A 226,568-nucleotide genomic window follows, 5' to 3' on the forward strand; every position below is an offset into this window, starting at 1 on the left:
GAAGCTAAGCCTCCCAGCGCCGATGGTACTGCAGGGGAGACCCTGTGGGAGAGTAGGACACCGCCGGACACCCATTACCGAAATGGCCACCCAACGCAGGGTGGCCATTTCGCGTTAACACACCGATTGCCCGTGACGGCGCCATCGGAGAGGATCGAGGAATGTCAGAGCAGGAGCCGCGAGACGGCGCAGCAGAGCGTGCCCCGCGCGAGCGTGGGCGCGACGCGACGCCGAATCGCGGAAGCCGTTCTTCCTCGGGCAGCGCCGGCGATCGCCGGCCGTACGCGAAACGTGACGACGGGAAGAAGCCGTACGTCAAGCGCGATGGCGACAAGCCGTATGCGAAGCGCGATGGCGAGAAGCGCCCGTACGTGAAGCGTGATGGTGACAAGCCGTACGTGAAGCGCGACGGTGACCGTAAGCCTTACGTCAAGCGTGACGGTGACAAGCCGTATGCGAAGCGGGATGGCGAGAAGCGCCCGTACGTGAAGCGTGATGGTGACAAGCCGTACGTGAAGCGCGACGGTGACCGCAAGCCGTACGCGAAGCGCGACGGCGACAAGCCTTACGGTTCCCGTCCGACCCGGGGTGGCGCAGATCGCCCGGACCGGGCGGTGCGCGACGGCGAGATCCGTTCCGTGCGCCCGCGCCACGACGACCCGATCATCCCCGACGAAGTGACCGCGAAGGACCTGCATCCGAGCGCGCGCAACGAGTTGAAGACGCTGAGCAAGGAGAACGCCGACCAAGTCGCCCGCCACCTCGCGATGGCAGCGCAGCTCATCGACGAGGACCCCGAGCTCGCCCACCAGCATGCGCTGTCGGCGTCCCGTCGTGCCGGGCGCATCGCCGTGGTGCGAGAGACCCTCGCGATCACGGCGTACGCGACCGGCGACTACGGTCTGGCGCTGCGCGAGCTGCGCACGTACCGCCGCATCTCTGGAAAGGACGACCAGATCGCGCTTCTCGTGGACAGCGAGCGCGGTGTCGGCCGCCCTGACCGCGCGCTCGAGACGGGCCGAGCCGTCGATCGCGCGTCTCTGCCGACCCCTGTGCGGGTCGAGCTCGCCATCGCGATGTCGGGCGCCCGCCTCGATCTCGGCGAGCCCGACCGCGCATTGCGCGAACTGGACATCCCCGAGCTCGACCCCGACCGTGCCTTCGAGTGGAGTCCCGCGCTGTTCTCGGCGCGTGCCGCGGTGCTCGAGGAGCTCGGCCGGGCCGAGGAGGCAGAGCGGTGGCGCAGTCGCGCTCTCGTCGCCGCCGAAGCGCTCGACGCGGCGTCGGGCGCGGACGACCTCGAGACGATCTTCGTCGAGGAGGTCGAGGAGGTCGAGGAGGAATCCGACGACGAGTTCGAGGCCGAGGCATCCGACGAGGCTGCCGATGTCTCCGCCGAAGCTGCTGTGGACGACGTGTCACCCGAGGAGCACGACGCCTCGCCCGACGAGCGCGGGGAGTCGCCGGACGAGGCACGGCCCTGATGCCGCTGTTCGGGCGGCGTCCCGCGACGGCCGCACCGCTGGAGGGTGTCGACGTGGTCCTGGCGGATCTGGACGGGGTCGTCTACGCCGGAGCGGGAGCATTGCCGCACGCGGTCGAGAGCCTGAACCGGGCTCGCGACGGCCGAGTGCTCGCCTACATCACGAACAACGCCTCGCGCACCGACGCGTCCGTCGCCGCACACCTGTCGGAACTCGGGTTGCGCACGGATGCCCGGGACGTCGTGACGAGTCCGCAGGCGGCGATGCGGCTCCTGTCCACACGGATCCCCGCCGGCTCGACGGTGCTCGTCGTCGGGGGCGACGGCCTCGTCGTCGAGGTGGAGAAGGCCGGCTTCGCCGTGACCCGCAGCGCCGACGACGCGCCCGCCGCGGTCGTCCAGGGCTTCGCGCCTGAGGTGGGCTGGACGCAACTGGCAGAGGCCGCGTTCGCCCTCAAGGTTCCCGAGGAGGACGGCGGCATCCCCTGGATCGCGACCAACACGGACTGGACCATCCCTCAGTCCCGCGGGATCGCACCGGGCAACGGCACCCTCGTCTCGGCGGTGCACACGGCGGTGGGGCGCCTTGCGACCGTCGCGGGCAAGCCCGAGGTGCCGATCTTCGAAGAGGCCGTCTCGCGGTTCGACGCCCGGCATCCGCTCTTCCTCGGTGATCGGCTCGACACCGACATCCTCGGCGCGAACCGCGCCGGCATCCCGTCCGCCCTCGTCCTGACGGGGATCGACAGGCCCAAGCACGTGCTCGCCGCACCCGAGGGCTCGCGACCGACGTACATCCTCGGCGACCTGCGTGAGCTGCACGAGCCCTACCCGCAGGTGCGCGTCACCGACGGTGCCGCCACCGTTCGCGGCGCGACCGTCGCGATCGACGGTCCCGATGTGCGGATCGTCAGCGAGGGAGATCGGCCGATCGATCTGGTCCGCGCCGGCGCCGCCGCCATCTGGTCGACGGGGCGCGCCATCTTCGGCTTCCGGGTTCCCGAAAGGCTCTACGCGGATCCGTTCCACCGGCCCTGATCGCACCGGTCCCGGCGTGACTCGCCCGTATCCTTGGGGCATGGATGCGACGCGAGACGCTGACGACGACACCGGGGACCTGCTCTCGACCCTCGAGGTGATCGAGGCTCAGCCGCTCGCGACGCGTGCGGAAGCGTACGAGAGCCTCCACGACACCCTCGCCCGCCGCTTGGAGTCGAACCCCGGCTCCCCGTCATGACCCAGCGTCTCGATGCGGCCCTGGCCGGTCGGGGACTCGCTCGATCTCGCACGCACGCGGCCACCCTCATCTCGGAGGGGCGTGTGAGCGTGGATGGCAGGCCCGTCGTGAAGGCATCCGCTCCCGTCTCCGACGACAGCGCGATCGAGGTGAGCGGTACCGACCATTACGTGAGCAGAGCCGCGCACAAGCTCATTGCCGGTCTGGACGCCTTCGGCATCGACGTGGGCGGCCGTGTCGCGCTCGACATGGGCGCCTCCACCGGCGGCTTCACCCAGGTGCTGCGGGAGCGCGGCGCCGAGCCCGTGATCGCGGTCGACGTCGGGCACGGCCAGCTCGCAGCATCCGTCGCCGCCGATCCGGGCGTCGTGTCGATCGAAGGGTTCAACGTCCGCTACATGACGCCGGCATCGCTCTCCGAGGCGAGTCATGTCGATGCCGCGCCGTCGCTCATCACCGGGGATCTGTCGTTCATCTCGCTCGCGCACGTGCTGCCGGCCGCGCGCACGGTCGCGGCGCCGGATGCCGACCTGGTGCTCTTGATCAAGCCTCAGTTCGAGGTCGGACGCACCGCGGTCAAGGGCGGTCTCGTGACCAATCCGACCCTGCGGGCGGATGCTGTCTCGACGGTGCTCTGGACGGCGTGGGATCACGGCCTGGGCACGTGCGGACTGATCGCCTCGCCGCTGGCGGGCACGCACGGCAACCGCGAATACGTGGCCCATCTCGCGGTCGGACGTGGAAGCATTCCCGAGCAGTGGCGCGACGAGGTCGACCGCCTCACCGACTGATCCAGTGTCGGACTCCCCGCCCGTCGGAGCGATCGGACAGAATGGGGAGGACCGTGAACCGACTGGCGGGGAGCCGATGAACAACGCCGACGACGAGCGCAGCATCCTGGTGGTCGCGCATGCGCACCGAGACGACACGGTCATCGCCGCGGAGCGCGTGGTCTCGGCTCTGCGGTCGTCCGGCGCGCGCCCTGTGATCGCCCCCGACGACCGCGACGAGCTCGTGGCGGTGCGCCCGTCGTTCGCCGATGTCGCGGTCCTCGGCCGCGACATCGCGGTGACCGAGATCGAGCTGGCGATCGTGCTCGGCGGCGACGGCACGATCCTGCGCGCCGCCGAGCTCGTGCGCGACGGCACGGCTCCGGTCCTGGGGATCAACATGGGGCACGTCGGCTTCCTCGCCGAGATCGAGCGCGACGACATGGACGCCGCCGTCCGTCGTGTCATCGAGCGCGACTACGACGTCGAGGAGCGGCTCGCGCTGCAGGTGCGCGTGAAGGACACCGTCGACTCGGTCATCTACGAGACGTGGGCGCTGAACGAGGCGACCGTCGAGAAGGCCAGCCGGGAGCGCATGCTCGAGGTCGTGATCGAGGTCGACGGACGCCCGCTCTCCACCTTCGGCTGCGACGGGGTGGTCATCTCGACCCCGACCGGGTCGACCGCCTACAACTTCTCGGCCGGCGGCCCCGTCATCTGGCCGACCGTGCAGGCGATCTCGGTGGTGCCGCTGTCGGCGCACGCGCTGTTCGCCAAGCCGCTCGTGGTCGGCCCCGAGCACGCGGTCGCGATCGAGGTCCTCGAGCACACCAACGGCACCGGTATCCTGTGGTGCGACGGCCGCCGCTCGCACGACCTGCCGCCCGGCGCGCGCGTGGTGGTGCGCCGCTCCGACCGCCCGGTGCGACTGGCGCGACTGCATCCCGCGCAGTTCACGGACCGGCTCGTGCGAAAGTTCCGTCTTCCCGTCGAGGGCTGGCGCGGCCCCGCGGCGATCACCGGCACCTTGCCCACCCAGGCGAGCGCGGAGCTCCCCCTGTGATCGAAGAGATGCGCCTGCGGGATCTGGGTGTGATCGCTGAGGCGACGCTGCCGATCGGCGCCGGCTTCACCGCCATCACGGGCGAGACGGGCGCGGGAAAGACCATGGTCGTGACCGGGCTTGGGCTGCTGCTCGGCCAGCGCGCGGACTCCGGCGCGGTGCGCGCCGGCGCGGCGCAGGCGACCGTCGACGGGGTGTGGATCGTGCCCGAGGACGGCGCGGTGGCCGAGCGGGTGCGTGAGGCCGGCGGCGATGTCGAGCCTCTCGGCGACGGGCGCGCCGAGCTGTTCGTCGGGCGTTCGATCTCGAGCGAGGGGCGGGGACGCGCTTCGGTGGGCGGCCGTGCCGCGCCGGCCGGCGTGCTCGCCGACCTCGCCGACGAGCTCGTGGTGGTCCACGGGCAGTCCGATCAGCTGCGCCTGCGCTCCGCCGCCGCCCAGCGCGACGCTCTGGACCGGTTCGGCGGTGAGGCGGTCCGCACCGCCCGCGACGAGTACCGGCGGGCGTACGAGCGGTGGCGCGCCCTCGATCGCGAGCTCTCGCAGCTGACGACCGACCGTGACTCCCGCGCGGCCGAGGCAGACGAACTTCGTGCCCAGCTCGCCGAGATCGAGCAGGCGGCGCCCCAGCCGGGCGAAGACGCCGAGCTCACCACGCGCGCCGAGCGGCTCGCGAACGCCGAAGAGCTGCGCATCGCCGCAGCCTCGGCGCACGAGGCGCTGTCGGGGGAGGGAGACGGCCCGGATGCCGCATCCCTGCTCGCTGAGGCGCGCCGAGCGCTGGAGCGCGTGCACGATCCCGTCCTCGAGGAGCTCTCGGAGCAGGTCGCCGACCTCGGCTATCGCACCGCCGATGTCGCGGCCGCGCTCGCGGGGTACCTCGCGGACCTCGACGAGTCCGGACCGCACGAACTGGCCGCGGTCGAGGAGCGCCGGGCGGTGCTCGCCGGCCTGGTGCGCACGCACGGCACTCTCGAAGCCGCGATCGCGCTGCTCGACGTCGGCTCCTCGCGTCTGGCCGAGCTCGACGACGACTCGGGGCGGATCGAGCGTCTCACCGAGGAGCGGGATGCCGCGGCATCCGCTCTCGACGATGTTGCTGCGGTGCTGACCGCGGCCCGCACCGATGCGGCCGGGCGGCTGGGCGCCGCCGTCACCAACGAGCTGCGTGCCCTGGCGATGCCGGATGCCCGACTCGAGGTGTCGGTCGCGCCCGGTGCGGAGACGGCGAACGGACGGGACGACGTCGCGATCCTGCTGGCGCCGCACCCGGGGGCCGAGCCCCGCGCCGTCTCGAAGGGCGCGAGCGGCGGCGAGCTCAGTCGCGTGATGCTGGCGATCGAGGTCGTGATCGCTGCCGTCGATCCTGTCCCGACCTTCGTCTTCGACGAGGTCGACGCCGGCATCGGCGGGGCCGCGGCGATCGAAGTGGGGCGCCGCCTGGCGCGATTGGCGCAGTCGTCACAGGTGATCGCCGTGACCCATCTGGCCCAGGTGGCCGCGTTCGCGACCAACCACCTCAGTGTCGTGAAGGCGAACGACGGCTCGGTGACGGCATCCGACGTGCGCCGGCTCGAGGGCGCGCAGCGCGAGGCCGAGATGGCCCGCCTGCTCTCAGGCATGCCCGATTCCGACGCAGCGCTGACTCACGCACGTGAGTTGCTCAGCCTTCGGACCGAAGTCGACTGATAGGATAAAAGCCCGTGATGCAGACTTCTGGTTCTTCCCGCGGTGACACTTCGAACGACACCACCAAACACATCTTCGTGACCGGTGGTGTCGTTTCCTCTTTGGGCAAGGGCCTGACCGCCGCCAGCCTGGGCAATCTTCTGACGGCCCGCGGCCTGCACGTCGTGATGCAGAAGCTCGACCCGTATCTCAACGTCGATCCGGGCACCATGAACCCGTTCCAGCACGGTGAGGTCTTCGTCACCGACGACGGCGCCGAGACCGACCTCGACATCGGGCACTACGAGCGCTTCCTCGACATCGAGCTGAACCAGGCGGCCAACGTCACCACGGGCCAGATCTACTCGCAGGTGATCGCCAGGGAGCGCCGCGGTGAGTACCTCGGCGACACCGTGCAGGTGATCCCGCACATCACCGACGAGATCAAGCGCCGCATGCGCCTGCAGGCCACCGAGGACCCGCGGCCCGACGTGATCATCACCGAGATCGGCGGAACCGTCGGCGACATCGAGTCGCAGCCGTTCATCGAGTCCGCGCGGCAGATCCGCCACGAACTCGGCCGGCAGAACGTGTTCTTCGTCCACGTCTCGCTCGTGCCGTTCATGGGCGCCTCGGGCGAGCAGAAGACCAAGCCGACGCAGCACTCCGTCGCGACGCTGCGTTCCATCGGCATCCAGCCCGATGCGCTGGTGCTGCGCAGCGACCGCCCCGTCACCGAGTCGAACAAGCGCAAGATCGCGCTCATGTGCGACGTCGACGAGGGCGCCGTGGTCAACGCCGTCGACGTTCCGAGCATCTACGACATCCCCTCGATGCTCAACGAGCAGGGGCTCGACGAGTACATCGTCCGCGCCCTCGGCCTGGCCAACGCCGCCGACGTCGACTGGTCGCGGTGGGAGCGCGTCCTGCAGGCCGTGCACAACCCGAAGCACGAGGTCACGATCGGCCTCGTCGGCAAGTACATCGATCTTCCCGACGCCTACCTCTCGGTCACCGAGGCGCTGAAAGCCGGTGGGTTCGCGCAGGAGACCCACGTCAACATCCGCTGGATCCCGTCCGACGAGTGCGAGACGCCTGAAGGTGCCGAACGAGCGCTCGCACCGCTCGACGGCATCGTCATCCCGGGCGGCTTCGGCATCCGCGGGATCGAGGGCAAGATCGGCGCGCTGAAGTTCGCTCGCGAGCAGGGCATCCCCACGCTCGGCATCTGCCTGGGCCTGCAGTGCATCGTCATCGAGTACGCCCGTCACGTCGCCGGCATCGAGGACGCCTCATCGAGCGAGTTCGACCCCGACACCGAGCACCCCGTGATCGCCACGATGGAGGAGCAGGTCGACATCCTCGATCACGGCGACCTCGGCGGCACCATGCGGCTGGGGCTGTACCCCGCCGACCTCGCCGAAGGGTCGATCGCCGCGGAGGTATACGGTTCGACCACGGCGTCCGAGCGTCACCGGCACCGGTACGAGGTGAACAACCGCTACCGCGACCAGATCGCCGCCGCCGGGCTGGTGTTCTCGGGTGTGAACCCTGATCTCAATCTCGTCGAGTACGTCGAGCTGCCGCGAGACGTGCACCCGTACTACATCGCCACCCAGGCCCACCCCGAGCTGCGGTCGCGTCCGACCGACGCCAACCCGCTGTTCCGCGGGCTTGTGGGAGCCGCGCTCGAACGGCACCGGGCCAGCGAGCTGTTCGACGACGAGCCGTTCGAGGCTGCCCGGGAGCCCGTCGCGTGACGACGCCCGGGGCGCGGGTCGGCGCAGAGCCGGCAGACGAGCCGCTCGAGGCGACGGTGATCTCGAGCGATCTCGTCTACGAGGGACGGGTGTGGGACGTCCGCAGCGACACCGTCGCGTACCGCGACGGCACGATCGTCCGCCAGTACGTCGAGCACCCGGGTGCGGCCGCGGTCGTGGCGCTCGATGAGGACGACCGGATGCTGCTGATCCAGCAGTACCGGCATCCGATCCGTCACCGCGATTGGGAGATCCCCGCGGGCCTGCTGGACGTCGACGGCGAATCGCCGCTCGAGACCGCCAGGCGTGAGCTTGCGGAGGAAGTGGACCTGCAGGCGGCCGACTGGGAGCCGCTCGTGAGCATCTTCACGACGCCCGGTGGCAACGACGAGATCGTGCACCTGTTCCTCGCTCGAGGGCTCTCGCCGGCCGGTGCCGTGCATGCACGCGAGGACGAGGAGGCCGACATCGTCCTGGAGTGGGTCGCGCTGGACGAGGTGATCGCGGGGATCCTCGCCGGCAGGCTGCGCAACGGGATCATGACGATCGGGGCGCTCGCCGCCGCGGAACGGCTTCGCGTCGCGCGAGCGGAGACCGCGGGCCGCTGACATGGGTCGCGCGGGGGAGTCCGGCCATGCGGCTTGAGCGTGCGGTCGACTCGTACCTGCGGCACATCACGATCGAGCGCGGGCTGTCCGACAACACGGTCGCCGCGTACCGTCGCGATCTCTCGGGGTACCTGACATGGCTCGGCGAACAGGGCGTGGCCGACACCTCCGAGGTGACGCCCACGCTCGTCGGCAGCTTCATCGCGGATCGGGCCGCGGCGCAGCCCCCGATGGCGTCCTCGTCCCTCGCGCGGCTGCAGTCCTCGGTGCGGGGTCTGCACCGCTTCCTCGCGCGTGAGGGGGTCGAGAACACCGACCCGTCGACGAAGCTGCGGCCCCCGAAGCAGCCGCGCCGGCTGCCGAAGGCGCTCACGATCGATCAGGTCGAGAAGCTGCTCGACGCCTCGGGTCCGCTCCCGCAGGATGCCGCACCAGGGGAGCTCACGGGCTTGCGCGATCGTGCACTGCTCGAGCTGCTCTACGCCACCGGTGCCCGCGTGTCGGAGATCGTGCAGCTCGACGTCGACGATGTCGCTCACGGCGATGTGCTCCGGGTGCGGGGCAAAGGGGACAAGGAGCGGATCGTGCCCGTCGGTTCGTACGCACGGGCGGCCCTGGACGCGTACCTCACGCGGGCGCGACCCGAGCTGTCGCGACGCGGACGTGCGACGCCCAAGCTGTTCCTCGGTGCGCGCGGTGCGCCGCTGTCGCGGCAGAGCGCATGGCTCGTCATCCACTCCGCTGCGGAGCGCGCGCACCTCAGCGCGCACGTCTCGCCGCACACTCTGCGGCACTCGTTCGCGACCCACCTGCTGCAGGGCGGCGCCGATGTGCGGGTCGTGCAGGAGCTGCTCGGCCACGCCTCGGTCGCCACCACGCAGATCTACACCTACGTCTCGGTGGACGCGCTGCGCGACGTCTACGCCACGTCGCATCCGCGAGCCCGCTGAGCGGGCCGGCGAAGGCGAGTTGGCACGCCGACCGGATCTCCGCCAGACTTGGCCGCTGGAGCCCGCCGTGGGGGTGGGACATCGACAGATCCGGGGGGATCGATTCCCATGACACACAACCGCGCGCGTCTGGCCCTGGCAGGCCTCGTTCTCGCGACCGCGGCCGCCCTGAGCGGCTGCTCCCTCGTCGACCAGCTCGTCCCGGCCTCGGAGCCGGTCCGCGACGCCCAGACCGACGAAGTGACCGAGGCCAACGACAACGCCGACGTCTTCGCGATCCAGGTCGGCGACTGCCTCGCCACGGCCGACATGGGATCGGTCGACGAGGTGACCAGCATCCCGGTCGTCCCGTGTGCCGATCCGCACGACGACGAGGTGTACTACGCGTACAACATGGCCGAGGGTGAATACCCCGGCGAGGACGCCGTGAAGGCCGACGCCGACGCCACCTGCATCCCCGAGTTCGCGAACTTCATCGGACTGGCGTACGAGGAGTCGGTGCTCGACTACTGGCCGCTGTACCCCACCGAGGGATCGTGGGCCAGCGGCGACCGCGAGGTGCTGTGCATCGCGTGGGACCCCTCCGGGGCCAAGCTCACGGGCACGCTCGCCGGCGCCGCCCGCTGATTCCCGGCGTCGGGGGGGGGGGGCGGGGGGGGCGGGGCGGCCCCGGGGGGCAGGGGGGCGGGCCCGCGGGGGCCGCGGCGTTGTGCCGGGGTGGGGGGGGCCCCGGGGGTGGGCCCCGCGACGCCGTTTCTACCGGTGCGAAGCCTCGTGGCCGACTAATATCGAGCGAGCACGAGGAAGCGGGAGCACGGTGGCTGACAGAAGGACGAAGACCAGGTCGGGGAAGACCTCGGAGTCGGAGGTCCCCATGGGGCCGACGGGGCGTCCGTATCACGGCTTTCCCACGCCGCCCAAGCTCGACGGCCATGGCCCCGCCCGGATCATCTCGCTGTGCAACCAGAAGGGCGGGGTCGGCAAGACGACCACCACCATCAACCTGGCCGCCGCCCTGGCCGGCTACGGCCGCAAGGTGCTGGCGGTCGACTTCGATCCTCAGGGTGCGCTGTCAGCGGGACTCGGCATCCAGACGCACGAGATCCCGACCATCTACGACCTGCTGCTCGACAGCAAGAGCGACCCGAACCGCGTCATCGTGAACTCGGGCGTCGAGAACCTCGACGTGATCCCCGCCAACATCGATCTGTCGGCCGCTGAAGTCCACCTGGTCAACGAGGTCGCGCGTGAGCAGACGCTGGCACGCGCGCTGCGCAAGGTGGCCAACGACTACGACGTCGTGCTCATCGACTGCCAGCCGTCGCTCGGCCTGCTCACCGTCAACGCGCTCACGGCCAGTCACGGCGTGATCATCCCGCTGGAGTGCGAGTTCTTCGCACTGCGCGGGGTCGCCCTGCTCGTCGAGACCATCGACAAGGTGCGCGACCGGCTCAACCCGACGATCACCCTCGACGGCGTCCTGGCGACGATGTACGACCCGCGTACGCTCCACTCGCGCGAGGTCCTCGAGCGGGTCGTCGACGCGTTCGGCGACGATGTGCTCGAGACGGTGATCGGCCGCACGGTCAAGTTCCCCGACGCGTCGGTCTCCGGCATGCCCATCACCGAGTTCGCGCCCGAGCACGCTGCCGCGCAGGCCTATCTGCGACTGGCGCGAGAGCTGGTCGCCCGTGGCGCCGTCGCCTGAAGAATGGCCTGACGGGCACGCGCCGTCGCCTGAAGAGGCGCGCGACGGGCATGCGCCGTCGCCTGGCACCGAGCCCGACGGTGCGGAGTCGGATGCAGCTGCCACAGCGGCCGCCGCTGCGGAGCCGGGCTTCCGGGTCTCGCTGGGCAACTTCGACGGCCCCTTCGACCTCCTGCTGAGTCTCATCTCGCAGCATGAGCTCGACATCACCGAGGTGTCGCTGTCGCTCGTGACGATGGAGTTCATCTCGTACCTGCGCGAGCTGGGTCCCGACGAAGAGCTGGATGAGGCATCCGAGTTCCTCGTCGTCGCCGCGACGCTGCTGGACATGAAGGTCGCGGGTCTGCTTCCGCAGGGCGAGCTCGTCGACGCCGAGTCCGTGGCGCTGCTGGAGGCGCGCGACCTGCTGTTCGCCCGCCTGCTGCAGTATCGCGCGTTCAAAGAGGTGTCGGTGTGGTTCGAGCGCTGTCTGCAGCGCGAGAGCCGCCGCCACACCCGTTCGGTGCGCCTGGATGAGAAGTACCGCACCGCTGTGCCCGAGCTCGCCTGGAGCCTCAGCGTCGACGACTTCGCGGCACTCGCGCTGCTGGCCATGACGCCGAAGGAGATCCCGCGTGTCGGCCTGGACCACCTGCACGCACCGCTCGTGAGCATCCGCGAGCAGGCGGCGATCGTGGTGACGCTGCTGCGGGATGCCGGGGCGCTGACGTTCCGGGAGCTCATCGCGGGCGTGGATCAATCCGGAGTCGTCGTCGCCCGATTCCTGTCGGTGCTCGAGCTCTACCGGCACGCCGCCCTGTCGTTCGAGCAGCTGGAGCCGTTGGGCGAGCTGACGCTGCGCTGGAGTGCGCAGCGCTGGTCGGACGAGAACCTCGCCACCTTGGGAGCAGACTATGACCGATGACGTGAGAGCCAGGCTCGAGGCGATCCTGCTGATCGTCGAGGAGCCGCAGAGCCTCGTGAGCCTGGCCGCCGCGGTCGGCTCGCCGGTGCCCGCCGTACGACAGGCGATCGAGGCGCTGGTGGACGATTACGACGGCAAGAGCGGCGGACCCGTCCGCGGCTTCGAGCTGCGCGAGGTCGGCGGCGGCTGGCGGCTGTACGTGCGTGAGGAGCACGACGACCTCGTCAGCGAGTTCGTCGGTGGCCAGGCGCCGTCGCGGCTGTCACAGGCGGCGCTCGAGACGCTCGCGGTGATCGCGTACAAGCAGCCGGTGACCCGCAGCCAGGTCGCGTCCATCCGCGCGGTCAACGTGGACTCGGTGGTTCGGACGCTGCTCGCGCGCGGCCTCATCACGGAGTTGTTCACGGATGCCGAGACCGGCGCCATCAACTACGGCACCACGGATGCGCTCCTGGAGCACCTGGGCATCAACTCGCTCGATGAACTGCCGCACATCTCGCCGCTGCTCGACGGCGCGGAAGACGTGGGAAGCGTCGACGGATTCGACGAGAGGACCAGGCGATGAGCGCCGAAAGCACCGAGGGCGTGCGGCTGCAGAAGGTGCTCGCCAACGCCGGCGTGGCCTCGCGTCGTGTGGCCGAGCAGCTGATCGTCGAAGGGCGCGTGCGGGTCAACGGCGAGGTGGTCACCGAGCTCGGCAGCCGCATCGACCCCGACAGCGACCTCGTCGATGTGGACGGCACCGCCGTGCAGCTGGATGCGTCCAAGCGCTACGTCATGCTCAACAAGCCGACGGGCGTGGTGAGCTCGATGAAGGACGATCGTGGCCGGCCCGACCTCCGGCGTTTCACGAAGGACTGGCCCGAGCGGCTGTACAACGTCGGCCGGCTGGATGCCGAGACGAGCGGCCTCCTCGTGCTCACCAATGACGGCGAGCTCGCGCACGTGCTGGCGCACCCGTCGTTCGGAGTCACGAAGGTCTACATCGCCAAGGTCGAGGGCCGCGTCACGCCACAGACGGTGCAGAAGCTGACCCGCGGCATCGACCTGGACGACGGTCCCATCGCGGCGGACAAGGCCAGGCTGCTGTCGGCGTCCGCCGAAGGCGGCGGGTCGCTCGTCGAACTGACGCTGCACTCGGGCCGCAATCGCATCGTGCGTCGGATGATGGCCGCAGTGGGGCATCCTGTCGTCGAACTGGTGCGCCGCCAGTTCGGCCCGCTCCACCTGGGAACCCTGCCAGCGGGGGCGGCACGTGAGTTGACTAAAGTGGAGCGCGGCGCTCTGCTGACTCTCGCGCGCCGTGAAACCTCTTCGCCGCAGGCGGAAGAGGGCGAACAGGAGAAGTAAGTGACCGAGACGAGGCCGACCTCCGAGCGCGCGCGCCGGGCCGAGGCATCGCTCGCTCCCCGGGTGCACGGCACCGTCCGCATCGTGGGCGCGGGCCTCCTCGGGGCGAGCATCGGGCACGCGCTCACCGCGCGTGGCGTCGATGTCGTCCTCGACGACACCTCGCCGTCACAGCTGCGGCTCGCGGTGGACTACGGCGCCGGCCGCCAGGCGCGCGACGGCGACGAGCCGTCGCTCGTCGTCGTGGCCGTCCCGCCCGATGTCACGGCCGACGTGATCGAGCGTGAGCTGACACGTCACCCCGACGCCGTCGTCACCGACGTGGCGAGCGTCAAGCTCGAGCCGCTGCGCGCGCTGCGCGAACGAGGCGTCGACCTCACGCACTACATCGGCTCCCACCCGCTCGCCGGACGCGAGCGCGGCGGAGCGATCTCTGCGCGTGCCGACATCTTCGTGGGGAGACCGTGGGTCGTCTGTCGCGACGAGGCCACGTCGGCCGCGGATCTCGCTGTCGTCGAAGGGCTCGCGCTCGAGCTGGGCGCGACGCCGATCGAGATGTCGCCAGAAGACCACGACCGGGCCGTCGCCCTCGTCTCGCATGTGCCGCAGCTGGTGGCGAGCCTGCTCGCCGGCCGCTTCGTCGACGCGCGCGACGACTCGCTGCGGCTGGCCGGACAGGGCGTGCGCGACACCACGCGCATCGCGGCGTCCGCGCCGGAGCTGTGGGTGCAGATCCTCGGCGCCAACGCCGAGCCCGTGGTCGACGTGCTCGATCGGCTCGCCGCCGATCTGACGGCTGTCGCGACCGCTCTGCGGGCACCCGACGCGCCGGGTGCGCGTCGTGCCATCGCAGACACGATCCGGCGCGGCAATGACGGCGTCGAACGACTGCCCGGCAAGCACGGGCAGAACCGGCGATTCGAGCAGCTCGTCGTGATGGTGGACGACACTCCAGGACAACTCGGGCGTCTGTTCGGCGAACTCGGCGAACTCGACGTGAACGTGGAAGACATGCGCCTGGAGCATTCTCCGGGCGCGCAGTTCGGCCTCGCCGAGATCAGTGTCGACCCTGCCGCCGTCCGGCGTGCGGTGGACGGCCTCGAGTCCCGCGGCTGGAAGATTGCGAGCACCACCAATGACTGACCCCTCGACCTCTGGGCAGCCCACCGGCGCCGGCACGGTCGTCGTGGCCCTCGACGGTCCCGCCGGCAGCGGCAAGTCCAGCGTCTCCAAGCAGGTCGCACGGCGACTGGGCTACGGCTACCTCGACACCGGCGCGGCGTACCGGGCACTGGCATGGCACGCCCTCGAGCGCGGAATCGACACGTCCGACGCGGCATCCGTTCTCGATGTCTCGGGCGACTTCGATTACGCCATCTCTCTCGACCCCGACTCGTACTGGGTCCGGGTCGGCGGGGTCGACGTGACCGACGCGATCCGTGAGCCCAGGGTGAGCGACGCGGTGAGCGGTGTAGCGAGGGTTCCGGCCGTCCGCCAGTCCGTGAACGCCCTCTTCCGCGCCCTCGTCGCGCACTCCGGCCGCCCCGGCGTCGTGGTCGAGGGCCGCGACATCACCACCGTGGTGGCTCCCGATGCGCCCGTGCGCATCCTGCTCACCGCCGCCCCCGAGGTGCGGGCGGCGCGGCGCAGCGCGGAACTGACGACGCAGGATGCCGCGGCCGTCGCCGCGGCGCTGCACCGGCGCGACGCCTCAGACTCGTCCGTCGTCGACTTCCTCACCGCCGCCCCCGGCGTCGAGGTCGTCGACTCGACCGACCTTGATTTCGATCAGACCGTGGACGCCGTGCTCGGCGTGATCCGCAGCGCGCTGTCCGCGTCTGATCCCCTGCAGACAGGAGCCCCCGATGGCCGCTGACGACCGCGCCCCCGACACCGACGACACATACGAGGGCGGTGAAGACCACCTCGCCGAGAACCTCGCCGCCATCGACGACGAGCTCGCCGACCAGCGCGCCGCCGCGCTGCGCGTGGGACTTGAGGACTACGATCTCGACGAGGACGATGCGGAACTGCTCGAGGGGCTGGTCCGCGGCGAGGACGGCATCGAGTACATGCCGGCACTGCCGGTCGTGGCGATCGTGGGTCGTCCGAACGTCGGCAAGTCCGCACTCGTGAATCGCATCCTCGGTCGCCGCGAGGCCGTCGTCGAAGACACCCCCGGCGTCACGCGCGACCGCGTGACGTACAAGGCCGAGTGGATGGATCGCCGCTTCACGCTGGTCGACACCGGCGGGTGGGAGCCGGATGCCCGCGGCATCGACCGCTCGGTCGCCGCCCAGGCAGAGGTGGCCATCGATCTGTCGGACGTGGTGCTGTTCGTCGTCGATGCGATGGTCGGTGCCACCTCCACCGACGAGCACGTCGTCCGGCTGTTGCGCAAGAGCGGCAAGCCGGTCTTCCTCGTCGCCAACAAGATCGACGACCCCCGCCAGGAGCCCGAGGCCGCGGCGCTGTGGAACCTCGGCCTCGGCGAGCCGCACCCGGTGTCGGCGATCCACGGCCGCGGCGTCGCTGATCTGCTCGACGAACTCATGAAGGTTCTTCCCGACATCTCGGCGGTCGCCAAGCAGGAGATCGGCGGACCGCGCCGGGTCGCGATCCTGGGGCGACCGAACGTCGGCAAGTCGTCGCTGCTCAACAAGGCGGCGGGCGAAGAGCGCGTGGTCGTGAACGAGCTCGCCGGAACCACGCGCGACCCCGTCGACGAGATCGTCGAGATCGGCGGCAAGATGTGGCGATTCGTCGACACGGCCGGCATCCGGCGTCGCGTGCACCTGCAGCAGGGTGCCGACTTCTACGCCTCGCTGCGCACATCGACGGCCCTCGAGAAGGCCGAAGTGGCCGTTGTCGTCCTGGACGTCACGCAGCCCCTCAGCGAGCAGGACGTGCGCATCATCGACCTCGTGCTCGAGTCCGGGCGCGCGCTCGTCCTGGCGTTCAACAAGTGGGACCGCCTCAACGACGACGACATGGACGGTCAGGACCGTCGCCGCTACCTCGAACGCGAGATCGAGCAGGACCTCGCGCACGTCGCATGGGCCCCGCGCGTCAACATCTCCGCCCGCACCGGGCGTCACCTCGAGAAGCTCGTGCCGGCGCTCGAGACGGCACTCGAGTCGTGGGATCAGCGCATCCCGACCGGCAAGTTCAACGCCTTCCTGTCGGAACTGATCGCCGAGCACCCGCACCCGCTGCGCGGCGGCAAGCAGCCCCGCATCCTGTTCGGCACCCAGGCATCCACGCGTCCGCCGACATTCGTGCTGTTCACGACGGGCTTCCTCGACCCCGGCTACCGGCGGTTCATCCAGCGCCGCTTGCGAGAGCTGTGGGGCTTCGAGGGCACACCGATCGTGATCAACATGCGTGTCCGCGAGCGTCGCCAGCGCTGAACCGCACCCGGGCGGGTGTGACAGGCTGGCTGTGACCGAGCCGGCACCGTGACGAAAGGGGCGCCGTGACCATCGAGCCTCCCGCACCCGGGGAGCCGCGGCGCCCGCTGGGGCCGCGCGATCCCGGTGACGCCTGGGTGGTCGCGCCGACGGGGGAGCGGTACTGGGGGCGCTTCGGCGCCGCCGGTCTGCTGGCCGTGGACCCTGATCGCGGTGTCCTGTTGCAGCATCGCGTGTCGTGGAGCCATTTCGGCGACACGTGGGCGCTGCCCGGGGGCGCTCGCCACGAAGAGGAGTCGGCGTGGGACGCCGCACTGCGGGAGGCTGCGGAAGAGGCCGGGGTCCCGGCATCCGCGATTCGTCCGCGTGTGCTGAGCGTGCTCGACCTCGGGTACTGGAGCTACACGACCGTCATCGGTGACGTGGTCGAGCCGTTCGAACCGGTGATCAGCGACCCCGAGAGTCGCGAGCTCGCGTGGGTGCCCACGGACGCCGTCACGCGGCATCCGCTTCATCCCGGTTTCGCGGGTTCGTGGGAGCGACTGAAGGCCCTGCTCCCGGTTCGCCCCGCCGTGGTCGTCGACGCCGCGAACGTCATGGGCTCGGTTCCCGACGGCTGGTGGCGTGACCGCGAGGGTGCGGCCGAACGCCTGCTGGCGCGCCTCGGCTCGCTCGCACGGCAGGGGATCCCGGCTGCCGCTCTCGAGCTGCCCGAGCACACGTGGTATCCGCACTGGACCGCCGTCGTCGAGGGTCAGGCGCGTGGGGCGGAGGCGACGGACGGCATCGACGTGGTGCGAGCCGAGGCATCCGGAGACGACGCCCTCGTCGCCGCGGCCGAACGCCTCGTCGACGCGGGGAACCGCGTGACGGTGGTCACCAGTGATCGGGGCCTCGCGCAGCGGGTTCAGGATGCCGGAGCCGCCGTCCGCGGAGCGCGCTGGCTGCTCGACCTGCTGGACTGAGTGCGCTCAGCCCTCCCGGCCGCGGAGGCGGTCGATGTCGCGGCGCTCCCGCTTGGTGGGACGCCCGGCGCCGCGGTCGCGCACGGGGACGAAAGCCGCCAGCTCGCGCGGCGGCGGGGGAGGCGTCTGGTCGTCGACGGCCTCGGCAGCGACCGCGGCGCCGACCCGCTTCGCGATGGGTTGCTTGACGACGAGGATCCGGTCGAAGCCGTTGATACGCACCCTGAGTTCGTCGCCCGGACGCACCGGCTGCGCGGCCTTCACCCTGTCGCCGTTGACCCGCACATGCCCGGCGCGGCATGCCGTGGTCGCCGCCGACCGAGTCTTGTACACGCGGATCGCCCAGAGCCACGCGTCGACGCGAACCGAAGCACCTCCCGTGGTCACGCCGTCACCTCCGCCGGACGCCGCACGCGTGTGGTGACCAGCACACCCGCCGCGATGAGGCCTTGCCCGAGGCAGTAGGTGAACATCACCGCCGGACTGGTCCATTCCGGCATCGCTTCGGGCAGGAAGAGCCGGAACGCCAGGATCGAGTCCGAGGCGAGGAAGAAGGCACCGCCCCACGCGATGAGCGGATGGCAGCGGGATGCCGCGACCGCCGTGCCGCCGAGCACGAGGCCGTACGCCGCGACGGCGATCACGAGGCCACCGAGGTGGGGCCAGAGCACCGCGAGCAGCACGCCCCACCATGCCGCGTACACGACGGCCCACGGCGGGACTCGTCGCACCGCGAGGCGGCGCCAGAACAAGGTGATGTAGAACAGGTGCGCGAGTCCGAAGAAGAGCAGCATCATCGGAACGGTCGGAAGCCAAGGGAGGAAGACGGCGGCGCCGTCGCCGATCCACGAGAGCCCGATGGCGGCGACGACGAGCGTGTGTGCTGTGGTCCACGTGGTGCCGCGAGCGCCCCACACGACAGCGAGGACGAGCAGCGGCATGAGCGCGAGCTTGGTCGAACCCGCGAGCTCGTCCGTCCCCACGGCGAGAGCGCCGACGTGCACGACCGACATCACGATGTACGGTGCGAACGCGATCCAGAGCCGTCGCATGATCCTCCTCGATTCCTGCCCTGACATCGTCGCACGCGCGCGCCGGGCCGAGAGCCGGCCGGGACCGGATGCCGCGATCGGGTTCAGCGCGACACGTCGAGCGAGACGATCGCGAGGTCGGGACGCGGACGCGCCACCTCGCGGAATCCCGCCTCTTCGAAGGTCGATATCACGCCGTGGTAGAGATCGTTCGACGCCTTCTTGCGGCCTGAACCGGGATCGACGGGGTACGCCTCGATCACGCGAGCGCCGCGCGATCGCGCGTAGTCGACGGCTGCGGCGAGCAGCTGAGCGTTCAGTCCCTGCTGCCGGTGCTCTCGGCGCACGACGAAGCAGCTGACCGCCCACACGTTTTCGTCGTCCCAGGTCTCCTCGGAGTGGGCCGCGAAGTTGCGGGTGCGAGCGAGGCGCACCTGCCGTGTGCGGGGACCGACGCGCACCCACCCGGCGGGCTCATCGTCGACGTACGCGATGAGGGCCGGCGGGGGACCGGTCTCGATCTCGCCGCGGAGCAGCTCCCTCCGCTGCTCGAGGGTCGTCTTTTCGAACTCGACGTTCGGCATCATCCACCATTGGCACTGGCAGCCACGGCCGTCGCCGCCTCCACTCAGCGTGTGCTGAGCATCGTCGAAGCGGTCGGCGGTGACGGGTTCGATCCTGACGTGTGCCATTCACGCGACGCTAGCCGTGGCTGCCGACACCGACAAGAGGCGGATGCCGCAGCCCGCGTGTGTTCGCGTGGCTCTCACGGACCGGGTAGGATAGTCGAGTTGCCCGCGCGCAAGCGGGGGCATCGGGATGTGGCGCAGCTTGGTAGCGCACTTGACTGGGGGTCAAGGGGTCGCAGGTTCAAATCCTGTCATCCCGACCACATCGGCCCGGAACCTCTCACGAGGTTCCGGGCCTTTTTCTCGCGTGCGGGTCGGGTGCCATGCGAAGAACGCGCGCCGGTTCCGGAGGCGGTCAACGGTTGCTGAAAGCGTCGGATCCGAAACGCTCGAACCATGCAGTTCGCCGAAGTGCTGCCAGAGGACGCCCCCGACCCTCGTCTGGAATCCGGGCGGCGTCTGCTCGGCCTTCGATTCCCGCTCATGGGTCTGGTCCCGCAACCGGCGATCGAGGACGTGGACCGTCCCGGAATCATGGAGTCGACGGGCAGCGCGGGGCGATCGCAACTCGCGGTGAGCTTCTCGTACACGTTCTGGAGGAATCCCGACGATCGTGCCGACCCCGTGAATCTGAAGGACCTCGAACCGGAGGAGCAAGCGTCGATCGAGACGGTTCCGCCGTGGCCTCGCCCTGCCTGGCTGATCGAGGCGGTGGAAATGATGCGTTATCCCCGACTCTGGGAAGCCGTTCGCACGTGCTGGTCCAGGGACGTTTCCGAATACACCACCCTGCAGCGCCAGCTCGTCGACCACACGAATCACATCCTCACGAACCAGTTCCGAGAGGAGTTGGGGCTCGCGCCCGGCCCGACCGAGGACGGCGCATGGATGGTCCGTCTGTCGTCGGTCAACACAGCCGCCCGACTCGAGATCGACGGCGTGGACGTACCGGCTGTCGAGATCGACACCGACCCCTTCGTGTACGCCGTCGGCGCCCAGCTCCGTCCCGACGTCGTCACGACCGTCGTCATCGCACGGGATCACCTTCCCTACGTACGCCTAGCGCTACACACTCGGACTCCCGCAGCTCGCTGACGTAGGGGAAGGGGACGGCGCACGGGATGCGACGGACCGCCCCCCGCCTGCCGGGTCCGTAGCACGGACGATCGCACCTGGACGGAGCCTGCAAAGCCGTGAGCGTGAGATCGATGTGTCGGCACCGCTTGGGTGTCGGTAGTGTCGGGCCGTGGCGATCTGGGAAGCGGGAGAAGGAATCGTTGAGTTCCCTGACGGTCGCCGATTTCGAGGGAGGGGACTTCACCGTCCGCTCGGTGCGGGAATCCGTCCGGAGTTCGGGGTATACCTGGTCGGTCGGGATCCCGGGGTCCTGGACTGGCCGAGCCACTGGCTGAAGTGGCGAGACTTCGGTCTTCCGCAATCGACTGACGACGCACTGATCGTTCTCCGGGAAGCCCACGCCCGGGCAGAGTCAGAACGCGTCGAGATCGCCTGCGACGGCGGCAACGGCCGCACGGGAACGGCGCTGTCGGTGCTTGCAATGATGAGCGGCATCGATCCGGAGAATGCCGTCAACTGGGTGCGCGCGCACTATCGGGCCACTGCGGTGGAGACACCTAGACAGCGCAGGTGGGTCAGTGAGGTCTCGGCGCGGCTCCGTGTCGAAGGAGAGCGTCCTGACGCGTAGCGGTCCGCGAGCGTAGTCGCGGCACCATCGCGTTCACCCGTAAGCCGAATTCCATCGACTTCGGCCGTGCCACGTCCTCCGCGTCCACATGCGGTCCTCGTGCGCGTCAACGGAGATGTTCTGCTGCATAACCGGGTGGCTGAACCCCTCGGGATCAACGGTGAACTCTCCTTCAGCGTGCCAACACCGAACTGGCACGATGCGTTGTCTCAGCAAGGTGAGTATGAACGCCACAGAACACGAGACCGATGCCGCGCGTAGCATCGGCCGGACCATGGCCCGCTTGCGCAGTGCGGGCATGAGCTCACTCCTTCGGCCGCAGCGGCCTTGCGCAGGGGAACCGGGCCGCCACAGGACGTTTTCAGTCGCGAACGTCCTGTGGAGGCGTGTTTCTCCTGTGGAGGAGTGCCGGAACGGATGCCGCAGCCCGACCTCTCACCCGTGCAGGGTCGGGTGGTAGGTGAGCTCGAGGGTGCGGCCGTCGAGCTGCACGGTGTCGATCAGCTCGAGGTCGAAGTCCTCGGCGCCCTCGAAGATGCGGTCCATGCCGGTGCGCCCGGTGATCACCGGGAACAACGTCACCTGCACGACGTCGACTAGGCCCGCCGCCATCAGCGCCCGGTTGAGCGACAGGCTTCCGTGGGAGCGCAGCGGCACGTCGGACTCCTCTTTCAAGCGGCGCACGACATCGACCCCGCCACCGCGCGCGACGGTGGCATCGTGCCAGTCGAGCGGCTCTTCGAGCGTGTCGGAGACGACGATCGTGGGCAGCGTGATCATGCGGGTCACCCACGGGTCGCGGACGTCGGACTCCTCCGTGCTCTCGGCCAGCATGCGGGCGAAGTCCTGATAGGTGTGCGCCCCCAGAACCAGCCGCTGGTCTTCGCCGTACAGGGCGAGACGGTGTGCGAGCAGCTCCGGGCCCTGCTTGCCCCAGTAGCCGGTCCAGTCGCCGCCGGCGGCGCCGAAGCCGTCGAGGCTGGAGAAGACGTCGAAGGTGTACGTCGCGGTCATGATGGACTCCTTGTGTCGGTTCGGTACGGCGGCCGCCGGTCGGTGCCGCCTCTCACCACTGCTACGAACGTCCCACCCCCGATCCGACACCTTCGCGGCGGATTTCTCCATCCATCCGGGCGAACCTCTGGCATACTCACGCGTGGTGATGCGATGACGGCGAATCTGGACACGCGCGCGGGCCGGCCGTGGATCTTCCGACGGTGGCCGGCGATCGCTGCGGTCCTCTTCGCGGCTGCGCTGTCGGTGGCGCTGTGGGTGGGCTTCAGCGATACGGCGCAGGCCTCGCAGGTGCTGACGGCTGCCGGATTCGTTTACCTGGGTTCCGCGGCGCTCGGCTCCCGGCGTGCGGCGTGGCCCCTGTTCGGGCTCACGTTCGTGGTCATCGGGATCGGCTATGCCGTGCCCGGCTTCGACCCGACGTGGGTGCTGCTCGGCGGAGGTGCGGTGCTGGCGGTCCTCGGGTTCGTGCGCGGTGCGATCCGGCCCGGGTGGGGTCTGCCACTGCAGCTGCTCGCGATGGCGGTGATCGCGGCGGTGGCCGTCGCCGTCATGTTCATCGGCCAGCCGGCCGCCGGTCTGCTCGTCGGGGTCGGCCTCCTCGCTCACGCGTCGTGGGATGTCGTGCACTTCCGCGCCCGGCGCGTCGTCATGCCGTCGATGGCGGAGTTCTGCGCCGTGCTCGACACGCTCCTCGGTCTCGTCGTGATCGCGGCGGCGTTTCTGCGCTGATCGCGTCCCCGCGTAGCGCGCGCCACGTGCTTGGGCAAGCCCCTGGAAGCTGGCCGCGAACGGTCGGAGGGTGGTGCCGAGAGGAGGGCGACCATGCATGAGCACAACGAACAGGCCGAGAGCCACGTCACGACCGACCACGACGAGATCCGGCGATGGGCGGATGACCGGCACGCGAACCCCGCGACGGTCGACGACCCGCAGAATCCCGGCGGGATCGGTGCGCTGCGGTTCGACTTCGACTTCGGGTTCGACACCGAGACCAGCGACCTGCGCCAGATCAGCTGGGACGAATGGCTCGCCGCGTTCGATGAGCGCGGACTGAGCTTCTCGTACCAGGACACGCGGGCCGACGGGTCACCGTCGAACTACTTCACGCTGGAGGAGCACCGCACCGGCACCACCTGAGCACGGCCACGGTCCATTTCGCACGCCCTCGTGCGAGACACTGGGGCGATGGGTTTCACGCGCGCAGAGCTCGAGTCGCACCGCGGCCGAAGCGTGCCCGATCTCATGCCGAGCCATCCCGCCCTGGTCTTCGTGGGCATCAACCCGGGGCTGTGGACGGCGGCGACCGGTGTTCACTTCGCCCACCCCGGGAACCGCTTCTACCCGGCCCTTGTGGCGGCCGGAATCATCCCGCGGCTGCCTCGCATAGATGACGAAGGCCTGCCCGAGGCCGACCGGCGGATGTTCCTCGACGCCGGCATCGGCATCTCCAACGTGGTGCATCGCGCGACCGCCCGCGCCGACGAGCTCGCTCGGACGGAGCTGCGGGAAGGGGCGGACCGATTGGCTCAGGATGCCGCCCGCTGGCGTGCTCGCGTGGTCGCGGTCGTCGGGCTCACGGCCTACCGTCAGGGGTTCGGGCGCCCGCGTGCCACGGGCGGTCGTCAGCCCGAGACGCTGGCGGGTTCCGAGCTCTGGGTGGTGCCCAACCCCAGCGGGCTGAACGCGCATGACACCGTCGCGACCCTCGCAACGGCGTACGCCGCACCCGCGCGGGCGGCCGGGGTCATCGCATGAACGATGCCGTGAAGCCCGGTGCGGACACGGCGGTCTCAGGGCGGCCCCGCCGGACGGTTCGCACGCGTCGGATCGCGGCCATCATCCTCCTCGCCGGCGTGGTCGTCACGGGGCTCGCGGTGCATGGCCTGCTCCCCGATACTGCGGCGACCGATATCGCCGGTGACGCGCTCTACGCGGCGGCCGCGTACCTCGCTCTGGTCGTAATCGCGGCACGCCTTCCCGTCCTCGCGACCGGTGGCATCGCCGCGGCGTGGTGCGTGGGTGTCGAGTTGTTCCAGCTCACGGGGCTGCCGTCGGTGTGGGGCGCGAGCTTCGCACCGGCGACCCTGGTGTTCGGCACGGTGTTCGACGGTCGCGATCTCGTCGTCTATGTCGTCACGATCGCGACACTGACCGCGCTCGACTGGGCACTGGGCTTCGTCAACCCGGCGCGTCGGGCCTGATCCCGCGAGCACGCGCGACCATGCGCCCGCGCTGCGATGCCGGGAACCGGTCGAGCATCGCGCGAAGCTCGACCGCGTCGACGTCGGCGCCGAAGGCCTCTGCGCCGGGCTCGAGCTTGATGCCCTCGGCGAGCGGACCCGCGACCACCGGGTCGAAGCCGAAGGCGTCGACGAGACGTGCGACGATCGCGAGGTCGCCCGCGTCGTCACCGGCGATCGCGATGGCCTTGCGCCCGGAGGCGCCGGCCGGCCGCGCCTCGTCGTCCAGATCCCGATAGCCCATGTGGTTGAACGCCTTCACGACCCGCGAGCCGGCGAGGAAGCCCTGCACGATCTCGCTCGTCGAGGTGCGCAGGTCGGCGAAGTCGTCCCGGAGCCCGTCGACCTCCCACCAGTAGTTCATCGCGTCGATCACGAGCATGCCCCGGAGCGCCTCGACGGGGAGGTCGCGGTAGCGGGGGAGCGGGAGCGCAAGAACGACGGCATCCGACTCACGGACGACGACGGATGCCTCGGCCGCGGTCGCCGCCGGACCCAGCGCCGCGACCTGCGAGGCGATGCGTCCCGGGCTGCCGGAGCCGGCGACGAGGACGTGATACCCGGCATTCACGGCAAGACGCGCGAGCACGAGCCCTACCCTGCCGGCGCCGAGGATCCCGACGACGCGGATGCTCTCGTCGCCTGCGCCCACAGCGCCAGCGTAGCCCGACGAGCGGGCGTCACTGGAGCCGGCCAGCAGCCACACACCTCGGCCGCGAGGCCTGCGCGGTTGCGGCATCTGTCATCGCGACCGACCATGGACTCATGGGGGATGAATCGACAGCGAACGGCGCCCCCGCGACGGGGGATGCGGGCGGCGGCCGGCGGCGGGCCGTCTGGTGGGCGCTGGCCGGCGCAGCGGTCTTCCTGATCGCTGCCATCGTCGTGGGTGTGCTGCGCGGCGTTCCGGCGGACGAGGGCGCTGCGGCGACCCCATCACCGAGCGCGACAGCCACCACGACACCCACCCCCGCTCCGACGGCCTCGCCGACTCCGACCGTCGCAGGCTTCCCGCAGAACGCGAACCCGTACGATGTGTCGACGCTCCCGCAGGTGAACGTGTTCGCCGTGATCCCGTCGCTACCAGTCGATGACTCGCCCTTCGGTCCCACCACCGCGGAGCGCGCGGTCCCGCTCGGGGTCGGTGCGCCGGTCTGGGCCGATCCTCGCGGCGAGCCGGTGGCCTACCTGCCGCGCGAATACGCCTACGACGGCACGACGGTGCCGGTCATCGAGCGGCAGGAGCACTGGATCAAGGTGCTGCTGACGGGACGGCAGGCCATGCCGTCGCAGGGCAACCCGGCGCAGGTGGCGGGATGGCTGCGCGTCTCGGACGTCGAGGTCGCGCCGTCCACAGAGACCGTCGTGGTCAGCATCTCGGCCCGCACGATCGACATCGTCCGCAACGGCGTGGCCGAGCGGATCGCCGGAGACTTCGCGTGGGGCACCGACGCCACACCCACCCCCGTGGGTCGTGCGTTCATCATGACCACCCGCGTCGTGCCCGAGTACGGCTACACGCGCGGCCATCCGATCGTGTATCTGTCGGTGCAGTCGCCGACGCTGGACGGCTTCGGGGGAGCGGATGCCGCGGTCACCGCCTTCCACTATCACGACGATCGCTCGGGACCGATCTCGAACGGATGCCTCCGCGTCGACCCCGAGGCGATCACCAAGCTGTCGGCTCTCCCGCTCGGAACGCCGGTGATCGTGAACCCGTGAACCGGGCCCGTGGGCGCGGGTCACACGAACGGGCGCGAGGCATCGATGATCCGGCGTAGGCACACCAGCGCCGCCAGTTCGTCGGCGCTCTCCGACGCTGACGCCGGCAGGCGTTCGTCGATCGTCCGCTGGAACCCGTCGACGGCCGCCGTCGCGGCGTCCAGCCGGTCGGAGGCCTCGTCCGCGCCCAGCGGGGTTCCGACGATGTCGGCCACGCGGTGGATCGCGGCGGCCAGCGTTTCACGCTGAGCAGGCCCGAGGCTCGGACTGCGGCTCTCCTGCATCCTCAGCAGCAGATCGACGAGGTCACGCGTCAGGAACGACGTGCGTTCGAGCGCCGACATCCGCTGAGCGTTCTCCTGTTGCACCTCGCCGCGGACGCGACGGCCACGGGGGTTGCCGCGACTGCTCTCCTCGGCTTCGCGCACTTCGTCGCCGACGGCAGCGATGGTGTCTCCCAGTTCACCCAGGGCCGCTCCGAGCCGGTTCGCGTCCAGACCGCCGGCCGCGACCGCCTCGGCGAGCTCTTCGAGTCGTTCGGTGACGACGCTCCGCAGGGCCGACAGGCGCCCGCTCGCGCGCCTCAGGTACAGCGGTGGGAACACCAGCAGGTTGACCGCCAGCCCGACCACCACTCCGAAGGCCATCGTCACCAGGTACGAGATCGAGAATTCGTCTGCGTCGCTGCCGCCGAGGAGCAGCACGAAGAGCGCGGCGAGCGCGACCCAGTCGCCCCCCGCGCCCAGGCGCCGTATCCCGCCTGCCAGCACTCCGGCCGCGATCACGATGGCAAGTCCCACGCCGCCGGGGGCGCCTGCTCGGACGAGCAGCAGGCCGGCCAGTCCCAGTGCGATCCCCAGCCCGAGGCCCACAAGTGCCTCGAGACCCACGCGGGCCGACCGCGCCAGGGTCGGGTACATCGTGACCAGGGCGCCGAGCGGTGCGTAATACGAGTACTGGTCCTCCGCGAACGGGATGAACGGCGCGAGGTACCACGCGAGCACCGCGGCCAGAGCGGTCTTGCCTGCCAGCAGCAGCCGCGGCTGGTTCGCCACCTCCGACGTCCACTCGGCGACCCGCCGGCGGACGACGTGTGTGCGCTTCTCTGTCACGCTGCTCCTCTCGTCACAGGGGCCTTCGACGGCACAGATGGCGGGGCTCTCCCGCTACGGTAGGCGGTGCACCTGAGCGAACAGTCATCACCAGCCACGGTCACACGCGTGGCGACACCGGGCGGTTCTTCTCGGCCGCCGACGAAAGGAACATTTGATGCAGCAGCGCTCCCTCGGACGCACCGGTCGATCGGTCTCGGCGGTCGGGCTCGGAACGTGGCAGCTCGGAGCCGACTGGGGTGCGGTCAGCGAAGAGGACGCGACCGCGGTGCTCGCGGCATCCGTCGATCGCGGCGTGTCCCTCTTCGACACCGCCGACGTCTACGGCGACGGACGCAGCGAGACGATCATCGGCCGGTTCCTCGCGGAGCGGCCCGGTCATGGCATCTCGGTGGCCACCAAGATGGGCCGGCGGCTCGCGCAGGAGCCTGAGAATTACTCGCCCGACAACTTCCGGCAGTGGACCGATCGCTCGCGTCGCAACCTCGGTGTCGACACGCTCGACCTGGTGCAGCTGCACTGCCCGCCCACCGCGGTGATCGAGGATGCCGCCACCTATGACGCGCTCGACGCGCTCGTCGCCGACGGCGCCATCGCCGCCTACGGGGTGTCGGTCGAGACGTGTGCCCAGGCGCTCGCGGCGATCGCCCGCCCGAATGTCACGAACGTGCAGATCATCTTCAACCCGTTCCGGCTGAAGCCCCTCGACGAGGTGCTGCCGGCCGCCGCATCCGCCGGAGTGGCGATCTTCGCACGCGTGCCGCTCGCGTCGGGCCTTCTCTCTGGCCGCTACACATCGTCGACCACCTTCGCCGAGAACGACCACCGCACCTACAACCGCCACGGCGAGGCATTCGACCGCGGCGAGACGTTCTCGGGTGTCGACTACGAGACGGGACTGGATGCCGCGGCCGAGCTCGCCGCAGCGCTCCCGGCGGGAATCACCCTGCCCGCGGCCACGCTGGCGTGGATCGCGGCGCAGCCGGGCGTCACCAGCGTGATCCCCGGTGCGCGCAACGTGCGACAGGCGCAGTCCAACGCGGACGCCGCAGCCCTGCTCGAGGGCGGCTTCGACATCGGCGCGTTCGACGCCGTCGTGCGCGACGTGTACGACCGTCGCCTGCGCGAGGCGATCCACCCCCAGTGGTGAGCGCCGCCGGGGCGTCCGGCGCGTTTCGTCTCGCTCCGCTCGCTCAACGACCGAACCCTGCCGGTCGTTGAGCGAGCGAGGTACGAGCGAGACGAAACGCGTCCAGGGCGGCTACGGGGCGGGGTAGTCCACGACGTACTGCGGCGCGCCGGTGTTGGTGTTGTCGGCCTGGCCGCCGATGCCGTTCACGACGTGCTCGATGGTGCCGGCGCTCAGGTTCACCGTCACGATGTGGTGGAGCTGCACGCCGGGCGTCTGGGGCACCGAGAACCCGTTGGCCGTGACGATCGCCGGGTTGTTCTGGTTGAAGACGTACACGCCGGCGCCGTCGAGGCGGTGGGTCGTGACGTCGCCGGCGACCACGTAACCGGGGTATCCGAGCGTCCCGTCGGGCTGCGTCCAGTCCGCCTGCGTCGGCGGGTCGTACGGCAGCTCGTTCTGATAGAGCACCACGCGGCCGTTCTCGCCCTTCCACAGCGTGTTGTGCTGCTGGAAGTGCTCGACGAACAGGCCCGTCGCCGTGACGTCGTCGCCGGTGACGATGACGCCGTTCGTGCCGGTGTTGGTGTGCCATCGGTCGGTGTCGCCGTTGACGCCCTCGGTGAAGCCCTCGACGCCATGATCGCCGCGCCATACCCAGGTGTGGTCGATCAGCACGTTGTCGGCGTTGACCTCGAGCGCCGTCGTGGTCTTGCCGATGTGGGGCCCGCCGACGCGGAAGTACACGTCGCTGAGCGTGATCGGATTCTCGGCATCGAGCGGTTTGCCGCCGTCGGCCTTGCCGACGCGCACCAGCACGGGCGAGAGCTCGGCGCCGGCGTCGATCGTGACTCCGGCGACCACGATGCCCTCGGCATCCTTCACCTCCAGCGGAGTCGCACCGCCGACAGCCGTCAGCGTCGCGTGCCCGAGTCCGAGCACGACGGTGTCGGCGCGCTTGACCTCGATCGTGCGATCCACGTCGTAGACGCCGGGCGTGAGGATCAGGTGCTGACCTCGGGCCAGGGCGTTGTTGATGTCCTTCACCGAGTCGTCGGGCGTCGCGATGAAGAAGTCCGTGATCGGGATGCTGCGCCCGGCGGTCTCACCGTCGGCCCAGCTGATGCCGCGTGACTCGTGCTGCACGGCCGGCACGCGCACCTGGTAGCGACCGTCGTCGTCGACGTAGAGGTACGGCTTCTCGCGGCTGACGGGTGTCGAGTCGAGCGTCGTGTAAGGCGGGTTGGGGAAGGCGGCGTCATCGGGAGCGCCGACCACGCCCGAGAACACCTGGTTCCACACCGCGTTGGACCACCCGGCGACCTCGCTGTTGCGGATGAGCCACTGCTGCTGCGACCCGTTCGTCACCGAGGGCAGGCGCGAGTCGGCGATGAACCCGCCGCTCGCGTACTGCGGGCCCGCCGTGCAGTAGTCCATGAGCGACAGGTTGCCGCCTGACACGTCGAGCCGGCGCATCGAGACCGCCTGCGACACCGCCCAGAACTCGGCGCTGGCGCGGCAGCCGTCCTGGCCGGACTTGTCGATGTCGATCGAGAGGTTCGAGATCGTGCGCCAGAAGTTCACCAGCGCGAGGCAGTTCGCCGTGCCGCCGCCCTCGAGGCAGCGGTTGTACACCTCGACGGCGCCGTGGATCGTGACGTCCTCGGGTGAGGCGCCCAGGCCCGAGATCTCGGTGTAGTAGCCGACCTTGGCCTGGAGCGGCTGCTCGACGGAGCCGTACTGTCCGGGAAGGAAGTACACCGCCTGCCGGGCGGTGCTCATCTCAGCGTCGACCTGTTGCGCGTGCAGCGCATCGAGGTCGGCCTGAATCTGCGCCACGGGGGTGTCGGGACCGTAGATCGTGACGTTCGGCCCGAGATCCGGAGCGAACGGATCGACGGCTCGCGGTGGGGCGGCCATCGCGGGGGCAGCCAGCAGGGTGCCGGCGACGAGCGCGACGGCGCCGGCCACCGCGCCGAGACGCACGACGCGGCGGGCAGGGGGAGCGTGCATGGACGAGTCCTCTCCATCGAGGTGGTGACGCGGCGGATGCAGCGTTACTTACTGGACTGTAACCATTCGTGGGAGCGGTCTCAAGATCCAGTTCTCGTCCGTTCGAGGCGCTTCTCGCGTTCCTTCTGCTTGGCCTCCAGCGCGACCTGCTCGCCCTTCAGCGTCGACGCCGCGATCTGATCGAGCAGTCCCGAGCCCTTGTCGCGGAAGATCCGCCCGTACCGGATGCGGCTGAACACGTCGACCATGCGGGTCGAGAGGTAGCCGATCGCGATGCGGCCGAGCAGCCACGCGGCGGCGAAGCCGTTGGCCACACCGACGACCGCGGTCGCGATCATCACCGCCGTCGATCCGCTTGTCGCGGACCACACGATCATGGCCACGGTCGGAGCGACGCCGATCGAGGTCGCTATCAGCGCGATCCACACGTGCAACGCGATGTTGCCGTTGGCGTCGTTCGGTCCGACCCGGCGTCGCGGATCGACTCCCGGTGAGACGCCGACGGCCGAGGTCAGGATCGCGGCTCCGGCCGCGGCGCCCACCGTCGCCGGCAGCGCCGCGACGACGAAGGGGATGGCCCACCACGCCTGGGCGAGCAGGATGAACACGACCGAGACGAGGAGCGCACGCGGCAGGAAGACGAGAGCCATCGCCCACTGACGGCCGCGCACGTCGGCGCGGACCGACGACGCGCTCTCGCCCACGATGTTCTGCCACACCGCCGAACCGTCCTGGCCGTACAGGTTGCAGCCCGCCAGTGCGACCATGATGGCGACGATCACGCCCGCGAACGCGCCGGCGGGCGCGGTGTAGCCGCCGAGGAGCGCGAACACGCCGATGACGGCTCCCGTCCAGACCGCGGTGCTCGCCTCGAGTGCGCGCCACGGGTCCCGCCGCCACTGCCGCAGCTCCTTCATGACGACGGCGCCAGTGGGCGTGGCGGGAAGGATGCCGCCGCCGGCGACCAGCGACGTCGAGCGTGGTCGCCCCCGCCGGGCGGTGACTCGCTGCGAGCGCGGCACGAGCAGCGCGACCGTGCCGATGACGCACGCGACATCGAGCACCAGCAGTGCCGCGAGCAACGCGGCGGCCATGCCCCAGTCGCCCACCGCGGCGGACTCGACCGCGAGCACCGTCCACGAGGTCGGCAGCGCATCGAGCACGGCGGTGATCGGACCGGCCGGAAGACCGGTCTGCAGCAGCTGCGGGATCGACTGGAAGGCGACCGAGACGATCATCCAGCCCGCGAACATCGCGGCGAGGATGATGCCCCACTGCACCCCCGCGATCTCGATGCCCAGCCGCGTGCGCATCGCCGCACCCAGCGCGCCGTAGACCAGCCGCGAGAGCGCGATGACGAGGACCCACGTGAGAACTGCTCCGACCACGGCCACGATGATCGTCGCCGGGTCGAGGACCGCGGCGTGCCAGCTCACCGCCAGGAACGCCAGCAGCACGTAGGTCGCCGCCACACCCACGTACACCGTGGCCAGCAGCCCCCGCCCGAGCTGACTGCGCGACAGCGGGAGCAGCGAGAAGTAGTCGGCGCGGAGCACCCCGGCACCGCTCATCAGCACCGGCCCGAACATGCCGCCGACGAGCCACGTCGCGAAGACCAGCGTGAGGACGTCGTGACGGATGGCCGTGTCTGCGGCGAGGGCGGCCCCTGCCCACGTCGCCGCGACGAGAAGCGCGCCGATCACCCAGCCGGCGCGGCGCAGCCCCGCCGAGGAGTTGCGCAGCATCGCGAACTTGAGCGAGATCAGCCACCGATCCACGACAGCTCCTCCTCATCGAACTCGGGAGCGCCGACGAGCTCGACGAACCGGTCCTCGAGACTGGACCCTGCCCGCACCTCGTCGAGCGTGCCCTGCGCCAGCACTCGGCCGTGGGCGACGATCGCGACCCGGTCGCACAGCTGCTCGACCAAGGCCATGACGTGGCTCGAGATGATGACCGAGCCACCCGTCTCGGTGAATCGCCGCAGGATCCGGGTGAGCACGCGCGCACTCACCGGGTCGACCGCCTCGTACGGCTCGTCGAGCACCAGCACGCGCGGCGTGTGCAGCAAGGCGGTCGCCAGGCCGATCTTCTTGCGCATGCCGGTGGAGTACTCGCCGACCAGCGTGCCCAGGCGCTCGGCCTCGTCCAGCTCGAGGATGCGCAGCAGCTCTGCGGTGCGGGCCGCAACGGTCTCGGCCGGCATGCCACGGAAGCGTCCCCAGTAGGTGAGCAGCTCGCCGCCCGTCAGCCGCTCGGGAAGCGCAAGCCCGTCCGGAAGGACGCCCAGGCGCCGCTTGGATTCGACCGGATCGGACCACACGTCCAATCCCTGCACGAACGCCTTGCCGGACGAGGGCCGCAGCAGGCCGACGGCCATCGAGAGCGCCGTCGTCTTGCCGGCGCCGTTGGGCCCGACCACGCCGAAGAACGAGCCGACGGGAACGGTGAGGTCGATGTCGTCGACGGCGACCTTGTCGCCGAACTCTCGGCGCAGGGCGCGCATCTCCAGGGCCGGTGTGTCGTCGCGAGGTGCTGTCATGACTCCATTCCACGCCGGCAGAGCGTCGCGCGCGCCGGTCGATCGGCCAGACTCCGCGCCGATCGGCCAGGACAATACGGTCGAGCGGATGCCGCGGCATCCGTCGTCCGTATCATCGAGGCATGGCGACCTCTGCGACGTGGCGGCGGGTGGCCGAACGCTTGTCGCCCGCGGCGGGACGCACGCGCGGGGAATGGGTGACCGATTGCCTGCTGTTCGCGCTCGCTCTCCTTGTCGGCTGGGTGACGGCGAGCCCGAGCGCCTACCCGGAGGTCGGTGGATGGTGGTGGCCGTGGGACATCGCCCTGGGGGTCCTCTCGTCGGCCGCGATCTGGTGGACGCGGCGCTATCCCGTCGCGGTCGGCGTCCTGCTGATCGTGCCCGGCGCCGTGTCGATCACCGCGATGGTCGGCGCGCTGGTCGCGGTCTACCGGATGGGGCTGCTGGCGCCGATCCGCTGGGCGCTGCTGCTGACGACGCTGCACGTCCTCGCTGCTCTGCCGTACCACGCGGTCGCTCCGGTGCCGGGCATGACGTGGCTCGTGTGGCTCATCGTCGTGCCGCTCATGTACGCGCTCTCGCTGTGCATCGGCCTTCTCGGGCGGGCGCGGCGGCAGCTGATCGTCGGGCTGCGGGAGGAGGCGGCGCGCGACCGCGAGCGCTACGAGGAGCGTCTCGCGACGACGCAGCGCGACGAACGGGAGCGCATCGCACGAGAGATGCACGACGTGCTCGCGCATCGCATCTCGCTGCTGTCGATGCACGCAGGTGCATTGGAGTACCGCGCGCGCTCCCCGCATCCGCCCGATCCGATCGAGCTGCAGGAGTCGGCAGGCGTGATCCGTCAGAACGCCCAGGGAGCCGTCGAGGACCTGCGCGAGCTTCTCGGCTTGCTGCGCAGCGACGGCGAACTGGGCGCTGCGGCGCCGCAACCGCGCCTGACCGACCTGGACAGGCTGCTGGACGACGCCGCGGCTGCGGGGCAGCACGTCGATTTCGACAGCGACGCGCGGCCCGAGCGGCTGCGCGAGACCACGCAGCGCGCGGCGTACCGCGTGGTGCAGGAAGCGCTCACCAACGCCCGCAAGCACGCGCCGGCCGCGCCCGTCACGGTGCGGCTGCACCAGGACCGCGCGCAGTTGACCGTCACGACCTCCAACCCCGTCCCGCCGGGCATCACGCGCGGGGACGTGCCCGCCCAGGGCAACGGGTTGATCGGACTCGAGGAGCGGGTGCGGATCGAGGGCGGGTCGTTCCGCGCCGGAGTCGAGGACGGCGAGTTCCGTCTCGTCGCCGAGCTTCCGGCGGGCACGCGATGAGCGTGCGGGTGCTGCTCGTCGACGACGATCCGCTCGTGATCGCGGGCCTGCGGATGCTTCTCGCCGGCGACCCGCGGATCGACGTGGTCGGCGAGGCCGGCGACGGGCGTGAGCTGACCCCGTCGGTCGTCCGGGAGCGGCCCGATGTGGTCCTGCTCGACGTTCGCATGCCAGGGATGGACGGCGTAACGGCATTGCGCGAGCTGCGCGCGGCGGTCCGTGAGCAGCCCGCGGTCGTGATGCTCACGACCTTCGGTGCGGAGCCGATCGTGCTCGATGCACTGCGGGCCGGGGCATCCGGATTCCTTCTCAAGCACACGCCGCCCGACCAGATCATCGCCGCGATTCACGCGGCCGCCGCGGGCGAGTCGAGCGTGTCGCCGGTCGTGCTGCGCCAGCTGATCGATCACGTCGCCACAGAGGGTAGACCGGCCGCGGAGGATCCGCTCGAGGGACTGAGCGACCGCGAGCGCGAGGTCGCCCTGGCTGTCGCCGACGGGCTGGGCAACGCCGAGATCAGCGAGCGCCTCTACCTCTCGGTCGGCAGCGTCAAGGCTCACATCTCGTCGTCCCTGAGCAAGCTCGGCCTCGACAACCGCGTGCAGCTGGCCGTCGCCGCGCACGAGTCCCGCCGGCGCAGCGGACGGTGAGCGAACCCGAGACGACTCGAAATCGCGAGTCGGCAGGGCGCGCCGCCCACGTCGCAAGGCGGGAGTATCGTGTGGCTGTGCCCCTCGTCCCGCGCATCGTCGTCGTCATTCCGTGCCGCGACGACGCGGACTTCCTCGAGGAGTGCCTCGCCGCGCTCGATGCGCAGACGCACGCCGCAGATCAGGTGATCGTGGTCGACAACGGCAGCGCGGATGCCTCGGCCGACGTCGCGCGCCGCCACGGCGCGGTCGTGGTCACCGAGCCCGTGATCGGCATCTGGCCGGCTGCCGCGCGTGGCTATGACGAGGCGATGGGTGAGGCCGACATCATCGCCCGGCTCGACGCGGACTCGCGCCCGCACCCCGACTGGATCGCACGGCTGGTGCGCGCGTTCGTCGCGGACCCTTCGCTCGGCGTGCTGACCGGCAGTGCGGAGTTCTACGGCGGCTCTCCGCTCCAGAACTACCTGGGCGAGCGCTGGTACATCGGCGGCGGGCACTACTGGATCAAGAAATGGCTCGGCATCCCGCTCGTCTTCGGCTCGAACTTCGCGATGCGGACGGGCGTCTGGGAGCGGGTTCGGGAGCAGGTGGACCGCGGCAACGACCGAATCCACGACGATCTGGACCTCACGATCCGCCTTCGCGCCTCGGATGGCGTGCGTTACGACCCCCAGTTGAGGATGCCTGTCTCAGCACGGCCGGTGCAGACGTTGTCCGGTTTGTCGCGGCGCATCGCGAAGGTGGCGACGACGTTCGCGGTGAGCTGGCCAGAGGGCGCCGCGTGGCGTCGTCGCGAGGCGCCGGCCGAGGCCGATGCGGTCCCGAACTGGGAACCCGAGAGCGACGAATGGGCACCCCGCTACGGCGGCTGAACCGAGGGAGCGCGACATGCTGGAACTCACCGAAGAGGCGCTGGTTGCGGCATCCGTCGATACCGTGTGGGCGGACTTCACCGAGTCTCACCGGCTCGCCGAATGGATCTGGCCGCCGCGGTTCGAGACGACCGCTCTGGTCGAGCAGCGAGAGCTCGGGAGGTGGCACATCCGCTCGGATGTGGCCGAGCTCGCGGTGGAGGCCACCGTGCTGACGGTCGATCGGCCGAAGTCGCTGCGGCTCGCGTGGAAGTGGGCAGGTGAGGAGCACGCGACGGACGTCGAGATCACGCTCGCGGCCGCGGCAGACGGCGCCACGCGCGTGATCGTGCGGCACACGGGCTTCGTCTCGGCCGACGAGCGGGCGAGCCACATCGAGGGCTGGTCGAACTGCCTGCAGCGCTTGATCGACCGGTACGGCGGCACGCCCGGCGAGCATCTCTGACGCGCGAGTCGGACGTCTTGACTAGCCTCGCAGTGTGATCATCGAGTTCGAGTCCGACGTGTTCCGGTGGAGCGCGCGCGACGACATGGCCATGTACCTGACGGCGGTGCCGCCCGAGCTCGGCGAAGACATCCGCGAGATCCCTCGCCCCTACCGAGGGTTCGGAGCGGTCCGCGTGCGCGCACGCATCGGCAGGTCGGAATGGACGACCTCGATCTTCCCCGATTCGAAGAGCGGCTCGTACGTGCTTCCGCTCAAGAAATCGGTGCGGGATGCCGAGGGCATCGTCGAGGGTGGACCGGTGGTTGTCCGGATCGAAGTGCTCGACGCCTGAGGCGTTCCTCAGCAGTTTGCTCAACGTCCTGAGGAATCATTGATCGCATCTTGAGCGAGCTGGCTTGACTCGAGATGAGAGTTCTCTCATGATTGTCCGCGGGGGTTGGGAACATGCACTCGCATGGTTTCGATCGCCAGCCTGAACTGACTGGGCGACTGGGCGAAAACGCGGTCTGATCAGGGATGTCTTCTGTCATCCTTAGAGAAAGAGAACCGCAATGCGTTCCTTCGTGCGTAATTACATCCAGGCCGAGAAGGCCCGCCGTGAGGAGTCCGGTGAGGCCGGCTTCTCGCTCATCGAGCTCATCGTCGTCGTCGTGATCCTCGGCGTTCTCGCTGCCGTGGCGATCCCGATCTTCATGAGCCTTCAGGCAGACGCCGAGCGCAACGCTCTCGAGACCACCGCCGCGAACGGGGCGAGCCAGGCTGCCTCGGCGATCGCTCAAGACGGGCTGACAGGGTTCGACTTCGCGAACTTGAACAGCGACGACGTAACCGTTAACTGGGTTGGCACTGATCGGTCACTGGATGGGTTCTGCGTCTCGGCCGCGCGCGGAACTGCAACCTCGGGTGTCGACTTCGCCACCTCTGGCCCCGGCTGCCCGCCAGCGACTACCACTCCCTGATACCCGTTCCAGCGAACGATCGGCCAGGTCCGGGCCCGGGGGGCACCGGACCTGGCCGAACCATGATCGGCCGGGAGGTGATCACCGTGGCGCGCGACGATCAGGGCTTCAGCCTCGTCGAGGTCATCATCGCGATGTTCCTGCTCGCGGTCGTCGCTCTCGCCATCCTGCCGGCGCTGGTGCAGGGCGTACGACTCTCGTCCGAGCAGTCCGCGACGGCGACGGCGACGAGGGCATTGAACGCCCTGGTCGAGCGGGCCCGCGACAACCCGACGTGCGCGAACGTGGAAGCCGTCGCCGACCCACAGACCGTCGTCGACGGAGCCAGACGCGACATCCGCACCTCCGGCACCGTCGAAGGCTGTCCCGCGCGAGGGACGACGGTCACCCTGGAGCTCACCGCCGTCAGCCTGTCGGGAGACACCCTCAGCAAGGTGTCCGGGATCGTGTTCATCCCATGACCGACCGTTCAGCCACCGAGTCCGATGCCGGCATCACGCTGGTCGAGCTCATCATCTATGTGCTGGTCTCCAGCACCCTTCTTCTTGCGACGGCCATGATCCTCATCAACTCCGTGAACGCGCAGCGCGACGTGCTGAGCATGAGCGAGGCGACTGCGCGCGGCCAGGCGATGGGCGCTACGATCGAGCGCGCGCTGCGCAACGCGGTCGCGGTCGATGTGGCGACGGACCCAACAGGCGCCACGCTGCGCGTGCACACATCCCTCGCCGGCGCCCTGGAGTGTCAGGGATTCGTGTTCTCGGGCGGAGACGCACGCACGGCGTTGTCCGACTCCGCTCTCTCGGCGCCGTCGGGCTGGACGGTGTGGGAGAGCGGAATCCTGCCGAGCGGTGCTGAGGCATTCTTCACGCCTGACGACGCGGGCGTCGCCTACGCTTTCGAGATCGCGACGGATGCCGCGCCCGTTCGCATTGCCGGCGAGACTGCAACGCGCATCAACGTGTCGGCGGGGGTGACGGCGCCATGCTGGTGAGCCGCATCTGGCGTCGCGCCCGCACGACGGTCGACGACGACCGAGGGGCCATGCTCGTCACGATCATCGTGGTGATGCTCGTCGGCGTCATCGTGGCGAGCGCGGTCGCGGCATCCGTCGTCTTCACGATCCGGACGAACGTCGCGAACCAAGGCGACACGCAGGCCTTTGTCGCCGCCGAGTCCGGACGCGACGTGGCGGTCGGTCACCTCGCCGCGGCCATCGGCGACGACGGCTTGGACTGCACCCGCGTTCTCGCCACCGGCGCCAGCGTGACGGGGACGACTCCGCGGTACGAGTACGAGATCCGCAGCTCGATCAACGCTGATCGTCCGGCGTCGTGGGAGGAATTCACGCTCGACTGTCCTACGGAGTTCACCAGGTGGGTCGCCATCCGATCGACGGGCTGGGGTCTGCAGGGCTCGGACGCGACGGTCGACGCCGTCTACCCGTGGTATCACGGGCCGGCGACGCAGCCCGCGGGCACGCTCGCGTTCTTCGAGGGGGAGTTCAAGGCGACGAAGTCCACCTATCAGGGCGACCTGGTGATCCGCGACGTCGGGAACTACGCGTGTAACAACGGTTCGGGGATCGCGGTCGACGGCGACCTGTGGGTGCTCAACGGGGGACTGGAGCTGACCGGCGACTGCGTCGTGTCGGGGAGCGTCTACGTGCGGGGGCTCATCGACGTGAAAAACCACGGATTCCGCGTCGGAGGTGACGTCATCTCTGTGGACGGATCGATCCTGCTGACTGCGAACAGCGTCGAGATCGGCGGCGATATCCGTGCCGCCGGAGACATCGATACGAAGAACGGCTCGGGCATCGTGCACGGCACCTTCGCGACGTCCGGCGTCATGAAGAACCACAGCGCGACGCGGTGGAAGGACGAGGCGGGAGCGGGCGTTCCTGTTCTGCAGGGTCAGCCGCGGCCGGTGATCTCGCCGACTCTCGACCAGGTGTTCGACGCGACCCAGTGGATCGAGCTCACGAGCACGACGCCCTGGGCGACGGGCACCGATGTGGTGTACACGGGGGTCTGCTCTCGTGCTGCGCTCGAGGCGGTCCTGTCATCGACGGAGTCCTCGCGGGCGATCGTCGACATGTCGGCGTGCGCGGCCAGCGTCAGCGGGAAGAGCACGATCACGGTCGATCCCGGAAGCCCCCAGATGACCCGCGACGCGGTCATCGTGGTGCCGTCGACGTCGAACATGGACCTGAAGCTCGGCGGTCACCTGCGCAAGGCGGCCGGGGCCGGCAACCCCCAGTTGCTGATCGTGCACCTCGACGCCGACGGCACCGACATCAAGCCCACGTGCACCACCGGACCCGACAAGCTGGCCGTCGGTACGTCCATCAACCTGCGCGCCCTCATCTACAGCTCCTGCGGGATCAGCAACACGATCGCGCTCACGATGACGGGCCAGATCTACATGGGGAATGAGGGACTGCACCTGAACGCCGGCACCTTCACCTGCACCCCGATGAGCTGGGAGCCGGTCGTCGGCAACCTCGCCTGCGGAGTCAAGGGCGCCGGGGGCATCTTCGATCCGTCCGACACCGTGACGCGCCTCGAGCATCTCGCGTACCAGACGGAGCGCTGACCCATGACAGGACTCGGCACCCTCCTTCTCCTTGTGCTGGCGGGGGTCTTCGGGCTCGTCATCGGGTCGTTCCTCAACGTGGTCGTGTACCGCGTGCCGGCCGGCATCCCGCTGACGCGTGAGAGCCGCTGCCCGCAGTGCGATGCGCCGGTCAGGCCGTGGCAGAACGTCCCGGTCGTGTCGTGGCTGGCGCTGCGTGGCCGGTGTAGGAACTGCAAGACGCCGATCTCGGCCCGCTATCCGCTCGTCGAACTCGCGACGGGGATCGCCTTCGTCGGAGTCGTGTGGATGTTCCTCGACGCGTTCGGGCTCGCTCCGGCTGCTCAACGACCGGAGGCCGGCTGGGGCGCGCTCGCTGTGGTCATCGTCGCGTATCTGTACTTCGCCGCGATCAGCATCGCGCTGACGCTCATCGACCTCGACACGCATCGGCTGCCCAACGCCATCGTGCTGCCGAGCTATCTCGTCGCGGGCGTCCTGTTCGCGCTCGCGTGCGTGCTCGGGGCCGACTGGTGGGCGTTGGTGAGGGCGGCGATCGGCGGCGGCGGCCTGTACGCCTTCTACTTCATCCTGCGCCTCATCCGCCCCGGCGGCATGGGCGGCGGCGACGTCAAGCTCGCCGGCGTCGTCGGCATCTACCTCGCCTGGCTGGGCTGGGGGCCGCTCGTCGTCGGGGCGTTCGCAGCCTTCCTCCTCGGCGGCGTGTTCGGCCTCGCACTGCTGCTCGCGCGGCGCGCCGGGCGGCGATCGGCGATCCCGTTCGGGCCGTGGATGCTGGCCGGCGCGTGGGTGGGAATCGTCGCGGGCGACACGATCGCCCGCTGGTACATCGGATTCTTCGTCGCGTGATCCGCGGCGACATCATCGGAAAGGAATGGCCATGGCGCACACGATCGTCGGGCTCGAGATCACCGAAGAGGGCGTGAGAGCGGCCGAGGTGAGCACCGGACGCACTCCCGCGCTGATCGCGAGCGGCTCGGTTCCCCTTCCGCCGGGGGCTGCGAAGGACTCCGAGATCTTCGACGCGGATGCCGTGGCTCTTGCTCTGCGCCAGCTCTGGAGCCGCGCGGGCATCCGCGGGCGCCGCGTCGTGCTGGGTCTGGGCAGCCGCCGCATCCTGGTGCGCGAGCACACCGCGCCGGCTATGCGTCCCGACCTGCTGCGGCAGGCGCTGCCGTACCAGGTGCAGGATCTGCTGCCCGTGCCGCTGGAGCAGGCCGTGCTCGACTTCTACCCGGCATCGCAAGAGGGCGATCAGGTCAGCGGATTGCTGGTCGCCGCGGTCGCCGAGACTGTCGAGCAACTCATCGCGGCGGTGTCGAAGGCCAAGCTCACCGTCGACGTCGTCGACCTCGCGCCTTTCGGCCTCGCCCGGGCGGTCGCCCGCGTGTGCCCGCCGCACGAGGCGGTCGCCGCCTTCCATCTCGGTGACCACACCAGCTATGTGGTCGTCGTCGAGGCCGGCATCCCGCGCTTCGTCCGGATCATCCCGGTCGACATCGTCACCGGCGCCGTGCGGGCGCGCGAGCTCGCCGCGTTCGCCGAGCTCGCCGACGAGGCTCCCGTCGCGGTCGAAGAGGTGCTCGAGACGGTGCCGCCGTCCGATGCGCCGCCGGCTCGCCGCCTCCGCTCGGCCGCGCGCGTCGCGCGGCCCGTCGGAATGACGGAGTCCGCGGTCGTCGATCTGGCCGGGCGGCTGCGCAGCACCCTCGCCTTCTACGCCGACCGCTCGGGCGGCCAGCCCATCCGCCGTGTGCTCATCAGCGGCGCCGGCGCCGCAGCGCCCGGTGTCGCGCAGGCGCTCGCCGAGAGCCTTCCGGTGCCGGTCGATCACCTCGACGTCACTGCGCTCGTGACCGGCAAGAAGCTGCCGGCCGGCGAAGACGCGCTCAACCTCGTGGCGACAGTGGGTCTGGCGATGGGGGAGGCTCGCTGATGGCGACCGCGAACCCGGCAGTCCACGCGTGGGGCGGTGCACCGCGCGTCAACCTCATGCCGCGCGCCGAGACGGAACGCCGCCAGCGAGCGGGCCTCGCACGGCGCTGGATCGGGGCACTCGTGGCGGCGCTGCTGCTCGTGGCGACGGCATCCGGTCTCGCCTTCGCTCTGCAGATCTTCGCGGCGCAGCGCCTCGTGACCGAGCAGGCGCGCACCTCCTCGCTGCTCGGCCAGCTCGCCGAACTCGGCGATGTGCGGCAGGCGCTGGATCTCGAAGCCGATCTGCAGACGTTCCGTGCGGACGCAATGGCCACCGACCTGCGGTGGAGCCCGCTCATCGCGACCGTTCAGCAGCAGCTGCCCGTCGGTGTGTCCATCACCGGGTTCAGCCTGGCTCCCGGACCGGCCCCGCAGGGCGACGACCCGACCGCCGAAGAAGGTGTCTCGGGCACGCTCACGCTCAGCAGCGCGACGCCGACCGAGATCGTGCCGATCGTGCGGGCGCTGCGGCCGCTGCCGGGCGTCCTCGAGGCAGACGGTTGGCAGAGCACGGCCGAGCAGGACGCCTATTCGTACGAGATCCGCATCGCGCTCGACCAGTCGGTCTACACCGGCGCCTACGCGAAGGAGGAGAGCGAGTGAACATCCCGAAGCAGCTCATCAACCTCCTCGGTGCCGTGGTCGTCATCGGTGTCGTCGTCGCCGGGATCGCGCTGATCGCGCTGCCGATGTACGGATCGTCGCAGACGACGGATGCCTCCGCCCGTACGGTCGCGCAGACGAACGACGTCTACGACGTCCAGGTGCAGACGCTCGCCGCCGAGCGCGAGCGCATGGACGAGATCACCGCCGACCTCACAAGCCTGCGCCGCCAGATCGCTGCGATCCCGCAGCTCGACGACGTGTTCGAGATCGTGATCGCGTCGGCCGCCGACACCGGGGCGACCATCACGAGCGTGACGGCGAGCGATCCCGAGCCCTGGGCGCCCCGCGGTGGTGCCACAGACGACCCGACGGCGACGGCGCCGGCCGGCGTCGCCGACGAATCCGCGGCTGATGCGACCGTGCCGGCCGAGCTGGAGCCGACCGCGTCGGAAACGAATGCTCCCGACCCGGCTGCGACGGCGCCCACCGACGGCGCCACCGCCCCCTCGCCGACGCAGCAGGTACCCCTCACGATCGTCGTCGAACTTGCCGACGCCTCGCAGGCTGCCGCGTTCATCGACGCGCTCGGTCGCGGTCCGCGCCTGCTCGCGCCGATCGACGGCACACTCGCCGACGGCACTCTGACCGTGACCGCACTCGCCTTCATCCGCACCGAGGACTGACATGACCTACGACTCGAACGCCCTGCCCTCGATGCTCGCGACCGCCGGAACCGCGGGAGCATCCGACGTGCATCTGACTGCCAACCACCCGCCGCTCATGCGCGTGAAGGGCGACCTCGCAGCCATCCCCGGATTCGCCGAGCCGACCGGGACCAACTGGCTCGAAGGAGCGGTCGGCGGACTCATGACCAACGAGCAGATCGTGGAGTTCCGCGAGAGCGGCGAGGTCGACCTCTCGTACACGGTGCCCGGCGTCGCCCGCTTCCGTGTGAACGTCTTCCGCCAGCTCGGCGACGTCGCGGTCGCGCTGCGATTCATTCCCGACAAGGCGTTCTCGCTCGAGAAGCTGGGTGTGCCTGCGGTCGCGCGTGACCTCGTGCTCAAGCCGCGTGGACTCGTCCTCGTCACCGGTCCCACCGGCTCGGGCAAGTCGACCACGCTGACGGCGATGCTCGACATCGTCAACCGCACGCTGCCGGCGCACATCGTGACCGTCGAGGACCCGGTGGAATTCCAGCACACCAGCCGCACGTCGCTGATCCACCAGCGCGAGATCGGCAGCGACACGAAGTCCTTCGCCGAAGCGCTGCGCCGCGTGCTGCGCCAGGACCCTGACGTCATCCTGATCGGCGAGCTGCGTGATCCCGAGTCCATCTCCACCGCCCTGTCGGCGGCCGAGACCGGTCACCTCGTGCTGTCGACGCTGCACACGCAGAGCGCCGCCAAGTCGATCAACCGCATCGTGGATGCCTTCCCGCCCGACCAGCAGACGCAGGTGCGCACGCAGCTCGGCGACACGCTGCAGGGCATCATCAGCCAGACGCTCCTGCCGATGGCGCACAGCGACGGGCGCGTGATCGCCACCGAGGTGCTGATCAACACCCCCGCGATCGCGAACCTGATCCGCGAGGGCCAGGTGAGCCAGATCTACTCGATGCTGCAGGCCGGCGGCAGCCTGGGCATGCACACGCTCGACCAGGACCTGCGGCGGCTGGTCGAGGACGGCAGCCTCTCGATGGCACTCGCGAAGTCGTATGCCGCAGATCCGAAGTCCCTCGATGAGGCGCGGGTGCGGCCGAGAGAGCTGGACGCAGACGCCTGGTCGGTACACACGCCCGAGCCTGCGGCGTCGGGGTGGGGTCACTGATGGCTCTCGTCCAGGAGTACACCTATCGGGCCGTCGACGGCACCGGGGGAGCGATCGTCAAGGGCACGATCGAGGCTCCGAGCGAGGGCGCGGTCACGGCCAAGCTGCGGGCGCAGGGCATGACGCCCCTGCAGGTGGCGCCGGCATCCAAGACGGGCCTCAACCAGGAGATCTCGATCCCCGGCTTCGAGAAGCGCGTCAAGGTCGGCACGCTCGCCGTGTTCTCGAAGCAGATGGCAGGCCTCATCAATGCGGGTCTGCCGCTCATGCGAACCCTCAGCATCCTCATCGAGCAGGCGGAAGACAAGAAGCTGCAGCGCGCGCTCATCGGTGTGCACGCCGGTGTGGAGTCGGGCTCGTCGTTCTCAGCCGCACTCGCGGCCTACCCCGAGGTCTTCCCGCCGCTCATGATCAGCATGGTGCGGGTCGGCGAGATGGGCGGCTTCCTCGGGCAGTCGCTCGCCACCGTCGCCGAGACGTACCAGGGCGAATCCGAACTGCAGGGCAAGATCAAATCGGCGACGACCTACCCGATCATCGTGTTCGTCATCGCGATCCTCGGCGTCATCGCGATGGTCACGTTCGTCGTACCCATCTTCGAAGGCATGTTCACCAATCTCGGGTCCGAGCTGCCTGTGCCGACGCAGATCCTCGTCACACTTTCGAACAACATGATCTGGCTGCTCCCGGTGCTGATCATCGCCGGAATGGCGGGGTGGCTGTGGTGGGTGCGGAACCGTCGGTCGGACAAGGTGCGTCGCATCGTCGACCCGTGGAAGCTGAAGCTGCCGGTGATGGGACCTCTCGCGACGAAGATCGCCGTGGCGCGATTCACGCGGAGTCTGTCGATGATGCTCAACGCCGGCGTGCCGCTCGTGCAGGCGCTGTCGATCGTCGGCTCCGCCTCGAACAACTGGAAGATCGAGCAGGCGGTCCGCGAGATCCAGGAGTCGGTCAAGCAGGGGCGCTCGTTCTCGACGCCGCTGGCGAAAGCGGCCGTCTTCCCGCCGATGGTGGCACAGATGACCGCGGTGGGCGAGGAGTCCGGAACACTCGCCGACATGCTGGCGAGCATCGCAGATTTCTACGAGAACGAGGTCGAGACGGCGACGTCGCAGCTCACCGCCTCGATCGAGCCGATCCTCATCGTGGGCATCGGCATCATCATCGGCGGCATGGTCATCTCGCTCTATATGCCGATCTTCTCGATCTACGGCGAGCTGGGGCAGTCCGGGCAGTGAGTGAGGGCGTCAGACGGCGACGCGCATGATCTCGTCGACCGTCGTGACGCCCTGCGCCACCTTGCTGAAGCCGTCGTCCCGGAGGGGCACCATGCCTTCGGCCACGGCGAGCTGACGCATCTCGGTGCCGGTGGCGCCGGCCACGACGAGCTGCTCGAGACCCTCGCTCAGCGTCATGACCTCGTGGAGAGCGACGCGGCCCCGGTAACCAGTGCCCGAGCAGGCCGAGCAGCCCACTGCCCGGTACAGCTGGGGCAGGTCGCCCGGATCGTGCGGGAACCCGACCGACCGCAGCGCTTCGGCGCCCTCGACGTAGGGGGCGCGGCACTTCATGCACAGCCGCCGGGCGAGACGCTGCGCGACCACCGCCGACAGGGCGGTGCCGACGAGGAACGGCTCGCAGCCGATCTCGACCAAACGCGTCAGGGCGCTCGGCGCATCGTTGGTGTGCAGCGTCGAGAGCACGAGGTGACCGGTCAGAGCGGCCTCGATCGAGATGCGCGCTGTCTCGGAATCGCGGATCTCGCCGACGAGCACGACATCGGGGTCGGACCGGAGGATCGAGCGGAGTGCCGCCTGGAAGGTGAGTCCCGCGCGCTGGTTGACCTGCACCTGGCTGATGCCCTCGATGCGGTACTCGACGGGGTCCTCGACGGTGATGACGTTGATCTGCGGGCTGGCCACCGTGTTCACCGCGGTGTACAGGGTCGTGGACTTGCCCGACCCGGTCGGTCCGGTGACCAGGACCATTCCGTGCGGGCGCGTGATGGCGGTGCGGAACCGCTTCTCGTTGATCGTCGAGAACCGCAGCTGCGACATCTCCAGCGCACTGCTGGAGTTGTCGAGGATTCGCATGACGATCTTCTCGCCCCACACCGTCGGCAGCGTCGCGACGCGAAGATCGACCTGGCGGTCTTCGTGTCTGACCGAGAGCCGGCCGTCCTGCGGTCGCCGGCGCTCGGCGATGTCGACGTTGGCCATGATCTTGAGCCGCGAGATGACGCCGTCCTGGATCGCGCGGTCGGCGCGCTGCATCTCGTGGAGGACTCCGTCGATGCGGTACCGCACGATCAGCTGGCGCTCGCCCGGCTCGATGTGGATGTCGCTCGCACGGTCGCTGATCGCCTGCGTGATGAGCAGGTTCACGAAACGGACGATCGGCGCGTCGCCGGACTGATCCTCGAGCGATTCGGTACCCGCCGGTCCGGAGTCATCGGCAGCGCTCTCGCCGATCTGCTCCGACAGGTCGCTCAGCTCCTCGTCCGAGCGGAGGAATCGCCCGAACGCCGCGGCGAGCGCATCGGCGGCGACCACGACCGGAACGACGTTGAGGTCGGTCGCGGTCGCAAGGTCGTCGAGGGCGATGAGATCGCTCGGATCGAGCATGCCGATGGTGAGCTGGCGTCGACCCCGCGTGATGGGAATGACCTGGTACCGCCGGCAGAGCGCGGCGGGCACGAGCGCGATGATGTCGGCGTCGAGCGCGGTCGCGCCCAGGTCGACGAACGGGCGCCCCGTCTGCTCGGCGATCGCCTGCGCGATCTGAGTCTCGGTGGCCAGCCGTGCAGTGACGATCTCGTGCCGCAGTTCCGCGCCGTCGCCGGCGCGAGCGACGAGATCCGACATCTCGTCGGCGTCGACGACGCCGGTCTGCACCAGCGTCTGCGCGAGTCCTCTCACCGGCCCACCCTTCCACGCTCATCCTAGGTTCTGAGCGCATCCGGGGTCCTGGGAAAGCGGTCTGATCAGGCGTGACCCGGCCCCGATCTTGAGCCTTTCCTTGGGAAACGCCGTCGCGAGGCGCATTGACATTCGCTCGTCGGGGGGTCCATGCTCAGCAGCGGGAGGGGATTCACGCAATGCGCGTGTGTCTCAAACCCAGCTCTGACCGAGTTGGGATATTGAAACTGGGGTATGTCGAGTGCCGGCGCTTGGGGGCGCCGGTCGGTCTGAGCTGACCATGCAACTCACACACTGGGGAGACAGCGCATCATGCGTGCATTCATCAAGAATTACATCGCGTCCGAAAAAGCTCGGCGCGAAGAAGAGGGCGAGAAGGGTTTCTCGCTCATCGAGCTCATCATCGTCGTCGTGATCCTGGGGGTTCTCGTCGCGATCGCGATCCCCGTCTTTGGGAGCATCCAGGCTACGGCTGAGGAAAACGCGACCAAGGCTGTCGCGGCCTCGGCAGCGACGCAGTGGACTGCTCAACTCGCGAACAACGAGCCGGTGACGGCATACAAGTCCGGCGATGCCAAGATTTCGCTGACCGGCCAACCCGCAGCAGGGGCGGCGATCGAGACGGTGTGCGCCACAGCGACGTACGACCGTGCAGTGGACTACGTAGCGAAGTCTGGCCCCGGCTGCTAGCTCGTGCAGATTGGCTGGGGCCAAGGACTCGAACTGCGGCCCCAGCCGATCCCCGCCATCCCTCGTGTAATTGGGAGACCGCGCAATGCGAAGTGTTCTCAGGGGGAGCGAAGGCTTCGGCATGGTCGAGGTCATCGTCTCCATGCTCCTGCTCGGCGTGATCGCGATCGCGATCCTGCCGGCGCTGTGGCAGGGCGTCGTGCTCTCGTCGCAGCAGTCGTCGACGGCGACGGCGACGCGTCACCTCAACTCGCTCGTCGAGGAGGTGCGCGAGACGCCGGACTGTGCGTCCATCGCAGCCGCGATCGCCACGCGAACCGTCACCGACGGCAAGGGCGAGACGCTCACCAGCACCGGCACACAGACCACGTGTGCCGCCAAGACCACCGTGACCGTCCAGCTTCAGGTCCAGGACGCGAGCACCGACGTCCTCGCCTCGACGACAGCGATCGTGTACATCCCATGACTCACCCGCGCCACATCCGCGACGACGACACCGGGCTCAGCCTGATCGAGCTCATCGTCGCACTCGTGGTGGGCGGCATCGTGATCGGCGCGATGGCGACGATCTTCATCAACACGTGGAAGACCCAGGAGGAGGTGACCACGGTGAGCCAGGCGACCAGCCGCGGACAGCTCGTCGGATCGACGATCGAGCGGGCACTGCGCAACGCGACTGAGTACCAGGTCACCGCGGATGGCACCGAACTGCGCGTCTACACGACACTCGGCGGCTCGTTGGAATGCCAGGGATTCCGCCTGACCGCCGGGTCTCTCCGCATGAGCAGCACGAGCATCGCCTCCGGCGGCCTCGCCGCCGATGCCACGACCTGGCCGGAATGGCAGACGGGCATCGCCGCGCGCGGGACGACGCCGTTCTTGGAGCCTGTCGGCTCGGCGGTCACCTACACGTTCGACGTCACCACTGAGTCCGCATCAGTCCGGTTTGCGGGCGAGGCGTCGGCCCGCACGCCGCTGAAGGGAGATGACGGAGGATGCTGGTGATCGAGAGGATCCGCACACGCACGCGTGAGAGCGGCTCAGACGACCGCGGCGCCGTGCTGGTCACGGTCGTCATCGTGATGATCGTCGGGTTCATCGCCGCGAGCGTGATCGCAGCATCCGTTCTCTTCGTCATCCGCTCGAACGACGACAACCGCGACAATCTCGACGCTTTCGTGGCTGCCGAATCCGGACGTGACGTCGCGGTGAGCGAAGTTGTCAACAGCTGCAGCATCTCGGCGCCGCTCACCGGAACCGCTCCGACCTACACTGCGACGGTGTACACGACCGAGGGCTCGCAGCCGACTGACCATACCGGCCTGACGCCGAGCGCTTGCCCCACCGACTTGACCACTTTCGTCGTCATTCACTCGATCGGCACAGGTCCCGATGGGTCGACGGCTGAGATCGACTCGGTCTATCGATGGCTCGAGCCCATCCCCGAGCAGCCGGGCGGCACGCTCGCATACTTCCACGGCTCGGTCGGAGGGCAGAAGTCGATCTACAAAGGCGACCTCGTCGTCCGAAAGGGCTCATACACCTGCCCGCTGGGCGCGACCATCACGGGTGATCTGTACGTGACGAACGGAACAGTGTCGCTGAGTCAGGACTGTCACATTCAGGGATCGATCTACTCCTATGGAGAGGTATCGACGACTTCGCAGGGTCTCAAGGTCGACGGCGACATCCTGTCCGAGGTCGGCGACATCAAACTCGCCAACAACGGTGCCGTCGTCGGCGGCAAGATTCACGCCGGGGGGAACGTTCACCTGTCGGGCAATGGCGGAACGAAGGGCACGGTCGCCGGCACGGTCAAGGCCAAAGGCACCGTGACCGTCGATGCCGGATGGACGGTCCCGACGACGCAGCAGTTCCCCTCCGCGGGTGACCCGGTGTTCTCTCCGGAACTTGACGATGTGTTCGACATCACCGCGTGGGTGGACCTCGGCAAGGACAGCTGGGGGACGACCCAAGAGATCCGGTCCGGATGCTTGGAGAACCCGACGAGCAGCCTGCCTGGAGCAGGGCGGTTGATCATCGACTACACGCAGTGCACCGGTGAAGCAGTCACGATCACGATCGGGGACGTCAGTCTCGACCGCGACGTGGTCTTTGTGGTTCCTGCGAACAAGACGATGAAGATCAAGTTCGACGGGAGCGTGTCCAGCGCCGGTCCGATCGAATCCGCACCGCAGCTCGTCTTCATTCATGAGGACCGTGATGCAACGCAGATCGACAACGAGCCGGCCCCGACGTGCGAGAGCAACGGACCTGACGACATCACGACGACGAACCAAGTGGCGGGGATTCATGCCCGCATCATGGTGTACTCACCGTGCACCATCGGTGGCTCGGTACGGGTGAACTACTCCGGGCAGTTCTACACGGCGGGCAACACGATCAACTTCAACAACGGCGCCGTCATCGATTGCCAGAAGATGTCATGGACGCCGGTGTTCGAAGAGATCAGCTGCTTCATCGAAGAAGGTCAGACCGGTGGCGGCGGTGGGGCGCCCGCCACACTCGGCGATCTGCTCTACCAGTCGGAGAAGTAGCCGTGCCGTCGCTCACTCCTCTGATCATCGTCCTCGCCGGGGTCCTCGGACTCCTCATCGGGTCGTTCCTCAACGTCGTCGCGTATCGCGTGCCGGCCGGCATCTCGCTGCTGCGTGAGAGCCGCTGCCCGCACTGCGGCGCAGAGGTCAAGCCGTGGCAGAACGTGCCGGTGCTGTCGTGGATGGCGTTGCGCGGCCGGTGCGCGAACTGCGACGCCGGCATCGCGGCGCGCTACCCGGTGGTCGAGGCGGCGACCGCGGTCGCGTTCGCGATCGTGGCGTGGTGGGCGCTCACGGTCGGGTTCGATGGTGTTTCGTCGTCCTTCGCTCGCTCAGCGACCGCGAGCACCGCAGAAGCATGGAGCCTCGGCATCCTGACGGTCGCGTTCCTCTACTTCGCGGCGATCAGCATCGTGCTGACGCTCATCGATCTCGACACGCACCGGCTGCCGAACGCGATCGTGCTCCCGAGCTACCTCGTCGGCGGCATCCTGCTCTCCACAGCGTCGTGGCTGAGTGGCGATGCCGCCGCGCTGCTGCGCGGGGCCATCGGCATGGTCGCGCTCTACGTGTTCTACTTCGTCCTCCGTCTGGTGCGCCCGGGCGGCATGGGGGGCGGTGACGTGAAGCTCGCTGGGGTTATCGGGCTTCACCTGGGCTACGTCGGCTGGGGCGCGCTGGTGGTGGGAGCGTTTGGGGCGTTCCTGCTCGGCGGCGTGTTCGGCGTAGCCCTGATTCTTCTGAGGCGGGCGGGACGCAAGACCGCGATCCCGTTCGGCCCATGGATGCTGGCGGGCGCGTGGATGGGGATCTTCGCGGGCGAGGCGATCGCACGGGGGTATTTGGGACTTTTCGCGCCGGTGTGATGGGAGCGGCGTGAGCCGCGCATCGGGGCGAGTACTGGGGAAGGGGAAAGCCATGGCCAAGTCGACCGTGGGAGTCGAGATCACAGAGGAGAGTGTGCGAGCCGTCGAACTGACGACGGGCCGCTCGCCCTCGGTGGTCACGGCGGGAGAGGTGCCGTTGCCGCGTGACGCGGCGAAGGATTCGGAAGTACTGGATCCGGATGCCGTGGCTGTCGCGCTGCGGCAACTCTGGAGCGGCGCGGGCATCAGGAACCGCAAGGTCACGCTCGGCGTCGGCAGCCGGCGCATCCTGGTGCGTGAATACACGACGCAGGCGATGCGGCCCGATCTACTGCGGGAGGCACTCCCGTTCCAGGTGCAGGACCTGCTGCCCGTGCCGGTGTCGCAGGCGGTGCTCGACTTCTACCCGTTCGCCCAGCAGGGCGATCAGGTCACCGGCCTGCTCGTGGCCGCGGTGTCGGAGAGCATCGAACAGCTGATCGCGACGCTCGCCAAGGCCAAGCTCGAGGTCGACAACGTCGACCTCGTGCCGTTCGGCCTCGCGCGGGTCGCCAAGCGCGTCGCGAAGCCGGGCGAGACGGTGGCGATGATCCACATCGGCGACCACACGTCGCACGTCGTCGCTGTGACCGACGGCATCCCGCATTTCGTCCGGATCATCCCGGTCGACGTCGCCACGACAGCGGCCCGGCGCGAGGAACTCGCGTTCGCCGCACCCGAGTTCGAGCTGGACGCCCTGCTCGAGACCGTGCCGCCGCAGCCGTTCAGCACCCGCGCCTCGATGCGGACGACCGCCGCCGCCTCGGCACCCGCGGCCGGTGACCTCGTCGCGCGCCTGCGCAGCACGATCGCGTTCTTCGGCTCGCGGCCAGGAGCACCGGCCATCTCGACGGCGTGGGTGAGCGGCGCGGGCTACGCCGCGCCGGGCGTCGCCGACACGCTCTCGCGATCGTTCGACGTCCCGGTCCTCCCGGTGCGGCTGGACCAGTTCGCCGACACGGGCAAGCACGGTCTGCCCGAAGAGCTCTCGCTCAACGCCGTCGCGACAGCAGGCATCCTCCTCGGGGAGGTCTCGCGATGAGCGCGTCCGTCGCCGTCCTGACGCGTCCGGGGATTCCGCGCGTCAACCTGCTGCCGCGCATCGAGATCGACCGGCGCGAGCGGTCCTCGCTCACGCGGCGCTGGCTGTGGGGAGTGCTGGGCGCCCTCCTGGTCGCGCTCCTCGTGGTCGCCGGCGTCTTCCTCGTGAAGTGGGCCGCCGATCAGCGGCTGGCCGCCGAGCAGGCCCGCACGGATGCGCTGCTGCTCGAACTCGCCTCCCTTTCAGAGGTGAGCGCGGCACTCGGCACCGAGGGCGAGCTGGTCGACTTCCGGGCGCAGTCGATGGGCTCGGACTTCGCATGGGCGCCGATCGTGGCCACCCTGCAGGCGTCGCTTCCGGCGGGCGTCTCGCTGACGGGCTTCGATGTCATCACCGGGGGAGTCCCGCAGGGCGACGATCCCGCGCTCGAGGTAGGCCTCACCGGGAAGGCCACCCTCTCGAGTCCCAACGCGATCGACATCGCGCAGACCGTGCGCGCCCTTCGTGCCGCACCGGGCATCGCCGATGCCGATGGGCAGCTCGTCTCGACGAGCCAGCAGACGGTCGGCGTCTACACCTACGAGGTGGGCGTGGCCTTCGACCAGACGATCTACTCGGACGATTTCACGGCGGGGGGCCAGTGATGCCCAAGCAGCTCATCAACGTGATCGGCATCGTGGTCTGCCTGGGTGTGGTCATCCTCGCCGTGGTGCTCGTCGCGATGCCCATGTTCTTCCAATCGCTCACGACCGCGGGCGAGTCGGTGCAGGTGGAGCGGACGAACGATCTCTATCAGGCACAGGTCGACACGCTCGACGCCGAGTCCGAGCGGATGGACGAGATCGCAGCATCCGTCGACGCCCTTCGCGCCGAGATCCCCGCGGCCAACCGTCTGGACGACGTGTTCGAGCTCGTCGCCGCTTCGGCAGCCCGCTCGGACGTCTCGGTGCAGACCATCACCGCGGGGGAGGACGCCGGCTTCACCGTGCGCACCGAACCGCTCGCGCTCGCCGACGCCGCGGCGGAACAGCCCGCGGCCGAGCAGCCTGACGCGTCCGAGACGACGGCGGATGCTGCCGCCACCGACGGCTCGGCAACGCCGACACCTGCGCCCGCGGCCGGGGAGGGTGCGGTACCCGCGCCCCCGCGGCAGGACACCGGTCGCCGTCAGGTCGACTTCACGCTGGATCTGGTCGCGACCGACCTGAACAACGTGGTGCGGTTCCTGGATGCGCTCCGCGAAGGGCCGCGCCTGCTCAGCCCCATCGAGACGACCGTGACACCGACGGGCACCGGGTACGACGTGTCGATCACCGCCCTGACATTCGTCCTTCCGGAGGGCTGAGACGTGATCGCGCACACGCTCGAATCGATGCTGACCACGGCGTCGCGGCACCTCGCGTCCGACGTGCACCTCACCGGCGACGCCCCGCCCCTCATGCGGGTCGACGGCGACCTCATGCCGATCCCGGACCACACCGTCGCCACGCCGGCGCAGTGGGTCGAGTCCGCCGCGCTCGGGCTGATGTCGCCGGGGCAGCGCCGCGAGTTCGAAGAGCACCAGGAGGTCGACCTCGCGCTCGCCTCGGACCGTCTCGGCCGCTTCCGCGTGAACGTGTTCCGCCAGCTCGGCTCGATCGCCGTGGCGATGCGCTTCATCCCCGATCGCGTGTACACGCTGGCCGAGCTCGGCGCACCGGCGATCGCTCGCTCACTCGCGCTGAAGCCCCGCGGGCTCGTGCTGCTGACCGGACCGACCGGCTCGGGCAAGTCGACGACGCTGACCGCGATGGTCGACATCATCAACAACGAGGTGCCGGCGCACGTCATCACCATCGAGGATCCGATCGAGTTCCGGCACGAATCGCAGCGCGCGCTCATCCACCAGCGCGAGGTCGGCACCGACACCAGCTCGTTCGCCGAGGCGCTCCGGCGCGTGGTGCGCCAGGACCCCGACGTGATCCTGATCGGCGAGCTGCGAGACCCGGAGTCCATTCAGACCGCCCTGTCGGCGGCCGAGACCGGGCACCTCGTGCTGTCGACCCTGCACACGCAAGGGGCGGCGAAGAGCATCAACCGCATCGTCGACGTCTTCCCGTCGCATCAGCAGCAGCAGATCCGCACGCAGCTGGGCGACACGCTTCAGGGCATCATCAGCCAGACCCTGATGCCGCTCGCTCAGACCGCGGGCCGCACGATCGCCACCGAGGTGCTCATCAACACTCCGGCGGTGGCGAACCTCATCCGCGAGGGACAGGTCGCGCAGCTCTACTCGGCGATGCAGGCAGGTGCCGGCGTCGGCATGCACACGCTCGACCAGGACCTCAAGCGCCTCGTCGCCGAAGGGTCGATCGCCCTCTCGGTCGCGAAAGCCTACGCCGCAGACCCCGAGACGCTGGACGACGTCTTCGTGCGGCCCCGGGATCTCGACGCCGACGCCTGGGCGCAGCACGCCCGGGACTGGCATCACCAGAACGTGGAGGTGTGACATGCCCGTCATCCAGGAGTACTCCTATCGCGCGGTGGATCCGCGCGGCGGGTCGATCGTCAAGGGAACGATCGAAGCAGCCAGCGAAGCGGCCGCGGCCGGAAAGCTGCGAGTCCAGGGGCTCACCCCGGTCTCGGTCGCCGCGCTGTCGAAATCGGGCATGCACCGCGAGATCAAGATCCCCGGGCTCACACGGCACGTGTCCGCGAAGAACCTGGCGATCTTCGCGAAGCAGATGGCCGGGCTCATCAACGCGGGCCTGCCGCTCATGCGCACCCTGTCGATCCTGATCGAGCAGACCGACGACAAGAAGCTGCAGCCCGCCCTGGTCGCGGTCCAGGCGGAGGTGGAGGCGGGGTCCTCGTTCTCGGCGGCGCTGGCCCGGCATCCGGATATCTTCCCCCCGCTGATGCTCTCGATCGTGCGCGTCGGCGAGACCGGCGGCTTCCTCGGCGCCGCACTCGGGTCCATCGCCGAGAACTACCGCAAAGAGGCCGAGCTGCAGAACAAGATCCGGGCGGCGACCACGTATCCGACGATCGTGCTCATCGTCGCGATCCTCGGCGTCCTGGCGATGGTGACCTTCATCGTGCCGATCTTCGAGAACATGTTCGCCGGGCTCGGCTCGCAGCTGCCCCTGCCGACGCAGATCCTCGTCGCGATCTCGGGGAACATGTGGTGGATCCTGCCGCTGCTGGTGCTCTCGATCGCGATCGCGTGGATCTGGTGGATGCGCAACCGGCACACCGAGCGGGTGCGGAAGGTCGTCGACCCGATCAAGCTCAAGATGCCGGTGTTCGGCAAGCTCAACACCAAGATGGCCGTCGCGCGGTTCAGCCGGAACCTGTCCATGATGCTCGACGCGGGCGTGCCGATCATCCAAGCACTGGGAATCGTCGGCCAGGCGTCGAACAACTACAAGATCGAGCAGGCGGTCACGGCTGTGCAGGATTCCATCCGCCAGGGCAAGTCGTTCGCCGCGCCGCTGGCCCGAGCCGACGTGTTCCCGCCGATGGTCTCGCAGATGGTGTCTGTGGGCGAGGAGTCGGGCACGCTCGTCGACATGCTGGCGAGCATCGCGGACTTCTACGAGGACGAGGTCGAGACGGCCACGTCGCAGCTGTCGGCGACCATCGAGCCCGTGCTGATCGTCGGACTCGGCGTGCTCATCGGCGCCATGGTCATCTCGCTGTACCTGCCGATCTTCACGCTGTACGGAGAACTCGGTCAGCAGTAGCGACCTTCAGGCTCGGCATCCGGATCCCCTCCCATCGGGCGAGGGATGCCGAAACCCGCTGCCCCCGGGTGAGGCTGAGGCCCCCGGGGGTGGCGCGGGAAGACGTCACAACGAGACGCGCAGAACCTCTTCGATCGTCGTGAGACCTTGGGCGACCTTGCTCCAGCCGTCCTCACGGAGGGTCGTCATGCCCTGCTCAAGTGCGACCTGGCGCATCTCGGTGCCGGTCGCGCGCGTGACGACGAGCTGCTCGAGCTCGTCGGTCATCGTCATGACCTCGTGCAGCCCGATGCGGCCGCGATACCCCGTGCCCGAGCACGCCGTGCAGCCGACCGGACGGTACAGCTCCGGCAGGTCGTCGGGGTCGTGCGGGAAGCCGAGCGCCTGCAGCACGTCGCTCGGCTCGGTGTACGCGGCGCGACAGCGCAGGCACAGGCGTCGGGCGAGTCGCTGCGCGACCACGGCCGACAGCGCGGTCGCCACGAGGAACGGCTCGGTGCCGATCTCGGTCAGTCGCGTGAGCGCCGAGGGCGCGTCGTTGGTGTGGAGCGTCGAGAGGACGAGGTGACCCGTGAGGGCGGCCTCGATCGAGATGACCGCCGTCTCCTGGTCGCGGATCTCGCCGACCAGCACCACGTCGGGGTCGCTGCGCAGGATCGACCGGAGGGCCGCGGCGAACGTCAGCCCCGCACGGTTGTTCACCTGCACCTGGTTGATGCCCGGGATGCGGTACTCCACCGGATCCTCGACGGTGATGACGTTGATGCGGCGGTTCGCGACGGTGCGCAGCGCCGTGTACAGCGTCGTCGACTTGCCCGATCCGGTGGGGCCCGTCGCGAGAACCATGCCGTGAGGTCGCGAGATCGCCGCGCGGAAGCGCTCTTCGTTCGAGGCCGAGAAGCGCAGATCACTCATCGCCATCGACTGGCCGGAGTTGTCGAGGATGCGCATGACGATCTTCTCGCCCCACACCGTCGGCAGCGTCGCGACGCGGAGGTCGATCTGGCGACCCTCGTGCAGCACCGAGAGCCGGCCATCCTGCGGCTTGCGCCGTTCGGCGATGTCGATCGACGACATGATCTTCAGGCGCGAGATGACGCCGTCCTGGATGTTCCTGTCGGCGCGCTGCATGTCGTGCAGCACGCCGTCGATGCGGAACCTCACGGCGAGTTCGTACTCGCCGGGCTCGATGTGGATGTCGCTCGCGCGGTCGTTGATCGCCTGGGTGATCAGGAGATTGACGAAGCGCACGACGGGGGCATCGGCATCCTGCTCCTCGAGCACCTCGGTGAAGGTGATCCCGGGAGTGGAGTCGGCTGACTCGCCGATCTGCTCGGACAGGTCGCTGAGCTCTTCGTCCGAGCGCAGATAGCGCTCGAACGTCTGGCGCAGCGCGTCGCCCGCGACCACCACGGCCTCGACCTGCAGGTCGGTGATGCTGGTGATGTCGTCGATCGCGATGATGTCGGTGGGGTCGAGCATGCCGACGATGACCGTGTCGCGCACACGGCCGAGCGGGATGAGCTGGTAGCGGCGGCACAGCGTGCCCGGCACCAGCGCGAGCACCTCGGGCTCGATGTCGGTGCCGGTCATGTCGTAGTAGCGGTGGCCGGTCTGCAGCGCGACGGCCTCGGCGATCTGGGCTTCGGTCGCCATGTTCGAACTGACCAGCAGCTGCTGCAGCTCGGGCCCGTCGCCCACCTGCGCGATCGCCGCCGACATGTCGGCTGCCCGTACCGCCCCGGTGAGCACCAGCGTCTGCGCGAGTCCTCTCACGGCGCCCCCAATCCCCACGGACATACTACGGCGCGCGCGTCAAGCGGGGACCGCGGATTTTCGCGGCTCGGTATGGTGACGCGCATGGGTGACCTGATCAAGCGGATGACGGCCTGGGCGTTGTCGCTCAAGCTGGTGCGGGTGTGGCTTCACTACTCCGAGCGGCGCGGGCCGATGCTGTCGGACAGCGTCACCTACCGCACGCTGTTCTCCGTCTTCGCGGGGGTGCTGCTCGGCTTCTCGTTCGCGGCGCTGTGGCTGAGCGGCAACCGTGCTGCGTGGGATTCCCTGGTGGAAGCGGTGGATGCCGCCATCCCTGGTCTCGTCGGACCGGGCGGCGTCGTCGACGTCAGCGAGATCGATGCTCCCGCCGGCCTCACGGTGGCAGGGATCATCGCCCTCGTCGCCCTGATCGGTGCGGCGATCGGCGCCATCGGCTCACTGCGGAGTGCGCTGCGCACGCTCGCCGACAAGGTCCACGACGATGTGATGTTCGTGTGGGTGCTGCTGCGCAATCTGCTGCTCGCGCTCGCGATCGGCGGCGGGTTCATCCTCTCTGCCGGCGCCACCTTCGCCGGCACGTCGTTCGTCGGAGCGGTGCTGGACTGGCTGGGCGTCACCCGCGGGCCGGTCGCCGACCTGGCGACGCGCGGTGTGTCCATCGTGGTCGTGTTCGCACTCGATATGGCACTCGTCGCGCTCGCGTTCGTCACGCTCAGCGGCGTCCGCGCGCACCCGCGGTCGCTGTGGTCGGGCGCCTTCGTCGGCGCGGTCGGGCTGATCGTGCTGCAGCAACTGTCGGGCCTGTTCGTCGCCGGCGCGGACTCCAACCCGCTGCTCGCGTCGTTCGCGTCGCTGATCGCCCTGCTGATCTGGCTGAATCTCTCGGCTCAGGTGATCCTGCTCGCCGGTACCTGGGTGATCGTCGGCGAGCGCGAGCGTGCCGACCGGATACGCGAGCGCCACGGGTCGCCCACCTTCGCTCTCCGCAGGGTTCGCCAGGCAGAGGATGCTGCGGCGGTCGCGGCCGAAGAGCTGCGGCTCGCGCGCAAGGCCGCCGACGCCGAGCGCGCGTCCGCCCACGGCGCGAACGACTCGACGGGGGACGCGGGGGCCCGGGAACGTGTGGAGGCACGCTCATGACCCAGGTGCCGGTGTTCACCGCCGAGCAGGTGCGGATAGCGGAGGCTCCGCTGCTCGCCGCGGAGCAGCCGCTCATGGCGCGCGCCGCCGCCGCGCTCGCAGACGTCGTGCGGCGGATGTTCCAGGACGGGCAGGGCGACAGCGATGCGCCGGCCGGGGCGCCGCAGCCGATCGCGACGGCCCACGCCCGGCACCTGCTGGTACTCGCCGGCAGCGGGAACAACGGCGGAGATGCGCTCTACGCGGCCGCCCACCTCGCCGAAGAGGTCGATGTCGACGTTCTGACAGTCGGGGTGCGCGTCCACGAGGCGGGGCTCGCGTCGGCGCTCGGCGCGGGCGCTCGTCGCGTCGAGATCCCGGCTGTGCGAGAGGCGGCCGGGGACTACGACCTCATCCTCGACGGGATCCTCGGCATCGGCGCGACCGACCTCGACCTGCGTGGGAGCGCCCGCGAGGCGGTCGAGGCGCTGCTTCCGGCCGTTCGCGCGGGCCGTTCGCGTGTCATTGCCGTCGACCTGCCCAGTGGCCTGCACCCCGACACCGGCGACAGCGGCTCACATGTGCTGCCGGCATCCGTCACCGTCACGTTTGGCGCAGTCAAGGCGGGCCTCGTCACCGGCCGGGGACCCGAGCTCGCCGGAGAGCTCGTGCTCGCCGACATCGGCCTCGGGCCCGAGCTCGACGGCTTCGTGCCGGTGGGGGAGGCATCCGTCTCGCGCGTCGTGACCGGATGACGAGCAGCGCGCCGCCTACCGTGCGTAGCGCTCGACGAACGTGCGCAGCATGCGGCTCGGGTGCGAGACGGCGGCACGGCGCACCGCCGCGAGGGTGAGCTCGAGCTCGTCCGCGCCGAAGTAGCCGTGCCCCGCATACGCGTGGATGCGCGTGGTGATGCCCTCGACATCGAGCTCGGGGTGGAACTGCGTGGCATAGACGTTGGCGCCCACGCGGAACATCTGCACCGGGCACGCGGGCGACGAGGCCAGCAGCGTCGCCGAGCCCGGCAGTTGCGAGATCGCCTCCTTGTGTCCGACGAACGCGTCGAACGTCGTCGGCATGCCGTCGAGGAGGGGATCGGATGCCCCGGCCCGCGTCTTCGTGACCGGCACGACGCTGATCGGCTCGCCGTGGCGACGATCGATCACGGCGCCCTGGTGTGCACCGAGCGTGCCGACGCCGTAGCAGGCGCCGAGGAACGGGAAGTCCCGCGCGACGACCTCATCCAGGAGCGCGTCGAACTCCTGCTCGACCCGCCGCTGCACGGGGGACTTCGTCTCGGCGGGGTCTGAGGCGTTGAACGGCCCGCCGCCGACGAAGATCCCCGACAGGCCGTCGAGATCGAGGTGCGGCATGGGGCCCGCCTCGAGTCGCACGCGGACGAGATCGCGCTCGTCGAGCCCGGTGTAGCGGAGGAAGAGTGCGTACTCCTCGTCGGCGGGGACGTCCTCTGCGCGCGTGGCGAGCAGGACGAACGGCTTCACGGTCGCCTCGCGACCGGGCTCACGACGCACTCACGATGCGTAGGTCACGAGGCCGAGCTCGACCGGCGAGACCAGCTGCTCGTGCCGCGGCACGACGCGGACGGCGTAGCCGAACGTGCCGGTGACGCTGAGCGGCAGGGCGCCGGTGAACGTCACGATGCCGTCGTGGGCGGGTCCGGCAGGGGCGAGACGGTGCACGGAGTGGTCGGCGTCCAGCGCGTCGTCCTCGTCGGTGCGGCCGTACACCAGCTCGACCGCGACGTCCTCCGGCGAGAGCCCGTCCAGCCGTACGTCGGCGCGCACCTCGAGGGTGTCGCCGGCCTGCGCCTGCTGCGGGATGCCGGAACTGTCGACGCTCGCGATCGAGATGCGCCCCCAGGCATCCTTCACCCTCCCGATGAACGCGGCGAGCGCCTTGGCCTCGGCGAAGCCGTCCGCGCGCAGCGCCGCGTCGTGCGCGGCGGCAGGAACGTACAGGCGCTGGACGTAGTCCCGCACCATCCGGTCGCTCGTAGCCTTCGTGCCCAGGTCGGTCATGGTGTGGCGCACCATACCGAGCCACGCCAGCGGGATGCCGCCCTCGCGGTCGTAGAACTTGGGCACCAGTTGGTGCTCGATGAGGTCGTAGAGGGCGGCGGCTTCGACGTCGTCGCGCTCCTCGTCGTTCGCCGCGGTGTCGGCGGTCGGGATCGCCCAGCCGTTCTCGCCGTCGAACCACTCGTCCCACCAGCCGTCGAGGATCGACAGGTTCAGCGCGCCGTTGAGCGCGGCCTTCATGCCGCTCGTGCCGCAGGCCTCGAGCGGACGCAGCGGGTTGTTCAGCCAGACGTCGCACCCCGGGTAGAGGTCCTTCGCGAGCGTGATGTCGTAGTCGGGCAGGAAGACGATGCGCCCGCGCACCTTCGGGTCGCGGCTGAAGCGCACCAGCTGCTGGATCAGGATCTTGCCCGAGTCGTCGGCAGGATGCGACTTGCCGCCGATCACGATCTGCACCGGCCGCTCGGGGTCGGTCAGCAGCCGGGTGAGGCGCTCGGGATCGCGCAGCATGAGCGTGAGGCGCTTGTAGGTCGGGACGCGGCGGGCGAACCCGATCGTGAGCACGTCGGGGCTGAGCAGATCGCCGACCCAGGACGGCGTCACACCGCTGCCGTTCGAAACCGAAGCGGCGACACGGCGCCGCGCCTCGGCGACGAGCTCGCCCTTCATCTGCTGGCGGACGCCCCACAGCTCCGCGTCGGTCACGGCCTCGCGGTCGGTCCAGTCATGGGTGTCGGTGTGCGCGTCGCCCCACACCCGCTCGCTCAGCGCCTTCAGGGCCGGGTGCACCCAGGTCGGCGCGTGCACGCCGTTGGTGATCGATGTGATCGGCACCTCGTCGGTGTCGACGCCCGGCCACAGGTGCCCGAACATGCCCCGGCTCACCTCGCCGTGCAGGACCGACACGCCGTTCGCGTGCTGCCCCAGGTGCAGCCCGAGCACTGCCATGTTGAAGACGCCCTGGTCGCCGCCGTCCCACGTCTCGAGACCCAGCGCGATCGCGCGCCCGGCGTCGAGCCCCTGGAACAGGCCACCCGCGAGCACGTCGGCGATGAGGTCGCGCGAGAACCGGTCGATCCCGGCGGGTACGGGCGTATGCGTCGTGAACACCGTCGATGCGCGCACCTGGGCCAGGGCCTCGTCGAAGGTCAGCCCATCGTGCGTGATGAGCTCCGACATCCGCTCCAGACCCTGGAATCCGGCGTGGCCCTCGTTGGTGTGGTAGACGTCGGGAGCCGGTCGCCTGGTGATCTCGGACCACGCGCGGACTGCGCGGACTCCGCCGACGCCGAGCAGCAGCTCCTGCAGCAGACGGTGCTCGCCGCCGCCCCCGTAGAGGCGGTCGGTGACCTTGCGCATGTCGTCGGAGTTCGACGGAGTCTCCGAGTCGAGCAGCAGCAGCGGCACGCGCCCGATGTCCGCGACCCAGATCCTGGCGTGCAGGGTCCGGTCGCCGGGCAGCGCAAGCGCGATCTCGACGGGGGAGCCGTCGCGGTCCCGCAGCAGTGTCAGCCCGAGCCCGTACGGGTCGAGGAGCGGATAGCTCTCGCGCTGCCAGCCGTCGTCGCCGATCGACTGACGGAAGTAGCCTGCGCGGTAGAACAGGCCGACACCGGTGAGCGGGACCCCCAGGTCGGACGCGCTCTTGAGGTGGTCGCCGGCGAGGATGCCGAGGCCGCCGGAGTACTGCGGCAGCGAGCCGTCCACGCCGAACTCGGGGGAGAAGTAGGCGATGTGAGCGGGCTTGGGGCCCCGCAGGCCCTGATACCAGCGTTCGCCGGTGAGGTACGCCGAGAGTCGGTCGTCCTCCTCGCGGACGCGTGCCACGAAGGCCTCGTCGCGGGCCAGCTCGTCCAGGCGCGGTTGCCCCACCGCCCCCAGCATGCGTGCGGGGTTCGCGCCGATCTCGTCCCACAGCGCGGGATCCATCGACGCGAACAACGCGTGGGTGGACCGGCTCCACGACCAGCGCCAGTTCGAGGCGAGGCGGTCCAGGGGTGTGAGGGATTCGGCGAGGACGGGACGGACGGTGAACGTTCGGATGGCCTTCACGCGTGCATTCTAGGGGCCCAAGCTGGAAGCGCTTGCACGACCCCTCCTCGCTTTCGAATCGCGCACTTTGCAGAGTCGGCCGGCCCGAAACTGCAAAGTGCGCGATTCGAAGGTGGAGGGGGCGGCCGGGTCTAGGCTCGGCTCATGGCTATCGCACGACTTCACGGCGGACCGCTCGACGGGCAAGTCCTGCCCCTCGAAGACCCGCAGCTGGACCGCATGATCGTTCCCTACAGCGAGACGCAGGTCGTCTACGAGCGAAAGGGCTCTCCGGAGAACACCGGAGACGGCGACGGCCCGACCGAGGCGGAGTTCTGGTTCGTCGAGTCCGAGGACGACATCGATCCCTACAGCGACACCGCGCGTGACCGACGGTGACGCAGCTCCGACGACCTCAGGCGGCACCAGCTCCGTAGAGATCGAGCTCAAGTTCGACGTCGACGACGCGACGCCGCTGCCGGACTGGTCCGGGCTGCCGGGTGTCGCGTCCGTCGGCGAAGCCGAAGGCCGTGAGCTCGACGCCGTCTACTTCGACACCGACGACCTCTCCCTGGCGCACGCGGGATATGCGGTCCGTCGCCGCACCGGCGGGCCGGACGAGGGCTGGCACATCAAGGGGCCGCGGGGCCCCGAAGGCGGCCGCGTCGAGCAGCAGTGGCCGCTCGGCGAACACGCCGACCTTCCCGAGCAGGTGCGCGCCGCGATCGCGGCGGTGACGGTCCCCACGCCCTCTCCCGGCGCTGCTGGAGCGTCGCCGGGAGCCCCGGGGCGCGTGGGCCCAGCCACGGCCCTCGCCGCGATCGCCCGCATTCGCAACACCCGCACCGCATACGCGCTCCTGGACGCTGCCGGTCGCCTCGTCGCCGAGTTCGTCGACGACCGGGTCAGGGCCCTCGACGAACGCGACGGCGTGGAGCGGACGTGGCGGGAGTGGGAGTTCGAGCTCGGACCTGCCGCCCCCACGTCACCGGCCTCGCGCGCGGTGCTGCTGGCCGCCGCCGAGGCCGCTGTGCATGCCGTGGGCGGCCGTGCCGCGGCATCCGCCTCGAAACTCGCTCGCGCCCTCGGTCGCTGAACACGAGAAGGCCCGGAACCGCGAACGGTTCCGGGCCTTCGTCGATGCGAGTCAGAGGTTGATCATGTGACCCGCGAGGCCGTGGAAGGCCTCCTGCACGGCCTCCGACAGCGTGGGGTGGGTGTGCACGTTGCGTGCCGCCTCGAGTGCGGTCAGGTCCCACTTCTGCGCGAGGGTGAGCTCGGGCAGAAGCTCCGACACGTCCGGTCCGATCATGTGGCCGCCGAGCAGCTCGAGGTGCTCACCGTCCGCGATGAGCTTGACGAAGCCGATCGCCTCGCCGAGACCGTTCGCCTTGCCGTTGGCTGAGAACGGGAACTTCGCGACCTTGACGTCGTAGCCGGCATCGCGCGCCTGCTGCTCCGTCAGACCGAACGACGCCACCTGCGGCGAGCAGAACGTCGCACGGGGCATCATGCGGTAGTCGCCGAGCGTCATGGTCTCGGCCTTCGCGATCGTCTCGGCTGCGACCACACCCTGAGCCTCGGCCACGTGCGCGAGCTGCAGCTTGGCGGTCACGTCGCCGATCGCGTAGATGTGCGGCACGTTGGTGCGCATGTAGTCGTCGATGTCGATCGCGCCCCGGTCGGTGAGCTTGACGCCGGTGTTCTCGAGCCCGAAGCCCTCGACGTTGGCGGCGAAGCCGATCGACATGAGCACCTTGTCGGCCTCGATCGAGCCCGCGCTGCCGTCCTTGGCGGTGTAGGCGACGGTGACCTTGTCGCCCTGGTCGGTGACGGTCTCGACCTTTGTGGAGGTCAGGATGTCGACGCCGTAGCCCTTGTACTGCTTGGTGATCTCCTTCGACACGTCGGCGTCCTCGTTGGGGAGCGCGCGGTCGAGGAACTCGATGATCGTGACCTTGACGCCGTAGTTGGCGAGGATGAAGCCGAACTCCATGCCGATCGCGCCGGCGCCCACGATCACGATGGAGGAGGGCAGGTCGCGCGAGAGGATCTGCTCCTCGTACGTCACGACGTTCTCGCTCAGCTGGACGCCCGGCAGCAGGCGCACGCGCGAGCCGGTGGCGATGATCGCGTTGTCGAAGGTGACGTCGTCGGTGGTGCCGTCGGTCTTGGTCACCCGGATCGCGTTGGGTCCCGTGAACGAACCGCGGCCCTCGTACTCGGTGACCTTGTTCTTCTTCATCAGGTAGTGGATGCCCTTGACGTGGGTGTCGGACACCTTGCGGCTGCGATCCCACGCGACGCCGAAGTCGAACGAGACGTCGCCCGAGATGCCGAACAGCTCCGCCTTGTGGTGGAACTGGTGCGCCAGGTCGGCGTTCTTGAGAAGCGCCTTGGAGGGGATGCAGCCGACGTTGAGGCACACACCGCCCCAGTACTTCTCTTCGATGATCGCGACCGAGAGGCCGAGCTGAGCGCTGCGGACGGCCGCGACGTACCCGCCGGGGCCTGCGCCGAGGATGACGACGTCGTAATGTGGCATGACTCCAAGCCTATCGGTCGGCAGGGGGCTCGGATCCGGGCTGAGCGCCGCCGCGGGCGCCCTCGGCGAGGGCCCGTTCGCGGCGCGAGCGCGACACCAGCAGGTACGTCACGCCGCCCACGACAGCCGCGGCGATGAGGCCCAGAATGATCCACGGGAGAGCGCTGGAGCCCTCGTCGGCAGCGGGTGCAGCGGAGGGGGTCGCCTGGGTCGTCGGGGACTCACTCGGCGCCGCCGATTCCGTCGGTGCGGGCGCCGGCTCGGTCGTCCCCGTGGGGGCGGGCGCGGGTGCGCCCGTCACGGTGAACGAGAACTCGCCCGAGATGGGATGCCCGTCGCTCGACACCACCTTCCACAGCACCGTGATGAGACCGGATGCCTCGCCCCCGAGCCCCTCGGCGGCGAGCGGCTGGGTGAGCACGTTGTCCTGAGCCGAGGGCGTCCCATCGGTGAGCGTCGTGCCCTCGGCATCCGTCACCTGCACCTCTGACGCTCCCTCGTCCGGAGCGATCACGCCGCTGAAGGTGAGGGTCAGCTCGGCAGGGAGGGCCTCGACGGTGCTGCCCGCCGCGGGGTCGCTGCCCAGCAGCTCGTCGTGAGCGGAGGCGGGGGATGCCGTCACCACCGCACCGGCGAGGGCCAGCAGCACCGCGGTGGCGAGCGCGGCTGCACGGGACGGGCGGGCTGTGTGAATTCCTTGTGACGTCACCCGATCGAGCCTAATCGGCCCTTCGATCCGGATCCTGCGAGGTCTAGCATGGCCGCAGGCGGGACGACCTGCCCGCCGACCCGACATCGGAAGAAGGTGGGCGATGGACAGCATGATGATGGGCGCCATGTCGAAGGACATGATGTCGATGCCCGGCATGCAGGAGATGGACATGGCGGTCCTGCAGGCCTGTATGGACGCCTGCTCGGCCTGCGAGCAGGCGTGCACGGTGTGCTCGACCCAGATGATGTCGTGCGCGCCGGCGTGTATGAACTGCGCCGACATGTGCAACACCATGATGCGTTCGATGATGCGCATGCAGGGGATGACGCCGGCCTCCATGATGGCGATGCTCGACGCGTGCATCGCCATGTGCCAGACCTGCATGGACGAGTGCATGGAGCACGCGGACCACAGCGAGGTCTGCAAGATGTGCGCTCAGGCGTGCAAGGCCTGCATGGACGCCTGCATGGCGGTCAAGGACAAGATGATGGCGATGAGCTGAGGCGGATCAGCCGCGCAGCACGTTGAAGCGCTCGCCGCCCACGGCGAGCACGTGATAGCGCTCGTGGAGCGCGACAGGTGTGCCGACCGCCAGGCGTGCCGCCGCGCCTGCGCCGTTCCACAGCGCGACCGCCGAGCCGTCGTCCAGCGTGCGGACGATGACGAAACCCGAACGCCCGTCGGCGGCCTCCACGATCGCGTCGGCCCAGTCCGACGGTGTCGCCGAGGCCAGGCGCGCCTGGATGAGGTGCAGCGCGTGGCCCGGCGCGTACGAGGTGCAGGCGTCTCCGTGGTCGCACATGCACGCCGCACGCTCACGCACCTCGAGGGGCGGGATGTGGCGGTGCGGGCTCGACACGGGGGACTCCCTGACTCGTCGGATTCGGACTCCGCCAGGCTAGGCGCGCTGCTTCCGCTGAGCACGCGCGTCGACACGAGACGAAACAATGGGATGCGGCCGGATCCTCGAAACCGGCACTTTCGCGGCACTCGCGATCGGATAGGCTGGGGCGTCGAAGGAGGACAACGTGGAGGACGACCGCCGACCCGACCAGGGCGACATTCGCCGGGCTGCCGGGGCCGACGCGCACGAGTCCGATCGCGCAGCCGACACGACGCAGACGTTCGGACACGACTCCGACCTGTCGTTCGTGCCCTTCGGCAGCGAGCTCGGTGAGGCCGAGCTCGACGCGATCGAAGCACTGCCGTCGGGCGCCGCACTGCTGCTCGTGCGTTCAGGACCCACCGCCGGAGCCCGCTACCTGCTCGACACCGACGTGACGACCGTCGGCCGGCATCCCGAGGCCGACATCTTCTTCGACGACGTGACCGTCTCGCGCCGCCATGCCGAGATCACCCGCACGGGCACGACCTTCGAGCTCGTGGACCAGCGTTCGCTCAACGGCACGTACGTGAACGGCGAGCGCGTCGACCGCGCGGCGCTCACGAACGGCGCCGAGGTGCGTGTCGGCAAGTTCCGCCTCAACTTCTTCGTCTCACCGGCCGATCTGTCCCAGACCGCGGACGTCTGATGCCCGCTGCGTCCGCCCGCGAACGATCTTCGTCCGCGGGTCTTCTGAGCATCGGGCAGGTCCTCGCGCGGCTGTCGCCGGAGTTCCCGTCGCTCACCTCGAGCAAGCTGCGGTTCCTCGAGGTTCAGGGCATCGTCACCCCGCTGCGCACCGAGTCCGGGTACCGCAAGTTCTCTCAGGATGACCTCGAGCGACTGCGCCTCGCGCTCACGCTGCAGCGCGACCACTACCTTCCGCTGTCGGTGATCCGCGATTACCTCGAAGACGTCGACGCGGGTCGCGACCCCGCGACGCCGACCGCCGTGCCGCCGCCGTCGATCCTGCCGGCGCCGCGCCGTTACCGCCGCGACGAGCTGCTCGCGGCATCCGGTGCCGCGCCGCAGCTGCTCAACGACGCCATCAGCACCGGCGTGCTCGTGGCCGGCGAGAGCTACACCGAGCAGTCCGTCGCGCTGCTGCGCGCGCTCGTCGCGCTCGACCGGCACGGTATCGAGCCCCGGCACGTGCGGGCACTGCGGCAGAACGCCGAGCGCGATGTCGCCCTCGTCGAGTCCGCCCTCGCCCCGTTGCTGCGCAGGACGGATGCCTCGTCCCGTGGTCGCGCTGGCGAGCTGGCGCCCGAATTGGCCAAACGCCTCGACGAAGTCCGCTCGATCTTCGTGCGGTCCGCATTGGATCGTCTGCTGTCCTGACGCGGCTCAGCGGCAAGTTGCGGGGCAGAAGGGCGCGACACGCCGGACCGCCAACAGCGGATGTCATTGCCGCAAGGGTGAGGCTCATCTAGCGTGGAGATATCCGATTCCGGAGGGGGGATAGGCATGACACGAGACGCGTCAGACAATGAGCCGTTCGTCGCCGAACTCCTCTTCACCGACGGGCTGCCGGCCATGGACGACGAAGTGGGCTATCGCGGAGCCGTCGCGGCACGCGCCGCCGGCATCACCTACCGCCAGCTCGACTACTGGGCGCGCACCGAGCTCGTCGAGCCGACGGTTCGCGGCGCCAGCGGCTCCGGTTCGCAGCGGCTCTACGGGTTCCGCGACATCCTCGTGCTCAAGCTCGTCAAGCGCCTGCTCGACACCGGCATCTCGCTGCAGCAGATCCGCACGGCGGTCGACCAGCTCCGGGCCTCAGGCATCCGGGACCTCGCGGGCACCACACTCATGAGCGACGGCGCATCGGTGTACCTGTGCACCTCGAACGACGAGGTCATCGACCTCGTGAGCCGTGGTCAGGGCGTGTTCGGCATCGCCGTGGGCAAGGTGCTGCGCGAGGTCGAGTCCGAACTCGTCGAGTTCGAGGTCGAGAAGCCGGACGCGATGGACGAGCTCGCACTCCGCCGCGCCGCACGCACCGCCTGACGCGTCGGCACGGCGGTCGCGGTGCTCAGCTCATCGCCACGTCGGCGTGAGCGCGATCGACGGTGCGCTGTGACAAAGCCTGCTCGAGATCGGCGATGAGATCGGCAGGGTCCTCGAGTCCGATCGAGAGGCGCACGAGCGCGTCCGACGGCTTCGCGTCGGCCTGCACCGGGCGATGCGTGAGCGACGCGGGATGCTGGATGAGCGAGTCGACGCTCCCGAGCGAGACCGCGTGCGTGAACAGTCGCACCGACGAGGTGAGCGCGCGGGCGGCGTCGTAGCCCCCGGTCAGCTCGATCGCGATCATCGCGCCCGGGCCGGACTGCTGCGTGCCGATCAGCCCATGCGGGTCGCACTCGGGGAACTCCGGAAAGTGGACGCGGGCGATGTCATCGCGCGTGGCGAGCCATCGAGCCACGGCACGGGCGTTCTCCTGCTGCGCTCGCACGCGCACGGGCAGCGTCGCAAGCCCCCGGTGCAGCAGGTAGGCCGCCAGAGGGTGGAGGAGGGCGCCGGTGATCGCACGGGTGCGCCGCAGAGCCGCCGCCGTACGCGCGTCGCACGCGATGACGCCGCCGACGACGTCGCCGTGCCCGCCCAGGTACTTCGTCGCGCTGTGGAGCGAGAGCGAAGCGCCGAGATCGAGGGGCTGCTGCAGCACGGGGGTGGCGAACGTGTTGTCCACGAGCACAGGCACGTCGCCGGCCGCCGCGACGACGGCGCGGATGTCGATGAGCTCGAGGGACGGGTTGGCGGGCGACTCGACCACGACGAGCGCCGTGTCGTCGCGGATCGCTGTGGCGACGGCATCCGCCCCGCCGTTCTCGATGGTGCAGTACGTGGTCTCGACACTCAGCAATCCCGAGGCGAGAAGGTGATCGGTGCCGCCGTACAGCGGACGGACCGCGACGACGTGCCGGCGACCCTGCTCATGCGCGAGGGTCAGCAGGGCGGCGGTGACGGCCGCCATGCCGGACGAGAACGCCACGGCCTCTTCGGAATGCTCCAGGCGCGCCAGTGCCTCCTCGAATCGTGCGACGGTCGGGTTCCACAGTCGCGCGTAGACGTTCGAGCCGCCCTCGAACGGGTGCCCGCCGGTGGCGAGCACCTCGTACGACAGGCCGCCGAGGTCGACGTCGGGCAGAGCGTTCGCCGACGAGAGGTCGAGGGGGAGCGCGTGGACGCCGAGGGCCGCGAGGTCATCGCGCCCGGCGTGCACGGCAAGGCTGTCGGGGTGCAGCGTCATCGGTGCCATGGTCGATATGTTCAGCGACTTCGCCACGAAAGGCAAGTCCTGTGCACCCCGTCACGCACTAAGAGAGCAATCTGACCATCCCGCGAGCATTGTGCTGACCCGCCACCGCTCCGCCCGCTGCGTTCGATCGGACCCGGGTCGCGTCGCGCCGGGCTGGAAGGGAGGGTCAGGCGCGCGTGTCGTCGGGCACCGGGATGCGGCCGGTGCGCATCACTCGGTCCAGGAGCGAGTCGAAGTCGGCCGCGAGCTCTTGCGCGGAGTCGCCGGGCCAGATGTGCAGCGGCTTGGCGGCGCCCTGCGCCTGCTGCAGTGAGGTGCGCTCGGGCAGCTGCGGCGCGAGCACGAGCGGGCCGAACATGTCGCGCAGCTCTTTGATGCGGAACTGATGCTCGATCGACTGCGGGCGAACGCGGTTGACCACGATGCCGAGCGGCTGCAGGCGGGGGGAGAGACCGCGGCGGATCTCTTCGATGGCGCGCAAGGCGCGGTCGGCGGCGGCCACCGAGAACAGGCCGGGCTCGGTCACGACGATCACGCGGTCACTCGCGGCCCACGCCGTGCGGGTGAGTGCGTTGAGCGACGGTGCGCAGTCGATCAGCACGAGGTCGTAGTCGGCCTCGATCGTGGCCAGCGCCTCTTCCATCTTCCAGACGTCGCGCACGCTGGGGTGCGGTCCGTCGAAGTTGATCGCTGAGGGGCTGCCGATCATGACGTCGATGGTGCCGGGATGCACCTTCGCCCAGCCGCTGGAGGTGATGGCCTGGCGGACCGTCTTCTCCTTGGGATTGGCGAGGACATCGGCGACATTCAGTCGCCCGGCGACCTGAATATCCATGCCCGTCGACACGTCGGACTGCGGGTCGAGGTCGACGACGAGCGTGCGGACACCGCGGGCGAAGGCCGCCGACGCGAGTCCGAGAGTCACGGTCGTCTTGCCGACGCCTCCCTTGAGCGAGCTGACGGAAAGGACGTGCACAAGGCACCACGTTACCGTCCCCTAGGCTGAGAGCACACTCAGCCCGTTTCCAGGGGCCCGTCTGCACCGCCGCCCACGGAGGTCGAATGTTCCGCAAGATCCTGGTCGCGAACCGTGGTGAGATCGCCATCCGCGCTTTCCGAGCGGCCTACGAACTGGGGGCGCGCACCGTCGCGGTCTTCCCCTACGAGGACCGCAACTCGCTGCATCGGCTGAAGGCCGACGAGGCGTACCAGATCGGCGAGAAGGGGCATCCGGTCCGCGCGTACCTCGACGTGGACGAGATCGTCCGCGTCGCGAGAGAGGCGGGGGCCGACGCGATCTACCCCGGCTACGGCTTCCTGTCCGAGAACCCGGACCTGGCAGAGAAGGCCGCCGCGAACGGCATCGCATTCATCGGACCGCCCGCGAGCGTGCTCGAGATGGCCGGCAACAAGGTCACCGCGAAGCAGCACGCCGTCGCGGCGGGCGTGCCGGTGCTGCGGTCGACGGATGCCTCGGACGACGTCGATGCGCTCCTGGAGCAGGCCGACGACATCGGCTTCCCGATCTTCGTGAAGGCCGTCGCCGGTGGCGGCGGACGAGGGATGCGGCGCGTCGCGCAGCGTGAAGAGCTCGCACCCGCTCTCGCCGAGGCCATGCGTGAAGCGGGCAGCGCGTTCGGCGACGCCCGGGTGTTCCTCGAGCAGGCCGTCCAGCGCCCCCGGCACATCGAGGTGCAGATCCTCGCCGACAAGACGGGGGAGACGGTCCACCTGTTCGAGCGTGACTGCTCGCTGCAGCGTCGCCACCAGAAGGTGATCGAGATCGCGCCGGCCCCGAACCTCGATCCGACGGTCCGGGACGCGCTGCACGCGTACGCCGTCGCCTTCGCACGCTCGATCGGCTATGAGAACGCCGGCACCGTCGAGTTCCTCCTCGAGACCGCCGGCCCGCGCACCGGGGAGGTCGTCTTCATCGAGATGAACCCCCGGATCCAGGTCGAGCACACCGTGACCGAGGAGGTCACCGACGTCGACCTCGTGCAGTCGCAGATGCGCATCGCAGCGGGCCAGTCGCTCGACGAGCTCGGCCTCACCCAGGATCGGATCCGCCTCCGCGGAGCGGCGCTCCAATGCCGCATCACGACGGAGGACCCGACCCAGGGCTTCCGCCCCGACACCGGCAAGATCACCACGTACCGCTCACCCGGCGGCGCGGGCATCCGCCTGGACGGTGGCACGACGGCGGCGGGCTCGCAGATCAGTCCGCACTTCGACTCCATGCTGTCCAAGCTCACGTGCCGGGGCCGCGACTTCGGCGCCGCAGTGGTGCGTGCGCGTCGAGCTCTCGCCGAGTTCCGCATCCGAGGCGTCTCGACGAACATCCCGTTCCTGCAGGCGGTGCTCGACGACCCGTCGTTCGTCGCCGGCGATGTCTCGACGTCGTTCATCGACGAGCGGCCGGGACTGCTCAAGGGCCGCGAGTCCAAGGACCGCGGCACCAAGATCCTCAACTGGCTGACCGACACCACCGTGAACCGTCCGCACGGCGACAACCCGGTCACCGTCGACCCGCGCCTGAAGCTGCCGGCCGCCGATCTGACGGTCGAGCCGCCGGCCGGATCGCGCCAGCGCCTGCTCGAGCTCGGCCCGGCCGCGTTCGCGAAGGCGCTTCGTGAACAGAACGCCCTCGGTGTGACCGAGACGACCTTCCGCGACGCGCACCAGTCGCTGCTGGCCACCCGCGTCCGCACGAAGGACCTCGTGACGGTCGCCCCGTACGTCGCGCGCCTGACGCCGCAGCTGCTCTCGGTCGAGGCATGGGGCGGCGCGACGTACGACGTCGCCCTGCGGTTCCTCGGCGAGGACCCGTGGGAGCGTCTGGACCGGCTGCGCACGGCGCTGCCCAACGTCGCGATCCAGATGCTGCTGCGCGGCCGCAACACCGTGGGCTACACGCCCTACCCGACCGAGGTCACCGATGCGTTCGTGCGGGAGGCCGCCGCATCCGGGATCGACATCTTCCGCATCTTCGACGCCCTCAACGACGTGTCGCAGATGCGTCCGGCGATCGACGCCGTGCTGCAGACGGGCACGGCCGTCGCCGAGGTCGCCGTCTGCTACACCGGCGACCTCCTCAACCCCGCCGAGGACCAGTACACGCTGGACTACTACCTGCGGGTGGCCGAGCAGATCGCCGACGCGGGAGCCCACGTGCTCGCGATCAAAGACATGGCGGGGCTGCTGCGGCCGGCCGCGGCATCCCGTCTCGTCTCGGCCCTGCGCGAGAACTTCGACCTTCCGGTGCACGTGCACACGCACGACACCGCGGGCGGGCAGCTGGCGACATTGCTGGCCGCCAGCGCGGCGGGGGCGGATGCCGTCGACGCGGCCGCCGCCCCGATGTCGGGCACCACCAGCCAGCCGTCGCTGTCGGCGCTGGTCGCAGCGCTGTCGCACACTGAGCGCGACACCGGCATCGACCTGGATGCGGTGAGCGATCTGGAGCCGTACTGGGAGGCGGTGCGTCACCTGTACCGCCCGTTCGAGTCGGGTCTGCCCGGTCCCACGGGACGCGTCTACCATCACGAGATCCCCGGTGGCCAGCTGTCGAACCTGCGCCAGCAGGCGATCGCGCTGGGGCTCGCGGAGGACTTCGAGCTGATCGAGGACATGTACGCCGCCGCCAATGACATCCTCGGCCGTGTGCCGAAGGTCACGCCGTCCTCGAAGGTGGTCGGCGACCTGGCGCTGCACCTCGCGGCCGTCAAGGCTGACCCGAAGGACTTCGCCGAGAACCCGCAGAACTACGACATCCCGGACTCCGTCGTCGGTTTCATGGCCGGCGAGCTCGGAGAGCTGCCGTTCGGCTGGCCGGAGCCCTTCCGCACGAAGGTGCTGCAGGGCCGCACGGTGAACATCGAGGTGACGCCGCTCACGGGAGGCGAGTCGGCGGCATTGGAAGCGGATGCCGCGTCCCGCCGCGCGATGCTGAACAAGCTGCTGTTCCCCGGGCCGACCCGCGAGTACGAGCAGCGCCGCGAGGTCTTCGGCGACCTGAGCGTGCTCGACACCGCGGATTATCTGTACGGTCTCGCGCAGGGCACCGAGCACGTCGTCGAGATCGAGCGCGGCGTGCAGCTGTTCGTCGGGCTCGAAGCCATCGGCGAAGCCGATGACAAGGGCATGCGGACGGTCATGACGACCCTCAACGGCCAGCTGCGTCCGGTGTTCGTGAGGGATCGCAGCATCCAGGTCGAATCGCGTCAGGCCGAGAAGGCCGACACGTCGAAACCCGGTCAGGTGGCGGCTCCGTTCTCGGGCGTCGTGACGCTCAAGACCGTCGTCGGCGACGCGGTCGTCGCCGGCCAGCCGGTCGCCTCGATCGAGGCGATGAAGATGGAAGCGGCGATCACCGCGCCCGTCGACGGGGTCGTGGAGCGTCTCGCCATCGCGGAGACCGCTCAGGTCGACGCGGGGGACCTTTTGGTCGTGGTCCGTCCCGCCCAGTAGCCTGGAGGGCGGCATCCGCCCGAAACGCCCTTCTGCTCTGGAGATCTCCGCAGTGACGCCCGACCGACCCGACCATACGCCCGACGAAGCCGTGAACGGCGTGCTCTCCGACACGGGGAGCCTCGACACGACCGGACTCGGCATCCTGGGCGGTGCGACAGCACAGGTGAACGTCGAACTGCCGACCGAGTCGGAAGACGACCTCGCCGACGACGATGTCATCGACGACGAGGTGCCCTTCGTGGTCGAGATCCCCGCCGACGCCGAGCTGCCCGCCGCGGCCATGACCGTCCACGTGGATGAGCCCGCCGTCGAGACCGCTGAGGCCGAGATCATCGAGACCGAACCGGAACTCGAGGACTGGACGGTGGAGGCGGACGGTTTCGACCGTCCGCGGACGGACGAAGACATCGCCGACGCCGACGAGGTGTTCGAAGAGACCTCCGCGCTCGATGAGACGGTGGATGGCGGGGGCGAGGCAGCCGCAGCGTCCCCTCTCGCCGACAGCTCCGCGCCGGGCGACGATGGTGTGAACGACTCCGAGGTGAACGACGGCGACTTCAAGGGAGTCGCCGCGTACGCCACCGACGAGTACGATGCGGTGACATTCGAGGATGCCGAGTTCGAAGACGCCGAGTTCGCCGCCGGACTGGCGGACGCGGCCGCCGCGACTGCGGAGGAGCCCATGATCGCCGACACCCCGTCCGACGCGCCGGAGGAATCCGGGGCGCGCGCACCCCAGAGCGCGGCATCCGCTCCGCCGGCACCGCCCGCCACGCCGGCGGCCTCGACCGGACCGACGCCGGCCACGCGCCGCGAGGCGCACCACACCGGCGCGCTCCCCGTCGTCGAGCGGGCCGTCGAGCGATCGCAGCCGCATGCCGGCGTCGCACTGACGTCCAAGCGGCTCGGGGAGTTCGAACCCGACCGCGAGACCGCCGATCTTCTCACGGCCGACCGCCTGCTCGACCCGCACCAGGTGACCCGCTCCGAGCCGGAGGGGATGTGGCAGCACTTCGTGTACTCGATCTCGGGCCGGCGCATCAACCTGGGCGACAGCAAGCGCGCTCGCGCCCGCAAGGAACTCGACCGCCGCATCGCCGCGCCGCTCGCCGGCGGCGCGCGGTTCGTGCCGGTGCTGTCGCGCAAGGGCGGGGTGGGCAAGACCACGGTGACGACGCTGCTGGGCATGGCACTCGCCGATGCACGTGACGATCGCGTCATCGCCGTCGACGCCAATCCCGACCGCGGCACGCTGGCCGAGCGCATCTCACGCGAGAGCGGCAAGACCGTCCGCGACCTCGTGCGCGTGCGCGGCGACGTCGTGGGCTTCAACGACCTCTCGAACATCGTCGCCCGCGACGAGACGCGCCTGGACGTCGTCGCGTCCGACACCGACCCACGGGTCTCTGAGGCCTTCAACGACCAGGACTACCGGGATGTCGCGTCGCTCGCCGCGCACTACTACTCGGTCGTGCTCACCGACACCGGTACCGGCATCGTGCACTCCGTGATGGGGGCGACGCTGGACCTCGCCGATCAGATCGTGATCGTCGCGGGATTGAGCGTCGACGAGGCGCGCCTCGCGTCCGAGACGCTCACGTGGCTCGAGACGAACGGCTACTCCGACAAGGTGCGCGGCGCCGTGGTGGTGCTCAACAACGCACGCCCCGGCCAGCCGCTGGTGCAGCTGGACGAGCTGGAGTCGCACTTCCGCACGCGGGTGCGGTCGGTTGTCCGCATGCCGTACGACGCCCACATCGCGACCGGAAGCGCCATCGTGTTCCGCGACCTGCAGCCCGCGACCCGCCTTGCGGCGCGCGAGCTGGCGGCCGTGGTCATCGAGGGTCTGCGCTCGTACGCTTCGGCGGCCTGAGGCATCCCATGGCAGTTCGTCCCATTCGTGTCTTCGGCGACCCCGTCCTGAAGTCGGTCAGCGCTCCTATCCGTGAGATCGACGACGGCGTCCGTGCCCTCGTGAAGGACCTGATCGACACCGTCGAGCTCCCCGGACGCGCGGGGGTGGCCGCATGCCAGATCGGCGTCGGGCTGAGAGCGTTCAGCTACAACATCGACGGCGACATCGGCTACGTCCTCAACCCCGTGCTGGTCGAGACCTCCGGCGACCCGGAGCCGATCGGCGAGGGATGCCTCTCGGTGCCCGGACTCTGGCACGACGCCGTCCGCTTTCCGTACGCCAAGGTCGTCGGCATCGACCTCGACGGGAACGAGATCGTCGTCGAGGGTGAAGGGCTGCTCGCGCAGGCGCTGCAGCACGAGACCGATCACCTCGACGGGGTGCTGTACCTCGACCGGCTCACTCCCGAGGAGCGCCGCGTCGCGATGCGTGAGATCCGCGAGTCCGACTGGTTTTGACGCGCCTCGGATCAATGCGAGCGCCAGCGAGCGTTGATGGGTGCCGGGTCGTGGTTGAGCGAGCGAAGCGAGTCGGAACCTCGCTCGACTGACGCGAGAATGCCGCAGCCCGGGCCGTTCGAAGGGCCCGGGCTGCGGCATCCGTCGTCTCCTACGACAGCGAGACGTTCGTGGTGTTGACCGGTACGGCGTAGATCTCGTCGACCTCGCCGGCGAAGTCGTCGAGGATCACATTGCGCTTGATGCTCATCTTCGGCGTGAGGTGGCCGCTGGCCTCGGTCCACTCGGTCGACAGGATCGTGAACTTGCGGATCGACTCGGCGCGGGACACGTGCGTGTTCGCCTCGTCGATGGCGCGCTGCACCTCGGCGTGCACGGCGGGGTGCTTGGCCGCCTCTTCGAGCGACATGTCGCGCGAGAGGTTGTTGTTCGCCAGCCACGTCGGCAGCATCTCGGGGTCGAGGGTGATCAGCGCCGAGATGAACGGCTTCTGGTCGCCGACGACCACGATCTGCCCGACGATCGGGTTGGCGCGGATCGGGTCTTCGAGCACGGCCGGGGCGACGTTCTTGCCGCCCGCGGTCACGATGATCTCCTTCTTGCGACCGGTGATCGTGAGGAATCCCTCCTCGTCGAAGGCTCCGATGTCGCCGGTCTTGAACCAGTCGCCGTCGAACGCCGCGGCCGTCGCCTCGGGATTGCGCCAGTACTCCTTGAAGACGTCGATCCCTCGCACCTGGATCTCGCCGTCCTCGGCGAGACGGATGCCGACGCCCGGCAGCACCGGACCGACCGTGCCGATCTTCGACTTGGTCGCCAGGTTCACCGTCGCCGGCGCAGTGGTCTCGGTGAGGCCGTAGCCCTCGAGGATCGTCACGCCGAGGCTGTGGAAGAAGTGCCCGAGCCGCGGACCGAGCGGTGCCGAGCCCGACACGGCGTAGGTCACGCGGCCGCCCATCGCCGTGCGCAGCTTGGAGTAGACGAGCTTGTCGAAGAGCGCGAACTTGATCTTCATCATGAGCGGGATCTTCTTGCCGTCCTGCAAGAGGGCGGAGTGCTCGACGGCGGTGTGCGCCGCGGCGCGGAAGATCTTGCCCTTGCCGCCGGCCTCGGCCTTCTGCTCGGCCGAGTTGTACACCTTCTCGAACACGCGCGGCACTGCGAGCAGGAACGTCGGCTGGAACGAGCCGAGGGCCGGCAGCAGCTGCTTGGTGTCGGGCTGGTGGCCCGTCTTGACACCCGCGTGGATGTTGAGGATCGAGATGAACCGCGCGAACACGTGAGCGGTCGTGATGAACAGCAGCGTGGAGGCGCCGGGTGTCTCGACGACCTCGTGCAGCGCCTTGGCGGAGTTGCGCGTGAGCTCGACGAAGTTGCTGTGCGTGAGGACGCAGCCCTTCGGGCGGCCGGTGGACCCTGACGTGTAGATGAGGGTCGCGATGTCGGCGCCGTTGGCGAGGTTGCGGCGGCGCTCGATCTCTTCATCGGTGACGGATGCGCCCTCGCCGACCAGCGTGTCGAGATCGCCGCGGGCCATCTCCCACACCGCGCGGATCAGCGGCAGGTCGCCCCGCACTTCTTCCACCCGCGCCGTGTGGTCGGCGGACTCGGTGACCACTGCGATCGCGCCGGAATCGGTGAGGTTCCACGCGATCTGCGCGGCCGAGCTCGTCTCGTAGATCGGGACCATGACGGCCCCGGCGTAGAAGAGCGCGAAATCGACGAGCGTCCAGTCGTACGTGGTGCGCGCGATGAAGCCGACCTTGTCACCGGGTTCGATGCCGGCCGCCGCGAACCCCTTCGCGAGCGCGACGACCTGCCGCTGGAAGTCGGCTGCCGTGATGTCGCGCCAGCCACCGCCGTCCGGCACGGCGAACAACGCGCGGTCAGGCGTCTGCTTGACGCGTTCGACCAGAAGGTCGGTGATGTTTGCCTGCGGGTCGGCGGGGACGATCGCAGGGACTTCGAACTGAACCACGGCAGCTCCTTCGGTACCGGATGGATGAATCTCGGGTGGATCTGGCTCTGAGTCTAATCCGCCGTCACGCCGCGACCAGCGTGGGTGTGGATGGCCGGTCGCTCGCTAGACTTCAAGGCGCTGTCGCGCGCGCGGTGGCCGGAGAGGGAGTGCAGTGCTCAAGGTCGGGATCGACATCGGCGGAACGAAGATCGCGGGAGGTATCGTCGACAGCGAGGGCCGCATCGTCGAGAGGCTCCGCGTGGACACGCCGATCGACACCGCAGCTCTCGCCGACGCCGTGATCGACATGGCGCACCACTTCGGCGCCCACCATGATGTCGCCGCCGTCGGGGTCGCCGCCGCAGGATTCATCGACCGCGACCGGGCCACGGTCATCCACGCTCCGAACATCGCGTGGCGCAACGAGCCGCTGAAGGCCGTGCTCGAGGCGCGCATCGACGTGCCCGTCACGATCGAGAACGACGCGAACGCGGCCGGATGGGCGGAGTTCCGCTTCGGCGCCGGTCGCGAGGTCGAGCACATGGTGATGCTGACGATGGGCACCGGCGTCGGCGGGGCGGTCGTGATCGACGGCGAGCTCTTCCGCGGCGGCCACGGCATCGGCGCCGAGCTCGGCCACATGCGCTTCATGCGCGACGGTCTTCCGTGCGGGTGCGGACAGAACGGATGCCTCGAGCAGTACGCGTCGGGACGCGCCCTGCAGCGCGAGGCCAACGCCATCGCAGACGGCGGGGGCATCGGCGCCGCTCTCGCGGCCGTGCGAGCCGAGAAGGGGACGATCACGGGACCGGCGGTGTCGCGCCTCGTGCTCGCCGGCGACGAGGGCGCGGTCGAGGCGCTGCGTCGCGTGGCGACGGCCCTCGGCGAGGCGTGCGGCGGGTTCCAGGCGGTGCTGGACCCCGAGCTGTTCGTGATCGGCGGGGGAGTCGCCCAGCTCGGCGACGAGCTGCTCGAGCCGGTGCGCATCGCCTACGAGACGTCCCTCCCGGGCTACGGCGACCGGCCGATCGCCGGGTTCGCCATCGCCGAGCTCGGCAACGATGCGGGCCTCATCGGCGCCGCCGACCTCGCGTCCGCGGAGGAGTAGGCGATGTTCTACTGGCTGATGAAGTACGTGGTGATCGGGCCGATCGTCAAGGCGATCTGGCGCCCGTGGATCATCGGCCGTCGCAACGTCCCCTCGGAGGGAGCCGCGATCCTCGCGAGCAACCATCTCTCGTTCGTGGACTCGGTGTTCCTGCCGCTCATGATCGACCGCCCGGTCGCGTTCCTCGCCAAGAGCGACTACTTCACGGGCAGGGGCCTCAAGGGCTGGTCGACCCGCATGTTCTTCAAGGCGACGGGCATGATCCCGATCGACCGCTCCGGTGGCAAGGCATCCGAGGCATCCCTCAACACGGGACTGCAGGTGCTGGGACGAGGCGACCTGCTCGGAATCTATCCCGAAGGAACCCGCAGTCCCGACGGCAAGCTGTACCGCGGCCGCACGGGCATCGCGCGCATGGCGCTCGAAGCGCACGTGCCGGTCGTCCCGGTGGTCATGGTCGACACCGACACGATGATGCCGATCGGCACCCGCATGCCGCGCATCGTGCGGGTCGGCATCGTGATCGGCGAGCCCATCGACTTCTCGCGCTTCGAGGGCATGGAGGGTGACCGGTACATCCTCCGCTCGATCACCGACGAGATCATGGTCGCGCTGCAGCGCCTCGGCGAGCAGGAATACGAAGACGTGTACGCATCCACCGTCAAGGACAGGCTCAAGACCCCTGCGCGGTGACCCCCGGGTGAACGCTCGTCATGCGGCGCCGGGGTGCGCGATCCCGCCGATAGACTCGAGGGATGCTTCAGCAGCTCGACGCGCTCGACCACTGGCGGACCCTGCCCATCAAGCAGCAGCCCGCGTGGCCCGACGCCGACGCGGTGGCCGCCGTCTCCGCCGAACTCGCCACCCTTCCCCCGCTGGTGTTCGCCGGCGAGGTCGACAACCTTCGTGACCGGCTGGCGCGCGCAGCATCTGGCCGCGCCTTCCTCCTGCAGGGCGGTGACTGCGCCGAGACCTTCGCGGGTGCCACCGCCGAGCAGATCCGCAACCGCATCAAGACGGTGCTGCAGATGGCGGTGGTGCTGACATACGGCGCCTCTATGCCCGTCGTGAAGATGGGCCGCATGGCGGGTCAGTTCGCCAAGCCCCGTTCGAGCGACACCGAGACGCGCGGCGAGGTCACCCTGCCGGCGTACCGCGGCGACATCGTCAACGGCTACGACTTCACCGAAGGCTCGCGACAGGCCGACCCGCAGCGGCTGCTGAAGGGGTACCACACCGCCGCGTCGACCATCAATCTGATCCGGGCGTTCACGCAGGGCGGCTTCGCCGACCTGCGCGAGGTGCATTCGTGGAACCAGGGCTTCGCGAAGAACCCCGCCAACGCCCGCTACGAGCGCATGGCGAGCGAGATCGACCGTGCGATCCGCTTCATGGAGGCTGCCGGCGCCGACTTCGACGAGCTCAAGCGCGTCGAGTTCTACACCGGCCACGAGGGCCTGCTCATGGACTACGAGCGTCCGATGACGCGCATCGACTCGCGCACCGGCACGCCGTACAACACGTCGGCGCACTTCCTGTGGATCGGCGAGCGCACGCGCGAGCTGGACGGCGCGCACGTCGACTACTTCTCGAAGATCCGCAATCCCATCGGGGTGAAGCTCGGTCCTTCGACCACGCCCGAGACGGCTCTCGCCCTGATCGACAAGCTCGACCCCGAGCGCGAGCCGGGACGCCTCACCTTCATCACGAGGATGGGCGCGGGCAAGATCCGCGACGCGCTGCCGCCGCTGCTCGAAGCCGTGCGCGACTCGGGCGCGATGCCGCTGTGGGTCACCGACCCCATGCACGGCAACGGCATCACGACGCCGACCGGCTACAAGACGCGTCGCTTCGACGACGTGGTCGACGAGGTGAGCGGCTTCTTCGAGGCTCACCGCGCGGTCGGCACGTTCCCCGGCGGCATCCATGTCGAGCTCACCGGCGACGACGTCACCGAGTGCCTGGGCGGCTCCGAAGAGATCGACGAGGCCGCCCTCGCGACGCGCTACGAGTCGCTGTGCGACCCGCGCCTGAACCACATGCAGAGCCTCGAGCTGGCCTTCCTCGTCGCCGAGGAGCTCGAGAAGCGCTGACCGGCCCTGCGCGCCACGACGCAGAGAATCCCGGATGCCTCGCCCGAGGCATCCGGGATTCTCTTTCTCGTCGCCGTCTTGCGAGACTTCGCGCGTCGGACCGGTGGTCGTCGGGGGTGGACCGGACCCGCCGGGAGTCAGCCGGTGACGGTCAGCTGGATGTAGACGCGGGTCCCGCGCACCCGCAGCTCGCCGGCCGCGGGATCGGATGCCGTCACCTCGGTGATGTCGTTGGGGACGACGCCGAAGAACGGTGCGAAATCGACCTGGAAGCCGGCATCCTCGAGCTTCTGGATCGCCACGTCTCTGGTGTCTCCGACGACTTCGGGAACCTCGAACAGAGGCGGGCCGGTCGAGACGACGAGTGTGACCGCATCGCCCGGCTGCCACCATCGATCGGGGCCTACGACCCGGATGACGCGACCCTCTTCGATAGTCTCGCTGGTCTCTGTCTCGGTCTCCTCGGTGACGACCAGGTTCACGCCCTCGAGCGTGCTGCGGGCGGCACCTTCGCTGTCGCCGACGACATCCGGCACGGGGCCGAGCGACACCCACAGCTGAGCGGCGTCGCCCTGGTGCGCGGCGCATCCCTCGCCGCACGCGAAGGGCTCGGCGCCGTCGGCGGGGGTCACCATGACGCCGACGACCGTACCGGAGGGGGCGTCGGTGAAGAATGTGGCGTTCTCGGCGTCGACTCGGATCTCGAGGCTGTCCAGGCCGGTGCGCGCATCAGTCTCGGTGCTGTCGATGAATCGCGGGATCTGCACTTCGGCGGGGCCGAGCGAGACGATGACCAGTACTTCGGCGTCGCGATCGACCCGTGTGCCGCTCGGAGGATCGGTGCGGATCACCGTGCCCGCGGCCACATCGAGGCTGTTCTCCTCGCGCTGCACCGCGACGAGGGAGTCCTGTGCGAGTCGTTCCTGCGCGGCCGCGAAGGTGCCACCCGAGACATCGGGCACGGCGACGAGCGACCCCGGACCCGAGCCGAACCACCAGCCGGTGCCGGCCGCGAGGGCGGCGAGCAGCACGACGACCGTCACCAGCCACGCGCCCTTCGTGCGCCGGCGTTTGGTGGCGCGGCGCAGCCGGCCCGCGTTGTCGGCCTCTTCCATCGTGGCGGTCGGGGCCGTCGTCGAGGTGGCAGGAAGCACCGCGGTGAGCTCTCCGGTCGGAGAGACCTCGTCGCGCGGCGCGCCCATCGGCGTCGTCCGCGTGACCGCAGGCGTGATGCCCAGCTCGCGCTCGATCTCGCGCAGCCGGTCGAGCATCTCGCGGGCGTCGACGGGGCGGTCGTCGGGGGAGCGCTCGGTCGCCCACAGCACGAGCTCATCGAGCGGTTCGGGAACACCGGGGTTCTTCACGCTCGGCCGCGGCACCGAGTCGGTGGCGTGCTGGAACGCGATCTGCATCGGCTGCTCGCCCTTGTAGGGCTGCTCGCCGGTGAGCATCTCGTAGAGCATGATGCCGAGCGCGTAGATGTCGCTGCGGGCATCGGCCGTCCCGCGCGTGACCAGCTCGGGGGCGAGATAGGCGATGGTGCCGAGCAGCTGGGCCCCGGATGCCGTGTTCGCCGTCGTGGCGCGCGCCAGGCCGAAGTCGCCGATCTTGATGCGGCCGTCCTCGGCGAGCAGCACGTTCTCGGGCTTGACGTCGCGGTGGACGATCCCCGCCTTGTGTGCGGCGGCGAGTCCCGAGAGCACGGCGTCGAGGATGCTGACCGCCTGCGGCACCGTGAGGCGCCGCTGCTCGCGCAGAAGCTCGCGCAGGGTGATGCCGGGCAGGTACTCCATGACGAGGTACGCCATGTCGCCGTCCTGGCCCTGATCGAAGACGTTGACCACGTGCGGGTCGGCCAGGCGGGCGGCGGCGCGGGCCTCCTGGATGAACCGGCTCTGGAAGACGGTGTCGTCGCTGAGGTGACCGTGCATCACCTTCAGGGCGATGCGCCGCTCGAGGCGCAGATCGGTCGCCACGTACACGGTGGCCATGCCTCCGCGGGCGATGCGAGCACGCACGCGGTATCGACCGTCGACGAGACGGCCGATCAGCGGGTCCGTCTGCTGACTCGTGCTCACGCTGAGAGTCTACGGACGCGCACCTGCGAGCCCGCGGAGCGGCGCACCCTGCGACCGTACCGTTACGTGCGGCCGGGCCGGCGGGAACTACCCCAGCGCGGCGAGCCAGGCGTGCGCGGGCGCCTCCCACTGCGCGTAGCGCTCGGGGTACGCCGAGATCTGCACCGCCTGTGCGGCGTCCGCGAACGACATCGACTGCCAGCCGGCGATGTCCAGGAGGCCGCGGGTGCGGGAGCCGTTGGGATCCGATGCTCCGCCGTAGAACGCCTTGATCGCGCGCACCGGATCGCGCACCTCGGCCTCGGTGCCCCAGCCGGTGCTCGGACGCTGCTGGAACAGGCCCAGCGAGTCGCGGTCGCCCCAATCGAGGTTGCGGATCCAGGACTCCTGCATCGCAGTGCCCAGTGCGATGGCGATGCCGCGATCGGGCACCCCCAGTTCACGACCGACCCGGACGATCAGCTGCGCGTTGGCGACTTGTTCCGCATCCAGGCCGGGGATGGCAGGTGTGGCGGGCGCTGCGGCGGCCACGGCCGCGATCGGGATAGCGATGGTCTGACCCGGGTAGATGATCGAAGAGCGGTCCAGGCCGTTGGCACCGAGCACCGCATCCGTGGAGACGCCGTGCCGTTTCGCGATGGCGCTGATGGTGTCGCCCGCGATGATCGTGTACGACCCTCCGACCGCGGGTGCCGGAGCCGTTACCGGTGCGGGGGCCGGCGTGGGGGCAGCGGCCGGTGCCGCGGAGCCGGGGATGGCGAGCGTCTGCCCGGGGTAGATGATCGACGACCAGCCCAGGCCGTTGGCGGCCAGCATGGCCTGCGTGCTCACGCCGTGGCGCTTGGCGATCGCGCTCACCGTGTCGCCGTGCTGGATCGTGTAGCTGGCGGCGGGAGCCGGCGCCGCGGCGGGAGCCGCAGGGGCTGCCGCCGCGCCGCCCACGAGGGTCAGGACCTGCCCGGGGTAGATGATCGACTTCCAGCCGAGGTTGTTCAGAGCGAGCAGATCGGCGGTGCGCACGCCGAAGCGCGAGGCGATCGCGCTCACCGTGTCGCCGGCCTGCACCGTATAGGTGTTCTGATCTGCGGCAGCCACGACGGCGGCACCCGCGACGGCGGACTTCATGGCGTGCGGGCGGATGCCGGACACAGCGCGATCGGGTGTCGTCCGAGGCTCGGCGGAGCCGGGTGCGGCATGGGCCGGCGCTGTCGTCAACGACAGCGCGATGGAGCCTACGACGGCCATGGGAACGCCGGTCAGCAGCGAACGCGGAACACCCTGGCGATGGGTGCGGCTGATCTGTCGCACGAGATTTCCCCCCTCAGTCGACTCCGAAAACCGTGTCACGGATGTCAATTACTGTCAACGGGTGTTATAGGTGTGGCCTTTGGGGTAGATGGGGCCGACGGGACTCCGTTCGGCCGCGACTTCGCGTGGCTGCCCCATGTGCGATCTGAGATAGTTGCTGTGTGACCGCTGACGACTCTGCCCGTATCGAGACCGACTGGCTCACCCTCCCTGAACTCGTGGAGGCGCTCGGTGAACCGCTGGGTCGCGTCCGGCGTCTGCTCGACGAGTTCCACCTGGTGGGGTCCCGTCGCGACGGCGCGCTCAAAGTCCCGTCCGTGTTCATCCGGGACGGTCACCCGATCGCCTCCCTGCGCGGGACGGTCATCGTGCTGCATGACGCCGGGTTCTCCGACGATGAAGCGATCGACTGGCTGCTGACCCCGGAGGACTCCATCGGCCTCGCGCCGATCGAGGCGCTTCGTGCCGGTCGCAAGAGCGAGGTGCGTCGCGTCGCGCAGACGCTCGCCTGAGCGTCAGGCCACGCGGACCGTGGCCGCGCGGGCAAGATCCCGCAGCTCGCCGACGGCGGCATTGCCGAGGTGAGCGCCCGAGAGCGCCCGATCGGCCTCATGCGCGTAGCGTGCGATGAGCTGCTCGACCCGCTCGAGTGCACCGCTGTCGGCGATCGTGCGCTGCAGCGACGCGATCTGGTCGGCATCGAGGCCGGGATCGCCGACGAGTTCGTCGATGAGCCGTCGTGACGTCGCCGGAAGCGCCTCGCGGGTGTAGGCGATCAGCACGGTGCGCTTGCCCTCACGCAGGTCGTCTCCCGACGGCTTGCCGGTCTCGCGCTCGTCTCCGAACACGCCCAGGACGTCGTCGCGAAGCTGGAAGGCCATGCCGAGCGGGTGGCCGAACGCGGCCAGCGCCGCCGTCTGCGCGGCATCGGCGCCGGCCAGCGCGGCACCGACGGCGAGAGGCTGCTGCACGCTGTAGCGGGCGGACTTGAGGGATGCCACCCTCAGCGCCCTCTCGGCGTGACGCTCGTCGGGCTCGGACAGGAACGCAGATTCCTCTGCGACGTCGAGGAACTGCCCGAGCGTCACCTCGCGCCTCATCGTCGCGTACTCGGAGCGGGCTGCGACCGCGCGTTCGACGGGAATCCCGGCGAGACCCTCTTCGAAGAGATCGTCGCTCCACGCCACCAGCAGGTCGCCGAGCAGGATGGCCGCCGACCTGCCGAACGCGGCGGCGTCGCCGGTCCAGCCGGCAGCGCGGTGCGCGGTCTCGAGGGCACGATGCGTCGAGGGGCGGCCACGCCGCGTGTCGGAGTTGTCGATGAGGTCGTCGTGGACGAGCGCGGCCGCGTGGAAGACCTCCAGAGCAGCCGACGCGGCCACGACCGCGGCCGGCAGATCGCCTGCGCGACCCGAGTATTCCTCCACTGCGCTCCACCCCGCGACGCAGAAGCGCCCGCGCAGCCGCTTTCCGCCCGACGTGGCGCCAGCGGCAGCGTCGATGAAGAGCGCTGCTTCGGCTCCGGCATCGGCGATATCGGACCGCTGGGCCGAGACGAAGGTGTCGAGTCGCTGGGAAATGGCTTCGATCGTCTCTGCGGGGCCTGACACGGGCCTAGCCTAGTGATCTACGGCACGCGTAGAATCGAGCCAACGGAAGTACAGAGGGGGATGCATGCCACTCTCCGAACAGGAGCAGCGCCTGCTCGACGAGATGGAACGCCATCTCATGCGCAACGACGCAGACGTCGTCAGCGCGCCCCGCGACGGACGCAGCCTGAGCTATCGCAACATCGTCTACGGCACGATCCTCGTGCTGCTGGGCCTCGGCGGTCTGATCGTCGGGGTATCGGTTCCGCTCATCGTCGTCGGCGTGATCGGTTTCGTGATCATGCTCGGCGGTGTGGTCCTCGCGGTCACCCCCGGGCGCGGCCCCGGCAAGATCCGGGTCGAGCCCGAACAGGCCGCGAGATCGCCGCAGAAGAGTTCCTCCTTCATGGATCGCATGAACGACCGCTGGGACAGGAGGCAGGGAGAGCGCTGAGCCTCCCCGCCGACTGACACCGGCACAACAAGCACCGACCTTCGGGTCGGTGCTTTTTTTGTTGCCCTGGCGCGACCGTGAACGGCCGCGGCGACGGTCCAGGGGAGCGTTCCAACGGTCCAATGGTGGCGAAGTGGAGGAGAGTGGAGTAAAGTGGTGGACATCCCGGGGGGGGCCGGACGAAGGGGGTGTGATGTACCGATGCTTTTGGGCACCCACACACCCAAGCTCGACGACAAAGGTCGCGTCATCCTCCCGGCGAAATTCCGCGATGACCTGGGCGCCGGTGTCGTGGTGACGCGCGGTCAGGATCGCTGCCTCTACGTGTTCAGCACGCAGGAGTTCGAGCGCGTGCACGAGCGCATCCGCGAAGCGCCGCTGGCCAACAAGCAGGCCCGAGACTTCCTGCGCATGTTCCTGTCCGGCGCAAGTGCCGAGAAGCCCGACAGCCAGAACCGCATCACCCTCCCTCAGCCGCTGCGCGCCTACGCGGGTCTGGAACGCGACCTCGTCGTCACCGGCGTCGGAGCACATGCCGAGATCTGGGATGCCGCCGCGTGGAACGCCTACGCCGAAGCCAACGAAGAGACCTACGCCGAACTGGAGCAGGAGGTGATTCCGGGCCTGTTCTGACGCCCCCGATCCCGACTCCCAGCCGCTCACGCCCTGACGCACTTCCCCGGCGCCAGGTCAGAGAGCGGATGGGGATCAGGGTCTGGGGAAGACGCACGGCAGAGGCCCCGACATCATGAACCTCCGCGACATCCACACTCCGGTCCTCCTCGAGCGCTGCATCGAGCTGCTCGCACCCGCACTCGAACGCGACGGTGCGGTGATCGTCGACGCGACGCTCGGCATGGGCGGCCACTCCGAGGCGTTCCTGGAACGGTTTCCGGGGCTGCGGCTGGTCGGACTCGACCGCGACACCGATGCGCTGCGCATCGCCGGCGAGCGCCTCGCACGGTTCGGTGAGCGAGTGACGCTGGTCCACACCGTGTACGACGGGATCGCGGATGCCGTCATCTCGGCCGGCTTCGCGAAGGCCGACGGCATCCTGTTCGATCTCGGTGTCTCGTCGCTGCAGCTCGACGTCGCCGATCGCGGGTTCGCGTATTCGAAGGACGCGCCGCTCGACATGCGCATGGACCAGTCCGCGGGCGTGACCGCCGCCGACGTCCTGGCGACGTACGGCGAGGGCGATCTGCGCCGCATCTTCGAGCGCTACGGCGAGGAGAAGCTCGCCGGCCGCTATGCGCGCGCCATCATCGCGGCGCGCGCCGAGGCTCCCATCGAGCGCTCGGGCCGCCTCGTCGAGATCCTGGTGGCCGCGACGCCGTATGCGGCGCAGCGGACGGGGCACCCCGCCAAGCGGGTGTTCCAGGCCTTGCGCATCGAAGTCAACCGCGAGCTGTCGGTGCTCGAGCGGGCGGTCCCGTCCGCCCTCGGCATCCTGCCCGTCGGCGGGCGCATCGTCGTGCTCGCCTACCAGTCGCTCGAAGACCGCCTGGTCAAGCGGGCGCTGGCCGAGGCGACCGCCTCGACAGCGCCCGCCGGCCTGCCGGTGGAGCTGCCGGAGCACGCTCCGAGATTCCGGCTGCTCGTCAAGGGGGCAGAGCTCGCCTCCGACGAGGAGCGTGCCACGAACCCGCGGGCCACACCGGTGCGCCTGCGGGCTGCAGAGCGCGTGAGGGAGGACGCATGAGCATCAACTCGCACGCACTCGCGACCGCTCCGGTGCCCTCACGCGGCAGCGTCGCGCCCGATCGTTCGCAGTCGCCCGACCGGCGCCTTCGGGTCGTCGAGGCTCCGGCGCGCCGTCGTCGGCCGAAGCTGCTGTACGGCGTGGTCGCGGTGCTCGGCGCGTTCGTCATCGCCGGCGCGCAGATGGTGCTGTCGATCATGACGACGCAGGGCTCGTACGAGCTGTCGGCGCTCGCGCAGCAGCAGCGCGACCTCACGTACGAGAAGCAGATCCTCTACGACGATGTGGCCGGGCTGAGCTCGCCGCAGTACCTCGCCGCCAATGCGGCCGCTCTCGGCATGGTGATCGACGAATCGCCGTCGTACCTGCGTCTGAGCGACGGTGCCATCCTCGGCGTGTCCGAGGTCGCGATGGGATCTTCGTCGATCGACGCGATCGGGCGCGGAGCGGTGCCCAACGCCCTCCTCACCGATACGCCGCTGGTCACCGTTCCCGACGCCACGATCGATGGTGTGCCGGTGGAGGTCGCGGAGACGTCGACCGACGGCGGAGTCTCGAACACTCCGCCGCCGATCACCGACGGACTGCCCACCCCGAGCACACACTGAGTTCATGACGACCCGAAGCACGAGAAGCCCGCGCCGCCGCACGGTGGTGGCCCTCGCCGTCGTGCTCGCCGTCCTCGCCGGTTTCATCGTGCGACTCGTCGACATCCAGGTCGTCAACGCGGGCGAGCACATCGGCGACTCGATGGACCGTGCGTTCGCCGGCGAGCAGGTGCTCCACGGCACCCGCGGTGAGATCGTCGACCAGAACGGCCAGACTCTGGCGGGCAGCATCCTGCGTTATGACTGTCAATTGGATCCTCTCCTGATCCGGCAGATCGACACGGAGGTGCTCGAGGGGAAGTCCGACAAGCCACTGTGGGAAGAGGTCTCGGTCGACGTCGCGGCGATCACCGGGCAGACCCCCGAAGAAGTGCGTGCGATCGTCGAAACCGAGCTCGCGGAGCGTCCCGAATCGCAGTTCGTCTACCTGAAGAAGGGCGTGTCGACGGAGCAGTACCGCGCAATAGCCGATCTCGGCATGCCCTACATCGGCTGCCTGCAGCATCCGGCGCGCACGTACCCCGACGGTGCCGTCGCCGGGAACCTCGTGGGCTTCGTCGGTGCCGACGGCCCGCTCGAGAGCCTCGAGAAGTCGCAGAACGACTGTCTTGCGGCAACCGACGGGCAGCGGGTGTATCAGCGGGGCAAGGACGGCGTCGTGATTCCCGGTACCGAGCGCGAGACGCCTGCGACCGACGGCGGCACCCTGCAGCTGACGATCAACCGCGACCTGCAGTGGTACCTGCAGCAGCTCATCGCCGAGCAGACGCAGAACATGGGCGCGCAGCAGGGCGCGATCCTCGTGTACGAGGTGAAGACGGGCAAGGTCCGCGCCGCCGCCGAATACCCGACCGTCGATCCGAACGCGTTCGAGGCGACGCCGGCGGACTTCCGGACGAGCAGCATCTTCCTCGAGTGGTTCGAGCCCGGCTCGACCTTCAAGGCCCTCACGGCGGCGACCGTGATCGACGCCGGCGGTCAGAATCCCGGCTCCACCGTCGTCGCGTCGGGCAGGGAGTCCTTCCCCAACGGCGCCACCGTCGTGGACTCGTTCCAGCACCCTTCGTACGAGTACACGCTGGCGGGCACGCTCATCGACTCGTCGAACGTGGGCATCTCGAAGTTCAGCGAATCCGTGAGCCCGCAGACGCGTTACGACTACTTTCAGCGCTTCGGCATCGGGCAGGGGACCGGCTCCGGCTATCCGGCGGAGCAGACCGGTCTGCTGAACCCGGTCGAGCAGTGGGGTCCGCAGGGCACGTACAACACCTCCTTCGGCCAGGCGGTCACGACAACGATGCCCGAGCTCGCCCGCGCGTACGGGGCGATCGTCAACGGAGGCGTCAAGATGCCGCTGTCGATCATCGAGTCGTGCACCCTGCCGGACGGCACGGTCGTCGAACCGGAGCTCGGCGACCCGGAGCAGGTGATCAGCGAGGGCACGTCGGCGCAGATGCGCGCCATGCTCGAGAACGTCTTCCTGCAGGCGCCGTACGCCCAGTCGGTCCAGATCCCCGGCTACCGGGTGGGAGGCAAGACGGGTACCGGTGAGAAGGCGGACCTCGTCAACGGCGGCTACAAGCAGGGCGTCTACTACACGACCATGGTGGGCTTCGCGCCCGCCGACGACCCTGAGTACGTCGTCGTCGTGACGCTCGACGAGCCGACGAAGGTAACATCGTCTGCGGCCAACGCGACCGCGTTCCAGAAGGCCATGACCCAGGTGCTCAAGACCTACCGTGTCATGCCCTCGACGACGGCGCCGGAGCTGCTGCCCAAGTTCGGGTAGCCTCCTCACCGGCCGGAGACCCATGATCGCGCTCACCATCGCCCAACTCGCCCACGCCATCGCCGGCGAGACCCGCCTGACCGCGGGCGACACTCCCGAGACCGTCGTCTCGGGCCTCGTCGACACCGACTCGCGTCACATCGGCCCCGGCGACGTCTTCGTCGCCAAGCCTGGTGACGTCACGGACGGTCACCTGTTCGTCGAGGCCGCCGCCTCGGCCGGCGCCGCTCTGGCGATCGTCGAACGGCCTGTCGAGGCGGACGTCACCCAGATCGTCGTGCCGGACGCGGTCGCCGCACTCGCGGATCTCGCGCGCGAGGTCGTGAAGCGGGCGAGGGATGCTGCGGCCCAGCGCGGCGACACCCTCGAGGTCGTCGGCATCACCGGCTCCAACGGCAAGACCACCACCAAGAACCTGCTCGCGCGCATCCTCGAGGGCGAGGGCGAGACGATCGCCCCGAAGGCGTCGTTCAACAACGAGGTGGGCGCGCCGCTCACGATGCTGCGCGTCACCGAACGCACCCGGTTCCTGGTGAGCGAGTTCGGAGCCAGCGCGCCTGGCGAGATCGCCCGGCTCGCGGGACTCGTCGAGCCCGATGTCGGCGTCGTGCTGATGGTGGGGATGGCGCACGCGGGGGGATTCGGCGGCATCGAGGCGACCTTCCACGCCAAGTCGGAGCTCGTGCGCGCGATCCGCTCCGGCGGTCTGGCCATCCTCAACGCCGACGACGCCCGCGTGGCCGCGATGGCGCCGATCGCCGCAGAGCAGAGCGCCGGAGTGCGCTGGTTCGGGCGCGGACCGGCGGCGACCGACGTGCGAGCCGACGACGTCGTGGTGACGGCATCCGGAACGTCGTTCGTCGTCACCGCCGACGGCGAGTCGCTCCCGGTGCGCCTGCGTGTGCTCGGCGAGCACCATGTCATGAACGCCCTGGCCGCGATCGCCTCGGCGACCGCGCTCGGCGTGAGTCCCGCCGATGCCGTCGCGCGCCTGGAGACCGTCGAGATCGCCGAACGCTGGCGCATGCAGCCGCTCGGCTCGGACCGCGTGCGGATCATCAACGACGCCTACAACGCCAGCCCCGATTCCATGTCGGCGGCGCTTCGCACACTCGCGCAGATCACGGGCCCCGGCGAGCGAACCGTCGCGGTGCTCGGCGCCATGAGCGAGCTGGGGGAGTACGCGGAGGAGGAGCACGACCGCGTGGGCCTGCTGGCCGTGCGCCTCGGCATCCAGCGCATCGTCGTGATCGGCTCGGACGCCCGCCGCATGTACCTCGAGGCGGTGGCTCAGGGTTCGTGGGACAACGAGGCGGTGTTCTTCGAGACGGCCGACGAGGCGTTCCACTACCTGCGCGGCGAACTGCGCGACGGCGACCGCGTGCTGGTCAAATCATCCAACTCCGCGGGGCTGCGGTTCCTCGGCGATCGTCTGGGAGAATCGTTCTCGTGAGATCACTCCTGACTGCGGCGGCGATCTCGCTGGCCTTCACGCTCTTCCTCACTCCGGTGTTCCTGCGGCTGTTCCGCAAGTGGGGTTGGGGCCAGGTCATCCGCACCCCCGAGAACGTCCACAACCCCAGCCACCAGGCCAAGCGGGGCACCCCCACGATGGGCGGGACGATCTTCATTGCCGGCACGATCGTCGGGTATCTCGTCGGGGCGTACACCGGCAACAACCCGCCCACCATCTCGGGCTGGCTGGTGCTGTGGATGATGGTGGGACTCGGCGCGGTCGGCTTCATCGACGACTACATGAAGGTGCGCAGTCAGCGCAGCCTGGGCCTCAGCGGCTGGCGCAAGATCGTCGGGCAGATCCTCGTGCTGGTGCCGTTCGGCGTCGTCTCGCTCAACTTCCCGAACCAGTGGGGGCAGACGCCGGCGTCTCCCTTCATCTCGGTGTTCCGCGACGTGCCGGCGCTGTCGTTCATGGCGCTCGGGCTGATCGCCGGCTGGATCCTCTACCTGATCTGGGTCTCGATCATCGGCGTCGCCACGTCGAACTCGGTCAACCTGGGCGACGGGCTCGACGGACTCGCCGCGGGCTCGGGGATCTTCGTCACCGGCGCGTACAGCCTCATCGCGTTCTGGCAGTTCAACCAGGCCTGCTGGGGTGGTGAGGCGCTGTCGGCCGCCGCCCAGGCCGCCTGCTATCCCACACGCGACCCGTTCGACCTGGCGATCGTCTCGGCGTCGTTCGTGGGCGCGCTCATCGGGTTCCTGTGGTGGAACGCGCCCAAGGCCAAGGTATTCATGGGTGATGTCGGCTCGATGGCGATCGGCGGCGTGATCGCCGCGATGGCGATCCTGACGCGCACCGAGCTGCTGCTGATCCTCGTGGCGGGCGTCTACGTCATCGCGTCGGGGTCGGTGATCCTGCAGCGGCTGTACTTCAAGATCACGCGCGGCAAGCGGCTGTTCCTCATGAGCCCGCTCCACCATCACCTCGAGATGCGCGGCTGGTCCGAGATCACCATCGTCGTGCGCATGTGGATCATCGCGGGCCTGCTCGCCGTGTCGGGCATCGGATTCTTCTACGTCGAATGGCTTTCGCAGACATGACCTCAGACCGACTCGCCGGGCTCACGAGCTGGAACGCCGACTGGAAGGGCCTGCGCGTCGCGGTGCTGGGGCTGTCGGTCACCGGGTTCTCGGTCGCAGACACGCTCGCCGAACTCGGCGCGGATGTCTTCGTCTTCACCGAGCAGGCCGACGAGGAGTATGCGCGGCTGCTTCCCGTCATCGGCGCCAAGCTGTGGACCGGCCCTCTCGACGCGGTTCCTGCGGAACTCGCCGAGTTCGCCCCCGAGGTCGTCGTGGCCTCGCCCGGGTTCGCGCCGCGGCATCCCGTCGTCGCGTGGGCCCGTGAGTCGGCCATCGCGCTGTGGGGAGACATCGAGCTGGCATGGCGCGTCCGCGACAAAGTGCTGCGCGCCGACGGGACCCCCGCCGACTGGATCCTGATCACCGGGACCAACGGCAAGACCACGACCACGCGGCTGACCGCGACGATGCTCGTCGCGGGCGGTCTGCGTGCCGCGCCGGTCGGCAACATCGGAACACCGGTGCTCGACGCCGTGCGGGATCCCGCGGGCTTCGACGCCCTCGTGGTCGAGCTGTCGAGCCACCAGCTGTGGTACCTGGGGCTGCAGGACACCCCCGATCCGGTCTCGCCGCACGCCGCCGTCTGCCTGAACCTCGCCGATGACCACCTCGAGTGGCACGGCTCGTTCGAGGACTATCGCGACGCCAAGGCGCACGTGTACGACAACACGCGTGTGGCGTGCGTCTACAACAAAGCGGATGCCGCCACCCGGCGCATGGTCGAAGACGCCGACGTCGTTGAGGGCGCACGCGCGATCGGCTTCGACCGCGGCGTGCCCGGTCCGAGCGATCTCGGCGTGGTCGACGGCATCCTCGTGGACCGCGCGTTCCTCGAGGACCGCCGCACGAGCGCTCTCGAGCTGACGACGGTCGCCGATCTGGCCGAGCGGGGGCTGGGCGCGCCGCATATCGCCGCCAACATCCTCGCCGCCGCCGCTCTTGCGCGGTCGCTCGACGTCGCGCCGTCAGCCATCCGCGAGGCGCTGCGCGGCTTCCGTCTCGACCCGCATCGCATCGAGGTCATCGCACGGCATGCGGGCATCACGTGGGTGGACGACTCGAAGGCGACCAACCCGCACGCCGCGGCGTCGTCGCTCGCCGCCTACCCCGGCGCCGTGTGGGTCGTCGGCGGACTCCTCAAGGGCGTCGACATCTCGGGCCTCGTCGCCGAACGCGGATCGTCGGTGAAGGCCGCGGTCGTCATCGGCGCGGAGCGCGGCGCGGTGCTGGCCGCGTTCTCACGACACGCGCCCGCGGTGCCGGTGTTCGAGGTCGAGGCCGATGAGACTGAAGGGGTCATGACGCGGGTCGTCGAACTGGCGGCGGGGGTGGCGCGTGACGGGGACGTGGTTCTGCTCGCTCCCGCCGCGGCATCCTTCGATCAGTTCACGTCGTACGCGGACCGCGGCACGAAGTTCGCGGAAGCGGTGAGGGATCGGATCGGGACGGGGGCTGAGGATGACCACGACGCAGACCCGACCGGCCCCGGCGACCGCGGCTGAGCCGTCCGCCAAGCGGGGCCTCGCGGCCCGCGTCTCGCTGGGGCGGGTCTTCGCCCCAGTGCCCAGCGAGTTCCTGCTGATCGCATCGACCACCCTGCTGCTGACGGTCTTCGGGCTCGTCATGGTGCTGTCGGCGACATCCGCGACGGCCACCGCCCGCGGCGAGGCGCCGTGGGAGATCGTGCTCAAGCAAGGCCTCTTCGCGATCATCGGCATTCCGCTCATGCTGATCGCCAGCCGCTTTCCGCTGTCGTTCTGGAAGAAGATGGCGTGGCCGGCGCTCATCGGCGCGGTGGCGTTCCAGATGCTCGTGTTCACCCCGCTCGGCCACTCGAACGACGGAAACCGCAACTGGATCACGATTGCAGGCTTTCAAGCCCAGCCCTCGGAGTTCCTGAAGATCGCGCTCGCCCTGTGGGTGGCGTACGTGCTGTTCCGCAAGCAGACGCTGCTGCGCAAATGGCAGCACGTGTTCATTCCCCTCGTGCCCGTCTCGATCCTCGCGATCGCAACGGTCCTCGCCGGTGATGACCTGGGCACGGCCATGATCCTCGCGCTGATCGTGCTCGGTGCCCTGTTCTTCTCGGGCGTGCGACTGCGGATCTTCATCCTCCCGGCGCTCGCTGCCGCCGCCGCCGTGGCATACCTGGCGGTCGCGAGCCCCGACCGCATGCGCCGGTTCATGAGCTTCCTGAACCCCAATTGCCTCGACGATTACTTCAACGACTGCTACCAGCCGCTGCACGGCATCTGGGGGCTCGCGAGCGGCGGCATCTTCGGCCTGGGCCTGGGCAACTCGCGCGAGAAGTACGACTGGCTCCCCGCCGCCGCGAACGACTACATCTTCGCGATCGTGGGCGAGGAGCTCGGACTGATCGGCTGTGCCGTGGTGCTCGCCCTGTTCGCGCTGTTCGCCGTCGGAGCGTTCCACGTGATCCGCAAGACCGACGACCCGTTCGTGCGCATCGCGGCCGGCGGCATCACGGTGTGGATCGTGGGCCAGGCCCTGATCAACATCGGCGTCGTGCTGCGCGTCTTCCCGGTGCTCGGTGTACCTCTGCCGTTCATGTCGCAGGGCGGCACGTCGCTGCTGTCGGTCCTGCTCGCGTGCGGTGTGCTGCTCTCGTTCGCTCGCACACTTCCCGCGTCGGTCGCGCGGCGCGACGCCGCGATCGCGCAGGCGCGCGCACGCCGCACCCGCTCGGCCGGCACCCGCGGCTGAGTCCCGGGCGCGGCCGGGCGCGGCCGGGCGCGGCATCCGTCCCCTCCGGCACGGTGCGGAGACGTGCCCGTGGGAGAATCGTCCGGATGACGACCTACCTTCTGGCCGGCGGCGGCACCGCCGGGCACGTCAACCCGCTTCTGGCCGTCGCCGACGCACTGCGTGCGCGGGAACCCGATGCCGACGTGCTGGTGCTCGGCACCCGGGAAGGACTCGAGTCGCGACTGGTACCCGAACGGGGCTATGAACTGCTCTTCGTCGACAAGCTGCCGTTCCCGCGACGACCGAATCGCGCGGCCGTGGCGTTCCCGAACCGGTTCCGGCGCGCGATCGCGCAGGTGCGCGAGCACATCACGTCGCGTCATGTCGATGTCGTCGTCGGCTTCGGCGGCTATGCCTCCGCCCCCGCGTACGTCGCGGCTCGCCGGGCCCGCGTGCCGTTCGTCGTCCACGAGGCGAACGCGCGTCCGGGACTTGCGAACGTGCTCGGTGCGCGCTGGGCGACCGGCTCCGGGGTCGCCTTCGAGGGAACGCCGCTCAAGGGGTCGCGGGTGGTGGGCATGCCGCTGCGGCGTGAGATCGTCGACCTCGACCGCGGCGCCCTGCGCGGCGAGGCGGCCGCCTACTTCGGCCTCGACGCCTCGCGACCCGTGCTGCTGGTCTTCGGTGGATCGCTGGGCGCCCAGCGGCTGAACGAGGCCTTCGGCGAGGGACACGGCGGCGCGTGGCGCGATGTGCTGGATGCCGGCTGGCAGGTGCTCCACGCCACCGGGGAGCGATCCGATCTCGCCGATCCCGGCGTCGAGGGATACGCGGTGGTCCGGTACGTGGACCGGATGGACCTCGCATTCGCCCTCGCCGACTTCATCGTCTCGCGCGCGGGTTCGGCGACGGTCAGCGAGATCAGCGCCTTGGGGATCCCCGCGATCTACGTCCCGTACGCCGTCGGCAACGGCGAGCAGGCCCTCAACGCCGCGTCCGCCGTGCGTGCCGGTGCAGCGGTGCTGATTCCGGATGCCGAGTTCACAGGTGATCGCGTGCGGTCCGAGGTCGTGCCCCTGCTGGCCGACGAGGCCCGTCGTGCCGCGATGACGGCGGCGGCGGCATCCGTCGGCACCCGCAACGGCACCGAGAATGTCGTCGCGATGATCGACGAGGCGCTGGCCCCGTAGCGTCAGGCCGGCGCGGTGCCGCCGGCGCGCAGCGCTGCCGCCACGAGGGCGAGAGCCTCGTCGGCGTCGAGCCGCAGCGCGCGCACCTGCTCGGCGAACGCGGCCGCTGCGCGCTGAGCCTGCTGGTGGGCAGGATCGCCGTGGAACGACACGAACGTGCCGTTGCGTCCGCGGGTCTCGATGATGCCGGATGCCTCCAGCTCGCGGTAGGCGCGGGCGACCGTGCCCGGCGCGACGCCCAGGTCTTCGGCCAGCCGCCGCACCGTGGGCAGTCGCTCGCCCGCGGCCAGCGCGCCCGACGCGACCTCGTCCACCACCTGCGCCCGCAGCTGCTCGAACGGCGGAATGTGCGAGCCCGGGTCGATGACGATCACACCTCATCCTCTCGACGCGTCGTCAATGTGTCAACACAAAGCGCCCTCGCCACGAGGTTCGTTCGTCACCTATGTACGCGAATCGCGGGTTTCGGCGTACACAGGTGACGAACGAACCCGAGGGGTGGGGCGCGGGAGCGGGGGTGGCCAGCGCGCCGGGGCCGGGGCGGGGCGAGGCCAACTTAGGATTGGACGGTCATGATCAGACCCGACCTGAGTCTTCCCATCCCCGAGAACATCGAGGCCGCCCACTTCATCGGAATCGGCGGCTCCGGCATGTCCGGCCTGGCTCGCATGTTCCTCGAGCGCGGCATCCGCGTCTCTGGCTCCGACCGGGCCGACAGCCCCGGCCTCCGCGATCTCGAGGCGCTCGGCGCCACCGTGTACGTCGGTCACGACGCCGCGAATCTCGCCGACGACGTCGACACCGTGGTGCACACCGGCGCCATCTGGCCCGAGAATCCGGAGTTCCTGCTCGCGAAGGAGCGCGGGCTCCATGTCATCCACCGGTCGCAGGCGCTGTATTGGCTCATCGGCGGGCGGCGGCTCGTCTCGGTCGCCGGCGCGCACGGCAAGACCACGTCCACCGGCATGATCGTCACGGCGCTGAGGGACGTGGGCGTGAACCCGACCTTCGTCAACGGTGGTGTCATCTCGCAGCTCGGCGTCTCGAGCGCGAGCGGATCGGACGACCTGTTCGTCATCGAGGCCGACGAGTCCGACGGCACCTTTCTGCTCTATGACACGTCGATCGCTCTCGTCACGAACGTCGACCCCGACCATCTCGACCACTGGGGCTCCGCCGACGCCTTCTACGCGGCGTTCGCCCGGTTCGCGAATGAGGCGCGCGAGGCCGTGGTGATCTCGTCCGACGACCCGGGCGCGAAGATCGTCACCGCCCAGCTGACCCACCCCCGCGTCATCACCTTCGGCGAGTCGGACGACGCGACCGTGCGCGTGACCGACATCGTCACCGACGGTCCGGTCTCGTTCCGCCTCAGCTATGACGGCGCCACCGTCGAGGCTCGGCTTCCGGTTCCGGGGGCGCATAACGCGATCAACGCCGCCGGTGCCGTCGCCGTCCTCCTGACGCTCGGGCACGCGCTCGAACCTGCCGTGCGTGCCGTCGAGGGCTTCGCGGGCACGGTCCGCCGCTTCGAGCTGCACGGGGTCCAGCGCGGCGTCGCCGTCTACGACGACTACGCGCATCACCCCACCGAGGTGGCCGCTGCTCTGGTGGCGGCACGCACGGTGGTCGGCGACGGACGCATCATCGCCATCCAGCAGCCGCACACCTACTCGCGCACTCAGGAGATGTACCGCGAGTTCGCGCAGGTCCTGGAGCAGTATGCGGATCACACCGTCATGCTCGACGTGTACGGGGCGCGTGAGGATCCGGTGCCCGGAGTCACCGGCGAGCTCGTGAGCGGTGCCTTCGCGGATCCGTCGCACGTCCATTTCGTCCCGGACTGGCAGCAGGCCGCCGACTACACCGCTACCGTCGCCCGCGACGGGGACTACGTCATCACGCTCGGCTGCGGCAACGTCAACCTGATCATCCCGCAGGTACTGGAGGCCCTCGGCCGCACATCGCCGCCCACGCACCCGGGCACGGGGGAGTAGCGCCGCATGCGCCGTCCGTCACCGCTGCCGCAGCCGCCCGCGCGTGAGACGGAGCAGGCGGATGCCCCGACTCGCGGCCGTCGGGACGCCCGGGTTCCGCGCGACGAGACGATGACGGATGCTGCCGCGCCGACGTACGCCTCCGCCCCGGGCCCGGATTCCACGGGCCGCGCGGGCTCGGCTCCCTCCAGCGGCGCCGGCGCCGACGGCGAGGCGGCCGCGCCCGTCATCCCGCTCGGGGGCCCGGTGCCGCTGCCCGGCTCGGAGCCTGCGCCCCTGGACGGCACCGCCGACGCAGCGGGCGACGTCGGCTTCCGTGATGTGTGGCGGGCTTCGCGCGCACGACGGAAGGCGCTGCGCGCAGAGGTCCGCCGCTTCACGGTGCGCCAGCGTCGTCGCCGCGCGCTCTGGCTCGGCGCCGCGGCATCCGTCGTCATCCTCGCCCTGGCCACCATCGGCGCGGCCTACAGCCCGCTGTTCGCGGTCGAGCGCGTGGTCGTGGTCGGCGCGGAGCAGCTCGACGCCGCCGAGATCTCCGAAGCGCTCGCGGGTCAGGTCGGCACACCGCTGCCCCTCGTCGACGAGAGCGCCGTCAAGGCAGAGCTCGTCGCGTTCCCGCTCGTGGAGTCGTACACGCTCGAAGCCCGTCCTCCGCACGATCTCGTGGTGCGGATCGTCGAGCGCACGCCGATCGGGCTGATCGAGACGCGTGCCGGCTACACCCTCGTCGACGCGGCGGGTGTCGCGCTGTCGACGTCCGCCCAGCCGAGCCCGGGCACTCCGGTGCTCTCGATCACCGGCGGCGTGGACTCCGACGCGTTCGCGGCCGCGGGCCAGGTGATGAGGTCGCTGCCCGAGGAGCTGCGCGTGCAGGTGACCGCCGTATCGGCGACGACGCCCGACGATGTCACGCTCTCGCTCGGCGAGTCCAACGCACAGGTGGTGTGGGGGAGCGCTGAGGAATCGGCGAAGAAGGCACTCGTGCTGGCTCGGGCGATGATCTCGCACCCGCCGGCGGCGGTCATCAGCTACGACATCTCATCTCCTGACGCCATCGTCATCCGGTGACCTGGAGGCCCGGCGAGGCACTGTTGACGCCGGGTTGGCGCGACACGCCGTCCGGGTCCGGCCGCATGGGCGGCATCCGCTTACTTTCGTCACAACAGGAATTGCATACCGGGCAATTCTTTCTACCTCTACTAGAGGTTGAAGGTTAGACAGGTCCAGGGCTACGGAGGCCGGCATGAGCCAGAACCAGAACTACCTCGCCGTCATCAAGGTGGTCGGTGTCGGCGGGGGCGGCGTGAACGCCGTCAACCGCATGATCGAGCTCGGCCTGCGCGGTGTCGAGTTCATCGCGATCAACACCGACGCCCAGGCGCTGCTGATGAGCGACGCCGACGTCAAGCTCGACGTCGGCCGTGAGCTGACACGCGGACTCGGCGCAGGAGCCGATCCCGAAGTCGGCCGTCGCGCGGCCGAAGACCACGCGGAAGAGATCGAGGAGGCGCTGCGAGGCGCCGACATGGTCTTCGTCACCGCGGGCGAGGGCGGTGGAACCGGCACGGGCGGCGCGCCCGTCGTCGCGAAGATCGCGAAGTCGATCGGAGCACTCACGATCGGTGTCGTGACCAAGCCCTTCTCGTTCGAGGGCCGTCGCCGGCAGCAGCAGGCCGAGACCGGTGTGGGTCGGCTGAAGGAAGAAGTCGACACCCTCATCGTCGTCCCGAACGACCGCCTGCTCGAGATCAGCGACCGCGGCATCTCGATGATCGAGGCGTTCGCCACGGCCGACCAGGTGCTCCTCGCCGGTGTGCAGGGCATCACGGACCTCATCACGACGCCGGGTCTGATCAACCTCGACTTCGCCGACGTCAAATCGGTCATGCAGGGCGCGGGCTCCGCGCTCATGGGCATCGGATCCGCGCGCGGCGCGGATCGCGCGATCAAAGCCGCAGAGCTCGCGGTGGAATCGCCCCTGCTCGAGGCATCCATCGAGGGCGCGCACGGCGTGCTGCTGTCGATCCAGGGCGGGTCGAACCTCGGCATCTTCGAGATCAACGATGCCGCGCAGCTGGTCAAGGAAGCGGCGCACCCCGAGGCGAACATCATCTTCGGAACGGTCATCGACGACACCCTCGGCGACGAGGTGCGCGTGACGGTGATCGCGGCCGGCTTCGACGGCGGAGAGCCCCAGCAGCGCATCGAGCCGATCACGGCCTCGCGCGTGCAGACCGCGCCCGCGCTGCCGTCGACGACCGCCGACGACGCCGCGAAGGACCGCGAGGTCGAGCCGGTCGCTCCCGCCGTGCCGGTGTCGGTGGGTGCGATGTCCGAGACGTCCTACGACTCGGCGTTCGGTGACGACGACCTCGACATCCCCGACTTCCTGAAGTAAGCACGTCAGCCACATGGCCGATCTCGCCGCTCGCCTCGCCGAGGTCGACGAACGGATCGCGGATGCCGCACGCGCGGCGGGTCGCGATCCGTCCGAGCTGACGCGCATCGTGGTGACGAAGTTCCACCCCGTCGCGCTCGTCGAGCAGCTGTACCGGCTCGGCGTGCGCGATGTGGGGGAGAACCGCCAGCAGGAGTTCAGTCGCAAGGCGGCCGAGGCCGCTGCGCTGGACGGCCTGCGCTGGCACTTCATCGGGCAGGCGCAGACCAACAAGGCCCGTGCCATCCGTGCCGCAGCATCCGTCGTCCATTCCGTCGACCGGTCGCGCCTCGCCGACGCGCTGCACGCCGCCGCCGAGCCGGGCGAGCCGGTGCTGGATGTGCTGCTGCAGGTGAATCTCACCGAGGACGCGGGGCGGGGCGGCGTGGCGCCGGGTGACCTCGAGCCGCTCGCCGCGCACGTGGCCACGCTGCCGTCGTTGCGCGTGCGCGGAGTCATGGCGGTCGCGCCGCTGGACGAGCCGCCTGCACCGGCGTTCGAGCGGCTGCGGGACTGTGCCGAAACGGTGCGCCGGGTCGTTCCGGACGCCGGCTGGATCTCGGCGGGAATGACCGCCGACTTCGCCGAGGCGATCGCGGCAGGCGCGACACACCTGCGGATCGGGTCGGCAATCACGGGCCCGCGGCCGGATCGCGGTTAACCTCGGAACAGATGAGCACTACGGAGGATGCGATGTCGAACCCGCTCAAGAAGACCATGGTGTACCTGGGCCTCGCCGACGAGGAAGAGGTCTACGAGGAGCCGGCTCCGCAGCCGCGCGGCCGCAAGTCGGAGCAGGTCGTCGACAAGCCCGCCGCTCCCGTGACGCCCATCCACCGGCCCACCGTGGTGCGCCAGCCCGCACCCCAGGCGGTGAGCGAGATCCTCACGGTGCACCCGAAGCAGTATCGCGACGCGCAGGTGATCGCCGAGAACTTCCGCGAGGGCATCCCCGTCATCATCAACCTCTCGCAGATGAGCGACGCCGACGCGCGCCGACTGATCGACTTCGCGAGCGGGCTGTCGCTCGGGCTCTACGGCCGCATCGAGCGCGTGACCAGCAAGGTGTTCCTGCTCTCGCCCGAGAACGTCGCAGTCTCGGGTGACGGAGGCGTCGCGCACGCCGATCCGGAATCCGTGCCCTTCGCGCAGCCGTAACCTGGCTACGTGGCTGTCGTCCAACTCATCGCATCGATTCTCAACCTCGCGCTGCTCCTGTACGTCTTCGTACTGCTCGCGCGGCTGATCCTCGACTGGATCCCGTTCTTCAATCGCGAGTGGCGCCCCCGTGGCGCGGGCCTCGTCGCTGCCGAGATCATCTACACGCTCACCGACCCGCCGATCAAGCTCTTCCGGCGATTCATCCCGCCGCTGCGGGTCGGCGCCATCGCGATCGACTTCGGTTTCGCGCTGACGATGCTGCTGTGCTTCATCCTGCTCAGCGTCACGCGGGCCATCGCGGCCTGATCGGCCCGCCCTCGAGTCCCGGTCCTTCGACACTCTCCGAAGCCACGACTATGCTTGCCTGATACCGCCGGCCGCCAGCCGGCGGCCCCGACATCGGCCAGCGACCAGACGCTCGAAAGAGGAATCACCATGGCATTGACCCCCGATGACGTCGTCACCAAGCAGTTTCAGCACGTGCGCTTCAAGGAGGGTTTCGACCCGGACGAGGTCGACGACTTCCTCGACGAGATCGTCGTCGAGTGGCGCAAGACGATCGCCGAGAACGAGGAGCTGAAGGCGAAGCTGGCGGCGTACGAGTCGGGTGCGACTCCCGCGCGGGCCGCCGAGCCGGCTCCGGCTCCGGTCATCGCCGAGGCCCCGGCGCCGGCGCCGGCTGCCACGACCGGTGCCACCGCTCCCGCCGCGAGCGCGGGCATCATCGAGCTGGCGCAGCGCCTGCACGACGAGCACGTGGCCGAGGGCATCGCCCAGCGCGACCAGCTGATCGCCGATGCCAAGGCTCAGGCCGCCTCGATCGTGTCGGAGGCCGAGACCCGTGGCCGCGAGGAGCTTTCGAAGCTCGAGCGCGAGCGCACGTCGCTCGAGGGCCGCATCTCGGAGCTGCGCAACTTCGAGCGTGACTACCGCGCCCAGCTGCGCAGCTACATCGAGGGCAAGCTGCGCGACCTCGAGACGACCGCAACGACGTCCGGCCAGCAGCCGGTGTCGGCCATCGGCCTCTAGGCCTTGACAGGCCGACCTCCCCTTCGTCAGGCGGCGGCCGGCACCATCATCGCGATCCTCGCGGTGCTGGTGCTGGCCGCCGACCAGTTCGCGAAGCGCCTCGCGCTCGAGAACCTGCCCTATCAGGAACCGGTCCCGGTCCTGGGCGAGTTCTTGAGCTTCTACCTCACCCGCAATCCCGGCGCCGCCTTCTCGCTCGGCGAGGGTGTCACGTGGATCTTCACGATCGCGCTGGCCGTCGTCGCCGGGGTGATCGTGTGGCTCGCCGCCACCCGTGTGAAGTCCCGCCTCTGGGCCGTGGCGCTCGGCCTGCTGCTGGGCGGCGTGCTGGGCAATCTCACCGATCGCCTGCTGCGCGAGCCCGGCTTCGCCGTCGGCCATGTCATCGACTTCATCAACACGCCGTGGATGTGGTTCTTCCCGGGCATGTCGCCGGCGATCTACAACATCGCCGACATCTTCATCGTCTCCATGATGATCGGGGTGGCGCTCCTGGTGCTCGTCGGCCTCCACCTCGACGGCACGCGGGAACGCCGCACCGGCGAAGACGGCGGACCGACGGATGCCGCGGCCGATGTCGAGACCAGGGCGGAGGCATCCGGTCCCGTCGCCGCGGAGCCCGCCGCGCCGCCTTCGGATGCGGACGGCGGAACGACCGACGCACCGAAGGCCTGATATGGAGTCGCGCAGCCTGCCCGTCCCCGACGGCCTCGACGGCGCGCGGGTCGACGCCGCGCTGGCGAAGATGCTGGGGTTCTCACGCACCTTCGCGGCCGACGTCGCCGAGGCGGGCGGTGTCGTGATGGACGGGCGCACGCTGTCCAAGTCCGACAAGCTGCGCGGCGGCGCGTGGCTCGACGTCTCATGGGCACCCAAGGAGGAGCCGCGGGTCGTGCCGGTCGCGGTGCCGGATCTGGGCATCGTGTACGACGACGACGACATCGTCGTGGTCGACAAGCCCTCGGGGGTCGCGTCGCACCCGTCGCTCGGCTGGGAGGGCCCCACCGTGCTGGGAGCCCTCGCCGCCGGCGGATACCGCATCGCCACGACGGGCGCTGCCGAGCGACAGGGCGTGGTGCACCGCCTCGACGTCGGCACCAGCGGGCTCATGGTGGTCGCCAAGTCCGAGCGCGCGTACACCGCACTCAAGCGCGCCTTCAAGGAGCGCGAAGTCGACAAGGTCTACCACACGGTCGTGCAGGGGCATCCGGATCCGCTGGCCGGCACGATCGACGCCCCCATCGGACGCCATCCGAACCACTCATGGAAGTTCGCGGTCGTCCCCGACGGCAAGGACTCGATCACGCACTACGAGACGCTCGAGGCGTTTCCCGGGGCGTCGCTGCTCGAGATCCATCTGGAGACGGGCCGGACGCACCAGATCCGGGTGCATATGGCCGCGCACCGGCATCCGTGCGTCGGCGATCCGCTCTACGGGGCCGATCCGACCCTCTCGGCCAAGCTCGGGCTCACGCGTCAGTGGCTGCACGCGCACGAACTGTCGTTCTCGCACCCGGCGACCGGGGAGTGGGTGACGTTCGTCTCGCCGTACCCGGCCGACCTGGCGCACGCCCTCGAGGTGCTGCGAGGCGAGTGACCCGACCGCGGTCGTCGCCGTGCCCTCAGCGGCCGCCCTCGAACCGCGCGACTCCCTCCGGGGCGAGCGAGAACTCGATCCGGCGGCGCATGTCGGGCAGTTCGAGATGCGGCAGAGTGTCGACGTCGTACCACCCCACCTCGGTCATCTCACCGTCCGCGGGATGCGGCTCGCCCGACACCCATGCGCAGCGGAACACCAGGTCGAGGTAGTCGACCTGGTCGCCGTGCGGATAGACGACCCGTGGCAGCTGGTGCACCCATGCCAGACGCTCCACACGGCACACGATCCCGGCCTCTTCGAGCGTCTCGCGCGCCGCGGCGTCGGCCGGTTCCTCTCCCGGGTCGACGATGCCCGTGACGGGAGTGAGCGCGCCGTTGTCGCTGCGTCGCCCGAGGAGCACGCGATTCTCGCGCAAGACGATGGCCGTGACTCCGACCAGCGGGAGCGGCGCGGTGCCGATCTCTCGGCGAAGCTCGAGCACGAAATCCGGGGTCGGCATGCCCTCACCCTACGACGCTGGACGATGTCGGATGCCGCGGGCACACTGAGCGCATGGCGATCGAAATGAGGCCGGCGACCGTGTTCGACGATGTCGCCACCGTGATCGGCCCCAAGAATCCCGAGTCGAGCGTCTGCTTCTGCCTGAGCTATCGGATCCCGTCGAAAGAGGCGAATGCGCTGCGAGGGCCCGAGCGCGCCGAGCGGGTGCGCCGGCTCATGGCGGAGGAGGAGCACCCGATCGGCGTGCTCGCCTACGACGGTGACGACGTCGTCGGGTGGGCGGCCGTCGCGCCGCGCGCGCGAACGCACTTCGCGACGTTCCGCAAGATCCCACACATCGACGATGCCGACGTGTGGTCGCTGTGGTGCTTCCGGGTGCGGCCGGGACATCGCAAGAAGGGCGTCATGCACTCGCTCATCGACGGTGCGGTCGCGTTCGCGCGCGACAACGGCGCTCCCGCGATCGAGGGCTACCCGGTCGACAACGGCGATGCGAAGGTCGACCTCACCATGGCCTATGTCGGAACGCGCCGACTGTTCGAGAAGGCGGGTTTCGAGAAGGCCGCCGACACCACATCGGTGCTGTCGGGCTTCCCGCGCGTGCTCATGCGGCGCGAGCTGCGGTGAGCGCCCTACCCTGAGACCGTGAACCAGCTGCTGCGCCGCCGCCTCGAGCTCGCCAACACGCTCTACCTCGACCTCGTCGACACGGTGACGTCCGAGCACCTGGGGTCGCATCTCGCCGATCTGCCCTCCGACACCGTCGGGCACCAGCTGTGGTGCGTGCTGGGTGCACGCGAGAGCTTTCCCCGTGCCGCACGCGCCGGCGGCTGGCAGGGGTTCACGAGTCCGGTCACGAAGGAGCAGACGACGGATGCTGCAGCCCTGCGTGCCGCGCTCGTGCAGACCGCGGCCGATGTCGACGACTGGGTGGCCGGCGTCCCGGCGGATGACGAGGATTCCCTGCGGTACGTCATCGCGCTCCTCGAGCACGAGACGCAGCACCACGGCCAGCTCATCCGGTACCTGTACGGCCTCGGCATCGAGCGCCCGCAGTCGTGGCAGCGGCAGTATGCGCTCGACGAAGAATTCTGAATCCGCGTGAAGCGAGAGGACCGAACCCTCACCCTCGAGTCGAGGGTGAGGCGAGCTTCGCGGGCGGTCGGGGCGACACCCGCGCAGCCCGGCTGCGATGTCCCGGGGCTTACCTAGACTCGATCCGTGGCATCCGACTCCTTCGTTCACCTGCACGTGCACAGCGAGTACTCGATGCTCGACGGGGCAGCCCGCATCGGCCCGATGGTGCAAGAGGCGGTGCGTCTGGGCATGCCGGCGATCGCGGTCACCGACCACGGCAACACCTTCGCGGCCTACGAGTTCTACAGGACCGCGAAGGATGCCGGCATCAAGCCGATCATCGGCATCGAGGCCTACGTCACCCCGGGAACGCATCGTTCCGACAAGGCCCGCGTTCGCTGGGGCACCCCCGAGCAGTCCGACGACGACGTGTCGGGCTCGGGCGCGTACACCCACATGACGCTGCTGTCCGAGACGACGGAGGGCATGCACAACCTCTTCCGGCTGTCGTCGAAGGCGAGCATCGAGGGGTACTACTTCAAGCCGCGCATGGACCGCGAGCTGCTGCAGAAGTACAGCAGAGGTCTGATCGCGACGACCGGATGCCCCTCGGGCGAGGTGCAGACGCGACTGCGGCTCGGTCAGTACGATGCGGCGCGCGCGGCGGCGGCGGAGTTCCAGGACATCTTCGGCAAAGAGAGCTACTTCGCCGAGATCATGGACCACGGCCTCTCGATCGAGCGCCGGGTCATGAGCGACCTGCTGCGGATCGCGAAGGACCTCGACATCCCGCTGGTCGGCACGAACGACCTGCACTACACCCACCAGCACGACGCGAACAGCCATGCGGCGCTGCTCTGCGTGCAGTCGGGATCGACGCTGGATGATCCCAAGCGCTTCAAGTTCGACGGCGATGGGTACTACGTGAAGTCGCCCGCCGAGATGCGGCAGGTCTTCCGCGACCACCCCGAGGCGTGCGACAGCACTCTGCTGATCGCGGAGCGCTGCGAGGTCGAGTTCGACACGAGCGCCAACTACATGCCGCGCTTCCCGGTTCCCGAGGGCGAGACCGAGGAGTCCTGGTTCATCAAGGAGGTCGAGAACGGCCTCAACGAGCGCTACCCGAACGGCATCCCCGACGAGGTGCGCAAGCAGGCGGAGTACGAGACCGGCGTCATCACGCAGATGGGGTTCCCCGGATACTTCCTCGTGGTCGCCGACTTCATCAACTGGGCCAAGCGCAACGGCATCCGCGTCGGACCGGGCCGTGGCTCGGGCGCCGGCTCGATGGCGGCGTACGCGATGAAGATCACCGACCTCGATCCGCTGCAGCACGGTCTCATCTTCGAGCGATTCCTCAACCCCGACCGCGTCTCGATGCCCGACTTCGACGTCGACTTCGACGACCGCCGCCGTGGCGAGGTGATCCAATACGTCACCGAGAAGTACGGCGACGAGCGCGTCGCGCAGATCGTGACGTACGGCACGATCAAGGCCAAGCAGGCCCTCAAGGACGCCGGCCGCGTTCTCGGCTTCCCGTTCAGCATGGGGGAGCGGCTCACCAAGGCGATGCCGCCGGCCGTGATGGGAAAGGACATGCCGCTCGAGGGCATGTTCGACCCCCAGCATCCGCGATACAAAGAGGCATCCGAGTTCCGCACGCTGATCGAGACGGATGCCGAGGCCAAGACCGTCTTCGACACCGCGGTCGGCCTCGAGAACCTCAAGCGGCAGTGGGGCGTCCACGCCGCCGGCGTGATCATGTCCAGCGAACCGCTGATCGACATCATCCCGATCATGAAGCGCGAGCAGGACGGGCAGATCGTCACGCAGTTCGACTATCCGGCGTGCGAGTCCCTCGGCCTCATCAAGATGGACTTCCTGGGGCTTCGCAACCTCACGATCATCAACGACGCCCTCGACAACATCGAGGCCAACCGCGGACACCCGCTCGTGCTCGAGGACCTCGCCCTCGACGATCAGGCCTCGTACGACCTGCTGACGCGCGGCGACACGCTCGGCGTGTTCCAGCTCGACGGCGGGCCGATGCGCTCCCTGCTGCGCCTGATGAAGCCCGACAACTTCGAAGACATCTCGGCCGTCATCGCGCTGTATCGCCCCGGCCCGATGGGTGCGAACTCGCACATCAACTACGCGCTGCGCAAGAACGGCCAGCAGGAGATCACCCCCATCCACCCCGAGCTCGAGGAGCCGCTGAAGGACATCCTCGACACCAGCTACGGCCTGATCATCTATCAGGAGCAGGTCATGGCGATCGCGCAGCGAGTCGCCGGGTTCAGTCTCGGCCAAGCAGACATCCTCCGGCGCGCGATGGGCAAGAAGAAGAAGTCCGAGCTCGACAAGCAGTACGAGGGCTTCCACCAGGGGATGATCGACCGCGGCTTCGGCGAAGGTGCGATCACCGCGCTGTGGGACATCCTGCTGCCCTTCTCGGACTACGCCTTCAACAAGGCCCACTCGGCGGCGTACGGGCTCGTCTCCTACTGGACGGCCTACCTGAAGGCCCACTACCCGGCCGAGTACATGGCCGCGCTGCTCACGAGCGTGGGCGACTCCAAAGACAAGATGGCGGTCTACCTCAACGAGTGCCGCCGCATGGGCATCAAGGTGCTTCCGCCCGACGTGGGTCAGTCGATCCGCTACTTCGCCGCCGTCGGCGAAGACATCCGCTTCGGCCTGGGGGCGGTGCGCAACGTCGGCACGAACGTCGTCGAAGGGATCGTGGCCGCGCGCTCCGACGACGGGTTCACCAGCTTCCACGACTTCCTCGCGAAGGTGCCCGTCCACGTGGCCAACAAGCGCACCGTCGAGTCGCTGATCAAGGCCGGCGCCTTCGACTCACTCGGGTCGACACGGCGCGCGCTGATGGAGATCCACGAGGACGCCACCGAGGCGGCCGTCCTCGACAAGCGGCGCGAGGCCAACGGCGAGGTCGGCTTCGACTTCGATTCGCTGTGGGGCGACGACGAGCCGCAGCAGGCGGCCAAGGTCCCCGAGCGGCCCGAGTGGAACAAGAAGGACAAGCTCGCGTTCGAGCGCGAGATGCTGGGGCTGTACGTCTCGGACCACCCGCTCGCGGGACTCGAGATCCCGCTGGCCAAGCATGCCTCGACGAGCATCCATGATCTGCTCGCGTCGGACGACGTCGGCGACGGCGACCAGGTCACGATCGCAGGCCTCGTCACCAGCGTCCAGCATCGCGTCGCGAAGCAGAGCGGCAACCCCTACGGCATGATCACGGTCGAGGACTTCGACGGCGAGATCACGGTCATGTTCATGGGCAAGACCTACACCGAGTTCGCCCCCATGCTCGTCGCCGACTCGATCCTGGTGGTGCGGGGGCGCGTGTCGCGTCGCGACGACGGCATGAATCTCCACGCGCAGTCGGCCTTCAGCCCGGATCTCGGCACGATGGATGAGTCGGGCAGCCTGGTGCTCGTGATGCCGGAGCGTCGTGCCAACGAGGCCGTGATCGGCGAGTTGCTGCAGATGCTGGAGCGGCACAAGGGTCAGACCGAGGTGACGATGAAGCTCCACAGCGGGTCCGTCGCCAAGGTGTTCGAAGTGCCGCATCCCGTGCGCATCACGCCCGATCTGTACGGCGAGCTGAAAGGCCTGCTCGGGCCGCAGTGTCTCGGTTGAGTCGCGGGTTCGAGCTGAATCGGATGCGCCGGAACGCATGTGCCGTCTCATCGCCGTCTCATGCGGCGTGGGTAGGATCAGGACGACGCGGGCCTCGGAAGCCCGCCGGAAGGGACGATCGTGACTGAGGACCAGAGGGAACCGAACATCGAAACCGCGGATGCCGAGGAGGCGCCGCAGTACGGACTGGGACCGTTCTCGATCCGCGAGGTCGCCCTGATGGGCACGTGGCTCGTGGCCTTCGTCGTCTCGTTCTTCCCGATCTACGGCGAGATCGGCCGCGGCCCCTCGGTGTGGAGCAACGGGATCGACTGGGTGCTCACGATCGGCGTTCCGACCGCAGCCGTCTTCCTCATCGTGCTTCGGCGCCTCTCACCGCAGGGCATTCGGCGGGTGGGCTCGCTGGGCATCGACCAGTTCGCGTCCGTCGCCTTCTCGGTGTCGACAGTGCTGTGGCTCACGATGATCTGGAACTCGTTCATCACGCTCGCCAACCAGCGCTTCTTCGCCGCGACGTGGGTCGTGTGGGTGGAGTTCTTCCTCATGCTCGCCGGCGTGCTGCTGACCGTGTTCGCACCCTTCATCGCACCGTTCGCCCAGGACTTCAGCGGGCGTCCGGAGGTCGTCGCTCACCGCAGCGCGCGCCCCGTCCGCCCGGTGACGCCTCGCCCGGTCGCACAGCCCCGGGCGGAGGCCGCGTCCGAGGGTGCGGCATACGGCGCCTACCCCGACTACGCGCCCCCTGCGGCACCGGCCGCTCCGGCTCCGTACGAAGCCGCCGGTGACACCGGCGTGGCAGCTCCCGCGGCGAGCGAGCCGCTGCGCGAAGACCGCGGCGCCACCGAAGCGGCCTACACCGAGGCGACCCCGCTGACGCCCGAAGCCGAGACGCCGGCGACCGCCGAGACCACCGCCATCGAGACCGAGGCCTGGGAGTCGGCGCAGGCGCCGGCGTCGTCAGCGGCGGAGGACTCCGCGGCCCCGGCCGCGCAGCCGCGCCACCAGGCGTTCTGGGCGCTCGTTCCGGAGGAGCGCGACGTCGTCGACGAGATCGGCATCCCGGTGTTCCGTATCAGTCCGACCGCGTGGGCACTCGTCATCGAGGATCGCGGCGACGTCTTCGTCGTTCGTCACGAGGACGGCCGGATCGGCTATCTTCACGACGTCTCCGGGGTCACCCGCGGCTGAACGGCTGTCTTCCCGATCCGATGGCGTCGCCGGCCGCGATACCGTAGACGGATGCTCCGGACGATCGATCTGCGTGGGCGCGAGCTGACGCACGCCGAACTGCTCGCGACCGTGCCGCGCGCCACCGCCGCGCGCGAAGAGGCCCTCGCCACCGCGGCGCGCATCGTCGATGACGTCGCCGCACGCGGGTCCGAGGCGTTGCGCGAGCAGGCCGAGCGCTTCGACGGCGTCACGGGTCACGACATCCGTGTCCCCGCTGCCCACCTCGACGAGGCCCTCGATTCGCTGGATCCGGCCGTGAGGTCGGCGCTCGAACAGGCGATCGGGCGGGTGCGCGAGGCCTCCGCGGCGCAGGTGCCCGCTCCCGCCGTGACCGAGCTCGGCCCCGGTGCCCGCGTGGGCCAGCGTTGGCAGCCGGTGCGTCGTGTGGGGCTCTACGTGCCCGGCGGCAAAGCCGTCTACCCCTCGAGCGTCGTGATGAACGTGGTCCCCGCGCAGGTCGCGGGCGTCTCGGAGATCGCCCTCGCTTCACCGCCGCAGCGCGACTTCGGTGGACGCGTGCACCCGGTCATCCTCGGCGCCGCTCGCCTCCTCGGGGTCACTGAGGTGTATGCGATGGGCGGAGCGGGCGCCATCGGTGCCCTCGCCTACGGCGTCGCGGACCTCGACCTGGATCCCGTCGACGTCGTGACCGGTCCCGGCAACAACTTCGTCGCCGCCGCGAAGCGAGCGGTGGCCGGGCTGGTGGGGACGGATGCCGAAGCCGGCGCCACCGAGATCCTCATCGTCGCCGACGACAGTGCCGACGCCCGCCTCGTCGCCGCGGATCTGATCAGTCAGGCCGAGCACGACGAGCAGGCCTCTGCGGTGCTGGTCACCACGTCGGAGCGGCTCGCGTCGGACGTGCTCGCCGAGATCGCACCCCGGGCGGCCGCGACCCGTCATGCCGCGCGCGTGTCAGCGGCGCTCACGGGTCCGCAATCCGCGATCGTGCTCGTCGACGACGTCGCCGCGGCCACGGCCTTCAGCAACGCGTACGCTCCCGAGCACCTCGAGCTGCACCTCGATAACCCGCGCCCGGACGAGTTCGTGCACGCCGGTGCGGTCTTCGTGGGCGACGCGACGCCCGTGAGCCTCGGCGACTACCTCGCCGGCAGCAATCACGTCCTGCCCACCGGCGGCCAGGCGCGGTATTCGGCCGGGCTGTCGGCGGCGACGTTCCTGCGGCCGCAGCAGGTCATCGAGTACGACCGCGCCGCACTCGCCGTCGTGCGCGACGCGATCGTGACCCTCGCCGAAGCCGAGGCGCTGCCTGCTCACGGCGAGGCCATCACGGCGCGGTTCGATGCAGGTGGCACCGCCGCAGACCAGACCGGGAGCCAGGCCGGCGCCACGGCGTAGGCTGTCTCTGCCATGCACTGTCCGTTCTGCCGCCACGCCGATTCCCGCGTGATCGATTCCCGCACGAGTGACGACGGCCTCAGCATTCGTCGTCGAAGGCAGTGCCCGCAGTGCGGCGGTCGCTTCACGACGGTGGAGACGGCGAGCCTCAACGTCATCAAGCGCTCCGGTGTGATCGAGCCGTTCAGCCGCGAGAAGGTCATGTCGGGTGTGCGCAAGGCCTGTCAGGGCCGTCCGGTCACCGAGGCAGATCTCGCTGTGCTCGCGCAGACGGTCGAGGAGAGCATCCGGCAGACGGGAGCGTCCCAGCTGGACGCGAACGAGATCGGTCTGGCGATCCTGGGCCCGCTGCGCGACCTCGACGAGGTGGCGTACCTGCGGTTCGCCAGCGTCTACCAGGCGTTCGACTCTCTCGAAGACTTCGAGTCCGCGATCGAGCAGCTGCGTGTCGACCACGACCGGTCGCGACGCGGCGATACGGGAGACGACGCGGCGGCCGCGGGCTGACCGACACCCGCACACAACCGCAGCGCCTCTGACGGCGCAGCGCGACCGGATAGCCTGGACGGGATGTATCCGCTCCTCTTCCGCACTGTGCTCTCGCGCATGGATCCCGAGTCGGCTCACCACGCGGCGATGGCGGTGATCCGGATGCTGGGCGTCCCACCGTTCTCGTGGGCGGCACGCGCGCTCACCCGCCCGGCGCCCGAACTGGCGACGTCGGCGCTCGGGCTTCGCTTCGAATCGCCCTTCGGTGTGGCCGCCGGATTCGACAAGGACGTGAAGGGTGCGGCCGGTCTCTTCGCGCTCGGCTTCGGCCACGTCGAGGTGGGTACCCTCACGGCGATCCCGCAGCCGGGCAACCCGCGGCCTCGCCTCTTCCGGCTGATCCCCGACCGCGCGGTGATCAACCGCATGGGTTTCAACAATCACGGCGCCGAAGCGGCGGCCGAGCGGCTGCGCCGGCTCCGGCGACGTTCGCGCCGCGCGGTGCTCGGCGTCAACATCGGCAAGAGTCGCGTGGTCGACGTCGCCGAGGCGACCGCGGATTACGTGCGCAGCGCCTCGCTGCTCGCGCCGCTGGCCGACTACCTCGTCGTGAACGTCTCGTCACCCAACACACCCGGGCTGCGAGGCTTGCAGGCCGTCGAGACCCTTCGCCCGCTGCTGCACGCGGTGCACAACGCCGCCGGCACGACCCCGCTCCTGGTGAAGATCGCTCCCGACCTGGCGGACGACGAGGTCGAGGCGGTCGCACGGCTCGCCGTCGAACTCGGCCTCGCCGGCCTCATCGCCACCAACACGACGATCTCGCGCGAGGGACTCGCGACGGATCCGGCGACCGTCGCGGCCGCCGGGGACGGCGGACTGTCCGGAGCGCCGCTCAGGACACGCTCTCTCGAGGTTCTCCGGCTCGTGCGTGCTGCGGTCCCAGCCGACTTCTGCGTCGTCTCGGTGGGCGGTGTCGAGACCGCCGCTCACGTCAGAGAGCGGATGGATGCCGGCGCCACCCTGGTGCAGGGTTACACCGCGTTCCTCTACCGTGGGCCGCTCTGGGCGCGCCAGATCAATCGGGGGCTCGCGAAACGCGGCTAAGGCGCTGCTCGTGGCCGGCGGAACCGGTCAGGCGGGCTTCTGGCCCCGCTTGACCTGGGGCTTCGGCAGACGCAGGAACCGCATCTGCACGGTGCGCATCGCCGCGTACCAGCCCAGGCCCTTCTCCATCTTGCCCTCGCCGAACTTGCGCTTGATGGCGCGCTTCACGGCGATCGATGTGATCACCATGTCGCCGATCACGAAGAGGATGAAGATCCACAGCCCGATGAAGGCGTAGTACTGCACCGCGGGTGCCGGGATGAAGGTCGCGAGGATCACCAGCACCATCGCGGGCATCACGGCCTCGCCGAGGTGCCAGCCGGCGTCGACCCAGTCGCGCACGAACTTGCGCTGCGCACCCTGGTCGCGCGCCGGGAGGTAACGCGGGTCACCGGCGGCCATGCCGAGGCGGGCCTTCTCGCGCTGCGCGGCCAGATCGGCGCGGGCGCGGGCCTTGGCCTCCTTGGTGTCGGCGACGAGCGGACGCTTGCGGGCGGCCTCCTGTTCCGAGCGCTTGGGGGTGGGTCGACCCTTCGTCGTGGCGCCGCCGACGGGTGCGCCGTTGAGAACGGTTCCCTCGGAGGGGGCCTCGTTCGGGGCGGATGCTGCGGGTGTCTTGGCCACGGGTGTTCCTTGGAGTCAGGAAATGGGGTGCCCTTAAGATTACCCGCATGACCTCTGAGCTCTCCCGACAGGATGCTGTGCGCGAAGCCGCGGCATCCGGCATCCCCTCCGCCATCGCCGATCTGGGCGGACTGGTGCGGATTCCGTCCGTCGCCTTCCCGGGCTTCGACCCGGCCGAGGTGGAGCGCAGTGCGGAAGCGGTCGCGGCGCTCGTGCGCGAGACCGGGCTCTTCGAGAGCGTCGAGATCCGCACCGCGGGAATCCCGGGCACGGGGGAGCAGGGCAACCCCGCGGTGCTGGCCACGCGGGCCGCTCGCAACGGGCGCCCGACGATCCTTCTCTACGCGCACCACGACGTGCAGCCCGTCGGCGACGAGGCACTGTGGGAGTCGGCTCCCTTCGAGCCCACGGTGCGCGGTGGTCGCCTCTACGGCCGTGGCGCCGCGGACGACAAGGCCGGGATCATGGCGCACATCGCCGCCCTGCGCGCACTCAAGGAGGCCGTGGGCGAAGACTTCGACCTGGGCGTCGCACTGTTCTTCGAGGGTGAGGAGGAAGCGGGATCGCGCTCGTTCGCGCAGTTCCTCACTGACAACGCCGACGCACTGCGCGCCGACGTGATCGTCGTTGCCGACTCGGGCAACTGGGACGACAAGACGCCTGCCCTCACCGTCTCGCTGCGCGGCAACACGCGGTTCACGATGCGCGTGAGGACCCTCGAGCACGCGTCGCACTCCGGGATGTTCGGGGGAGCGGTGCCGGACGCGATGATGGCGACGGTGAAGCTGCTGTCGACCCTGTGGGATGAAGACGGCGCGGTGGCCGTCGCGGGACTGACGGAACGGGATGCCGAGACCCCGCCGTACAGCGAAGAGACCCTGCGTGATGAGGCCGGTCTTCCCGACGGCGTGTCGCCCGTGGGCCGGGGCACGATCCTCAGCCGTATCTGGAACAAGCCGTCGATCACGGTCACCGGGATCGACGCGCCGAGCGTCGTCAACGCCTCCAACACCCTCAGCCCCGAGGTCTCCGTCGTGATCAGCGCGCGGATCGCGCCCGGACAGACGGCCCGAGATGCGTACACCGCCATCGAGGAGCATCTGCGCGCGCACGCCCCGTTCGGCGCTCAGCTGGAGTTCTCGGATCACGACTTCGGCGACGCGTTCCTCGTGGACACGTCCGGCTGGGCGGTCGAAGCAGCACGCGAGGCGCTGCACGAAGGGTACGGCGTCGAGTCGGTCGACATCGGTGTCGGTGGTTCCATACCGTTCATCGCGGACCTGGTGCGGGAGTTTCCGAGTGCGCAGATCCTCGTCACCGGTGTCGAAGACCCGCATGCCAAAGCCCACAGCCCCAATGAGTCGCTGCACCTGGAGACGTTCCGAAACGCCGTGCTCTCGGAGGCGCTGCTGCTGGAGAAGCTCGACGCGCGCACACCGGATGCCTGAACACGCCCGGTTCGGAGCCGCCTCACGGCGGGCGCGCGTAGAATCGACGCATCCCGCTGCCCACACGGACCCATCATCCCGGGCGGCCCGTCCGGAGGAGTGCCATGACCGACACCGCACTGACGACTGACCAGACTCAGGCGCCCAGCCGTGAGCATGGTGTGCAGCTGACCGACGCCGCCGCGCTCAAGGTCAAGAACCTGCTCTCGCAGGAAGGACGCGACGACCTTCGCCTGCGCGTGGCGGTCCAGCCCGGCGGCTGCAGCGGCCTGATCTACCAGCTGTACTTCGACGAGCGCTACCTCGACGGCGACAAGACCGTCGACTTCGACGGTGTCGAGGTCATCGTCGACGACATGAGCGTTCCGTACCTGGACGGCGCGATGATCGACTTCAAGGACACGATCTCGGAGCAGGGCTTCACGATCGACAACCCGAACGCTGCGGGCAGCTGCGCGTGCGGCGACAGCTTCCACTGATCGGCTGACCACGCGGGTACTTTTCCGGCGGGCCCGGGCGCTTCAAAAGGCGCCCGGGCCCGCCGTTTTCCGTGCTGAGGACACGATTCAACCTGGGCGGTTGGCCTGAATCCACTGGGCGCTTGCCCTAGACTGGCGAGAGTCCTGTTCGCGATCCGGAAAGGTGCACCGTGCCTTCGAAACGCCGTATCCGCTGGGCCGTTCTCCCACTCGGGATCGCAACGGCTGCAGTCCTCGCCGGATGCACCCCGACGGAGTTGCACGGCTATCTTCCCGGCTTCATCGAGAGCGGCCAGCCGGCCACCGACCGCACCGACATGGTCGCGGGCCTGTGGGTGAACTCGTGGATCGTGCTCCTCGTCGTCGGCGTCATCACGTGGGGCCTCATGGGCTGGGCGGCGATCGCGTATCGCCGCCGCAAGGGGCAGCGCGGACTCCCGGTGCAGCTGCGATACAACATGCCGATCGAGATCTTTTACACGATCGTGCCGCTGATCCTCGTGATCGGGTTCTTCGCGTTCACCGCGCGCGACCAGACGATCCTCGAGACGCAGTTCGAAGACCCCGATGTCGAGATCACCGCGATCGGCAAGCAGTGGTCGTGGGACTTCCAGTACGACGGTGAGACCGAAGAGGACACGGTCTGGACCATGGGCGTCCAGGCCCAGACGGACGCGCAGGGCAACGTGACCAGCGAGCTGCCCACCCTCGTCCTCCCGGTCGACCAGAGCGTGAAGATCAAGCTGCAGTCGCGCGATGTCATCCACTCGTTCTGGATCATCGACTTCCTGTACAAGAAGGACATGTACATCGGCAAGGACAACTACTGGTCCTTCACGCCGACCCGAGAGGGCACGTACGCCGGCAAGTGCGCCGAGCTGTGCGGCGAGTATCACTCGATGATGCTGTTCAACGTCGAGGTCGTGAGCGCCGAAGAGTACGAGGACTACCTCGAGACTCTCCGCGACGCCGACCAGACGGGCGACATCAACGACGCCTACGACCGTCTGCAGAACCAGCCGGGCACGGGTGGGACGCCTGAGGACGAAGAGGGAGACAACTGATCATGGCGACGACGCTTCCGCTCGAGGAGACGACGCAGGGTCGCCCGACCACCCTGCCGCCGCGTCAGGCCGCACTGCTCAGCGCCACGCGCGTGGAGCAGAAGGGCAACATCATCGTCAAGTGGATCACCTCCACGGATCACAAGACGATCGGCTACCTCTACCTCATCGCATCGGTGATCTTCTTCCTGCTGGGCGGAGTGATGGCGCTCATCATCCGCGCCGAGCTCTTCGAGCCGGGCATGCAGATCGTGCCGACGAAGGAGCAGTACAACCAGCTCTTCACGATGCACGGCACGATCATGCTGCTCATGTTCGCGACCCCGCTGTTCGCGGGCTTCGCGAACGCGATCCTGCCGCTGCAGATCGGCGCTCCCGACGTCGCCTTCCCGCGTCTGAACGCGTTCGCCTTCTGGCTGTTCCTGTTCGGCTCGACGATCGCCGTCGCCGGGTTCCTGACGCCCCAGGGTGCGGCCTCGTTCGGATGGTTCGCCTATCAGCCCCTGGCGGGAGCGACCTTCTCGCCCGGCGCCGGAGGCAACCTCTGGATGCTCGGGCTCGGCATGAGCGGTTTCGGCACCATCCTCGGTGCCGTGAACTTCATCACAACCATCATCACGATGCGCGCGCCCGGCATGACCATGTGGCGCATGCCGATCTTCTCGTGGAACACGCTGGTCACCAGCATCCTGATCCTGATGGCGTTCCCCGTGCTCGCCGCGGCGATCCTGGCGGCGGCCGCCGACCGTGTCCTCGGCGCCCACATCTACGACCCCGCCAACGGCGGTGTCCTGCTGTGGCAGCACCTGTTCTGGTTCTTCGGGCACCCGGAGGTCTACATCATCGCGCTGCCGTTCTTCGGCATCGTGTCGGAGATCTTCCCGGTGTTCAGCCGCAAGCCGATCTTCGGATACAAGACGCTCGTCTACGCGACCATCGCGATCGCGGCTCTGTCGGTCGCCGTGTGGGCTCACCACATGTACGTCACCGGCGCCGTGCTGCTGCCGTTCTTCGCGCTCATGACGATGCTGATCGCGGTGCCGACGGGTGTGAAGATCTTCAACTGGATCGGCACCATGTGGCGCGGATCGGTGACGTTCGAGACGCCTATGGTGTTCGCCCTCGGCTTCCTGGTGTCGTTCGTCTTCGGTGGGCTCACCGGCGTCATCCTCGCTTCGCCACCGCTGGACTTCCACCTGTCGGATTCGTACTTCGTCGTCGCGCACTTCCACTACGTCGTGTTCGGAACCGTCGTCTTCGCGATGTTCGCGGGCTTCTACTTCTGGTGGCCGAAGTGGACCGGCAAGATGCTGAACGAGCGACTCGGGTACGTCCACTTCTGGATGCTGTTCATCGGGTTCCACATGACGTTCCTCATCCAGCACTGGCTCGGCGTGGACGGCATGGTCCGCCGGTACGCGGACTACTCGGCCGCCGACGGCTGGACGTGGCAGAACCAGGTGTCGACGATCGGCGCGATGCTGCTAGGCGCCTCGATGATCCCGTTCCTGTTCAATGTGTGGATCACGTCGCGCAAGGCGCCCAAGGTGACGGTTAACGACCCGTGGGGCTACGGCGCGTCGCTGGAATGGGCGACTTCCTGCCCGCCGCCGCGTCACAACTTCACGTCGATCCCGCGCATCCGCAGCGAGCGTCCCGCGTTCGACCTGAACCACCCGGAAGCCGGCATCCCGGTCGGCGTCGGACCGGCGAAGGACGCGCCTGAAGCCCCGGTTGCCGATCTCGCCGAGGGAGAGGTGAAGTAAGTGCGCACCAACGCCGGACTGTGGTGGCTCCTCGCCGCCTTCTTCTTCCTGGTGGCCGTCCTGTACACCGGCTGGAACCTGATCTCGCACTGGGACACCAACGCCACCGGCGGCCAGTCCTACTGGGAGACGGTCACGCTCTCGATCGAATGGGTCGGCAGTGTCGCACTGCTGTTCACCGCCTTCATGGGCGCCCTGATCGCGTTCTACATCGGCAAGGTGCACAAGGCGCAGGGCGGTGAGCTGCCCGAGGACATCCTCACGGCCGACATCGATGACGGCGACCCCGAACTGGGTGAGTTCAGCCCGTGGTCGTGGTGGCCGATCGTCCTCGCGTTCTCGGCGGCCCTGGCAATGATCGGGCTCGCGGTCGGCACGTGGCTGATGCCGATCGGCTTCGCGGTGTTCGTCGTCGCGATCGTCGGCTGGGTGTACGAGTACTACCGCGGCTACTTTGCACGCTGACCCGGCCCGCACCTGATCTCTCGGTCGTGCCGATTCACCGACGTGAGGCTCCATCCCTGATGGAGCCTCACGTCGTTCTGCTGTCTGCCGCCGTCTCGGACGTGGGGGCGCACCGGCTCGTCAACCAGGACGCGGCCTTCACCGCCTCGTGGGGCGTCGCCGTCGCGGACGGCGTGGGCGGAGGACCGGCCGGCGACCTCGCGTCCGCCGCCTTCGTGCACAGGCTCGCCGCCGGACGCCCGACGGGGCTCGAGACCGAGCAGTTGGCGGCGAGCGTGCGCGCCGCCAACTGGGATCTGCGTGCGCACGTCGAGCGGGATCCGTCACTGTCGGGGATGGCCACGACCTTCACCGGGCTCTTCGTATCGGGAGCCGGAGCGCTGCTGCTCGCGCACACCGGCGATTCGCGCGCCTACCGCCTGCGGGACGGCATTCTGACCCGACAGACCCGAGACGACTCCCTGGTTCAGGCTCTGGTCGACAGGGGGATCGTGGCGGAAGAGGATGCGGCATCCCATCCTCGCCGGAACGTGATCACCGCGTCGCTGAGCGGTGCCGAGCGCGATGCACCCGCGATCGTCGAGCTCGAGCCGCGCCCGGGCGACCGCTGGCTGCTGTGCAGCGACGGCCTGTCGGACTACGTGCCGGATGCCGAGATCCTGACTCTCGTGACGGCTCACGCTCGTGCGGAGGATGCCGCGCGTGCCTGCGTCGATCGCGCGCTGGAGGCCGGCACCTTCGACAATGTCACGGTGGTCATCGCCGACGTCATCCCGGGGCAGCTCGCCGAGGGCATCTCGGCGGAGCCCTCGTTCTACGGGTCGGCGACGGATCGATTCATGGAGGGGCTCGAATCCGCCTGAGCGGCGCTCAGACGCCCGCTGGCGCCCGCACGACCATGACCTGGGGGTCGAACACCCGGGGGAGTGCGCCGCCGTCGTTCTCCGTCGGCTGACCCTCGCGGACCCAGTACTCGTAGCCGCCGATCATCTCCCGGACGGCATAGCCGAGCTTCGCGAACTCCAGCGCGCCCTTCGCGCCGGCGTTGCAGCCCGGACTCCAGCAGTACACCACGACGGGCGTCGCGCGATCGATCTCAGATGCCGCGCGATCCGCGATCTCGCGGTACGGGATGTGGACTGCGCCCGGGATGCGCCCCTGCGCCCACGCCTCGTCGCCGCGCACGTCGACGAGCACGAACTCCTCGCCGGCCTTCTGCGCCGCGTACACGTCCGAGGCATCCGTCTCGAGGGCGAGTTTCGTGGAGAAGTACGTCAGTGCATCAGTCATGTCTTCACCCTACGGACGACGAGAACCGTCCTCGGTGGCCGGCGCCGACATCGGTCGGCGGAATCCTGCCGTTTCGTCGCGGTTCCGCGGTCCCGGAACGAGTGATGCCCGGCACGACCGATGGGGTCGTGCCGGGCATCCGGCGCGTTCGACGGTGCGTCCTACGCGCCGGACTCCTTGTCGCGGTTGCGCGGCGACTTGGTGCCGGGCTCTGCTTCGGGGACGATCACATTCGAGGGGCGCACGGCCGTCTCGGAGTTGCGCCCGTCGTCGATCGGCGTGTGAGGAGCATCCGGGACACCGGCGCGCTCATGTGCACCTTGCAGCTCGGCATCCTCCTCGGCGGCGATGTGATCAAGCGAGTGGTGTTGGTGTGCCAGCGCCGCGTCGAGTTCGCTCTGCGTGACGGGGGAGAGGCGGTCCTCGAAGAACCAGCGCGAGATCGACGCGCGCAGGTTCTCGTGCCACGGGATGCGTCCCTTGGCGTTGGGGCGCACGACGAGCGGCTCGTAGATCTCGTGATCGACCAGCTTGTAGCGGTCGTACTCGTCGACCGGCTGATGGACCTCGATGTACTCGCCGCCGGGAAGGCGGACGATACGGCCAGACTCGTAGCCGTGCAGCGCGATCTCGCGGTCCTTCTTCTGCAGCGCGAGACAGATGCGCTTGGTCACGAAGTAGGCGATGATCGGGCCGACGATGAGCAGCGCCTGGAGGGTGTGGATGACGCCCTCCATCGTGAGCCAGAAGTGCGTCGCGATGATGTCGGAGGATGCCGCAGCCCACATGACCGCGTACACGGTGACGCCGGCGGCGCCGATCGCGGTGCGCGTCGCGGCGTTGCGCGGGCGCTGGGCGATGTGGTGCTCGCGCTTGTCACCGGTGACCCACGCCTCGATGAAGGGGTAGATCAGCACGAGGACGAGGAACACGCCGATCACGCCGAGCGGCACGAGGATGTTGAACGACCACGTGCGGTCCAGGAAGACGAACTCCCAGCCCGGCGGGATGAGGCGGAGCATGCCGTCGGCGAAGCCGATGTACCAGTCAGGCTGCGTACCGGCCGACACCGGCGACGGGTCGTAGGGGCCGTAGTTCCAGATCGGGTTGATCGTGAACAGCGATGCGATCAGCACGATCACACCGAACGTGATGAAGAGGAACCCGCCCATCTTGGACATGTAGACCGGCATCATCGGGTAGCCCACGACGTTGCTGTTCGAGCGCGCCGGTCCCGCGAACTGCGTGTGCTTGTTGATGACCATGAGCATCAGGTGCAGTACGAGCAGCGCCACGAGGATGGCCGGCAGCAGCAGGATGTGCAGCGTGTACAGGCGTCCTACGATCGCGGTGCCCGGGAACTCGCCGCCGAACAGCAGGAACGAGGTCCATGTGCCGATCAGCGGGATGCCCTTGACCATGCCGTCGATGATGCGCAGGCCGTTGCCCGAGAGGACGTCGTCGGGCAGCGAGTAGCCGGTGAATCCCTCGGCCATCGCCAGGATGAACAGGATGAAGCCGATCACCCAGTTGAGCTCGCGAGGCTTGCGGAACGCACCGGTGAAGAAGATGCGGAGCATGTGCACGCCGATGCCGGCGACGAACACGAGCGCGGCCCAGTGGTGGATCTGACGGACCAGAAGGCCACCGCGGATGTCGAACGAGATCTCGAGGGTCGAGGCCATCGCGGCGGACATCTCGATGCCGCGCATCGGGAGGAAGGCGCCGGTGTAGTGGGTCTCGACCATCGACGCCTGGAAGAAGAACGTCAGGAACGTGCCCGACAGGAGCACGACGACGAAGCTCCACAGGGCGATCTCGCCCAGCATGAACGACCAGTGGTCGGGGAAGATCTTGCGGCCGAGCTCCTTGACGAAGCCCGAGAGGCTCGTGCGCTCGTCGATGTAGTTGGCGGTGGCGCCGATGAAGCGGCCGCCGAGCGGCTTGTCACGTGCCGGGAGCGGCCCGTCGGAGACGGCCGGCTCCCGAGTGACGTTCTCGGTGGGGTGAGTGGCGGTACTCAATGACGCTCCCAGAAGCTCGGGCCGACGGGTTCGGTGAAGTCGCTGCGCGCGACGAGGTACCCCTCATCATCGACGGTGATGGGCAGCTGCGGCAGCGGACGGGCGGCAGGTCCGAAGATGACCTTCGCGTGGTCGGTCACATCGAACTGCGACTGGTGGCAGGGGCACAGCAGGTGGTGCGTCTGCTGCTCGTAGAGAGCGACCGGGCAGCCGACATGCGTGCACACCTTGGAGTACGCGACGATGCCGTTGTACGACCACTCCTTGCGCTCCTCCGACTCGGTGAGCTGCTCCGGGAGCAGGCGCACCAGGAGGACGATGGCCTTGGCCTTCTCTTCCAGGTAGCCGTCGTGGTGCGAGAGGGCCGCAAGCTCCTCGGGGATGACGTGCACGGCCGAGCCGAGGGTCAGGTCGGCGGCGCGGATGGGCTCGCCGCTCGGGTCATGCGCCAGGCGCATGCCCTCCTTCCACATCGTGTGCTCGAGGAGCGCGACCGGGTCTCCGGCGTTGGGGTGCTCGGGCGAGCTGAACGGCGCCAGGCCGCGGAACAGCACGATGCCCGGGGCGATCGAGGCGACCAGCGCCGCGATCATCGAGTTGCGGATCAGCACGCGGCGGCCGAAGCCGGACTCGGCGTCGGCATCGGCGAAGGCCTTGATCGCGGCCTCGCGCGTCGAGTCGCGCCCGCGCGTCGCGTGACGGGGCTCGATGAACTCCTTGTCGGAGACGATCGCCTTGGACCAGTGGATCGCGGCGATGCCGATCGCGAGCAGCGCAAGGGCGATGCCCAGGCCGATGAAGAGGTTGTTGTGGCGGATGTCGATGATCCGGCCGCTCTCGATCGGGAACAGCATGTACGCCGCGATGGCCCAGATGCTGCCGGCGATCGACAGGTAGAAGAGGGTGTAGACGGTGCGGACCGCGCGCTTCATGGCGGCGGGGTCCTTGTCGGTCATCCGCTCGCGGTGCGGCGGGAGCTCCGGGTTGCGCACCGGGTCGTTCACCGCGACGGCGAGCCCGGGGGAGGGCTTCCAAGAAGCCCTCTCGTGCTCGAGCGGGTCGTCCTCGTGTGCCATGCTGCTCCTCGTCAGTGTTGCGTGTTCGTTCGTGATCAGTTGGACTTCGCCGTGATCCACACGGTCAGTGCGATCAGCGAACCGATCCCGAAGATCCAGATGAAGAGGCCCTCGGACACGGGGCCCAGCGAGCCGAGCGAGAACCCACCCGCCGATTGGTTGTCCTGCAGGTAGAGCAGGTAGGTGATGACGTCGCGCTTCTCTTCGGTCGTCAGCGTCATGTCGTTGAAGACCGGCATGTTCTGGGGACCCGTGACCATCGCCGCGTACATGTTGAGCGGGGTGGTCTCGTGAAGCGCCGGGGCGTACTTGCCCTCGGTCAGCGCACCGCCGGCGCCGGCGACGTTGTGGCACATCGCGCAGTTGATGCGGAACAGCTCGCCGCCCTCGGCCGCGCTGCCCTCGCCGTCCAGGACTTCCTCATCGGGGAAGCTGGGACCGGGGGCGATGGACTGGATGTACTCGCCGATCGCGGCGATCTGCTCATCGGTGAACTGGACGGGCTTCTGCGGCGCCTGCGGACCCTGCATCTGCAGGGGCATGCGGCCGGTGCTCATCTGGAAGTGGACGGCGAGTTCGCCGACGCCGTAGAGGGAGGGGCCGTCGTCCGTGCCCTGGACGTCGAGTCCGTGGCAGGTCGCGCAGTTCGCCTGGAACAGGCGCTCACCGTCCTCGACAGTGAGCGCCGAGTCGACGCTCGTCTCGGGCGTGGTGGCCGCCATCGCGGCGGAGGCACCGGCGTAGACGCCGCCGGTGATCAGCAGCCCGAGGCCGATGAGCGCGGCGGTGGCCCAGGGGCTCCGGCGTCCTTTCGAGCGGCGCGTGGTCTCTCGTGCCATGTCGGTGAATCAGCTCCGCTCTTACTTCAGGAAATAGATGACGGCGAACAGGGCGATCCAGACGACGTCGACGAAGTGCCAGTAGTACGACACCACGATCGAGGACGTCATCTCCTTGCGCCCGAAGTTCTTGACGGCGTACGCGCGTCCGATCACCAGCAGGAAGGCGATGAGGCCGCCGGTGACGTGCAGGGCGTGGAAGCCGGTCGTCAGGTAGAACGCCGATGCGTACGCGTTGGCGCTGATGGGGAGGCCCTCGGCGACCAGCTGCGCGTACTCCCACACCTGGCCCGACACGAAGATGGCGCCCAGCGCGAAGGTCAGCCAGAACCACTCGACCATGCCCCAGCGCTGCCAGAACGAGTTCGACTTCACCGTGTAGGGCTGGAACCGCTCGGCCGCGAACACGCCCATCTGGCACGTGACCGACGAGAGCACCAGGATGATGGTGTTCACGAGGGCGTACGGGACGTTCAGCAGCTGCGTGCTCTCGGCCCACAGATCGGGCGAGGTGCTGCGGAGGGTGAAGTAGATCGCGAAGAGGCCCGCGAAGAACATCACCTCGCTGCCGAGCCACACGATGGTGCCGACAGCGACCGGATCCGGCCGCTTGACGGACCGCATGGCCTGGGAGTAGGTCGCTGTGGAGGTCGTCACACACCCCATTATGGCCGATGCGACGCCGCGATTTTCGCATCGCGGGGCACTATTTGCCCCCTACCGAACTTAGGGCGTCCTAAGAGAACACCGCGAGTCGGCCGTGAACGTGCGGTGAACACGCCGGTTCGGCTCGGATGGGACGCGGTGTCACGAACGCATTGCGATCTCGCGCCCCCGCTAGGCTTCTCGGTTATGGCGGAGCTCTACACCTGGCCCGGGATCCTGACCGCGCTGCTCGAGAGGCGCGACCTGAGCGTGTCGGAGTCGACGTGGGCGATGCGCCAGATCATGTCGGGCGCCGCGACGCCGTCGCAGCTGTCGGGGTTCCTGCTCGCGCTGCGGGCGAAGGGGGAGACCGTCGACGAGATCGTCGGCTTCCGCGACGCGATCCTCGAGGCGGCGCTGCCGCTGCCCGTGGATGCGGCGGTGCTCGACATCGTCGGCACCGGCGGCGACCGCTTCGGCACGGTGAACGTCTCGACGATGGCGGCGCTGGTGGCCGCGGCATCCGGTGTCCCCGTGGTCAAGCACGGCAACAGGGCGGCGAGCTCCGCGTCCGGTTCGTCGGATGTGCTCGGCGCACTCGGAGTCGACCTCACGCTCTCGCCCGAGGCCGTGGCCGAGACGCTCTCGCGAGCGGGGATCACGTTCGCGTTCGCCACCGCGTTCCACCCCGGGTTCCGGCACGCCGGCCCGTCGCGCAGCGAGCTGGGTGTGCCGACCGTGTTCAACTTCCTGGGGCCGCTCTGCAATCCCGCGCGCGCCGAGGCCAACGCGGTGGGCGTCGCGCACCTGGACCGCGTGCCCCTGATCACGGGCGTCTTCCGCACGCGGGGCGCGACCGCCCTGGTGTTCCGCGGCGACGACGGACTGGACGAGCTGACGACGACCGGGCACAGCCGGCTATGGGAGGTCAGCCGCGGCGACGTGCACGAGCATGACCTCGATCCGCGCGACCTCGGTATCCCGCTCGCCGAGATCGACGACCTGCTGGGCGGCGACCCGGCGCACAATGCGGCCGTCGTCCGGCGGGTGCTGCAGGGCGAGCGGGGGGCGGTCCGCGACATCGTGCTGCTCAACGCCGCCGCCGGGATCGTCGCCTACCGGCTGTTCCGTGACGCGACCGAGGTGCAGCGGCCGATCCTCGAGCGGCTGGCCGAGGCGCAGGGTGAGGCCGCGGCCGCCATCGACGGCGGCGCCGCGGCGGCGACACTCGACCGCTGGGTCGAGACCACGCGCGAACTCGCCCGCTGAGGACGACGCGCATCACGACGGTCTTCCACCCGGTCGCCGGCTCCCGCTAGCGTGTGGCGGGGGACAGCCACCGTCAGGAGGACGTGATGACCGATCAGACCGCCGCCGCCGTGGAAGGATCCGTCGAGCCGCCCGCACGCTCGCTCGGTGGAGTGAAGGTCGTCGGGATCCTCGGGATCCTCGCGGGCGTCGTGCTGATCGTCGTCGGCATCGTGGTGTGGATCATGGTGTCCACGCAGCTGCAGGCCGAGCGCATCGCGATCCCGGACGACGCGATGGCGTTCCAGGGGCAGACCGTTGCGGGGCCGTTCACTGCGTTCGTGCAGGCCGACATCATCCAGCACCACGCGCTGGAGGCGTCCGAGGGCAAGACGTACGCCGAGCTGCCCCAGGACGACCCGCTGCGCGCCACCATGATGAACGCCTCGTTCCTGCGTGCGTCGCTGTTCACCTCGGTGGTCTCGTTCGGCGTCGCCGCCTTCGCCATCGGAATCGGCATCCTGTCCATCATGTTCGGCTGGGCGCTGCACCGGCTGGCCGGTGCGCCGGTCGTCGTGAAGTCGGCGCGAGTCGCCTGACGTGACGCGCACGACCGAGCCGGAGGGCGAGTGAATCCTCACGACGCGCTCAGCGAGATCGCGACGCTGCTCGAGCGCGAGCGGTCGTCGCGGTACAAGTCCAAGGCTTTCCGTGCGGCGGCCGACGCCATCGCGGGCCTGAGCGATGCCGAGCTGCGGGATTCGGCCTCGCTGCGCCGCCGCAAGGGCGTGGGCGACTCGACCTTCGCCGTGATCCAGGAGGCGCTGGCCGGGGGCGTGCCGGCGTACCTCGCCGATCTGCGCGAGCGCGCGGGCGTTCAGCGGGCGTCCACGCTGCGAGGGCTGCTGCGCGGCGACCTGCACTCGCACAGCGACTGGTCGGACGGCCTCACGTCGATCGACCTGATGGTCGACGCGGCACGTGCGCTCGGGCACGGGTATCTGGCGCTCACCGACCACTCGCCTCGACTGCGGGTAGCGAACGGGCTCTCTCCGGAGCGGCTGCGCGCACAGCTCGAGGTGATCCGCGGCATGAGCGGCGACGGCTTCACTCTGCTCTCGGGCATCGAGGTCGACATCCTCGACGACGGCACGCTCGATCAGGAGCCGGAGCTACTGGACGAGCTGGATGTCGTCGTCGCCTCGGCGCACTCGAAGCTGCGCATGGAGCGCGGGCCGATGACCCGCCGGCTCGTCGCGGCGGCGTCGAACCCGCGCGTGGACGTGCTCGGCCATGTGACCGGACGCCTCGTGGAGGGGTCCCGCGGCACCAGGCCGCCCTCCACGTTCGACGCGCGGCCGGTGTTCGAGGCGTGCGTCGAGAACGGCGTGGCGGTCGAGATCAACTCGCGACCCGAGCGCCAGGATCCCCCCGATGAACTCATGGCGCTCGCTCTCGAGATCGGCTGCCTCTTCTCCATCGATTCCGACGCCCATGCGCCGGGGCAGCTGTCGCTGCTCGACTACGGCGCCGAGCGGGCGGAGCGGATCGGCGTTCCGCCCGAACGCATCGTCACGACCTGGGAGGTGGAGCGGCTCCGAGCCTGGACCGGGCGGTCGCGCGGCGCGTAGCCGAGTCAGGGCCGGAAAGCCGTCGCCGCGACCCGCGGCGGGCGTCGTGCCCGGCGCGGGTCGCGGCATCCATCATCCGGTGGCGTTGGTGCGGATCACCTCCAGCCGCGCGCGGTACTCCGTCTCGTCGATGTCACCGCGGGCGAAGCGTTCGGCGAGCGTCGCCTCGGCCTGGCGGGCAGGACTCAGCCGGCCGTGCGGGCCGTACCCGTTCTCTGCCGCGCGACGCCAGCGGCGCCCGAAGATCGCGAAGAGAACGGCGAACACGGCGATCCAGAACAGCGGGATCAACAGGAACCACCAGCCGGGCCCCCACGGGCCGGCGTAGTGGGCGGCGACCGGGGCTGCCAGCATCCCGGTGGCGAGCGTTGCAGTCATGCGGGTGTCCTCTCTCGAGCCGGCCGGACCAGGACGGAACGACCGGATGCCGTCAGTCAAGGCGAGTCGCACCGGGAGCGAATCCGCCGCGCGGAGTGACTTGGGCTGCTCCGTGCGGAGTACGAGGCCGCGCAGAGGTCAGGGCGAGGTATGCCAGCCCGGCGTGGCCAGCCCGGCCTCGTACGCGAGGATCACCAGCCGCACCCGGTCGCGAGCGTGCAGCTTCTGCATGATGCGCGAGACGTGCGTCTTCGCCGTCAGAGGGGACAGGTGCAGGCGCGCGCCGATCTCTTCGTTCGTGAGGCCCTCGGCCACGAGCCGCAGGACGTCCGTCTCGCGCTCCGTGAGCGCGTCCAGCGCGCGGGCATCCGCCGTCGGGCGCATGCCCGCCGCGGCGCGCTCGATGAGCCGCCTGGTGATGCCGGGCGAGAGGAGCGCGTCGCCGCCGGCGACGACCCGCACGGCGCGGATGAGGTCGGCGGGTTCGGTGTCTTTGACGAGGAACCCGCTCGCGCCGGCCAGGATGGCGCGGGTGACGTATTCGTCGAGCTCGAACGTCGTCACGATCACGACCCGCACGGCGGCGAGCGCGGGATCGGCCGTGATCTGCTCCGTCGCCCACAGGCCGTCGCCGTCGGGCATGCGGATGTCCACCAGCGCGACGTCTGCCCTGGTGCGTCGCAGCGACGCAACCAGGTCGCGGCCGCCGGACGCTTCGGCGACGACCTCGATGTCGGGTTCCGAGTCCAGCAGCGCGCGGAATCCCGCCCGAACGAGCTGGTGGTCGTCGGCGAGCACGACCCGGATCATGACGCACCCTCCCACGGCAGGCGGGCGACCACGCTCGTGCCGCGCGGTCCGCTCTCCACCTCGAGACCGCCGCCGGCCAGTTCGGCACGCTCCCGCATTCCCCGGATGCCGCCCCGCTCCACGGTGCCGGCGGGAAAGCCTGCCCCGTCGTCCGTGACGGTCAGCACGAGGCTGCCGCCGTCGCGAGCGACCGTCACGGTCGCGTGCGACGCGGCCGAATGACGCACCACGTTCGTGAGGGCCTCCTGGACCATGCGGTACGCGACGGTCTGCACGGCGCTGGCCGGCACATCGCCGTCGATGCGGTCCTCGAGCGCGACCGTGAGCCCCAGCCCGGATCGGCCTGCGACGAGCGACGGCAGCTGCGCCAGCTGCGGCTGAGGTGTGAGCGGAGCCGTGTCGGGCGCGCCCACCTCGTCGCCACGCAGGAACGCGAGCACGCCGCGTACCTCGTCGAGCCCGGTCGCGCTGAGCGATCGGATGTTGGCCAGCGCCTCGCGGGCACGTTCGGGTTCGCGGTCGAAGAGGTGCAGCCCCACGCCCGACTGCACGGCGATCTGGCTGAGCGAGTGCGCGAGCACGTCATGGAGCTCGCGTGCGATGCGCGTGCGCTCCTCCTGCTCGGCGGCGCGCCGGCGGGCCGCGAGCTGCGCGCACGGATCCCCTCGCCGATGGCGAAGCAGACCGCCAGCGCGAGCGTCGCGACGGCGATCCGCACCGGATGCCACTGCGAGCCGGTCAGCTCGGCGCCGACGATCGCCGCGAGCCAGGCGAGGCCGACTGCCGAGAGGGCCCAGATGCGGGCTCCCCGCACGACCGCGCCGATGATCGCGAAGGCGAGGGCGGCCGGCGGCGGCCCGAACACCGGCGGGACGAAGAGGTCGACGGTCACCAGCGCCGCCACCACCGCGACGGTGGGGCCGGGCCAGCGGCGTGCGGCCAGGAGAGCGAGGGCGGATGCCGCGGCCAGAGCGATGCTCGTCAGCGCGGCGGGCAGCGGCACGTGCTGCCACCACGAGGCGCCGATCGTGCCGGGCACCTGGATCAGCAGCGAGACGACGACCGGGACCACCAGCCCGACCGCCGTCGATCGCCGGAAGCGCGAGCCGGACTCGTCCCACGTGCGGCCTGGCATGGGCACGATCGTACGCCGGGCTCGTCTATGCGGAATCTGACGGCAGGACGCTCCGCCGTACTCCCGCGGGAGTACGGCGCGGGTCAGAAGGTGTCGAGCGCGCCGACGATGCGAGTCATCGCGGTGCCCAGAGCCCAGCGCTCGGCGAGAGACGTGGCATCCGCCTTGCCCTGGTCGTCGAGCGGTCGCAGCCGTGTGTCGGGCACCGTCAGCGGCAGATCTCGCACGACGGCCACCACCTGCGGTGCGACGGCCAGATAGGGCAGACCGGCGAGCAGCTTCGCGCGCACTCCGGCCGACATCCCCTCGCTCGTCTCGGCGGCCGCGAGGATGCCGGCGAGGTCGCCGTGGGCTGCCAGCAGACCCGCGGCTGTCTTGTCTCCGATTCCCGCGACACCCGGCAGGCCGTCGGACGAGTCGCCGCGAAGGGTCGCGAAGTCGGCGTACTGCCCCGGCAGCACGCCGTACTTGGCCACCACGGTCGCGTCGGTGACGACCTCGAGGTTGCTCATGCCTCGCGCGGTGTAGATGACGCGCACTTCGCGCGCGTCGTCGACGAGCTGGAAGAGGTCGCGGTCGCCCGTCACGATGTCGACGGGCATCGTCGCCGTCGTCGCGAGCGTGCCGATGACGTCGTCGGCCTCGTGCGCGGGCGCGCCGATGATGCGCAGTCCCAGCGCGTCGAGCGTGTCGCGGATGACCGGCACCTGCACCTCGAGCGGATCGGGCACGACTTCGATGTCGGGGCCTGCGGCGACCACCTCGGCCACGCGGTGGGTCTTGTAGGTCGGGATCAGGTCGACGCGCCACTGCGGCCGCCAGTCGTCGTCCCAGCACGCCACGAGGTGCGTGGGCCGGTACGTCGTGATGAGCCTCGTGATGATGTCGAGGAATCCGCGCACCGCGTTCACCGGCGTGCCGTCGGGCGCCCGCACCGTGTCGGGCACGCCGTAGAAGGCGCGGAAGTACAAGGAGGCGGAATCGAGCAGCATGAGGCGGTCGGTCACCGCTTCATCCTGGCACGCGGGTGCGACGCGCGCGCGGCGGAAAGGCGGCTGCAGCGAGGCACCTCCCGTTCACCTGCCGGCCGATAGCCGGTCGCCTGTCGGCACCCGTCTTGTTCACATCTCCCGCGCACCGTGGTGAGACGGCGCGCGAGAGCGTGCGCACCGCTCTCAGCCGCGAAGGAGGCGACATGGGCACGGACGATGTTCTGGCGTGGGTCGAGTCGCCGCTCCAGCTGCTCGGCGCCGCCGAGTGGGCCGCCGCACACGGCACGTCGGTGCCGGTCGCCGGCCGGCTGACGCCGCAGATCTCCGAGACGGCCGACGAGCTGGTCGCGCGGGGAGCCCGCTTCAGCGATCTCGAGCCTTATCTCGGCATTCCCTGGACTCTGCTCGCCCGGCACCGCCATTGGCTGGTCGGCGACGGCTTCTCGGGCCAGTTCCGTCTGGCGGCGAGCGTGCTCCGCCCACGCCGGATCACCTTCCTCGACGACGGCGCCCTCGCGCTCTCATACGCCGACACGCTGCTGGGACGCCGGCCCTATGCCCGGCCGTCCGTCGTCGAGCGTGGTCTCACCACGATCGCGGCCCCGTTCGCGGCGGAGGTGGTGCGCCGGCGTGCGGCCGCCCGCCGTGCCGGCATGTTCACCGCATTCGACCTCGGAGCGGACCGCCTCGACGCGCTGTCGGACCGCGGTTTCGGCGTCCGCCGTCACGACTTCGCATGGACGCGTGCCACGGCGCCGGCGGCACCGGAGCTCGGGCGACGCATCGTCCTGGGCAGCGCGCGACCCGTCGACGGACGGATGCCGCTCGCCGACTACCTGACATGGGTGACGGATGCCGCCGCCGAAGGCGCGGTCTACCTGCCGCACCGTCGTGAGACGTCGGAGCAGCTGGACGCGGTCGCCGTCGTGGCCGGGATCCGCATCCGCGAGACGCGGCTTCCTGTCGAGCTGGTGCTCGCGGGCGCGCGCGAGCCTCTCGAGATCCACACTCTGCCCTCGAGCACGTCCACCACGATTCCGCTGGTCCTGGCCGGCACAGGCTCGCGGCTTCACACCTCCGCACGACGCGGGGCGACGCGGACGGTGACGGCATGAGCGAGGTCGTCGCGATCATTCCCGCGCGCGGAGGGTCCAAGGGGATCGCCCGCAAGAACCTGCGGCGCGTCGGCGGAGTCCCCCTTGTGGCACGGGCGGTGGATGCCGCGCAGCGCTGCGCGGCGATCGACCGCGTCGTGGTCACCACCGACGACGCCGACATCGCGGCGGTCGCCGCCGAATGGGGGGCCGAGATCGTGGAGCGGCCGGTTCGCCTGGCCGACGACGGGGCGTCGTCCGAGAGCGCGCTGCTGCACGCGATCAGCGAGCTGGAGACGCGCGGCGTGGACGTGGGGGTGGTCGCCTTCCTCCAGCCGACGTCGCCGTTCATCGACGTGGACGCGCTGGCCGACGCGGTGCAGCTCGTCCGCTCCCGGCGGCGAGACAGCGTCTTCTCCGCGATCGAGACGTACGGCTTCCTGTGGGAGAAGGGCGTGGGCGGCGCCGCGCAGGCGATCAACCACGACATGGATGTGCGGCCGAGACGTCAGGACCGCGATCCGCACTACCTCGAGACCGGCGCCTTCTATGTGATGCGCGCCGCCGGATTCCGCGCGAGCAGGCATCGCTTCTTCGGAAGCGTCGGCATCGCCGAGGTCGAGCCGCGCACCGCGATAGAGATCGACACGACCGACGAGCTCGAAGTGGCCCGCGCGCTCGCACCGCTCGTGGACCGGTCGGCGCCGGTGCTGGCTGACGCGGTGGTGACCGACTTCGACGGCGTGCACACCGACGACACCGTGCGCGTCGACCAGGCAGGAGTCGAGGCCGTCACCGTCAGCCGTGCAGACGGCATGGGGGTGTCGCTGCTGCGGGCGGCCGGCATCCCGCTGCTGATCCTGTCGACCGAGGCCAACCCGGTCGTCGCGGCCCGAGGACGCAAGCTCGGCGTGGAAGTGGTCCAGAACGCCGCCGACAAGGCGACCGCGCTTCGCGACTGGGGCGCGTCGCGTGGCATCCCGCTGTCTCGCATCGCCTATCTCGGCAACGACGTCAACGACCTCCCGTGCCTCGAGATCGTCGGATGGCCGGTGGCCGTGCCCGACGCACATCCGCTCGTCCTCGCCGCCGCTCGTGTGGTGCTGGACCGTCCCGGTGGCGACGGCGCCGTGCGGGATCTGGCCGAACGCGTGCTCGCCGCGCGTCCGGCCGTACGCACCCTGACCGACCCCTTCACCGCATCACAGGAGACATCATGACCGTCACGATCGGTTCCCGCGTCATCGGCGGCGGACGCCCCGCCTACGTCATCGCCGAGATCGGACTCAACCACAACGGCGATGTGGAGCTGGCCAAGCGCCTCATCGACGTCGCGGCCGACGCCGGCGCGGACGCGGTGAAGTTCCAGAAGCGCACGCCCGAGATCGCGACCCCCGAGCACATGCGCGACATCCCGCGCGAGACGCCGTGGGGCACGATGACATACCTCGAGTACCGGTACCGCGTCGAGTTCGACCGCGACCAGTACATCGAGATCTCGGATCACGCGATGCTGCGGGGCCTGGAATGGTTCGCCTCGCCGTGGGACGAGCCGAGTGTCGCGTTCCTGGAGGACCTGGGAGTGCACGCGCACAAGGTGGCCTCGGCATCGCTGACCGACCACGGCCTGCTGCGGGCGCTGCGCGACACCGGCAAGACCGTCATCCTCTCCACCGGCATGTCGACGATGGACGAGATCGACGCCGCGATCGATGTGCTCGGCACTGAGCGGCTCCTGCTGATGCACGCCACGTCCACGTACCCCATGGAGCCCGGCGAGGCGAACCTGCGGATGATCCCGGCGCTGCGCGAGCGCTTCCCCGGTGTGCCCGTCGGATACTCCGGTCATGAGCGCGGCCTGCAGATCTCTCTCGCGGCGGTCGCGCTGGGCGCGGTCGCGGTCGAGCGGCACATCACCCTGGACAGGACGATGTGGGGCTCCGACCACGCGGCGTCGCTCGAGCCCACCGGTCTGCAGCACCTCGTCCGCGACATCCGCGTGATCGAGTCGGCGCTCGGCGACGGGGTCAAGCGCGTCTATCAGAGCGAGCTCGCACCGATGGCGAAGCTGCGCCGCGTCCCCGCGTGACGGCCGCTCCTCCCGGCGGCGGGCGGTTGCGGATCGTCGCCATCGCCGACACCGACTCGTACGTGAAATGGTCGGCCGCCCTGATCGGCGGCGCCACGGACCGGTGGGATGCGACCCTGCTCGTGCTCGAGACGCCGCTCGTGGTGAGCGAGGCTCAGCGAGCGGCGGCGCTGAGCGGTTCCGGCCTCGCGCCTGACCGTGTCGAGCGCATCGAGTACGCAGCGCTGTCGGCCCGCCTGCGGGAACTGCGTCCGGATGCCGTGCTCGTGGCGGCGCGCGGGCCCCTCGTCCGCGTGCTCGCGCGTGACGTGGCCGCGATGCGGCCGCGACCGGTCATCATGACGGGACTTCCTGGAATCTCGATCCCCGCAACCCGCAAGGCGCTTGTCTACCGGACCCAGTGCGACCTCTTCGTCGTGCATTCGCGGCGTGAACTGCGCGACTTCACCGCCCTGTCGGAGCGAACCGGCTTCGGCGCACGGTTCGCACTCGCCACCCTGCCGTTCGCCCGCGGCGCCGCCCATGGCGCGGCGGGAACGGCCGGCGAGCAAACGGGCAGCGACCTCGTATTCGCGGCGCAGGCCCGCGTGCCGGCCACCCGGGCGGATCGCCTCCGAGTCGCGCGGATGCTCGTCCGTGCAGCCGAGGCCGATCCGTCACGGCGCGTCGTGGTGAAGCTGCGCGCGGCCGAAGGGGAGCAGCAGACGCACGTCGAGCACGACGGGTACCCGGAACTGCTCTCGACCCTCGGTGCGCTCCCGCCGAACCTGGTCACCTCGACGTCGCCGATGAATGTCGCTCTCGCGACCGCCGAGGGGCTCGTCACGGTCAGCTCGACCGCGGCGATCGAGGCGATCGCGCGCGGCCTGCCGGTGATCGCGCTCGACACGTTCGGCGTGTCGCGGGCGCTCATCAACGAGACGCTCGCCGATGCCGGTCTGCTCGGCAGTGAAGAGGACGTCGTCGCGCGTCGGCTGCGGCATCCCGCCTCCAGCTGGCTCGACGACAACTACTTCCATGCCCCCGACGCGGACGACTGGGAGCAGGCGACCGCCGAGCTGATCGCGCGGCGACGAGCGGGCGAGCTCGCACCGCGCCCGGCGCTCGCGCGACGTGGCGGAGCGCTCCGCGACGCATGGGAGCGGAGAGTCGCGCTGGGACGCAGCGACACGTCGGCGTCCGGTGCATTCGCGTATGCCATCGGGCTGCCGGTGCGCGCGGTCGTGCGGTCGGTGCAGCGTGCTCGACGGACTCTCGTGCCGCGCGTGCGCGCAGAGCACGCCCGATGATGCGAACCGCGCCACCCCGGGAGAAGCCGGCGACCGCGCGGGGGGTTCGCGGATCGCCGGCCCCTGGGCCGGCCGGTGAGACCGCCTCACGTGCCCCCGGGGGTCGGGCGCGAGAGAGGGGTCCGCGCGACGCAGCGCCAAGGGCGCCGGCGGCGGGACTCGGGTATCCCTTCCGCGGCGCCGTCGTCAGGATTCCATCGGGACCTGGGAGATCCTTATGGCCCGACCCGACGTTCGCCGCATGCTGGCCGTGCGGACGGACGCCTGCCATCATGACCGCATGACCATATGGAAGCACGGGGGCGTTCTCGCCCTGGCCCTGGCCGGTTCAGCGCTGATTCTCGCCGGGTGCGCCTCCTCGCCGCCCGTCGTCGCTCCGGTGACGCGCGATGCGGGGTCGTTGCAGGGCGAGACCGTGGACCTCGTGGTCGGGCAGGTGCTCGACATCGACACCGGCGACCTCGCCGTCGACAGCTATCGCGGCGAAGTCGAGGACTCCGCAGTGGCAGAGTTCGTCCCCGGACGTGAAGACGGCAGCGCGACGTTCAACCCCGGCGTCGAAGCGCTCGGCGAGGGCACGACGACGGTCGTCCTGTCGAACGAGAACGGCGGCATCCAGGATGTGACCTTCACGGTCGTCGTCTCGGAATGATGCGGCTCGTCGCCCACCGCGGGATCCGCATCGGGCGTACTCTCAGGCGATGACCACCGCCGCCCATCGCACCGAGCTCCGCGAGCTCCTCGACGAGCTCCGCGAGGAGGCGAACGTGCGTCTCGTCGCGATGGACGCCACGATCGCCGAGCTCCGCGAGGATCGAGGCTCGGCCGTGGCCGACGACGAGCACGACCCCGAGGGTGTGACGCTCTCGGGTGAGTGGGCGCGCGCCGTCGGGCTCCAGGACGCGGCGCGACGCGAGATCGCCGAGATCGACGAGGCCGTACAGCGGTGGGAGGCCGGCACCTACGGCGTGTGTGTCGACTGCGGTCGCGGCATCCCGATCGCGCGCCTGCGGGCCCGCCCTTTCGCGACCCGGTGCGTCACGTGCGCCGAGAAGGCCGGTGCGTGAGTGTCGTTCGGTGCAGCGGCATCCCGTGCCACCGGCGAGGGCTTCATCCGGGTCGAACCGGCGTCCGGCTGTCCCTGCGGGAGCGGAGAGCGATTCGACGGATGCTGCGGCCCCGTGCTCGGCGGTGACCCGGCCCCTACCGCCGAACGACTCATGCGCTCCCGCTACACCGCGTTCGTCGTGGGCGACGTGCGCCACCTCGTCGCGTCCTGGCACCCGGGCACGAGGCCGGATGACCTCACGCTGGACCCGGTGCTGCGCTGGACCGGACTCGAGATCGTCCAGGCTCGAGACGGCGGTCCGGACGACGCGCGCGGCACGGTGGAATTCCGCGCGACGTGGCGCCGCGGCAGCGAGCGCGGAGAGCTGCATGAGCGCAGCCGGTTCGTGCGCCGGAGCGGCGGCTGGTGGTATGTCGACGGCCTCGTGATCACGTCCTGACGCCGAGCGCCGCGGGCCCGCCGGGGACCGCTAGCGTTGGTCCATGACCACTCAGGCCGACAGAGCACAGACCCTCGCACGACTTCACTCCGCGCCCGAGATCCTCCGGGTGGTGAACGTGTGGGACGCGGTATCGGCGAAGGCGATCGCGGCGCTCCCCGAGACGCGGGCCATCGCCACCGCCGGCCATTCGATCGCGGCCACGTTCGGCTATGCCGACGGGGAGAACATCCCGCTCGACCTCATGCTCGACATGGTCGGCCGCATCGTCGAGGTCGTGGGCGACCTGCCTGTCAGCGCCGACCTCGACGCCGGCTTCGGCGACCCGGGCGAGACCGTGCGGCGCGCGATCGGCAAGGGCGTCGTCGGTGCGAACGTCGAGGACCGGCTGCGCCCGCTCGACGAGGCCGTCGCGGCGGTCGAGGCGATCGTCGCGGCAGGCGAGGCCGAGGGCGTCCCGTTCGTGCTGAACGCCCGCACCGACGCCTTCGTCCGCGCGGGCGACCGCCCGGTCGAGGCATCCGTCGCCGACGCGATCGAGCGTGGCAGGGCCTACCTCGCCGCCGGAGCAGACCTCGTCTTCGTGCCCGGCATCCTCGATGCCGATGTGACCCGGCGGCTCGTGGAGGGGATCGGCGAGCGCAAGCTCAGCGTGATCGGGCTGCCCGGCACGCTGCGTGCGGCGGAGTACGAGGCGCTCGGCGTCGCCCGGGTGTCGTACGGCCCGATGCCGCAGCGGGTCGCGCTCACGGCGCTGCAGGACGTCGCCGCAGACCTCTACCGCGACGGGATGATCCCCGCCTCCACTCGCAATCTCAACTGAGGGCGCGCGGTCCGGGCCACACTCGGCGGGCGTCGATCAGGTGTCGTGCTCGATCGGAGCCTCGTCCTCGCGGTGATCGTCGAGGGCGCCGGCCGGGTACTCGGCGACGTCGGGGCTGCGACGCAGGAACACCGTGCTCGCCACGAGGCCGCCCCACACGATGACGATGGCCAGCACCAGGAACGTGATCGCGAGCGGAGTCATGACGACACCTTCCTCTCGGTCGTCGAGGCGACGCGTTCGGCCGGGGGATACTCGGGCCACGGCGTGAAGTCATCGGGCGAATCCCGCCATCTGAGCGCCGTCATCACGATCGCCGCCACGACGATGAACGCGATCGTTCCCCACCCGAAGAGCAGCAGGTACCAGCCCGGCATCCCCTCGTAACCCTCCACGATCAGCGCGACGATGCGGGAGATGAGCATGTAGCCCAGCACCACGGGCGCGAGGACGCCGACGAGCGCGACCCACAAGCGGCCGACTTTGAAGGTCGAGACGGCGTTGAGGTGATAGCGCAGCTCGGGGCCGCGACGGAGCACCCAGATGACGAGGATCGTCATGATGACGGCGGATGCCACGATGCCGATGTTGTTCGCCCACTGATCGGTCACATCCAGCGCGAGCAGGCCGGTCGTGGTCGAGAACAGCAGCACCGAGAGCACAGCCGACACCACGCCGACGCCGATGGCGGCGGCTCGCGGCGACAGCCGGAACTTCTCCTGGATCGCGGCCGACACCACCTGCAGGACAGAGATGAGCGAGGTGAACCCCGCCAGCGCCAGCGAGCCGAAGAAGAGGCAGCCGAACAGGGGTCCGCCAGGCATCTGCGACACGATCGCGGGGAAGGTGATGAACGACAGACCGACGCCGGTCAGTCCCTCGAGGTCGGCGACCGCGATGCCCTGCTGGAATGCGAAGAAGCCGAGCGTCGCGAAGACGCCGATGCCGGCCAGGATCTCGAACGACGAGTTCGCGAAGGCGACGACCAGTCCGGGTGCGGTCAGATTCGCGCGGCGGCGGCGATAGGAGGCATAGGTGATCATGATGCCGAACGCGATCGAGAGCGAGAAGAAGATCTGGCTGTACGCCGCGATCCACACATTGGGATCGCCGAGCGCGGCCCAGTCGGGTGTGAAGAGCGCGTTCAGTCCTTCGGCGGCGCCGTCGAGGAACAGGGCGCGGACGACGAGGATCAGGAACGCGACGACCAGCAGCGGGAGGAAGATCACGTTCACCCGCTGCAGGCCCTTCGCCACGCCCGCGGCCAGCACCACGATCGCCGCGATCCACACGATCGCGAGCGGGATGAGCACATTCGGCACGAACTCGAAGCTGATCCCTGGCTCACCGACCCGCAGATACTCGCCGGTGAGGAACCCCGCCGGATCGTCGCCCCACCGCAGATCGAACGAGAACACGAAGTAGCTGAGCGCCCACGCGATCACGGCGGTGTAGTACAGCCCGATGACGAAGGCGATCGCGACCTGGAACCAGCCCAGCGATTCGGTCCAGCGGCCCACTGCGCGCCCGACCCTGCGGAACGCCGTGGGCGCGGCGCCGCGGAATCGGTGGCCGAGTGCGTAGTCGAGGAAGAGGATCGGGATTCCGGCGGTCAGCAGCGCGACGAGGTACGGGATGAGGAACGCGCCTCCGCCGTTCTCGTACGCGACGCCCGGGAATCGCCAGATGTTGCCCAGACCCACCGCCGACCCGATGGCGGCGAGGATGAACCCCACCTGGCCGGTCCATTGCTCGCGCGGGCGCCCCGCGGTGACCTGTGTGGGGGTGGAGCCTTCGGCATCGGTCACGTCATCGTTCCCTTCTGCGGTGCTGCCGGCGGGGCCGGTCGTTCCCTGGCACGCTAGCAGCGCGGGGGTGGCTGCATCCAGAGTCCACGCGGGCTCCGGGAATCCGTCAAGCGGCCTCAGCGTTGCGCTCGGCATGGACCCCGCTGTCGTCGACGTCGCTGTGATCGGCGCGGGGCAGGCGGGACTCTCGGCCGCCTACCACCTTCAGCGTCGAGGCTTCGTTCCGCAGGGCAGAGCCGTTCCGGAAGACCGGACCTTCGTCGTCCTGGACGCCGACGACCGACCCGGGGGAGCGTGGCAGCATCGCTGGCCTTCGCTGCGGATGGCGACGGTCAACGGCATCCATGAGCTTCCCGGGTTCGCTGTGCCGCCCGCGGACCCCGCCGCGGCCAGCCGCGACGTGCTGCCGGCCTATTTCGCCGAGTACGAGCGGCGTTTCGCGCTGGAGGTCAGACGACCCGTCAGCGTGCGCGCCGTGAGTCGGGCGGACGAGGACCCACGAGGTCGCCTCCTGGTGGACACCGACCGCGGGTCGTGGAGCGCGCGGTATGTGATCAACGCGACCGGCACGTGGACCCGCCCGTTCTGGCCGCGCTATCCCGGGAGCGAGCGCTTCGCTGGGCGTCAGCTGCATGTCGCGGACTACGTCTCGGCGGACGAGTTCGCCGGACAGCGCGTCGTGATCGTCGGGGCAGGGGTGTCGGCCGTGCAGCTGCTCGACGAGATCTCGCGGGTCGCCGACACGTTGTGGGTCACCCGTCGCGAACCGCAGTGGATCGACGACGAATTCGACATCCCGGCGCGGGTGGCGGCGATCGCGGGTGTCGAGGATCGCGTGCGCCGCGGTCTGCCGCCCGGCAGCGTCATCTCGGTGACCGGCTTGCACTGGTCGCCCTGGGCGCGCGCGGCACAAGCGCGCGGCGTGCTCGTCCGGCATCCGATGTTCACCGCGATCGAGCCCGGCGGCGTGCGCATGCCCGATGGAAGCTTCGAACCGGCCGACGCGATCCTCTGGGCCACGGGGTTCCGTCCGGCATTGGGCCATCTGGCTCCGTTGCGGCTGCGAACGCCGGATGGCGGAATCCGCGTCGAGAACGGGCGCTCGATCGACGAGCCGCGCCTGTTCCTCATCGGCTACGGACCGTCGCAGTCCACGGTCGGCGCCAACCGCGCGGGGCGGGATGCGGTGCGGGCGATCGCCGCGGACGGCGCGGCGGCGTCGCAGCCGTCTCTGGCGGCTTCGGACGCCGCCTAGGCTCGAATGGCGAGAACGCGCGACACGACGAAGGAGACCCCATGGCACGCATCCTGATCTTCGGCGGACACGGCAAGGTCGCGCTCCTGCTCGAACCGCTGCTCACCGCGCGCGGTCACACCGTCACCGCCGTCGTGCGCAACCCCGGCCACGAGGCGGACGTCGCCGCGACCGGTGCACAGCCGCTCGTGGCCGACATCGAGGCGTTCGATCTCGAGCAGCTCACCAACCTCGTCAGCGGCAACGACGTCGTCGTGTGGTCCGCCGGCGCCGGCGGCGGCGATCCGCGCCGCACGTACGCCGTCGATCGGGACGCCGCCATCCGCTCCATCGAGGCGGCGGTCGCCGCCGGCGTCGAACGCTATGTCATGGTCTCGTGGATCGGCTCCCGCGCCGACCACGGCGTGGCCGCCGATTCGTCCTTCTTCCCCTATGCGGAGGCCAAGTGGGCGGCCGACCGCCACCTCACCGGGTCCGGTCTGGACTGGACCATCCTCGCCCCGGGATCGCTCACGCTCGAGCCGCCGACCGGCCGCATCGAGCTTGATCCGGAAGGCTCCGGCGCGGTGTCGCGCGCCGACGTCGCCGCCGTGATCGCCGCGACGATCGCCGACGACTCCACGATCGGTCGCACGATCCGCTTCGGCGGCGGCGCCGAGCCGATCGGGCACGCGATCGCCGGCTGAGATCAGTCCTCGCTCGAGTGCAGGCCCCGCCGCGTCGAGAGCAGGGTGATCTCGGGCCGCTCGGCGACGGCACGCTCGGCGCGGTCGAGCACATCCCGGACGTGCGACGACCCCGACGCCACGACGGCCACGCCGACGACGGCGCGCCGGTGCAGATCATGGTCGGCCACCTCGGCGACCGCGGCCTCGGTGCGCCGGCTGAGGTCGGCGATGAGGGGGCGAAGCACGCTGCGCTTCTCTTTGAGCGAGTGCACATCGCCCAGCAAGAGGTCGAACTCGATCCACCCGATCCACATGGCCCCATCGTTGCAGGGGAGCCCGTCCGAGGGCACCGCCCTGCAGGGCGCCCGGCCGTCGTGCGATGCGCGACGCGCCGCGCGCCTTCCCACACGCGCCCACGGTTGCGGTAGAACAGCAGAAGTCGCGTTCTGGGGGGATCGCCTGTTCCGCAGATCCGAAGGGACCCCTCACCGTGAAGCTGGTCAGACGAATCGTCGTCGTCCTCATCATCGCTTTCGCCGTCTTCTACCTCGTGACGAGACCGCAGGATGCCGCGAACGCGGTGCAGGGCGCCGTGGGCGCCGTGTGGGGTGCGGGAGTCGCCGTCGTCGACTTCTTCGTCGCCCTCGCGGGCGGATGAGCGTCTTCGACCCGCGGATCGACAAGCACCTCATCGCCGATCAGGGCGAGGTGGTGATCGACGAGGTGCGAAAGCACTGGGCCGCGACCGTGGGTGCGACGCTGGAGCTGCTCGCCGGAATCATGGTGCTGCTCATCTCCCTGTTCGTGCCGCCGCAGGCCTGGTGGGTGCCCGCCGTGCTCGGCGGTGCGATCGTCGCCCACGCCGGCTGGCGCATCCTCGAACAGCGCATGGACCGGTTCGTGATCACGAACATGCGCGTGTTCCGCGTGCACGGGATCCTGTCGCAGCGGATCGCGACGATGCCGCTCGCGCGGATCCTCGACATCTCGGTGCACAAGCCCGTCATCGGGCGGATGTTCGGCTACGGCCATTTCGTGTTCGAGTCCGCCGCGCAGGCGCAGGGGCTGCGTGAGATCCGCTTCGTCGGCGACCCGGACGACCGCGGGCTCACGATCCAGCGCGTCATCCAGCAGGCCGGCCTGCGCGGCTTCATCGCCCAGCAGCCGGGCGGGGCGCCGGAGCTCTCGCGCCATCCGCCGGAGCGCGCGGCGGAGCCGGCTCCCGTCGTCCGGCCGATGACACCCCCGTTGCCCACGGTTCCGGCGTCGGTCGCGGCCTCGCGCGGCACCGGCGCTTCCGGCGGATGGGAGTGGCTCGCCGACGCCCAGCGCCGGGAGGAGCGGCGCCTGGAAGAGCTGCGCGGCGGCACCGCCGAGGCGGACGGCGCGTTCGATCCCGATCGCACCACGACGGCGCCCATCGACCTTCAGCGCTGAGCCGGATCGGATCCTGAGGGAACATCGCGGCGGACCGCCGCGTTCTGATACCCTGGAGCGTCACTCGTGTGGCTATCTCGCCACGCCTGGACGACCGGTCGACACCGGCGCCGAGGATCCCGCAAGGACGACGTGACATCGCACGAAAAGAATCCGCTTCGCCTCGGCTCGCGCTTCGTCCTGCTTCGCTCGCTCAGCGATCGAAGAAGAAGAAGCGCGATGTGCCGAGGCCCGACACCCCAACCCAACAAGGACAACCCACTACATGACTAGCGCAACGACCGCCCCGGCCACCAAGCAGGTCGCGATCAACGACATCGGATCTGCCGAGGACTTCCTGGCCGCGGTCGAGAAGACTCTGAAGTTCTTCAACGACGGCGACCTGATCGAGGGCACCGTGGTGAAGATCGACCGCGACGAGGTCCTCCTCGACGTCGGCTACAAGACCGAGGGTGTCATCCCCTCGCGAGAGCTTTCCATCAAGCACGACGTCGACCCCAACGAGGTCGTCAAGGTCGGCGACGAGGTCGAAGCCCTCGTTCTCCAGAAGGAGGACAAGGAAGGCCGCCTCATCCTGTCCAAGAAGCGCGCACAGTACGAGCGCGCCTGGGGTGACGTCGAGAAGATCAAGGAGACCGACGGTGTCGTCACTGGCCAGGTCATCGAGGTCGTCAAGGGCGGTCTGATCGTCGACATCGGTCTGCGCGGCTTCCTGCCCGCATCGCTCATCGAGCTGCGCCGAGTGCGCGACCTGACGCCGTACCTCGGCCAGGAGATCGAGGCGAAGATCCTCGAGCTCGACAAGAACCGCAACAACGTCGTGCTCTCGCGCCGTGCCCTGCTCGAGCAGACGCAGTCCGAGTCGCGCACCACGTTCCTCAACAACCTGCACAAGGGCCAGGTCCGCAAGGGCACGGTCTCGTCGATCGTCAACTTCGGCGCGTTCGTCGACCTGGGCGGCGTGGACGGTCTCGTGCACGTCTCCGAGCTGTCGTGGAAGCACATCGAGCACGCGTCCGAGGTCGTCGAGGTGGGCCAGGAGGTCACCGTCGAGATCCTCGAGGTCGACCTGGACCGCGAGCGCGTCTCGCTGTCGCTCAAGGCGACGCAGGAGGACCCGTGGCAGGTCTTCGCCCGCACGCACGCGATCGGTCAGGTCGCACCGGGCAAGGTCACCAAGCTCGTTCCGTTCGGTGCGTTCGTCCGCGTCGCGGACGGCATCGAGGGCCTCGTGCACATCTCCGAGCTGTCGGGCAAGCACGTCGAGCTCGCCGAGCAGGTCGTGTCGGTCGGCGAAGAGGTCTTCGTCAAGATCATCGACATCGACCTCGAGCGTCGCCGCATCTCGCTCTCGCTCAAGCAGGCGAACGAGTCGGTCGACCCCTTCGGCACCGAGTTCGACCCGGCGCTCTACGGCATGGTCACGGAGTACGACGAGAACGGGGAGTACAAGTACCCCGAGGGCTTCGACCCCGAGACCAACCAGTGGAAGGAAGGCTTCGACGAGCAGCGCGAGAAGTGGGAGCAGGAGTACGCTGCCGCCCACTCGCGCTGGGAGGCTCACAAGGCCGCCGTCGTCAAGGCCATGGAGGCCGAGGCAGCAGCTCCCGCCGAGGCCCCGTCGAGCTCGTTCTCGTCCGACAGCGGCCCCGCAGGCACGCTGGCCGACGACGAGGCACTCGCCGCGCTGCGCGAGAAGCTCTCGGGTCGCTGATCCGTCCGTCGCTCCGGCGACGCACAGCCGAAAGGGCCGTCACCTCTGGTGGCGGCCCTTTCGCCGTCCGTGGGGGTGGTCCGGCGTAGGGTCGTCGCGTGGAAGACCGGCGACCGGCACGATGCCTCGTGAACGATGACGGATGCCGCGGCGCGGTGCCGGGCGACGCTCCGGTGGCGCTGTGCGAGGCCCACCTGACGATGGTGGCGGACTGGTCCGCCGCCGAGCACGGCGTGACCGACGTCCTGCCCTCGCCGTGCCTGCTGTGCGGCTCGAGGTTGGGCGTGCGCTGGCCGTCCGGGTGGGTGTGCGCGGTGTGCGAGTGGCGGCACGGGGAGGTCCCGGATCACGAGCTGCCGCCGCCGCGCGTCGACGTGGTCTACTACCTCCGCTACGCCGATCGCGTGAAGATCGGGACGACGGCGAATCCGCGCCAGCGCCTCGCCGTGATCTGGCACGACGACCTGCTCGCCTTCGAGCGTGGGGATCGTGCGCTCGAGCGGCGACGGCACGAGCAGTTCGCCGAGGAGCGGTACGGCGGCACCGAGTGGTTCCGTGCGTCCGACCGGCTGCTGGCGCACGCCGACACGGTGCGTCGCGGCGACGCCGAACCATGGGACCGCTATGCCCGGTGGGTGAGCGAAGCGATCGCCGCCCGCGGGTGACGCGACCCGAGTCGGCGCGAGGCCGCGCCAGGCTCCTGACGTCCCGCCGCGGCATCCGTTACGGTCGCCGTATGAGTGCCACCACGCAGGATGCCCCGCCGGCGCCTGCCGGACGAGGATTCGGTGAACGGACCGCGCCCGAACTCGGACCGGATGTCGTCGACCGGACCCGGGATCGCACCGCGACGCTCAACCAGCTGCTGCTGGCGTCGGTCGTGTTCGTGCTGGGGATCCTCGTGCCGCTCAGCGAGTTCGCCGGCGACGCCGTTCTCTTCTTCACGGGCGTGGTCGCCGTCATCGCGGTGACCGGTGCGACCCTGCTCGTGTCCTGGAACCGGCTGCCGCGAGGCTGGGTCGCGGCGGTCCCGGCGATGGACATCCTCGCGATCGCCGTCCTTCAGGTCGCCGCGCCGGAATCGGCACTCAGCCTGCTGTGGATCTTCCCGATCACGTGGCTGGCCGGCGGGTTCGGGCTTCTGGGCGTCTTCGGCGCGATGGGCGCGGTCGTCGCGATCACCGGGGTCCTCATCGCGCTGAGCGCCGGAGATGTGACGTACCAGACGCTCCTGCTTCCGCTCGTGCTGCTGGCGGTGGCGGCGACCAGTCATCTGAGCACTCGTCGCTCCGAAGCCCAGCGCACCCTGCTGGCGAAGCAGTCGCATCTGCTGCGGAGTGTGCTCGCGAGCACCCGACGCCAGGAACAGGTGGTGACCGAGGTGCTCGACGCCGTCGATTTCGGCGTCGTGCGCATCGACGCCGACGGCACGGTCGCCGTGGCCAACGACGCACAGGGTCGCCTGCAGCGCGCGCTCGACCCGGAGGCGGGCCAGCCCGCGTTCCGGGACGACGGCATGACGAGGCTTCCGCCCGACGAGCTTCCGGTGGAGCGGGCGCGCCGCGGTGAGTCGTTCGACGACCAGGTGGTGTGGTTCGGCTCGGATCCGGCGACGCGGCGCGCCCTGACGATCAGTGCGCGCCGGCTCACCGATCCCGACGGTCGCGACGCCGGCGCCGTCGTGGTCTCGCGGGATGTCACCAGCGAGCTGAACGCCCTGCGTGCGCGGGACGAGCTCGTCGCCTCGATCTCGCACGAGCTGCGCACGCCGCTGACGTCGATCCTCGGCTATCTCGACCTGGCGATCGAAGATCCCGGGCTTCCTGAGACGGTGCGGGCCGACCTCGACATCGCCGAGCGCAACGCGGAGCGCCTGCTGCGCATCGTCGCCGACATCCTGACCGCCTCCAGCTCGTCGCCGTCGTCGGTGGAAGCATCGCTCGCCCGCCAGCAGCTGGATGCCCAGGACGTCGTGCGCTCGGCGGCGGAGGCGGCGCTTCCACGCGCCGAGACGCGCGCGATCACGATCGATACGACCGGGCTCGAGCCGGCGCCCGTGTGGGCCGACCCGATGCGGGTGCGGCAGGTCGTCGACAACCTCGTCGCCAACGCGATCACCTACAACAAAGACGGCGGCGTCGTGTACCTGGGCACGACGACCGACGGCGCGTCCAGCTGGATCCTGGTACGCGACACAGGGGTCGGCATCTCGGATGCCGACCGCTCACGGCTCTTCCAGCGCTACTACAAGGCCGGCGGTGCGCGGCGGGCGGGCACGGGCCTCGGACTCGCGATCACGCGAGACATCGTGCGCGCCCACGGCGGTGAGCTGGGTCTGCACAGCTCCCTGGGGGCGGGCACGACGTTCATCGTCAAGCTGCCCGCTCTGAGCACGAGGGGGAGCGCGCCGTGAGTCTCGACCTGGCGAGCCTGCTCGTCATGACAGCGCTCGTGGTGAACGTCAGCGGCGTCCTGTTCATCCTCGAGACGTTCCTGCGCCGTGACGAAGGCGCCGGCCGCATCTGGTCGGTCGGTTTTCTCGCGGGCATGCTGACGACCCTCGCCTACATGATCTGGGCGCAATCGCCCGGCGCATGGTGGGCGATCGCCGTGGGCAACGCCGCCTTCGTCGCCGGGACCGGCTGCATGTGGCTGGGATGCCGGCGCTTCAACGGGCGGTCGATGACCTGGACCTCCGTGCTCGTGGCGGGTGCCGTGGTCGCCGCGGGTCTGGCCGTCGCCGTCGAGGGCTCGTCCGGCGGCGACTGGGCCGGCGCTCTGTGGATGTTCGTCCCGCTGCTCGGCTTCGCTGGCGCGGGAGCGGTCGAGTGCCTGCGAGGGACGCTGGGGGAGTCGCGGACGGCATGGGTGCTGGGCGCGGTCCTGGGCTTCCAGTCCCTGTATTACGTGGCGCGAACGACGGCGTTCGTCACGGCCGGGCCCGAGAGCGCCCTCTTCGAATCGGTCTTCGGAACGGTGAACACGAGCTTCCTGACGGTCGCCCTCACGATCGTGGCCGTCGTCGTGACTTCGGTGCTGCGCGCCTCGCGCGCACCGATACGCGGGTACCTCAGGCGCTCGGCGGAGTCCGTCGCCGACATCGGCGACCAGGCGGAGTTCGACGCAGGGCTCGCCGCCCTGGTCCGCCGCGCGTCCGCGCGGTCGGAGGTCGTCGCCGTGACCGCGGTCCGCATCGAAGACCTCGAGCAGATCTCGACCGCGTTCGGCAGCGATGTCGCCGCCGCCCTCGGCGAGGCGGCACGAGCCGGAGTGCGGCGGCACGCGCCGACGAATGCCCTGGTCGCGGAGGACGGCGCCACGGGTCTCCTCGTCGCACTGGCGGTGTCGTCTGAGCAGGAGGCGCGGCGTCAGGCCGCCGCCATCTACCGCGGACTCTTCGACGACCTCGGACGCGTCGGGGGAGGTGTGATCCCCGTGGTCGGTGTCGGCGTGGCGATGAGCGGCAACGGCAACGACCCCGATGACCTCACGCGAGCCGCGCGCGACAGCGCGAACCGCGCAGCACGCAGTGTCGAGACCACGGTGCTGATGGGTGACGCCGAGTAGCGGCATCCGCTCCCGTGTCGATCACGCGGTCAGCCGGTACCCCACGCCCCGCACCGTCTCGATCCAGCGTGGCTCGGCGGGCGATTCACCGAGCTTGCGGCGCAGATTCGCGACATGCACCTCGATGGCGCGGGCGTCGCTGTCGCTGACGAAGTCGATTCCGGTGTGCTGTTCGCCGCGCAGCATGAGCGCCAGATCGGACTTGGCTCGCACGCGCCGTCCGGCCTCGAGCAGGTCCGCGAGGATGTCGAACTCGCTGCGTGTCAGTTCCACCTCGTCGCCGTCGACGGTCACCAGTCTCGTCTCGGCGTTCAGGCGCAGACCATGGTGCTCCGCCCACTCGTCCGGTGCCGCCGGCGCGGTCCCGCCGCCGTCGCCGGCGGCGACGTGTCGCGGGCGGCGGAGCATCGCGTCGATGCGTGCGCGGAGCTCGCGCGGCCGGAACGGCTTCGCGACGTAATCGTCCGCGCCGGCCTCGAGGCCCTGCAGCGCGTCGATCTCCTCGGTCCGGGCGCTGAGCATCACGATGTAGGTCGGACTGATCGCGCGGATGCGCTTGGCGGTCTCGAACCCATCGATGCCGGGCATGTTGACGTCGAGCGTCGTCACGAGCGGGCGGCGTTCGCGCACGAGCTCGATGCCGCTCGTCCCGTCCGCGGCGCCGTGGACCTCGAATCCGGCCTGCGAGAGCACCGTCGACAGGAGCGAGCGGATGTCCTCCTCGTCCTCGATGACGACGGCCACGCGCGATTCTTCCACCGATGCACCTTCCGGATCCGATGACTCGATGAGCGGATCCTGGATGTCGTCGGCCATGATATCCCAGAAGACGGCACGGAACGGGTGCTCTTGACCTGCCATCAGCGTGTCCCGTCGTGGTGGCCGCCGTGGAGAGCGGGGCCATTCCCCTCGCCCCGCCCTGCGCACGGTCGGCGCGCACCAGCGGGAGTGGCGACCGCCCCCACGGTCGCCGCTCCGCCGTGCCGAGGACAGGCCCCGCCGCGCCTGGTGCGGGCGCGGCGCGTGCGGTCGGGCGGGCGGCCGTCAGACGTCACCTCGTCACCTCCGACGGTCTTGCCCCGCCCTCCCCAGGTCCGCAGGCGGGCCTGTCTTTTCGGGTGCCTCGACGGTACCGCCGCGTCCTCAGACCAGGCTCAAGCGCGGCTCAGGATGAGCCCAGGATCGTCGCCGGCCGTGCGCCCACGATCGGGCGGCGCATGGCATCCTCGAATCATGCCTCTCGTCGCGCTCACCGGCGGCATCGCCTCGGGGAAGTCCACCATCGCCCGGCGGCTCGCCCACCATGGTGCGGTGATCGTCGATGCCGACCAGCTCGTCCGCGACGTGCAGCAGCCCGGCTCGCCGGTCCTCACCGCGATCGCCACCGAGTTCGGGGAGCGGATGCTGCGCCCTGACGGCTCACTCGATCGCGCGGCCCTGGGCGCCCGGGTGTTCGGCGATGAGGCGGCGGTGGCCCGGCTGAACGCGATCGTGCACCCCGCGGTGCGGGCCGAGTCGTCGCGGCGCTTCGCCGAGGCGCTCGCTCGGGATCCCGCAGCGGTCGTGGTGTACGACGTGCCGCTGCTGGTGGAAGCCCGGATCGGCGACCCGTGGGAGCTGGTCATCGTCGCACACGCGCCCGCCGACGTGCGCCGTCGCCGGCTGGTCGAGCTGCGCGGTCTGACCGAGGCCGACGCGGACGCGCGCATCGCCTCGCAGGCGTCCGACGACGACAGGCTGGCGGTGGCGGACGTCGTGATCGACACCGCCGGAACACTCGATGAGACCCTGCAGCAGGTGGACGACGTGTGGCGCCGGCTCGATGAGCACATCTCGGCCCGCGCCACCGCACGGCGGGCGTAGGCTTCTGCCACACACGGAGGTTCACATGGGCGTGTTCTCGAGATTCCGGCGACGCAGGACGCCCTATCGCGCGCTGAGCGACGAGGAGCGCATCGCGCGGTATGTGTACCTGCTGAACACGCTGCCGGCGTCCGTGATCGAGAGCGCCCACGCATCCGCGTTCCGAGAGATGCCGGCCGAGCGGCGCCGCGAGATGTTCGAGCAGCTGCGTCCGTTCATGGCGGAGTCGGAGCGCGAAGCCGCCTCGGACGACCCGACCGTGCTGGCCCGACTGGTCCGTCGCGCCGAGGAGCATCGCGCGCAACGCGCCGCGGGCGGTGGAGCGGGCGCGGGTACGGCGCCGACGGCGACCGCGATCCGCTCGGACGCCCCATGGGTCGATCCGCGCGACGGCGTGGACGTGCGCGGCATGCTCGCGACCAGCGGCGTCATGCTGCTCATGGCGAACAACGTCCTGGCCTCCAGTGCGGTGATCAGTTACTACACGATGGGTGCAGGGTCGCTGCAGCTCGAGTCGGAGCCGGGCTGGGTCGGTGAGACCTTCGATCCCGGCACCGGGCTGGACGGTGGCGGGGCGGGTGCCGGTGCCGGTGACTTCGGCGGCGGTGTCGACGGCGGGCTGGGTGGAGGCTTCGACGGCGGCTTCGGCGGGTTCGGCGGCGGAGGATTCGACGGCGGGGGCGGGTTCGGCGGCTGACACGCCGCATCGCAGTCGTCCGGGCCGCGGCGGTCCCGGCCCCGGTGTCGGAGGGGCCGCCTACGCTTGATGTGTGCAGACCACGCGATCCGTGCGGCCCTTCGAGGTCGTGAGCGACTACGAGCCGTCGGGGGACCAGCCGCAGGCGATCGCCCAGCTCGCCGCCCGCATCAACGCCGGCGAGACCGATGTCGTGCTGCTCGGCGCGACCGGAACCGGAAAATCGGCGACCACCGCGTGGCTCGTCGAAGCCGTTCAGCGGCCGACTCTCGTCCTTGCGCACAACAAGACGCTGGCGGCGCAGCTGGCCAACGAGTTCCGCGAGCTGATGCCCCACAACGCGGTCGAGTACTTCGTCAGCTACTACGACTACTACCAGCCCGAGGCCTACGTCCCGCAGACCGACACCTTCATCGAGAAGGACTCCTCGATCAACGCCGAGGTGGAGCGGCTGCGGCACTCGACGACCAATTCCCTGCTCTCCCGACGAGACGTGATCGTGGTCTCGACGGTCTCGTGCATCTACGGCCTCGGCTCGCCCGAGGAGTATCTGCGCGCAATGGTGGCGCTGCAAGTGGGGGAGCGCTACGACCGCAACGCGCTCATCCGCAAGTTCATCGCGATGCAGTACAACCGCAACGATGTCGACTTCTCACGCGGCAACTTCCGGGTCCGCGGCGACACGATCGAGATCATCCCGGTGTACGAGGAGTACGCGATCCGCATCGAGATGTTCGGCGACGAGATCGAGGCGCTGTACATGCTGCATCCGCTCACGGGCGATGTCATGCAGCGCATGGACTCGGTGCCCATCTTCCCTGCGACGCACTACGCGGCGGGCACCGAGACCGTGCAGCGCGCGATCGGGACGATCGAGCACGAGCTCGAGGAGCGCCTGAAAGAGCTCGAGTCGCAGAACAAGCTCCTCGAGGCGCAGCGGCTGCGCATGCGGACGACGTTCGATCTCGAGATGCTGCAGCAGCTCGGCTTCTGCTCGGGCATCGAGAACTACTCGCGTCATCTCGACGGCCGCATGCCCGGCGAGCCGCCGCACACGCTGCTGGACTTCTTCCCCGACGACTTCCTCATGGTGATCGACGAGTCGCACGCCACGGTTCCGCAGATCGGCGCGATGTACGAAGGGGATGCCTCACGCAAGCGCACGCTGGTCGAGCACGGCTTCCGGCTGCCCAGCGCAATGGACAACCGCCCGCTGCGCTGGGACGAGTTCAAGGAGCGCGTGGGCCAGACGGTGTACCTCTCCGCGACTCCGGGCCGCTACGAGATGGGCATCGCGGACGGCGTTGTCGAGCAGATCATCCGCCCGACTGGCCTGGTTGACCCCGAGATCATCGTCAAGCCGTCCAAGGGTCAGATCGACGACCTCCTCGAAGAGATCCGCGTCAGAGCCGCGCGTGATGAGCGCGTGCTGGTCACGACGCTGACCAAGAAGATGGCCGAAGAGCTGACCGACTTCCTGGGCGAGCACGGCGTCCGGGTGCGCTATCTGCACTCCGACGTCGACACGCTGCGCCGCGTGGAGCTGCTGAGCGAACTGCGGGCGGGCGTGTACGACGTGCTCGTCGGCATCAACCTGCTGCGCGAGGGCCTCGATCTGCCCGAAGTGTCGCTGGTGGCGATCCTGGATGCCGACAAGGAGGGCTTCCTGCGCAGCGGCACATCGCTCATCCAGACCATCGGCCGCGCCGCCCGCAACGTGTCGGGCCAGGTCCACATGTACGCCGACAGCATCACCGATTCGATGCGCAACGCCATCGAAGAGACCGACCGGCGCCGCGAGAAGCAGGTCGCGTACAACAAGGAGCGCGGAATCGATCCGCAGCCGCTGCGCAAGCGCATCGCCGACATCACCGAGGTGCTCGCGCGCGAAGCCTCCGACACCGAGCGGATGCTGCGCGGCAAGGCCGCGGCCAAGAACAAGTCGGGCAAGGGCAAGTCGCCGACGCCGCAGCTCCGCCGCGAAGGGATCGCCGCCGAAGGGGCGGAGCAGCTCGAGGCGACCATCGCCGACCTCAGTACGCAGATGCTCGCGGCCGCGGGCGAGCTGAAGTTCGAGCTCGCCGCCCGATTGCGCGACGAGGTCCAGGACCTCAAGAAGGAGCTGCGCGCCATGGAGCGCGCCGGGCACGCCTGACGCTCAGCGCGGGGTGCGGCGCTACGGGCAGTGCATGAGCGGCTTCGGCCCGGAGCGGTCGAAGACGTGGTGTGCGACGGGTGCGCCGCACAGCGGGCACGCGCGTTCGGCGCGCTCGGCCGCTGACGGCGGGGGAGCCGTCTCGTACGGCCCGACCGCGGCGGGGCCGGCAGCTCGGATCAGAGTCGCGTTGATCCACTGATACCACCCGCCCGCCTCACGGACCCGTTCGCGCAGCGGTCGCCGGTCGGCGCGTGGTCCAGTCGAGTCGGTCATGATCATTAGTGTACTAACGATTAGGACGTTAGGATTCACGAGTGACCGTCGCAACACCCTCCCCGGACGACCTGCTCAAGCTCGACAACCAGGTCTGCTTCGCCCTGGTCACCGCCGCACGCAATGTCGTCGGCATCTACCGGCCGATCCTCGAGCCTCTCGGCCTGACGCACCCGCAGTACCTCGTGATGCTCGCCCTGTGGGAGGAATCTCCCCGTTCACTGCGAGATCTGGCCGCCGAGCTCGCGCTGGAGCCGGCCACGCTGTCACCCCTGGTGAAGCGGCTCGAGGCCCAGGGCCTCGTGACCCGTGCGAGACGGGGGCAGGACGAGCGCGTGCTGGACGTCGGTCTCACCCCGCGCGGGACTGCGCTGAGGGAGCAGGCGCTCGATGTGCCGGAACAGGTCATGCGGCGCGTCGGCGCAGACGCGCAGGGGCTCGTCGCGCTGCGAGACGCACTCGCTCCGTTCGCGGGGCGCCGGTGAGTCGCGCGGATTCGTTCTAGGCGAATGCCCGGCGATCTCTTAGGGTCGAAGCGGTGCGACGCTGCCCACCCGACCCGGGGGACTCCCGACGCGCCTTCTGCACCGGCTACGAAGAGAGAAGCACCACCCATGCGATCTGGTCAGCGTCCCGCACCCCCATCCCTCCACCGTCGCCGCGCCTTCGGCGCCGTCGTCGCCGTCTGTGCCGTCGCCGCGACGGCACTGGCCGCCGCGCCCGCCGCCCAGGGGGCCGCGACTCCGGTGGAGATCAATCTCGTCACCGTCAACGACTTCCACGGACGTATCGAGCAGTCCGCCCCCGCCGGAGGTATCGCGGCACTCGCGCAGGCGGTGAATCAGGTCCGCGCCGGCAACCCGAACACGGTCTTCGCGGCGGCAGGCGACATGATCGGAGCATCCACGTTCACGTCGTTCATCCAGAACGATGTCCCGACCATCGAGACGCTCAACGAGGCGGGTCTCGAAGTGAGCGCGGCCGGCAACCACGAGTTCGACAAGGGCTGGGCCGACCTCGAGGGACGCGTCCAGGATCTTGCCGACTGGGAGTACATCGCCGCCAACGTCTACGAGAAGTCCACCGGGCAGCCGGGGCTCGCGGAGTCGTGGGTGAAGGAGATGGAGGGCATCAAAGTCGGCTTCATCGGTGCCGTCACCGAAGAGCTGCCGTCGCTCGTCGCGCCCGCCGGCATTCAGGACATCGAAGTCCGCGACATCGTCCAGAGTGTCAACGCCGTCGCCGACAGCCTCACGGACGGGATCGCGAGCGACACGAACCTGGAAGCGGACGTCCTCGTGCTGCTGATCCACGAGGGTGCCCCTGGCACCTCGCTCGCAGCGGCGACCGATCCGGGGACGGCCTTCGGCGAGATCGTGAACAATGTCACTCCGAAGGTGAACGCGATCGTCTCGGGCCACACGCATCTCGCCTACAACCACGAGGTGCCCTACTCGGGAGACACCGGCATGCGGCCGGTCATCTCGTCCGGCCAGTACGGAGAGAAGTTCAGCGACATGCGGATCACGGTCGATCCGGAGACGAAGCAGGTGCTGTCGATGGACAACACCGTCGTCGACATGTACTGGGACCACGACGCGAACCCGGCGACGGCCACCGTGCCGCGCTACACCGTGCCCGCGGGCGACCCCATCGCCACGATGGTGGCTTCGGCCGTGGCGGCCGCGGAAGGACCCGGTTCGGTCAAGCTCGGCGACATCACCGCGGACTTCAACCGTGCGAAGCAGGCGAGCGGCGCGGAGAATCGCGGCGGAGAGTCCACGCTGGGCAACTTCGTCGCGGACGCGCAGCTGTGGTCGGCGCGGCGCACCGATCCCGCGACGCAGATCGCGTTCATGAACCCGGGCGGTCTCCGTGCGGACATGGCGTTCGCGCCGGACGGCGTGCTGACCTACAAGGAAGCCGCCACCGTCCAGTCCTTCGCGAACACACTCGTGACGCTGACGATGACCGGCGACCAGATCCGGCAGGCGCTCGAGCAGCAGTGGCAGCCGTCCGGCGCGACGCGCCCGTTCCTCAAGCTCGGCATCTCGTCCGGCTTCGAGTACGTCTACGACCCCGCCGCAGCGTCCGGGTCCCGCATCAGCCGGATGACTCTGGACGGGGTCGACATCGACCCGGCCGCGTCGTACCGCGTCGTCGCGAACTCGTTCCTGGCCTCGGGCGGCGACAACTTCGCCGCGATCGGGCAGGGGAGCGACAAGCGCGACACCGGCCAGGTCGACCTCGAGTCGATGGTGGCGTACATGGCCGAGATCGGCACCGCGAGCCCTGACTACGCACAGCGATCGGTCGGCGCGACGCTGCCCGCAGCGGGCGCCCAGGGGTACGAGGCCGGCAGCACGTTCGACATCGCCCTCTCGTCACTGGACTTCAGCACCACGGAACCGCGCGTGACGACCGTCGACGTGGCGATCGGAGGCACCGCTGCCGGCTCGGGCGCGGTGTCGCTCTCGCTGCCCAGCACGCACGGCGACGGCAGTGGAACGGCGACGGTGTCGGTGACCGTTCCGGAGGGCATCACCGGTGACGCCCCGGCCGGGACGGCCACCCCGGTGCCGCTGACCATCAGCACCGCGACCGGCACGAGCGTCGAGATCACGATCCCGGTGTTCGAGCGGGCCGACAGTGTCACCATGGGCTTCGCGAACAAGATCATCGCGAAGGCGCAGTCGGCGGTGAAGTTCACCGCGATCGTGTTCGCCGAGGACGGAGCGCCGGCCGTGGGTGATGTCACGATCCTCGACGGCGACCAGGTGATCGCCACGGCGACCCTCACCGAGGCCGACAACGGCGTCGTGAAGGTCAAGCTGCCGCCGCTCGGAAAGGGCGTCCACCAGCTGTCCGCCGCGTATGCGGGGAGCGACTCGGTCAAGCCGTCCGAGAGCACCGCGGTGCCGGTCCTGGTCTGGTAGCCGCCCCTGGCAGCAACCCGTGAAGGCGGGGTCTCCGGCGCCCGTGTCGGAGGCCCCGCCTAGACTTGTCGGGTGCCCATCGTCCCTGTCGCCATGCCCGGAAACGCTGCCGGAAACAACAGCGGAAAGCTCAGCGTCCGCGGTGCCCGCGTGCACAATCTCAAGGACGTCGATCTCGACATCCCACGCGACTCTCTCGTGGTCTTCACGGGCCTCTCCGGCTCCGGCAAGTCCAGTCTCGCGTTCGACACGATCTTCGCCGAGGGTCAGCGTCGATACGTCGAGTCACTGAGCGCGTACGCCCGCCAATTCCTCGGTCAGGTCGACCGGCCCGACGTGGACTTCATCGAAGGACTGAGCCCGGCCGTCTCGATCGACCAGAAGTCCACCAACCGCAACCCGCGGTCGACGGTGGGCACGATCACCGAGATCCACGACTACATGCGCCTGCTGTGGGCGCGGATCGGCGTGCCGCACTGTCCCGAGTGCGGCGCGGTCATCCAGCGCCAGACGGTCCAGCAGATCGCCGATCAGCTGATCGAACTACCCGAGCGCACGCGCTACCAGATCGTCGCCCCGATCGTCTCGCAGAAGAAGGGCGAGTTCGTCGACCTCTTCAAGGAGCTCGGGGCCAAGGGCTACGCGCGCGCGATCGTCGACGGCGAGCTGATCCAGCTCGCCGAGCCGCCGACGCTCAAGAAGAGCTACAAGCACGACATCGCCGTCGTGGTCGACCGGCTGGTCGCGGCTCCCGGCATCCTGGACCGCGTCACCGACTCTGTCGAGACGGCGCTCTCGCTCGCCGGCGGCCTCATGCAGGTCAACTTCGTCGACGAGGAGGGTGATGCCGCCTGGCAGTCCTTCTCCGAGAAGCTGGCGTGTCCCAACGGGCACCCGCTGCAGCTGACCGAGATCGAGCCCCGGACGTTCTCGTTCAACGCGCCGTTCGGCGCCTGCCCGGCGTGCTCCGGCCTCGGGACCCGCATGTCGGTGGACGTCGACCTCATGCTCGGCGATGAGGACCTGTCCATCCGCGAGGGCGTGCTGATCCCGTGGACCACGCAGGGCAAGGGGCTGTTCCAGTACTACGAGCGGCTCCTCGAGGGGCTCGCGAACGATCTCGGCTTCTCGCTCGACACGCCGTGGAAGAAGCTTCCCGCCGACGTCCGCGAGGCCGTGCTTCGCGGCGAGAACTACAAGGTCACGGTCAAGTGGAAGAACCGCTATGGCCGCGAGATGCGCTATTCGTCGGGCTTCGAGGGCGTCGTTCCGTACATCGAGCGGCAGTACACGCAAGCCGAGTCAGACACGCAACGCCAGCGATGGTCCGAGTATCTGCGCGAGGTGCCGTGCCCGGTCTGCGACGGCGACCGGCTGAAGCCGGAGGTGCTCGCGGTGCTCGTGCACGGGCATTCCATCGCGGATGCCTCGCGGCTGAGCCTCGGCGGGGCACGCGAGTACTTCGCCAAGCTGACCCTCACCGAGCGTGAGGCGACGATCGCCGCCCAGGTGCTGCGCGAGATCCGGCTGCGCCTGGACTTCCTGATCCGCGTCGGGCTGGACTACCTGAGCCTCAGCCGCGCCGCAGCAACATTGTCGGGCGGTGAGGCACAGCGCATCCGGCTGGCGACGCAGATCGGGTCGGGCCTGACCGGAGTGCTGTACGTGCTCGACGAGCCGTCCATCGGTCTGCACCAGCGCGACAACCGGCGTCTCATCGAGACCCTGGTGGCGCTGCGCGATCTCGGCAACACGCTCATCGTCGTCGAGCACGACGAAGAGACCATCCACGCCGCCGATTGGGTCGTCGACATCGGGCCCGGCGCCGGCGTCAACGGCGGCGACGTGGTGCATTCCGGTCCTCTCGCCGAACTGCTGGCCGATCGCTCCTCGATCACAGGCGACTACCTGTCCGGCCGGCGCGCGATCCCCACGCCGAAGAAGCGGCGCAAGATCGACAAGACGCGCCAGGTCACGGTCGTGGGCGCCCGCGAGAACAACCTCAAGAACGTCACGGTCGGCTTCCCGCTGGGCGTTCTGACCGCGGTCACCGGCGTCAGCGGGTCGGGCAAGTCCTCACTGGTCAACGGCATCCTCTATCAAGTGCTCGCGACGCGTCTCAACGGCGCCCGGAGGGTGGCCGGCAAGCACACGCGCGTGACCGGCCTGGACAACCTCGACAAGGTGGTGCACGTCGATCAGGCGCCGATCGGCCGGACGCCGCGCTCGAACCCCGCCACCTATACGGGCGTGTTCGATCGGATCCGCACCCTCTTCAGCGAGACGACCGAGGCGAAGGTTCGCGGCTATCTGCCCGGGCGCTTCAGCTTCAACGTCAAGGGCGGGCGCTGCGAGGCGTGCTCGGGTGACGGCACGATCAAGATCGAGATGAACTTCCTCCCCGATGTGTACGTGGACTGCGAGGTCTGCCACGGCAAGCGGTACAACCGCGACACGCTGGCCGTGCACTACAAGGGCAAGAACATCGCCGAGGTGCTCGAGATGCCGATCGCCGAGGCGGCGGAGTTCTTCGAGCCGATCCAGGCCATCCACCGCTACCTCAAGACCCTCGTCGACGTCGGGCTCGGCTACGTGCGCCTCGGGCAGTCGGCGACGACGCTCTCGGGCGGCGAGGCGCAGCGCGTCAAGCTCGCGACCGAGCTGCAGCGTCGCACGAACGGCCGGTCGATCTATGTGCTGGACGAGCCCACGACGGGACTGCACTTCGAGGACGTGCGCAAGCTGCTCGAGGTCCTGAACGGGCTGGTCGAGAAGGGTAACACCGTCATCGTGATCGAGCACAACCTCGACGTCATCAAGTCCTCGGACTGGGTGATCGATCTCGGGCCCGAGGGTGGCGCGGGCGGCGGTGAGGTCGTGGCGACCGGCACCCCCGAGCAGGTCGCGCGTGTCGAGGGCAGCCACACCGGCGCCTTCCTGGCGGAGGTGCTGGGGCTCGGATCGGCCGTCGAGGCGCGCAAGGCCGGCTGACCCGATGGTCAGATCGGTCCCCACGGTCTCGTATAAGCCCCGGCCGGGCGAGATCCCGACCAACCCCGGCGTCTACCGCTTCCGTGACGGCGACGGTCGTGTGCTGTACGTCGGCAAGGCCAAGAACCTGCGCGCGCGGCTGTCGAACTACTTCGCACCGCTGCACACGCTGCACGAGCGCACGCGACGCATGGTGACCACGGCGGCCTCGGTCGAGTGGACCGTCGTCGCGACCGATGTCGACTCGCTGCAGCTGGAGTACCAGTGGATCAAGGAGTTCGATCCGCCGTTCAACGTCCGCTACCGGGATGACAAGTCCTATCCGTTCATGGCGATCACGCTCGCCGACGAGGCGCCGCGTGTCATCGTGACCCGCAACCGGCGGATCCCGGGGGCGAAGTATTTCGGGCCGTACCCCAAGGTGTGGGCCGTGCACGACACCATCGACCTGATGATCAAGGTCTTCCCGATCCGCACGTGCAGCGACTCGTCCTACAAGAAGGCCATGGCCAGCGGGCGGCCGTGCTTTCCTGGACAGATCGGCCGCTGCGGCGGTCCGTGCTCGATGAAGGTGACCATCGAGGAGCATCGCGCGATGGTCGAGGACTTCATCGCCTTCATGGCCGGCGGCGATCAGCGCTTCACCAGGGAGCTGTCGGCGCGGATGCGCGAGGCCGCGGCCGCGATGGACTACGAGGCGGCGGCGGTCTATCGCGACAAGCTGCAGGCGATCGATGCGGTGCTGAACAAGAGCGCCCTCGTGCTGGCGGCCGACACCGATGCCGACCTGTTCGGGATCGCCGAGGACGAGCTGGCTGCGACCGTTCAGCACTTCGTGATCCGCGGCGGTCGTGTGCGCGGCGTCAGGGCCACGACGATCGAGAAGGAACTCGACATCTCGGGCGGCGATCTCGTCGACCAGGTGCTGCAGCGGACTTACGGCAACGCGGCGAGCACCGACATCCCGCGTCAGGTCCTCGTCCCCTCGCTGCCCGATGACGCGGCCGAGCTCGAGGCGTGGCTGCGGGAGCGGCGGGGGAAGTCCGTGACGATCCAGGTCGCCCAGCGCGGCCGCAAGGCCGAGCTCATGAAGACGGCGACGCTGAACGCACAGCAGGCGCTGATGCTGCACAAGACCCGGCGCACCAGCGACTACGTCGCGCGCACCCAGGCGCTCACCGACCTGCAGGAGGCCCTCGACCTCGCCGAAGCGCCGCTGCGGATCGAGTGCTTCGACGTGTCGCACCTGGGCGGCACGAACGTCGTCGCCTCGATGGTGGTCTTCGAGGACGGGCTGCCCCGCAAGGACCAGTACCGTTCGTTCGGCGTCGCCGAGACGACCGACGACACCGACTCGCTCTACCAGGTGCTCATGCGCCGGCTGGCGTACCTGGACCGACCCGAGGAGAACGAGCCCGACGAGTCCGAGCGCACGGCATCCGTCGTCTCGCCGGACGCCGCCATCGTGACGGATCCGGATGCCGAGGTCGTGACCGCTCGCAAGCGCCCGCGATTCGCCTACCGGCCGCAGCTGCTCGTGGTCGACGGGGGCAAGCCGCAGGTCGAGGCGGCCGCGCGCGCCCTGCGCGACGCGGGGCACGAGGAGGTCGCGCTGTGCGGCATCGCGAAGCGACTCGAGGAGGTGTGGCTGCCGGGGGAGGAGTATCCCGTGATCCTGCCGCGCACGTCGGAGGCGCTGTACCTGCTGCAGCGCCTGCGTGACGAAGCGCACCGCTTCGCGATCACGCATCAGCGCAAGCGCCGTCGCCGCGACATCCAGAGCGTGCTGGCCGAGGTGCCGGGACTGGGAGAGGCCCGCATCAAGGCGCTGCTGCGTCACTTCGGATCGGTGTCCGCGCTCAAGCAGGCCACTCCCGACGAGATCGCGCAGCTGCCCGGTGTCGGCCCCAAGCTCGCCGCCGCGATCCACCTGCACCTCTCGGGCTGACGGATAGGCTGGGACCGACGGGGGTGGTCATGGCCGAGGTGACGGGTCGCGGCGGAACGGCGGAGAGCGACGTGGGCGAGGATGGCTCGCGCCAGGGGAACGGGCAGAAGAGCGCCGGCGAGGTTCTCATCGTCACCGGGATGTCGGGTGCCGGCCGGTCGACCGCCGCCAACGCCCTCGAGGATCTCGGCTGGTACGTGGTCGACAACCTGCCGCCCCAGATGCTCAAGCCGCTGCTGGATCTCACCGAGCTCGCGGCGGGCGTCCTGCCTCGTGTCGCCGTGGTCGTCGACGTGCGCGGGCGCGACCTCTTCTCCGACCTTCCCGAGGCGATGCGCGCGCTCCGGGAGCGCCGCCAGATCCGGCTGATGTTCCTGGACGCCTCGGACGAGGTGCTCGTGCGTCGCTTCGAGGCCGTGCGCCGGCCCCACCCGCTCCAGGGCGACGGCACCATCCTCGACGGCATCCGGCTCGAGCGCGCGCGGCTCACCGCCGTGCGCGAGAGCGCGGACGTCATCATGGACACCTCGACGTACAACATCCACCAGTTGGCCACGCAGGTGAGCGATCTCTTCTCCGAGGAGAATGCCGCGCGGCATACCCTCACGATCCTGAGCTTCGGGTTCAAGTACGGGCTGCCGCCCGATGCCGACCTCGTCGCCGACATGAGGTTCCTGCCCAATCCGTTCTGGAACGAAGGGCTGCGTCCGCTCACCGGCGAGGATGCCGACGTGCGCGAGTTCGTCCTCGCGCAGGAGGGCGCCGAGGACTTCATCGCGGCGTACGCCACCGCGCTGCGCCCGGTTCTGGCCGGCTACCAGCGTGAGAACAAGCGCCATTCGGTCGTCGCGGTCGGGTGCACCGGTGGCAAGCATCGCTCCGTCGTGATGGCGCGCGAGCTCGCCGACCGCCTTGCCGGCGTGCCCGGGGTCGCCGTGCGGGTGAAGCACCGCGACCTCGGGCGTGAATGACTCCGGCCGAGTAGGCTTGTCCTTCGTTCCAGGACCCATCCGCGAAGGAGACCCGTGTCGCTCACTGCTGACGTGAAGGCCGAGCTGATCACCGTGCGCGACCCGCGCCCGACGGCCCGCGTGGCAGAGCTGACCTCGTTGCTGCGGTTCTCCGGAGGACTGCACTCGATCGCGAATCGAGTCGCCGTCGAGGCGGAGGTCGATTCCGACGTCCTCGCGCGGCGCACCGCTCGCGATCTCGTCGAGCTCTACGGCGTGCGGCCCGAACTCGTCCACGTCCAGGGGTCTGGTGCGCGCAACGGCAGCCACTACGCCGTACGCGTGATCGACGGCGGCGAGACGCTCGCTCGTCAGACCGGCCTGCTCGACCAGCGCCGGCGCCCCGTGCGCGGGCTGCCCAACAAGCTGACGACCGGCTCGCGCGGCGACCTCGCCGCGATCTGGCGCGGCGCATTCCTGGCTGCCGGCTCGCTGAGCGAGCCCGGCCGGTCGGCGGCGCTCGAGATCACCTGCCCGTCATCGGAGGCCGCGATGGCCCTGGTCGGTGCCGCGCACCGCCTCGGCATCGCCGGCAAGGCGCGCGAGGTGCGCGGTGTGCCGCGCGTCGTGGTCCGCGAGGGCGAGGCGATCCGCGCAGCCCTCGCCGCGATGGGCGCCGTCCGCGCCGCGTCGGACTGGGATCAGATGCGCCAGCGGCGAGAAGTCCGCGCCGGCGTCAACCGGCTCGTCAACTTCGACGACGCGAACCTGCGGCGCTCGGCCCAGGCCGCCGTCGCCGCGTGCGCGCGGGTCGAGCGTGCGCTCGAGATCCTGGGGGATGAGGTGCCCGAGCACCTCCGCGAAGCAGGCGAGCTGCGCCTCGCGCACCGCGACGCGAGCCTGGACGAGCTCGGCCACCACGCGGATCCGCCGCTGACCAAGGATGCCGTCGCCGGACGCATCCGACGGCTGCTCGCGATGGCCGACAAGAAGGCCGAGACCGACGGCGTGCCGGGCACGGACGCGGCTGTTCCGGCGGGTCTCGAAGACTGAGCCGAGGCATCCGGGTACTCGACGTCATCGAGGGAAGCAACCCCCGCGCGCGGACGTTGAGGCTCAGTAGGATGAACCCGTCACCCTCGCAGCGCCGAGGAATTCGGCGCGCGCCGACAGGAAGAAGAGAACATGGCGAAGTACACCTTGCCCGACCTCCCCTACGACTACGCCGCGCTCGAACCGCACATCAGCGGCAAGATCATGGAGCTGCACCACAGCAAGCACCACCAGGCGTATGTCACCGGTGCCAACACCGCTCTCGAGCAGCTGGCGGAGGCGCGTGAGACCGGCAGCCTCGCGAACGTGAACAAGCTCGAGAAGGACCTGGCCTTCAACCTGGGCGGTCACGTCAACCACTCCATCTTCTGGACGAACCTCTCGCCCAACGGCGGCGGCGAGCCCGACGGCGAGCTGCGCGCCGCGATCGACGAGTTCTTCGGCGGCTTCGACAAGTTCCAGGCGCACTTCACCGCGGCCGCGACCGGAATCCAGGGCTCGGGCTGGGCGGTGCTCAGCTGGGACCCGATCGGCGAGCAGCTCATCATTCAGCAGCTGTTCGATCAGCAGAGCAACACGGCCCAGGGCACGATCCCCGTCTTCCAGCTGGACATGTGGGAGCACGCTTTCTACCTGGACTACCTCAACGTCAAGGCCGACTACGTCAAGGCGGTCTGGAACATCGTCGACTGGCAGAACGTCGCTCTGCGCCTCGACGCCGCCCGGCAGAAGACGTCGGGCCTGCTGGTACTGTCATAGCTGGCGAGGCGTCCCGGCGGGTGCGCCCGCCGGGACGCCGTTGTCCACCGTCTGAATCGCACCAACCGCGCACTCGCGCACGACACATCTCAGGAGAAATTCCGTGGCTGTCAAGATCGGCATCAACGGCTTCGGCCGCATCGGACGCAACTTCCTTCGCGCGGCTCTCGCGCAGGGCGCGGACCTCGAAATCGTGGCGGTGAACGACCTCACCGACAACAAGACGCTCGCGCACCTCCTCACGTACGACTCGGTCGGAGGCCCGCTGAGCGAATCGGTCTCGTACGACGGCGACTCGATCACGGTGGGCGGCAAGTCCATCAAGGTCTTCGAGGAGCGCGACCCCGCCAACCTCCCGTGGGGCGAGCTGGGAGTGGACATCGTCATCGAGTCCACCGGACGCTTCACCAAGGCCGAGGACGCCAAGAAGCACATCGCGGGCGGCGCCAAGAAGGTCCTGATCTCCGCACCCGCCACCGGCGACGACGTCACGATCGTGATGGGTGTCAACGAGGGCGAGTACGACCCCGAGAACCACGTCATCATCTCCAACGCCTCGTGCACCACGAACTGCCTCGCGCCCCTCGCGAAGGTGTTCAACGACGCCTTCGGCATCGAGCGCGGCTTCATGATGACCGCTCACGCGTACACCGCGGATCAGAACCTCCAGGACGGCCCGCACAGCGACCTGCGTCGCGCGCGCGCCGCGGCGATCAACATCGTGCCGGCCTCCACCGGCGCCGCGAAGGCCATCGGCCGGGTGCTGCCCGAGCTCAACGGCAAGCTCAGCGGTTCGTCGTACCGGGTGCCGGTCCCCACCGGCTCCATCGTCGACCTGACGATCGTCACGCCGACCGAGGGCCTCACCGTCGAGCAGGTCAACGAGGCCTACAAGGCCGCCGCGGCCGAGGGCCGTCTGGCCGGTTACCTCGAGTACACCGAGGACCCGATCGTCTCCAGCGACATCCAGCTCAACCCGCACTCGTCGATCTTCGACTCGGAGCTCACCAACGTCAGCGGCAACCTGGTCAAGGTGTCGGCGTGGTACGACAACGAGTGGGGCTACTCGAACCGCCTCGTCGACCTGACCGAGTACGTCGCCGAGCGCCTGTAACCCGCCATGGCCCTGCGCACCCTCAGCACCCTGGGTTCGCTGGCCGGCAAGCGCGTCATCGTCCGTGCTGACCTCAACGTCCCCCTGAAGGACGGCGTCATCACGGACGATGGCCGTGTGCGGGCCACGCTCCCCACGCTCAACGCCCTCATCAACCAGGGCGCGCGCGTCCTGGTCTGCTCGCACCTCGGTCGCCCCGACGGAGCGCCGGACTCGAAGTACAGCCTCGCGCCCGTCGCCCAGCGTCTGTCCGAGCTGCTCGGAAAGCCGGTCGCCTTCGCCCGCGACACGGTGGGGGAGTCGGCCCACGAGGCCGCGGCCGCCCTCGAGGACGGCGATGTCGCGGTGCTCGAGAACCTCCGCTTCAACCCGGGCGAGACGTCCAAGGACGACTCTGAGCGGCGCGCGTTCGCCGAGCAGCTCGCCGGGCTCGGAGACGTCCTCGTGTCGGACGGCTTCGGCGTGGTGCACCGCAAGCAGGCGTCGGTGTACGACCTCGCCGAGATCCTGCCGTCGGCCGCGGGATCGCTCATCGAGAAGGAGGTCGATGTCCTCGACCGCCTCACCGAGAACCCGGAGCGCCCCTACACAGTCGTCCTGGGCGGCTCGAAGGTCAGCGATAAGCTCGGGGTCATCGATCACCTGCTGCCGCGCGTGGACCGGCTTCTGGTCGGTGGCGGCATGATGTTCACGTTCCTGGCCGCGCAGGGCCACAAGGTCGGGGCGAGCCTGCTCGAGCAGGACCAGCTCGACACCGTCACCCGGTACATGGCGAAGGCGAAGGAGCTCGGGGTCGAACTCGTCCTCCCCGTCGACGCCGTGGTCGCCGCGTCGTTCGCGGCCGATGCCGAGCACGTGGTCGCACCTGCCTCGGCCCTCGAAGACACCGCGTTCGGAGCATCCGGTCTCGGGCTCGACATCGGACCCGAGACGGCCGTGATCTTCGCGGACGCGGTGCGCGGCTCGAAGACCGTGTTCTGGAACGGCCCGATGGGCGTGTTCGAGATGGCGCCCTTCGCCGCCGGCACCAAGGCCGTCGCGAAGGCGCTCACCGAGGTCGACGGACTGTCCGTCGTCGGTGGCGGCGACTCCGCCGCAGCGGTGCGCCAGCTCGGCTTCGCAGACGACGAGTTCGGTCACATCTCGACCGGCGGAGGCGCGAGCCTGGAGTTCCTCGAAGGAAAGAAGCTTCCCGGACTGGAGGTCCTCGGATGGCAATAGCGCCGCGCACCCCGCTCATCGCGGGCAACTGGAAGATGAACCTCGACCACCTGCAGGCGGTCGCGTTCGTGCAGAAGCTGCACTGGACGCTGAAGGACGCCAAGCACGAGGACGGCTCCGTCGAGGTGGCGGTCTTCCCGCCGTTCACCGACCTGCGCACCGTGCAGACGCTCCTGGACGCCGACAAGATCCCGTTCGCACTCGGCGCGCAGGATCTGTCGGCGCACGACTCCGGCGCCTACACCGGCGAGGTGTCCGGCGCCTTCCTCGCGAAGCTCGACAACCGGTACGTCATCATCGGTCACTCCGAGCGGCGGCAGTACCACGCCGAGAGCGACGAGGTCGTGGCAGCCAAAGTCAAGGCGGCACTGCGGCACGGCCTGATTCCCGTGATCTGCGTCGGCGAGACGAGCGAAGACCTCGAGAAGTTCGGTGCGAGCGCGGTTCCGGTGGCGCAGCTGACCGCCGCCCTGGCAGGCGTGAAGGCGGATGCCGAGATCGTCGTCGCGTACGAGCCGGTGTGGGCCATCGGCTCGGGCCAGGCGGCAACGCCGCAGCAGGCGCAGGACGTGTGCGCCACGCTGCGCGGCGTCATCGCCGAGAAGCTGGGCGCGGATGCCGCGGCCAAGACCCGTGTGCTGTACGGCGGATCGGTGAAGGCGGCCAACATCGCCAGCTTCATGCGCGAGCCCGACGTGGACGGCGCTCTGGTCGGCGGCGCGAGCCTCGTCGTCGACGAGTTCGCCGCGATCATCCGGTACCAGAAGCACGTCGGCGTGTGAGAGCTGACCTATACTGAGACACTGCGTGCCCAGTCTCGGCACGCTGAAAGGCGTTGATCTGTGCAGATCCTCGAATTCGTCCTGCAGGTGCTCCTGGGCATCACGAGCCTCCTGCTGACCCTTCTGATCCTGCTCCACAAGGGGCGCGGCGGCGGACTGTCCGACATGTTCGGCGGCGGCATGACCTCGGCTCTCGGCTCCTCCGGCCTCGCCGAGCGTAACCTCAACCGGTTCACGGTCGTGCTCGCGCTGGCATGGTTCGCGGCGATCGTCGCACTGGGCCTGATCACGAAGTTCCAGGCGCTCTGATGGCGACCGGAGGCAACGCGATCCGCGGCACCCGTGTCGGTGCCGGCCCGATGGGCGAGCAGGACCACGGTTTCCACGCCGACCGTATCGCCGTCTCGTACTGGGATGCGCTGGGCAACGAGACCGTGCGCTACTTCGCGGCCGGGATCCCCGAGGAGGAGATCCCCGAGACCATCGACTCGCCGCACTCCGGCCTGCCCGCCGGCCGCGACAAGGAGAACCCGCCTGCCGTGGCGAAGACCGAGCCGTACAAGACGCATCTCGCCTACGTGAAGGAGCGTCGCACCGAGGAAGAGGCCGAGGCCCTCCTGGACGACGCGCTGAAGCAGCTGCGCGAGCGACGTGGACAGGGCTGACCGCACAGCCGTGTGACGTAGGAAAGAGCGGATGCCTCGTGTCGAGGCATCCGCTCTTTCAGTACTCGCGATCGATGAGGTCGGGCGGAACCTGAGAGGCCGCCGCCTCGTCGACGAAGAACACCGTGCGCTTGCGACCCTTGGCGCCGGCCGCCGGCACGCTCGCATAGCTCGCCCCCGCGAGGGCGAGTCCCAGCGCCGAAGCCTTGTCGGCTCCCGAGACCACCATCCACACGCGCTTCGAGCCGTTGATGACCGGTCGGGTCATCGTGACGCGCTCGGGCGGGGGCTTCGGAGCGCCATGCACCGGCACGACCGAGCGGTCGGTGATCAGGATCTCGGGCCGATCGGGGAACAGCGACGCGATGTGCGCGTCGGGTCCGACTCCGAGGAAGCACACGTCGAAGGCGGGCCAGGCTCCGTCCGGGCCGGGGTAGCGCGCGAGCTCGGCGGCGTACGCGGAGGCCGCGGCCTCGGCATCCGCGTTCGCGCCCTCGGCCGGCATCGCGTGGATGTTGGCAGCCGGCACGTCGATGGCATCGAGCAGGGCGCTTCGCGCCTGCTTCTCGTTGCGCTCCTCATCGGCGGCAGGCACGAAGCGCTCGTCGCTCCACCAGAAGTGGACGAGCGACCAGTCGATGCGCTCGATGCGCGGATTGCGGGCCGCCGCCGCGAGGACGGCCGCGCCCATCGAGCCGCCGGTGAGCGAGATGTGCGCGAGCTTGCCCTCGTCCACGCGTTTGGAGACGCGGCTCAGGAACCGGGCTGCGACGGAGTCGGCGAGCGCCGCGGGATCGGGACTGATGACGACCCGCTTCTCGGCCCAGGCCTCAACCATCCGCGTCACTCACCCGAACGACTCGTCATGCGTCCTGCGTCTCCTTCGTCGCCGGAGGGTCGAGCAGCTCCCAGCCCTCCGTGATGACTCGACCATACAGGACGTCCGGGTCGAGGCGACGAAGCTCCTCCGCGAGGCACTCCCGCAGAGTGCGGCGCGGAAAGGCGAGCTCGTGACTGGGCTGTCCGGGCTGGGTGAGGGTCGCGCGGCCGGGCGTGGGACGCTCCAGCAGCACCTCTCCGCTCGGACGTTCGAGGGCGACCGACTTGATCCCGTGCGGCCATTCCGCCGGATCGAGGTACGCCCAGTCCACGGGGACGTCCAGTGTCAGCCGCAGCCACGCGGCGAGCAGCGCGGTCGACGGCGAGTCCGAGGCCCCACGCACGCGCACGGCGGTCACCGGCTCGTACGGCGGCTGGTCCAGGATCGCAGCGAGCTGCTCGCGCCAGCGCGTCAGGCGCGTCCACGAGAGATCGGTGTCGCCCGGCGCGTACTGGCCACCGAGCGCCGCGACGAATCCGGACGGATCCGCCTTGGTGGCGGCATCCGTGATCCGCCGCTGCGCGATCTTGCCGATCGACGTCCTCGAGATGTTCTCGGGCGTGCGGTTGGGCCACCACACCACGACGGGTGCGTCGGGCAGGAGCAGCCCGGTGACGAGGCTCTCGAGGTTGGAGTTGCCGGCGTCGCCGAACACGCGCAGTGTCACGACCTCGCTGGCCCCGGCGTCGCCGCCCACGCGGATCTGCGCGTCCAGGCGAGGGTCCGCATCGAGACTGTCGCCGATCATGAGCACGATGACGCGCATCGGGTGCTCGCGCGAGGCGTCGTTGGCGGCCTCGATGACCTCCTCGACCGCACCCTCACGGGTCAGGATGATGAGTGTCAGCACACGGCCGAGCGCCACCGCGCCGCCCTCCTCGCGCACGCTGACCAGCGCACGCGAGATCTTGCTGACGGTGGTGTCGGGAAGATCGACGATCACGGGCGCCTCCAGCTGCGTCCATCGCGGGCGAGCATCTCGTCCGCTGATGCCGGGCCCCATGACCCGGGCGAGTACTGTTCAACCGGTCCGCCCTGCTCGTCCCAGAAGCGCTCGATCGGATCGAGGATCTTCCACGAGAGCTCGACCTCCTCGTGGCGGGGGAAGAGGGGCGGGTCGCCGAGGAGCACGTCGAGGATCAGCCGCTCGTACGCCTCGGGGCTCGCCTCGGTGAAGGCGTGACCGTAGCCGAAGTCCATCGTGACGTCGCGCACCTGGGCGCCCGCACCGGGCACCTTCGAGCCGAACCGGATCGTGACACCCTCGTCGGGCTGCACGCGGATGACGAGGGCGTTCTGACCCTGGCCCGACGTCTGACTGCGAGAGAAGAGCAGCTCGGGTGCGCGTTTGAACACCACGGCGATCTCGGTCACGCGACGGCCCAGACGCTTACCGGTGCGCAGATAGAACGGCACGCCCGCCCAGCGCCGCGTGTTGACCTCGAGCGTGACCGCGGCATACGTCTCGGTCGTGGAGTGCGGGTTCATGCCGTCCTCCTCGAGGAAGCCCAGAACCTTCTCGCCGCCCTGCCATCCGCCCGCATACTGTCCACGCGCCGTGGAGCGGGCGAGGTCGGCGGGCAGGTTCACCGCAGCGAGAACCTTCTCCTTCTCGGCGCGGAGATCCTTCGCATCGAACGAGATCGGCTCCTCCATTGCGGTGAGCGCCATGAGCTGCAGGAGGTGGTTCTGAATGACGTCACGCGCGGCGCCAACGCCGTCGTAGTAGCCGGCACGGCCGCCCACGCCGATGTCTTCGGCCATCGTGATCTGCACGTGGTCGACGTAGTTGCGGTTCCAGATCGGCTCGTACAGCTCGTTGGCGAAGCGCAGCGCCAGGATGTTCTGGACCGTCTCCTTGCCGAGGTAGTGGTCGATGCGGAAGATCGAGTCGGCCGGGAACGCCGAGCGCAGCACGTCGTTGAGGGCGGCGGCCGACTCCTGATCGTGGCCGAACGGCTTCTCGATGACCACTCGCCGCCAGCGGTCGGGCTGGTCAGCGGTGTCGTCGACGAGGCCCGATGACTTCAGCTGCTCCGCGACGATCGGGAACGCCTTCGGCGGGATCGAGAGGTAGAACGCGTGGTTGCCCATGGTTCCGCGCTCGGTGTCGAGGCGGTCGACCGTCTCGCGCAGCCTGCGGAACGCGTCGGGGTCGTGGAACTCGCCCGACACGAACCGGATGCCCTGCAGCAGCTGCTGCCAGGTCTCGTCACGGAACTCGGTGCGCGCGTGCTGCCGCACGGCGTCGTACACCACCTGTGCGAAGTCCTGGTCCTCCCAGTCGCGACGGGCGAAGCCGACGAGCGCGAAGCCCGGCGGCAGCAGCCCCCGATTGGCGAGGTCGTACACGGCGGGCATGAGCTTCTTGCGGGAGAGGTCTCCCGTGACGCCGAAGATGACGAGCGCGCTCGGGCCGGCGATGCGGTTGAGGCGACGGTCTTCGGGGTCGCGCAGCGGGTTGCGCCCGCGCGAAATCTCGACGGTCATGGGGCGGTGAGCTCCTACTGGGCCGCTTCGAAGAGCGAGAGCACTTCGATCTGGGGATCGGTGAGGGTGAGGGAGACGACCGGGCGGCCGTGGCCCTCGGACAGGACGCTCGCGTCGCCCGCGGCCTGCGCCTGGATCAGCTGGCCGAACGTGAACGGTCGCCCGGGGATCTCGAGATCGACATCGGTCTGCTCGAGGATCTGCAGGAACACGCCGTTGGCCGGCCCGCCCTTGTGGTACTGGCCGGTCGAGTGCAGGAAGCGCGGGCCCCAGCCGAACGTGGTCGGGCGGCCGGAGTCGGCGGCGACGAGTTCACGCAGCCCTGCCAGCTGCGGCAGCTCGAGCCGGTTCACGTACGCGTGGATCGCGACGTAGCCGTCCTCCGGAAGTCGGGCCCAGAGCGCGTCGAGCACGCCCGCGACGGTTCCGGATGCCGCGAGTTCGGGGTCCGACACGCGCACCTCGACGCCTTCGACGGTGAACGCGGGCGGAGTCGGCGCGGGCCGTGCGTCGAGAAGGCCACGGGCGGCCACCTTGGCCGATTCCACGTCGGGCTGATCGAAGGGATTGATCCCCAGCATCCGTCCGGCGATCGCCGTGGCGTACTCCCACACCACGAACTGGGCGCCGAGCGATCCGCTCACCAGCACCTCGCCCTCATGGTGCTCGAAGAGATGGAACTCCTTCGCCTCGTCGACGAGGCGCACGACCTGAAGATCTGCGGGCCGGCTCTCGAGCTCGGGCGAGACCGGGAGCAGGACGACGGGAAGGATGCCGGTGCCCTCCTTTCCGGTCGACTCCGCGATGAGCTGCTCGATCCAGTCCGGCAGGCCCACGATGTGGGTGCCGTCGGTGACCAGGCCCAGCTTGTCGCGACGAGCCTGTGCTCGATTGCCGTCCTGGGCCGGGTCGCTGCCGTGACCGCCGGCGATCGCCGCGGCCAGCACGAGGGCCGGGTTGTCGGGGCTGTCGATCGCGACCTCGAGGAGAGAGGCCTCGGCCTCGTCGAGGAGCTCGGCGATGTCGACACCGGCCAGCCCCGTGGGCACGAGGCCGAAGGCGGTCAGCGCCGAGTACCGGCCGCCGACGGTCGGGTCGGCGTTGAAGACGGTGTAGCCGTCGGCGCGCGCCGCCTGATCGAGCGGCGAGCCCGGGTCGGTCACCACGACGATCCGCTCGCGCGGGTCGATGCCGAGATCCCGGAAGGCGGCCTCGAACGCCCGCTTGGCCGAATCCGTCTCGACGGTGGATCCGGACTTGGACGACACGACGAGCACGGTCCGGGTGAGGTCGCCGGCCTCGGCGTCGCCGTCGAGCGCGGCGAGGACCTGCCCGGGCGCGGTGGAGTCGAGGATCACCAGTGGCACTCCGGCCGTCTGCGCGATGACCTCGGGGGCGAGCGACGAACCACCCATACCGGCGAGCACCACGCGCGTCACGCCCTTCGCGCGGAGCTGGGCGCGCAGCGCCTCGATCTCGGCGACGAGGGGACGCGAGACGCTGACGGCCTCGACCCAGCCCAGGCGTTTGGACGCCTCGTCCTCTGCGGCAGCGCCCCACAGGCTCCCGTCGCCCGCCGTGATCCCCGACGCCACGAGGCTGTCGACCAGCCCGGGGAGCGTCGCGTCGACGAGCGACTTGACGTGCCCGCTGAGATGGATGTCGAAGCTCATCGGGCGGCCTCGACGGCGCCCTCGAGCGCCGTCTTGACCGTTGCCTGGAGGTCGTGCCACGAGGCGATGAACTTGTCGACGCCCTCGTCCTCGAGCACCTGGGTGACGTCGTCGAAGTCCACGCCCACCGCGGCGAGCCGCGCGAAGACCTCGTGCGCCGCCTCGTACGTGCCGGTGACGGCGTCGCCGGCGATGCTGCCGTGATCGAAGGTGGCCTCGAGCGTCTTCTCCGGCATGGTGTTGACCGTTCCGGGTGCGACGAGCTCGGTCACGTAGAGCGTGTCGGGGAGCGACGGGTCCTTGACGCCGGTCGAGGCCCACAGCGGGCGCTGCACGTGCGCTCCGGCATCCGTCAGCGCCTTCGCGCGATCGGTGGCGAACTCCTTCTCGAACAGCTCATAGGCCAGGCGGGCGTTGGCGACGCCAGCGAGCGACTTGAGCGCCGTGGCCTCGTCGGTGCCGATGGCCACCAGGCGCTTGTCGACCTCGGTGTCCACGCGCGACACGAAGAACGACGCGACGGAATGGATGGTCGAGATGTCGTGACCGTTCGCCTGCGCCTGCTCGATGCCGACGAGGAAAGCCTCGATGACCTCGGAGTAGCGCTCGAGGCTGAAGATCAGCGTCACGTTGACCGAGATCCCCTCGGCGAGCGTCGCCGTGATCGCCGGCAGACCGGCCTTCGTCGCCGGGATCTTGATGTGCACGTTCGGCCGGCCGACCTTGGCCCACAGCTCCTTGGCCTGGGCGATGGTGCCGTCGGTGTCGTGCGCGAGATCGGGGGAGACCTCGATCGACACGCGGCCGTCGACGCCCCCGGTCGCGTCGTACACCGGGCGGAAGATGTCGGCGGCGTCGCGCACGTCATCGGTGGTGGCGGCGAAGATCGCGTCGTCCACGGACGCGCCCGCGTTGGCGAGCGCCGTGATCTGCTCGGCGTACGCGTGCCCGCCGCCGCCGATGGCGCCCTGGAAGATCGTCGGGTTCGTCGTCACGCCGCTGACGTTGCGCGTCGAGATGAGCTCGGTCAGGTTGCCGGTGGTGATCCGCTCGCGCGACAGATCGTCGAGCCAGATGCTCACGCCCTCGGCGACCAGCTTCTCAGTGGGGGTGCTCATTGCGTTCTCCTCGGATTACTCGGCCGCCGCTGCCGCGGCACCGATGGTCTCGTGGGCCGCCGCGACGACGGCGTCGGCGGTGATGCCGAACTTCTGGAACAGGGTCTTGTAGTCCGCCGACGCGCCGAAGTGGTCGATGGCGACGGAACGGCCGGCATCGCCGACGATCCCGCGCCATGTGAGCGCCGAGCCGGCCTCGACCGACACGCGTGCCTTGACCCCTGCGGGCAGGACCTGCTCGCGGTACGCGTCGTCCTGCTCGGCGAACCACTCCAGGGACGGAGCCGACACCACGCGGGCGTTCACGCCTTCGGCAGCGAGCGTCTCGCGGGCTGAGACGGCCAGCTGCACCTCGGAGCCCGTGGCGATGAGGATCACGTCGGGCGTGCCGTTGGGCGCTTCGGCGAGGACGTACGCGCCCTTGGCGACGTTGTCGGCGGACGCGAAGACGTCCCCGGATGCCTCGCCGTCACCGCGCTCGAACACCGGGATGTTCTGACGCGTCAGCGCGATGCCCGACGGTCCGCCCTGGCGGCGGAGGATCTCGAGCCACGCGGCCGAGGTCTCGTTGGCATCCGCCGGACGCACCACCGTGAAGTTCGGGATGGCGCGGAGCGTCGCGAGCTGCTCGACAGGCTGGTGGGTCGGGCCGTCCTCGCCGAGCGCGACGGAGTCGTGCGTCCACACGAAGATCGACGGGATGTCCATGAGCGCGGCCAGACGGACCGAGGGGCGCATGTAGTCGCTGAAGATCAGGAACGTGCCGCCGAAGGGGCGGGTCGGTCCGTGCAGCTTGATGCCGTTGACGATCGCGCCCATCGCGTGCTCGCGGATGCCGAAGTGCAGCACCCGTCCGTACGGATCGCCCGACCACTCGTGGGTCGACCACTCCGACGGGATGAACGACTTCGCGTCCTTGATCGTGGTGAGGTTCGACTCGGCCAGGTCGGCCGATCCGCCCCACAGCTCCGGCAGCTTCGCGGCGAGCGCGTTGATGACCAGGCCCGATGCCGCGCGCGTCGAGACGTCCTTGCCGGCCTCGAAGGACGGCAGAGCGGATGGCACGTCCTGCGGCAGCTCGCCGGCTTCGAGGCGGTCCAGCAGCGCCTTGCGCTCGGGGTTCGCCTCAGCCCACGCGTCGAATGCGGTCTGCCACTCGGCGCGCGCCTCGGCGGCGCGCTCCTTCAGCGACCGCGTGTGCGCGAGCACGTCGTCGGCGACGACGAACGACTGCTCGGGATCGAAGCCGAGCACCTTCTTCGTGGCGGCGAGCTCGTCGGCGCCCAGCGCGGAGCCGTGGATCTTGCCGGTGTTCTGCTTGCCGGGCGAGGGCCAGCCGATGATGGTGCGAAGGATGATCAGCGACGGCTTGCCGGTCTCGCCCTTCGCCGCCTCGAGCGCCTCGTACAGCTCGGCCACGTCCTCGACGTACTCGCCGGTGCGCTTCCAGTCCACGACCTGCACGTGCCAGCCGTACGACTCGTACCGCTTCTGCACGTCCTCGGTGAACGCGACGTTCGTGTCGTCCTCGATCGAGATCTGGTTGGAGTCGTAGATCGCGATGAGGTTGCCCAGCTGCTGGTGTCCGGCGAGGCTCGACGCCTCGCTGGTGACACCCTCCTGCAGGTCGCCGTCGCCGGCGATGACGTACACGAAGTGATCGAAGGGCGACGTGCCCGCCGCGGCCTCCGGATCGAACAGGCCGCGCTCATAGCGGGCCGCGTACGCGAACCCGACGGCCGACGCCAGGCCCTGGCCCAGCGGGCCGGTCGTGATCTCCACGCCCTTGGTGTGTCCGTACTCGGGGTGGCCGGGCGTCTTCGAGCCCCACGTGCGCAGCGCCTTCAGGTCGTCCAGCTCCAGGCCGAATCCGCCCAGGTACAGCTGCACGTACTGCGTCAGCGACGAGTGACCCGCCGACAGGATGAACCGGTCGCGTCCCAGCCAGTGCGTGTCCGCCGGGTCGTGACGCAGCACCCGCTGGTACAGCAGGTACGCCGCCGGTGCCAGGCTCATCGCGGTGCCCGGGTGGCCGTTGCCCACCTTCTCCACGGCATCCGCAGCCAACACACGAGCGGTGTCCACCGCGCGCCGATCGATCTCATCCCAACGCAGAACCGACACCGGGCCGCCTTTCTCGAGGAGGTGCGCCCGCAGAGAGGGGCCGGTCCGCGGGCCCTTGTCCGGATGGATAAGGGGGAATCGGCGGCGGGCGCGCGTGTGGTCTCAGCATAGCGAAGCGGGGTGCCGCCCAGGCCATGTGAACCTTCGTATGACGCAGTCTTGCGAACCGGCGCCCGCGTCCCGTGTCGCGGTCGTGTCGGGGCGGTCACGTTCTGCTCACTCGCGGCCGCAGCCGGTTGTGATCCGTGGCGGCTGCCCGCGGCAGGGGCGGAGGGGGCGATGCCATAGACTTGGGAGAGTTCTGCATACGGCGATTGCGGGGGCGATGGACATCACCAAGACGGCCGGGGTCGAGTCATCCACTCACCGGTCCCCTCGGAGCTTCGGCAGAACGGTTCGCGCCTACGTCGCGCTGATGAAGCCGCGCGTGCTCGAGCTGCTGCTGGTCACCACCGTCCCCGTGATGATCCTCGCCCAGGGCGGGTTCCCGAACGCATGGCTCGTGGTCGCCACCGTGATCGGCGGCACCGCAAGTGCGGGCTCCGCGGCGGCGTTCAACATGTACCTCGACCGTGACATCGACGCGCACATGCAGCGCACCGTCAACCGGCCGCTCGTGACCGGCGAGGTGTCGCCCAGGGGTGCGCTCATCTTCGCGTGGTCGCTGGCCGTGGGATCGACCGCCTGGCTGTGGCTCACCACCAACTGGCTGGCCGCGACGCTCTCGGCGAGCGCCATCTTCTTCTATGTCGTCATCTACACGATGATCCTGAAGCGCCGCACCGAGCAGAACATCGTGTGGGGCGGCATCGCCGGCTGCTTCCCGGTGCTGATCGGCTGGACCGCCGTCACGGGGTCGCTCGCGTGGCCGCCCGTCATCCTCTTCGCGCTCGTGTTCCTGTGGACGCCGCCGCACTACTGGCCGCTGTCGATGAAGTACAAGGAGCAGTACGAAGAGGTGAACGTGCCGATGCTCGGGGCGACGCGCAACGGATCACAGGTCGGGCTGCAGGTCATCCTCTACGCCTGGGCGACCGTCGTCTGCTCGCTGCTGCTCATTCCGGTGGCGGGCATGGGCCTGGTCTACTCCGTCTCGGCGATCGTCTTCGGCGGCTGGTTCATCTACGAGTCCCACCGGCTGTACAACCGCGCCGTGCGCGGCACCGAGCCGCGGCCGATGCGCGTCTTCCACGCGTCGATCACCTACCTCACGCTCATCTTCGTGGCGATCGCCGTCGACCCGCTGCTGCCTTTCTGACGCCGCGGCGCGGAGCACTGCAGCAGAACGAAGAGACACCACGCGGCTGCGTGGTGTCTCTTCGTTCACAGGGGTGTCAGCGGGCGGCGACGGCAGCGTCCTCGTCGGCATCGGCGGTACGTCCCACGGTCGGCACCGCTTCGGTGTAGCCGAGGCCGCGCTCGTAGCCGTGGTCCGTCGGGTCGGCATCCATGTGGGGCTCATCGCTCGCGTCAGCGGCTTCGGCCGGCTCGGCCGCCGCGCGCGGACGGAGCGTCGACAGCGCGGCGATGGCGAGGGCGAGCAGCAGACCGATGATGCCGGCTCCGAGCACGACGGCCCCCGCGACGGCCATGGACTGACCGACGTACACGTCGACGGGAGTCGCCGTCCCCGCGGTGAGCACGGTCGTCATGGTGCCGAGTCTGTCGCTCAGCAGATAGGCGCCGCCGGCGGCGGTCGCGAGAGAGACGACGACGAGGCCCCAGAACGGGACGCTGCGGACGAGATGGGGTCGCGTGGACATGCGTGGATCACTCCTCGGGTGCGCGGCCCGGGCGGCCGCGGCATCCCGACACCCTCGCAAGCCACTCCGTGCAGGAGCGATGCGAACCCTATGGATCGCCTGTGCGCCGCCGGTCGTCAGCGGGCGCTGACATCGACAGCGGCGGGCGCCTTGAGATTCATGACGACGGCGGTCATGGCGGCCACGAGCATGACCGCGAGCACCATGTGGATGTTGACGAGCCAGATCGGCAGACCGGTGCGCGCCTGCCAGAGTCCGACACCGGTCTGCGCGAGCTCGACGCCGAGCAGGAGCAGGGTCCACAGACGCAGGCGCAGCGCCGGGGGAGTGCGCCACGAGCCTGCTACCAGCACCAGAGTGAGCGCCAGCGTCATGTAAGCCGGCCACGAGTGGACGTGCTGCATGAACTCCGGGTTCAGCCCGTTCCGCGCGGCGCCGCCGTCGCCGGCGTGCGGCCCGGAGCCGGTCACCAGGATGCCGACGACCACGGTCACCAGCACGAACACGCTCGTCAGATGCGTCGTGACGGCGTACCAGCGGGGAACGGCGAGGATGCGGCGCCCCGGCGTGGAGTAGACGCGTGCGACGAGCACGGCGGCGAGGGCGACGAGCACGACCGACGCGAAGTAGTGGAGCCCGACGACATAGGGGTTGAGGTTCGTGAGGACGGTGATCCCGCCGATGATGGCCTGCAGCGGCACGTAGAGACCGATGGCGAGGCTCAGCCAGAACAGGTCGCCGCGTTGGCGGCGCATGCGCACGACGAAGAGGAACATCACGATCGCCACCACGACGAGCACGAACGTGAGCAGCCGGTTGCCGAACTCGATGACGCCGTGGATGCCCATCGCCTCGGTGGGCACGAGCGAGCCCGCGGTGCACTGCGGCCAGGTGGGGCAGCCCAGTCCGGAACCGGTGAGCCTGACCAGCCCGCCGGTGCCCACGATGCCGATCTGCACCACGAGCGACGCCCACGCCGCCACGACCACGCGCCGGTCGACGCGGTCGGGCAGCCACTCCCATGCGCGCCGCCATGCGCCGCGAGGCGTCGTCGTGGGGATTCGGGTCGCCTGATCCGTCGACATGGGGGTGGTCGCCTCCTGAGGCCGTTCCACGCCACGACCGCGCATCCGGCGCGGCGTCTGCCGTCCGGACGCGGGCGCGTCCGCGACAGGGTGGAACCTGTAGAATCGAGGGGTCGGTGGCGCGCGCATCCAACCATGTGGATGATGCGCATCGCACCACCGACAGTCTAGGCGCGATGGCCGGCGCCACTGAGAGGGCCCAGGAAGCGGCATCCTCCTCCGGAATCTCCACCAGAGGAGCGGGATGCCGGGGCGGATGACACCGCTGGACCCGGAGGAGAACAAGACGATGTCTGATGTGCTGATCGATCGCCCCGAGCTGGATGGCCTGGGCGTCTACGAGTTCGGGTGGCATGACACGGATGCCGCGGGCGCTGTCGCGCAGCGGGGCATCAACGAGAATGTCGTGCGCGGCATCTCGGCGCTCAAGAGCGAGCCCGAATGGATGCTGAAGACCCGGCTCAAGGGCTATCAGCTCTTCGGCCGCAAACCCATGCCGACGTGGGGTGCGGATCTCAGCGAGATCGACTTCGACAACATCAAGTACTTCGTGCGCTCCACCGAGAAGCAGGCCGGCTCGTGGGAAGAGCTTCCCGAAGAGATCCGGAACACGTACGAGAAGCTCGGCATCCCGGAGGCGGAGCGCCAGCGCCTCGTGGCCGGCGTCGCCGCCCAGTACGAGTCCGAGGTGGTCTACCACCAGATCAACGAGCAGCTCGAGGCGCAGGGCGTCATCTTCATGGACACCGACACCGCGCTGCGCGAGCACCCGGAGTTCTTCGAGGAGTACTTCGGCACGGTCATCCCGGCCGGCGACAACAAGTTCGCCGCCCTGAACACCGCCGTGTGGTCGGGCGGGTCGTTCGTCTACGTGCCCCCGGGCGTGCACGTCGAGATCCCGCTGCAGGCGTACTTCCGCATCAACACCGAGAACATGGGTCAGTTCGAGCGGACGCTGATCATCGCCGACGAGGGCTCCTACGTGCACTACATCGAAGGCTGCACCGCCCCGATCTACAAGAGCGACTCGCTGCACTCGGCCGTGGTCGAGATCATCGTCAAGAAGAACGCGCGCGTGCGCTACACGACGATCCAGAACTGGTCGAACAACGTCTACAACCTCGTCACGAAGCGCGCCGTCGCCCACGAGGGCGCGACGATGGAGTGGATCGACGGCAACATCGGCTCGAAGGTCACGATGAAGTACCCGTCGATCTTCCTGATGGGCGAGCATGCCAAGGGCGAGACGCTCTCGGTGGCCTTCGCAGGTCCGGGTCAGCACCAGGACGCCGGCGCCAAGATGGTCCACATGGCGCCCTACACGCAGTCCTCGATCGTGTCGAAGTCCATCGCCCGCGGCGGCGGCCGCGCCGGCTACCGCGGCGAGGTCCGCGTCGACGCCAACGCGCATCACTCGGCCAACACTGTGCGCTGCGACGCCCTCCTGGTCGACACGATCTCGCGCTCCGACACGTATCCGGCGATCGACATCCGCGTCGACGACGTGCAGCTCGGCCATGAGGCGACCGTGTCGAAGGTCAGCGAAGAGCAGCTCTTCTACCTCATGAGCCGCGGCATGCCCGAAGACGAGGCCATGGCGATGATCGTGCGCGGGTTCATCGAGCCCATCGCACGCGAGCTGCCCATGGAGTACGCGCTCGAACTCAACAAGCTCATCGAGATGGGCATGGAAGGATCCGTCGGCTAGTGAGCTCCGTGACGCAGGCCCCCGCGACCATCCCCGGTGCGAAGGGCCACACCGACGGTGCCGGTGCCTTCGTGCCGGTGCAGACCCGATCCGAGCGCTTCCGGTCCTACGATCCGGCCGCCTTCGAGACGCCCACCGGGCGGGAGGTGAACTGGAAGCACACGCCCGTCGCACGCCTGGCGCGTCTGCTCGAAGACACCCCCGGAGACGAAGGCGCGATGTCACTCGCCGTCGGCGGTCCGCTCGCAGCCGCAGGGCTGGCGACCGGCACCGCGCCGCGCGGCGAGGTGTTCGTGCCCGAGGATCTTCCGGCCGCGGTGGCGTGGAGCCGGTCCGCGGAGGCGCTGTACCTGTCGATTCCCGCGGAGGCCGAGCTCGATGAGCCGGTCGTCGTGGAGTTCAGCGGTGCCGGTTCGGAACTCGCGGCCCACGCGCATGTGGTCATCGAGGCATCCCGGCACAGCCGTGCTCAGGTCGTTCTCCGCCACACCGGTACTGCGCAGTTCGCCCAGAACGTCGAGGTCATCGTCCGCGAGGGCGCGCACCTCGAGCTCGTGACGGTCCAGCAATGGGACGACGACGCCGTGCACCTGGCCGCCCACCAGGCGCGCGTCGAGCGCGACGCGACGCTGCGGCACATCGTCGTCAGCTTCGGCGGCGGCGTGGTGCGCGTGAACCCGAGCGTCGAGCTTGCCGGCACCGGCTCGCGCGGCGAACTGTACGGCCTCAGCTACTCCGATTCGGGGCAGCATCTCGAGAGCCAGGTCTATCTGCACCACAAGGGCGCCGAGACCACCGGCGACGTGCTGTACAAGGGCGCCCTGCAGGGCGAGGGCGCGCGCAGCGTGTGGATCGGCGACGTGCTCATCGGACCGGATGCCGTCGGCACCGACTCGTATGAGGCCAACCGCAACCTCGTGCTGACCGATGGCGCCCGCGCCGAGTCGATCCCGAACCTCGAGATCGAGACGGGCGACATCCGCGGAGCGGGGCACGCCAGCGCCACCGGGCGCTTCGACGACGAGCAGCTCTTCTACCTGCAGGCACGCGGTATCCGCGAGGACGAGGCCCGGCGCCTCGTCGTGCTCGGCTTCCTCGCCGAGATCGTGCAGAAGATCGGTGTCGCGGATCTCGAGTCCGAGCTGTTCGCCGCGATCGAGACGGAGCTCGCCCAGGGGCTCGCGGCCGCGGAGTCAGCCCGATGACGGCGCAGCGCGTGTGCGGGCTCAGCGAACTCGTGCAGGACGAAGCCCGTCGGGTCGAGATCGACGGCGTCGCGATGGCCGTCGTCCTTGATTCCAACGGCGAGGTGCACGCGATCGGCGATACCTGCACGCACGGCGACATCTCCCTGTCCGAGGGCTTCGTCGACGGCGAGTCGCTGGAATGCTGGGCCCACGGGTCGGCGTTCTCACTGCGCACCGGCAAGCCCCTCAACCTCCCCGCGTACGAACCGGTCCCGGTGTTCGCGGTCACGATCGACGGCGACGATGTGCTCATCGACCCGACCGTCACGCTCGAAGCGAACTGAAGAAGGTAACGAACATGTCTGTCCTCGAGATCCGCGACCTCCACGTGACGGTCGAGACGGATGCCGGAACCACGCCCATCCTCAACGGCGTGACCCTGACGATCCGCACCGGCGAGACGCACGCCATCATGGGCCCCAACGGCTCGGGCAAGTCCACGCTCGCCTATACGATCGCCGGTCACCCGAAGTACACCGTCACGAGCGGGTCGATCTCGCTCGACGGCGAGGACGTGCTCGCGATGTCGGTCGATGAGCGTGCCCGTGCGGGCCTGTTCCTCGCGATGCAGTACCCCGTCGAGATCCCCGGCGTGACGGTCACCAACTTCCTCCGCACCGCCAAGACCGCCATCGAAGGCGAGGCTCCCTCGATCCGCACGTGGACCAAGGACGTCAAGTCGTCGATGAAGGCTCTGCGGATGGACCCGAAGTTCGCGCAGCGCAACGTCAACGAGGGATTCTCTGGCGGTGAGAAGAAGCGCCACGAGATCCTCCAGCTCGAGCTGCTCAAGCCGCAGATCGCCGTCCTGGACGAGACCGACTCCGGCCTCGATGTCGACGCGCTGAAGATCGTGTCGGAGGGTGTCAATCGCGCCAAGGCGGAGACCGACCTCGGCGTGCTGCTCATCACGCACTACACGCGGATCCTGCGGTACATCCACCCCGACTTCGTGCACGTCATCGTCGGTGGACGCATCGTCGAGGAGGGCGGGCCCGAGCTCGCCGATCGGCTCGAGGACGAGGGCTATGACCGTTTCCTCCCGGCCGGCGCAGAAGAGCCTGCCGAGGCTCCCGTCGCCACGGAAGCGTAGGATCGTTATATGACCGCAACGCTCACGCCCGAGAAGTTCGACGAGGTCACCGAGGCACTCAAAGACGTCATGGACCCCGAACTGGGGATCAACGTCGTGGATCTGGGCCTCATCTACGACCTGGCGTGGGACGACGAGAACGACGCGCTGGTCATCCACATGACGCTGACATCCGCGGGATGCCCGCTGACGGACGTGCTCGAGGAGCAGACGGCGCAGGCTCTCGACGAGGTCGTGGAGAGGTTCCGCATCAACTGGGTGTGGATGCCGCCGTGGGGTCCGGAGCGGATCACGGACGACGGCCGCGACATGATGCGGGCGCTCGGCTTCGCCATCTGATCCGACGCCAGGAGCCGGTTCGGGACCTGGGTCCCTCGTGCCGCCTGCCGAAGCCTGACACACTCGGGCCATGCGCATTCGCGGGGGACGCTTCATCTTTGGTGCCATCGGGGCCGTCGCGGCCCTCGCGACCCTGAGCGGGTGCAGCTTCGGCGCACCGGCATCGGCTGTCCCGACGCCATCGACCGCGCCGGCGGTGAGCGAGGACCCGAGCGCCGATGCACTTGCGACCGTGACACCGGACGGTGTCGAAGCCGCGATCGCCGATCTGGAGGAGTCCGTCGCCACGGCGATGGACGCGACCGGCACCCCGGGGATCGCCGTGGGCGTGGTCTATCAGGGCGAACTGCTCTTCGCGGAAGGGTTCGGCGTCCGCGACGTCGACAGCGGCGAGCCTGTCGACCCCGACACCGTCTTCGCCCTCGCATCCGTCTCGAAGTCACTGTCTGCGACAGTGGTGGCGCGCGCGATCGACGAGGGGCTGGTCACGTGGGACACGCCGGTGTCGCAACATCTCGAGGGGTTCACGCTGTCGGACCCGTACGCGGGTTCGCACGTGACGATCGCGGACATGTTCGCCCACCGGTCGGGGCTCTACGAGCATGCCGGGGATGAGCTGGAGGACATCGGCTACGACCGCGCAGCGATCCTGGAACGGCTGCGCCTGATCCCGCTCGAGCCGTTCCGTGCCGTCTACCACTACGGGAACTTCGACATCACCGCCGCCGGTGAGGCCGTCGCACGTGCCGCCGGCGAGGACTGGGCGGCACTCTCGGAGCGGCTGCTCTAGGAACCGCTCGGGATGACGTCGACGAGCTCCCGCTTCTCCGATCTGGAGGCACGCGAGAACCGGGCGGTCGGACACGTCCTGGACGACGGCGAGTGGATCGTCACGCCGGAGCCGCGCCAGCCTGACGCGCAGTCTCCGGCCGGCGGCGCGAGCTCCAATCTGACGGACGTGACCGCCTGGATGACCATGCTGCTGGCAGCGGGCGAGCACGACGGCCAGACGTTCGTCGAGCCCACGTCGCTGCTGCCGGCGATGTCGCCGCAGATGGTCATGGGACCGCCGAGCACGTTCGGCGGGCGCGCCGGCACATACGGCTACGGCTTCAACGTGGGAACGACGATCGGCGGACTGGTCGACGTGAACCACTCCGGTGCGTTCGCGCTGGGCGCGGGCACGATCGTGAAGATGCTGCCGGGTGCCGGACTGGGCATCGTCGTGCTCTCCAACGCCAGCGCCAACGGCGTGCCGGAGGCGATCGCGGCGCGATTCGCCGACATCGCGCAGTTCGGGTCGGAGCGCCGCGATTGGCTGGCCCTGTACACCTCGGTGTTCGAGCGGCAGATGGCCCCGTTCGGCGAGCTGGTGGGGGAGGACCCGCCCGCGGGCGCGGCGCCCGCCGCGGACCTCGCGTCCTACGCCGGCAGCTACGGAAACGACTACTTCGGGCCGGCGACCGTGAGCGTCGTCGGCGGCGAGCTCGAGCTCGCCGTCGGCCCCACCGGCCGGTGGCCGCTCGAGCACTGGTCGGGTGACGAGTTCGTGTTCCGCCTCACGGGCGAGAACGGCACCGCGGGCAGCATCTCGAAGGCGACCTTCGACGGGTCCGCCCTCGTGCTGGAGTACTTCGACCAGCACGGGCTGGGCACCTTCACACAGTGACGCAGAACGGTCTCGCATCCCGGCCGGTCGATAGGGTCGAACGGTGAGCGTCACCCCCCTGCAGGCACTTCCCCTCGACCAGCTGCGACAGCGTTCCAGCACCAAGTGGCGCACGTACGGCGACGACGTCCTGCCGCTGTTCGTCGCCGAGACCGACTTCGCGCCCGCGCCCGCCATCACTGCGGCGCTGAGCCGCGCGGTGGCGCTCGGCGACACCGGCTACACCCCGCCCGACCCGGGAATCGCCGCCGCATACTCCGGATTCGCGCGGCGACGCTTCGGGTGGGAGATCGACCCTGCACGGGTGCGCACGACGTGCGACGTGATGATGGGGGTCGTCGAGATCCTCCGCCGGGTGACCGAGCCGGGGGACCGGGTGATCGTGACGACCCCGGTGTACCCGCCCTTCTTCGAGTGCATCCCCGAGGCCGGCGCGGTCGTGGAGCGCGTTCCGCTGCGCGATACCGGCACCGCGTGGGAGCTCGACCTGGTGGGCATCGAAGCCGCCTTCGCCGCCGGTGCCCGCGCGATCCTGCTGTGCAACCCGCACAACCCGACGGGCACCGTCCATTCGCGCGAGACCCTCGCCGCCCTCGCCGATCTCGCCGCCCGCTTCGGTGCGGTCGTGATCAGCGACGAGATCCACGCGCCCCTGACGCACCGTGACGTCACCTTCACGCCGTTCCTGGACGCTTCGCCCGTGGCGGCACGCGTCGGATACGCCGTTGTCAGCGCCAGCAAGGCGTTCAACCTCGCCGGTCTCAAATGCGCCCTGATGGTCACCGCCGTCGACGAGACCAGTGCCGTCGTGCGCGCCCTGCCGGCCGAGGTGGAATGGCGCACCGGCCTGTTCGGCGCCATCGCCGCCGTCGCCGCCTTCTCTCCCGAGAGCGACGAATGGCTCGACGCCCAGCTCGCCGCGCTCGATGCGAACCGGGCACTGCTCGCGGAGCTGCTGGCGGCCAACCTCCCCGCCGCGCGATATCGGATTCCGGATGCCGGCTTCCTGGCGTGGGTCGATCTGTCCGAGCTCGGCTGGGGTGACAACCCCGCCGTGAAGGTCCTGCGCGATGCGCGGGTCGCGCTGCACCTCGGGCCGCTCTTCGGAGAGGAAGGGCGCGGACACGTCCGCATCAACTTCGGCTGCTCGCCGGAGGTCTTGCGCGAAGCCGTGGAGCGCATCGCGCAGATCTCTCGCTGACTCGCACGTCCGGGTCCGTCGGGGAGACCGGCGACGGCTAGCCTGGGCTGATGACATCGCCGGCTGTGAACCGTTCGGACCCGGCGAGCATCTGGCAGTCGCGCTTCGTCTGTGTGACGGTCGGAGCCGTCGCCCTCATCTTCCTCGCGGCGATCCAATCGCTCGCGGTGACCACGGTGATGCCGGTCGTCAGCGCCGATCTGGACGGCGACCGGCTCTATGCGGTCGCTTTCGCCGGAACGCTCGCAACCAGCGTGATCGGCATGGTCGCCGTGGGCTCGTGGTGCGACCGGGGCGGCGTCCTCGCGCCGCTCACGACCGCCGTCGTGCTGTTCGTCGTGGGCCTGCTGATCGCCGGGCTCGCGCCCACGATGCCGTTGCTCGTCCTCGGGCGCCTCGTACAGGGCCTGGGGACGGGAGGTCAGACGGTCGCGCTGTACGTGGTGGTCGCGCGAGTGTATCCGCCCGCGCTGCACGGGCGCGTGTTCGCCGCCTTCTCCGCGGCATGGGTGGTGCCCTCGCTCATCGGGCCGTTCCTCGCCGGAGCGGTGACGGAGTTCCTGCATTGGCGGTGGGTCTTCCTGGGCGTCGCGGGGTTGACCGTCGTGGCGTTCGCGCTCGTCGTCGCGCGCCTGCACGGTCAGCCCCTGTCCACCGACGACCCGGCGTCGGGTCGGGTGTGGCCGCGTCTGGTGTGCGCGATCGCCGTGGCCACCGGGGCGCTCGGCCTGAGCCTGGCCGGTGAGCTCGGAACCTGGGCGTGGGCGGCGGTCGTGGCATCCGTCGTCGTCATCGGGCTGGCCTCACGGCCTCTGCTCCCGCGCGGCACGCTTGTCGCCGCGCGCGGCCTGCCCAGCGTGGTCCTCATGCGCGGCCTCATCGCGGGGGCGCTGTTCGGCGCAGAGATCTACGTGCCGTACCTGCTGATCGACGAGTACGGCTTCTCGCCGACGTGGGCGGGGCTGGGCCTGACCGCCGCCGCGCTGGCCTGGGCCGCCGCCGCGGACGTGCAGGGACGCTTCGGCGACCGCCTCGGCAATGTCCGCATCACGGTGATCGGAAGCGCACTGCTCGTGACGTCGCTGGTGATCGCGGCCGTGACAGCGATCGGGCACTTGCACCCTGCCGTGCTGATCGGAGGCTGGGCGTTCGCCGGCGCCGGCATGGGGCTGATGTACCCGCGCCTGACGGTGCTCACTCTCGCCTACTCGACACCGCAGAACCAGGGATTCAACTCGTCGGCGCTGTCGATCTCGGACTCGATCGGCGCGGCGTCTGCGATCGCAGTGCTCGGCCTCGTCTTCACGGCGTTGGCGGGAACGGATGCCGGTTTCCCGGCCGTGTTCGCCATCGCGGGCCTGCTGGCTCTCGCTGCGCTGATCCCGGGTCTGCGCATGGGCCACGCCCATGAACGGCAGTAGGTTTCGACTCGCTTCGCTCGCTCAACCTTGACACGAGCCGCGTCAACGCTCCTTCGTCGCATTGACCCGGTACACCCTAGGTTTCGACTCGCTTCGCTCGCTCAACCTTGACACGAGCCGCGTCAACGCTCCTTCGTCGCATTGACCCGGCTCGTGTCAATTCTCGGCGCGGCCGACGCGCCAGTAGCCCATGAACGCCACAGCGCGGCGATCGACGCCGCGCTCGGCGACGAGGTGGCGGCGCAGCGCCTTGATCGCGCCGGCTTCGCCGGCAAGCCACGCGTACAGGCGTGCGCTCTTCAGAGCCGCTCCACCCTTCGCCGTACGCGGCACCTCCCACAGGATGTCGGTGTCGATGTCGACCTCTTCGACGTCACTGCCCTGGCCCGATGGAGCAAGGTCGGTCGCGGCATCCGTCACCGACGACACCAGATGCGCGTGTCGATCAGCCGTATCGCGCGCGCCCACTCGGTACTGGAACCCCGGGTGGTGCGGCAGATAGGCGACGTCGCCGGCGTGCGGCACCTCCAGCGCGACCACGCCGGTCGCTTCGGAGGGCAGCTGCTCGAGGATCGCGGCGATCGCGGGCGCTGCCGTCTCGTCGCCGGCGAGCAGGATGCTGTCGACGCGGGCCGGGGGAACGAAGTCGATGCCGTAGCTGACGCCGGTATGCGAGGTCGTGGGAGCGAAGATCAGCACCTCGTCGCCGACCTGCGCACGTGCGATCCAGTCCGATGCCGGCCCCAGCACGTCGTGCGAGACCATGTCGATGTCGACTTCGCGCAGCTCATTGCGCACGTAGCGCGTCGTGTAGGTGCGGAACGGCGGACGCTGGTCCTCGGGCAGATCGCGCCAGCGTGCGTACCAGTCCGCGCCGGTGGGCATGGCGTCCAGACCGATGGAGCGCGTCGGGAACACGATCTTGATGCGCTGGTCGAAGCCGGTGTCGCCGTATTCGGCGAGGTCCTCGCCCCCGAAGGTGAACCGGCGGAAGCTCGGCGTGAGGTCGGTGATCGAGGTCACCTGCGCCCGGAAGAAGCGGTTCGTGTCAGCGGGGGAGGCCATCGGCGATTCCTGTCTGGTCTGAGGCGGCATGCGCGGCGGCGAAGGCCGTGGCGGGTTCGGGAGCCGGCGCGCCGACATGGTGGCGGCCGCGGGGCAGCACGATGGGCGCGCCCGACACCGGGTCGGGAACGACGAGCGCGTCGAGATCGAACACCTCGCGGATCAGCTCGCTCGTCATGACCTCGCCGGGCGCTCCACTGGCGACGACGCGACCGGCGCGCAGCGCGAAGAGATGGTCGGCGTAGCGGGCGGCCAGGTTCATGTCGTGCAGCACCATGACGATCGTGGTGCCGCGGTCGCGGTTCAGATCGGTGAGCAGATCCAGCACCTCGACCTGGTGGGCGACATCGAGGAAGGTCGTCGGCTCGTCGAGCAGGAGGATGTCGGTCTCCTGCGCGAGCGCCATCGCGATCCACACCCGTTGACGCTGCCCGCCCGACAGCTCGTCGACCGAGCGGTCGGCGAGGTCGTCGGTGCCCGTGGCCGAGAGCGACTGCGCCACCACCTCGTAGTCGCGCGCGCTCCAGCGCGCGAGCAGCTTCTGATGCGGATGCCGGCCGCGGCCGACGAGATCGGCCACCGCGATGCCCTCCGGCGCGATCGGGCTCTGCGGCAGCAGGCCGAGCGTGCGCGCCACCTCTTTCGACGGCCGCGCGTGCAGCGCCTTGCCGTCGAGGACGACCTGTCCCGCCTTGGGCGAGATGAGCCGCGCGAGGGCGCGCAGCAGCGTGGACTTGCCGCATCCGTTCGCCCCCACGATCGCGGTGATGCGTCCCGGCGGCACGTGCAGTTCGAGGTCGTCGACGATCACGCGATCGCCATAGGCGAGCGTGAGCGCCTCGGCCGACAGGCTGTGGGATGCGGTCATAGCGAGCCTCCGGAGCGGTTGGTCCTGATGAGGAGGTAGATGAGATACGGAGCGCCGAGGACGCCCGTGACGACGCCGACCGGGTAGCGGCTGTCGAAGGCGAACTGTCCCAGCAGATCGGCCACGAGCACCAGCAGGGCGCCGACCAGGCCCGACGGCAGCAGGAGCGAGCCGCCGGGGCCGACGATGCGCGCCGCGATCGGCCCGGCCATGAAGGCCACGAAAGCGATCGGACCGGTTGCGGCGGTCGCGAAGGCGAGCAGAGTGACGGCGGCGACGATCGCGATCACGCGCGTGACGTTCAGCCGCACGCCCAGTCCGGCGGCGGCATCGTCGCCGATGCGCATGACCCCGAGGCCACGGCTCTGTGCGAGAAGGATCGGCACGAGGATGGCGCTCGCGACGGCCAGGGGCACGACGATCGACCAGGTCGCTCCGTTGAGGCTGCCGGTCAGCCAGCGCATCGCCGACTGCAGGTCCCACACGGCTGCCTTGGACAGGATGTACGTCACAGCGGCATCGAGCATGGCCGCGACCCCGATCCCGATGAGGATGAGGCGCGTGCCGGCGAACCCGCCCTTGTTCGACAGCAGGTAGATCGCCAACGCGGTCGCGAGTGCCCCGGCCACGGCGAGCAGCGAGACGAGCGTCTCGCTGAGCGAGAGCACCACGATGCCGAAGACGGCCGCGGCGCTCGCCCCGGACGTGATGCCGATGATGTCGGGCGATGCGAGCGGATTGCGCAGCATCGTCTGGAAGGTCACGCCGGCGACGCCGAAGGCGAAACCCGCGAGCACGGCAAGGCTCGCGCGCGGCAGCCGCAGCTCGCCGACCGTGAACGACGCGCCCGGGACGGTCTCGCCCAGGATCACCCGTGCGACCTCGTCGAGGCCGTAGAACGATTTGCCGACCATGAGAGAGACGACGAAGACGCCGATGATCGCGATCGCCAGGATCGCGGTGACGGCGGCGCGTCGCCGCTCGCGGCGCCGGCGGCCGGCGATGACGGCGGCGGTGCGTTCGGCGAGCGCCGGGGGAGCGGGTGTACCGGCGTCGAGGAGTGTGCTCACAGTTCCCGGACCTTCTGACGACGGACGATCCAGATGAAGAACGGGGCGCCGATGAGAGCCGTGATGATGCCCACCTCGATCTCTTCCGGGCGCGCGATCACGCGGCCCACGATGTCGGCCGCGACCAGGAGTGCGGCGCCGGCGATCGCCGAGAAGGGCAGGAGCCAGCGGTGGTCCGTGCCGACGAGAAGCCGGCACATATGCGGCACGATGAGGCCGACGAACGCGATCGGCCCCGCGATCGCCGTCGCGGCGCCCGCCAGGACCACTGCGCCGGCGAACGCGACCAGACGCGTGCGGAACACATGCTCGCCGAGTCCGGCCGCGACGTCGTCACCGAGCGCCAGTGAGTTCATGCCCCGAGCCCAGGCGAGACAGACGATCGCGCCGACGGCCAACACCGGCGCGACGACGACGATCCGGTCCCAGGTCGCTCCGCCCACGCCGCCGATCTGCCAGAACCGGAACATCTCGGCGATGTCGGCGCGGGGGAGCAGGATCGCGCTCACGAGCGACATGAAAGCCGCCGTGGCCGCCGCGCCGGCAAGTGCCAGCTTGAGCGGTGTCGCGCCGCCGCGCCCGAGCGAGCCCACGGCGTACACGAAGACGGCGGCGACGGCGGCGCCGGCGACTGCCGCGACGATGAAGGCGTACGGACCGGACATGCCGAAGAACGCGATGCCGATCACGACGGCCAGTGCCGCGCCCCCCGAGATCCCGAGGATGCCCGGGTCGGCCAGCGGATTGCGGGTGACCGCCTGCATCGCGGTGCCCGCCATCGCCAGTGCCGCGCCGACCAGCAGCGCCAGCACCGTGCGGGGAAGGCGCGCCACGACCGCCGCCTGACTGACATCGCCGGTCCGGCCGGCAAGCCCTGCCAGGACGTCGTCGAACGAGACGTCGCGCGCGCCGAACGCGATGGACGCGACGCACAGCGCAGCCAGGACGGCGATTCCGACCAGGAGCCACGTCAGCCGCACCGCGGCCGGACGCCGCAGGGGAGCGGCATCCGGCAGCGGTGTCTGCGTCGTCTGCAAGACGCTCACGGTTCGGACCTCGTGTGGAGAGAAGGGGGCGGGTGGTCAGTCGAGCGCGCCCGCGAGCACCGAGAAGTACTCGTCGATGCCCCAGCCGATCGAGAGCGGCGACGGGTTGGCGGATGCCGCCAGCGGCGTGGACTCCTCCAGGATGGCGATGCGACCCTCGGCGATCGCAGGGATCTGCGACAGCAGCGGATCGGCCTGCAGCTGCGGGATGATCGAGCCGCTCGCGTCGCCATACGTCACGAAGACGTCGACATCGGCGAAGCGGTCGGCCTCTTCGGCGCTGATCTCGGCGAAGAAGGCGTCGTTGCCCTCCGACTCCTCGGTGACCACGGTCGGCTCGGGAAGACCGAGGCTGGTGAGGAAGCCCGGCCGGGTGTCCAGGCTCGTGTAGAAGCCCACCTGGCTGAAGTCCGACGGGTCGATGTACGAGAACAGCACGGTCGAATCGGCGAGCGCGGGATGCTGGGCGAGGGCTGTCTCCACCTCGGTGTGCAGCTCGTCGATGAGGGCCTCACCCTCGTCGGCGAGGCCGAGCGCGGCCGAGTTGAGGCGGATCATTTCTTCGTAGGACGTGCCCCACGCGACCTCGGGGTAAGCGACCACGGGCGCGATCTTCGAGAGCGTGTCGTACTCCTCCTGGGTCAGGCCGGAGTACGCGGCCAGGATCACGTCCGGCTGCGTGTCGGCGACCGCTTCGAAGTCGATGCCGTCGGTCTCATCGAAGAGGACCGGCGTCTCGGCGCCCAGCTCCTCCAGTTCCTCTTCGACCCACGGCAGAACGCCGTCGTTGTCGTCATCGCCCCATGTGACCTCGGCCATCCCGACCGGCACGACGCCCAGGGCGATCGGCACTTCCTGGTTGGACCACGACACCGTGGCCACGCGCTCGGGCTGGGTCTCGATGGTGGTCTCGCCGAACGCGTGCTCGACCGTCACGGGGAACGATCCCGAAGCGTCGGAGCCCTGCGCGGCGTCACCGGCCGCGTCAGCCGAACCGGCGCTGGAGCAGCCGGCCAAGGCGAAGGCGGAGAGGGCGGCGAGGGCGGTCGCCGCGGCGGCGTGACGGAAACGAGGCACAGTGATCCTCCGAGAGTTCAAGGGGAAGTAAGGACAGCCTTACATTACCTGCGCATGTGGGGTCGTGCGAATCCGGCGGTCGAAATGTGACGAAGCCCCGGCCGGGGCCGGGGCTTCGTGGAGCTGTTCTCGCGGTACGGGTGGCCTTGTCAGCCCTTGGACGCGTCGGCCTTGCGGACGAGTGCCCAGGCGCCGGGGATGATCGCCGCCGCGAGGGCGGCCTTCACGAGCCCGCCGATGATGAACGGGAAGAGGCCTGCCTGCAGGATCTCCGCGAAGGACAGCTCCAGGCCCAGCGTCACGTTGAGGATGAACGCCATGTAGGGGATTCCGAAGAGGAAGGGCACCACGCTCGCGGCGGCAAAACCCGCGAAGGCGAGGATCGGCCGCCGGTCCCACGCGCGCTGGGCGAACCAGCCGGCGAGGAAGGCGGCGAAGATGAATCCGATGACGAAGCCGAAGCTCGGCTTGGCCACCGCGGCGATCGTGCCGGTGAAGCCGGCGAAGATGGGCAGACCGGCGAGCCCCGCCAGCATGTAAGTCGTCAATGCGGCTGCTCCGCGCCACGCTCCGAGGGCGGCGCCCACGACGATCACGCCGAGCGTCTGGCCCGTGATCGGGACCGGCCACAGCGGGATCTCCACCTGAGCGAGCAGTGCGACGACCGCCGCACCTGCGATGACGAGACCCGCATCGAGGGCGAAGGCCCGGGCGCGGGAGGACGGACGGGCGATGACGTCGGCGAGCACTCGACGGGATCCGGCGGAGGCGGACGGCGCGGCGGCGATGGATGACATGGGACTCAGCCTAGGGGCAGGGTCGGCGGCGTACTTGGACGGGGTGCACGAATGAATGGCGCTCCCTCTGTGTGCACTCGACAGGCCGACCATCGCCGCGCGGGCCGGGGAGCGCACCGTGGCGGCCTATACTGGGAGGCTGGCCGTTCGGCCACCTCCCTCACCACCAACGGAACGGACGATCGCTGTGCTCGCCGTGCACGACCTCGAGATTCGCGTAGGCGCGCGCGTGCTGATGTCCGACGTGTCCTTCCGCGTCTCGGCCGGCGACAAAGTCGGCCTCGTCGGCCGCAACGGAGCCGGCAAGACGACGCTGACCAAGGTGCTGGCGGGCGACCTGCTGCCGTCCGACGGCAAGGTCGACCGGATCGGCGAGCTGGGCTACCTGCCGCAGGACCCGCGATCGGGCGATCCCGAGATGCTCGCTCGCACCCGCATCCTCGATGCGCGGGGACTGGGCACGATCGCGATCGGCATGCACGAGGCATCCCTCGCGATGGGCGACGAGGACGCGGATGCCGCGGCTCGCGCGATGCGCAAGTACGCGAACCTCACCGAGCGGTTCGAGGCCCTCGGCGGCTATGCGGCAGAGGCGGAGGCCGCCTCGATCGCGCACAACCTGTCGCTGCCCGACCGCATTCTCGATCAGCCGCTGAAGACGCTGTCGGGTGGCCAGCGGCGGCGCATCGAGCTGGCCCGCATTCTCTTCTCGGACGCCGAGTCGATGATCCTCGACGAGCCGACCAACCATCTCGACGCCGACAGCGTCGTGTGGCTGCGCGAGTTCCTCAAGGGCTACAAGGGTGGGCTCATCGTCATCAGCCACGATGTCGAGCTCGTCGGCGAGACCGTCAACCGCGTGTTCTACCTCGACGCCAACCGTCAGGTCATCGACGTCTACAACATGAACTGGAAGAACTACCTGCGCCAGCGGGTGGCCGACGAGGAGCGCCGCAAGAAGGAGCGCGTCAACGTCGAGAAGAAGGCGACGGCGCTGCAGCTGCAGGCGGCGCGGTTCGGGGCCAAGGCGTCGAAGGCCGCGGCTGCGCACCAGATGGTGGCGCGGGCCGAGAAGATGCTGTCAGGCCTGGACGACGTGCGTCAGGAGGATCGCGTCGCCAAGCTGCGGTTCCCGAAGCCTGCTCCATGCGGCAAGACTCCGCTGATGGCATCCGGGCTGTCGAAGTCATACGGCTCGCTCGAGATCTTCTCCGACGTGGACCTCGCGATCGATCGCGGGTCCAAGGTCGTGGTGCTCGGCCTCAACGGCGCCGGCAAGACGACGCTGCTGCGGATCCTCGCGGGCGTCGACAAGCCGGACACCGGACAGATCGAGCCGGGCCACGGCCTCAAGATCGGGTACTACGCCCAGGAGCACGAGAACCTCGACGTCTCGCGTTCGGTGCTCGAGAACATGATGTCCGCCGCCCCCGACATCACGGCGACCGAGGCCCGGAAGGTGCTCGGTTCGTTCCTGTTCACCGGCGACGACGTGCTCAAGCCCGCGGGCGTGCTCTCGGGTGGGGAGAAGACACGGCTCTCGCTGGCGACGCTCGTCGTCTCAAGTGCCAACATGCTGCTGCTGGACGAGCCGACGAACAATCTCGACCCCGCCTCGCGCGAGGAGATCCTCGGGGCGCTCGCGCACTACGAGGGCGCGGTCGTGCTCGTCTCGCACGACGAGGGTGCCGTCGAAGCTCTCAATCCTGAACGTGTGCTGATTCTCCCCGACGGCGTCGAAGACATCTGGGGTCGCGACTACGCGGACCTCATCAGCTTCGCGTAAGACCGGAGGTCAGCGTCCGGCGGCGTCCAGGAGCGCGTCCTCGTCCTCGGCGTCGCGATCCCGGCGGCGGGGCGATCCGGCATTCGGCGCCTCGGGCCGCTGGTCGGCCGCATCCTCGGCATCCTCCCGCCGGTGGCGTCGCTCGGTGCGGATGACGTACCCGATGAAGATGAACCCCATCGCGGCGAACAGGATCCACTGGATCGCGTACGAAAGGTGCGGACCCGGGTCCTCCGAGGGTGACTCGAGCGCGTTCGGCGTGTTCTCGGCCGCGGGATCCTCCGACACGAGCACGCCATAGGCGCTGAGCTCCATCGCGTCGCCGGTGGCGGACGAGACGGCGTCGGCGGCCAGCGACAGGTTGATCGTGGGCAGCTGGCCGTCCGGCGCCGAGCGTCCCGAAGCGGGGAGCGCCTCGCCCGGTCGAAGCCGCACGACCACGGTGACCTCGCCGGAAGGCGGGGCGGGCACCGCGTCGGGTTCGGGCTGATGTTCACCCGGCGGGACCCAGCCGCGGTCCACGAGCAGCACGCGCCCGTCGTCCAGCCGGAACGGCACCAGCACCTCGAAGGCGGAGGTGCCGCCGTGAGGCCTGTTGCGCACCAGCAGCCGGTCGTCGCTCACGTAGCGTCCCGTCAGCGTCACCGGACGCCACTCGTCCTGGGGATCGAGTGAGCTGCCGGCCGGGATCAGTTCGGCGAGCGGCACGGCTGCGGCGTCGTAGTTCTGCGCGACGAGGGCCAGCTGCGCGCTGCGCTCCTCGTTCCGGGAGAACTGCCAGTTGGAAAGGAATGCGCATGCGATCGCGAAGACGACGGCAAGGCTGATGTAGATGGTCCAGCGGCCGGCTCGGGGGAGTCGCTGCATGCTGACCTCACGGCGGGCGCTCACGGCGACGCCTCGGTTCCTGGTCGTCCCGTGGGCCCGTTGCCGGGTGCGAAAACACCAGTCGGTGACGCGACACGCCGATCCGATGCGTCGGTCACCGGCGTGTCGTCGTCACCTACCCGTGTTTTCGCAGGCGCGGGGTCGCCCGGACCGAGGGCTGCGACCGACACCGGGAAGTCGCGTGCGGCGAGGAAGTCGCGCAGGTACTCACGGTGCTCGTCGCACGCGACCCACGTCTTGGTGCGGTCCGCGGCGTGGATGCGGGGATTGCGCCAGTCGATGCGCCACGACGCAGGGGCGCGGCAGCCTGCTCGCGAGCAGGTCGCGTCGACGACGGGCTCGCGGGGTGCTGCGCTCATGCGGTCCGGTCCGGCGGCTCGGATGTGCGGGGCGGCGACTCCTGAACGCGGATCACACGATCCCCTCCTGAGGGGAGGGGCGACGTCGGTGCCGCCGGCAGCTCAGGCTCAGGGTCTTCGCGACGATCGTGCCGCGCTTCCTGGCCCACGTTCGCCGCGACCACCGCGACGTACGGGAGGAAGATCGCTCCGGCGCCGAGGACCCATGTATACCAGCCGTACGGGGTGATCACGACCATGAGGACGAGGCACGCGATGCGCACCGCCATCATCAGCAGATACCGTGTCGAACGCGCGCCTGCCTCGTCGCGCGGGGCGCGCGGCAGCGATGTCGCCGATGGGGCGTGGCTCGAACTCTTCACGGTGCTTCCAGGGTACGCCGGTTGCGCCGTGCGGTCGCGGTCAGTAGCCGTATTGCGAGCTCTGGCTGGCGGCCCACGCGATGAACGAGAACAGCACGATCGCGCCGATGATCCAGAACGCGAGTCCGACGTACCCGACGATCGTTCCGGCCAGCGCCATGCCCCGGCCGTTCTCACCGCTCGTCTTGAGCTGGTTCAGCGAGATGTGGCCGGTGATGACGCCGCCGATCGATCCGATGATCGGCAGGATCCCGATGAAGCCGACGATCGAGGCGATGAGGGAGACGATCGACAGCGCGTTCGTCTTCGGCTGGGCGCCGTAGCCGTACGCCGGGGCCGCGCCGTACGGCGCGCCGTAGGCGGGTGCACCGTATGCGGGCGGCTGACCGCCCTGTGCGGGTGGCGGGTACGCGCCCTGTGACGCGGGCGGGTAGGCACCCTGCTGCGGGTACGCTCCCTGCGCGGGCGGGGGCGGGTAGGCGCCCTGCCCCGCCGGTGCGGAGCCAGGGTACCCGGCCGGGCCGGGAACGGGTGCGTCGGGGGTGTTGTCGCTCACGGGTGGCGCCTTTCGTCGAAGTCGCCTCCAGCGTTTCAGCGCATGCCGTGCAGTGTCAATTGCGCGGCGGGCGCGGCCCGGGCCCGGATGGCGACGCCGGTAGGCTGGGGCGGTCCGTCACACCCCCCGGGAGCCACACCATGTCCAGTGATCGCGTCGTCCTCGTCACCGGCGGAAACCGCGGCATCGGCCGTGCCATCGCGGAGCGGTTCGTCGCGCTCGGCTACCGCGTCGCCGTCACGGCCCGCTCGGGCGAAGGACCCGAGGGCACGCTGACGGTGCGAGCAGACGTGACGGATGCCGCAGCGGTGGACGCCGCGTTCACCGAGGTGGAGAACACGCTCGGCCCGGTGGAGATCGTCGTCGCCAACGCCGGCATCACGAAGGACACGCTCCTGCTGCGGATGACCGAAGAGGATTTCGACTCGGTCGTCGCCACGAACCTCGGGGGAACGTTCCGCGTCGTCAAGCGCGCGTCCAAGGGGATGCTCCGCGCCCGCTGGGGCCGTGTCGTCCTGATCTCGAGCGTCGTGGGTCTCTACGGCTCCGCGGGGCAGATCAACTACGCGGCGTCCAAGAGCGCGCTGGTCGGCTTCGCCCGTTCACTCACTCGTGAACTGGGCGCCCGTGGCATCACCGCCAATGTGGTCGCACCGGGCTTCATCGAGACCGACATGACCGCGGAACTGCCCGAGGACACCCAGGCGGAGTACAAGAAGAGCATCCCTGCCGGGCGCTTCGCGACCGCCGACGAGGTCGCCGGTGTCGTGGCGTGGATCGCGTCAGACGACGCCTCCTACATCTCCGGTGCCGTCATCCCGGTCGACGGCGGCCTCGGCATGGGGCACTGAGCTCCGCCCGACCACACCGGCGATCGAGCTCAATCGATCGCGCGCAGGATCGCCTCGGCGACGGCGCCCGGGCGGGAGAATTGCGGCCAGTGCCCCGTCGCCTCGCCCGGCCCGTTCAGCTGCACGATCTCGAGCTTCTCGATCGCTGCCAGTTCGGCTGCCCACGCCGGCGCCTGGCCGATGAGCGCGCGGATGTCGTCCGCCGGCATCGTGCTGGTGATCATCGTCATGGGCACGGCACGGCGGCGCTCATCGGAGAGGCGAAGGGGATCGGTGGGCACGCGCTCGGGGACCGACTGTGCGCGGGCGGCGGCATCCGCCCGCGTCTGCGGATCGAGGTCGGCGACCTCGCCCTCGTCGAAGGAGTCCCAGCCGGGGAACGGGACGACACCGTCCACCACGGGGAAATCCCAGATCGAGCTGCCGTCCGTCGGCGGGAACGTGTCGAGGAAGACGACGTGCGCGACGTGCTCCGGGCGGGCGTCGAGGGCTCCGTAGACGACGTTGCCGCCGCCCGAGTGGCCGACGAGCGCGACAGGGCCGTCGAGGGCGTCGATCTCGGCCACGACGGCGGCGACCCAGTCTGCCATGCCGATGCCGCTCGACTGCGCGGCCGGGGCGCCGACACCCGGCATCGTCAGGGGATGGGTGCGGTGACCGGCGGCCTCGAGGGCAGGCGTCACCTCGCCCCATGTCGCAGCGTCGAGCCAGAGTCCAGGGACGAGGATGATGTGCATGCCTCGACGGTACCGGGGCCCACCGACACGGGTCAGGGGAGCAGCGAGATGACCTCGCGCAGGTCGACCGGCCCGATGACGACGTCGGCGCGGGCACGCACGGCGGGCTTGGCGTTGAAGCCGATCCCGAGCCCCGCAGCGGCCATCATGAGCAGGTCGTTCGCGCCGTCGCCGATCGCGATCGTCCGGCGCAGGGGCACGTCGTGCAGCGCCGCCCACTCGCCGAGCGTCTCCGCCTTGCCCTCGGCATCGACGATCCCGCCTGCCACGACGCCGCTGAGCATGCCGTCGGCCGTCGCGAGGCGATTGGCACGCCACACGTCGACGCCGAGGTCGGGAGCGACGGAGTCGAGGATCTCGTGGAAGCCGCCCGAAACGACCCCCACGACACCGCCGCGATCGTGGACGGCCGCGACGAGCTCGCGCACGCCCGGCGTCGGCTCGATGCGCGCGAGCACGCGCCCGAACGCCGAGACCGGCACCCCGGCGAGCGCCTCGACGCGAGAGCGCAGGCTCGTGGCGAAGTCGACCTCGCCCCGCATGGCCGCCTCGGTGGCCTCGGCGACCTCCCGGCCACGGCCGGCCTCGTCGGCGATCAGCTCGATGACCTCGTTGCGGATGAGGGTGGAGTCGGCGTCGAGCACGACGAGGAAGCGGAACGCGGCGGGCACCCTCACACGCTAGCGGGCGCGGATCGGGCGGGACGAACCGCGCCCGTCACCGTTCGACGCGGATGCCTTTGCCGACGACCGTGATCCCGCTGTCGGTGACGGTGTAGCCGCGCGAGAGGTCCCGCTCGCGGTCGACTCCGACGGTCGCGCCTTCGTCCAGGACGACGTTCTTGTCGAGGATGGCGCGGTGGATGCGCGCGCCGGCGCCTACGTGGACGTGGTCGAACAGCACCGAGTCGGTGATCGTCGAGCCCCCGCCGGCGAGCGTCCACGGTCCGACGACGCTGCGCTCGAGGTGGGTGCCCGACAGCACCGACCCGAGCGAGACGATCGAATCGATGGCGTTGCCGATGCGCCCGACCGAATCGCGCACGAACTTCGCCGGCGGGGAGTTGACCGCCTGCGAGTGGATGGGCCAGTCGGTGTTGTAGAGGTTGAAGATGGGCAGCGTCGAGATCAGGTCGCGATGCGCGTCGAAGAACGAGTCGATGGTTCCCACATCGCGCCAGTAGTACCGGTCGCGATCGGTCGAGCCGGGCACGTCGTTGCGGTTCATGTCGTACACGCCCGCCTCGCCGCGACCGACGAAGTACGGGACGATGTCGCCCCCCATGTCGTGGTTGGACGTCGGCAGCTCGCCGTCGGCCTCGACGGCCTCGATCAGCGCGTCGGTGTCGAAGATGTAGTTGCCCATCGAGGCGAGGACCTGGTCGGGCGCGTCGGCGAGGCCTGTCGCGTCCAGCGGCTTCTCGAGGAACTCGTTGATCCTCACCGGGTCGTCCTTGTCGACGTCGATGACACCGAACTGGTTCGCGAGCGAGATCGGCTGACGGATGCCGGCGACCGTCGCCCGCGCGCCGGATTCGATGTGGGCGGCGAGCATCTGCCGGAAGTCCATGCGGTACACGTGGTCGGCGCCGATCACGACCACGATGTCGGGCTGCTCGTCGTTGATCAGGTTCAGGCTCTGCAGGATGGCGTCGGCCGAGCCTGAGAACCAGCGCTTGCCGAGTCGCTGCTGCGCGGGGACCGAGGCGACGTAGGAGTCCAGCAGAGCCGACATGCGCCACGTCTGGGAGATGTGGCGGTCGAGGCTGTGGGACTTGTACTGCGTGAGCACCACGATCTGACGCAGGCCCGAGTTGATCAGGTTCGAGATCGCGAAGTCGATGAGCCGGTACTGGCCCCCGAAGGGCACCGCAGGCTTGGCGCGATCCGCCGTCAACGGCATCAGCCGCTTGCCCTCTCCGCCGGCGAGGATGATTCCGAAGACCTTGGGAGCTGCTGGCATGGCACCACACTATGACGCGTTCCTGCCGGTGTACTAGCGTTCGAGACATGCGCGTCGACATCGTCACGAAGGAGTATCCGCCCGAGATCTACGGAGGCGCCGGCGTGCACGCGGCCGAGCTCGTCAAGGCGCTGCGCTCCCTCGTCGACGTGCGCGTGCGGGCCTTCGGCGCCGACCGTGACGAGCCCGGCACCAGCTCCTACGACGTCCCGGCTGAACTCGCCACCGCCAACGCGGCCCTCCAGACGCTCGGGATCGACCTCGAGATCGTGACGGACGTCGCGGGCGCCGACGTCGTGCACAGCCACACCTGGTACGCCAACCTTGCGGGCCATCTCGCATCGCTGCTCCACGGCATCCCTCACATCGTCACGGCGCACAGCCTCGAGCCGCTGCGCCCGTGGAAGGCCGAGCAGCTCGGCGGCGGCTACGCCGTGTCGAGCTGGATCGAGAAGAGCGCCTACGAGGGCGCCGCCGCGATCGTCGCGGTGAGCGAGGGCATGCGCGCCGACATCCTGCGCAGCTACCCCGCGCTCGACCCTGAGCGCGTGCGCGTCATCTACAACGGCATCGACACGGCCGCGTGGCATCCCGTCGAGGATCCTGAGCTCCTCGCGCGGCTCGGAGTGGATCCGTCGCGGCCGTCGGTCGTGTTCGTCGGACGCATCACGCGGCAGAAGGGGCTCCCGTACTTCCTCCGCGCTGCCCAGCGGCTGCCGGCCGGGGTGCAGGTCATCCTGTGCGCGGGAGCTCCTGACACTCCGCAGATCATGTCGGAGGTCGAAGAGCTCGTGCGGGAGCTGCAGAGCACACGCGAGGGAGTCGTGTGGCTGGACCGGATGCTGTCGCGCCACGAGCTGTGCACGATCCTCAGCGCCGCCACCACATTCGTCTGCCCGTCGGTGTACGAGCCACTGGGCATCGTGAACCTCGAGGCCATGGCGTGCGGCGCCGCCGTCGTGGGCACCGCGACCGGCGGCATCCCCGAGGTCGTCGTCGACGGTGTGACGGGCCGGCTGGTGCCGATCGAGCAGGTGCAGGACGGCACCGGCACGCCCATCGATCCGGAGCGTTTCGTGGACAATTTGGCACGCGTGCTCACCGAGGTGGTGAGCGATCCCGAGCGGGCTCGCGCCTATGGTGCAGCGGGGCGGGAGCGGGCCGCGAACGACTTCAGCTGGCAGCGGATCGCGGAGCAGACGGCGGCGCTGTACGACGAGGTGGTCGCGGTCGGCCGATAGGCTAGCGGCATGCCCCAGGTGCTCGAATTCTCCGACGTCGTCGTCCGCCGGAACGCCCGGAACATCGTCGATCACCTCGACTGGAACGTCAGCGACGACGAGCGCTGGGTGATCCTCGGACCCAACGGCGCAGGCAAGACCACGGTGCTGCAGATGGCCGACACCCTGCTGCACCCCACCTCGGGAACCGTGAGCATCCTGGACGAGCGTCTCGGTCGCACCGACGTGTTCGAGCTGCGGCCGCGGATCGGATTCGCCTCGTCGGCGATGGCCCGGCGGGTGCCGCCCGAAGAGACCGTGCTCAACGTCGTGCTGACAGCGGCGTACTCGGTGCTCGGCCGCTGGCGCGAGGACTACGAAGACATCGACGAGCGCCGCGCGCTGCGCGTGCTCGCGGAGTGGAAGCTCGACCACCTCGCCGACCGCACCTTCGGAACCCTCAGCGACGGCGAGCAGAAGCGGGTGCAGATCGCGCGCGCCGTCATGACCGACCCCGAGCTGCTGCTCCTGGACGAGCCCACCGCCAGCCTCGATCTGGGGGCTCGCGAGGAGCTTCTCGCCCTGCTCGGGGGGTACGCGCAGGCTCCGACCACCCCCGCGATGATCATGGTCACGCACCACGTCGAGGAGATCCCCGTCGGGTTCACTCACGTGCTGCTGCTGCGAGACGGGCAGGCCGTCGCATCCGGACCCATTCGCGACACCCTCACAGCGGAGGCGCTCACCGACACATTCGGCGTGCCGATCCGACTGTCGGAGGAGGACGGACGTTACGCAGCGCGCGCGGCGCACTGACGACGGGCGATTCCCGCCTTCGGCCGAGGGCTGTTAGAATCGATCTTTGGTGCGCTCGCACCGCAGACTTTGACCGCTCTGGCAAAATCCAGGGCACCATCCTCAAAGGACCACCATGCAGACTGACATCCACCCCGACTACCAGGCCGTCGTGTTCCGCGACCTCGGCTCGGGCGACACGTTCCTCACGCGCTCGACCGTGACCAGCGACAAGACGATCGAGCTCGACGGCGTCGAGTACCCCGTCATCGACGTCGAGATCTCGTCCGCCTCGCACCCGTTCTACACGGGCAAGCAGCGCATCATGGACTCGGCCGGCCGCGTCGAGAAGTTCAACCAGCGCTTCAAGAACTTCGGCGGCGCTTCCAAGTAAGCACGCCGCGATGAGAGACCCCGCCCTCGGGCGGGGTCTTTCTCGTCTCCGCGTCAGCGGATCGGCCAGCGGCCGTCCAGACGCGCGTCCGCGTCGAGCCGGCCGATCTGGATGAAGTAGTCCGTCAGGCTGGCGGCGCCCGTGCCCAGGCGATCTGGCGCGTGTGCAGCTCTTCGGCGGTCCCGGGGAGCCAGGGGGCGAAACGCTCGGCCAGCGCCTGCGCGACCCGCCCGGCGGCGACGGCATCGGCCGCCGCCTCGTGCGCCGCCTCGAGGCGCACCGCGTAGTGCGCCGCCACGATCTCGAGCGTGCGCTTGCCGCGCCGCCACCGGTCGTACGCTTTGTCGACCACGAGCGGGTCGATCACGGGGGACGGGTCTACGATCGGCGTGATGCCGTGACGGATCGCCTCGTACTTGAGGAGCGAGAAGTCGAACGGGGCGTTGTAGGCGACGACCGGGATGCCGGCATCGAGCAGTCCGCGCAGGGCGTCGACCACCTCGGCGACGACCTCGCTCGCGTGCCGGCCCCGCGCACGCGCGTGCGCCGTGGTGATTCCATGGATGGCGCTCGCGCCCTCGGGGATCGCGACGCCGGGGTCGGCGAGCCAGTCTCGGGCGCGGATCACCGAGCCCGAACCGTCGAGCAGGCCGACGTGAGCTGTCACGATGCGGTCGGTCGTGACGTCGACACCGGTCGTCTCGAGGTCGAAGACGCCCACCACCCGCACCCAGTCGGGGACGTCCCACAGCGCCAGCTGATCGGCGGGCGAGGGCTTCATGCCGATCACGGTATGCGTGATGTCCGACATCGGCGCGCAGGCGCTCCGCGGCGGCCTCGTAGACTCGATGGGTGTCCGCCCCCAACCCGTACGCCCCGCTGCTCGGCGAGATCCCGGTCGAGCGTCGCGAGGTGGAGGTGCTGGGCGCGACGACGGCCTACTGGGTGTACGGACCCGCCGACGCAGATCTCACGATCATCGCCGTGCACGGCTTCCGGGGCGAGCACCACGGGCTCGAGCCGGTGGTCGCCCACCTCCCGGGCATTCGCATCATCTCACCTGATCTGCCGGGGTTCGGCGAGACCGCACCCGTTCCCGGCAGGACCCACGACCTCGAGCTGTACGCGCGCTGGCTGCAGGCCTTCGCTGCGGCGGTCGCGCCCGGGGCGGTGATCCTGGGCCACTCGTTCGGTTCGATCGTGGTCTCGGCGGCCGTCGCCGGGGGGCTCGAGACGCCGCGCGTGATCCTGGTGAATCCGATCGGAGCCCCAGCACTGGAGGGGCCCCGCGGCCTGCTCACACGGCTCGCGGTGTTCTACTACTGGGCCGGCGCCCGGCTTCCCCGACCCGTGGGCGATGCCCTGCTGCGCAACGGCCTCATCGTGCGGGTGATGAGCGTCTCGATGGCCAAGACCCGTGACCCCGGCATCCGTCGATTCATCCACGACCAGCACGACACGTACTTCTCGCGCTTCGCCGATCGCGACGTGCTGCACGAGGCGTTCCTGGCCTCGGTGTCGCACGACGTGCGCGAGTTCGCGCCGCGGATCGCGCAGCCGACGCTGCTGGTGGCCGCGCAGCGCGACGACATCACGCCGATCGAGGCGGAGCGGCGACTGGCGACGATGTTCCCCGACGCGAGGCTGGTCGAGATCCCCGACGTCGGGCACCTGATCCACTACGAGACCCCGGCTGCTGCCGCCGAGGCGATCACGCAGTTTCTCGCGCCTTCCGACGCCGGTACGCGTTGACGTTCATGCGGTTGCCGCAGTTGCCGGTGTCGCAGTAGCGCTTGGATCCGTTCTTGGAGTAGTCGACGTACACCGAGTCGCAGTCGTCCGCCGTGCACACGCGGATGCGGTCGTACTGGTCGGCGCGGATGACGTCCACGAACGCCATGGCCGCCTCCACCAGCACGCGGGTCGGGAGCGGTGCGTCGTCGGAGGTGGCATGGATGTGCCAGTCGATGCCGTCGTGCTTCATCAGGCGGGGGAGCGCCTCTCCGTCTCGCAGCATCTCGTTGACCAGCGGCACCGCCTGTTCGCGGTCGACCTCCCACAGCCGGCGCAGCCGCGGCCGGATGGCGCGGAGGGCGGCGAGCTCGTCCTCGTCGCGATGGATCAGCCCGGTGTACGGGTTCTGGACGAGGTAGGCGTCGAAGTCCTCGAGGGTCGTGAGCGTGTCGCCCGAGTCGTAGCCGGGAAGCGTGTTGACGAGGTAGGCGGCCGCCCTCAGATTCTGCTCGGTGTCATGAATGAAGACCACGTTGACTCCTGACTCTCCGTACCCTACTGTCACCAGTGTAAGCATTGTTCACTCCTGACAGCCGGATGCCGCCCATGACCGCCTCCACCGCGTCCCTTCCCATCATCGGCCCGGTTCGCGCATCCGCGCCGGCGCGGCAGCGCACCACGGGTCTCGTGCTCGCGGTGGCCTCCGCTCTCGCATTCTCATCGAGCGGGCCGTTCGTCAAACCGCTGCTCGAGGCGGGGTGGTCGCTCGGCGCGGCTCTGCTGGTGCGCATGGGGGTCGCCGGCCTCGTGCTGTCGCCGGCCCTCTTCCTCGCCATGCGCCGCCAGCGCGGATTCCTCCGCCGGCACTGGCGGCTGATCGTCGCGTTCGGACTCATGCCCGTGCTCGGGTGCCAGCTCTTCTTCTTCTCGGCGATGCAGCGGATGCCGGTGGCTGTCGCGCTGCTCATCCAGTACCTCGCGCCGGTCATGCTGGTGGTGTTCGTGTGGCTGCGGACGCGACGGGCCCCGTCGGCACTCGTGCTGTGCGGATCGGCGGTCGCGATCGCGGGGCTGGTGCTGGTCGTCGACATCTCCGGCGCGTCGTTCGACCTGCTCGGCACGCTGTTCGCGTTGGCCGCAGCGGTGTGCGTCTGTGCGTACTTCCTGATCTCGGAGCGCGCAGGCGACGATCTGCCGCCGCTCGCCCTCGCCGCGAGCGGGCTGCTCACCGGCGCCGCCGTCATCGGGGTGCTGAGCCTCGTGGGCGTGATGCCGTTCCACGCGCCCGACGTCAGTGTCGTGCTGGCGGGCACGGCGATGCCGTGGTGGGTGCCGCTGCTGTGGGTCGCGGCGATCGCGACGACGCTGGGCTATGCGCTCGGGGTGATGGCGGTGCCGCGCATCGGCTCCCGCGTCGCGTCGTTCGTCGGCTTGTCGGAGGTCCTGTTCGCGCTGGGCTTCGCCTGGGTCTTCCTCGCCGAGGTTCCGGCGCCCATCCAGTTCGTCGGCGGTGCGCTGATCCTCGCCGGAGTCGTCCTGGTGAAGGTCGACGACCTGCGATCCCATCCGGCTGCGCCTGCCGCGGCATCCGTCCCCCTGCCTTAGCCGGCGGCGTCGCCCTTGCTCCAGCGGGCGACTACGGCTCCCGGCGAGCGAGCTCCATGAGCGGTGTGACGCGGTGGGGGATGACCTCGCCCATGACAAGCGAGGTCTCGGTACGTTCGACGCCTTCGATCGCGAGAATGCGGGCATCGGTGTCGAACAGGTGCTGCGTGTCGCGGCAAGCCACGCGCACCAGCAGATCGACCTGGCCGGACAGTCCGTGCGCCTGAACGACCTCGGGTACACGGGCGAGTTCATCGGCGATGCGCGGAAGCTCGGCCTGCCGCACGATGACGCTGATGAAGGCCTCGATCGGGAAGCCGAGCGAGGCGGACGAGATGGCTCGCTCGTACGACAGGAACACGCCGGAGCGCTCCAGGCGGGCCATGCGCGCCTGGACGGTATTGCGCGACAGACCCAGACGCTCGGCGAGCGCGACGACCGTCGCACGCGGGTCGGCGGAGAGCGCTGCCAGCAGCTCCAGGTCGACGTGATCGAGAGCACCCATAGTGCGAAACGTTAGCACGGCTCAGGCGTGCATTAGTTGTCAACATGCTCAAAGACGTGGCGAATGCTTGAGCCATGTGCGACGCCGACGTACCCTCGGGCTTAACCGGTGACGACGCCGGGCACACCACGCGGCTCCTCACGAGGGAGCCTCGCACGAGGAGTGATGACGATGACGCACACCCTGACTCCGACAGCCGACCTCGCCACCGACATCGACGATGTCGCGCGCCTGCTGACGCCCGATGGCAGACGCCTCGCCGATCCCGAACTCGACCGCTGGGTGACGGATGTCGACGCCGCGGCGCTGCGCGACCTGTATCGCGACATGATGCTCGTGCGCCGTATCGACACCGAGGGCGTGGCCCTCCAGCGTCAGGGACAGCTCGCGCTGTGGCCGCCCTGCCAGGGGCAGGAGGCCACCCAGATCGGCACCGCCCGCGCGATGCGCGCGGACGACTTCGCGTTCCCGAGCTACCGCGAGACGGGCGTGGTCTACGCCCGAGGGGCTGCGCCTGCCGACTTCGTGCTGGCCTGGCGCGGGGAAGAGCACTCCACGTACGACCCGTACGAGCTGAACGCCGCGACGCAGCAGATCATCATCGGCGCCCAGACGCTCCACGCCGTCGGCTACGCGATGGGCATCCAGCGGGACGGCACCGATCAGGCCTCCGTCGCCTACTTCGGTGACGGCGCGTCCAGCCAGGGCGATGTCAACGAGGCGATGGTCTTCGCGTCGTCGTTCGGCGCCCCCGTCGTGTTCGTGTGCACCAACAACCACTGGGCGATCTCGGAGCCCGTGAGCGTGCAGGCGAAGTTCCCGATCGCCGGCCGCGCGCCGGGCTTCGGGATCCCCAGCCTCCGGGTCGACGGCAACGATGTGCTGGCGTGCCTCGCAGCGATGCGCTGGGCGCTCGACCACGCCCGGCGCGGTGCGGGCCCGGTCTTCATCGAAGCAGTGACCTACCGCATGGGTCCGCACACCACGTCGGACGACCCCACGCGCTACCGCGACAAGGACGAGGTCGAGAGCTGGCGGCGGCGCGATCCGATCGCGCGCGTCGAGGCGCTGCTGCGCTCGATGGGGGAGTTCGACGACGAATTCGCCGCGCGTGTCGCCGCTGACGCGGACGCGCTCGCTGCCGACGTGCGCGAGGCCGCGATGAGCGCCGTCACGAGCGACCCGATCACGGTGCTGGACGACGTGTACGCCGAGCCGCACTCCGGGCTGGAGGAGCAGCGCGCGTGGTACTCGGCCTACCTCGCGGGCTTCGCCGACGCCGAGTCGGCCACGGCAGCGGAGGGGGTTGGACGATGACTCAGCTCACGATGGCGAAGGCCATCAACGAGGGCCTCCGTCGTGCCATGGCCGACGACCCCAAGGTGCTCATGATGGGCGAGGACATCGGCAAGCTCGGCGGCGTGTTCCGCGTCACCGACGGCCTGCTCGACCAGTTCGGCGCGCAGCGCGTGATCGACACCCCCCTCGCCGAGGCGGGGATCGTCGGCACTGCCGTCGGCCTCGCGTTCCGCGGCTACCGTCCGGTGGTCGAGATCCAGTTCGACGGCTTCGTCTATCCCGCCTTCGACCAGATCGTGTGCCAGGTGGCGAAATTGCACTACCGCACGCGCGGCAACGTCAAGATGCCGATCACGATCCGGATCCCGTGGGCCGGCGGCGTGGGCGCCGCGGAGCATCACTCCGAGTCGCCCGAGGCGTATTTCGTCCACACCTCGGGGCTGCGGGTCGTGGCGGTGTCGAACCCGCAGGACGCCTATGTGGCGCTGCGGCAGGCGATCGCCTCGGACGATCCGGTGATCTACTTCGAGCCGAAGCGGCTCTACCACACCAAGGGCGAGGTCGATCTGGACCTGCAGCTCGCCGACGCCGCGCCGATGGGGCTGGCACGAGTGGTGCGCGAGGGGAGCGATGTGACGCTCCTCACCTACGGCTCTCAGGTATCGGTCGCGCTCGACGCGGCCACCGCCGCGGAGGACGACGGCGTCTCGATCGAGGTCGTCGACCTTCGCTCGCTGTCGCCCGTGGACTACCGCACCGTGACGGCATCGGTCCGCAAGACGGGCCGCGTCGTGGTCACGCATGAGGCCGCCCGCGAGGCGGGCGTGGGCGCAGAACTCGTCGCGAGCGTGACCGAGCGCTGCTTCCACTACCTCGAAGCTCCGCCGCAGCGGGTGACGGGGCACGACATCCCGTACCCGCCCGCGAAGCTCGAGAGGCACCACCTGCCCGACATCGACCGCATCCTCGATGCCGTCGATCGCGTGATGGACCGGCCCAACAGCCTGTCCGGACTTGTGGAGGCGTGAGCATGGCGCAGGACTTCCGGCTCCCCGATCTCGGCGAGGGTCTTCCCGAGGCCGAGCTCGTGCAGTGGCTCGTCGCCGAGGGCGACACCGTGGCGCTGAACCAGACCATCGCCGAGGTCGAGACGGCTAAGGCCGTCGTCGAGCTCCCCTCACCGCACGCCGGCATCGTGACGAAGCTGCATGCGGCCGCCGGCGACGTCATCACCGTCGGGTCGGTGCTCATCTCTTTCGACACGGGAGAAGCGGATGCCGCGGCCCCCGCCGCCGCCGCGCCGCATGCCGCTGCGGCCGAGCCGGTCGCCGCGGCCGCGCAGGCGTCGGCGGAGTCCCAGGTCGCCGCCGAGACGACGGCGGCCGAGCCGAACCTCGTCGGCTATGGAGCGGCGCCGCGCAACGGTGACCGTCCGAAGCGCCGCGCACGCTCGACGGGCACGCGGGCGGTCGCATCCGACACCGCCGTGCTCGAGGCCGCGCCGCACGATGCCATCCAGCTCGGCGATATCGCCGACCGGCCGATCGAGCGTCCCCGTTCGACCCCGCCGGTTCGCAAGCTCGCGAAGCAGCTGGGTGTCGATCTCGCTCTGGTGGAGGCGACCGGCGCGACCGGCATCATCACGCGCGCCGATGTCGAGGCGTACGCCGCCCGGGTGGGTACCGCCGGCGCATCAACGGCGGTGGCGCCCGTCGCTGCGCCGCCCGAACGCTCGGAGGACCGCGTCACCCGCACCCCGATCAGGGGCGTGCGCCGCGCGACGGCCGAGGCCATGGTCCGCAGTGCCTTCACGGCTCCGCACGTGACGACGTTCCTCACCGTCGATGTCACGGCCACGAGCGAGCTGCTGGCGTCGCTCAAGGCGGACAGATCGCTTCAGGAGCATCGCATCGGCATCCTCGCGGTCGCCGCGAAGGCAGTGTGCCTCGCCCTCGCGCGGCACCCCGGGCTGAATTCGCGGTGGGACGACGACGCCGGTGAGATCGTCGAGCACCACTACGTCAACCTCGGGATCGCGGCGGCGACCGGTCGCGGCCTCGTGGTGCCGAACATCCCCGACGCGCACGAGCTCACGCTGGTCGGGCTGGCCGATGCGATCCGGTCACTCGCCGAGATCGCGAGGGCCGGCAAGACGGCGCCGGGAGACATGAGAGGCGGCACCTTCTCGATCACGAACGTCGGGGTCTTCGGCGTCGACGCGGGCACGCCCATCATCAATCCGGGAGAGGCGGGCATCCTGGCGCTCGGAGCGGTTCGCCGGCAGCCGTGGGAGCACCGCGGCGAGATCGCCTTGCGCGATGTCATGACCCTCGCGCTGTCGTTCGATCACCGACTCGTCGACGGCGAGCAGGGCTCGCGGTTCCTCGCCGAGGTCGCCGACATCCTGCGAGAGCCCGGCCGGGCGATGCTGCTGCGCTGAGGACGGCTCAGTCGATCTTGGGGTAGAACAGCCCGAGCCCGTGCGCCTGGAGCACGTCGTACGCCTCGGCGTAGGTGGTCGGCTCGGGCGCGCCCGCCGGGCCGTAGCGCGCCAGCAGCAGGCCGAGCAGTCCTCGTCCCGGAGGACTGAGCGGCTTGCTCTTGTGGGCGCCCTGGGTGAGGTCGATGTGCTGGTCCTCGTGCGGGTTGGGCGGCACGTACATCGGGTGCACGACCGGCCAGGTCGCCGGATCCCGCGGCGTGTCGAGGTTGACCACCGAGAAGAGGTCGCCGGCATCGGCATCACGCCGGGTGAGCGGTCGCAGACCGTGGAGCCTGGTGAGCGTCGCAATGACGGCCGCGTGGTGGAGTTCGTCGTGCACGATCGTGCCTGCCCGCGTGTAGGCCGAGACGGCGATCGCGGGCACCCGGACTCCCAGCCGGTCGAACGTGAAGCCCATCTCGCCCGGCTCGTCGCCCGCGACGGGCGGCGTCGCCGAGGGCGGTGGCACATGGTCGTAGGTGCCCCCGTGCTCGTCGAACGTGATGAGCAGCAGCGTGTTCATCGCGTTCGAGCCGTCCGGCGTTGCGCTGTCCTTGACGGCGTTGTAGACGTCGGCGACGAGCTTCTCGCCGGCGCGCACGTCCGACACGGCCGAATCGAGCACCAGCTTGCCGTCGACGTCGCTCTCGCGGAAGACGCCGAACGGGGGATGGAAGTCGTTGTGGTTGTAGACCATGCGCGGCTCGATGAACGCGTAGGCGGGCAGGCGACCCGCCGCGGCATCCTCGAAGAACTCCGACATGTGGCCGAACCGGCTCGTGCGCCAGTGCTCCTGGAGCACGGGGGCATGCATCATCCCCGTCATGGAGACGAGCTGCTGCTCGTCGAAATAGATCTTCCACGAGATCCCGGCTTCTTCGAGGCGATTGAAGATCGTGGGCGTCGTGGGCGCGTCCAGCCACTTGTCGTAGCCGCCGCCGTGCTTGTTGGTGACGTAGCCGTGCGACGTCGACGCATGGAAGAAGGACCGGTTGCAGTAGGTCTGCGAGGGAACGGCGGCGAACCACGCGTCGAACACCGCGAAGCCCTTCGCGAGCGTGGACAGCACCGGGAGTTGCTCAGGGGAGAAGCCGCCCATGATGTGCGAGAGCTCGTCGATCGTCGGCTTCTTCCCGTGCCGCTCGATGTTGTTGGCGTAGTCGCGCACGAAGCCGTCCATGGTGGGCTTCGTGCCCGGCGCCGGCGCGTTGAACGGCGCCGTCATGTCTCCCACCTGGCTGGTCGCGTTGGAGGCCGGTGCGACCGTGCCGAACAGCTGGGTGTTGACGTGCGGGTACTCCTCGCCGGGATCCGGGTTCGGTCGTCCCATGACCTCGTCCGTCGGACCGCTGTACGTGTGGGCCCGGATGCGCTCGCCGGAGGGGGCGGCATTCGCATAGTCGCCGAACGCCAGTCCGTCGAAGGTCTGGCCGTCGGGCACCGTCTCGGGCGTGTACAACCACCCGAGGAGGTTGTCGAACGAGCGGTTCTCGCCCATGATCACCACGACGTGATCGAACCCGGGCTCGGATCGCGCCGCAACGGCCTCGAGATCGAGGGAGCCCTCGCGGTAGCCGAGCGTATGCCCGATGGAGGCTCCGGCCACCGCCCCCACGCCTCCGCCCACGACGAGTCCGGCTGCGGCGAGCCCGCCGAGCTTGAGGAAGTCGCGGCGAGAGCTGAGGTCGCCGCCTTCGTCGCCGTCCGGGCGCGAGTCCGGAGGCGGCTGCAAGCGCTCGACGCGACCCGCCTCGTCTGCGTCGTCCTGGTGACCGTCCCCCGACATGGTTCGTTCAGACTAGGGCAGGAAGGCGCATCATGCGGTGAGTGCGGCGCGCGCCATCGAATGCAGGATGCCTCGCACGTCCCGATCGGCCTGGTTCGAGCGCTGCGCACGCACGCTGTGCGGCGTGGAGTTGATGAGACCGAAGCACGCGTGCGCGCGCACGCGCAGCTCGTCGCCTTCGCGCTCGGGGTGCAGGGCTGCGAGGATGCCGATCCACACCTCGACGTACTCGCGCTGCAGTCGCCGCACGGTGTGCCGGTCATCGTCGCTGAGGCTCGCGAGGTCGCGGTCCTGCACGCGGATGACGTCGGCATCACGCAGTGCGAACTCGACGTGGAAGGCGATGAGCGCGTCGAGCCGTTCGCCGGCCGCCGTGTGCTCGGCGATCACCGCGTGGCCGCCCGCGAGCAGTCGTTCGCTGACCTCGATCAGGATCGCGCCGAGGAGCGCCTGCTTGTTCGCGAAGTGCCGGTACAGAGCCGGGCCGCTGATGCCGACGGCACCGCCGATGTCCTCCAGGCTCACGCCGCTGAAGCCGCGCTCGGCGAACAGCACGGCCGCCGCGTGGAGGATCGATGCGTGACGATCCGCCTTCGCCCGTTCCCGGTCCGTGACACCGCTTGTCATTCGTGCACTCCGCTTGTCCTCGAGGCTTGTCATTTCAGTTAAGGCTCGCTAACCTAGCCTTCAGTTAGTGAACACTAACCAATCGAATCGCATCGGGACAACAGGTGTGATCCGATCGTGACGTCGATGGAGATGCGCGAGGAAGGCGACATGAGCGTGCTGACCACCGCAGCAGTCCGCGACGCCGTGTTCGAGCGGACGCTCGAGGCGCAGCGGACTCTCGCCGAGCAGCTGCGTACGCGGCTGGCGGAGGCATCCCTCGGCGGCCCCGCCGCCTCACGCGACCGGCACGTTTCGCGCGGCAAGCTGCTGCCCAGGGACCGCGTCACGCGGCTGCTCGACGAGGGCAGCCCGTTCATCGAGGTCGCACCGCTCGCCGCCGAGGGATTGTACGGGGGAGAGGCCCCCGCGGCCGGCGTGATCGCGGGGATCGGGCTCGTGCACGGCCGGCAGGTGATGGTGGTGTGCAACGACGCGACCGTCAAGGGGGGCACGTACTTTCCGCTGACGGTGAAGAAGCATCTGCGCGCGCAGGAGATCGCGTTCGAGAACAGGCTGCCGTGCGTCTATCTGGTCGACTCGGGCGGCGCGTTCCTGCCCAAGCAGGACGAGGTCTTCCCCGACCGCGACCACTTCGGTCGCATCTTCTTCAACCAGGCGCGGCTCTCCGCAGCCGGCATCCCGCAGATCGCAGCCGTGATGGGCTCGTGCACCGCCGGCGGCGCGTATGTGCCCGCGATGAGCGACGAGACCGTCATCGTGCGGGATCAGGGCACGATCTTCCTGGGCGGCCCGCCTCTGGTGAAGGCAGCGATCGGCGAAGTCGTGACAGCCGAAGAGCTCGGCGGGGGAGAGCTTCACGCCCGCCGCTCCGGCGTCGTCGACCACCTCGCGGAGGATGACGAGCATGCGCTCGAGATCGTTCGCGACATCGTGGCGACCTTCCCGCCACCGGCGCCGCCCGCCTGGGAGGTCGTGCCGGGCATCCCGCCCGCCGTCGACCCGTCGGATCTCTACGGCGTGGTGCCGGTGGACGTCAACCAGCCGTACGACGTGCGCGAGGTGATCGCCCGCCTCGTCGACGGCAGCGAGTTCCACGAGTTCAAGCGCGAATACGGCGAGACGCTGGTGACAGGTTTCGCTCGACTTCACGGCCATCCGATCGGGATCGTGGCCAACAACGGCGTCTTGTTCAGCGAGTCCGCGCAGAAGGGCGCCCACTTCATCGAGCTGTGCGATCAGCGAGGCGTGCCACTGCTCTTCCTGCAGAACATCTCGGGCTTCATGGTCGGCCGGGATGCCGAGGCCGGCGGCATCGCCAAGGACGGCGCGAAGATGGTCACCGCGGTCGCCACCACGAGGGTGCCCAAGCTCACGGTCGTGATCGGCGGATCCTTCGGCGCCGGGAATTACTCGATGTGCGGCCGTGCGTACTCGCCCCGGTTCCTGTGGACGTGGCCCGCGAGCCGCATCTCTGTGATGGGCGGGATGCAGGCCGCCTCGGTCCTGTCCACGGTCAAGCGCGACCAGATCGAGGCTCGAGGCGACGAATGGTCGGCGGAGGAGCAGGCGGCCTTCGAGGAGCCGATCCGCGCACAGTACGAGGAGCAGGGCAACCCCTATTACGCGACAGCCCGCCTGTGGGACGACGGCGTCATCGATCCGCTCGACACCCGCGATCTGCTCGGGCTCGCGCTCGATGTGGTCTCGCGCACGCCCCTTCCCGAGCCCCGCTTCGGCCTCTTCCGGATGTGATGCCCATGTCAGATCACGCCCAGCCTGACCGGCTCTTCGACACGGTCCTGGTCGCCAACCGCGGAGAGATCGCGCGCCGGGTGATCCGTACGCTCCGTCGCCTCGGCATCCGTTCCGTCGCCGTCTACAGCGACGCCGACGCCGGCGCCCCGCACGTGCGCGAAGCCGATGTCGCCGTGCGCATCGGGCCCGCCCCAGCGACCGCCTCGTATCTGGACGTCGACGCCGTCGTCGCGGCGGCGCGCGAGAGCGGCGCCGACGCGGTTCATCCCGGATACGGCTTCCTTTCGGAGAACGTGGCATTCGCACGCGCGTGCGCCGATGCCGGCATCGTCTTCATCGGTCCCGGAGAACGCGCTCTCGAGATCATGGGCGACAAGATCCGCGCGAAGGATCATGTCGCCGCGCACGACGTGCCCACGGTGCCGGGGTTCAGCGCGGTCGGCATGACAGACGGAGAGATCGCGACCGCTGCCGAGGCCACCGGGTTCCCGCTGCTGGTCAAGCCGTCGGCGGGCGGCGGAGGCAAGGGCATGCAGATCGTACGCAGCGCCGCGGCACTGCCGGACGCCCTCGCCACGGCCCGGCGCGTGGCCGCGGCGGCCTTCGGCGATGACGCGCTGCTGCTGGAGCGGTTGATCGAGCGCCCGCGCCACATCGAGGTGCAGGTGCTCGCCGACGGCCACGGTCACGTGGTGCATCTCGGCGAGCGCGAGTGCACGCTGCAGCGCCGCCACCAGAAGGTGATCGAGGAGGCGCCGTCACCCGTCGTCGACGCCGTCACGCGTGAACGGCTGGGCGCGGCCGCGTGTGCGGCCGCAGCATCCGTCGACTATCGCGGGGCCGGCACCGTCGAGTTCCTCGTCGCCGCAAGCCGCCCGGACGAGTTCTTCTTCATCGAGATGAACACGCGCCTGCAGGTCGAGCACCCGGTGACCGAGCTGGTCGCGCGCGTCGCCGACGGCGAGAGCGTCGACCTCGTGGAACAGCAGCTGCGCATCGCGGCCGGACGGGAGCTGCCGTTCACGCAGAATCAGGTCCGGCTGGAAGGACACGCCATCGAGGCTCGGGTGTACGCCGAGACTCCGGAGCGCGGTTTCCTTCCGGCGGCGGGGGAGGTCCTGGCCTGGCGCGCCGGGCCGGAGGCACGAACCGACTCCGCGGTCGAGACGGGGTCCGTTGTCACGAGCGACTACGACCCGATGATCGCGAAGGTGATCGCGCACGGGGCCGACCGGGAGCACGCGTTGGACCGTCTGGATGCGGCGCTCGCGGGCACCGTGCTGCTGGGAGTGGAGTCCAACATCGCGTTCCTGCGGGCCCTGCTCGCCGACCCCGCGGTTCGCGCCGGCGAGCTCGACACCGGTCTGATCGATCGGCTGCCGCCGTTCGAGGCACCCGCGCCGAGCGAGGACGCACTCGCCGCTGCGGCGGGCGCCCGTCCTGCCGCGACGCCCGGACAAGCGGGTTCCCGAGCCGGCGCGGCGTGGGATCCGCTCCCCGGATGGCGACTGGGCGGACCCGCCGAACCTGCCACGGTGCTCCTCCTCGACGACGCCGACGCCCTGCTCGCGGTCCCGCTTCAGGTTTCGAATCGCGCACTTTTCACTTCTGAGGGCGAGATCGCTGCAAAGTGCGCGACTCGAAACGAAGGGGTGGCCGTCGCGGTCGACCGCGAGGGCGCCGTGTGGGTGCATGCCGAGGGTGCGACGCACCGGCTGCGCCCGCTCACGCGGCGCGAGGCCTTGCACCGCCGGCTCGCGGCACGAGAGCGCGCCGCGGCCGCCACCCACCCCGAGCTGCGTGCGCCGATGCCGGGCGCCGTCGTCGCCGTGCACGTGGCAGACGGCGACCGTGTCGCGGCCGGCGACAGGGTCGTCACGATCGAGGCGATGAAGATGGAGCACCCCGTGCTCGCGCCGCACGACGGCGTCGTCCGCGTGGACGTCGCACCCGGCGCACAAGTGCGACGCGATCAAGTGCTTGCACACGTCGCACCCGCCGCCGGGACCGATCCGGGCGGCCATTCCCCCGCCGACCATGCCCCCGCGGACACCGCCCACGAGGCATCCGCCCCCACCTCCTGACCCCTGAGGAGCATCATGGACGAATACGACCTGAACGACGACGAGCGCGAACTCGCCGGGATGGTGCGCGCGTTCGCCGACGAAGTCGTCGCGCCGCGCTCGTACGAGGCCGACCGAACGCACACGCTGCCGATGGACGTCGTGGCGCAGATGGGCGAGCTCGGGCTGTTCGGCCTGCCGTTCCCTGAGGAGTACGGCGGCCAGGGCGGCGACTACTTCGCGCTGTGCCTGGCGATCGAGGCGCTGGGACGTGTCGACCAGTCGATCGCGATCACGCTCGAGGCGGGCGTGAGCCTGGGGGCGATGCCCGTCTTCCGCTTCGGCACCGAGGAGCAGAAGCAGGAGCTGCTGCCGGATCTGCTCGCCGGACGCGCGCTCGCCGGCTTCGGCCTGACCGAGCCGGAGGCGGGATCGGATGCCGGAGCCACCCGTACCACCGCACGCCTGGTCGGTGGGGATTCAGGAGACGGCGGCGAATGGGTGATCAACGGCTCGAAGCAGTTCATCACCAACTCGGGCACGCCGATCACGCGGTTCGTCACCGTCACCGCCGTGACGGGTGAGAACGACGGGCGCAAGGAGATCTCGACGATCATCGTGCCCAACGGAACGCCGGGGTTCACCGTGGAGCCGGGGTACGACAAGGTCGGGTGGCGGGCCTCCGACACGCATCCGCTCACGTTCCTGGACGCACGCGTTCCCGCGGGCAACCTTCTCGGCGAGCGCGGCCGCGGGTTCGCGAGCTTCCTCCACATCCTCGACGAGGGACGCATCGCGATCGCGGCGCTGTCGACGGGCGCCGCGGAGGGCTGCCTCGAAGCGGCGGTCGACTACGCGGCGAAGCGGACCGTGTTCGGCGAGGCGCTCGCCACGCGCCAGGGCATCCAGTTCCTGCTCGCCCGCATGAAGCAGCGGGTGCACGTCTCGCGTCTCGCGTGGCATCACGCCGCCCGGCTGCGTGATGCCGGCAAGCCGTTCAAGACCGCCGCCGCGATCGCGAAGCTCACCGCGAGCGACGCGGCGATGGACAACGCCCGTGATGCCACCCAGGTGTTCGGCGGCAACGGCTTCATGAACGAATACTCCGTCGCGCGTCATTACCGGGACTCGAAGATCCTCGAGATCGGCGAAGGCACGAGTGAGGTGCAGCTGCTGGTCATCGCCCGGGCACTCGGGATCGCGTGAGGGTAGCGTGGCGACGGTGAGCGACGACAACAGTGCGGGCGAGAGCCCCGCGATCGTGCAACGAGGCCTGTACTACGACGAGCTCGAGATCGGCGCGCGCTATCAGCACCGTCCCGGCCGCACCGCGACCGAGGCCGACAACGTGCTGTTCTCGTCGCTCACGATGAACACGCAGGCGCTCCATCTGGATGCGGCGTTCTCGGCGACGCAGCCGTTCGGCGAGCGCCTCATGAACTCGATGTGGACGCTCGCGACGATGGTCGGGGCATCCGTCTCGCAGATCACCCAGGGCACGCTCGTCGCGCAGCTCGGCCTGTCCGACATCTCGTTCCCCGCGCCGCTGCTGCACGGCGACACCCTCTACACCGAGACGGAGGTCGTCGACAAGCGGCTCTCGGCCTCTCGCCCGGGTCAGGGGATCGTGACGCTGCGCCACACCGGGCGCAACCAGCGCGGCGAGACCGTCGCGGTCGCGACCCGCATCGCGCTCATGTGGTGCGCGCCGGGCGGAGAAGAGGGCCCGGCATGACCTTCGACATCGGACCCTCGCTGCTGTTCTGCCCCGCAGACCGCCCCGAGCGGTACCGCAAGGCGTTCGATCGCGCCGACGCAGTGATCCTCGACCTCGAAGACGCCGTCGCGCCCGGCGACATGACCGCCGCGCGGGGCCATCTGATCGAGTCCGAGCTCGATCCGGCGCGCGTGATCGTGCGGGTCAATCCCGCCGACTCCGATGCGTTCGTCGCCGATCTCGCGACGCTCTCGCAGACCGACTACCGCCGCATCATGCTGGCCAAGGCCGAGTCGCCCAAGCGAGTGGCACGGATCGATCAGCGCTTCGAGGTGATCGCGCTGTGTGAGACGGCGAAGGGTGTCGCGCAGGCCGACCGTCTGTCGGCGCTCGACAACGTCATCGCATTGATGTGGGGCGCCGAGGACCTCGTCGCCAGCCTCGGCGGCACATCGAGCCGCAAGGCGAACGGACGTTACCGCGACATCGCCCGCTATGCCCGCTCCCGGGTGCTGCTCGCCGCGGGCGCACGCGGCAAGGCGGCCATCGACGCGGTGCATCTCGACATCGACGACGTGAAGGGCTTGGCCACCGAGGCGGCGGATGCCGCGGCATCCGGATTCTCGGCGACCGCCTGCATCCACCCGAGCCAGGTGGCCGTCATCCGCGACGCGTATCGCCCCGACGACGCCTCGGTCGCGTGGGCGCGCAATGTGCTGGCGGCTGCCGAGGGCGAGCGCGGGGTGTTCTCGTTCGAGGGGCGCATGGTCGACGAACCGGTGCTGCGCCACGCGCGGAGCGTGCTCGAGCGCGCCGGGCGCTGACGGCGCTAGGCGACCAGTCCCGCGTACGCGACGAGCCGCAGATGGTCGCGCTCGTAGAAGAAGTCGTGCGCCGACCCGTTCGCCAGCCGCTCGCCCACGGGCGGCAGCTCGCCCGCTGTGGCGTGCCGCATGATCTCGCGGATGAAGGCGCCGTGGCTGACCACGATGAGGGTGGATGCCCGCGGCGCTGTCGCCCGGCGGTGGTCGCGCACGACGCGCCCGAGTGCGGCGATACCGCGTCGGCGCAGTTGCGGCCACGGCTCGGCGCCCGGCACCTCGGCGGAGTGCCAGTCGCCCCAGCGGCGACGGAACTCGTCGACGTCGAGGCCTTCCGCCTCGCCGTACGAGCGCTCACGCAGGCCGCGATACGTGCGAGGAGCCTCGAGGTCCAGGTCACCGGCGATGATCTCCGCCGTCTCGCGAGCGCGCGCCAGGTCGCTGGAGGCGATGGTCACGCCGGCCAGATCGAGGCGCTCACGCAGCGCGGAGGCGGCCTCATGAGCCTGAGCGCGTCCGGTGTCGTTGAGGGGGATGTCGGTCGCGCCCTGGATGCGCCGATCGCGATTCCAGTCGGTCTCGCCGTGGCGGATCAGGATGAGCGCGGTCACTCCACGAGCCTACCCGCGCGCGCCAGCCGGTCGGCGGTCAGGCCGACGGCGGAAGGGCGGATGCCAGGGCGCTGAGCACTTCGCTGGTGCCGGCGTCGATCTTCACGGTGGCGCGCGCATCCGCTCGGGTCATACCCCGGTTCACGATGACGACCGGCAGCTTGCGGCGCCGCGCCCGCTCGAGCAGCCGGATGCCGGAGTTGACGACGAGCGACGACCCGGCGATCACGAGACCCTCGCTGGTGTGCACGAGCTGCTCGGCCTCGCGGAACTTGCCGGCCGGAATGAACTCACCGAAGAAGACGACGTCGGGCTTGAGCATCCCGCCGCAGACGCTGCAGTCGGGGATGCGGAAGCCGTCGGTGCTCTCGGGCAGGACGTCGCCGTCGGGACCGAGCGGCACGTTCTCGGGGATGAGGATCCACGGGTTGTCGGCCTCGACGCGGGCCGCGAGATCGCGGCGGTCGAACACCTGGCCGCAGTGAGTGCAGAAGACGCGGCGCATCGTGCCGTGCAGCTCCACCACGCGTCGGCTGCCGGCGCGCACGTGCAGCCCGTCCACGTTCTGCGTGACCACACCCGTCGCGACGCCGGCCGCCTCGAGATCGGCGATCGCGCGATGGCCGGCGTTGGGCTCGGCGGCGGCGAAGGCGCGCCAGCCGAGGTGGCTGCCGACCCAGTAGCGGCGTCGGGCGGCCTCGTTCGTGAGGAACTGCTCCACCGTCATCGGGGTGCGCCGGGGCGCGCCGTTGCCGCGATAGTCGGGGATGCCGGAGTCGGTCGAGACGCCGGCGCCGGTGAGCAGCGCGATGCGGCGACCGGCGAGGGCGGCCACAGCCGCTGCGACGGCATCCGTCGTCGCGGCGTCGAAATCCGTGCCGATCGTCGTGGTCACACGTCACCCCCTCGAGTCGAGTGTAGGCGGCGTGGTTTTCGGGCAGGTTACGGACTCTGCGAGAGTGGTCGGGTGAGCATCGAGCGGGTCGATTCGGCGTCGGACGACCGATTGGCCGACTACCGCGACCTGACCGACGTCGCGCTGCGCCGGGTCCTCGAACCCGAGGGCGGCCTGTACATCGCAGAGTCCGCGAAGGTGATCGCGCGGGCGATCGCCGCCGGTCACCGCCCCCGGTCGGTGCTGGTGCAGGAGAAATGGCTGGACGAGATCCGGATGCTGGTGGCAGATCCCGCCGTGCCGGTCTTCGTCGTGACACCCGATGTGGCCGAAAGTCTGACCGGATACGCCGTGCACCGGGGCGCCCTCGCGTCGATGCATCGACCACAGCTGCCGTCGGTGGCCGACGTGGTCGCGGACGCGCGTCTGGTCGTCGTGCTGGAGGACATCGTCGATCACACCAATGTCGGAGCCATCTTCCGTGCGGCCGCTGGCCTGGGGGCCGATGCCGTGCTCGTGAGCCCGCGCTGCGCCGATCCGCTCTACCGTCGCAGCGTGCGGGTGAGCATGGGCACCGTGTTCCAGGTTCCATGGACGCGCCTGCCCGAGTGGGGCACGGCGCGGACGGAGCTTCATGACGCCGGGTTCCATCTGGCCGCGCTCGCGCTCAGCGACGACGCCGTCTCTCTCGACACCTTCGACGCGACGAGACCGGAGCGCGTGGCGCTGCTGCTCGGCGCCGAGGGGGACGGTCTCAGCCGTGCGGCGCTCGCTGCCGCCGACACGGTCGTCACGATCCCGATGGCCGGGGGAGTGGATTCGCTCAATGTCGCCGCTGCGAGCGCTGTCGCGCTGTGGCAGCTGCGCGCCCGCTGACTCCCGACCATCAGGCTGACCCGGACGGCGATCAGGCGCCGGGGCGCACCGTGAGCTCCGTCAGCTCGGCGTCCGGAGGCAGGTCGAGGGCGGCGAGGATCGTGGTCGCGACGGAGGCGGGGTCGATCCAGCGCGAAGCGTCATAGGCGGCGCCTTCCTGCTGATGCACCTTCTCCTGCATCGGCGTCGCGGTGCGGCCGGGGTAGACCGTGGTCACCCGGAGTCCATGAGGTCGTTCCTCCTGGCGCAGTGCGTCGGCGATGGCTCGCACGGCGAACTTGCTCGCACCGTAGGGACCCCAATCCGGGTGGACCCGCAGGCCGGCGCCCGAGTTCACGAACACGATGTGGCCGCGGGCGGCTCGGAGGGCGGGCAGCATCAGCCGGGTCAGCTCGGCGGGGGCGACGGCGTTCACGTCGAGCTGGTTCTGCCAGGTGGCGACGGAGGTCTCGGCGACCGGGCCCAGCTCGACGATGCCCGCGACGTGGACGAGCGAGTCCAGCCGGGACGGCAGCTCCTGATGGCCGAACGCCCAGGACAGTCGTGCAGGCGCGGCGAGGTCTCCCACGAGCGTCCGTGCGCCGCTGAACCGCTCACGCAGCTGCGACGCCCTGCCCGCGTCGCGTGCGAGCAGCCACAGCTCATCGCCTCGTGCGGCGAGCTTCTCAGTCAGAGCGGCGCCGATTCCCGAGCCGGCTCCTGTGATGAGGTGCGTCGCCACGGCTCAGGCACCGTCCTCGGCGGGCACCGCGTCGTCGAGGTCGACGCCGGGGGGCACGGCCAGCCTGACCGGGGCCGGGTCGGGACGCTTCGCCGAGACCGTGTCTCCCGAGGACTGATGCCGCAGGCGCCGCAGCACCCAGGGCACGAGGTGCTCGCGTGCCCACACGAGGTCGTTCGCGCGGGCTTCGCGCCACGTGCGGAAGGGGATGGGGTCGGGCTGCATCGGCTGCAGGTCGTTGCGGACGTTCAGCGCGCGCAGCACCATGCGCGCGACCTCGTGGTGCCCGAGGGTGTTGTAGTGCAGGCGGTCGTCGTCGAAGAAGCGCATGTCCTGCACCTCCTTGAGGGCCCACTGGTCGGCGACGATGCAGTCGTGCCGGTCGGCGATCGCCCGGATGTTCTCGTTGTAGATCGCGACCTTGCCCCGGATGCCGCGGAAGACGGGCGTGAAAGCCGTGTCGATGCCGGTGAACACCACGACGGTGGCGCCCCCCTGCGACAGGCGCACCACCGCGTCCTCGAACAGCTGGGCCACGGCGTCCGGATCCGAGCCGGGGCGGATGACGTCGTTTCCGCCGGCCGAGAAGGTGACGAGGTCGGGCTTGAGCGCGATCGCCGGCTCGACCTGCTGAGCCACGATCTGGCCGATGAGGCGGCCGCGGACCGCCAG

At 69.6% G+C, this 226,568-nt stretch carries 226 protein-coding genes, 1 tRNA gene, 1 rRNA gene and 2 pseudogenes (1 of these 230 running past the window's edge); 161 read left to right on the forward strand and 69 right to left on the reverse strand.

The annotated features are described in order from the left end of the window. The 19 genes from rrf to HF576_RS18745 form a co-directional block, all read left to right on the forward strand. Window positions 1-69 (forward strand): 5S ribosomal RNA (gene rrf / locus HF576_RS20910); the annotation flags it as partial. Between the two features lie 92 nt (window positions 70-161). Then, entirely contained in the window at window positions 162-1,484 is a 1,323-nt protein-coding gene (locus HF576_RS20475) for a tetratricopeptide repeat protein (RefSeq protein ID WP_240949045.1), read from the forward strand. Then, window positions 1,484-2,521 (forward strand): HAD-IIA family hydrolase, encoded by a 1,038-nt coding sequence (locus tag HF576_RS18665; RefSeq protein WP_168914354.1) that lies wholly within the window; start codon window positions 1,484-1,486, stop codon window positions 2,519-2,521. Before HF576_RS20475 ends, HF576_RS18665 begins: the two co-directional genes overlap by 1 nt. 40 nt (window positions 2,522-2,561) lie before the next feature. Further along, the gene (locus HF576_RS18670; RefSeq protein ID WP_168914355.1) at window positions 2,562-2,720 is read left to right on the forward strand and encodes a hypothetical protein; all 159 of its coding nucleotides are present in this window, start codon (window positions 2,562-2,564) and stop codon (window positions 2,718-2,720) included. Next, a complete protein-coding gene (locus HF576_RS18675) occupies window positions 2,717-3,511 on the forward strand; it encodes a TlyA family RNA methyltransferase (protein ID WP_168914356.1) in 795 nt (264 codons plus the stop codon). Before HF576_RS18670 ends, HF576_RS18675 begins: the two co-directional genes overlap by 4 nt. A 76-nt stretch (window positions 3,512-3,587) precedes the next feature. Next, complete coding sequence (locus HF576_RS18680; protein WP_168914357.1) at window positions 3,588-4,553, forward strand: NAD kinase; 966 nt, start codon at window positions 3,588-3,590, stop codon at window positions 4,551-4,553. Beyond that, entirely contained in the window at window positions 4,550-6,241 is a 1,692-nt protein-coding gene (recN, locus tag HF576_RS18685) for a DNA repair protein RecN (protein WP_168914358.1), read from the forward strand. The genes HF576_RS18680 and recN overlap by 4 nt, the downstream gene beginning before the upstream one ends. A 17-nt stretch (window positions 6,242-6,258) precedes the next feature. Then, complete coding sequence (pyrG, locus tag HF576_RS18690; RefSeq protein WP_168914590.1) at window positions 6,259-7,980, forward strand: CTP synthase; 1,722 nt, start codon at window positions 6,259-6,261, stop codon at window positions 7,978-7,980. Continuing rightward, complete coding sequence (locus HF576_RS18695; protein ID WP_168914359.1) at window positions 7,977-8,588, forward strand: NUDIX domain-containing protein; 612 nt, start codon at window positions 7,977-7,979, stop codon at window positions 8,586-8,588. Before pyrG ends, HF576_RS18695 begins: the two co-directional genes overlap by 4 nt. A gap of 26 nt (window positions 8,589-8,614) precedes the next feature. Beyond that, the gene (xerD, locus tag HF576_RS18700) at window positions 8,615-9,538 is read left to right on the forward strand and encodes a site-specific tyrosine recombinase XerD (protein ID WP_168914360.1); all 924 of its coding nucleotides are present in this window, start codon (window positions 8,615-8,617) and stop codon (window positions 9,536-9,538) included. Window positions 9,539-9,646: 108 nt separating this feature from the next. Then, window positions 9,647-10,165 carry a septum formation family protein gene (locus HF576_RS18705; RefSeq protein ID WP_168914361.1) on the forward strand — a complete coding sequence of 173 codons (519 nt, stop codon included), beginning with the start codon at window positions 9,647-9,649 and terminating at the stop codon, window positions 10,163-10,165. A gap of 247 nt (window positions 10,166-10,412) precedes the next feature. Continuing rightward, complete coding sequence (locus tag HF576_RS18710; RefSeq protein ID WP_168914362.1) at window positions 10,413-11,246, forward strand: ParA family protein; 834 nt, start codon at window positions 10,413-10,415, stop codon at window positions 11,244-11,246. Next, window positions 11,230-12,150: a segregation and condensation protein A gene (locus HF576_RS18715; RefSeq protein ID WP_168914363.1), complete on the forward strand. Its 921-nt coding sequence runs from the start codon at window positions 11,230-11,232 to the stop codon at window positions 12,148-12,150. Before HF576_RS18710 ends, HF576_RS18715 begins: the two co-directional genes overlap by 17 nt. Beyond that, complete coding sequence (scpB, locus tag HF576_RS18720) at window positions 12,140-12,715, forward strand: SMC-Scp complex subunit ScpB (RefSeq protein WP_168914364.1); 576 nt, start codon at window positions 12,140-12,142, stop codon at window positions 12,713-12,715. Before HF576_RS18715 ends, scpB begins: the two co-directional genes overlap by 11 nt. Next, the gene (locus HF576_RS18725) at window positions 12,712-13,500 is read left to right on the forward strand and encodes a pseudouridine synthase (RefSeq protein ID WP_168914365.1); all 789 of its coding nucleotides are present in this window, start codon (window positions 12,712-12,714) and stop codon (window positions 13,498-13,500) included. Before scpB ends, HF576_RS18725 begins: the two co-directional genes overlap by 4 nt. Beyond that, on the forward strand, window positions 13,501-14,643 hold the full coding sequence (locus tag HF576_RS18730) for a prephenate dehydrogenase (RefSeq protein WP_168914366.1): 1,143 nt from the start codon (window positions 13,501-13,503) through the stop codon (window positions 14,641-14,643). Then, window positions 14,636-15,376 (forward strand): (d)CMP kinase, encoded by a 741-nt coding sequence (gene cmk / locus HF576_RS18735; protein WP_168914367.1) that lies wholly within the window; start codon window positions 14,636-14,638, stop codon window positions 15,374-15,376. Before HF576_RS18730 ends, cmk begins: the two co-directional genes overlap by 8 nt. Further along, window positions 15,366-16,910, forward strand: coding sequence for a ribosome biogenesis GTPase Der (der, locus tag HF576_RS18740; RefSeq protein WP_168914368.1), 1,545 nt, complete (start codon window positions 15,366-15,368; stop codon window positions 16,908-16,910). The genes cmk and der overlap by 11 nt, the downstream gene beginning before the upstream one ends. A 65-nt stretch (window positions 16,911-16,975) precedes the next feature. Continuing rightward, window positions 16,976-17,875 (forward strand): NUDIX domain-containing protein, encoded by a 900-nt coding sequence (locus HF576_RS18745; protein WP_168914369.1) that lies wholly within the window; start codon window positions 16,976-16,978, stop codon window positions 17,873-17,875. 6 nt (window positions 17,876-17,881) lie between these two features. Here the strand turns inward: HF576_RS18745 and HF576_RS18750 are convergent, their stop codons facing one another. The 3 genes from HF576_RS18750 to HF576_RS18760 all read right to left on the reverse strand — a co-directional run bounded on the left by HF576_RS18750 (window position 17,882) and on the right by HF576_RS18760 (window position 19,598). Then, window positions 17,882-18,262, reverse strand: a complete 381-nt coding sequence (locus tag HF576_RS18750; protein WP_168914370.1) for a S4 domain-containing protein — start codon at window positions 18,260-18,262, stop codon at window positions 17,882-17,884. Then, window positions 18,259-18,927, reverse strand: a complete 669-nt coding sequence (locus HF576_RS18755; RefSeq protein WP_168914371.1) for a lysoplasmalogenase — start codon at window positions 18,925-18,927, stop codon at window positions 18,259-18,261. The genes HF576_RS18750 and HF576_RS18755 overlap by 4 nt, the downstream gene beginning before the upstream one ends. Before the next feature lie 83 nt (window positions 18,928-19,010). Beyond that, the gene (locus HF576_RS18760) at window positions 19,011-19,598 is read right to left on the reverse strand and encodes a GNAT family N-acetyltransferase (protein WP_168914372.1); all 588 of its coding nucleotides are present in this window, start codon (window positions 19,596-19,598) and stop codon (window positions 19,011-19,013) included. Window positions 19,599-19,721: 123 nt separating this feature from the next. Between HF576_RS18760 and HF576_RS18765 the strand changes: the two genes are divergently transcribed. From HF576_RS18765 to HF576_RS20825, 3 genes are all read left to right on the forward strand, one after another. Then, window positions 19,722-19,798 (forward strand) — tRNA-Pro (locus HF576_RS18765). A 133-nt stretch (window positions 19,799-19,931) separates the two neighbouring features. Beyond that, a complete protein-coding gene (locus tag HF576_RS18770; protein ID WP_168914373.1) occupies window positions 19,932-20,630 on the forward strand; it encodes a hypothetical protein in 699 nt (232 codons plus the stop codon). Between the two features lie 151 nt (window positions 20,631-20,781). Continuing rightward, window positions 20,782-21,240 carry a protein-tyrosine phosphatase family protein gene (locus HF576_RS20825; protein WP_168914374.1) on the forward strand — a complete coding sequence of 153 codons (459 nt, stop codon included), beginning with the start codon at window positions 20,782-20,784 and terminating at the stop codon, window positions 21,238-21,240. Window positions 21,241-21,675: 435 nt separating this feature from the next. Here the strand turns inward: HF576_RS20825 and HF576_RS18780 are convergent, their stop codons facing one another. Then, window positions 21,676-22,254 (reverse strand): dihydrofolate reductase family protein, encoded by a 579-nt coding sequence (locus HF576_RS18780; protein ID WP_168914375.1) that lies wholly within the window; start codon window positions 22,252-22,254, stop codon window positions 21,676-21,678. A gap of 153 nt (window positions 22,255-22,407) precedes the next feature. Between HF576_RS18780 and HF576_RS18785 the strand changes: the two genes are divergently transcribed. The 4 genes from HF576_RS18785 (at window position 22,408) to HF576_RS18800 (ending at window position 24,458) form a co-directional block, all read left to right on the forward strand. Further along, window positions 22,408-22,986 (forward strand): hypothetical protein, encoded by a 579-nt coding sequence (locus HF576_RS18785; protein ID WP_168914376.1) that lies wholly within the window; start codon window positions 22,408-22,410, stop codon window positions 22,984-22,986. Window positions 22,987-23,079: 93 nt separating this feature from the next. Beyond that, complete coding sequence (locus tag HF576_RS18790; RefSeq protein WP_168914377.1) at window positions 23,080-23,394, forward strand: hypothetical protein; 315 nt, start codon at window positions 23,080-23,082, stop codon at window positions 23,392-23,394. Window positions 23,395-23,442: 48 nt separating this feature from the next. Beyond that, the gene (locus tag HF576_RS18795) at window positions 23,443-24,012 is read left to right on the forward strand and encodes a mismatch-specific DNA-glycosylase (protein ID WP_168914378.1); all 570 of its coding nucleotides are present in this window, start codon (window positions 23,443-23,445) and stop codon (window positions 24,010-24,012) included. Continuing rightward, on the forward strand, window positions 24,009-24,458 hold the full coding sequence (locus tag HF576_RS18800; RefSeq protein WP_168914379.1) for a DUF2809 domain-containing protein: 450 nt from the start codon (window positions 24,009-24,011) through the stop codon (window positions 24,456-24,458). The genes HF576_RS18795 and HF576_RS18800 overlap by 4 nt, the downstream gene beginning before the upstream one ends. On the opposite strand, the gene HF576_RS18805 is transcribed toward HF576_RS18800, so the two are convergent. Beyond that, window positions 24,436-25,149: an NADPH-dependent F420 reductase gene (locus HF576_RS18805; protein ID WP_343234350.1), complete on the reverse strand. Its 714-nt coding sequence runs from the start codon at window positions 25,147-25,149 to the stop codon at window positions 24,436-24,438. The genes HF576_RS18800 and HF576_RS18805 overlap by 23 nt on opposite strands. Window positions 25,150-25,262: 113 nt before the next feature. Here HF576_RS18805 and HF576_RS18810 point away from each other — a divergent pair, with 113 nt between their 5' ends. Then, window positions 25,263-26,219, forward strand: coding sequence for a L,D-transpeptidase (locus HF576_RS18810; protein WP_240949046.1), 957 nt, complete (start codon window positions 25,263-25,265; stop codon window positions 26,217-26,219). A gap of 20 nt (window positions 26,220-26,239) precedes the next feature. On the opposite strand, the gene HF576_RS18815 is transcribed toward HF576_RS18810, so the two are convergent. Beyond that, entirely contained in the window at window positions 26,240-27,331 is a 1,092-nt protein-coding gene (locus tag HF576_RS18815) for an aromatic acid exporter family protein (protein ID WP_168914381.1), read from the reverse strand. A gap of 157 nt (window positions 27,332-27,488) precedes the next feature. Between HF576_RS18815 and HF576_RS18820 the strand changes: the two genes are divergently transcribed. Next, a complete protein-coding gene (locus HF576_RS18820; protein ID WP_168914382.1) occupies window positions 27,489-28,481 on the forward strand; it encodes an aldo/keto reductase in 993 nt (330 codons plus the stop codon). Window positions 28,482-28,592: 111 nt separating this feature from the next. Here HF576_RS18820 and HF576_RS18825 read toward each other — a convergent pair whose 3' ends face one another. The 3 genes from HF576_RS18825 to HF576_RS18835 form a co-directional block, all read right to left on the reverse strand. Next, the gene (locus HF576_RS18825) at window positions 28,593-30,473 is read right to left on the reverse strand and encodes a glycosyl hydrolase family 28-related protein (RefSeq protein ID WP_168914383.1); all 1,881 of its coding nucleotides are present in this window, start codon (window positions 30,471-30,473) and stop codon (window positions 28,593-28,595) included. 80 nt (window positions 30,474-30,553) lie between these two features. Further along, window positions 30,554-32,251, reverse strand: coding sequence for a hypothetical protein (locus tag HF576_RS18830; protein ID WP_168914384.1), 1,698 nt, complete (start codon window positions 32,249-32,251; stop codon window positions 30,554-30,556). After that, a complete protein-coding gene (locus HF576_RS18835) occupies window positions 32,236-33,015 on the reverse strand; it encodes an ABC transporter ATP-binding protein (protein ID WP_168914385.1) in 780 nt (259 codons plus the stop codon). The genes HF576_RS18830 and HF576_RS18835 overlap by 16 nt, the downstream gene beginning before the upstream one ends. Window positions 33,016-33,137: 122 nt before the next feature. On the opposite strand from HF576_RS18835, the gene HF576_RS18840 reads away from it, so the two are divergent. From HF576_RS18840 to HF576_RS18910, 15 genes are all read left to right on the forward strand, one after another. Then, on the forward strand, window positions 33,138-34,334 hold the full coding sequence (locus HF576_RS18840; protein WP_168914386.1) for a sensor histidine kinase: 1,197 nt from the start codon (window positions 33,138-33,140) through the stop codon (window positions 34,332-34,334). Continuing rightward, window positions 34,331-34,984 (forward strand): response regulator, encoded by a 654-nt coding sequence (locus HF576_RS18845; protein ID WP_168914387.1) that lies wholly within the window; start codon window positions 34,331-34,333, stop codon window positions 34,982-34,984. Before HF576_RS18840 ends, HF576_RS18845 begins: the two co-directional genes overlap by 4 nt. Before the next feature lie 77 nt (window positions 34,985-35,061). Further along, the gene (locus HF576_RS18850; RefSeq protein ID WP_168914388.1) at window positions 35,062-35,859 is read left to right on the forward strand and encodes a glycosyltransferase; all 798 of its coding nucleotides are present in this window, start codon (window positions 35,062-35,064) and stop codon (window positions 35,857-35,859) included. Window positions 35,860-35,875: 16 nt separating this feature from the next. Continuing rightward, window positions 35,876-36,304, forward strand: coding sequence for an SRPBCC family protein (locus HF576_RS18855; protein WP_168914389.1), 429 nt, complete (start codon window positions 35,876-35,878; stop codon window positions 36,302-36,304). Between the two features lie 34 nt (window positions 36,305-36,338). Then, entirely contained in the window at window positions 36,339-36,638 is a 300-nt protein-coding gene (locus HF576_RS18860) for a DUF1905 domain-containing protein (RefSeq protein ID WP_168914390.1), read from the forward strand. 220 nt (window positions 36,639-36,858) lie between these two features. Then, on the forward strand, window positions 36,859-37,266 hold the full coding sequence (locus HF576_RS20655) for a prepilin-type N-terminal cleavage/methylation domain-containing protein (protein WP_168914391.1): 408 nt from the start codon (window positions 36,859-36,861) through the stop codon (window positions 37,264-37,266). An 86-nt stretch (window positions 37,267-37,352) separates the two neighbouring features. Next, a complete protein-coding gene (locus HF576_RS18870) occupies window positions 37,353-37,727 on the forward strand; it encodes a prepilin-type N-terminal cleavage/methylation domain-containing protein (RefSeq protein ID WP_168914392.1) in 375 nt (124 codons plus the stop codon). Then, a complete protein-coding gene (locus tag HF576_RS18875) occupies window positions 37,724-38,260 on the forward strand; it encodes a type IV pilus modification PilV family protein (protein WP_168914393.1) in 537 nt (178 codons plus the stop codon). The genes HF576_RS18870 and HF576_RS18875 overlap by 4 nt, the downstream gene beginning before the upstream one ends. Beyond that, on the forward strand, window positions 38,257-39,864 hold the full coding sequence (locus tag HF576_RS18880) for a hypothetical protein (protein ID WP_168914394.1): 1,608 nt from the start codon (window positions 38,257-38,259) through the stop codon (window positions 39,862-39,864). Before HF576_RS18875 ends, HF576_RS18880 begins: the two co-directional genes overlap by 4 nt. Before the next feature lie 3 nt (window positions 39,865-39,867). Continuing rightward, entirely contained in the window at window positions 39,868-40,713 is an 846-nt protein-coding gene (locus HF576_RS18885; RefSeq protein WP_168914395.1) for a prepilin peptidase, read from the forward strand. Window positions 40,714-40,744: 31 nt separating this feature from the next. Then, a complete protein-coding gene (gene pilM / locus HF576_RS18890; RefSeq protein WP_168914396.1) occupies window positions 40,745-41,800 on the forward strand; it encodes a pilus assembly protein PilM in 1,056 nt (351 codons plus the stop codon). Continuing rightward, window positions 41,800-42,444 carry a hypothetical protein gene (locus HF576_RS18895; RefSeq protein WP_168914397.1) on the forward strand — a complete coding sequence of 215 codons (645 nt, stop codon included), beginning with the start codon at window positions 41,800-41,802 and terminating at the stop codon, window positions 42,442-42,444. Before pilM (HF576_RS18890) ends, HF576_RS18895 begins: the two co-directional genes overlap by 1 nt. After that, window positions 42,441-43,130 carry a hypothetical protein gene (locus HF576_RS18900; RefSeq protein ID WP_168914398.1) on the forward strand — a complete coding sequence of 230 codons (690 nt, stop codon included), beginning with the start codon at window positions 42,441-42,443 and terminating at the stop codon, window positions 43,128-43,130. Before HF576_RS18895 ends, HF576_RS18900 begins: the two co-directional genes overlap by 4 nt. 1 nt (window position 43,131) lies before the next feature. Further along, a complete protein-coding gene (locus tag HF576_RS18905) occupies window positions 43,132-44,277 on the forward strand; it encodes a type IV pilus twitching motility protein PilT (RefSeq protein ID WP_168914399.1) in 1,146 nt (381 codons plus the stop codon). Continuing rightward, window positions 44,277-45,518, forward strand: coding sequence for a type II secretion system F family protein (locus HF576_RS18910; protein ID WP_168914400.1), 1,242 nt, complete (start codon window positions 44,277-44,279; stop codon window positions 45,516-45,518). Before HF576_RS18905 ends, HF576_RS18910 begins: the two co-directional genes overlap by 1 nt. 9 nt (window positions 45,519-45,527) lie before the next feature. Here HF576_RS18910 and HF576_RS18915 read toward each other — a convergent pair whose 3' ends face one another. Beyond that, a complete protein-coding gene (locus HF576_RS18915; protein WP_343234351.1) occupies window positions 45,528-47,198 on the reverse strand; it encodes a GspE/PulE family protein in 1,671 nt (556 codons plus the stop codon). Window positions 47,199-47,510: 312 nt separating this feature from the next. On the opposite strand from HF576_RS18915, the gene HF576_RS18920 reads away from it, so the two are divergent. From HF576_RS18920 to HF576_RS18965, 10 genes are all read left to right on the forward strand, one after another. Next, window positions 47,511-47,888, forward strand: a complete 378-nt coding sequence (locus HF576_RS18920) for a prepilin-type N-terminal cleavage/methylation domain-containing protein (protein ID WP_168914401.1) — start codon at window positions 47,511-47,513, stop codon at window positions 47,886-47,888. A gap of 121 nt (window positions 47,889-48,009) precedes the next feature. Further along, window positions 48,010-48,354, forward strand: a complete 345-nt coding sequence (locus HF576_RS18925) for a type IV pilus modification PilV family protein (protein ID WP_168914402.1) — start codon at window positions 48,010-48,012, stop codon at window positions 48,352-48,354. Beyond that, the gene (locus HF576_RS18930) at window positions 48,351-48,893 is read left to right on the forward strand and encodes a PilW family protein (protein WP_168914403.1); all 543 of its coding nucleotides are present in this window, start codon (window positions 48,351-48,353) and stop codon (window positions 48,891-48,893) included. Before HF576_RS18925 ends, HF576_RS18930 begins: the two co-directional genes overlap by 4 nt. Next, on the forward strand, window positions 48,890-50,446 hold the full coding sequence (locus tag HF576_RS18935; protein WP_168914404.1) for a hypothetical protein: 1,557 nt from the start codon (window positions 48,890-48,892) through the stop codon (window positions 50,444-50,446). The genes HF576_RS18930 and HF576_RS18935 overlap by 4 nt, the downstream gene beginning before the upstream one ends. A 2-nt stretch (window positions 50,447-50,448) precedes the next feature. Continuing rightward, a complete protein-coding gene (locus tag HF576_RS18940) occupies window positions 50,449-51,312 on the forward strand; it encodes a prepilin peptidase (RefSeq protein ID WP_343234352.1) in 864 nt (287 codons plus the stop codon). Between the two features lie 52 nt (window positions 51,313-51,364). Continuing rightward, window positions 51,365-52,393 carry a pilus assembly protein PilM gene (pilM, locus tag HF576_RS18945; RefSeq protein ID WP_168914406.1) on the forward strand — a complete coding sequence of 343 codons (1,029 nt, stop codon included), beginning with the start codon at window positions 51,365-51,367 and terminating at the stop codon, window positions 52,391-52,393. Then, window positions 52,390-53,037 (forward strand): hypothetical protein, encoded by a 648-nt coding sequence (locus HF576_RS18950; RefSeq protein WP_168914407.1) that lies wholly within the window; start codon window positions 52,390-52,392, stop codon window positions 53,035-53,037. The genes pilM (HF576_RS18945) and HF576_RS18950 overlap by 4 nt, the downstream gene beginning before the upstream one ends. Continuing rightward, window positions 53,037-53,738: a hypothetical protein gene (locus tag HF576_RS18955; protein WP_168914408.1), complete on the forward strand. Its 702-nt coding sequence runs from the start codon at window positions 53,037-53,039 to the stop codon at window positions 53,736-53,738. The genes HF576_RS18950 and HF576_RS18955 overlap by 1 nt, the downstream gene beginning before the upstream one ends. Before the next feature lie 3 nt (window positions 53,739-53,741). Next, window positions 53,742-54,881 (forward strand): type IV pilus twitching motility protein PilT, encoded by a 1,140-nt coding sequence (locus HF576_RS18960; RefSeq protein ID WP_343234353.1) that lies wholly within the window; start codon window positions 53,742-53,744, stop codon window positions 54,879-54,881. 1 nt (window position 54,882) lies between these two features. After that, window positions 54,883-56,118 (forward strand): type II secretion system F family protein, encoded by a 1,236-nt coding sequence (locus HF576_RS18965; RefSeq protein ID WP_168914409.1) that lies wholly within the window; start codon window positions 54,883-54,885, stop codon window positions 56,116-56,118. Window positions 56,119-56,223: 105 nt separating this feature from the next. Here the strand turns inward: HF576_RS18965 and HF576_RS18970 are convergent, their stop codons facing one another. Continuing rightward, entirely contained in the window at window positions 56,224-57,894 is a 1,671-nt protein-coding gene (locus HF576_RS18970) for an ATPase, T2SS/T4P/T4SS family (protein WP_168914410.1), read from the reverse strand. Between the two features lie 84 nt (window positions 57,895-57,978). Between HF576_RS18970 and HF576_RS18975 the strand changes: the two genes are divergently transcribed. Together HF576_RS18975 and HF576_RS18980 are read left to right on the forward strand one after the other, a co-directional pair. Continuing rightward, window positions 57,979-59,037, forward strand: coding sequence for a YihY/virulence factor BrkB family protein (locus HF576_RS18975; protein WP_168914411.1), 1,059 nt, complete (start codon window positions 57,979-57,981; stop codon window positions 59,035-59,037). Beyond that, a complete protein-coding gene (locus HF576_RS18980) occupies window positions 59,034-59,771 on the forward strand; it encodes an NAD(P)H-hydrate epimerase (protein ID WP_168914412.1) in 738 nt (245 codons plus the stop codon). The genes HF576_RS18975 and HF576_RS18980 overlap by 4 nt, the downstream gene beginning before the upstream one ends. A 15-nt stretch (window positions 59,772-59,786) precedes the next feature. On the opposite strand, the gene HF576_RS18985 is transcribed toward HF576_RS18980, so the two are convergent. Next, a complete protein-coding gene (locus tag HF576_RS18985; protein WP_168914594.1) occupies window positions 59,787-60,518 on the reverse strand; it encodes a glutamine amidotransferase in 732 nt (243 codons plus the stop codon). Window positions 60,519-60,548: 30 nt separating this feature from the next. Then, window positions 60,549-63,107 carry an alpha-glucan family phosphorylase gene (gene glgP / locus HF576_RS18990; protein WP_168914413.1) on the reverse strand — a complete coding sequence of 853 codons (2,559 nt, stop codon included), beginning with the start codon at window positions 63,105-63,107 and terminating at the stop codon, window positions 60,549-60,551. Window positions 63,108-63,251: 144 nt separating this feature from the next. Here glgP and HF576_RS18995 point away from each other — a divergent pair, with 144 nt between their 5' ends. Further along, window positions 63,252-63,485 carry a response regulator gene (locus HF576_RS18995; RefSeq protein WP_168914414.1) on the forward strand — a complete coding sequence of 78 codons (234 nt, stop codon included), beginning with the start codon at window positions 63,252-63,254 and terminating at the stop codon, window positions 63,483-63,485. Then, window positions 63,472-64,182, forward strand: a complete 711-nt coding sequence (locus HF576_RS19000) for a CYTH domain-containing protein (protein WP_168914415.1) — start codon at window positions 63,472-63,474, stop codon at window positions 64,180-64,182. Before HF576_RS18995 ends, HF576_RS19000 begins: the two co-directional genes overlap by 14 nt. A gap of 51 nt (window positions 64,183-64,233) precedes the next feature. Here HF576_RS19000 and lpdA read toward each other — a convergent pair whose 3' ends face one another. Then, window positions 64,234-65,631, reverse strand: a complete 1,398-nt coding sequence (gene lpdA, locus HF576_RS19005) for a dihydrolipoyl dehydrogenase (RefSeq protein ID WP_168914416.1) — start codon at window positions 65,629-65,631, stop codon at window positions 64,234-64,236. Between the two features lie 10 nt (window positions 65,632-65,641). Next, window positions 65,642-66,340, reverse strand: a complete 699-nt coding sequence (locus HF576_RS19010; protein ID WP_343234355.1) for a copper resistance CopC family protein — start codon at window positions 66,338-66,340, stop codon at window positions 65,642-65,644. Between the two features lie 103 nt (window positions 66,341-66,443). Here HF576_RS19010 and HF576_RS19015 point away from each other — a divergent pair, with 103 nt between their 5' ends. Beyond that, on the forward strand, window positions 66,444-66,845 hold the full coding sequence (locus HF576_RS19015) for a four-helix bundle copper-binding protein (protein ID WP_168914417.1): 402 nt from the start codon (window positions 66,444-66,446) through the stop codon (window positions 66,843-66,845). Window positions 66,846-66,851: 6 nt separating this feature from the next. On the opposite strand, the gene HF576_RS19020 is transcribed toward HF576_RS19015, so the two are convergent. Further along, window positions 66,852-67,202 carry a hypothetical protein gene (locus tag HF576_RS19020; protein WP_343234356.1) on the reverse strand — a complete coding sequence of 117 codons (351 nt, stop codon included), beginning with the start codon at window positions 67,200-67,202 and terminating at the stop codon, window positions 66,852-66,854. Window positions 67,203-67,371: 169 nt separating this feature from the next. Here HF576_RS19020 and HF576_RS19025 point away from each other — a divergent pair, with 169 nt between their 5' ends. The 3 genes from HF576_RS19025 to HF576_RS19035 all read left to right on the forward strand — a co-directional run bounded on the left by HF576_RS19025 (window position 67,372) and on the right by HF576_RS19035 (window position 69,236). Continuing rightward, a complete protein-coding gene (locus HF576_RS19025) occupies window positions 67,372-67,875 on the forward strand; it encodes an FHA domain-containing protein (RefSeq protein ID WP_168914418.1) in 504 nt (167 codons plus the stop codon). After that, window positions 67,875-68,567: a transcriptional regulator FtsR gene (ftsR, locus tag HF576_RS19030; RefSeq protein ID WP_168914419.1), complete on the forward strand. Its 693-nt coding sequence runs from the start codon at window positions 67,875-67,877 to the stop codon at window positions 68,565-68,567. The genes HF576_RS19025 and ftsR overlap by 1 nt, the downstream gene beginning before the upstream one ends. Window positions 68,568-68,693: 126 nt before the next feature. Further along, on the forward strand, window positions 68,694-69,236 hold the full coding sequence (locus HF576_RS19035) for a MerR family transcriptional regulator (RefSeq protein ID WP_168914420.1): 543 nt from the start codon (window positions 68,694-68,696) through the stop codon (window positions 69,234-69,236). Between the two features lie 25 nt (window positions 69,237-69,261). Here the strand turns inward: HF576_RS19035 and HF576_RS19040 are convergent, their stop codons facing one another. Continuing rightward, window positions 69,262-70,491, reverse strand: a complete 1,230-nt coding sequence (locus HF576_RS19040) for a trans-sulfuration enzyme family protein (protein WP_168914421.1) — start codon at window positions 70,489-70,491, stop codon at window positions 69,262-69,264. Window positions 70,492-70,657: 166 nt separating this feature from the next. Next, window positions 70,658-71,467: an AAA family ATPase gene (locus tag HF576_RS19045; RefSeq protein WP_168914422.1), complete on the reverse strand. Its 810-nt coding sequence runs from the start codon at window positions 71,465-71,467 to the stop codon at window positions 70,658-70,660. An 86-nt stretch (window positions 71,468-71,553) separates the two neighbouring features. Here HF576_RS19045 and HF576_RS19050 point away from each other — a divergent pair, with 86 nt between their 5' ends. The 3 genes from HF576_RS19050 to def are packed head-to-tail and all read left to right on the forward strand — an operon-like array spanning window position 71,554 to window position 77,337. After that, a complete protein-coding gene (locus tag HF576_RS19050) occupies window positions 71,554-74,961 on the forward strand; it encodes a pyruvate carboxylase (protein ID WP_168914423.1) in 3,408 nt (1,135 codons plus the stop codon). 52 nt (window positions 74,962-75,013) lie between these two features. Then, window positions 75,014-76,837, forward strand: coding sequence for a nucleotide-binding protein (locus tag HF576_RS19055; RefSeq protein WP_168914424.1), 1,824 nt, complete (start codon window positions 75,014-75,016; stop codon window positions 76,835-76,837). Between the two features lie 8 nt (window positions 76,838-76,845). Continuing rightward, complete coding sequence (def, locus tag HF576_RS19060; RefSeq protein ID WP_168914425.1) at window positions 76,846-77,337, forward strand: peptide deformylase; 492 nt, start codon at window positions 76,846-76,848, stop codon at window positions 77,335-77,337. Window positions 77,338-77,488: 151 nt separating this feature from the next. Here the strand turns inward: def and HF576_RS19065 are convergent, their stop codons facing one another. Beyond that, on the reverse strand, window positions 77,489-79,315 hold the full coding sequence (locus tag HF576_RS19065; RefSeq protein WP_168914426.1) for an AMP-binding protein: 1,827 nt from the start codon (window positions 79,313-79,315) through the stop codon (window positions 77,489-77,491). A 154-nt stretch (window positions 79,316-79,469) separates the two neighbouring features. On the opposite strand from HF576_RS19065, the gene HF576_RS19070 reads away from it, so the two are divergent. The 3 genes from HF576_RS19070 to HF576_RS19080 all read left to right on the forward strand — a co-directional run bounded on the left by HF576_RS19070 (window position 79,470) and on the right by HF576_RS19080 (window position 82,498). Beyond that, window positions 79,470-80,405, forward strand: coding sequence for an ROK family glucokinase (locus HF576_RS19070; protein ID WP_168914427.1), 936 nt, complete (start codon window positions 79,470-79,472; stop codon window positions 80,403-80,405). Between the two features lie 3 nt (window positions 80,406-80,408). After that, complete coding sequence (locus tag HF576_RS19075; RefSeq protein WP_168914428.1) at window positions 80,409-81,098, forward strand: lysophospholipid acyltransferase family protein; 690 nt, start codon at window positions 80,409-80,411, stop codon at window positions 81,096-81,098. 62 nt (window positions 81,099-81,160) lie between these two features. Beyond that, window positions 81,161-82,498, forward strand: coding sequence for a class II 3-deoxy-7-phosphoheptulonate synthase (locus tag HF576_RS19080; RefSeq protein ID WP_168914429.1), 1,338 nt, complete (start codon window positions 81,161-81,163; stop codon window positions 82,496-82,498). 137 nt (window positions 82,499-82,635) lie between these two features. On the opposite strand, the gene pknB is transcribed toward HF576_RS19080, so the two are convergent. Both pknB and HF576_RS19090 read right to left on the reverse strand, forming a co-directional pair. Further along, entirely contained in the window at window positions 82,636-84,576 is a 1,941-nt protein-coding gene (gene pknB / locus HF576_RS19085; RefSeq protein WP_168914430.1) for a Stk1 family PASTA domain-containing Ser/Thr kinase, read from the reverse strand. Window positions 84,577-84,663: 87 nt separating this feature from the next. Then, on the reverse strand, window positions 84,664-85,821 hold the full coding sequence (locus HF576_RS19090) for a LysM peptidoglycan-binding domain-containing protein (protein WP_168914597.1): 1,158 nt from the start codon (window positions 85,819-85,821) through the stop codon (window positions 84,664-84,666). Between the two features lie 224 nt (window positions 85,822-86,045). Here HF576_RS19090 and HF576_RS19095 point away from each other — a divergent pair, with 224 nt between their 5' ends. After that, complete coding sequence (locus tag HF576_RS19095; protein WP_343234358.1) at window positions 86,046-86,396, forward strand: Rv2175c family DNA-binding protein; 351 nt, start codon at window positions 86,046-86,048, stop codon at window positions 86,394-86,396. 3 nt (window positions 86,397-86,399) lie between these two features. Here the strand turns inward: HF576_RS19095 and HF576_RS19100 are convergent, their stop codons facing one another. Further along, window positions 86,400-87,494 carry a polyprenyl synthetase family protein gene (locus HF576_RS19100; RefSeq protein WP_168914431.1) on the reverse strand — a complete coding sequence of 365 codons (1,095 nt, stop codon included), beginning with the start codon at window positions 87,492-87,494 and terminating at the stop codon, window positions 86,400-86,402. Between the two features lie 64 nt (window positions 87,495-87,558). Here HF576_RS19100 and HF576_RS19105 point away from each other — a divergent pair, with 64 nt between their 5' ends. The 10 genes from HF576_RS19105 to HF576_RS19150 all read left to right on the forward strand — a co-directional run bounded on the left by HF576_RS19105 (window position 87,559) and on the right by HF576_RS19150 (window position 98,526). After that, window positions 87,559-87,927: a DUF3040 domain-containing protein gene (locus HF576_RS19105; protein WP_168914432.1), complete on the forward strand. Its 369-nt coding sequence runs from the start codon at window positions 87,559-87,561 to the stop codon at window positions 87,925-87,927. Window positions 87,928-88,128: 201 nt separating this feature from the next. Further along, the gene (gene mraZ / locus HF576_RS19110) at window positions 88,129-88,560 is read left to right on the forward strand and encodes a division/cell wall cluster transcriptional repressor MraZ (protein ID WP_168914433.1); all 432 of its coding nucleotides are present in this window, start codon (window positions 88,129-88,131) and stop codon (window positions 88,558-88,560) included. 115 nt (window positions 88,561-88,675) lie between these two features. Next, on the forward strand, window positions 88,676-89,629 hold the full coding sequence (rsmH, locus tag HF576_RS19115) for a 16S rRNA (cytosine(1402)-N(4))-methyltransferase RsmH (RefSeq protein WP_168914434.1): 954 nt from the start codon (window positions 88,676-88,678) through the stop codon (window positions 89,627-89,629). Then, window positions 89,626-90,237: a cell division protein FtsL gene (gene ftsL, locus HF576_RS19120; RefSeq protein ID WP_168914435.1), complete on the forward strand. Its 612-nt coding sequence runs from the start codon at window positions 89,626-89,628 to the stop codon at window positions 90,235-90,237. Before rsmH ends, ftsL begins: the two co-directional genes overlap by 4 nt. 4 nt (window positions 90,238-90,241) lie before the next feature. Then, on the forward strand, window positions 90,242-92,026 hold the full coding sequence (locus HF576_RS19125) for a peptidoglycan D,D-transpeptidase FtsI family protein (RefSeq protein WP_168914436.1): 1,785 nt from the start codon (window positions 90,242-90,244) through the stop codon (window positions 92,024-92,026). Window positions 92,027-92,048: 22 nt separating this feature from the next. Further along, complete coding sequence (locus HF576_RS19130) at window positions 92,049-93,479, forward strand: UDP-N-acetylmuramoyl-tripeptide--D-alanyl-D-alanine ligase (protein ID WP_168914437.1); 1,431 nt, start codon at window positions 92,049-92,051, stop codon at window positions 93,477-93,479. Next, on the forward strand, window positions 93,476-94,588 hold the full coding sequence (gene mraY, locus HF576_RS19135) for a phospho-N-acetylmuramoyl-pentapeptide-transferase (RefSeq protein WP_168914438.1): 1,113 nt from the start codon (window positions 93,476-93,478) through the stop codon (window positions 94,586-94,588). The genes HF576_RS19130 and mraY overlap by 4 nt, the downstream gene beginning before the upstream one ends. Next, window positions 94,585-96,132, forward strand: coding sequence for a UDP-N-acetylmuramoyl-L-alanine--D-glutamate ligase (gene murD, locus HF576_RS19140; protein WP_168914439.1), 1,548 nt, complete (start codon window positions 94,585-94,587; stop codon window positions 96,130-96,132). The genes mraY and murD overlap by 4 nt, the downstream gene beginning before the upstream one ends. Next, window positions 96,089-97,354, forward strand: coding sequence for a putative lipid II flippase FtsW (gene ftsW, locus HF576_RS19145; RefSeq protein WP_168914440.1), 1,266 nt, complete (start codon window positions 96,089-96,091; stop codon window positions 97,352-97,354). Before murD ends, ftsW begins: the two co-directional genes overlap by 44 nt. Before the next feature lie 86 nt (window positions 97,355-97,440). Next, window positions 97,441-98,526 (forward strand): UDP-N-acetylglucosamine--N-acetylmuramyl-(pentapeptide) pyrophosphoryl-undecaprenol N-acetylglucosamine transferase, encoded by a 1,086-nt coding sequence (locus HF576_RS19150; protein WP_168914441.1) that lies wholly within the window; start codon window positions 97,441-97,443, stop codon window positions 98,524-98,526. Window positions 98,527-98,528: 2 nt separating this feature from the next. On the opposite strand, the gene HF576_RS19155 is transcribed toward HF576_RS19150, so the two are convergent. Next, a complete protein-coding gene (locus tag HF576_RS19155) occupies window positions 98,529-98,900 on the reverse strand; it encodes a GntR family transcriptional regulator (RefSeq protein ID WP_168914442.1) in 372 nt (123 codons plus the stop codon). Between the two features lie 198 nt (window positions 98,901-99,098). Between HF576_RS19155 and murC the strand changes: the two genes are divergently transcribed. The 9 genes from murC (at window position 99,099) to HF576_RS19200 (ending at window position 106,747) form a co-directional block, all read left to right on the forward strand. Then, on the forward strand, window positions 99,099-100,523 hold the full coding sequence (gene murC, locus HF576_RS19160; protein ID WP_168914443.1) for a UDP-N-acetylmuramate--L-alanine ligase: 1,425 nt from the start codon (window positions 99,099-99,101) through the stop codon (window positions 100,521-100,523). A 6-nt stretch (window positions 100,524-100,529) separates the two neighbouring features. Next, window positions 100,530-101,591 carry an FtsQ-type POTRA domain-containing protein gene (locus HF576_RS19165; protein ID WP_168914444.1) on the forward strand — a complete coding sequence of 354 codons (1,062 nt, stop codon included), beginning with the start codon at window positions 100,530-100,532 and terminating at the stop codon, window positions 101,589-101,591. Between the two features lie 175 nt (window positions 101,592-101,766). Next, the gene (ftsZ, locus tag HF576_RS19170) at window positions 101,767-102,921 is read left to right on the forward strand and encodes a cell division protein FtsZ (protein ID WP_168914445.1); all 1,155 of its coding nucleotides are present in this window, start codon (window positions 101,767-101,769) and stop codon (window positions 102,919-102,921) included. Window positions 102,922-102,934: 13 nt separating this feature from the next. Further along, window positions 102,935-103,621, forward strand: a complete 687-nt coding sequence (locus tag HF576_RS19175; protein WP_168914446.1) for a YggS family pyridoxal phosphate-dependent enzyme — start codon at window positions 102,935-102,937, stop codon at window positions 103,619-103,621. Window positions 103,622-103,653: 32 nt separating this feature from the next. Further along, window positions 103,654-104,118, forward strand: a complete 465-nt coding sequence (locus HF576_RS19180) for a cell division protein SepF (RefSeq protein WP_168914599.1) — start codon at window positions 103,654-103,656, stop codon at window positions 104,116-104,118. Window positions 104,119-104,127: 9 nt separating this feature from the next. Further along, a complete protein-coding gene (locus HF576_RS19185) occupies window positions 104,128-104,427 on the forward strand; it encodes a YggT family protein (protein WP_168914447.1) in 300 nt (99 codons plus the stop codon). Between the two features lie 129 nt (window positions 104,428-104,556). Next, window positions 104,557-105,150 carry a DivIVA domain-containing protein gene (locus tag HF576_RS19190; RefSeq protein ID WP_168914448.1) on the forward strand — a complete coding sequence of 198 codons (594 nt, stop codon included), beginning with the start codon at window positions 104,557-104,559 and terminating at the stop codon, window positions 105,148-105,150. A gap of 3 nt (window positions 105,151-105,153) precedes the next feature. Further along, window positions 105,154-105,825, forward strand: coding sequence for a signal peptidase II (gene lspA, locus HF576_RS19195; protein WP_168914449.1), 672 nt, complete (start codon window positions 105,154-105,156; stop codon window positions 105,823-105,825). A gap of 1 nt (window position 105,826) precedes the next feature. Further along, the gene (locus tag HF576_RS19200) at window positions 105,827-106,747 is read left to right on the forward strand and encodes an RluA family pseudouridine synthase (protein ID WP_168914450.1); all 921 of its coding nucleotides are present in this window, start codon (window positions 105,827-105,829) and stop codon (window positions 106,745-106,747) included. Window positions 106,748-106,772: 25 nt separating this feature from the next. Here the strand turns inward: HF576_RS19200 and HF576_RS19205 are convergent, their stop codons facing one another. Further along, the gene (locus HF576_RS19205) at window positions 106,773-107,249 is read right to left on the reverse strand and encodes an NUDIX hydrolase (RefSeq protein ID WP_168914451.1); all 477 of its coding nucleotides are present in this window, start codon (window positions 107,247-107,249) and stop codon (window positions 106,773-106,775) included. Between the two features lie 53 nt (window positions 107,250-107,302). Here HF576_RS19205 and HF576_RS19210 point away from each other — a divergent pair, with 53 nt between their 5' ends. The 7 genes from HF576_RS19210 to HF576_RS19240 all read left to right on the forward strand — a co-directional run bounded on the left by HF576_RS19210 (window position 107,303) and on the right by HF576_RS19240 (window position 116,176). Then, entirely contained in the window at window positions 107,303-107,878 is a 576-nt protein-coding gene (locus tag HF576_RS19210) for a GNAT family N-acetyltransferase (protein WP_168914452.1), read from the forward strand. A gap of 18 nt (window positions 107,879-107,896) precedes the next feature. Then, entirely contained in the window at window positions 107,897-108,346 is a 450-nt protein-coding gene (locus HF576_RS19215) for a DinB family protein (protein ID WP_168914453.1), read from the forward strand. Window positions 108,347-108,472: 126 nt separating this feature from the next. Continuing rightward, window positions 108,473-111,991, forward strand: coding sequence for a DNA polymerase III subunit alpha (gene dnaE, locus HF576_RS19220; protein ID WP_168914454.1), 3,519 nt, complete (start codon window positions 108,473-108,475; stop codon window positions 111,989-111,991). A gap of 120 nt (window positions 111,992-112,111) precedes the next feature. Further along, window positions 112,112-113,179 (forward strand): hypothetical protein, encoded by a 1,068-nt coding sequence (locus HF576_RS20485; protein ID WP_240949048.1) that lies wholly within the window; start codon window positions 112,112-112,114, stop codon window positions 113,177-113,179. A 51-nt stretch (window positions 113,180-113,230) separates the two neighbouring features. Beyond that, window positions 113,231-114,580 carry a histidinol dehydrogenase gene (hisD, locus tag HF576_RS19230; RefSeq protein ID WP_168914455.1) on the forward strand — a complete coding sequence of 450 codons (1,350 nt, stop codon included), beginning with the start codon at window positions 113,231-113,233 and terminating at the stop codon, window positions 114,578-114,580. Window positions 114,581-114,592: 12 nt separating this feature from the next. Continuing rightward, complete coding sequence (nrdR, locus tag HF576_RS19235; RefSeq protein WP_168914456.1) at window positions 114,593-115,087, forward strand: transcriptional regulator NrdR; 495 nt, start codon at window positions 114,593-114,595, stop codon at window positions 115,085-115,087. Window positions 115,088-115,150: 63 nt separating this feature from the next. Next, entirely contained in the window at window positions 115,151-116,176 is a 1,026-nt protein-coding gene (locus tag HF576_RS19240) for a quinone-dependent dihydroorotate dehydrogenase (RefSeq protein ID WP_168914457.1), read from the forward strand. Between the two features lie 27 nt (window positions 116,177-116,203). On the opposite strand, the gene HF576_RS19245 is transcribed toward HF576_RS19240, so the two are convergent. After that, window positions 116,204-116,800, reverse strand: a complete 597-nt coding sequence (locus HF576_RS19245; RefSeq protein WP_168914458.1) for a DUF3043 domain-containing protein — start codon at window positions 116,798-116,800, stop codon at window positions 116,204-116,206. A gap of 47 nt (window positions 116,801-116,847) precedes the next feature. Between HF576_RS19245 and HF576_RS19250 the strand changes: the two genes are divergently transcribed. The 6 genes from HF576_RS19250 (at window position 116,848) to HF576_RS19275 (ending at window position 122,885) form a co-directional block, all read left to right on the forward strand. After that, the gene (locus HF576_RS19250) at window positions 116,848-118,248 is read left to right on the forward strand and encodes a dipeptidase (protein ID WP_168914459.1); all 1,401 of its coding nucleotides are present in this window, start codon (window positions 116,848-116,850) and stop codon (window positions 118,246-118,248) included. 104 nt (window positions 118,249-118,352) lie between these two features. Further along, window positions 118,353-118,727 (forward strand): iron-sulfur cluster insertion protein ErpA, encoded by a 375-nt coding sequence (gene erpA / locus HF576_RS19255; protein ID WP_168914460.1) that lies wholly within the window; start codon window positions 118,353-118,355, stop codon window positions 118,725-118,727. 170 nt (window positions 118,728-118,897) lie between these two features. Next, complete coding sequence (gene ctaC / locus HF576_RS19260; protein ID WP_168914461.1) at window positions 118,898-119,791, forward strand: aa3-type cytochrome oxidase subunit II; 894 nt, start codon at window positions 118,898-118,900, stop codon at window positions 119,789-119,791. 2 nt (window positions 119,792-119,793) lie between these two features. Further along, window positions 119,794-121,557, forward strand: a complete 1,764-nt coding sequence (ctaD, locus tag HF576_RS19265) for an aa3-type cytochrome oxidase subunit I (protein ID WP_168914462.1) — start codon at window positions 119,794-119,796, stop codon at window positions 121,555-121,557. Then, a complete protein-coding gene (locus HF576_RS19270) occupies window positions 121,558-122,022 on the forward strand; it encodes an aa3-type cytochrome oxidase subunit IV (protein WP_168914463.1) in 465 nt (154 codons plus the stop codon). Between the two features lie 59 nt (window positions 122,023-122,081). Then, window positions 122,082-122,885 (forward strand): PP2C family protein-serine/threonine phosphatase, encoded by an 804-nt coding sequence (locus HF576_RS19275; RefSeq protein WP_168914464.1) that lies wholly within the window; start codon window positions 122,082-122,084, stop codon window positions 122,883-122,885. Between the two features lie 7 nt (window positions 122,886-122,892). On the opposite strand, the gene HF576_RS19280 is transcribed toward HF576_RS19275, so the two are convergent. The 5 genes from HF576_RS19280 to ctaE form a co-directional block, all read right to left on the reverse strand. After that, entirely contained in the window at window positions 122,893-123,312 is a 420-nt protein-coding gene (locus tag HF576_RS19280) for a rhodanese-like domain-containing protein (RefSeq protein WP_168914465.1), read from the reverse strand. A gap of 161 nt (window positions 123,313-123,473) precedes the next feature. Next, window positions 123,474-125,336: a cytochrome bc1 complex cytochrome b subunit gene (gene qcrB / locus HF576_RS19285; RefSeq protein ID WP_205835494.1), complete on the reverse strand. Its 1,863-nt coding sequence runs from the start codon at window positions 125,334-125,336 to the stop codon at window positions 123,474-123,476. Continuing rightward, window positions 125,333-126,412, reverse strand: coding sequence for a cytochrome bc1 complex Rieske iron-sulfur subunit (gene qcrA, locus HF576_RS19290; protein WP_168914466.1), 1,080 nt, complete (start codon window positions 126,410-126,412; stop codon window positions 125,333-125,335). The genes qcrB and qcrA overlap by 4 nt, the downstream gene beginning before the upstream one ends. Before the next feature lie 35 nt (window positions 126,413-126,447). After that, on the reverse strand, window positions 126,448-127,251 hold the full coding sequence (gene qcrC / locus HF576_RS19295) for a cytochrome bc1 complex diheme cytochrome c subunit (RefSeq protein ID WP_168914467.1): 804 nt from the start codon (window positions 127,249-127,251) through the stop codon (window positions 126,448-126,450). Between the two features lie 21 nt (window positions 127,252-127,272). Then, window positions 127,273-127,917, reverse strand: coding sequence for an aa3-type cytochrome oxidase subunit III (gene ctaE, locus HF576_RS19300; RefSeq protein ID WP_168914468.1), 645 nt, complete (start codon window positions 127,915-127,917; stop codon window positions 127,273-127,275). Window positions 127,918-128,103: 186 nt separating this feature from the next. Between ctaE and trpD the strand changes: the two genes are divergently transcribed. The 3 genes from trpD to HF576_RS19315 all read left to right on the forward strand — a co-directional run bounded on the left by trpD (window position 128,104) and on the right by HF576_RS19315 (window position 130,775). Beyond that, the gene (gene trpD, locus HF576_RS19305; RefSeq protein WP_168914469.1) at window positions 128,104-129,165 is read left to right on the forward strand and encodes an anthranilate phosphoribosyltransferase; all 1,062 of its coding nucleotides are present in this window, start codon (window positions 128,104-128,106) and stop codon (window positions 129,163-129,165) included. A gap of 86 nt (window positions 129,166-129,251) precedes the next feature. Beyond that, window positions 129,252-129,743 carry an aromatic ring-opening dioxygenase LigA gene (locus tag HF576_RS19310; RefSeq protein ID WP_168914470.1) on the forward strand — a complete coding sequence of 164 codons (492 nt, stop codon included), beginning with the start codon at window positions 129,252-129,254 and terminating at the stop codon, window positions 129,741-129,743. 30 nt (window positions 129,744-129,773) lie between these two features. Further along, a complete protein-coding gene (locus tag HF576_RS19315) occupies window positions 129,774-130,775 on the forward strand; it encodes a PHP domain-containing protein (RefSeq protein ID WP_168914471.1) in 1,002 nt (333 codons plus the stop codon). A 72-nt stretch (window positions 130,776-130,847) separates the two neighbouring features. Here HF576_RS19315 and HF576_RS19320 read toward each other — a convergent pair whose 3' ends face one another. The 3 genes from HF576_RS19320 to HF576_RS19330 all read right to left on the reverse strand — a co-directional run bounded on the left by HF576_RS19320 (window position 130,848) and on the right by HF576_RS19330 (window position 132,544). After that, window positions 130,848-131,153 (reverse strand): SHOCT domain-containing protein, encoded by a 306-nt coding sequence (locus HF576_RS19320; RefSeq protein ID WP_168914472.1) that lies wholly within the window; start codon window positions 131,151-131,153, stop codon window positions 130,848-130,850. Window positions 131,154-131,291: 138 nt separating this feature from the next. Continuing rightward, window positions 131,292-131,963, reverse strand: coding sequence for a response regulator (locus tag HF576_RS19325; protein WP_168914473.1), 672 nt, complete (start codon window positions 131,961-131,963; stop codon window positions 131,292-131,294). After that, window positions 131,960-132,544 carry an ATP-binding protein gene (locus HF576_RS19330; RefSeq protein WP_168914474.1) on the reverse strand — a complete coding sequence of 195 codons (585 nt, stop codon included), beginning with the start codon at window positions 132,542-132,544 and terminating at the stop codon, window positions 131,960-131,962. The genes HF576_RS19325 and HF576_RS19330 overlap by 4 nt, the downstream gene beginning before the upstream one ends. On the opposite strand from HF576_RS19330, the gene HF576_RS19335 reads away from it, so the two are divergent. Further along, on the forward strand, window positions 132,533-133,138 hold the full coding sequence (locus HF576_RS19335; protein WP_168914475.1) for a hypothetical protein: 606 nt from the start codon (window positions 132,533-132,535) through the stop codon (window positions 133,136-133,138). The genes HF576_RS19330 and HF576_RS19335 overlap by 12 nt on opposite strands. 43 nt (window positions 133,139-133,181) lie before the next feature. Here the strand turns inward: HF576_RS19335 and HF576_RS19340 are convergent, their stop codons facing one another. After that, window positions 133,182-134,105, reverse strand: a complete 924-nt coding sequence (locus HF576_RS19340) for a 5'-3' exonuclease H3TH domain-containing protein (protein ID WP_168914476.1) — start codon at window positions 134,103-134,105, stop codon at window positions 133,182-133,184. A 188-nt stretch (window positions 134,106-134,293) separates the two neighbouring features. Between HF576_RS19340 and HF576_RS19345 the strand changes: the two genes are divergently transcribed. From HF576_RS19345 to HF576_RS19380, 8 genes are all read left to right on the forward strand, one after another. Further along, window positions 134,294-135,205 carry a hypothetical protein gene (locus HF576_RS19345; protein ID WP_168914477.1) on the forward strand — a complete coding sequence of 304 codons (912 nt, stop codon included), beginning with the start codon at window positions 134,294-134,296 and terminating at the stop codon, window positions 135,203-135,205. Continuing rightward, the gene (locus HF576_RS19350; RefSeq protein ID WP_168914478.1) at window positions 135,202-136,404 is read left to right on the forward strand and encodes an acylneuraminate cytidylyltransferase; all 1,203 of its coding nucleotides are present in this window, start codon (window positions 135,202-135,204) and stop codon (window positions 136,402-136,404) included. The genes HF576_RS19345 and HF576_RS19350 overlap by 4 nt, the downstream gene beginning before the upstream one ends. After that, entirely contained in the window at window positions 136,401-137,273 is an 873-nt protein-coding gene (locus tag HF576_RS19355; RefSeq protein ID WP_168914479.1) for an N-acetylneuraminate synthase family protein, read from the forward strand. Before HF576_RS19350 ends, HF576_RS19355 begins: the two co-directional genes overlap by 4 nt. Further along, window positions 137,270-138,562 carry a DUF6716 putative glycosyltransferase gene (locus HF576_RS19360; RefSeq protein ID WP_168914480.1) on the forward strand — a complete coding sequence of 431 codons (1,293 nt, stop codon included), beginning with the start codon at window positions 137,270-137,272 and terminating at the stop codon, window positions 138,560-138,562. The genes HF576_RS19355 and HF576_RS19360 overlap by 4 nt, the downstream gene beginning before the upstream one ends. 280 nt (window positions 138,563-138,842) lie before the next feature. Then, a complete protein-coding gene (locus HF576_RS19365) occupies window positions 138,843-139,214 on the forward strand; it encodes a hypothetical protein (protein WP_168914481.1) in 372 nt (123 codons plus the stop codon). Window positions 139,215-139,263: 49 nt separating this feature from the next. Further along, the gene (locus HF576_RS19370; RefSeq protein WP_168914482.1) at window positions 139,264-139,629 is read left to right on the forward strand and encodes a TraR/DksA family transcriptional regulator; all 366 of its coding nucleotides are present in this window, start codon (window positions 139,264-139,266) and stop codon (window positions 139,627-139,629) included. Window positions 139,630-139,743: 114 nt separating this feature from the next. After that, window positions 139,744-140,070: a YchJ family protein gene (locus HF576_RS19375; protein ID WP_343234359.1), complete on the forward strand. Its 327-nt coding sequence runs from the start codon at window positions 139,744-139,746 to the stop codon at window positions 140,068-140,070. A gap of 43 nt (window positions 140,071-140,113) precedes the next feature. Then, the gene (locus HF576_RS19380) at window positions 140,114-140,893 is read left to right on the forward strand and encodes an isocitrate lyase/PEP mutase family protein (RefSeq protein ID WP_168914484.1); all 780 of its coding nucleotides are present in this window, start codon (window positions 140,114-140,116) and stop codon (window positions 140,891-140,893) included. A gap of 36 nt (window positions 140,894-140,929) precedes the next feature. Here HF576_RS19380 and HF576_RS19385 read toward each other — a convergent pair whose 3' ends face one another. Together HF576_RS19385 and HF576_RS19390 are read right to left on the reverse strand one after the other, a co-directional pair. Next, a complete protein-coding gene (locus HF576_RS19385) occupies window positions 140,930-141,097 on the reverse strand; it encodes a methionine/alanine import family NSS transporter small subunit (RefSeq protein ID WP_168914485.1) in 168 nt (55 codons plus the stop codon). Next, window positions 141,094-142,701, reverse strand: a complete 1,608-nt coding sequence (locus HF576_RS19390) for a sodium-dependent transporter (RefSeq protein WP_168914486.1) — start codon at window positions 142,699-142,701, stop codon at window positions 141,094-141,096. Before HF576_RS19390 ends, HF576_RS19385 begins: the two co-directional genes overlap by 4 nt. 133 nt (window positions 142,702-142,834) lie before the next feature. Here HF576_RS19390 and HF576_RS19395 point away from each other — a divergent pair, with 133 nt between their 5' ends. Continuing rightward, on the forward strand, window positions 142,835-143,956 hold the full coding sequence (locus HF576_RS19395; RefSeq protein WP_168914602.1) for an NAD(P)-binding domain-containing protein: 1,122 nt from the start codon (window positions 142,835-142,837) through the stop codon (window positions 143,954-143,956). 41 nt (window positions 143,957-143,997) lie between these two features. Then, window positions 143,998-144,642, forward strand: coding sequence for an SDR family oxidoreductase (locus HF576_RS19400; RefSeq protein WP_168914487.1), 645 nt, complete (start codon window positions 143,998-144,000; stop codon window positions 144,640-144,642). Between the two features lie 2 nt (window positions 144,643-144,644). Here the strand turns inward: HF576_RS19400 and HF576_RS19405 are convergent, their stop codons facing one another. Continuing rightward, window positions 144,645-144,938 carry a DUF503 domain-containing protein gene (locus HF576_RS19405; protein ID WP_168914488.1) on the reverse strand — a complete coding sequence of 98 codons (294 nt, stop codon included), beginning with the start codon at window positions 144,936-144,938 and terminating at the stop codon, window positions 144,645-144,647. Between the two features lie 176 nt (window positions 144,939-145,114). Between HF576_RS19405 and HF576_RS19410 the strand changes: the two genes are divergently transcribed. The 6 genes from HF576_RS19410 to HF576_RS19435 all read left to right on the forward strand — a co-directional run bounded on the left by HF576_RS19410 (window position 145,115) and on the right by HF576_RS19435 (window position 151,342). Further along, window positions 145,115-145,282 (forward strand): hypothetical protein, encoded by a 168-nt coding sequence (locus HF576_RS19410; RefSeq protein WP_168914353.1) that lies wholly within the window; start codon window positions 145,115-145,117, stop codon window positions 145,280-145,282. After that, on the forward strand, window positions 145,279-146,061 hold the full coding sequence (locus tag HF576_RS19415; RefSeq protein ID WP_168914489.1) for a PH domain-containing protein: 783 nt from the start codon (window positions 145,279-145,281) through the stop codon (window positions 146,059-146,061). The genes HF576_RS19410 and HF576_RS19415 overlap by 4 nt, the downstream gene beginning before the upstream one ends. A 265-nt stretch (window positions 146,062-146,326) precedes the next feature. After that, window positions 146,327-147,775: a 30S ribosomal protein S1 gene (rpsA, locus tag HF576_RS19420; protein ID WP_168914490.1), complete on the forward strand. Its 1,449-nt coding sequence runs from the start codon at window positions 146,327-146,329 to the stop codon at window positions 147,773-147,775. 98 nt (window positions 147,776-147,873) lie between these two features. Next, window positions 147,874-148,440: a GIY-YIG nuclease family protein gene (locus HF576_RS19425; protein ID WP_343234360.1), complete on the forward strand. Its 567-nt coding sequence runs from the start codon at window positions 147,874-147,876 to the stop codon at window positions 148,438-148,440. Window positions 148,441-148,511: 71 nt separating this feature from the next. Then, a complete protein-coding gene (locus tag HF576_RS19430; protein ID WP_168914491.1) occupies window positions 148,512-150,188 on the forward strand; it encodes a sensor histidine kinase in 1,677 nt (558 codons plus the stop codon). Continuing rightward, on the forward strand, window positions 150,185-151,342 hold the full coding sequence (locus HF576_RS19435; RefSeq protein WP_168914492.1) for a hypothetical protein: 1,158 nt from the start codon (window positions 150,185-150,187) through the stop codon (window positions 151,340-151,342). The genes HF576_RS19430 and HF576_RS19435 overlap by 4 nt, the downstream gene beginning before the upstream one ends. Before the next feature lie 21 nt (window positions 151,343-151,363). On the opposite strand, the gene HF576_RS19440 is transcribed toward HF576_RS19435, so the two are convergent. Next, window positions 151,364-152,101, reverse strand: coding sequence for a response regulator (locus tag HF576_RS19440; RefSeq protein ID WP_168914604.1), 738 nt, complete (start codon window positions 152,099-152,101; stop codon window positions 151,364-151,366). Window positions 152,102-152,575: 474 nt separating this feature from the next. Between HF576_RS19440 and coaE the strand changes: the two genes are divergently transcribed. From coaE to uvrB, 3 genes are all read left to right on the forward strand, one after another. Further along, on the forward strand, window positions 152,576-153,205 hold the full coding sequence (coaE, locus tag HF576_RS19445; protein WP_168914493.1) for a dephospho-CoA kinase: 630 nt from the start codon (window positions 152,576-152,578) through the stop codon (window positions 153,203-153,205). A gap of 25 nt (window positions 153,206-153,230) precedes the next feature. Further along, window positions 153,231-153,902 (forward strand): hypothetical protein, encoded by a 672-nt coding sequence (locus HF576_RS19450; RefSeq protein ID WP_168914494.1) that lies wholly within the window; start codon window positions 153,231-153,233, stop codon window positions 153,900-153,902. A 73-nt stretch (window positions 153,903-153,975) separates the two neighbouring features. After that, the gene (gene uvrB / locus HF576_RS19455; protein WP_168914495.1) at window positions 153,976-156,057 is read left to right on the forward strand and encodes an excinuclease ABC subunit UvrB; all 2,082 of its coding nucleotides are present in this window, start codon (window positions 153,976-153,978) and stop codon (window positions 156,055-156,057) included. Between the two features lie 21 nt (window positions 156,058-156,078). Here uvrB and HF576_RS19460 read toward each other — a convergent pair whose 3' ends face one another. Then, entirely contained in the window at window positions 156,079-156,333 is a 255-nt protein-coding gene (locus HF576_RS19460) for a hypothetical protein (protein WP_168914496.1), read from the reverse strand. 41 nt (window positions 156,334-156,374) lie between these two features. Here HF576_RS19460 and HF576_RS19465 point away from each other — a divergent pair, with 41 nt between their 5' ends. The 12 genes from HF576_RS19465 (at window position 156,375) to HF576_RS19520 (ending at window position 170,752) form a co-directional block, all read left to right on the forward strand. Beyond that, on the forward strand, window positions 156,375-156,818 hold the full coding sequence (locus tag HF576_RS19465) for a MarR family transcriptional regulator (RefSeq protein ID WP_168914497.1): 444 nt from the start codon (window positions 156,375-156,377) through the stop codon (window positions 156,816-156,818). Window positions 156,819-156,947: 129 nt separating this feature from the next. Further along, window positions 156,948-159,269, forward strand: a complete 2,322-nt coding sequence (locus HF576_RS19470) for a 5'-nucleotidase C-terminal domain-containing protein (protein ID WP_168914498.1) — start codon at window positions 156,948-156,950, stop codon at window positions 159,267-159,269. Window positions 159,270-159,341: 72 nt separating this feature from the next. After that, entirely contained in the window at window positions 159,342-162,260 is a 2,919-nt protein-coding gene (uvrA, locus tag HF576_RS19475; RefSeq protein WP_425523023.1) for an excinuclease ABC subunit UvrA, read from the forward strand. A 4-nt stretch (window positions 162,261-162,264) separates the two neighbouring features. Then, window positions 162,265-164,208 carry an excinuclease ABC subunit UvrC gene (uvrC, locus tag HF576_RS19480; protein ID WP_168914499.1) on the forward strand — a complete coding sequence of 648 codons (1,944 nt, stop codon included), beginning with the start codon at window positions 162,265-162,267 and terminating at the stop codon, window positions 164,206-164,208. Window positions 164,209-164,231: 23 nt separating this feature from the next. Further along, window positions 164,232-165,179 carry an RNase adapter RapZ gene (gene rapZ, locus HF576_RS19485; protein ID WP_425523024.1) on the forward strand — a complete coding sequence of 316 codons (948 nt, stop codon included), beginning with the start codon at window positions 164,232-164,234 and terminating at the stop codon, window positions 165,177-165,179. Window positions 165,180-165,233: 54 nt separating this feature from the next. Continuing rightward, window positions 165,234-166,211 carry a DNA-binding protein WhiA gene (whiA, locus tag HF576_RS19490; RefSeq protein ID WP_168914500.1) on the forward strand — a complete coding sequence of 326 codons (978 nt, stop codon included), beginning with the start codon at window positions 165,234-165,236 and terminating at the stop codon, window positions 166,209-166,211. A gap of 132 nt (window positions 166,212-166,343) precedes the next feature. Further along, window positions 166,344-166,970: a superoxide dismutase gene (locus HF576_RS19495; RefSeq protein ID WP_168914501.1), complete on the forward strand. Its 627-nt coding sequence runs from the start codon at window positions 166,344-166,346 to the stop codon at window positions 166,968-166,970. Between the two features lie 103 nt (window positions 166,971-167,073). Further along, the gene (gene gap / locus HF576_RS19500; RefSeq protein ID WP_168914502.1) at window positions 167,074-168,084 is read left to right on the forward strand and encodes a type I glyceraldehyde-3-phosphate dehydrogenase; all 1,011 of its coding nucleotides are present in this window, start codon (window positions 167,074-167,076) and stop codon (window positions 168,082-168,084) included. Between the two features lie 6 nt (window positions 168,085-168,090). Then, on the forward strand, window positions 168,091-169,305 hold the full coding sequence (locus HF576_RS19505; RefSeq protein WP_168914503.1) for a phosphoglycerate kinase: 1,215 nt from the start codon (window positions 168,091-168,093) through the stop codon (window positions 169,303-169,305). Continuing rightward, window positions 169,296-170,087, forward strand: coding sequence for a triose-phosphate isomerase (tpiA, locus tag HF576_RS19510; protein ID WP_168914504.1), 792 nt, complete (start codon window positions 169,296-169,298; stop codon window positions 170,085-170,087). Before HF576_RS19505 ends, tpiA begins: the two co-directional genes overlap by 10 nt. Window positions 170,088-170,147: 60 nt before the next feature. Beyond that, a complete protein-coding gene (gene secG / locus HF576_RS19515) occupies window positions 170,148-170,396 on the forward strand; it encodes a preprotein translocase subunit SecG (protein WP_168914505.1) in 249 nt (82 codons plus the stop codon). Beyond that, window positions 170,396-170,752: an RNA polymerase-binding protein RbpA gene (locus tag HF576_RS19520; RefSeq protein ID WP_168914506.1), complete on the forward strand. Its 357-nt coding sequence runs from the start codon at window positions 170,396-170,398 to the stop codon at window positions 170,750-170,752. The genes secG and HF576_RS19520 overlap by 1 nt, the downstream gene beginning before the upstream one ends. A gap of 58 nt (window positions 170,753-170,810) precedes the next feature. Here the strand turns inward: HF576_RS19520 and pgl are convergent, their stop codons facing one another. The 6 genes from pgl to tkt are packed head-to-tail and all read right to left on the reverse strand — an operon-like array spanning window position 170,811 to window position 179,037. After that, window positions 170,811-171,590, reverse strand: a complete 780-nt coding sequence (gene pgl / locus HF576_RS19525; protein ID WP_168914507.1) for a 6-phosphogluconolactonase — start codon at window positions 171,588-171,590, stop codon at window positions 170,811-170,813. A gap of 25 nt (window positions 171,591-171,615) precedes the next feature. Continuing rightward, window positions 171,616-172,575: a glucose-6-phosphate dehydrogenase assembly protein OpcA gene (locus HF576_RS19530; RefSeq protein ID WP_168914508.1), complete on the reverse strand. Its 960-nt coding sequence runs from the start codon at window positions 172,573-172,575 to the stop codon at window positions 171,616-171,618. Beyond that, window positions 172,572-174,122: a glucose-6-phosphate dehydrogenase gene (zwf, locus tag HF576_RS19535; RefSeq protein ID WP_168914509.1), complete on the reverse strand. Its 1,551-nt coding sequence runs from the start codon at window positions 174,120-174,122 to the stop codon at window positions 172,572-172,574. The genes HF576_RS19530 and zwf overlap by 4 nt, the downstream gene beginning before the upstream one ends. Window positions 174,123-174,136: 14 nt before the next feature. Continuing rightward, a complete protein-coding gene (locus HF576_RS19540) occupies window positions 174,137-175,795 on the reverse strand; it encodes a glucose-6-phosphate isomerase (RefSeq protein ID WP_168914510.1) in 1,659 nt (552 codons plus the stop codon). Beyond that, window positions 175,792-176,913 carry a transaldolase gene (tal, locus tag HF576_RS19545; protein WP_168914511.1) on the reverse strand — a complete coding sequence of 374 codons (1,122 nt, stop codon included), beginning with the start codon at window positions 176,911-176,913 and terminating at the stop codon, window positions 175,792-175,794. The genes HF576_RS19540 and tal overlap by 4 nt, the downstream gene beginning before the upstream one ends. A gap of 15 nt (window positions 176,914-176,928) precedes the next feature. Beyond that, window positions 176,929-179,037: a transketolase gene (gene tkt / locus HF576_RS19550; RefSeq protein WP_168914512.1), complete on the reverse strand. Its 2,109-nt coding sequence runs from the start codon at window positions 179,035-179,037 to the stop codon at window positions 176,929-176,931. Between the two features lie 325 nt (window positions 179,038-179,362). Here tkt and HF576_RS19555 point away from each other — a divergent pair, with 325 nt between their 5' ends. After that, window positions 179,363-180,295, forward strand: coding sequence for a heme o synthase (locus HF576_RS19555; RefSeq protein ID WP_168914513.1), 933 nt, complete (start codon window positions 179,363-179,365; stop codon window positions 180,293-180,295). Window positions 180,296-180,371: 76 nt separating this feature from the next. Here HF576_RS19555 and HF576_RS19560 read toward each other — a convergent pair whose 3' ends face one another. Next, window positions 180,372-180,800: a dinucleotide-utilizing enzyme gene (locus HF576_RS19560; protein WP_168914514.1), complete on the reverse strand. Its 429-nt coding sequence runs from the start codon at window positions 180,798-180,800 to the stop codon at window positions 180,372-180,374. A 116-nt stretch (window positions 180,801-180,916) separates the two neighbouring features. Beyond that, the gene (locus tag HF576_RS19565; RefSeq protein WP_168914515.1) at window positions 180,917-181,885 is read right to left on the reverse strand and encodes a COX15/CtaA family protein; all 969 of its coding nucleotides are present in this window, start codon (window positions 181,883-181,885) and stop codon (window positions 180,917-180,919) included. A gap of 289 nt (window positions 181,886-182,174) precedes the next feature. On the opposite strand from HF576_RS19565, the gene sufB reads away from it, so the two are divergent. From sufB to HF576_RS19605, 9 genes and pseudogenes are all read left to right on the forward strand, one after another. Further along, window positions 182,175-183,593: a Fe-S cluster assembly protein SufB gene (sufB, locus tag HF576_RS19570; protein WP_168914516.1), complete on the forward strand. Its 1,419-nt coding sequence runs from the start codon at window positions 182,175-182,177 to the stop codon at window positions 183,591-183,593. Continuing rightward, window positions 183,593-184,798 (forward strand): Fe-S cluster assembly protein SufD, encoded by a 1,206-nt coding sequence (gene sufD, locus HF576_RS19575; protein ID WP_168914517.1) that lies wholly within the window; start codon window positions 183,593-183,595, stop codon window positions 184,796-184,798. The genes sufB and sufD overlap by 1 nt, the downstream gene beginning before the upstream one ends. Next, entirely contained in the window at window positions 184,795-185,124 is a 330-nt protein-coding gene (locus tag HF576_RS19580) for a non-heme iron oxygenase ferredoxin subunit (RefSeq protein WP_168914518.1), read from the forward strand. Before sufD ends, HF576_RS19580 begins: the two co-directional genes overlap by 4 nt. Before the next feature lie 14 nt (window positions 185,125-185,138). Further along, window positions 185,139-185,933: a Fe-S cluster assembly ATPase SufC gene (gene sufC, locus HF576_RS19585; protein ID WP_168914519.1), complete on the forward strand. Its 795-nt coding sequence runs from the start codon at window positions 185,139-185,141 to the stop codon at window positions 185,931-185,933. Between the two features lie 9 nt (window positions 185,934-185,942). Beyond that, window positions 185,943-186,272, forward strand: a complete 330-nt coding sequence (locus tag HF576_RS19590; RefSeq protein WP_141882678.1) for a metal-sulfur cluster assembly factor — start codon at window positions 185,943-185,945, stop codon at window positions 186,270-186,272. 70 nt (window positions 186,273-186,342) lie between these two features. Further along, window positions 186,343-187,548, forward strand: a pseudogene (locus tag HF576_RS20490) (serine hydrolase domain-containing protein); the annotation flags it as partial. Between the two features lie 75 nt (window positions 187,549-187,623). After that, window positions 187,624-187,941 (forward strand): DUF3471 domain-containing protein, encoded by a 318-nt coding sequence (locus HF576_RS20495; protein WP_240949062.1) that lies wholly within the window; start codon window positions 187,624-187,626, stop codon window positions 187,939-187,941. 43 nt (window positions 187,942-187,984) lie between these two features. Continuing rightward, window positions 187,985-189,142, forward strand: a complete 1,158-nt coding sequence (locus HF576_RS19600; RefSeq protein ID WP_168914520.1) for an aminotransferase class I/II-fold pyridoxal phosphate-dependent enzyme — start codon at window positions 187,985-187,987, stop codon at window positions 189,140-189,142. 50 nt (window positions 189,143-189,192) lie between these two features. After that, window positions 189,193-190,563: an MFS transporter gene (locus HF576_RS19605; protein WP_168914521.1), complete on the forward strand. Its 1,371-nt coding sequence runs from the start codon at window positions 189,193-189,195 to the stop codon at window positions 190,561-190,563. Between the two features lie 156 nt (window positions 190,564-190,719). On the opposite strand, the gene HF576_RS19610 is transcribed toward HF576_RS19605, so the two are convergent. The 6 genes from HF576_RS19610 to HF576_RS19635 form a co-directional block, all read right to left on the reverse strand. Further along, on the reverse strand, window positions 190,720-191,628 hold the full coding sequence (locus HF576_RS19610) for a siderophore-interacting protein (protein WP_168914522.1): 909 nt from the start codon (window positions 191,626-191,628) through the stop codon (window positions 190,720-190,722). Continuing rightward, window positions 191,612-192,496, reverse strand: a complete 885-nt coding sequence (locus HF576_RS19615; RefSeq protein ID WP_168914523.1) for an ABC transporter ATP-binding protein — start codon at window positions 192,494-192,496, stop codon at window positions 191,612-191,614. Before HF576_RS19615 ends, HF576_RS19610 begins: the two co-directional genes overlap by 17 nt. Beyond that, a complete protein-coding gene (locus HF576_RS19620; protein WP_168914524.1) occupies window positions 192,493-193,566 on the reverse strand; it encodes a FecCD family ABC transporter permease in 1,074 nt (357 codons plus the stop codon). Before HF576_RS19620 ends, HF576_RS19615 begins: the two co-directional genes overlap by 4 nt. Beyond that, on the reverse strand, window positions 193,563-194,603 hold the full coding sequence (locus HF576_RS19625; protein ID WP_240949063.1) for a FecCD family ABC transporter permease: 1,041 nt from the start codon (window positions 194,601-194,603) through the stop codon (window positions 193,563-193,565). The genes HF576_RS19620 and HF576_RS19625 overlap by 4 nt, the downstream gene beginning before the upstream one ends. Before the next feature lie 45 nt (window positions 194,604-194,648). Then, window positions 194,649-195,689 carry an ABC transporter substrate-binding protein gene (locus HF576_RS19630; RefSeq protein WP_168914526.1) on the reverse strand — a complete coding sequence of 347 codons (1,041 nt, stop codon included), beginning with the start codon at window positions 195,687-195,689 and terminating at the stop codon, window positions 194,649-194,651. Window positions 195,690-195,838: 149 nt separating this feature from the next. Further along, complete coding sequence (locus tag HF576_RS19635; protein ID WP_168914527.1) at window positions 195,839-196,486, reverse strand: biotin transporter BioY; 648 nt, start codon at window positions 196,484-196,486, stop codon at window positions 195,839-195,841. 187 nt (window positions 196,487-196,673) lie between these two features. Between HF576_RS19635 and HF576_RS19640 the strand changes: the two genes are divergently transcribed. Continuing rightward, entirely contained in the window at window positions 196,674-198,272 is a 1,599-nt protein-coding gene (locus HF576_RS19640) for an ATP-binding cassette domain-containing protein (protein WP_168914528.1), read from the forward strand. 9 nt (window positions 198,273-198,281) lie between these two features. Here the strand turns inward: HF576_RS19640 and HF576_RS19645 are convergent, their stop codons facing one another. The 4 genes and pseudogenes from HF576_RS19645 to HF576_RS20835 all read right to left on the reverse strand — a co-directional run bounded on the left by HF576_RS19645 (window position 198,282) and on the right by HF576_RS20835 (window position 200,437). Then, a complete protein-coding gene (locus HF576_RS19645) occupies window positions 198,282-199,139 on the reverse strand; it encodes an SURF1 family cytochrome oxidase biogenesis protein (protein WP_168914607.1) in 858 nt (285 codons plus the stop codon). A gap of 173 nt (window positions 199,140-199,312) precedes the next feature. Beyond that, window positions 199,313-199,519: pseudogene (locus HF576_RS20830) on the reverse strand (hypothetical protein); the annotation flags it as partial. Then, the gene (locus HF576_RS19655) at window positions 199,516-199,881 is read right to left on the reverse strand and encodes a DUF3099 domain-containing protein (RefSeq protein WP_168914529.1); all 366 of its coding nucleotides are present in this window, start codon (window positions 199,879-199,881) and stop codon (window positions 199,516-199,518) included. The gene HF576_RS19655 and the pseudogene HF576_RS20830, both read right to left, overlap by 4 nt. A 40-nt stretch (window positions 199,882-199,921) precedes the next feature. Beyond that, window positions 199,922-200,437, reverse strand: coding sequence for a DUF4190 domain-containing protein (locus tag HF576_RS20835; RefSeq protein WP_168914530.1), 516 nt, complete (start codon window positions 200,435-200,437; stop codon window positions 199,922-199,924). A gap of 140 nt (window positions 200,438-200,577) precedes the next feature. On the opposite strand from HF576_RS20835, the gene fabG reads away from it, so the two are divergent. Further along, window positions 200,578-201,288: a 3-oxoacyl-ACP reductase FabG gene (gene fabG / locus HF576_RS19665; RefSeq protein WP_168914531.1), complete on the forward strand. Its 711-nt coding sequence runs from the start codon at window positions 200,578-200,580 to the stop codon at window positions 201,286-201,288. Between the two features lie 29 nt (window positions 201,289-201,317). Here the strand turns inward: fabG and HF576_RS19670 are convergent, their stop codons facing one another. From HF576_RS19670 to HF576_RS19680, 3 genes are read right to left on the reverse strand one after another with little or no spacing between them, the layout of a single operon-like run. After that, on the reverse strand, window positions 201,318-202,025 hold the full coding sequence (locus HF576_RS19670; RefSeq protein ID WP_168914532.1) for an alpha/beta fold hydrolase: 708 nt from the start codon (window positions 202,023-202,025) through the stop codon (window positions 201,318-201,320). A gap of 32 nt (window positions 202,026-202,057) precedes the next feature. Next, window positions 202,058-202,696: a phosphoserine phosphatase SerB gene (serB, locus tag HF576_RS19675; RefSeq protein ID WP_168914533.1), complete on the reverse strand. Its 639-nt coding sequence runs from the start codon at window positions 202,694-202,696 to the stop codon at window positions 202,058-202,060. Between the two features lie 46 nt (window positions 202,697-202,742). Next, window positions 202,743-203,987: a glucose-1-phosphate adenylyltransferase gene (locus HF576_RS19680; RefSeq protein WP_168914534.1), complete on the reverse strand. Its 1,245-nt coding sequence runs from the start codon at window positions 203,985-203,987 to the stop codon at window positions 202,743-202,745. 47 nt (window positions 203,988-204,034) lie between these two features. Here HF576_RS19680 and glgA point away from each other — a divergent pair, with 47 nt between their 5' ends. From glgA to HF576_RS19695, 3 genes are all read left to right on the forward strand, one after another. Continuing rightward, entirely contained in the window at window positions 204,035-205,228 is a 1,194-nt protein-coding gene (gene glgA, locus HF576_RS19685) for a glycogen synthase (protein ID WP_168914535.1), read from the forward strand. A gap of 9 nt (window positions 205,229-205,237) precedes the next feature. Next, window positions 205,238-206,023 (forward strand): ABC transporter ATP-binding protein, encoded by a 786-nt coding sequence (locus HF576_RS19690; protein WP_168914536.1) that lies wholly within the window; start codon window positions 205,238-205,240, stop codon window positions 206,021-206,023. Between the two features lie 115 nt (window positions 206,024-206,138). Next, on the forward strand, window positions 206,139-206,396 hold the full coding sequence (locus tag HF576_RS19695; protein ID WP_168914537.1) for a type B 50S ribosomal protein L31: 258 nt from the start codon (window positions 206,139-206,141) through the stop codon (window positions 206,394-206,396). Window positions 206,397-206,520: 124 nt separating this feature from the next. Here the strand turns inward: HF576_RS19695 and HF576_RS19700 are convergent, their stop codons facing one another. Continuing rightward, window positions 206,521-207,177, reverse strand: a complete 657-nt coding sequence (locus HF576_RS19700; RefSeq protein WP_425523025.1) for an exonuclease domain-containing protein — start codon at window positions 207,175-207,177, stop codon at window positions 206,521-206,523. A gap of 71 nt (window positions 207,178-207,248) precedes the next feature. Between HF576_RS19700 and HF576_RS19705 the strand changes: the two genes are divergently transcribed. After that, window positions 207,249-208,148 (forward strand): alpha/beta fold hydrolase, encoded by a 900-nt coding sequence (locus HF576_RS19705; protein ID WP_168914539.1) that lies wholly within the window; start codon window positions 207,249-207,251, stop codon window positions 208,146-208,148. Here the strand turns inward: HF576_RS19705 and HF576_RS19710 are convergent. Beyond that, a complete protein-coding gene (locus HF576_RS19710; RefSeq protein ID WP_343234361.1) occupies window positions 208,108-208,662 on the reverse strand; it encodes a CGNR zinc finger domain-containing protein in 555 nt (184 codons plus the stop codon). The genes HF576_RS19705 and HF576_RS19710 overlap by 41 nt on opposite strands. 74 nt (window positions 208,663-208,736) lie before the next feature. Between HF576_RS19710 and HF576_RS19715 the strand changes: the two genes are divergently transcribed. Further along, complete coding sequence (locus HF576_RS19715; protein WP_168914541.1) at window positions 208,737-209,735, forward strand: EamA family transporter; 999 nt, start codon at window positions 208,737-208,739, stop codon at window positions 209,733-209,735. Window positions 209,736-209,766: 31 nt separating this feature from the next. Here HF576_RS19715 and HF576_RS19720 read toward each other — a convergent pair whose 3' ends face one another. Then, complete coding sequence (locus HF576_RS19720; protein WP_168914542.1) at window positions 209,767-210,240, reverse strand: Lrp/AsnC family transcriptional regulator; 474 nt, start codon at window positions 210,238-210,240, stop codon at window positions 209,767-209,769. A gap of 165 nt (window positions 210,241-210,405) precedes the next feature. On the opposite strand from HF576_RS19720, the gene pdhA reads away from it, so the two are divergent. From pdhA to HF576_RS19735, 3 genes are read left to right on the forward strand one after another with little or no spacing between them, the layout of a single operon-like run. After that, the gene (pdhA, locus tag HF576_RS19725; protein WP_168914543.1) at window positions 210,406-211,557 is read left to right on the forward strand and encodes a pyruvate dehydrogenase (acetyl-transferring) E1 component subunit alpha; all 1,152 of its coding nucleotides are present in this window, start codon (window positions 210,406-210,408) and stop codon (window positions 211,555-211,557) included. Continuing rightward, complete coding sequence (locus HF576_RS19730) at window positions 211,554-212,567, forward strand: alpha-ketoacid dehydrogenase subunit beta (protein ID WP_168914544.1); 1,014 nt, start codon at window positions 211,554-211,556, stop codon at window positions 212,565-212,567. The genes pdhA and HF576_RS19730 overlap by 4 nt, the downstream gene beginning before the upstream one ends. A gap of 2 nt (window positions 212,568-212,569) precedes the next feature. Beyond that, window positions 212,570-213,979: a dihydrolipoamide acetyltransferase family protein gene (locus tag HF576_RS19735; RefSeq protein WP_168914545.1), complete on the forward strand. Its 1,410-nt coding sequence runs from the start codon at window positions 212,570-212,572 to the stop codon at window positions 213,977-213,979. A 7-nt stretch (window positions 213,980-213,986) separates the two neighbouring features. Here HF576_RS19735 and HF576_RS19740 read toward each other — a convergent pair whose 3' ends face one another. Together HF576_RS19740 and HF576_RS19745 are read right to left on the reverse strand one after the other, a co-directional pair. Then, window positions 213,987-215,807 (reverse strand): alkaline phosphatase family protein, encoded by a 1,821-nt coding sequence (locus HF576_RS19740; RefSeq protein ID WP_168914546.1) that lies wholly within the window; start codon window positions 215,805-215,807, stop codon window positions 213,987-213,989. 30 nt (window positions 215,808-215,837) lie between these two features. Continuing rightward, entirely contained in the window at window positions 215,838-216,434 is a 597-nt protein-coding gene (locus HF576_RS19745) for an SACE_7040 family transcriptional regulator (protein WP_168914608.1), read from the reverse strand. Between the two features lie 150 nt (window positions 216,435-216,584). Between HF576_RS19745 and HF576_RS19750 the strand changes: the two genes are divergently transcribed. The 5 genes from HF576_RS19750 to HF576_RS19770 are packed head-to-tail and all read left to right on the forward strand — an operon-like array spanning window position 216,585 to window position 222,796. Beyond that, window positions 216,585-218,189, forward strand: coding sequence for a carboxyl transferase domain-containing protein (locus HF576_RS19750; RefSeq protein WP_168914547.1), 1,605 nt, complete (start codon window positions 216,585-216,587; stop codon window positions 218,187-218,189). 5 nt (window positions 218,190-218,194) lie between these two features. Further along, window positions 218,195-220,276: an ATP-binding protein gene (locus tag HF576_RS19755; protein ID WP_168914548.1), complete on the forward strand. Its 2,082-nt coding sequence runs from the start codon at window positions 218,195-218,197 to the stop codon at window positions 220,274-220,276. A 15-nt stretch (window positions 220,277-220,291) separates the two neighbouring features. Then, window positions 220,292-221,461: an acyl-CoA dehydrogenase family protein gene (locus HF576_RS19760; protein WP_168914549.1), complete on the forward strand. Its 1,170-nt coding sequence runs from the start codon at window positions 220,292-220,294 to the stop codon at window positions 221,459-221,461. 16 nt (window positions 221,462-221,477) lie between these two features. Continuing rightward, window positions 221,478-221,990 carry a MaoC/PaaZ C-terminal domain-containing protein gene (locus HF576_RS19765; RefSeq protein ID WP_168914550.1) on the forward strand — a complete coding sequence of 171 codons (513 nt, stop codon included), beginning with the start codon at window positions 221,478-221,480 and terminating at the stop codon, window positions 221,988-221,990. Continuing rightward, window positions 221,987-222,796 carry an HpcH/HpaI aldolase/citrate lyase family protein gene (locus tag HF576_RS19770; protein ID WP_168914551.1) on the forward strand — a complete coding sequence of 270 codons (810 nt, stop codon included), beginning with the start codon at window positions 221,987-221,989 and terminating at the stop codon, window positions 222,794-222,796. The genes HF576_RS19765 and HF576_RS19770 overlap by 4 nt, the downstream gene beginning before the upstream one ends. A gap of 5 nt (window positions 222,797-222,801) precedes the next feature. On the opposite strand, the gene HF576_RS19775 is transcribed toward HF576_RS19770, so the two are convergent. Further along, on the reverse strand, window positions 222,802-223,404 hold the full coding sequence (locus HF576_RS19775) for a histidine phosphatase family protein (RefSeq protein ID WP_168914552.1): 603 nt from the start codon (window positions 223,402-223,404) through the stop codon (window positions 222,802-222,804). A gap of 37 nt (window positions 223,405-223,441) precedes the next feature. Further along, complete coding sequence (locus HF576_RS19780; RefSeq protein ID WP_425523026.1) at window positions 223,442-224,299, reverse strand: Sir2 family NAD-dependent protein deacetylase; 858 nt, start codon at window positions 224,297-224,299, stop codon at window positions 223,442-223,444. A 72-nt stretch (window positions 224,300-224,371) separates the two neighbouring features. On the opposite strand from HF576_RS19780, the gene HF576_RS19785 reads away from it, so the two are divergent. After that, a complete protein-coding gene (locus tag HF576_RS19785) occupies window positions 224,372-225,175 on the forward strand; it encodes a TrmH family RNA methyltransferase (protein ID WP_168914553.1) in 804 nt (267 codons plus the stop codon). Window positions 225,176-225,206: 31 nt separating this feature from the next. Here HF576_RS19785 and HF576_RS19790 read toward each other — a convergent pair whose 3' ends face one another. Beyond that, a complete protein-coding gene (locus HF576_RS19790; RefSeq protein WP_168914554.1) occupies window positions 225,207-225,896 on the reverse strand; it encodes an SDR family oxidoreductase in 690 nt (229 codons plus the stop codon). 3 nt (window positions 225,897-225,899) lie between these two features. Further along, window positions 225,900-226,568, reverse strand: partial view of an SGNH/GDSL hydrolase family protein gene (locus HF576_RS19795; RefSeq protein ID WP_168914555.1) — the 3' portion only. It continues 201 nt past the right edge of the window; 669 of the gene's 870 nt are visible here — the last part of the coding sequence; the start codon falls outside the window, past its right edge — the gene reads right to left on this strand; the stop codon is at window positions 225,900-225,902.

The sequence above is a fragment of the Microbacterium salsuginis genome, assembly GCF_012524205.1.
Classification (GTDB): Bacteria; Actinomycetota; Actinomycetes; order Actinomycetales; family Microbacteriaceae; genus Microbacterium; species Microbacterium salsuginis.

Coding starts and splice junctions, on each gene's coding strand:
- HF576_RS20475 (WP_240949045.1), top strand. CDS start 162: ATGTCAGAGCAGGAGCCGCGAGACGGCGCAGCAGAGCGTGCCCCGCGC.
- HF576_RS18665 (WP_168914354.1), top strand. CDS start 1,484: ATGCCGCTGTTCGGGCGGCGTCCCGCGACGGCCGCACCGCTGGAGGGT.
- HF576_RS18670 (WP_168914355.1), top strand. CDS start 2,562: ATGGATGCGACGCGAGACGCTGACGACGACACCGGGGACCTGCTCTCG.
- HF576_RS18675 (WP_168914356.1), top strand. CDS start 2,717: ATGACCCAGCGTCTCGATGCGGCCCTGGCCGGTCGGGGACTCGCTCGA.
- HF576_RS18680 (WP_168914357.1), top strand. CDS start 3,588: ATGAACAACGCCGACGACGAGCGCAGCATCCTGGTGGTCGCGCATGCG.
- pyrG (WP_168914590.1), top strand. CDS start 6,259: ATGCAGACTTCTGGTTCTTCCCGCGGTGACACTTCGAACGACACCACC.
- xerD (WP_168914360.1), top strand. CDS start 8,615: ATGCGGCTTGAGCGTGCGGTCGACTCGTACCTGCGGCACATCACGATC.
- HF576_RS18705 (WP_168914361.1), top strand. CDS start 9,647: ATGACACACAACCGCGCGCGTCTGGCCCTGGCAGGCCTCGTTCTCGCG.
- HF576_RS18710 (WP_168914362.1), top strand. CDS start 10,413: ATGGGGCCGACGGGGCGTCCGTATCACGGCTTTCCCACGCCGCCCAAG.
- scpB (WP_168914364.1), top strand. CDS start 12,140: ATGACCGATGACGTGAGAGCCAGGCTCGAGGCGATCCTGCTGATCGTC.
- HF576_RS18725 (WP_168914365.1), top strand. CDS start 12,712: ATGAGCGCCGAAAGCACCGAGGGCGTGCGGCTGCAGAAGGTGCTCGCC.
- cmk (WP_168914367.1), top strand. CDS start 14,636: ATGACTGACCCCTCGACCTCTGGGCAGCCCACCGGCGCCGGCACGGTC.
- der (WP_168914368.1), top strand. CDS start 15,366: ATGGCCGCTGACGACCGCGCCCCCGACACCGACGACACATACGAGGGC.
- HF576_RS18755 (WP_168914371.1), bottom strand. CDS start 18,927: ATGCGACGGCTCTGGATCGCGTTCGCACCGTACATCGTGATGTCGGTC.
- HF576_RS18760 (WP_168914372.1), bottom strand. CDS start 19,598: ATGGCACACGTCAGGATCGAACCCGTCACCGCCGACCGCTTCGACGAT.
- HF576_RS18770 (WP_168914373.1), top strand. CDS start 19,932: ATGCAGTTCGCCGAAGTGCTGCCAGAGGACGCCCCCGACCCTCGTCTG.
- HF576_RS18780 (WP_168914375.1), bottom strand. CDS start 22,254: ATGACCGCGACGTACACCTTCGACGTCTTCTCCAGCCTCGACGGCTTC.
- HF576_RS18785 (WP_168914376.1), top strand. CDS start 22,408: ATGACGGCGAATCTGGACACGCGCGCGGGCCGGCCGTGGATCTTCCGA.
- HF576_RS18790 (WP_168914377.1), top strand. CDS start 23,080: ATGCATGAGCACAACGAACAGGCCGAGAGCCACGTCACGACCGACCAC.
- HF576_RS18795 (WP_168914378.1), top strand. CDS start 23,443: ATGGGTTTCACGCGCGCAGAGCTCGAGTCGCACCGCGGCCGAAGCGTG.
- HF576_RS18800 (WP_168914379.1), top strand. CDS start 24,009: ATGAACGATGCCGTGAAGCCCGGTGCGGACACGGCGGTCTCAGGGCGG.
- HF576_RS18810 (WP_240949046.1), top strand. CDS start 25,263: ATGGGGGATGAATCGACAGCGAACGGCGCCCCCGCGACGGGGGATGCG.
- HF576_RS18820 (WP_168914382.1), top strand. CDS start 27,489: ATGCAGCAGCGCTCCCTCGGACGCACCGGTCGATCGGTCTCGGCGGTC.
- HF576_RS18825 (WP_168914383.1), bottom strand. CDS start 30,473: ATGCACGCTCCCCCTGCCCGCCGCGTCGTGCGTCTCGGCGCGGTGGCC.
- HF576_RS18835 (WP_168914385.1), bottom strand. CDS start 33,015: ATGACAGCACCTCGCGACGACACACCGGCCCTGGAGATGCGCGCCCTG.
- HF576_RS18840 (WP_168914386.1), top strand. CDS start 33,138: ATGGCGACCTCTGCGACGTGGCGGCGGGTGGCCGAACGCTTGTCGCCC.
- HF576_RS18845 (WP_168914387.1), top strand. CDS start 34,331: ATGAGCGTGCGGGTGCTGCTCGTCGACGACGATCCGCTCGTGATCGCG.
- HF576_RS18855 (WP_168914389.1), top strand. CDS start 35,876: ATGCTGGAACTCACCGAAGAGGCGCTGGTTGCGGCATCCGTCGATACC.
- HF576_RS20655 (WP_168914391.1), top strand. CDS start 36,859: ATGCGTTCCTTCGTGCGTAATTACATCCAGGCCGAGAAGGCCCGCCGT.
- HF576_RS18875 (WP_168914393.1), top strand. CDS start 37,724: ATGACCGACCGTTCAGCCACCGAGTCCGATGCCGGCATCACGCTGGTC.
- HF576_RS18885 (WP_168914395.1), top strand. CDS start 39,868: ATGACAGGACTCGGCACCCTCCTTCTCCTTGTGCTGGCGGGGGTCTTC.
- pilM (WP_168914396.1), top strand. CDS start 40,745: ATGGCGCACACGATCGTCGGGCTCGAGATCACCGAAGAGGGCGTGAGA.
- HF576_RS18895 (WP_168914397.1), top strand. CDS start 41,800: ATGGCGACCGCGAACCCGGCAGTCCACGCGTGGGGCGGTGCACCGCGC.
- HF576_RS18905 (WP_168914399.1), top strand. CDS start 43,132: ATGACCTACGACTCGAACGCCCTGCCCTCGATGCTCGCGACCGCCGGA.
- HF576_RS18910 (WP_168914400.1), top strand. CDS start 44,277: ATGGCTCTCGTCCAGGAGTACACCTATCGGGCCGTCGACGGCACCGGG.
- HF576_RS18920 (WP_168914401.1), top strand. CDS start 47,511: ATGCGTGCATTCATCAAGAATTACATCGCGTCCGAAAAAGCTCGGCGC.
- HF576_RS18925 (WP_168914402.1), top strand. CDS start 48,010: ATGGTCGAGGTCATCGTCTCCATGCTCCTGCTCGGCGTGATCGCGATC.
- HF576_RS18930 (WP_168914403.1), top strand. CDS start 48,351: ATGACTCACCCGCGCCACATCCGCGACGACGACACCGGGCTCAGCCTG.
- pilM (WP_168914406.1), top strand. CDS start 51,365: ATGGCCAAGTCGACCGTGGGAGTCGAGATCACAGAGGAGAGTGTGCGA.
- HF576_RS18950 (WP_168914407.1), top strand. CDS start 52,390: ATGAGCGCGTCCGTCGCCGTCCTGACGCGTCCGGGGATTCCGCGCGTC.
- HF576_RS18955 (WP_168914408.1), top strand. CDS start 53,037: ATGCCCAAGCAGCTCATCAACGTGATCGGCATCGTGGTCTGCCTGGGT.
- HF576_RS18965 (WP_168914409.1), top strand. CDS start 54,883: ATGCCCGTCATCCAGGAGTACTCCTATCGCGCGGTGGATCCGCGCGGC.
- HF576_RS18975 (WP_168914411.1), top strand. CDS start 57,979: ATGGGTGACCTGATCAAGCGGATGACGGCCTGGGCGTTGTCGCTCAAG.
- HF576_RS18980 (WP_168914412.1), top strand. CDS start 59,034: ATGACCCAGGTGCCGGTGTTCACCGCCGAGCAGGTGCGGATAGCGGAG.
- HF576_RS18995 (WP_168914414.1), top strand. CDS start 63,252: ATGGCTATCGCACGACTTCACGGCGGACCGCTCGACGGGCAAGTCCTG.
- lpdA (WP_168914416.1), bottom strand. CDS start 65,631: ATGCCACATTACGACGTCGTCATCCTCGGCGCAGGCCCCGGCGGGTAC.
- HF576_RS19015 (WP_168914417.1), top strand. CDS start 66,444: ATGGACAGCATGATGATGGGCGCCATGTCGAAGGACATGATGTCGATG.
- ftsR (WP_168914419.1), top strand. CDS start 67,875: ATGCCCGCTGCGTCCGCCCGCGAACGATCTTCGTCCGCGGGTCTTCTG.
- HF576_RS19035 (WP_168914420.1), top strand. CDS start 68,694: ATGACACGAGACGCGTCAGACAATGAGCCGTTCGTCGCCGAACTCCTC.
- HF576_RS19040 (WP_168914421.1), bottom strand. CDS start 70,491: ATGGCACCGATGACGCTGCACCCCGACAGCCTTGCCGTGCACGCCGGG.
- HF576_RS19050 (WP_168914423.1), top strand. CDS start 71,554: ATGTTCCGCAAGATCCTGGTCGCGAACCGTGGTGAGATCGCCATCCGC.
- def (WP_168914425.1), top strand. CDS start 76,846: ATGGCAGTTCGTCCCATTCGTGTCTTCGGCGACCCCGTCCTGAAGTCG.
- HF576_RS19075 (WP_168914428.1), top strand. CDS start 80,409: ATGTTCTACTGGCTGATGAAGTACGTGGTGATCGGGCCGATCGTCAAG.
- HF576_RS19080 (WP_168914429.1), top strand. CDS start 81,161: ATGCTTCAGCAGCTCGACGCGCTCGACCACTGGCGGACCCTGCCCATC.
- HF576_RS19090 (WP_168914597.1), bottom strand. CDS start 85,821: ATGGCCGTCGTAGGCTCCATCGCGCTGTCGTTGACGACAGCGCCGGCC.
- HF576_RS19105 (WP_168914432.1), top strand. CDS start 87,559: ATGCCACTCTCCGAACAGGAGCAGCGCCTGCTCGACGAGATGGAACGC.
- mraZ (WP_168914433.1), top strand. CDS start 88,129: ATGCTTTTGGGCACCCACACACCCAAGCTCGACGACAAAGGTCGCGTC.
- rsmH (WP_168914434.1), top strand. CDS start 88,676: ATGAACCTCCGCGACATCCACACTCCGGTCCTCCTCGAGCGCTGCATC.
- ftsL (WP_168914435.1), top strand. CDS start 89,626: ATGAGCATCAACTCGCACGCACTCGCGACCGCTCCGGTGCCCTCACGC.
- HF576_RS19125 (WP_168914436.1), top strand. CDS start 90,242: ATGACGACCCGAAGCACGAGAAGCCCGCGCCGCCGCACGGTGGTGGCC.
- HF576_RS19130 (WP_168914437.1), top strand. CDS start 92,049: ATGATCGCGCTCACCATCGCCCAACTCGCCCACGCCATCGCCGGCGAG.
- murD (WP_168914439.1), top strand. CDS start 94,585: ATGACCTCAGACCGACTCGCCGGGCTCACGAGCTGGAACGCCGACTGG.
- ftsW (WP_168914440.1), top strand. CDS start 96,089: ATGACCACGACGCAGACCCGACCGGCCCCGGCGACCGCGGCTGAGCCG.
- HF576_RS19150 (WP_168914441.1), top strand. CDS start 97,441: ATGACGACCTACCTTCTGGCCGGCGGCGGCACCGCCGGGCACGTCAAC.
- murC (WP_168914443.1), top strand. CDS start 99,099: ATGATCAGACCCGACCTGAGTCTTCCCATCCCCGAGAACATCGAGGCC.
- HF576_RS19165 (WP_168914444.1), top strand. CDS start 100,530: ATGCGCCGTCCGTCACCGCTGCCGCAGCCGCCCGCGCGTGAGACGGAG.
- ftsZ (WP_168914445.1), top strand. CDS start 101,767: ATGAGCCAGAACCAGAACTACCTCGCCGTCATCAAGGTGGTCGGTGTC.
- HF576_RS19175 (WP_168914446.1), top strand. CDS start 102,935: ATGGCCGATCTCGCCGCTCGCCTCGCCGAGGTCGACGAACGGATCGCG.
- HF576_RS19180 (WP_168914599.1), top strand. CDS start 103,654: ATGTCGAACCCGCTCAAGAAGACCATGGTGTACCTGGGCCTCGCCGAC.
- HF576_RS19190 (WP_168914448.1), top strand. CDS start 104,557: ATGGCATTGACCCCCGATGACGTCGTCACCAAGCAGTTTCAGCACGTG.
- HF576_RS19200 (WP_168914450.1), top strand. CDS start 105,827: ATGGAGTCGCGCAGCCTGCCCGTCCCCGACGGCCTCGACGGCGCGCGG.
- HF576_RS19205 (WP_168914451.1), bottom strand. CDS start 107,249: ATGCCGACCCCGGATTTCGTGCTCGAGCTTCGCCGAGAGATCGGCACC.
- HF576_RS19210 (WP_168914452.1), top strand. CDS start 107,303: ATGGCGATCGAAATGAGGCCGGCGACCGTGTTCGACGATGTCGCCACC.
- hisD (WP_168914455.1), top strand. CDS start 113,231: ATGCTCCGGACGATCGATCTGCGTGGGCGCGAGCTGACGCACGCCGAA.
- nrdR (WP_168914456.1), top strand. CDS start 114,593: ATGCACTGTCCGTTCTGCCGCCACGCCGATTCCCGCGTGATCGATTCC.
- HF576_RS19240 (WP_168914457.1), top strand. CDS start 115,151: ATGTATCCGCTCCTCTTCCGCACTGTGCTCTCGCGCATGGATCCCGAG.
- HF576_RS19250 (WP_168914459.1), top strand. CDS start 116,848: ATGACCTCTGAGCTCTCCCGACAGGATGCTGTGCGCGAAGCCGCGGCA.
- erpA (WP_168914460.1), top strand. CDS start 118,353: ATGACCGACACCGCACTGACGACTGACCAGACTCAGGCGCCCAGCCGT.
- ctaD (WP_168914462.1), top strand. CDS start 119,794: ATGGCGACGACGCTTCCGCTCGAGGAGACGACGCAGGGTCGCCCGACC.
- HF576_RS19275 (WP_168914464.1), top strand. CDS start 122,082: ATGGAGCCTCACGTCGTTCTGCTGTCTGCCGCCGTCTCGGACGTGGGG.
- HF576_RS19280 (WP_168914465.1), bottom strand. CDS start 123,312: ATGACTGATGCACTGACGTACTTCTCCACGAAACTCGCCCTCGAGACG.
- qcrA (WP_168914466.1), bottom strand. CDS start 126,412: ATGGCACACGAGGACGACCCGCTCGAGCACGAGAGGGCTTCTTGGAAG.
- qcrC (WP_168914467.1), bottom strand. CDS start 127,251: ATGGCACGAGAGACCACGCGCCGCTCGAAAGGACGCCGGAGCCCCTGG.
- ctaE (WP_168914468.1), bottom strand. CDS start 127,917: ATGGGGTGTGTGACGACCTCCACAGCGACCTACTCCCAGGCCATGCGG.
- trpD (WP_168914469.1), top strand. CDS start 128,104: ATGGCGGAGCTCTACACCTGGCCCGGGATCCTGACCGCGCTGCTCGAG.
- HF576_RS19310 (WP_168914470.1), top strand. CDS start 129,252: ATGACCGATCAGACCGCCGCCGCCGTGGAAGGATCCGTCGAGCCGCCC.
- HF576_RS19320 (WP_168914472.1), bottom strand. CDS start 131,153: ATGACTGCAACGCTCGCCACCGGGATGCTGGCAGCCCCGGTCGCCGCC.
- HF576_RS19325 (WP_168914473.1), bottom strand. CDS start 131,963: ATGATCCGGGTCGTGCTCGCCGACGACCACCAGCTCGTTCGGGCGGGA.
- HF576_RS19345 (WP_168914477.1), top strand. CDS start 134,294: ATGGGCACGGACGATGTTCTGGCGTGGGTCGAGTCGCCGCTCCAGCTG.
- HF576_RS19350 (WP_168914478.1), top strand. CDS start 135,202: ATGAGCGAGGTCGTCGCGATCATTCCCGCGCGCGGAGGGTCCAAGGGG.
- HF576_RS19355 (WP_168914479.1), top strand. CDS start 136,401: ATGACCGTCACGATCGGTTCCCGCGTCATCGGCGGCGGACGCCCCGCC.
- HF576_RS19365 (WP_168914481.1), top strand. CDS start 138,843: ATGACCATATGGAAGCACGGGGGCGTTCTCGCCCTGGCCCTGGCCGGT.
- HF576_RS19370 (WP_168914482.1), top strand. CDS start 139,264: ATGACCACCGCCGCCCATCGCACCGAGCTCCGCGAGCTCCTCGACGAG.
- HF576_RS19380 (WP_168914484.1), top strand. CDS start 140,114: ATGACCACTCAGGCCGACAGAGCACAGACCCTCGCACGACTTCACTCC.
- HF576_RS19385 (WP_168914485.1), bottom strand. CDS start 141,097: ATGACTCCGCTCGCGATCACGTTCCTGGTGCTGGCCATCGTCATCGTG.
- HF576_RS19395 (WP_168914602.1), top strand. CDS start 142,835: ATGGACCCCGCTGTCGTCGACGTCGCTGTGATCGGCGCGGGGCAGGCG.
- HF576_RS19400 (WP_168914487.1), top strand. CDS start 143,998: ATGGCACGCATCCTGATCTTCGGCGGACACGGCAAGGTCGCGCTCCTG.
- HF576_RS19405 (WP_168914488.1), bottom strand. CDS start 144,938: ATGTGGATCGGGTGGATCGAGTTCGACCTCTTGCTGGGCGATGTGCAC.
- HF576_RS19415 (WP_168914489.1), top strand. CDS start 145,279: ATGAGCGTCTTCGACCCGCGGATCGACAAGCACCTCATCGCCGATCAG.
- rpsA (WP_168914490.1), top strand. CDS start 146,327: ATGACTAGCGCAACGACCGCCCCGGCCACCAAGCAGGTCGCGATCAAC.
- HF576_RS19430 (WP_168914491.1), top strand. CDS start 148,512: ATGAGTGCCACCACGCAGGATGCCCCGCCGGCGCCTGCCGGACGAGGA.
- coaE (WP_168914493.1), top strand. CDS start 152,576: ATGCCTCTCGTCGCGCTCACCGGCGGCATCGCCTCGGGGAAGTCCACC.
- HF576_RS19450 (WP_168914494.1), top strand. CDS start 153,231: ATGGGCGTGTTCTCGAGATTCCGGCGACGCAGGACGCCCTATCGCGCG.
- HF576_RS19460 (WP_168914496.1), bottom strand. CDS start 156,333: ATGACCGACTCGACTGGACCACGCGCCGACCGGCGACCGCTGCGCGAA.
- HF576_RS19470 (WP_168914498.1), top strand. CDS start 156,948: ATGCGATCTGGTCAGCGTCCCGCACCCCCATCCCTCCACCGTCGCCGC.
- uvrC (WP_168914499.1), top strand. CDS start 162,265: ATGGTCAGATCGGTCCCCACGGTCTCGTATAAGCCCCGGCCGGGCGAG.
- HF576_RS19495 (WP_168914501.1), top strand. CDS start 166,344: ATGGCGAAGTACACCTTGCCCGACCTCCCCTACGACTACGCCGCGCTC.
- HF576_RS19505 (WP_168914503.1), top strand. CDS start 168,091: ATGGCCCTGCGCACCCTCAGCACCCTGGGTTCGCTGGCCGGCAAGCGC.
- tpiA (WP_168914504.1), top strand. CDS start 169,296: ATGGCAATAGCGCCGCGCACCCCGCTCATCGCGGGCAACTGGAAGATG.
- HF576_RS19520 (WP_168914506.1), top strand. CDS start 170,396: ATGGCGACCGGAGGCAACGCGATCCGCGGCACCCGTGTCGGTGCCGGC.
- pgl (WP_168914507.1), bottom strand. CDS start 171,590: ATGGTTGAGGCCTGGGCCGAGAAGCGGGTCGTCATCAGTCCCGATCCC.
- zwf (WP_168914509.1), bottom strand. CDS start 174,122: ATGACCGTCGAGATTTCGCGCGGGCGCAACCCGCTGCGCGACCCCGAA.
- HF576_RS19540 (WP_168914510.1), bottom strand. CDS start 175,795: ATGAGCTTCGACATCCATCTCAGCGGGCACGTCAAGTCGCTCGTCGAC.
- tal (WP_168914511.1), bottom strand. CDS start 176,913: ATGAGCACCCCCACTGAGAAGCTGGTCGCCGAGGGCGTGAGCATCTGG.
- HF576_RS19555 (WP_168914513.1), top strand. CDS start 179,363: ATGGACATCACCAAGACGGCCGGGGTCGAGTCATCCACTCACCGGTCC.
- HF576_RS19560 (WP_168914514.1), bottom strand. CDS start 180,800: ATGTCCACGCGACCCCATCTCGTCCGCAGCGTCCCGTTCTGGGGCCTC.
- HF576_RS19565 (WP_168914515.1), bottom strand. CDS start 181,885: ATGTCGACGGATCAGGCGACCCGAATCCCCACGACGACGCCTCGCGGC.
- sufB (WP_168914516.1), top strand. CDS start 182,175: ATGTCTGATGTGCTGATCGATCGCCCCGAGCTGGATGGCCTGGGCGTC.
- HF576_RS19580 (WP_168914518.1), top strand. CDS start 184,795: ATGACGGCGCAGCGCGTGTGCGGGCTCAGCGAACTCGTGCAGGACGAA.
- sufC (WP_168914519.1), top strand. CDS start 185,139: ATGTCTGTCCTCGAGATCCGCGACCTCCACGTGACGGTCGAGACGGAT.
- HF576_RS19590 (WP_141882678.1), top strand. CDS start 185,943: ATGACCGCAACGCTCACGCCCGAGAAGTTCGACGAGGTCACCGAGGCA.
- HF576_RS20495 (WP_240949062.1), top strand. CDS start 187,624: ATGGCCCCGTTCGGCGAGCTGGTGGGGGAGGACCCGCCCGCGGGCGCG.
- HF576_RS19605 (WP_168914521.1), top strand. CDS start 189,193: ATGACATCGCCGGCTGTGAACCGTTCGGACCCGGCGAGCATCTGGCAG.
- HF576_RS19610 (WP_168914522.1), bottom strand. CDS start 191,628: ATGGCCTCCCCCGCTGACACGAACCGCTTCTTCCGGGCGCAGGTGACC.
- HF576_RS19615 (WP_168914523.1), bottom strand. CDS start 192,496: ATGACCGCATCCCACAGCCTGTCGGCCGAGGCGCTCACGCTCGCCTAT.
- HF576_RS19635 (WP_168914527.1), bottom strand. CDS start 196,486: ATGTCATCCATCGCCGCCGCGCCGTCCGCCTCCGCCGGATCCCGTCGA.
- HF576_RS19645 (WP_168914607.1), bottom strand. CDS start 199,139: ATGCAGCGACTCCCCCGAGCCGGCCGCTGGACCATCTACATCAGCCTT.
- fabG (WP_168914531.1), top strand. CDS start 200,578: ATGTCCAGTGATCGCGTCGTCCTCGTCACCGGCGGAAACCGCGGCATC.
- HF576_RS19670 (WP_168914532.1), bottom strand. CDS start 202,025: ATGCACATCATCCTCGTCCCTGGACTCTGGCTCGACGCTGCGACATGG.
- HF576_RS19680 (WP_168914534.1), bottom strand. CDS start 203,987: ATGCCAGCAGCTCCCAAGGTCTTCGGAATCATCCTCGCCGGCGGAGAG.
- glgA (WP_168914535.1), top strand. CDS start 204,035: ATGCGCGTCGACATCGTCACGAAGGAGTATCCGCCCGAGATCTACGGA.
- HF576_RS19690 (WP_168914536.1), top strand. CDS start 205,238: ATGCCCCAGGTGCTCGAATTCTCCGACGTCGTCGTCCGCCGGAACGCC.
- HF576_RS19695 (WP_168914537.1), top strand. CDS start 206,139: ATGCAGACTGACATCCACCCCGACTACCAGGCCGTCGTGTTCCGCGAC.
- HF576_RS19700 (WP_425523025.1), bottom strand. CDS start 207,177: ATGAAGCCCTCGCCCGCCGATCAGCTGGCGCTGTGGGACGTCCCCGAC.
- HF576_RS19715 (WP_168914541.1), top strand. CDS start 208,737: ATGACCGCCTCCACCGCGTCCCTTCCCATCATCGGCCCGGTTCGCGCA.
- HF576_RS19720 (WP_168914542.1), bottom strand. CDS start 210,240: ATGGGTGCTCTCGATCACGTCGACCTGGAGCTGCTGGCAGCGCTCTCC.
- pdhA (WP_168914543.1), top strand. CDS start 210,406: ATGACGATGACGCACACCCTGACTCCGACAGCCGACCTCGCCACCGAC.
- HF576_RS19730 (WP_168914544.1), top strand. CDS start 211,554: ATGACTCAGCTCACGATGGCGAAGGCCATCAACGAGGGCCTCCGTCGT.
- HF576_RS19735 (WP_168914545.1), top strand. CDS start 212,570: ATGGCGCAGGACTTCCGGCTCCCCGATCTCGGCGAGGGTCTTCCCGAG.
- HF576_RS19740 (WP_168914546.1), bottom strand. CDS start 215,807: ATGTCGGGGGACGGTCACCAGGACGACGCAGACGAGGCGGGTCGCGTC.
- HF576_RS19745 (WP_168914608.1), bottom strand. CDS start 216,434: ATGACAAGCGGTGTCACGGACCGGGAACGGGCGAAGGCGGATCGTCAC.
- HF576_RS19750 (WP_168914547.1), top strand. CDS start 216,585: ATGAGCGTGCTGACCACCGCAGCAGTCCGCGACGCCGTGTTCGAGCGG.
- HF576_RS19755 (WP_168914548.1), top strand. CDS start 218,195: ATGTCAGATCACGCCCAGCCTGACCGGCTCTTCGACACGGTCCTGGTC.
- HF576_RS19760 (WP_168914549.1), top strand. CDS start 220,292: ATGGACGAATACGACCTGAACGACGACGAGCGCGAACTCGCCGGGATG.
- HF576_RS19770 (WP_168914551.1), top strand. CDS start 221,987: ATGACCTTCGACATCGGACCCTCGCTGCTGTTCTGCCCCGCAGACCGC.